This is a genomic window from Pantoea sp. NPDC088449 (assembly GCF_044753225.1).
Lineage (GTDB): Bacteria > Pseudomonadota > Gammaproteobacteria > Enterobacterales > Enterobacteriaceae > Pantoea > Pantoea floridensis.
Map to the genome: position 1 here is coordinate 1,889,996 of NZ_JBIVMT010000001.1, position 227,218 is coordinate 2,117,213.

Genomic DNA, 227,218 nt, shown 5'->3' on the forward strand with positions numbered 1-227,218 from the left:
ATGAATTAGATTAAAAAATTGGCTTAGTACTATGCGCCATCGCTTAAGTAGTAATGTACATATCTGTTGAAAGCATCGCATAAAACAAGTATATCGAGACTTACATATTTATTGATGAAACGACGGCTTACTGCTGAGAATAGAACGGCAGCAATGATTAATTAATGAGCAAGGAGAACAGAAATGGATGCTGTGTTGCTTGAAATGATGCGCTCAGGTGGAAGAAGTAAAGCCTGGGCTGAAACAATGGTAAATCTTGAAGCTAGAAAACTGATCGATACAGCCAATTCTGTGTCCTTCTCTCATCTTCAGGACTCTTTGACCCGGATGGATTTTGTCAGAGAGATACAAGGTGTTGTGGAGGAGCAGTTTGCTGCAGCACGTAATGCCAAATCCGACGAAGAGTGCGTTCAATGTATTGAAAATCTTAGGGTCGAAACTGAAAATCTTCAGGAACAAGATCGCATGCTACGCATGAAAGCCGTGGAACTTTACGCACAAGTAGAGTTTATACGTGAAAACAGCAAAATTGTCGGATTTGTGATTTCTGCAGTAAATGTGGTTTTGTCCGGTGTTGAAATGGGCGTTGGTTTAACACTTCTCAGCTCTATGACGCCATTAGGTGTTCTGGCCGGTGCTGTTCTTATTACTGATGGTGCGAACAGCATAAGCAAAGAAATTGCACGCTATGCAATGGGTAACAAAACCTCTGAAGGACTTATTGCTGATGCGGCAATGGCCACAGCTGAATTTATGGGGTTCAGTCGCAATAGTGGGTTGGGAATATACAAATCAGTGTCACTTGCTGCAAATGCATATAGCGTATTCGGCTTGTTAAGACGCCCGGGCACCTGGCGTCTATTTAGATATCTACCCACGGATTATTACCGAAAAGTCAGCGCTATGAGCCGTCCAAAGCTCACAATGAAAATTGTGGGTTATGGTGTTACGGCAAAAGTTATTTTTGACCTAATGTCTTACTGATTACCTTCTGAACTAGCTACCTTTTTTCGATAACGCCAAGATTTGTATGCCAGTGTTGCAGGTGTTAAATACCAGATGAAAGGTAATACAATTACTAGTGTGGCTAAAAGCGTAATGCTGGTATCACTTGATGCCAGCATTAGCGTTAAAACCATGATGGTTAAAGCAACAATAGTAATCCACTTTGATGCTTTAAAGCGGTTTGCCAGGTCATGGGTTACGGAATCTAACGACCCCCCATAATTAGCTATATTATTCTTTAGTTTTTGCAGATCACTTTGGTTAAATCCATATTTTAAAAGCTTTTCTTCATTGGTCTTCATTATTTTTCGTCCCTAAAAATCATCCAAATTTTATGGTTAAGTCTACCTAAAATTGGATGATAAATCGCCATGAACCAAAGTTAATATCTTGTCGATATATTTTATTTTAAAAAACAAAAGGTTAATCCGTTATTGTTTGCTAAGTTTATACTCATCGTTTCGATAGAAGATGAAAGCTTTTCATGCTGTACGGCGGCGTAAAACCAGTATACCTGCAAGGATTAAGCTAAGGCCGGCGACCCACAGCGCGGGTTCCAGTCGATGCCAAAGCACGCTGGAAATCCACGACAGCAGCGGACCGCCCAACTGCCCTACCGCATAACCGGTGGTCAACAATCCGGCTAAATAACGCGTATGCTGCGGCGCCAGCTCGCGGCCATATTGCAATGCCAGCTGCACTACGCACAGGAAGCCGCCACCAATCAGCAGCGCACCAAGCATCAGGCCGTTCAGACCGGGCATCACAATCGCCGCAATCACGCCCAGAGCCTGCGCCCACAGCACGATAGCGAGACGGAGATGGCTGCTGCCCCAATGCCGCGTGATGATCCCTAGCACAATGCCGATCACCGCAGCGCCGCCGAATACCGGCCAGACAAACTGGGCGAATGCGCTATCGGGGAAACGCGCTGCCGCCATTTGCGACATAAACGTGGCGGGCAGAATGTAGCCGAATCCGGCAAGACTGTAGCTCAACACTAATCGCTTGAGATCGCCATTCAGCACCAGCGGATCGGCGGCTTGATCGGGCCGATGCAGTTGCCCCGTGCGCGGGAGGAAACGCGCAATGGCAGCAATGAGCAACAGCGCCAGCACACCATACGCCGCCCAGGCAAACGCCGCACTGACGCCGCTGGCATGCAGCAGCACAGCCAGCATGCCGCTGAGAAAAATCCCGGTGCCAGGACCGGCAAACACCGCGGCCAATAAACCCGAACGTCCATGCAAGTGCAGCTGCTCGCTGGCCCAGGCGGCCAGCAACACCATTGCCCAACCGCTGGCCCAGCCAATCAGGAAACGAATCACGCCGTGTAACCATGGCCCGCTGACGCACGCTGAAAGCAGCGTCAATATAACTGCGCCCCAAACGCCCGCCTGCAGACGCCACTCAACGCGTTTGCGCGCGCGCATGGCATCAAAAGATCCAAACAGATAGCCCAGATAGTTGAGTGCCGCCACCAAACTGGCGCTGGTAAGCGTCAACTGACCATCATGAATCATCAATGGAACCTGGGGAGTAAAAGCAAATCGCCCAATCCCCATCGCAACCACTAAACTTAAGAACGCGCTGAGCGCGACGCGAAACGCCATACCGACCTCAGGATGTTTTTATCACTTGTCACTAGCATGCATGACGTTTAAACTCACGAAAAGTGAATAATACTAACGAAGTTGTTTACGAGAAGAGAATATGGATTTAGTACAACTCCGCATGTTCTGCTCCGTCGCCGAGTCTGGCTCACTGGCCCGCGCAGCCGAGCAGCTCCATCGCGTGCCTTCCAATCTCACCACGCGCCTGCGTCAGCTTGAAGAAGAAATTGGCGTGGACTTGTTTATTCGTGAGAAGCAGCGCATTCGCCTGTCGCCGATGGGCCACAATTTTCTCAATTATGCGCAGCGTATTCTGGCACTCAGCGATGAGGCGCTGAATATGGCGCGCGCCGGTGAGCCAGGCGGTAATTTCGCGCTAGGCTCGATGGAAAGCACGGCGGCGACGCGTCTGCCTGCGCTGTTGGCGGCCTATCACCAGCGCTTTCCGGCGGTTGAGCTTTCGCTCATCACTAATACTTCTGGCGAAATCATCGACAAAGTGCGCGAAGGGACGCTGGCGGCCGCGCTGGTCGATGGTCCGGTGGCGCACGATGACCTCAACGGCTGTATCGCCTTTAACGAGCAGATGGTGCTGATTACCAGCCCGGAGCATGCGCCGATAAACAGCGCGCGCAATGTCCAGGGCGATACGCTGTTTGCCTTTCGTAACAGTTGTTCTTACCGCACTAAGCTGGAAGCCTGGTATCGCGAGAGCCAAACCGCGCCGAGCAGCGTGATGGAAATTCAGTCCTATCACGCGATGGTCGCCTGCGTGGCCGGTGGCGCGGGCGTGGCGATGATTCCCGCCTCGGTGCTGGCGCAGATGCCTGCCCGTGCGCGCGTTCAGGAACATGCGTTGCCGCCCGCCTACCGCGATACCGCCACCTGGCTAATGTGGCGGCGCGATGCGTTTACCCCCAACGTGGAAGCGCTGAAGTATTTGATTATTGAATTATTTGACGACCGCCCGGTTAACGACGAACTGCGGCATCCGCTGCACGTTGCTGAGTGAGTTTCTTTGTTATCGACATCACGACCATCGGGGCTACTTACCCCCGCATCTACAGGAAGAGGGATTGCATGAACATGATTAAAACCCGCGCCGCCGTTGCCTGGGCAGCTGGCGAACCGCTGAAAATTGAAGAAGTGGATCTGATGCCACCGCAAAAAGGTGAAGTGCTGGTACGTATCGTGGCCACCGGCGTGTGCCACACCGATGCTTATACCTTGTCTGGGCAAGATCCAGAAGGCGTATTCCCGGCGATCCTTGGTCACGAAGGCGGCGGCGTAGTAGAAGCAATTGGTGAAGGCGTAACCAGCGTGGCGGTAGGCGACCACGTGATTCCGCTTTATACGCCAGAGTGCGGCAAATGTAAGTTCTGTCTCTCCGGCAAAACCAACCTGTGTCAGGCGATTCGCGCCACCCAGGGCAAAGGTTTAATGCCTGACGGCACGACCCGCTTCTTTAAAGACGGCAAGCCGATTTTCCACTACATGGGCACTTCAACTTTCTCTGAATACACCGTGGTGCCGGAAATCTCGCTGGCGGTGATCAGCAAAGAAGCGCCGCTGGAAGAAGTGTGCCTGCTGGGCTGCGGCGTCACCACCGGCATGGGTGCGGTGATGAACACCGCGAAAGTGAAAGAAGGCGATACCGTGGCGATCTTCGGCCTGGGCGGCATTGGTTTATCCGCGATTATCGGCGCGAAAATGGCGAAGGCCGGTCGCATCATCGGTATCGATCTCAACACCAGCAAATTCGATCTGGCGCGCAAGCTGGGTGCAACCGATCTGATTAACCCGAAAGATCACGACAAGCCGATTCAGGATGTGATTGTTGAACTGACCGATGGCGGTGTCGATTTCTCCTTCGAATGTATCGGTAACGTCAACGTGATGCGCTCGGCGCTGGAGTGCTGTCATAAAGGCTGGGGCGAATCCGTCATCATCGGCGTAGCAGGTGCCGGACAGGAAATCTCCACGCGTCCGTTCCAGTTGGTAACCGGACGCGTCTGGCGCGGTTCTGCTTTTGGTGGTGTCAAAGGCCGTTCGCAGCTGCCGGGCATCGTGCAGGATTACCTCGACGGTAAGTTCGCATTAAATGATTTCATCACCCACAATCTTCCGCTGGAAGAGATTAATGACGCGTTTGATTTGATGCATGAAGGGAAATCGATCCGAACAGTGGTGCACTTTACCAAATAATCAGGAGACGTTATGGCATCCACTTTGGAGCTATTAGAAGAGCATCGCATTTTTGGTGGCTGGCAGCAGCGCTGGCGCCATCAGTCGGAGGTGCTGAACTGCCCAATGACCTTCAGCATTTTTCTGCCGCCGCCGCAGAGCGATGCGCCACCGCCAGTGGTGTGGTTCCTCGCGGGATTAACCTGCAGCGATGAGAACTTCACCACCAAAGCCGGTGCGCAGCGCGTGGCGGCGGAGCTGGGGTTGGTGCTGATCATGCCTGACACCAGCCCGCGCGGTGACGATGTGGCCAACGACAGCGGCTACGATCTCGGTCAGGGCGCAGGTTTCTACCTCAATGCGACGCAGCAGCCGTGGGCAGCGAACTTCCGCATGTTCGACTACCTCAGCGAAGAGTTACCGGAGCTGGTAGCGGATAACTTTAAGCTGAGCGATCGTCAATCGGTAATGGGTCATTCGATGGGCGGACACGGCGCGCTGGTGCTGGCGCTGCGTCTTGGCGGACGTTTTGCTTCAGCTTCCGCATTTGCGCCCATCGTCAATCCCACTGAAGTGCCGTGGGGGCAGAAAGCCTTTGCCGCCTATTTGGGAGAGGATCGTCAGACGTGGCGCGAATGGGATAGCTGTCTGTTGATGAAGCAAGTCGAGCAGCGTTTGCCGATTCTGATCGATCAAGGTGATAGCGATCAGTTCCTCGCCGATCAGCTGCGTCCGGAACGGCTGGAAGCGGTGGCGCGTGAACAAGGTTTCCCGCTGGAGTTACGCATTCAGCCGGGATATGACCACAGCTACTTCTTTATCGCCAGCTTCGTTGAGGATCATCTGCGTTTTCACGCGAAGCATTTGTTGGTGTAACGAAGTCGCCAGAAATGGCGACCCTAAGAAGGGTGCGCATTCATGCGCACCTTATTTAAACCAGCGTCTCCGCCAATCCATCGATCATCACCTGCGGCATGCCGCGCGAGCAATGTTCGATACGCCCCCGCACGCCATACACCTGCGCCAACGTCTCTGGCGTTATTACCTTTGATGGTTCGCCGTCAGCCAACAGATTACCCTCTTTGAGCATCAGGGCATGGTCAGCATGACGTAGCGCGATGTTGATATCATGCACCACCACCACCGTGACAATGTTGCGCAGACGGGTTTCACGGCGCACCAAATCCATCACGTGGAACTGGTAGTTAAGATCGAGCGCGCTCAGCGGCTCATCCAGCAGCAGCAGCTCCGGACGGCGGATCAGCGATTGCGCCAGGCCAACTAACTGTTTTTGCCCGCCAGAAAGCTGATCGAGATAGCGCATGGCTAAATGCGCGATGCCGAGCTGATCCAGCAGATGCATAATCTCCGCTTCGCTCGAGGCGCTGTGCAAGCCACCTGACGCGCGCTGCGCCACAATAATTGATTCCAGCACGTGCAAATGCACGCCCGCTGGCAAGGTTTGCGGCAGATACACCACGCGCTGCGCCCGCCGGGCAAACGGCTGGCCCATTAGCTCTTCACCATTGAGCCACAGCTCACCCTGCCCTTTGCTCAAACCGGCCAGCGCGCGCAGCAGCGTTGATTTCCCACAGCCGTTCGGTCCCAGCAGCACGGTGATTTTTCCGCGCGGCAGTGCGGGCACGTTGAGATCTTCAATCACCTTGCGCTTTGGATAACCGGCGTAGAAATGGCTAAGACGTAATCCCTGTTCCATTACACCGTCCCCCGATGACGCAGAATAATACTGAGGAAGAACGGCACGCCGACCAGCGACGTCACAATCCCCACCGGGATGATTACGCCAGGAATCAGGTTTTTCGAGGCTACCGACGCCAGCGACAGTACCAGCGCACCAACCAGCGCACTGGCGGGCAGATAATAACGGTGATCTTCACCAAACATCATGCGGGCAATGTGCGGCGCGACCAGACCGATAAAACCAATCGGCCCAACAAAGGCCACCGCCAGCGCGGAGAGAATGCTGATGCGCAGCAGCGTCGCCAGACGCAGACGGCGCACATCAATGCCAAAGCTCACGGCACGATCTTCGCCGAGGCGCAGCGCGGTCAGTTTCCAGCTGCTGAACATGGAGAACGGGATCAGGATGGCAAACGCGGCGGTTAATACACCGAGCTTCTCCCACGAGGCACGCGCCAGGCTGCCCATGGTCCAGAACACTAAGCCTTGCAGCGTATCTTCGCTGGCGATGAACTGCATCATCGAGACCAGCGCGTTAAAGGTGAACACCAGCGCGATACCAAACAGCACCACGCCAGAGGTCGAAACTTTAGTCCAGCGCGTTACGCCATCCAGCATCAGCGCGGCAAACAGCGCAAACACGAAGGCATTAGCGGAAATAAACCACTGATCGGGAATGCCGGGAATACCGATACCGAGGATGATGGCCAGCGCGGCGCCAAAGGCCGCCGCCGACGAAACGCCAAGCGTAAACGGGCTGGCGAGCGGGTTATTCAGGATGGTTTGCATCTCTGCACCGGCGAGACCAAGCGAAAACCCCACCACCACTGCCATCAGCGCGTAGGGCAAGCGAATGTCCCATACAATCACGCGCGTGCCCGCATCAACCGCATCGGGATGCGTCAGCGTTTGCCACAAGGTGTCGAGGGAGAGCCCAGCCGGGCCGAGAGTGAAATCCAGAATCACCGATGCCAGTATCGCCAGCACCAACACGCCAATTAACAACAGTCGCTGACGCAGTACCTGGCGATAACGTGTCATGGTGTCGGCTTGATGGCCGTTTTCCGCCACCAGCGTGGCGTCCGTGGTACGCATTGTTCTACCTGTTTCTTGTCGAAATCATAACGGCAGCCACAATAGTGCAGGTGATAATAATTATCAATTATATCCAGGTAACAAATGTTAAAAAAAGCGCGCATCATGCGCGCTCTGTGTCGTAGGATCGCCATTCATGGCGACTCACTCTTTAAACGTTGGGAACTCCATCTCGCTGTACTTCACGAAGCGTGAGCCGCGTGCCAGCTTATAACCCAACCAAATAATCAGGAACAGCGGGATGCCGATATAGGTTGCCGCTACGCCGTACCAATCAATACGATCGGCAAGGAAGGCCTGATAGTTCTGCCCCAGCGTAATGATCAGACACAGAATAAAGGCAAAAATCGGTCCCAGCGGAAAGAAGCCGGAGCGGTACGGCAGATCGGCCAGGCTATGCCCCTGCGCCACATAGCCACGACGGAAGCGGTAATGGCTGATGGCGATGCCCAACCAGGCAATAAAGCCCGTCATGCCTGAAGTGTTCAGCAACCACAGATACACTTCCTGGTTACCAAATTTCGAACTCAGGAAGCACAATCCCGCCACCACGGTAGTGGCGATCAGCGCGTTGCGCGGCACGCCGCCCTTCGACAGCTTGCCGAAAATACGTGGCGCTTTGCCTTCGCGAGCCAGGTTAAACAGCATACGCGTTGAGGCGTACATGCCCGAGTTACCTGCAGATAATACCGCCGTCAGAATAACGGCATTCATCACCGCCGCCGCAGACAGCAGACCGGCGTTCTGGAACACCAGCGTGAACGGGCTTACGGCGATGTCAGTGACATCGTTATGCAGCAATTTAGGATCGGTGTACGGCAGAATCAGGCTGATAATCAGAATCGCGAAGATATAGAACAGCAGAATACGCCAGAATACCTGACGGACCGCACGCGGGATGTTCTTCGCCGGATCCTGTGATTCACCGGCGGCGATGCCGATCAATTCGGTGCCCTGGAAGGAGAAGCCGACGATCATCGCCACGCCTATCATCGCAGCAAAACCACCGGCAAACGGTGCTTCGCCGACCGTCCAGTTATGCCAGCCGGCATTTTCAGCGCCGCGCATGATGCCAGTAATCATCAACACGCCAACCGCAATAAAGATGATGACGGTGGTCACTTTGATCAGCGAGAACCAGTATTCCGCTTCGCCAAAGCCTTTAACCGAGATGTAATTGAGCAGGAACATCAGGCCGAGGAACAGCGCGCTCCAGATCCAGCCGGGCGTATCCGGAAACCAGTAATTCATGACGAGCTGCGAGGCGACGAGGTCAACGGCGATGGTCACCGCCCAGTTGTACCAGTAGTTCCAGCCCAGTGCGAAGCCGAAACCTTCTTCGACATATTTGGCGCCGTAGGTGGCGAAGGAGCCCGAAACCGGCATAAAGGCCGCGAGTTCGCCAAGGCTGGTCATCAGGAAGTAAACCATCAGGCCAATCAGCGCATAAGAAAGTAGCGCACCGCCCGGTCCTGCCTGAGAGATGGTGGCACCCGAGGCGACAAACAGGCCGGTACCGATGGAACCGCCAATGGCGATCATAGTGAGATGACGCGCTTTTAATTCACGGCGCAATCCAGGTTGTTGTGTTGTTTTTGAGTCATTATGCATGTGTAAACGCTATGCTGGATAAAAATAAGGCGCGATTGTAGCACCAAGACCCAAGCTGTATAGCATTCACGTCGGGTTATTAGTTACCTTCATGATCGGCCGGAAATTATTAGCCGCAGCGTAATAAAAGCCGCAATTATTCACGGCAATACGATAAAAAGCGACTTAACGCTTTCGACACATGCTTCTGACGATGGTGGATGCGATAGAGCGTACGCGTCAGGCGCGGCAGCGGAACAACAACTTCCACCAGCGTGCCCGCCTCAAGCAGATCGGCAATCACGCGCCGCGATAAACAGCTAATGCCCATGCCATGACGCACCGCGTGTTTAATCGCTTCCGAATTACCTAACTCCATGCCGAGCTGAAACTGTGGCAAGTGCGACAGCAGCAGATAATCAACGATTTCACGCGTACCCGACCCGCGCTCGCGCAGAATCCACGGTGCGGCGGCGAGCGCTGCCAGCGTAATCGGCTGCTGCAGGATTGCGGCATCGGGCGCGGCAAATACCACCAGCTCATCCTCCAGCCACGGTTCGCTGATAATATCCAGCTCGTGACACGGACCTTCAATCAGGCCAATATCCACGCGGAAATCCGCCACGGCATTAATCGCATCCTGGCTATTGCCGACGCTGAGCTCCAGCGGCAGCGTGGGGAAGTCACGGCGATAGGCGGCGATCATGCCCGGTAACAAATAGTTGCCGATGGTGCTGCTGGCAAACAGGCGAATCGCCCCGTTATCTTCTTTAAATAGTTGCTCAATCTCACCCGCCTGCTCCATCAAGCCAACGGCGCGCGGATAGAGCAAACGTCCATGCTCATTGACCACCAAACGCTTGCCGACCCGACCAAACAGCTGCACGCCAAGTTGATTCTCCAAATCCGCCAGCGCCGCACTGACCGCCGACTGCGACAGCGCCAGCACCTGTGATGCCTGGGTGGTTGAACCGCTTTTCAGCACCTCGGTAAACACTTCAATTTGACGCAGCGTGATGTGCATGCGCCCTCCTCATCTATTACTTATTCCGATTAATTATAAATATATTATCAATTTTACTTTTAAACCAGCGCAGCGCAGGATTTAGGCATTGGAAAAACGTTAGACAAACTCACGGCATAAATCATCGCAGATCCTGTAGCGGCGCGATTTATCGCGCAATGAATTGCGCCGCTACGGAATGTGCGCTTTCTAATTTTGGTTTTCATCCGCATGAATGCCGCCCCTACGAGGAGAAAGATATGGCTGAGCTAAGCGTCAATAAACCCCCGTTTCACCTACATCACTGGCTGCCGGGTTTACTGCTCACCGCGGCCATTGCCGGTGGTGCGGCGTGGTTAGCCAATCAGCCGTGGCTGGCGGGTGCCGGATTCGGCGCGCTAACCTTAGCGATAATCTTGGGCATCGTGCTGGGCAATACCCTTTATCCACACATCACCGAACACTGCGACAGTGGTGTGCTGCTGGCGAAGCAGCGCTTGCTGCGCCTCGGTATCATCCTTTATGGCTTTCGTATTACCGTGCAGCAGATTGCCGATGTGGGTATCAGCGGCGTGCTGATTGATGCGCTAGTGCTCAGCTCAACGTTCCTGCTGACCTGTTTTATCGGCATTCGTCTGCTGAAGATGGATCGCGAAACCGTATGGCTAATTGGCGCGGGCAGCAGCATTTGCGGCGCAGCGGCGGTGCTGGCGAGCGAGCCTATCGTTAAAGCGCCACCGTCAAAAGTGGCGGTGGCCGTGGCGACGGTGGTGCTGTTTGGCACGATAGGCATCGTGATTTATCCGCTGCTGTGGACGCTGCTGCCTAACGTCAGCGCAGCCCATTTCGGCATCTTCACCGGTTCTACGCTGCATGAAGTGGCGCAGGTCGTCGCAGCCGGACACGCGATGGGTGCCGAGGCGGAAAACACCGCGGTCATCGCTAAAATGCTGCGCGTGATGATGCTGGCGCCGTTCTTGCTGATTCTAGGTAGCTGGTTGAAGCGCCAGCGTAGCCAGCAGGCTGCACAGCCGACATCCGCCAGCTTCCCGTGGTTTGCGCTGCTGTTTATTGTCGTTGCGCTGTTTAACTCGCTGCATCTACTGCCTGCCCAGGTGGTTGGCACGCTCAATCAGCTGGCAAATTTGCTGCTGGCAATGGCGATGGCCGCGCTGGGTTTGACCACCCGCTTTAGCGCATTAAAGCAGGCTGGCTTTAAACCGCTGCTGCTCGGACTGGTGATGTTTGGCTGGTTGATTCTGGGCGGCGGCGCACTCAATGTGCTGGTGCAACATTTCATGGCTTAACGGCATCCGCTATGATGGGCGCTTTGCAGCAGCAATCGCCCAATCAGGAGAGCGGCATGAAATATATCGGCGCACACGTCAGTGCATCCGGCGGCGTGGACCAGGCAGTGATCCGTGCCCACGAACTTGAAGCCACAGCCTTTGCGCTGTTCACTAAAAACCAGCGCCAGTGGCGTGCGGCGCCGCTCTCGGGTGAAGTCATTGATGCCTTCAAGACCGCCTGCGACCAGTACAACTTTACCTCCGCGCAGATTCTGCCACACGATAGCTATCTGATTAACCTCGGCCATCCGGTGATGGAAGCGCTGGAAAAATCACGTGATGCGTTTCTCGACGAGATGCAACGTGCCGAACAGCTGGGCTTAACGTTGCTGAATTTCCATCCAGGCAGCCATCTTAAGCAGATTGAAGAAGAAGCCTGTCTGAAGCGTATCGCCGAATCGATTAACATCGCGCTGGATAAAACCAGCAGTGTGGTCGCTGTCATCGAAAACACCGCCGGCCAGGGCAGCAACCTTGGTTTCCGCTTCGAACATCTCGCCACCATTATTGAGCATGTAGAAGATAAGTCGCGCGTTGGCGTGTGTATTGATACCTGTCACGCCTTTGCCGGTGGGTACGATCTGCGCAGCGAAGCAGCCTGTGTGGAGACCTTTAGCGAATTTGAACGCATCGTTGGTTTCCAGTATCTGCGCGGCATGCACCTGAATGATGCCAAAAGCACGCTGGGCAGCCGCGTTGACCGCCATCACAGCTTAGGTGAAGGCAATATCGGCAAAACGGCGTTTAGCTGGCTGATGAAGGATAAACGTTTTGACGGCATTCCGATGATTCTGGAAACCATCAATCCGGATATCTGGAAGGATGAGATTGCGTGGTTGAAGGCTGAGCAACAGGGATAATGTGATAACCAGGTCGCCATGAATGGCGCCCCTACAGGATACAAAAAAGGGAGCCGAGGCTCCCTTTTTCACGTCTGGCGAATGTTACGCTGCTTTCGCCAGCTCTTCTTCCGGACGTTTCAGAATCGCGTAGCCGAGACCCGCCACTGCGGTACCGATCACAATCGCCATCAGGTAACCCAGCACTGGCGTAATCGCGCCTGGGATCAGCAGCACGAACAGACCACCGTGCGGTGCCATCAGTTTGGCGCCAATCGCCATCGAAATTGCGCCTGTTACCGCGCCACCCACGATACAGCATGGCAGCACACGCATTGGGTCACGTGCAGCAAATGGAATCGCACCTTCAGAGATGAAGCATAAGCCGAGCACCAGCGCCGCTTTGCCGCCCTCTTGCTGACCTTTATTAAACTTACGACGCGCAACCATCGTCGCCAGGCCCATCGCCAGCGGTGGCACCATACCGGCCGCCATAATCGCCGCCATTGGCGCGTAGGTTTGCGAACTCAGCAGGCCAACGCCAAATGCATAGGCGACTTTGTTCACCGGGCCGCCCATATCGGTACACATCATGCCACCAAGGATCGCCCCCAGCAGAACCGCGTTAGCCGTCCCCATGTTGGCCAGCCAGTGAGTCAGGCCGCTCATGATGCCAGCCACTGGCTTACCGACCACGTAAATCATCAGCAGACCGGTAATCAAACTCGCGACGAGCGGAATGATCAGAATCGGCTTCAACGCTTCCATACTCTGCGGCAGTTTCACTTTGCTGCTGAGCATTTTAGCGGCGTAACCGGCAATGAAACCGGCGATGATGCCACCAAGGAAACCGGCGTTAATGCTGGTGGCGATCATGCCGCCGATGAGACCTGGTGTCAGACCCGGACGGTCCGCAATCGAGAAGGCAATGAAGCCGGCCAGAACCGGAACCATCAGGGCGAAGGCGCTGCCGCCGCCAATTTGCATCAGTGCAGCGGCCAGGGTGCCCTGCTCTTTAAAGGCGGTAATACCGAAGGCAAAAGAGAGCGCGATGCTCAAACCACCCGCCACCACCATCGGCAGCATATAGGAAACGCCGGTCAGCAGATGACGGTACGCACCGGCTTTCTCTTTGCTGTCGCTCTGCGCGCTAGCCGTCTGATTGCCGCTCGGCTGATAAGTTTTCGCTTCAGCCTGCGCTTTATCCAGCTCTTGAGCCGTCTTTTTCAATGCCAGGCTGGTTGAGGTGCGGTACATCGGCTTACCGGCAAATTTCGCCAGATCCACGTCGATATCCGCCGCGACGATCACCAGATCGGCTGCGGCCACTTCTTCTGGCGTGATGGCGTTGCCCGCGCCGACTGAACCACGGGTTTCTACTTTCACCCACCAGCCACGCTTGGTTGCTTCGGCCTGAATGGCTTCGGCAGCCATAAAGGTATGCGCCACGCCGGTTGGACACGCGGTCACCGCGACAATACGTTTCTGGCCACTGCTCTGCGCTGCAACCGGTACAGCAGCTGCCGACGTCGCAGGTTGCCAGGTTTTGGCGCTTGCTTTGGCTTGATTGATCGCCGCCAGCGGATCGCGCAGCGCCTGCTGCACATCCACCCGCGCCACAGATTTGCCTGCCAACTGCGCATCATCAGGCACGTTATGGCCCGCAACCAGCACCAGCTCTGCTTCAGCGGCATTATCGGTGAGTGTTAATCCGGCCTGCGTCGCAGTGGCGCGTAAGTGTTCCAGCGCCAGATGTCCTGACGCCAGTCCCAGTGAAGAATCTTTTATCAGCAGCGTTTTCATTATCGCTCTCCTGCTGTTAGTTAACGGGTTGTAAGTCGACGCGCGCCATCATCGCGGCCAACTGGGTACGATCGGTAACGCCAACGTTACTTTGGCTGACGGCCATCGCCGCCACTGCCGTTGCCAGACGCAGCGTGTGCTCGCTGGATTCACGCATCAGCAGGCCGTAAATCAGGCCGCCGACCATAGAGTCGCCTGCACCCACGGTGCTGACCACTTCACAGGCGGGCGGTTTGGCAATCCATTCGCCGGAAGCGTTAACCCATAGCGCGCCCTCTGCGCCGAGAGAAATCACCACGTGCGCGATGCCCTGCTCGCGCAGTTCATGCGCGGCATCAATCACGTCCTGCAGCGCAGGCAGCTTGCGTCCGGCCCAAATTTCCAGCTCGCGACGATTCGGTTTAACCAACCAGGGCGCGGCTTTCAGACCAGCGACCAGCGCTTCACGGCTGCTGTCGAAGATGATGCAAGGACAGAGCGTGCGCAGATCGCTCATCCATTTGGTAAATGCTTCTGGCGCAACGCCCGCTGGCAAGCTACCGCTGACGCATACCATGTCGAATTGGCCGAGCCAGGTTAACGAGTCCGCCGTGAAACGATCCCAATCCTGCGCTGTAACCTCAAATCCGGAGAAATTGAGATCGGTCACATCGCCATCTTTTTCCGTCAGCTTGACGTTAATGCGCGTGCGGCCCTGCACCACCTGAAAGCGGTTGGCAATGCCCAGTTCGCTGAACAGCTGCTGAAAACCATCCTGATTCTCTTTGCCGAGAAAACCGCCGACGGTGACATCGATGCCTAAATCCTTCAGTACCTTGGCAACGTTAATGCCTTTACCCGCTGCATGCAGACCGGTGGTTTTTACCAGGTTAACTTCACCGCGCTCGATCTCAGGCGTGTAACCGACCAGATCGTAAGCGGGATTTAATGTAATTGTTGCGACACGACGGCTCATGCAACCCCCTCGCCTAAACCAGAATTAATGGCTTCTTCAATTGCGTTCAGCGCCTGCTGTGCGTCTTCGCCGCTGGCGGTAAAGCGCAGGCGATGGCCTTTTTTCACGCCCAGCGCGACCACTTTCATCAGACTACGGCCGTTGGCGGGTTTGCCGCTACCGTCAAGGTTTGTCACGGAGATGTCACTATTGAACTGTTTGATTACGCTCACCAGCGCGGTACCCGGACGCGCATGCAGGCCGTGCTCATTGCGGATAGTGAATTCCGCGGTCAGCGACTCGGCGGCTTCATCCACTTCGCTGGTCAGCAACGCCAAAATGCCGGCGGCATCCGCCTTCAGCAGCCGTTCAGCTTTGTTGGCCAGCAGCAGATTGCTGAGATAGCCCAACACTTCCAGCGGCCGCTGATCGTTAGCCGCAACGGTGAGCAGCAGCGCGACATTTTCGCCCTGATGCTGGAAAGGTGCAGCAGCACGGCTTACCGCCACGGCGCTGCCGAGATTGCCCTGAGCGCTATCACTGAGCCAAATGCCCTGCCCGAGACTCAACGGCGTACGCGAAACCACATCGGCAATAAATGACGTATCCACCGCGCCTGCCGCTTGCAGACGACCAGCGTTCAGCGCCTGCAAGGTGATTAAATCGCTGGCCGCAACATCTATGGCTATCAGCGAGGTATCGAATTTGAACTCAGCCGCCTGATTTTCGCCCATCAGCAACGCGCGCAGCTCTTCTGCCGAGGCGCTTTTCAGCTGTTCAGCAATACTGTCATCGCTTAATACATGGGTAAGCTGGCGCAGCAGCGCGAGGTGTTCATCAGATTTCGCGGCAATACCGATGGCCACATACGCCGTTTGCCCTTCGCCCCAATCAACGCCCTGCGGAAACTGATAAACCTGTACGCCGGTTTTCAGTACCAGATCGCGGGTGTCGGTGGTGCCGTGTGGAATGGCGATGCCATTACCCAGGAAGGTCGTAGTTTGCTGTTCGCGCGCCAGCATGCCGTTAACGTAGCCTTCGGCCACATTTCCCGCAGCCGTTAACGCAGCGGCAACCTGGCGAATGGCCTCTTCTTTATTCTGTGCATTAGCACCGGTATGAATAGCCTGAACTTCGAGCTGGAACATATCTCTCCTCGCTTGCTGTATTGAATCGTTTCAGCTATCGGGTAAAAAAAGGCGCCACGCATCACGGACTTGGCCGTCGTCGCAACGCTGAAACGTTTCAGGGAATATGGTACAGCAATGTCCTTCAGGCAAGAAAATGCGCGATCTGAGTAGCAGATTTTTGATGCTACGCACACTTCATGCTGAATTTAAGATTTTTACCGTCAGGCAAGCTGATGCATTTGCTGTAACAGCTGGGCACATTAAGGCAAATCGTTCAGCACTGCGTCAGCTGGCCATTTATGGTGTAAGGCTCGTCAGTTAAGTGTGAATTGGTCACCATGAATGGTGACCCTACGCGGATAAAGCCGGGTTTTTGTAGGGTGCGCATTCATGCGCACCTGCATAAAAAGGCATTTTTTGCTTAAGTGAGCGATATTCCGCCATTTAAGGCGCCGTTTCGGCTTCCAGTTTGAGCAGGAAAGTCATGGCGCTATCGCGGCTGTTGCCGCACATTTCTGCGCTTGGCTGTAAACCGGCACATACCGCAGGGCGCAGTGGCGAGCCAAAGATTTTGCAGCGCTGCTGTTCGTCGAGCTGTACGCAGCGCGTGTTTGCTGGCTTGCCGTGCGGCATCCCTGGAATGGGAGAAGAGATTGAGGGGGCTGTGCAACAGGCACCGCACTGGTCACGACAAAACATCATGCGCTCCTGTAGAGAATTCGCCGCGACAATAACAGGCTGATGCAGTGAATGCCATGCCCGCGCAACAATTTTACACCGCCTCACTTGCCAGTTTTTCGTCGCGCGAGTAACGTGACGCGCATTAACCTTCAGTCAGCGAGAAAAGCACAATGCCAAAGGCAAATGAGATAAAAAAAGGGATGGCAGTCACCTGGAACGGCAAACTGTTGCTGGTGAAAGACATTGATGTGCAAAGCCCCAGTGCGCGCGGTGCCGCTACGCTCTATAAGATGCGTTTTACCGATGTCCGCACCGGCTTGAAAGTGGAAGAGCGTTTTAAGGGCGACGATATTATTGATGCCATTTCGCTCAGCCGCCGCGCCGTCACCTTCTCTTATATAGACGGTGATGAATACGTGTTTATGGATGATGAAGACTACACGCCTTACAACTTCAAGAAAGACCAAATCGAAGAAGAGCTGCTGTTTATTCCTGAAGGCGGTATTCCGGGCATTCAGGTGCTGACGATGGACGGCCAGGTTCTGGCACTGGAATTACCTCAAACGGTTGATATGGAAATTGTCGATACGTCGCCGGGCATCAAAGGCGCCTCCGCCAGTGCCCGCTCTAAACCTGCTGTTATGAGTACGGGTTTGTCTATTCAGGTGCCTGAATACCTCAGCAACGGCGAACGCATCCGCATTCATATTGCAGAACGACGCTATATGGGCCGCGCTGACTGATATCGTACTTCCTTCCGGCCGTCGGTGATTGTTATAGTATAACAACGCCGTGCGCGCCGGATCCCCCACTTCCGCGCGCCTATTATCTCTTTCTTTGGGAGCCCCTTTGTGACGCGCGTAAACCTCATCACTGGATTTCTCGGCAGCGGAAAAACCACCACCCTGCTGCACCTGTTAGCCACTAAACCTGCCAATGAAAACTGGGCGATTCTGGTCAATGAATTTGGCGAGATTGGTATCGATGGCGCGCTGCTGGCCGATCGCGGTGCAACGTTGAAAGAGATTCCCGGTGGCTGCATGTGCTGCGTCAATGGCTTGCCGTTGCAGGTGGGGCTAAACATGCTGCTGAAACAGGCGAAACCCGATCGCCTGATTATCGAACCTACCGGCCTTGGTCATCCAAAGCAGCTGCTGAATATGCTGCGCGCTGCCGTGTATCAGCCCTGGATTCAGGTTGATGCAACTTTAACGCTGCTCGATCCACGCCAGCTGGCGGATCCACGTGTGGTGGCGAACGAGAATTTTCGCGACCAGCTGGTGGCAGCAGATATTATTGTCGCCAATAAAAGCGATCGCTGGAGCGATGAAGATCGCCAGCGTTTACAGGATTGGCAGCAGCAGTTTTTAGGCGATCGTCAAATAGTGGAAGCGGCGTGGGGAGAGATTGCGCCCGAGCTCCTTACCCAACCCGCTTTGGCGGATCGTGCGGTACCTGATGCGGCGCATCATCATGCTTCTGCCCGTCCACAAGGGCTGGCGGCATTAAAACTGGATGGTCAGGCGCGCTGGCGACGTGCGTTAAATGAAGGCCAAGGCTATGCTTCTTGTGGCTGGATTTTTGATGGTGATACGGTGTTCGATACGATCCAGGCGCTAGAGTGGGCAAGGCTTGCACCGGTTGATCGGGTGAAAGGCGTGTTACGTACACCGGACGGTTTGGTTAACATCAACCGCCAGGGTGAGGACCTCTTTATTGAAACCCGGCCCACCACACCACCGGATAGCCGTATTGAATTGATCCATCATCAGCCAGCAGACTGGAATCTTTTGCAGACGGGCTTGTTGAAGATTCGTTTAAATTAGATGCGTTAGGTTGCCACGTTGTTTTCACTTTGAGTCTATTTTTTATGCGCGCTTCTCGATTAATCACCATTCTGCTGCTTAATGCATTGGGGGTGATGCTGTTCCTTTCATGGTACTTACCACCCGATCACGGGTTCTGGTTTGGTATCGATAAGGCCATTTTTTATGGCTTTAATAATCAGATGGTTAACCATCACGGCTTCGCTGTCTTAGTGGCTATCACTAACTTCCGCGGTTTTGATGTGGTTTCACTACTGGCGATGGGTTTGCTTTATCTGTGGTTCTGGCGTCGTGAGACACCGCAAGGCCGCCGTCGCATGCTGGCTATCGGCATCACCATGCTGCTAAGCGCGGTGATTCTTAACCAGCTCGGCCATTTGCTGCCGGTACAACACTCCAGCCCAACGCTCTTCTTTGAAAACGTGCATCGCGTAAGTGAATTAACCGGAATTCCGGCGAAAGATGCTTCGAAAGATAGCTTCCCTGGCGATCACGGCATGATGCTAATTATTTTTACCTGCTTTATGTGGCGCTATTTCGGCTTCCGCGCCTTCCTGGCGGGTTTGATTATTACCGTTGTGTTCGCTCTGCCGCGCGTTATGGCCGGGGCGCATTGGTTCACCGATATCGCTGTGGGTTCATTATCCGTGGTTCTGGTGGGCATGAGCTGGTGTTTATTAACACCGTTCAGCGACAAGGTAGTGAATTGGTTGAATCGTTCACTTCCGGGCAAATATAAGCCACACGCGTAATTGTTAAGCGCGAGCGATCATAAAAGATAAAGTCACTCGCTCGCGCTTAATGAAAACTTAATTAGATTATTAGCAAACTAACCTTATTCTGATAAAAGAAAACATTATGATAAAAAACGCGTAACAATAGCCTTTTTCCGAGTTTGTCCAGCCCCACTCCTCTCAAAATCGGCCTTAGCGCCAGAATTACCCCCTGATTGCACCGCTATTTGGCTATTAAATCGCTGCGAATTGCTGATAAAATAGCCTTTGTGTTACAGATTGATTTCACATCGAAAAAAGCTATAAAAATTTATATAAAAGCACTCGCCACGCGGTCTGTAATCGGTTAACCTCAAATCCGATTAGTAAGCAACAGCATAAAATGCGGTGCCAAAAACAACAAAAATGTGTTCATTAACACATTTTAGTAATTAAGGAATTGTCTTAGACGGTTGTACTTATTAATCTCTATCCGTTTTGTCATCTGGCTGACGACATTCTGTCGTAAGGAAATCGAAGGAAAACACCTATAATGGTCAAGTCTCAACCAATACTGAGATACCTCAGGCGGATCATTCCCGCAGTAGCACTCGCAACACTTTTATCAGCATGTAGCAGTACCCATAACGGTCAGAACGCGAATAACGAGAATCATGAAGTTAACAACCAGAATGGTTTTTTACTTCAAGCGTCTCAGGACGAATTTGAACAAATGGTGCAGAACGTGGACGTTAAGTCCCGCATCATGGAACAGTACAGTGACTGGAAAGGTGTACGTTATCGCTTAGGCGGCGACACCAAACGCGGCATTGATTGTTCTGCTTTTGTTCAGCGCACCTTTCGCGAGCAGTTCGGTTTAGATTTGCCACGTTCAACGTCAGAACAGCAAGACACCGGTAAAGAAATTTCACGCAATAAGTTGCGGGCAGGTGACTTAGTGTTGTTCCGCGCGGGCTCAACCGGTCGTCACGTTGGCATCTATCTCGGTAACGATAATTTCGTTCACGCGTCTACCAGCAGTGGCGTCATGATTTCCAGTTTAAACGACAGTTATTGGAAAGCACGTTACCGCGAAGCGCGTCGGGTTTTAGCTAAAAACCCGAGCTAACGAACACCTTTGAAGATCCTCTCAGCCAGAGAATCAGAAAACGCTGCCCCGGCAGCGTTTTTTTTTGCCTAACGCTTTTTAACTCAAATCCAACGCATAAAAAGTAATTGAGAATCAAAAATATAACGAGACTTTATTTGCTGACTCGTTATATTCTCGTTGACTTCCTGATACCCAAACATCGCGCTGCAAACGCCGTTTTTACCACGGCCGCAAGAAGAAAAATGGGTAGCGACTAAAGCGAAAAACATAATAAAAATGGCAAGACAAGGGGAATGCACTCCATGCCACTGTCGGGGACGCTGAAACGTCATGCAAGCTATTCACGCCGCATCGCCTGGAGTAGCGCGATCGTAGGCGCGGTATTTTTTCTTCTTTTCGTTACGGTGCTGTTAACTCTGACCTGGCAGAAGCGCAGCCAGCAACATGAACAACTGTTAGCGCAAAGCCGGGACGATTTACAACAGGTCATCTCAACGCTATCGGATACGCTTTATCCCCTGCAGCAATACACACAATTTAGTTGCAACAGCGTTGGTCGCGAGCTGACATCACGGGCTGCGTTCGCTGGGAATATTCGCGCTATATTGCTGGTTCGCGACAGCTACGCGTACTGCTCCTCGGCAACCGGTGCCTTCCTGCTGGCCGCCAACGATATTTCTCCTGAATCTGAACTGGAACGCGATCGCGATATGCGTTTGCTGGAAGGTACACCGTTGCAGCCGACCAAACCGGCGCTGGCGTTATGGGTGAAGCATCCCGGAGCGGAGGAAACCGGCATTCTCGCCACCATGAATATCACGCTCACGCCTTATCAGCTGCTGGCTTCCTACCATCCGGAAATCACCGGAATGGCGTTGGTAATGGGCAACAAGGCGCTGCTGAGCAACAGCAATCAAGTGGTAAACCGCAGTGATCTACCTGTTCCGCTGCGTGAGATCGCCTTTAACAATAGCCCTCTGCATTTTTTACTGTTTGGCACCACCTTAGCGCCACGCGATTATCTCCTTGCTCTGCTGACCGGTCTGCTGTTCTCGTTATTCGTCACGGCATTGAGTTGGCTCTTGCTAACAAGACATCAGCGGCCGGGCAAAGAGATCATGCTGGCCATTAAACAGGGGCAGTTCCACGTCGAATACCAGCCGTTAGTCACCGCGCATGACGGCCAGCCATACGGCGTTGAAGCCCTCCTCCGCTGGACACATCCGACGGAAGGCATGATCCCACCCGATGTTTTTATCGGTTATGCGGAGACGCAGAATCTGATTATTCCACTCACTCAGCACCTTTTTACGCTGGTCGCGCGGGATGCTCAGTTTCTCCATCAACAGCTACCGCAGGGCACGCGTCTTAGCCTTAATCTTTCACCGCTACACCTGGCCTCAGAAAGTTTTCGCCGCGATGTAGAGGAGTGGATGAACACCATGCCCGCCGGGCATTTCAACTATGTTTTTGAAATCACTGAACGCACCATGGTGAGAGAAAAAAACGCGGGAGAAATCTTCGCCTGGCTGCACGCAAACAACGTTAAGATCGCCATTGATGATTTTGGTACCGGTCACAGTGCGCTGATTTATCTGGAAAAATACCCGTTCGATTATCTAAAAATCGACAGAGGTTTTGTGCAAAGCATTGGCACTGAAACCGTCACCTCTCCGGTTTTGGATACCGTGTTGCTGCTGGCAAAAAAGCTCAATCTGAAAACCGTGGCGGAAGGCGTAGAGACGGGCGATCAAGCGGCGTGGCTGGTGAATCGCGGCGTAACCCATTTGCAAGGTTACCTGTTTAGCCGCCCGTTAAGGCCGGAAAATCTCATCAGCTATTATCAACGCCAGCGGGCGCTGAGTTAACATCACGCGAACCCCATGAAACTGCTACCATAACGTGCGGATTACCACAGGAGATCGCCTCACTTATGCTGCTGCGTATTATCACAGCGTTGTTGGTTTGTAGTGCTATTGCGCCGCTGCAGGCCGCGACCATCAACGAAAGCTATGCCTTCGCTAAGCTGGGCGACCCCAAATATGCGGTGAATTTCACTCATTACGATTACGCCAATCCCGCAGCGCCTAAGGGCGGCAAAATCACGCTGGCCGTGGTCGGTACTTACGACAACTTCAACCGTTTCGCCTCGCGTGGTAATCCAGGCATTGGCACCGATACGCTCTACGACGGTCTGTTTACCACCTCTGACGATGAACCGGGCAGCTACTATCCGCTGATTGCCGAATCAGCGCGCTACCCAAGCGATTATCGCTGGATGGAAGTGTCGATTAACCCCCATGCGCAATTTCAGGATGGCACCCCCATCACCGCGCAGGATGTGGCGTTTACGTTTCAGAAGTTTATGACCGAAGGCGTGCCGCAGTTTCGCGTGGCGTTTCGTGGCGTAGAAGTTAAAGCGCTGAACCGTCTTACCGTGCGCATCGACATGCCCAAAGCGGATAAAGATCGGGTGTTGAGCTGGCTGACGCTACCGGTCTTGCCGGAGAAGTTCTGGCAAAACAAAAAGTTCAATGAACCCATTGGCTATCCGCCGCTTGCCAGCGGCCCCTATCGCGTGACGTCTTACAAATCGGGTCAATTTATCCAATACAGCCGGGTAAAGGATTACTGGGCCGCCAACCTGCCGGTTAACCGCGGGCGTTTCAATTTCGACACGCTGCGCTACGACTATTATCTGGATGACAACGTCGCCTTTGAGGCTTTCAAAGCTGGCGCTTATGATTTGCGCGAGGAGAGCTCGGCAAAAAAATGGGCCACGCAATATCGCGGCCGCAATTTTGCCAGTCACGCTATCGTTAAATCGACGATCCCAAACACCGTCTCTACCGATACCCGCTGGCTGGCATTTAATAATGAAAAACCGCTGTTCGCCGACCGCCGCGTACGTGAAGCCATCACGCTAGCGTTCGATTTTGAGTGGATGAACAAAGCGTTATTTTATGGCGCCTATAAACGGACTGACAGCTATTTCCAGAACACCGTCTACGCGGCAAAAGGTTATCCAAAAGCCGAAGCGTTAATATTGCTGGCACCGTACAAAACGCAATTGCCGCCGCAAATCTTCACTAATGAATATGCCCCGCCGCGCTCTGATGGCAGCGGGTTCGATCGTGGAAACTTACTCAAAGCCATGAACCTGTTGAAAGAGGCTGGCTGGCAGATTAAAAATCAGCAGTTGGTGAACGTCAAAACGGGCCAGCCGTTCCGCTTCGAATTGCTGATGCGCAGCGGCACGCAAAATGACTGGGCGCTGCCTTTCCAGCACAGCCTCGAACGGCTGGGCATTAAAGTTTCACTGCGCCAGATTGACAGCTCGCAATATTTACGGCGTTTACGTGAAGGTGATTACGACATGATCCCGTCACTCTATTACGCGATGCCGTGGCCCTCGACCAGCTTGCGGACTATCTGGCAATCGGAGTTCATTGATTCTTCATGGAATACACCGCGGGTGAAAGATCCCATCGTTGACCACTTTGTACAGCAGATCGTTGATCATCAGGGCGATGAGAAAGCGCTGCTGCCGCTTGGTCAGGCACTGGATCGCATCCTGCTGTGGAATGCCTATATGATTCCGATGTGGTACAGCGCCGAAGATCGTATGGCTTACTGGGACAAATTCTCCCATCCCGAGATTAAACCTGCGTTTGCTACCGGTCTGGAAAACTGGTGGTACGATGTGAACAAAGCCGGACGATTGCCGGCCGATCGACGCTGAGGAGCGCAGTTTGGCAGCCTATTTTTTACGCAGGTTACTGCTGATCATCCCCACCTTATGGGCGATTATCACCCTGAACTTCTTTATTGTGCAGATCGCACCGGGCGGCCCGGTAGATCAGGCATTGGCCAACGTGCAGTTTGGTCACAGCACCGGCATTCCCGGCTCTGGCGGCAGTGATAGCGGCACGCGCGGGGCCTTGCTACGCGATAATCCCGGCGATAGCCAGTACCGCGGCGCGCGCGGCCTCGATCCGGAAGTGATTGCAGAGATTAAACATCGCTACGGCTTCGATAAACCGCTCTTGCAGCGTTACGGTGAAATGCTGTGGAACTACATTCGCTTTGATTTTGGCGACAGTCTGTTCCGTAGCGCCTCGGTGCTGCAGCTGATCAAAGAGAGTTTGCCGGTCTCGATAAGTCTTGGTTTGTGGAGCACGATAATTATTTATCTGGTATCGATTCCGCTCGGCATTAAAAAGGCGGTACGCAACGGCAGCCCCTTCGATATCTGGAGCAGCATCTTTATTATCATCGGTAATTCTATTCCAGCATTTCTGTTCGGCATCATGCTGATTGTCCTGTTCGCGGGCGGCAGCTATTTCGACTGGTTCCCACTGCGCGGCCTGACCTCTCCGCAATTTGATACGCTGCCCTGGTATAGCAAAATCACCGATTATCTTTGGCACATCACGCTGCCGGTGCTGGCCACGGTGATTGGCGGTTTCGCCACGCTGACCATGCTGACCAAAAACTCGTTTCTCGATGAGATTCGTAAACAATATGTGGTTACCGCGCGTGCAAAAGGGTTGGATGAAAAGCGGGTGCTGTACGGTCACGTGTTCCGTAATGCCATGCTGCTGGTGATTGCCGGCTTCCCCGCCACCTTTATCAGCATGTTTTTCACCAGTTCGGTGTTGATTGAGGTGATGTTCTCACTCAACGGTATGGGCCTGCTCGGCTATGACGCCACCATTCAGCGCGATTATCCGGTGATGTTCGGCACGCTGTATATTTTCACGCTAATTGGTCTGCTCATGAACATTCTCAGCGATCTCACCTACACGCTGGTCGATCCGCGCATTGATTTTGAGGGACGCTGATGCGTTTATCTCCTGTAAACCAGCAGCGCTGGCAGCGTTTTCGTCATAACCGCCGTGGTTACTGGTCGCTGTGGATTTTCCTGATCATTTTTGTTCTGTCATTGGGTGCCGAGTTGCTGGCCAACGACAAACCGCTGCTGGTGCACTATCAGCAACGCTGGTATATGCCGCTGTTGTTCAACTACAGCGAAAGTGATTACGGCGGCGATTTCGCCACCCCCGCTGACTATCAGGATCCGTGGCTGAAACAGCGTATTGCTCAGCAAGGTTGGGCGATTTGGGCACCGATTCGCTTTGGCGATAGCACCATCAATTTCGCCACCGATGTGCCCTTCCCTTCCCCGCCTTCCATGCAAAACTGGCTGGGTACCGATGCCAACGGCGGTGATGTGCTGGCGCGTTTGCTGTATGGCACGCGCATCTCACTGCTATTTGGCATTCTGTTAACGCTGTTTTCCAGTGTGATTGGCATCGTGGTGGGGGCAGTACAGGGCTATTTTGGTGGACTCATTGATCTGATCGGCCAGCGCCTGATTGAAGTGTGGTCCGGCATGCCTTCGCTGTTCTTGCTGATTCTGCTATCCAGCGTGATTCAGCCCAATTTCTGGTGGCTGCTGCTGGTCACGGTGGTGTTTGGCTGGATGAGTCTGGTAAGTGTGGTGCGCGCCGAATTTCTGCGCACGCGTAATTATGATTATATTCGTGCCGCACGTGCGCTTGGCGTTAGCGACAGCCGCATTATGCTGCGTCACATGTTGCCCAACGCCATGGTGGCAACGCTGACGTTTCTACCTTTTATTCTCTGCGCTTCAATCACCACCCTGACATCGCTGGATTTCCTCGGCTTTGGTTTGCCGATCGGGTCGCCGTCACTGGGTGAGCTGCTGCTGCAGGGAAAAAATAATTTACAGGCACCGTGGTTAGGCCTTGCCGGCTTTTTTGCCCTCGCCCTGCTACTGTCGCTGCTGATTTTTATTGGTGAAGCAGTACGCGATGCTTTTGACCCGAGTCGAGGACGCTAAATGAGCCTGTTAACGGTTAATCATCTGGCGGTGGCATTTGGCGATCGCCGCGTAGTGGACGATATCTCGCTGCGTATCGATGCGGGCGAAACGTTGGCGCTAGTGGGGGAATCCGGCTCAGGGAAAAGCGTCACTGCGCTGTCGATCATGCGCTTATTGCCGCAGCCGCCGGTCAACTATCCGCAGGGTGAAATTCTGTTCAACGGACAGGATATTTTGCAGGCCAGCGAGCGCACGATGCGTGGACTGCGTGGCAACCAGGTGGCGATGATCTTTCAAGAACCCATGGTATCGCTCAATCCGTTGCACAACGTGGAAAAGCAGCTGTACGAAGTGCTTTCTGTGCATCGTGGCATGCGTCGCGAAGCGGCACGCGGAGAGATGCTGAGCTGCCTCGATCGCGTTGGCATCCACAATGCGGCATCGCGCCTGCAGGATTTTCCGCACCAGCTATCAGGCGGCGAGCGCCAGCGTGTGATGATCGCCATGGCGTTACTTACCCAGCCGAAGCTGCTGATTGCGGATGAACCGACCACCGCGCTGGATGTCACGGTTCAGGCTCAGATTTTGCAGCTGCTACGCGAACTGCAGCGTGAACTGAATATGGGCATGCTATTCATTACGCACAACCTCAACATTGTGCGCCAGCTGGCGCATAGCGTTACGGTGATGCGCAATGGGCGCACCATCGAACACAACCGCTGCGATTTACTGTTAAGTCAGCCGCAGCAGGCCTACACCCGCGAGCTCCTGGCCGCAGAACCGGATGGTAGACCGGTGCCGCTGAACAATGCGCAACCGCTGCTGCAGGTGAAAAACCTGCAGGTTGGCTTCCCTATCCGTCGTGGCCTGCTGCGGCGTACCGTAGCGGAAAAAATGGCGCTGCAAGATCTTAGCTTTACGCTACGCCGGGGTGAAAGCCTTGGACTGGTAGGAGAATCGGGATCCGGCAAAAGTACCACCGGTCTGGCTCTGCTGCGTTTGATTACCGCACGCGGAGAGATTTGGTTTGAGGATCAGCCGCTGCATCAGCTCTCGCCGAAACAATTGCTGCCGCTGCGCCAGCGCATCCAGGTGGTGTTCCAGGATCCTAATTCATCGCTCAATCCGCGTATGACGGTGCAGCAAGTGATTGCCGAAGGGTTAGCGGTGCATCGTCCTGAACTCAGCGCGGCCGCACAGGAAGAAAAGGTGATTGCGGTGATGCAGGAGGTCGGGCTGGATACCGATAGCCGTAACCGCTATCCCGCTGAGTTTTCGGGTGGCCAGCGTCAGCGTATTGCCATCGCCCGGGCGCTGATTCTTGAACCCCAGCTTATTGTGTTAGATGAACCGACTTCTTCACTCGATCGTTCAGTGCAGAAACAGATCCTGACCTTGCTGCGCCGTTTACAGCAGCAGCATCAGCTAGCTTACCTGTTTATTAGCCATGATTTGCAGGTAGTACGCGCACTCTGCCATCAGCTCATTGTGCTGCGGCAGGGCGAGGTGGTGGAACAAGGTGACTGCGATACGCTGTTTAATGCACCAACGGCTGAATACACACGCCAGCTATTGGCTTCCGCACAGGGTAAAGACATCAATTAATGACCATCGAAGGTTTCAGCAATGGCGACGCCCTGATTTTTCAGGCAGCAATTGGTCGCGCTTTCATCATCACGCCGAATCAGTAAACACGGCTGCCCTTCACACTCGGCGATTTTGCACTCGACCTGAATTTGCGCCAGCGTTTCTTGCAGCTGGTGCAGAATTTCCAACGCCGGATGACCATCGTGGCTGAGCAGACGCAGCACCACTAAATCCCCGGCATGCACGCCATCCGCCGTTTCCTGACGCTCTATTTCACCTACATGATCAACCGACCAGCGATAATGTTGTGGCAAGCGATGCACAACAGAAAGTTGCAGCATAGTTATACGGCCCCCAGAGACGTTTACTTTATTCACAACGACGGCATAACGCGGTGAATCCCAACCTGGTTAGCTCAGAATGCGGACTTGGTTTGCCTTCTTGTTTTAAGCACAAAGCGTGTAGCTAATAGATAATTTGCGAGGCTTCTCACATTTAGGCCTATGTTTACCCTGTTCAGCCGCCGTTAACAATCATTTTAGACGCAATGTCGTTACTTTTTTATCTATAAATTTTCACATTATGGAAACATTAAGCATAACGAATGAATGGGGATTCGCGAGCGGTGAGATGAGATTTGAAGAAATACCAGGTCGTCATAAATGACGACCCTACGGAAAAGGTTGGGATTTCAGGCATGTAGGGTCGCCATTCATGGCGACCGCAATAACTTAAACCGAATGATGCGGGCGTGATGCGTAGGTAAACAGCACAATTGAAACGGTGGCACACAGCGCGATGGTAGCCACCATTGGCCAGGCGCTGTTAATACTCACCAACGACAGCAGTGCCCCGACTAATGCCCCCACGCCAAAGCGCAGCGTACCGGCCAGTGATGAAGCGGTGCCGGCCATATGCGGGAACTCATCAAGAATCACCGCCATCGCATTCGACGATACCGTCGATACGCAGCCAATGAACATCGCTACACCAAACACCAGCGAGAGGAAACCTAAATCCAGCGCGCTAGCGATAAGCAGCCAAACGCCCATGGCGAACTGAATCACTAGCCCAAGGCGAAACATTTTCAGCGGACCAAAGCGGCGCACCGCGCGGCTGTTGATCAATGTCATCACGAATAAGAACACCACGTTCAGACCGAAGTAATAGCCAAAGTTTTGTGGCGAAACGTGATTCACTTCGATGTAAACGAAGGGGCCGGCGTTGAGGAAGGTAAACAGACCGGCAAAAGAAAATCCGCTTGCCAGCATATAGCTAAACGCGCGCTTATGGCGCACCAACGCCACGAAGTTGCTCATCGTCGTCCGCAGATGAAAACGCTGGCGCTGCTCGGGCTTCAGCGTTTCACGGATCTGTGTCACCACCAGCACCGTCGTAATCAGCGCCGCACCTGCCAGCGTCCAGAAGATCGCGTGCCAGTTCCACAGCAGTAGCAGCCAGCCACCGATGATCGGCGCCAGCAGCGGTGCGATGGTGGTGACCAACATGACAAACGACATCATGCGCGAGAAGTCCTCTTTCGAGTAGGTATCACGCATCAGTGCATTGATCACCACGCTGGCTGCGGCAGCAGATAAGCCGTGCAGGAAACGCATAAAGATCAGCTGATCGATGGTTTGTGATAACGCGCAAGCCGCTGCGGCGCAGGCAAAGATCAGTGTTCCCAGCACGATCACCGGCTTACGTCCATAGCTGTCCGCCAAAGGCCCGTATACTAACTGGCCGATGGCAAACCCGAGGATGTAAAGGTTGAGCGTCATCTGTACGCTGCCAGCCGATACCGCGAATTCGCGGGCGATTTGCGGCATTGCTGGCAGATACATATCGATAGAGAGCGGCATCAACATCGCCAGCAATCCGAGAATGATCACTAAGCCAACCGGTGAATTCTTTTCCTTACGCACCGCGTTCTCCTGCTATTTACGTTGTTTAAGCTCTTCAGGCAGGCCGATGCTATCAACCTCTTCCTGGGTCAGCTCGCGATATTCACCTTCACCGAGATCGTCATCCAGTTCGATGTCACCGATGCGTTCACGATGCAGCGCTGAAACGTGATTACCCATCGCAGCAAACATGCGTTTGACCTGATGATAGCGCCCTTCACTGATCGTCAGACGCGCGGCCTTCTCATCAAGAATCTCCAGCACCGCCGGTTTGGTGAGATCTTTTTCATTGTGCAGCTGTACGCCCGCCGCAAATTTCTCCACCAGGGAAGGATCGATCGGCTCTTCCACTTCCACCAGATAGGTTTTTTCAAGGTGATGCTTTGGTGAAGTAATACGGTGCGACCATTGCCCATCATCGGTTAACAGTACTAAACCGGTGGTATCGATATCCAGGCGCCCTGCCGCATGCAGCTTGAACGCCGCCGGCTCTTCAATGAAGAACAGCACGGTAGGATGATCGGGATCGTCGGTTGAACAGACGTAACCCTGCGGCTTGTTCAGCATGAAATAACGCGGGCCTTGCTGTACCACCAGCGGATTGCCGTCATATTCGACTTCATCGTCTGGCAATACTTTGTAAGCCGCATCGCGGACCACTTCGCCGTTGATCGTGACTTTTTTGGCGCGGATTTCGCGTCCAGCGATAGCACGGCTGACTTCCAGCTGCTGAGATATGAATTTTTCGAGTCGCATGAATTCGTTTTGCCTGTTACTGCGGGGAAACTGAAACGGTGTTTTGTCCCTGAATAAGGTGTGGGCAGTATAGCGGGAACCCGCTGCGGCTAACAGAGGCGATCCTGCGTTTCAGCTGCTTTCATGACATAATGCGCGCCCGTTCCAGAAAAAAGTTTGCCCCGATGTCATTCACTCTGCGCCCATACCAACAAGAGGCGGTTGACGCCACCCTCAACCATTTCCGCCGTCATACCACGCCTGCGGTGATTGTGCTGCCGACCGGTGCGGGAAAAAGCCTGGTAATTGCTGAGCTGGCAAGGCTGGCGCGCGGACGTGTACTGGTGTTGGCCCATGTCAAAGAATTGGTGGAGCAGAACCACAGCAAATATCAGGCATATGGCCTGCAAGCGGATATCTTCGCCGCCGGTTTACAACGCAAACAAAGTGAAAGCAAAGTGGTATTTGGCAGCGTGCAATCGGTAGCACGTAATCTTGATCGCTTCGACAGCGCCTTTTCACTGGTGATTGTTGATGAATGTCATCGCATTAGTGATAACGAAGAGAGCCAGTATCAGCAGCTGTTCGCTCATCTGCGTCAGCACAATCCCAGCCTACGTTTGCTGGGATTAACCGCCACGCCCTTCCGCCTCGGTAAAGGCTGGATTTATCAGTTCCACTATCACGGCATGGTGCGCGGTGATGAGAAAGCGCTGTTCCGCGACTGCATTTATGAGCTGCCGTTACGCTACATGATTAAACACGGTTTTCTGGTGCCGCCGGAGCGGTTGGATATGCCGGTGGTACAGTATGATTTCAGCCGGTTGATTCCACAAAATAACGGCTTGTTTAGTGAGGCCGATCTTAACCGCGAGCTGAAACAGCAGCATCGCGTGACGCCACATATTATCCGCCAGATCGTGGAGTTTGCTGAGGACAGGCACGGCGTAATGGTGTTTGCTTCCACTGTGGAACATGCGCGAGAAATCCTGACGCTTTTGCCAGAGAACAGCGCGCTGGTGTCGGCGGAAACCGCGGTGAAAGATCGCGATCGGTTGATTGGCGAGTTCAAAGCGCAACAGCTGAAGTTTCTGGTCAACGTGGCGGTCCTGACCACCGGATTTGATGCACCGCATGTTGATCTGATCGCGATTTTGCGCCCCACCGAATCGGTAAGTTTGTATCAGCAAATTGTTGGTCGCGGCCTGCGGCTCTCGCCCGGCAAAACTGATTGTCTGGTGCTCGATTACGCCGGTAATCCGCACGATCTTTTCACGCCGGAAGTGGGCGCACCAAAAGGCGCCAGCGATAATCAGCCGGTGCAGGTTTTTTGTCCCGCTTGCGGTTTCGCCAATACTTTCTGGGGCAAAGCAACGGAAGATGGCCACATCATTGAGCATTTTGGTCGCCGCTGTCAGGGTGTGCTGGAAGATGATGAAGGCCAGCGCGAACAGTGTGACTATCGTTTTCGTTTTAAAAGCTGTCCGGATTGCGGTGCCGAGAATGACATCGCCGCCCGCCGCTGCCAGCAGTGCGACAAAATTTTGGTCGATCCTGACGATATGCTGAAAGCCGCGTTGAAGTTGAAAGATGCGCGCGTACTGCGCTGTGCCGGCATGACGCTGGAACAAGGACGCGACGACAAAGGCGAATGGCTTAAGGCCAGCTATTTTGATGAAGATGGCACCAGCGTAAGCGAGCGTTTTCGCCTGCAAACGCCGGCGCAGCGTAAAGCTTTTGAGCAAGTGTTTATGCGTCCGCATCAGCGCGCGCCAGGCGTGGAACTTGGATGGCAAACCGCTGCCGATGTCATGGCGCTGCAACCCTTGCTGCGCCATCCCGATTTTGTGGTAGCACGTGCGAAAGGCCATTTCTGGCAGATCCGTGAGAAAATGTTTGATTATCAAGGACGTTATCGTCGCGCCAACGAACTGCGCTGAGCGGCGGAATCATTTGCCCCTGCCCCCCCTTTGGGGCTATAATGCCGCCCGCTTTTGCATCCGTAAAAGCAGTTTGAATAACCGTCCTGTTGCTGGGTCGCCTGTAGCAGGAATTATTGAAGAGATATCAAATGTTCACTATTAACGCTGAAGTACGTAAAGACCAGGGTAAGGGTGCGAGCCGCCGCCTGCGTGTAGCAAACAAATTCCCAGCCATCATCTATGGCGGTAATGAAGCACCAGTTGCTATCGAACTGGACCACGACGCCGTAATGAACGTGCAGGTTAAACCTGAGTTCTACAGCGAAGTGCTGACCATCGTTGTTGATGGTAAAGAAGTGAAAGTTAAAGCTCAGGCGGTACAGCGTCATCCGTTCAAGCCAAAACTGCACCACATCGACTTCGTTCGCGCTTAATCGCTGAATGAGTTGTTGGTAGAAGGGTCGGTTGCGAAACCGGCCCTTTTATTTTGTCTAAAATCCACCGTTAAAACCCCGCGTTTACCCCTCCTCCCCGCTTAATTCTTTGAGACGTTTCTGCGTAAGCTTTGCGCGATTACATGAAACTATGACGCCTTTCTTCGTGACTTTAGGGAATTATGAGAAAGGGAATTCATGTGAAAAAAGCCAACATCATCTCTTACGGCACGCTGTTTATCTGCCTGTCTTCCTCAGCAGGCGTTATGCGGCATGACACCAATGTGCAGGACTATCGCGACTTTGCGGAAAATATGGGCAAATACCGCATTGGTGTCAGCAATATTCCGGTTTATAAGAAAACAGGGGAGCTGGATGCTTATCTGAATTTTCCCATGCCAGATATGAGCAGTGTTTCTAGCTTGGGCTACACCGCATTGGTATCGCCATCCTATGTAATGACGGCACGTCATCTGGGTGGAGTTGATGCCGTCTCATTTGGTGGAAAATCTGAATTTTCTCCTACGTATATAGCGATAAGACGTAATGCCATACCTGATGCGATCGACCAGGACTTTATGACTCCGCGTTTGAATAAGGTCGTTACGGATGTCGTTCCCGTTAGCCATGTAGAAAATAGCGAGTTAAAAAACGGACATAATTCTCGCTACACCGCTTATGTGCGCGTTGGGTCCGGTTATCAACGGCAGGTGAACGATGAACAAACAGAACTTATTTCGGTAGCATCATTTTATAAATGGCTGTCAGGCGGAACAATCAATCCTGAAGGTGTACATTTTACAAAAAATTATTTTTACTGGACGCAATATGCCCCCGGGCATGAACTCTCATCCCCACTTTCGATTGCTCCAATATCCGGTGATAGCGGCAGCCCCTATTATGTCTATGATTCTGTCGATAAACAGTGGAAGCTTGCTGCTGTATTTTCTGCATTCTACAGAAGCAGTACCGGATATGGATATGAAGCTGTTGCAACACTAATTCCAGACAATTATTTCGCCAGCGTTATTGCTGCTAATACCTCCCCTGACGTTACCGACACTGCTGGTGCGGGAAATCTTTTCTGGAATGCATCTACGATTGAGCAAAACAATAAACAGTGGAGCTGGCAGGGCCTCGACGAAAAATATCGTCACCTTGCTCCGGGTAAAGCCACGCTGGAAGAGCTTGATGCCAGCAAAGATATCCGTTTTAACGGTGCGGGCGGTGACATTATCCTGAGCGATGCCGTTAATCTCGGTGCTGGCAAGCTACAGTTCTCAAATAACTACACCGTGAAATCAGCGGAGGGCGCTACTGCCACCTGGGTTGGTGGCGGTATTGAAGTCGACGCGGACAAAAAGGTGCTGTGGCAGGTCAATGGCCTTGCCGATGATGACCTGCATAAAATTGGCGCTGGTACGCTGCACGTCAACGCCAAAGGCAAAAACCAAGGCGGCCTCAACGTCGGCGACGGCACCGTCATTCTCGATCAGCAGGCCGACGATCAGGGCAATCAGCAGGCTTTCTCACGAGTGATGATCGTCAGCGGCCGCCCGATGGTCGTTCTCAATGGCGATAACCAGGTTGCAGGTGACGATATTTTCTTCGGCTATCGCGGCGGCAGGCTCGATCTGAACGGCCACGACCTGACGATGAAAAAAATTAACCACACCGACAGCGGTGCCACGCTGATAAACCAGAGCGCCGATCGCGCTGCCAGCCTGACGCTGACCGGCTTCAAACCTGCTGATATCACCATTCAGGAGTGGGATTCCGCCACCCATGCGGGCACTATTGGCGATATTTACGAAGACTGGAACGACCGCTCGCAGCGCATTGAATACTTCCAGCTTAAAACCAGCACCTACAGCTGGTTCCCGACCAATCAGCAGGACAATAGCTACTGGAAATATATCGGTTTTGACGCAGAAGAAGCGCGAGCCTACCGCGCCATGCAGTTCAATAATCTGGTCTACCGCGGCTATATCGGCTCTTACGATCCGGACGGCGTCAACGGCCAGTTTAACTTTGATTTCTCACCGGAAATGTCTGCTGCCAGGCTGGCGCTGACCGGCGGCAGTAATATCAATGGCAACATTAATGTGAATAACGGCACGCTGCTGCTCTCCGGCCAGCCGGTACCGCACGCAGGCGGCCTGATCATCGATGACGACTGGTACACCTCAACCTTTATTGCCGATAACATCGTCGCCGCCAGTAACACGCGGCTGCAGGTGGGCGAATACGCGCAGGTGAAAGCCAATATTCAGGCCGGTGACAACAGCCAGGTGCTGCTGGGTTACCAGCCCGGAGCGGACGATCAACACCAGATTTTACGCTGCGTTTCGCCGGTACAGAGCACTGCAACTTCCTGCGAAACCGCAGCGCGTGATGCAGCAGCGTTACGCGCCCTGCCCGCCAGTACGGTACACGGCGATATCACTCTGGGCGACCAGACTGAACTTCATCTCGGTAAGGTCGACTTACGTGGCCGCATCACCGATCAGAATACCGCGCGGGTTACGATGTCGGGTGAAACCTTCTGGAACCTGACGGGCGACAGCCGCATGCAGCGCCTCAGCGCGCCGCAGGGCGGCATTATCTCGACGCTCGCCGATGACGATAAAACCTGGCAGCCTAAACAGCTGTGGGTAGAAGATCTGTATGCCAACAACCTGCAGCTGGGTTTTGGTATTGCCCCGCAAACCGGCGTCAGCGACAGCCTGTACATTGATAAATCGGCGCAGGGCGCTGGCAACACGCTTGATCTCGGCTTTATGCTCGGCGAAACCTTCCCGGATAAGGTTCCGAACCAGATCGTATTGCTGGATGCGCCGGCCGGCACCGCGCATGACTACTTCACCCTGCCGCCGATCGGACGGGGATTCTCCCTCTACACACCGGACTATCAGGTCATTGAGGACGCGGGCCGCGTGAAGTGGATCATCGCGAAAACGCCGGTGCCGGTGATTGATCCCGTTCCGGTGCCGACGCCGGATCCAGTGCTCGACCCGACTCCGGATCCAAAACCCGAACCGGTTATCGATCCCGCACCCGAGCCGGGTAAGCCGGAAGACTGGTTTATCATCAGCGATAATAACGGCCTGCTGCACAACACCCGCGCGCTGCTGGCGTCACGACAGTATCTGTTCAGTGAAATTACCGCTTCACTTAACGATCGCGCGCAAACGCTGCATGGCGATGCGCAGATGCACGGCGTCTGGGGCGGTTATCGCTATAACCACGGCGGCGTAGCGGGCGTTAACATTCAGCAGCAGGCGTTTGAACTGGGCGCAGATAAACAGGACGGCGCGTGGCGGTATGGCCTGATGGCCAGCCATGGTTTGGGTAGCGCGAAAGGTGCGGGCTCGATTAAAAATCAGCTCAGTACTCTCGGCACCTATGCCACCTGGCTGGCAGATAGCGGCTGGTTTACCGACCTGGCGGCACGCTATATCCACCTGCGTCAGGATTTAAAGCTGGATCCGGCGCTGGAGGTACAAGGCACGCAGCGCACCAGCCAGATGCTGGCGGCAAGCGCAAAAGCAGGGCGTGAAATCGCGCTGTTCGATGATTCCTTCACCTTCTCACCTTATCTGGAAACCCGCGTCGGCTATCTGCCGGGCTATCAGCTGCAGGGTTACGATGCCGATATCGCGTTAAGCAGCGCCACGCCGTGGTCGGTATCACCCGGCATTGCACTGAGAAAGCGTGGTCTGGGTTCTGTGCTGCCAGAGGTGTCACTGTTCGCTGATATCAGCAAGCAATATTCGCCGGGCAGCAGCGGCTCAACGCTGACGCTTGCAGACAGCCACGCCAGCCGCGTCTACAACGCGTGGAGCGACAACCGCTATCGCCTGCATGTAGGATTTGAGGGGCCGATCAGCGATAACTGGTCATTGCAGGTAGGGGCGAAGCACAGTGCAGGCGGAAAGTATCAGACCGACACCGCACTCAACGGTTCGCTGAACTATTCTTTCTGATCAGGAAGTCTTATATAAAAAAGCCGGGCAACTCTCTGCCTAATGCTCGTCAGTTAAGCGTGAATCGGTCACCATGAATGGTGACCCTACGAGGATATAGCCGGGTTTTCGTAGGGTGCGCATTCATGCGCACCTGCATAAAAAGGCCTTTTTTGCTTAAGTGGGCGGCACTACGCAACTCTCTGCCCGGCTTTTTCATTTATTTGCTGCTGGTTCGACGCTGCAACTGATCGCGCAGATTCGGCGGCGTACCTTTGATCGTCAGCGTATCGGTCGTTGGGTCCCAGAAAATACGTTCGCCAAGTAACATCGCGTCAAAGTTCAATGTTAATCCACCGCCGCTGCCCGCAAATTTGGTCAACTGGCGCAGCGTGCTGCGATCGGCCGGGAAGGTTTCTTCCAGCTCATACCCTTGTTCCTGGGTGAAGGCCTGGAAGGTTTTTTCGCCGAGCGGCGGTAATTCACTGGATAGGTCTTCCAGTGCAATCTCTTCGCCCGCCTGCAGCTGCTCATTGCAGTAGCTGTAAACCTGCTGACGGTAATTCTGACGCTCATTTTTATCGAGGTCCGATTCCGCGCAATAATCATCCACCGCTTGCAGCAAGCCGCGGTTTTGCGCTTTGGTATCCAGACCCACACTCGCGCCAAGGAAATCCATAAAGAAATCCGCCACTTTGCGCCCCACGCGGCCGCGCAGGAAGGTTAAATAGCGGGTAGATTCCGGATTGGTTTCCCATTCGGTAAGGTCGATACGCGCCACGATATCCGCATGGTTGATATCGAGATAATGGGTGCTGCTGATATCAAGCTGCTCGTTCACGCGCATGCTCGACTGGCTGTTTAATACCGCGACCAGCAAATACTCCACGGCGAGATAGCGATAGTGCAGGAACAGCACCACGCCACCTTCCGCAAACGGATATTTGCTCAGCTCATCGCGCAAGCGACCGGTGGCCGCACGGCTAAATGCCAGAAAGTCATCCTCCCCTTTGCGGCAGTTACGCAGCGCATCCGCCAGCTCGCTATCTTGGTTAAACAGGCCGTAAGCTTTGCTTTTGGCGCTGTAAACCCGATGCAGCTCTTCCGCCATCTCTTCAACCGCGCGGGTAGCTGGCAGCAAGGTGTCGCGCAGTACCAGTTCCAGCTGGTTTTCATCACGTTTAACTAACTGATGCAGGGCAATCTGGTCGATATCCAGACTCATGGTAGACTCTCCTTTTAGCTCAGGCGCGTATTCAAACACCGCCCGCTGCTGCTTTCAACTACCAGCACAAACTGATCGCTCTGCTTGCGATAAAATTGCGGAAAAAAGTGCGTTGTTACGGTAATATACCGCCTTTTCACCCTTGATTAGACGACGATATGCCACAATCATCCCGTTACAGTGACGAACGCGTGGAAAAGCTCCTCGCAGAGATGGCGCAGATTCTTGAGAAAGACAAAGCGCCAACCGACCTTTCCCTTATGGTATTGGGTAACATGGTAACTAATTTGATCAATACCAGCGTTTCACCGGCTCAACGCCGCACCCTGGCACGATCTTTCGCGGAAGCATTACAGTCTTCCGTACGCGACGACAACGCTCATTAATATGCAGATTTGACCTCATAATATGGTAACCAACCGGCAGCGCTACCGCGAAAAAGTCTCCCAGATGATCGGCTGGGGGCATTGGTTTGCCCTGTTTAATATTATCTTCGCGTTTATTTTAGGCAGCCGCTATCTGTTGGTTGCCGATTGGCCCGCGTCGCTTGCGGGCCGCATCTATGCCTATACCAGTTGGATCGGCCACTTTAGTTTCATCGTCTTCGCCGGTTATCTGCTGATCATTTTCCCGCTCACCTTTGTGGTGATGTCACAGCGCTTGCTTAGGGTGCTATCGGCGATTATCGCTACCGCCGGATTAACGCTGATTATGGTCGACAGCGCGGTCTTCAGCCGCTTCCACCTGCACCTTAATCCGGTGGTGTGGGAGCTGGTGATCAACCCGGACCAAAGCGAGATGGCGCGCGACTGGCAGCTGATGTTTATCAGCGTGCCTCTGATTTTTCTCGTGGAGATGCTGTTCGCCACCTGGAGCTGGCAAAAGCTGCGCAGCCTCAATCGGCGTTCGTTCGGTAAGCCGCTGGCCGCTCTGTTTATCAGCGCCTTCTTCGCCAGCCATTTGCTGTATATCTGGGCCGACGCCAATTTCTATCGTCCCATTACCATGCAGCGCGCCAATCTGCCGCTCTCCTATCCGATGACCGCGCGTCGCTTCCTTGAACGCCACGGCTTGCTGGATGCGCAAGAGTACCAGCGCCGTCTGGTGCAACAGGGCGATCCGGAAGCGCTGTCGGTGCAGTATCCGCTCAGCGACATTACTTTCCGTGATGCTGGCACGCGCCATAACCTGCTGGTGCTAACCGTTGACGGTCTGAATAACGGTACGCTGGACAAAGCGCTGCCATCACTCAATCAATTTGCTAGCGAAAATGTGCGCTTTACGCAGCATTACAGCGCCGGGTTGCAGCCGGAAAAAGGCCTGTTTGGCCTGTTCTACGGCATCTCTTCCAGCTACATGGATGGCGTACTGGCATCGCGTATGCCCTCCGCTCTGCTGAATGCTTTGAATGCACAAGGTTATCAGTTCGGCTTGTTCTCTTCGGATGGCTTTAGCCAGCCGCTTTATCGTCAGGCGTTGTTAGCGGATTATTCGCTACCGCAGGCCGACACGCAGCCGAACAGCACCACGGTAACGCAGTGGCAAAACTGGCTTAACGGTCAGAAAGCGAACGGTACACCGTGGTTCTCATGGATTGCCCTGAACGGTGTCACCATCAACGGCGATAACGTGAAGGCGCGTCAGCGCAGCTATCTACGTCAGGCTGGCGGTGTTGATGAGCAAATCAATGCCGTGCTGCAAACGCTACAACAGCGTGATTTGTTGAAAAATACTGTGGTCGTGATTACCGCGCAACGTGCCGTCAATCCGGATAGCAATGATGACAATCCAGGCAATCGCGCCACGCTACAGGTGCCGCTGGTGGTGCACTGGCCGAATACGCCCGCACAAACCATCGATCGTTTAACCGATCAGCAAGACGTCATGACCACGCTGATGCAGCGTCTGCTGCATGTGCGCACTAATCCGTCCAACTATTCGCAGGGTGAAGATCTGTTTGCCGCGCAACGCAGCCATGATTGGGTTGCCAGCAGCGAAGACGGCAAGCTGGTGGTGACCACGCCGACGGTAACGTTAGTGCTGAATAATAATGGCAGCTATAGCGCATACGATATCCACGGCAAACGGCTGAAAGATCATAAGCCACAGCTGGCGCTGCTGTTACAGGTATTGACTGAAGAGAAGCGATTCATCGCAAACTGATTAATAATGAGGCAGTTAAATGCTGCTCATATTGCAATCGTGCGAAGAAACAGTAATATTCCATCACGTTCGGCACGTAGCGCAGCCTGGTAGCGCACGGTCATGGGGTGTCCGGGGTCGGAGGTTCAAATCCTCTCGTGCCGACCAAAATCCCGAAGAAAGCAGCCTTTATGGCTGCTTTTTTTTGCCTGAATTTCACAGAGCGGCAGGTCGTAACCAGCACTTTCAAAAGCTGTTTTCTAAATGATGACGTAACCCTTTATCCTTGTGAGTTCACCACTCGGCCTCATCCCCTTCTAACACCCTTCATATCACGTCGAAACAATCAGAATTACGCCAACAAAATCATCATTCTCATCAAAAAAATCAGTAACTTACCGAAAGCAACCGAGCCGAGCCAGATCACATTTTTGGAGAATTGTGACAGCACTTCATCAAACTGAAACAAAAATGTCACAGACTTCTCTTACTCTTAGGACTCCTGTTTTTTCGATGGAAACCATTATGGTCATCAAAGCAAAAAACCTGCAGGATGCGGAAGAGCTGCTGCACTCGGGTATCAATAAAGTGGAACTGGCTTACGATATCGGCAGCGACGACTTCTTCCGTCTGGCCACGCGCTGGTGCGATCGGGGCGCGCGCATCACCAAAGGTCATCAGCACTTTGTGGTGCAGATTAAAGGTATGGCAATTCCCCCGAATAACTAAAAGTGAGCGAGCCCCTTTAGCTTGCTCTCCATCCGGCTGACTGGTAAAACTACGTTTTCCGTCAGCCGTGATTTTTTATGTTTCCCTCTCAAACACCCCTTGCGCTGCCCTCTTCTGCCTTTATCCGCGCCGCCGGTATTACGCGGGATAGCTTGCCGATCGCCTGGTGTGAATTCGATCAAAACCATTGGCATAGCGATCTGCATCAGGCGTGGCATTTGCCGCTGCCTGAATCGCTACAAGGTGCCGTGAAAAAGCGTAAAGCCGAACATCTGGCGAGCCGCTGGCTGGTTCAGCAAAGCGTGGCGCAACTCGGTTTACCTGGCTTTGTCTTGCGTAATGCGCCCGATCGTTCACCGCTGTGGCCAGCCGGCATGCAGGGATCACTATCGCATACGCATAACATTGCCGTGGTAGCCGCAACGCGTGAGCCGCTGAGTCTTGGAGTGGATGTGGAGCAGGTGATGGCAGAGGAAACCGCAGAGGAAACGGCCGATTTGTTGATGAGCAAGCATGAAAAGCGGCGACTATTGGCGCAACCTTTGCCCTTTGCACAGGCGGCTACGCTGCTGTTTTCGCTGAAAGAGAGTTTATATAAAGCGCTGTGGCCGCAGCTGCACCAGCCAATGGATTTTCTGCAGGCGGAACTCGTAGGACTGGACATCACGCAAGGCATCGCTCAGCTGCGGCTAACGCATGATTTCTCTACAGCTTTTGCCAGCAAAACCCGCTTACAGGCGCGCTTCTGGCTCCATGCAGGGCACGTTACGACGCTGCTTATCCATCCGTTGCCGACAAAATAAAAAACCGGCTCAGAAATTCCCCTGAGCCGGTGACAACACAAGACGACAGAAATGTTTAGGGACGCAGAAACGAGGATTTCTGCTGCGAGTGACTTTACTCCCTGCGCAACGCCTTGCCCAATAAGGGTTTTCGCTAAGCTTTCCCGGCTAACATCAATGCCCGGTATCGGTACGTTGCACCGCATCCAGCGTGGCCATGTCGCGTTCATTGCCAGTCAACTCGCTCAGCTGCCCTTCGCGCATCTCCAGCAGACGATCGGCATGAATAAAGTAGTGATCGTCGTGGCTGATGGCGAACACCGTTTTGCCTGAAGCTTGTAACCACGGCAATAGCTCGCGGTAGAAGATGCGCCGGAAATGCGGATCCTGATCCGCCGCCCATTCGTCGAGCAGCAAAATATCACGCTCCTCCGCGGCCGCCAGCAGCAGCGCCAGACGCTTGCTCTGTCCTTTCGACAGCTGCAGATTCAGCACCCTGTTGCCTTCCAGCTTGAGTTTATCCTGCATCTTTAAACGTTCCAGCCACTGCTGCACCAGCGCCGGATTAGCCGGTTGACCTTGATGGCCGATTAACCGGTCAAACAGGTGCACATCGGTGAACACCGCCGAGAAGTGTTTGCGATACGCTTCGAGGTTATGCCAGTCAACCACCTTGCCATCAAGTAACAAACTGCCCGATTGCGGTTGATAAAGGCCGGTGAGCAGCATGGCTAATGTGGATTTTCCGCTGCCGTTGCCGCCAATCAGAAACACCAATTCCCCGCGACGCAGCGTCAGGTTAATGGGTCCAACCTGGAAGCCGCGCTCGCCATAATGGAAGCAGACATCGCGTAGCTCTAACGTTTGCCAGTCGCTGACGTTAGGCAATGCTTTGAACGCTTCATTATACGGCGCCAGTTCAAAAGTATTGAGCTTGCGGAACGCCACCTGTGCGCTCAGCAGCGTCGGCAAGGCGCCAACCGCCGCCAGCAGCGGCGTGCGCAGGAAGAGCAGCGTCAGTGAATAGGTTGCCGCGACGGCGGTGTTGGCCCAGCCAAGGCCATTAGCCATAAAGAACACAATGCCAATGGCGCCCAGCATCATAATATTCGACCAATTCACCGCGCTAAGATGGAAGGTATCGGCACGTACAATGTGATGGCGATAGCTTTTGGCATTTTCCTGATACACGCTTTCGTAAATCAGCTGCGCGCGTTCACGGTTGAGCTGCAGCTCTTTGCGTCCTTCAATAATGGTTTGGAAGTCACGGTACAGCTCATCTTCAACCTCGCGCAGCTTAGCCATATGCTGGTAAACCCGTGACACCAGCAGCCAGCCGCCAACCAGCGTTACCACCAGCCACAGGCTGGTGATCAGCAGCATCTTCGGCGAGAGCCAGGCGAGATAAAGTGCCGACCCCAGGGTAATAATGATGCCCTGAATCAGCTCCGGTAAACGCACAAAGGCAATGGTGATGGCGCGTACATCGCTGGTGAGGCCGGCCAATAGCTGAGCATTACCAATCTGTTCAATGCGCTCTACGCGCGTATCGAGAATACGTTTAATGAATTCGCCGCGCAGACGCCAGACAAAATGGTGGCCGAGCATGGTCAGCGCCAGCTGTGAGCCAAGCGTAACCGCCATCAGCAAGAACAGCTGGCCAAGGAAACTCGGCAGGACAGAAATCGAGGTATTTACCGCAACGATCAGTTCGTTGTTGATATAGGCAATCAGGCCGATACCGAGCACGGCACTCAGCAGCGTGAGAAGAATGACACCAATAAAAGGCCAGCGGTACTGGCGATAAACTACATGCAGCAATGCCATTAAAAAATTCCAGCGGTCAATAAAGCAGCCTGCAGTTTAATGTCGCCCCCGCTGATAGCAAGAATAATTCTCATCCCGTATTTCCCTCAGCAAAACGCTTTTTATCGCACCTTTGCAGCAGCGCGATTTATCGCGCAATAAATCGCGCCGCGACAAAAATAAAAGTCTAAAACGCACGGCGGAATGTGAGGTTATAGCGGAAAGCACCCGCCTGCGGATGAATGCCCGGTTTAAGTGGCAGAATGCCGTGATAACGCAGGCGTGAAGGGCCACCCCACACCACGATATCGCCATGTTCCAGCAATACGCGTTGCGTGGCGTCGCCACGCTCAAAGCCGCCGAACTGAAACACCGCTGGCAAACCCAGCGAAACAGAGACGATCGGCTGGCGCAGATCCTTCTCATCTTTATCCTGGTGTAGCGTCAGTTTGGCACCAGGCTCATAGCGGTTAATCAGGCAGGCATCGGGATTGAAAGCGGCAAAACCGGCTTCTTCTGCCGCCTGCTGCGCCAGTTCGCGGAACAGCGCAGGCATCGGCGGCCACAGATGCCCGCTGCTGGCATCCTGTTCGGTATATTGGTAGCCGCGCGAATCGGTTGACCAGCCAAAATTGCCGCAGTTTGTCATCGCCACCGACATACGATGGCCGCCAGGCGTAATGCGATGAGCAAACGGATTTTGCTCAGCAATGTGGTGAATCGCCGCCAGCAACGCGTCGGCACTATCGCGTGCACGACGCCGCAGAATCACGGCACCCTCGGCCAGCGGCTCTTGCCACGGGGCTTCGTCGCTAAATAAATCCAACATTTACGCCTCCTTTACTACTGCGATTTCTGATCGATCAGGAAGGATTTGAACTGTGGCGACATCCAGTGCGTAAAGCCATCGCCCTGTTTGCTAATCAAATAGACTGCCAGATGCTCTTTAAGCGCCAGCGCCTGGGCGCGCTCGCTGCCAAGCACCATTAAGCCAGTATCCCAGCCGTCCGCTTCCAGCGCGGTGGTCGCTATCACGGTTGCTGAAACCAGCTTGTGCTCTATCGGCCTGCCTGTTGCGGGATCGATGACGTGCGAAATACGTTTGCCGTCCAGTTCATAATAGTTGCGATAGCTGCCTGAGGTACTGATGCCGTGCCCCTGCAGATCAACACGTGCTTCCACCGCATTTTCACGATCGGTGGGTTTCTGAATGGCCACGCGCCACGGTTGCTGGTTAGCGTTAACGCCACGACTCAGCACCGCGCCCCCCACCGAAACCAGATAGTTGGTAATGCCCTGCTGCTCCATCAGACGTGCCAGATGATCGGTGGCATAGCCCTCGCCCATGGTGGAGAGATCCACGTACAGGCCGGGCAGATCTTTCTGCAGCCATTGTCCCTCAACGCCCTGAATTACGCGCAGATGCTGCAAACCGGTGAGCGCTTTAGCCGCAGCGATTTCGGCCTCCGTTGGCGTGTGCGCCGGTTGCTTCGTTGGGCCGAAACCCCACAAATTAACCAGCGGACCAACGGTGATGTCCATTGCTCCTCCGGTCATTTTGCCAATACGCAGCGCCATGGTGACAATGTCCGCCATATCGCTGCTCACCGCCTGTGGTGCGCTGCCCTGATACTGGTTAAAGCGCGACAAGACCGAATCGCGTTTCCACGTCGATAATTCTCCGTCATCGCGATCCAACTGCTGCTGAATCAATTGCTGCAATGCAGCATGACGTGATGACGCCACGCCCGCTACGCTGACGCGCCAGACCGTGCCCATGGTTTTACCTTCCAGCACCATTGCTGGCTGGCTATCATTTTTTTCACAACCGCTCAGGGCAAAAGCCACCAGCCCTATCAGCAGAATATTCTGAAAATGCATCTCTTCCTCATCTATTAACTGTTGCTACAGCCGGTTACAAAGCATAAATCGCTTGTAAATCCATCTAAAGCTGCTTGATGTTCGCTGAACCCTAAGACAGGATAACGCGTTCCTGCACCGTTTTTACCTACAGGAGCTAAGATGGTTTATTTCATTATTGCAGTGACCACCGGACTGTTTATTTTCGGCAGCTACAGATGCTGGGAACGCTATCGCCACCGTCTGATTCAACATTATCCTTCACGCCGACGTTAAATTTTTGCACCAGAAAATCCCCCTCCTGCACCGCTTCAGCGCCGGCGCAGTGTAGCAAAGTGCTGACGCTGCGCGTGGCGCTGCGAGCGGTGGTCTGGCATGAATTCTGCATCGTTGAGGATGAGTTGAACATCAGCGAGGTGCAGAATGGAAAAGAGCAAAACGCAAAACAGTAAATGGCAGCATTGGCTGAGTTTCTCGGCCTTTACGTTGGCGGGCGTGGCAATGGAAGGCAGTATGGCCACCACGCCGCCACTGCAACCGGCACCTAAAGCAAAAAAATGGCGCGGGATGCAGTAATCTTCTTCATAGCCCCAGTTCACTTAAGCCCGGATGTGCGTCCGGGCGCGTTCCAGCAGGCCAGTGGAACAGACGATCCTCTGCGGCGATGGGGAGATCATTGATACAAGCGAAGCGCTGAATCATCAAGCCATCGGCACCAAAGTGCCAGTTCTCATTGCCATAGCTGCGGAACCAGTTGCCGCTGTCATCATGCCATTCATAGGCAAATCGCACCGCCAGCTTATCGTTATGCCACGCCCACAGCTCTTTGATCAGTCGGTAATCCAACTCTTTTACCCATTTACGTTGCAGAAATGTCACGACTTCCGCACGTCCATTGACGAATTCGCTGCGATTACGCCAGCGCGTATCTTCGCTATAAACCAATGAAACCCGCTGTGCGTCGCAGCTGTTCCACGCATCTTCCGCCATGCGGACTTTCTTTAACGCCGTTTCCTGATTAAACGGTGGCACCAACATATTTTCTCTCCTGAACATGTAGACAGGTCTGTCTACTTGATTCATCCTGCCGGATGTAGACAATTCTGTCTACATATTTGAACAGGATTAATTATGCTTGAACCTCTGATATTTGATGCCGCAGCCTCTGCCCGCGATCGCATCTTGTTGTGCGCACAACAATTGTTTTACCAGCAGGGTATTCGCGCTACGGGTGTGGATAGAGTGATCGCGGAGGCCGGCGTGACGAAAGTGACTTTCTATCGTCATTTTCCGGCAAAAAATATGCTGGTTTTAGCGTTTTTACAGCAGCGCCATCAGCGTTGGATGGCGGCATTTCGCGCTGCACTGAATCAGCACGTTACGCTGGACGATGCCCTGCCCGCGGCACTTCTGAGTTGGTTTAACGATGCCGATTTTCGCGGCTGCGCCTTTATTAACACAGCGGCGGAATTAGGCAGCAGCTTAGCTGAAGCCAGCGAACTGATTCGCCAGCATAAGCACGAGATGGCGCAGGCAATCAAAGAAAAGCTGGCGCCCGAGCAGCAGATGAAAACGGCGCAGATTGTGTTGCTGGTTGAAGGTGCCATTGTACAGGTGCAGATTGGGGAAGAGGCAAAACAGATAGTTGAGATATTGCGAGGCGCGCTAAGCGCACTGCTGAAAACGGGAGCGTGACGCGCTGTCACGCTCCATCACGATTAGAACTGGTAAACCAGGCCTACCGCTACGACGTCATCGGTATTGATACCGGCGGCATCGGTGAAGTTATTGTCATCCAGCAGGTTGATTTGGTAATCAACATAGGTCGACATGTTTTTGTTGAAGTAGTAGGTCGCGCCCACATCAACATATTTTTTCAGGTTCTGGCTGCCGTACCCTTCGATATCGGAACCGCGAGAAGACACGAAGGCCAGTGAAGGACGCAGGCCGAAGTCGAACTGGTACTGCGCCACCAATTCCCAGTTATCCGCTTTGTTCGCGTAACCGTAAGCGGTTGCGTCACTTGAACCAAAGCGCGTGGCATTGTACGAACGGCTGTACATCGCGGCCAGGTAGATGTTGTTGGCGTCATACTTCAGCGCGCCGCTATAAGCTTCGGCTTTATCACCACGGCCCAGAATACCTGGCGCATTGCCATTCTGATTATTGGTGCGGTCAGACTGGAACATTGCCGCACCGATACCGAAACCGGAACCCAGATCATAGGTGGTGCTCAAACCGTAGCCGTCGCCATTTTCGCCCAGCACATCACGGCCGGATGAGGATTCGGTAGGGTTGTCGTTTTTGCCTTGATACTGAACCGCGAAGTTCCAGCCATCCACCAAACCGAAGAAGTTGGTATTACGATAGGTGGCAAGACCGTTGCTACGCTGGAACAGGAAATTGTCCGCACCGTAGGTATCGCCGCCGAACTCTGGCAGTACGTCAGTCCAGGCGCCCAGGTCGTACATCACGCCGTAGTTACGGCCATAATCGAATGAACCTGCATCACCAAATTTCAGACCCGCAAAGCCGACACGGGTGAAGCTGTTAGCGGTACCTTCGCTTTCTGCAGTGTTCAATGCAGCCTGGTATTCCCACTGGCCGTAACCGGTAAGCTGATCGGTCACCTGAGTTTCACCTTTGAAGCCAAAACGCAGGTAAGACTGGTCACCGTCTGAGCCAGAGTTGTCGGAAAAATAGTGCAAACCGTCAACTTTGCCGTAGAGATCTAATTTGTTGCCATCTTTATTGTAAATTTCAGCTGCGCTTGCTGAACCTGCTACCAGCAATGCAGGAATCATCAGGGAGAGAACGCGACGTTTCATTTTATTACCCTCTTTAATGTGCCTTTATTTATGCCACTGCGAACTGAACGATTAAAAATTCAGCCGGCAAGCCATTGTTATTTTATGTTGGGCAATAATCTATCACGAAAATGCTACTAAATTTCCAAAAGTGTTTCAGTGTATTTATTAGTTATTTCAGGATGTAAATTCAGCGGAACTAATAACCAGCACAGATAGGTAAAAAATATAGCACTTAATGACAACAAATATTTTAATCAATTAAAATCAATCAATTACATGAATTACATTTTCGCACTGAATGACAAAAATCATTTTCAGCCAGAGCATACAATTATCCCGCTATCATCATTTATTTCATTATTACCTTCATTCACCCCGAATGATTTGATTTACCCTAATTTCCCGCCGGACATGATTGTCCGGCATTTTTTTGTCTGCTCTCCAGCGCCCATCCTTATTTTCTGTAAAGTTAATTATCAGGGTTAAATTAACCCATAAGAGTTAGCGCATTATTTGCCTATTTTCGCACATAATGTTCAATCGATAGCCTAAATGCAGAAATGTTAATTTCCGTGGACAACAAAGATCGCTGGATTAATATACGGTGCTTATTGCTAGCGCTCACGTAACGATTCTTTAGCTTTATTCAGTGGCTTGAGCAAATAATCCATGACGCTTTTCTGACCCGTTTTAATCTCAACATTCGCCACCATGCCCGGCATAATGGCAAATTTACGCCCGTGCTTATTCACTAACTCCGCCTTGTTAGTGCGTACATAGACGCGATAATAAAATTCATCATGCTTGACTTCATCTTGCAGCGTGTCCGGCGATACCGTTTCCACCTCCCCACGGAGATCGCCGTAGATGGCGGCATCATAGGCGGTGATCTTGACCACCGCAGGCAACCCGGGACGAATGTAGCCAATGTCACGCGGATTGATACGCGTCTCAATCAGCAGCTGATCCTCCAGCGGCACAATCTCCATAAGTTTGCCGCCCGGCTCCAATACGCCGCCAACCGTAGAGACGCGAATATCTTTCACTATGCCTCGCACCGGCGAGAGTAACGTCGTACGTGCAAGGAGATCCTGTTTTCCCGCGGCAACCTGCAGCTGCGCATCCAGTTCACCGTTGTTCTTCACCTGCTCTTCATGCGCGCGCACATAATAGTCGTTACGTGCCTCGTCGATTTTGCCACGCAAATCGCTTACCTGCCGTTGCAGACGGATAACGTCCACCTTCCCGGCCGCGCCGCGAAGCATCAGCGGCTCTGTCAAATTGAGTTCCGCCTGCACCAACGTGAGGGATTGCCGTAGATTGCCAACCGTTTCGACAAAATTTTGCCGGCGAGCCTGATATAGCTGGGTTTCACGCGCGATCAGTTCGGGATATTGCTGGGTCTCTGCGCTAAAGTTCAGCGGCCGATCGCTGAGCTCGGCCTGTAACCGCTCAGCCGAAGCGCGCAATGTGCGGACGCGCGCAATCGCTTCACCAAAATTGGTTTGAAAGCGCGTGGGATCAAGCGTGGCCAGCACCTGCCCGCGCTGCACGATAGTCCCCTCGTGCACGTTCAGCTGTTTGACGATGCCGCCATCCAGACTATCGATCATTTGCGCATGGGTTGATGGCGTAACTTTGCCGATGCCTACCGTTACTTCATCCAACACCGCAAAGTGCGCCCACAGCAGAAACAGCAGCAGCGTCAACACGCACAGCCAGATAATGGCCGACGTGCGACGCTCGCGCCGCGCCAGATCTTTATCGACGATCACCATGCTCATGCTGCATCTCCCCTATTCGCCGCGGCGTGGCGCAGAATTTCGTCGCGCGCCCCGTCAGCCACAATGCGTCCGTTATCCATTACCACGATGCGGTCCACCATACGCAGTAAGGCAGGACGATGCGTTACCAACACCAGCGTGCGGCCCGTCACCCATTGTGCCAGCTGCCGAATGACCTGAGCTTCCAGCTGTTCATCCATGGCTGCGGTGGGTTCATCCAGCAGCACCACCTGCGGCTGGCGCAGAATCAACCGGCTAAGCAATACCATTTGCCGTTGACCGCCGGACAATCCCCGTCCCCCTTCGTGAATAATGCGATCGAGGCTGGCAGCATCCTGCTGTACCAACGCCAGCGCGCCGCTAATGCGCAGTGCCTGCAACATCTCCTGCTCGCTGGCATGCGGATTACCGAGCAACAGGTTCTGCCGCAGCGTGCCAAAGAACAGCCTGGAATCCTGCGACAGCCAGCCAAGCTGGCGGCGCAGATCGACCGGATCGATACAGGTGATATCCACGCCATCCACCAACACTTTTCCCTGGCTGGCGCGCGCTTGTCCGGCCAGCATTTTCAGCAGCGTTGATTTGCCCGCGCCGACTTTGCCAAGAATTGCCACGCGCTCGCCAGGCGTAATCTGCAATTGCGGAAGGTTAAGCACACTGTTCCCGCTCTCTTCGTCATAGCGATAGTGCACGTTTTGCAGCTGAAAATGGCCGGTAAGCACCGGGCAATGCGCCAGCGTAGCGCGGTCGGGCTGATCGAGCGGCTTTTTCAGTAATTCATCCAGCCCTTTCATGGCCGATTTTGCATGCTGCCAGCGCGAGAACACCATGGTGAGCTGCATGAGCGGTGCAATAGTGCGCGCAGAGAGCAAGCTACAGGCCACCAGCGTGCCGGTGGTGATTTGATTATCAAGTACCAGATACACGCCAAATACCAGCATACCGGCATAAGTGAGCTGCTGGACGCTTCCTGACCAACCGGTAAGACGCGCGCCCCACAAGCGTTGCTGGTTGCTGATGGTGGCGCTGACGTCGTGGGTTTGCTCCCACTGGCGCTGAAAATAGGGTTCGGCCTGCAGCGCTTTGATGTCTTCCACCCCTTCAAGGGTTTCCACCAGCACCGCCTGGCGCAGTGCGCTCTCGCGTAGCCCTTCCCGCGCCAGCCGCGCCATGGGGATCTGTACCAGCAACCCCGGAATAACGATCAGCGGAATCGACAGCAGCGGAATCAACACCAGCCAGCCGCCAATCGATGCCATGATCAATAAAAACAGCAGCACGAATGGCAGATCGGCCGCGGCATTCACCGTGGTGGAGGTCAGCAGTTCGCGTACCTGATCGATCTCGCGCAGCTGGGCAATAAAGGATCCGGTAGAGCGTGGCCGCGCTTCATTACGAATGTTCATGGCACGCGCGAACAGCATGGCTGAAATTTTTAGGTCGATGCGCTTGCCCATCAGATCGGAAACCTGAGTGCGCATCAGGCGGATCAGATATTCAAGCGCAGCCGCCAGCAACACGCCGGTAAACAGCACCCATAGCGTCGGCTGTGACTGCGCGGGAATGACGCGATCGTACACCTGCATCGAAAACAGAATTCCCGCCAGCGCCAGCACGTTGCCTACCAGCGATGCCAGACTGATTTCAGCCATGCGTCGCTTCATGCCGCGAAAATTATGCCAGAACCAGTGTGGCTCATAGGGCTGCACAAACTCATCAATGCGCGCATCTCGCCCGCGCGCCGCCACGCCAATCACGCCGACATTGGCCTGTGCCTGTGCTAACAAATCGCTCAGCAAGGCTGAACGCATCACGTCGCCACCTTCGCTCAGCCAATAGCGTACGCCGCCATCGCGATCTACCTCTTCAATCAAGGCAAGGCTGCCGTTTTCCAGCAGTAGCAACACCGGAACAATTTCCTGACGCCAGCGGAGTTTATCGTGAGGAATCAGCATGAAATGCAATCCCAGTAGTTCAGCCAGACGTGCTAACTGTTGCGCGGGAGCCAGATGTTGAAACCAACGCATCTGCTGATGCAGCGTACTGCCATCCGCTGGTTTGCCGAAACGTGCCGCCACACGCAGCATCGCCGCGATGCCGTTGTCGCTGTTAAAGGGTTGTGCAGTCATCCCTGTGGTCTCATAAGCAATGGAAAGAGGCTGGCAACCGCTAGCTGAGAGCGCTAGCGGTTGGTATGTGGGTTAAACGACTGTCTGCACCGGGTGTTGCTGCTGCAGATGATCGGCGAGGGTATAGCTGCTGTCGCTGGCGTTGTAATGCGTTTCACTGCCGCGGAGGATCGACGCATCGCCATGTTGATCGCTATGGTCGAGGCTGCCTGCACTGACATTCGCGAGCAGCGTGCCTGCCGGCTCACTGCTGGCGCTGGCAACCGCCTCGTGGCTGTCGATCGTTACCGGCTGCGTTGCCGTCGCCACGTTGCCCGCTTTATCCTGTGCGCTAACCTTCATCTGATAGCTGCCGTCATCAAGGGGAGCGAGCTGCCCGGCTAAAATTGTCAGCGACCAATTACCATCGGCTTTTACCGTGGCGCTGTAGCTCTGATCGCCGAGCGTCAAGGTGACTACACTGCCCTGCTCAAGATGAGTGCTGCTGCCCTGAATCAGATGCCAGTTATTAACCTCCACCGCATCCAACACGCCATCACCAAAAGGTTGATTCAGCGTCATTGTCGGCAACTGATGGATAGCAACGTTGAACAGATTCTCGATGATCTGCGTGTCATGGTTGCCGTACTCATCTCCGCGCGTGGCAAGCGCTGATACTTCACCATCCGGCAGCGCCTGTAAATCTGCGGCACTGATGGTCACCGTGCCATCGACCGGCGTGTAGTTTTTACCGTTAATCGTCAATTCCCTGACGCCTTCCAGATAGAAACTGAGATCGTGCTGCGCTTCCTGCTGGTTGAGTGTGGTATCACCACCGATATTGATTTCGTAATAGATGTCGGGCAGCTTGGTTACCACGTTCAGTTCCAGCATCGCGTCGGTGCTGTTGCCTGCACCATCCAGCGCATAAACGCGAACTTCGCCCAGCGCAATAAAACTTGCCACGTCGCTGGCTGGAATGGTGACCTGCCAATGCCCATCGCTGCCAATCTGCGCGTGATAGACTGCATCGCCGCTGCACAGCAACAGTTGCTGGCCCGGCACCACCACGGAGAGATCGCCGCTAAAGGTGAGATCGTTTTGGCTCTCCTCTTTATTGATGACGTTATCGGCTGTCACTTTGTCAAAACTGATGTGCGGCAAGCTGCTGACATGGGTGATCAGCGTGACATCCTGATGCGTGGTAGTGGTCTTGCCATTGGGATCGGTGGCGCTGACTTTTAGGCTATAAACACCATCCTGTAGCGCCTGCAGATCCTGTTCCTGGATTGTGGCCGTCCATTCACCCTGTCCATTAACGCTACCGGTATAGGTTTTACCAGCTAACGTCAGCGTAACGTGGCTGTTATTCGGCATATGCGTAGCGCTTCCGTGCACGTCCACGCCGTAAATCCCTTCCGCAACGTTAACAGCGTTATCACCGCTGATGGGATCGACGGTGAGCGTGGGTTTGATAGTTTTATCGACGTAAACCCCAAATTCAACCTGAGTATCGGTGCTGTTACCGGCTTTATCGGTAATGGTGAGCGTCAACGAATAGGCGCCATCAGCCAATCCGTGGAGTACCGATGGCGGCATCGATGCATTCCAGTAGCCCCATTGATTCACCGTGCTGTGCCAGCTTTCACCGTTAAAGGTCAAAGTAACCGTCGCGCCGGGCTCAGATTCAGCGCGTCCGCGCAGGTGAATATTTTTGCCCGCCTCCCATGCGGCAATGATGCCATCCTGGGCTATCGGTTCATAAGGATGCAGCGCTGCGGGCGGCGTGGTATCTATGCTGCGAAGTTGCAGACTTGCTGAGTTATCATCCACCGGATAAAGGCTGACTGCCGATTGCAAAATTGCTGCTAATTGATGTTCGGATTGACGTGAAGACATAGGTAACCTCGTTACAGGAAATGATTTGCCACAGTCATTATGCTTATTAATGTTTTAAGCGGACCGGTGCGCCATACAGGCCGTTAATAAACGGCCCGCTTCGCCTGATGAAAAGGGGTTACCTGCCGGTAACAAGGATGAAATTAAGACACAGCAAATTTTCTCCCAAAGGGGAGAAATAATATCGATCTCGCTCTATTCCGCACCGGGAGCCGATGGGATAGCTAACATATCGGGTTTACGTGGTCGCTGCCTATTGGCGAAAATCCGGAAATGTGCGCTTTGCGACAGCGCCAAAAGAATCGTGTGTCAGCCGCGTGCCGCGCGGTATATCTCATCAGTATACTGCAACAATCAGCAGGGAAAATTTTACTTAAGTCACTCCAGTTTTGCCTGGTACAGCCCAGGAAAGTTCTGGAAAAGCGCGGCGTCTGGTAAAAAATCGGTAATATGCCTGTTTCTGGCGTTGATAACTTGTGATCGGATATCCTCTGATGCGCGGTGCGACGCTGGCTTTAATGCTAAACTTCGTCGCTTTATACGCTAATGAAAAATAACATTTATGACAGCACTGGACGCCGCACAGCAGAATAAATTGCATCATCGTGTCAACCTGGGAACACGTATCGTTTTCCTTATCGCTGGATTGGGCATGTCAGCCTGGGCACCGTTAGTGCCTTTTGCCAGCCAGCGTCTAGCGCTGAGCGGTGCATCGCTTGGTGGCCTGCTGCTGTGCCTGGGCATCGGTTCACTGGCCGCGATGCCGGTTACCGGCGGTCTGATCGCGCGCTTCGGTGGTCGTCGGGTGATGCTCTGTTCCACGCTGGTGGTGCTGGTTGCCCTGCCGCTGCTGGCGACGCTTGATGAAATGTGGCTGATGGCCGCGACTTTAATGGTTTTTGGCGCCGGGCTCGGCATGCTGGATGTCGCCATGAACGTACAGGCCGTTGAAGTGGAAAAAGCGGCGCGTAAACCGATGATGTCCGGCTTTCACGGTTTCTTCAGTCTTGGCGGCATTATTGGCGCGGGTTCCGTCAGCCTACTGCTGGGCAGCGGCCTGACGCCGTTGCAAGCCGTCGGCGTGGTGATGGTGCTCATCGTCCTGCTGCTGGTGTGGAGCCTGCCGACGTTAATGAAGGAACGTCTGCATCAGCCCGATCAGCCGTGGCTGGTTATCCCGCGGGGCTGGGTGGCTTTCCTTGGCCTGCTCTGTTTTATCCTGTTTCTTGCCGAGGGTGCCGTACTCGACTGGGGCGCGCTACTGCTATTGCAGAGCCCTGCTATGAGCCCTGCACATGCTGGCTTGGGCTACGCGGTATTCTCGGTGGCGATGACGATCGGCCGTCTGACGGGCGACAAAGTGATTCAACACTTTGGCCGCTATCCGGTGATGTTAACCGGCGCATTAGCCGCTGCAGCCGGCATGACGCTGGCGGTTTTACTGCCATGGCCGCAAATTGCCCTGCTGGCATTCCTGCTGGTTGGTTTTGGCCTGGCTAATACGGTACCGATGCTGTTCAATGCCGCCGGGAATCAACACGATATGCCGTCAAATCTGGCGATTTCGGCCATGACAACCTTAGGCTATGCGGGTATTCTTTCAGGTCCGGCTTTAATCGGATTGATATCCCAGTGGATCAGCCTGAGTGGCGCATTTTTACTGATCGCTCTGCTACTGCTGGCCGTCGCGGCCAGTGCCCGACGGGTTGCGCGCTAATTCCATGGTCCTGAGACACTATGCTTTATAAATTTCCTCTGACATCCGGCAACGTTACGCGCTTTTTCGTGGTGTTTAACCTGGTGCTTTTTCTGGCGCTGGGCGCGATGGTGCACAACAGCGTCAATGCCTGGATTACGGAAAAGCGCTATGCGATGACCGATTTGGCGCGTGCCATGCAGAAACGCATTGATGCATCACGCTTTGCCACCTGGCAGATCTATGAAAATCTTGCCACCAGCGCCGCCGGCTCAACGCCGAATAGCAATCTGCAGGAAACGCGTCTGCGCCCGGATGTCTATTATCTGGAAAAAACCCGCCGTAAAACCGAAGCGCTGATTTTTGGATCGCACGATAGCAGCACGTTGGATATGACCATGCGCATGTCCAACTATCTTGATACGCTGTGGGGCGCGGAGAATCCAACCTGGTCGATGTATTTTCTGAATGGTCAGGACAATAGCCTGATCATGATCTCCACCTTGCCGCTGAAAGACATGGCGACACGTTACAAAGAGAGCGCGATCAATACGCTGGTCGATAGCCGCCGCGCCGAAATGTTGCAGCAGGCCAATGCGCTGGATGAGCGTGAAAGCTTCTCACCGCTACGCCACTTTGCCTGGCAGAACGATCACTACTTTACCCTGCGCACCACCTTCAACCAGCCAGGCCATTTAGCCACCGTCGTGGCCTTTGATCTGCCGGTTAACGATCTGATTCCGCGCAATATGCCGCTGGAGAATTTCCAGCTGCGTCAGGATGCCACGCAAACCAGCAGCACCCCCACCAGCAACGACGATAGCAGCAGTGAAAGTACCCATGTGGCGCTGGTTAACCCTAACCTGGAAATTGCTGCCTCACTGCCAAGTACGTCGTTGCAGTTAGTGTACCGCGTGCCGCTCACGAGCCTGGCGATGGATACGTTGCATAATCTGATGTGGCCGCTATTGATCAACCTTGTGCTGTTTTTGCTGTCGATTGCCGGTATCACCCTGCTGCGTCAGCAATCGCTGCGCCCTAACGAGAACCAGAGCGCCGAACTCGATTCCCTGCGGATGCTGAACGAAGAGATTGTTGCCAGTCTACCCGTGGGTTTGCTGGTGTATGACTTCGCGACTAACCGCACGCTGCTCAGCAATAAAATCGCTGAACACCTGCTGCCGCATCTGAATCTGCAGAAAATCATCAATATGTCCGATCAGCATCAGGGCGTATTGCAAGCGACCATCAATAACGAAGTGTATGAAATTCGCCATGCGCGCAGCGTGCTGTCGCCGCATACGCAGCTGTTTATGATGCGCGATCAGGACCGAGAATTACTGGTCAATAAGAAGCTGCAGAAGGCGCAACAAGTGCTGGATCGTAATCACCAAATGCGTCAGCAGCTGATGCAAAATCTGGGACATGCGCTGAATCGCCCATTGCAGAGCATGGTGACGCAGCTGGTGCAGCTCAGCCAGCGGGACGATGATGAAAGCGTGCTCGATCTGCTCGACGAAAGTCAGGCATTGGCACGGCTGGTGGATGACATTGTGCTGCTTAATCGCCTCGAAGCGCATGACTGGTCGCCGGATGCCAGCGTATTCAATCTGCAGGATATGCTGGACGAAATCGCGCTGGAAAGCCTGCCGTTGCTGCGCCGTAAAGGTCTGGCGCTGGTGGTGAATAATCATCTTGCCAATGATGAAATGCGCTTTGGCGATCGTCGCGCCCTGCGCAAAGTGTTGACCACGTTAATGCACTATTCGCTGACCACCACACGCTGGGGCAAGATTTCGCTGGAGATTAAAACCAGCGAGGAAAAACCCAATCAGGTATTGCTGCAGCTGGTGGATACGGGTTCGGGCCTGAGCATCGATGAACTGGCGAATGTCGATTTCCCCTACCTTGGCGATACCACGCAAGATCGCTTCGGCCAGGCATCGGGCATGGCATTTTTCCTGTGTAAACAGCTGTGTAAACAGATGGGCGGCCAGCTTGAGATCATCGCTAAACCCGATATCGGAACGCGCTATAACATTCAGCTGCCGCTGGCGCTGGAACAGCAGGGCGAACAGGAAGAGAAGCTGCTGGAAGGCGTGACCGCTCTGGTCGATATCGCCGTTGAAGACGTGCATAAAATTGTTTGCCGCCATCTGGAAAACTGGGGAGCGAAATGCCTGACTTCCGACGAACGTTTGACCGGCCAGGATCATGATGTCCTGGTAACCGACGATCCCGCCCGCATGACGGGCTGGGCGCTGCTGCTGGCCGGTGACGAAATCGGTCATCACGCACTGAATGATAAGCAATTCAGGGTCAACTTCAATCTCAGCAACGCGCTGCTTGATGCGCTGCTGGCCCTGATTGAGAAGCAACTTGCCCATGATTTAATGGAGGAGAGTAGCGAAGATGAAGCAGCCTCACCGCTGTTAAGCGGTGGCTATTTCCAGCTGTTTACCGAGACAGTACCGCCAGATGTGAAGAGACTGTATACTGAAGCGGCGGAAAAGGATTATCCCTCGCTTGCTCAGACAGCACATCGCCTGAAAGGCGTGTTTGCCATGCTCAATCTGGGGTCAGGTAAACAGCTTTGTGAAGCGTTAGAACAACACATAAAAGTATGTGACGATTTGACCATTAAAAATACCACCAGTGAAATTGACGCGTACGTCAGCCAACTGCTGCAGCAAGGTAACCAATAAGATGAATAACTTGAACGTAATTATTGCCGATGACCATCCGATCGTTCTGTTCGGTATCCGTAAGTCGCTGGAACAGATCGAATGGGTTAACGTTGTAGGTGAGTTTGAAGACTCAACAGCACTGGTAAACAGCCTGCCCAAACTGGACGCCAATGTCCTGATTACCGATCTCTCAATGCCGGGCGAGAAGTATGGCGACGGTATCACCCTGATCAAATACATTAAACGTCACTATCCGGATCTCTCGATTATCGTTCTTACCATGAACAATAACCCAGCGATCCTGAGCGCGGTGTTGGATCTGGATATTGAAGGGATTGTCCTGAAACAAGGCGCACCAACCGATCTGCCTAAAGCCCTGGCTGCTTTACAGAAAGGTAAAAAATATACGCCGGAAAGCGTGGCAAAACTGCTGGAGCGCATCAGCGCCGGTGGCTACGGTGACAAGCGTCTGTCGCCGAAAGAGAGCGAAGTGCTGCGTCTGTTCGCAGAAGGCTTCCTGGTGACGGAGATTGCCAAGAAGCTGAACCGCAGTATCAAAACCATCAGTAGCCAGAAGAAATCAGCGATGATGAAACTGGGCGTGGAAAACGATATTGCGCTTTTGAACTATCTCTCTTCCGTTAGCGCCACTCAGGTCGACAAAGAGTAATACTTGCGGGCGGTGTTGCACACACCGCCCGTACTTTCGCTACGTCCCTTCCCTGCCCTTCCTGACGCGTTCTGCATACATCGCTAGCGTGGTTTTTAGCACATCCAGCGTCACCGGTTTCGACAGACAGTTATCCATGCCCGCATCCATACAACGCTGCTTCTCTTCTGCCAGCGCATTCGCCGTGACGCCAATCACCGGGAACGTGTGCCCTAACTGGCGTAAACGTTGCGTCAGGCGATAACCATCCATGTTTGGCATGTTGACGTCGCTCAGCACAATATCGATATGGTTACGACTCAGCACGTTCAATGCATCAACGCCATCCTGTGCCGTTTTGGTTTGATAACCGACGGTACCAAGCTGCTCTGACAGCAGCATGCGGTTGATTGGATGGTCATCGACGATCAGCACCATAATATCGTCGTAATTGGCGGTTTCCTGCGGTGTAGCCAGCGGCAGCGGCGTGGCGGTTTCACTATTGATATTGATACGGTAAATACGGCCAAGCAGCTGCGGTAAATCGTGCAGCATGGCGCTGCTCTGAATCCACTGCCCCGGGGAGGTTTCCTGCGGTATATCAATGTGCTCACCGCAGATACGAATACACGCACGCCCGCTTTGTGCGGGAAGTTCGTCATGATCGCTGATAATGACATCATCACTCGCCGCCTGGCCCTGATAATACGCCGCCTGAATGCCCTGCTGTTGCAGCAAACGCAGCAGGAAGCTGGCGAGATATTCATTGCGCATATCCAGCCAGATGGCTTTTTCCTGTAATCCGTCCAGCAGCGGTGGCGCTGCCAGCTGACCAGAATAGATCGGAATGCGCACGATAAACTGGCTGCCCATGCCTGGCTCGGAATCGACTTCGATATCGCCATCCATCATGTTGATCAGCTTTTCGCAGATCGCCAGACCCAATCCTGTTCCCTGGAAGTTGCGCTGCACGCCAGAACCCACCTGGAAGAAGGGATCGAACAGGCGCGTAACCTCTTTGGCCGGAATGCCGACGCCGGTATCGCGCACGCGGAACGCCAGATACCCCTCTTTAACATAGGCATGCAGAATGATGCAGCCGGTGTGGGTAAACTTGATGGCGTTGTTCAGCAAGTTTGAAATGACCTGCTGCAAACGCATCGCATCGCCATCCAGCGCCAGCGGCACATCATTTTCGATAAATACATACAGCGTCAGACGCTTGCGAACCACCAATGATAAATAATTGCTGGCGATGTGATTGACCACTTCTCGCGGTGAGAACGGATGTGGTTCGATTTTCAGCTGTTCAGATTCGATTTTAGAGAAGTCGAGAATGTCGCTGATGATCTTCAGTAACAGGCTCGAGGAGTTGTTCATAGCGGTAACCAGCGAATCGACGCCTTTCGGCAGCGTTTTGGTTTGTAGCAGATCGAGGTTACCGATAATACCGTAAAGTGGCGTACGCAACTCATGGCTAACCGTAGCCAGGAACATTGATTTTGACTGGCTGGCCTGCTCGGCCGAGTGCGCCATCTCCTGCAGCGATTGCTCCATGCGCACGCGCGCCGACACATCCACCAGCACGCAAATCGCGACGTTTTCATTGCGATAGCGGGAGTGCACAAAGCTGATCTGCAGGTTGGTATTACTTCCCGTGAGCACATCAACGAAATTGACCTGCTGACCGCCGATAATCTCATTCAGCCGCTGGCGATCTTCCTGTGTGAGAAGCGTCAGATAGTTGTGCGCCAGCTCATTACTTAGAATATTGGTACCGTCGCTGGTACGCAGAATACAGATACCGACCGGCGCAGAAGCGACAATCTTACGGTTAAACTGCTCGTGCTCCTCAAGCCGATGCGCATTCTCCTCAGCCGGCAAGAACATACGCCGCTCGAATATCCACGCCAGCGTGAACAAAATTACCGCCGTGAAGATGTTGAGTAACAGCGCGTTAATGAGCATCAGTTTGAGCTGATCCATTAACACATCGGTGGAAAGCGACCACACCACATTAAGATTGGTTGGCGGCAGCGGCTTTTTCAACACCAGCTGGCGATAGCTATCGAGATAACCAAACCAGGTACTGTTGTCCGGCAGGTCGTCCAGCGAGTAACCCGGACCACCGCGACGCGAGCTGATCAGCGGCCGATAGTTTTCATCGGTGATGGTGGCCACCAGCGGTAAACCGCCCGGCTGAATAAACTCATCCAGGCGAATATTCTGCTCTACGCCGAGCAGTGCCTGCAGTTTGTTTGCCACATACACCGGCATGACCATATAGAAGTTGCCGACGCCTGGCTGCGCGCTGCTGGTGATCCAGTACATCGGATTGCGGCGCTCTTCTTCATTACCATTCCGATAGTGCAGGACACGCTCGCGCAGTGCTTTCAGGCTGCGTTCACGATCGACTGAATTGTTGGTGCCGATGGTGAAGTCTGCCAGACACTGATTTTCGCCACTGACGAAAAACACCCGGTTCAATTCATAGGCCGAGGCAAAGTTACTTTTCCAGTAATTAATGTAGTCGCTGAGCGAATCCAGCGAATTGCGCCAGGTGTTGCTCATTGAGGTGCAGTCACCGTCGGAAAATAGCGGCGTGAACTGCGGCAGCGTGCCTTTGCCCGGAGGTAAACCGTTCAACACGTCCAGACCGTTAGCGCTACTGCTCAGGCGATTTTCGGTGATGTATTTCAGTTCGCGCATCACATCAGCAGAGTGACGGATGTACCATTCCGCCTGGCCGTAATTCGTTGCAAACTCCTGACGAACCGCATTCTCTTTCTCGTGCAGCACATTGATGATGTAAAAAGTCGTCAGTAGCGCACCCAGCGCCCAGAGCAGCAACGCCAGCGCACGAAAAAGGTAGCGCGAGATACGGAGCGTGGTGCGAAAGGAGACAAGATATTTCAAAAGAGGCTCACTGGCGGTAAGGGGTTATCAGGATGTTGAAAAGCTTCCATACACTAGCTTTATCGGCCCTAAAAAGCCAGTTGGCGTGCGCCGTTAGCATAAAACTCAGATAAAAAAACGGCAGGTCAATTTAATGACCTGCCGTTTATCAACCACCTTACGGATTACTCTTCGTCGTCGGCTTCCGGCGCTTCGTCATCGCTTTCCACTTCCGGCGCGATATCTTCTTCGCCTTCCGCTACGCTGCCGTCGATGGCGTCGAGTTCTTCCTCTTCCACCGGCTCAGCAACACGTTGCAGACCCACGACATTTTCATCTTCCGCAGTACGGATCAGAATCACGCCTTGAGTGTTACGGCCAACCACGCTGACTTCCGACACGCGGGTACGTACCAGCGTTCCGGCATCGGTGATCATCATGATCTGATCGCCATCCACCACCTGTACCGCGCCAATAACTGGCCCGTTTCGATCGGTGACTTTAATCGAGATCACGCCCTGCGTTGCACGCGATTTGGTTGGATACTCGCTATTAGCAGTACGTTTACCGTAACCGTTCTGCGTCACGGTGAGGATCGCGCCCTCTTCGCGTGGCACAATCAGCGACACCACTTTGTCTTTCTCAGCCAGCTTGATACCGCGAACGCCTGAGGCAGAACGGCCCATCGCACGCACGGCGGTTTCGGCAAAGCGCACCACTTTACCGGCGGCAGAGAACAGCATCGCTTCGTCGCTACCGTTGGTCAGCGCCACACCAATCAGCTCATCATCCTCACGCAGGTTGATGGCGATGATGCCCGCACTACGCGGACGGCTGAACTCTTGCAGAGCGGTTTTCTTCACGGTGCCGCTCGCGGTTGCCATGAAGATGTTGAAGCCTTCGGTATATTCACGCACCGGCAGGATGGCGGTGATACGTTCGTTGGCTTCCAGCGGCAACAGGTTAACGATGGGACGACCACGCGCACCACGGCTGGCTTCTGGCAGCTGATAGACCTTCATCCAGTAGAGACGGCCACGGCTGGAGAAGCACAGAATGGTGTCGTGGGTGTTGGCCACCAGCAGACGATCGATAAAGTCTTCTTCTTTAATACGTGCGGCTGATTTGCCTTTGCCACCGCGGCGCTGGGCTTCATAGTCGGTCAACGGTTGATATTTGACATACCCCTGATGCGACAGCGTAACCACCACGTCTTCCTGATTGATCAGGTCTTCGATGTTGATGTCAGCGCTATTGGCGGTGATTTCCGTACGACGGGCATCGCCGAACTGATCGCGCATCTGCTCCAGCTCTTCACGAATCACTTCCATCAAGCGCTCAGCGCTCTGCAGGATGTAAAGCAGTTCAGCAATCTGGTCCAGCAGCTCTTTGTACTCGTCGAGCAGTTTTTCGTGCTCAAGGCCGGTCAGTTTCTGCAGACGCAAATCCAGAATCGCCTGCGCTTGCTGCTCGGTCAGATAATATTGACCATCGCGAATACCAAACTCGGCTTCCAGCCACTCCGGACGCGCGGCATCATTACCGGCACGTTCCAGCATGGCAGCCACATTGCCGAGATCCCACGACTGCGCCAAAAGGCCCAGTTTGGCTTCTGCAGGTGTTGGTGCACGACGAATCAGTTCGATGATCGGATCGATGTTCGCCAATGCAATCGCCAAGCCTTCGAGGATGTGGGCACGATCGCGCGCTTTACGTAGTTCGAAAATGGTACGACGCGTCACCACTTCGCGGCGATGGCGCACGAAGGCTTCAATGATGCCTTTCAGCGTCATGATCTTCGGCTGGCCCTGATGCAGCGCCACCATGTTGATGCCGAAAGAAACCTGCAGCTGCGTCAGTGAGTAGAGGTTGTTGAGAACCACTTCACCCACCGCATCGCGTTTGATCTCAATGACAATACGCATGCCGTCTTTGTCAGATTCATCACGCAGTGCGCTGATGCCTTCAACGCGCTTCTCTTTCACCAGCTCAGCAATCTTCTCGATCAGACGCGCTTTGTTCACCTGATACGGCAGTTCGTGAACGATAATGGTTTCACGTCCAGTCTTGGCATCGGTTTCCACTTCGCCACGCGCGCGGATATAAATCTTGCCGCGCCCGGTGCGATAGGCTTCTTCGATACCGCGGCGGCCATTGATAAACGCAGCAGTCGGGAAATCTGGCCCGGTGATGTGCTCCATCAAGCCTTCAACGGTAATGTCTTCATCTTCGATGAAAGCCAGGCAGCCGTTAATCACTTCCGTGAGGTTGTGCGGTGGAATATTGGTGGCCATACCTACCGCGATACCGGAAGAACCGTTTACCAGCAGGTTAGGAATTTTGGTTGGCAGGACTTCAGGAATCTGCTCGGTGCCGTCATAGTTCGGCACGAAATCGACGGTTTCCTTTTCCAGGTCAGCCAGCAGCTCCGAGGAAATCTTTGCCATACGGACTTCGGTATAACGCATCGCTGCAGCGGAGTCGCCGTCGACTGAACCAAAGTTACCCTGACCGTCAACCAGCATATAGCGCAGGGAGAACGGCTGGGCCATACGCACGATACTTTCATATACCGCGGAATCGCCGTGCGGGTGATATTTACCGATGACGTCACCGACCACACGGGCGGATTTTTTATAGGGTTTATTCCAGTCGTTACCCAGTTCGCTCATGGCAAAAAGCACACGGCGGTGTACCGGCTTCAAACCATCACGCACATCGGGTAAGGCTCGGCCAACAATGACCGACATGGCGTAATCGAGGTAAGAGTTCTTTAACTCTTCTTCGATATTGACCGGTGTAATTTCTCTCGCAAGGTCGCTCATGGAGCCGCTATCCCTCTACATAATCCCGGATTTAAAGGTGCGAAAGTATATCACATCGCTTCCCTTCGGTGAACGTAAACCAGGTCTTAATGCCGCTTTTCCTTCGCTGCCAGAGATGCGCTCACCGCGCTTAAGCGTTTATACTGAGGGAATATTTTGTCTGGAGTGATGATTCAATGAGTGAACAACCGCAGGAAAGCCGCCAGAACGTTGACCACGCCGAGATCGCCAAGTTTGAGGCGGTGGCATCGCGCTGGTGGGATTTAGAAGGTGAATTTAAGCCTCTACACCGTATCAATCCCCTGCGACTTGGCTGGATTGCGCAGCACAGCCATGGCCTGTTCGGTAAGAAAGTCCTCGATGTTGGCTGCGGTGGCGGCATTCTGGCCGAAAGCATGGCGCGCGAAGGCGCTGAGGTTACTGGCCTGGATATGGGTGCGGAGCCGCTGGAAGTGGCGCGTCTGCACGCGCTGGAGAGCGGCGTCAGCGTTAATTACGTACAGCAAACCGTGGAAGATCACGCCGCCAGCCATGCTGGTCAATATGATGTGGTGACCTGTATGGAGATGCTAGAGCATGTGCCCGATCCACGTTCCGTGGTGCTAGCCTGCGCACAACTGGTGAAGCCGGGCGGCGAAGTGTTCTTCTCCACTATTAACCGTAATCCAAAAGCCTGGCTGCTGGCGGTATTTGGTGCAGAGTATGTGCTACGCATGGTGCCGCGCGGCACCCATGACGTGAAGAAGTTTATCCGTCCGGCCGAGTTGTTGAATTGGGTGGATGAAACGCCGCTGCGCGAAAGAAATATGATTGGCCTGCACTACAATCCGCTGAGTAATCAGTTCCGACTCGGCCGCGGCGTTGACGTGAACTATATGATTCATACCCACCGCCAGGATTGATCAACCCGGGGCGCATGAATGCGCACCCTACAATATTCTGCCCGCAGGGTCGCCATTCATGGCGACCCGCTATCCAGATCAATTTCCTTTTAGACGCGTGCCTGCCTTTTTTATAGGCTTAGCAAGTCACAAAAAATTCATAAGCAATTTTAGATAAGTTCGCTGCTGGCGGCCTTGTCAGGGCTTATTTGACCTCAGATAATTCTCGAATCGTATCAGTTGAGCAAGAAACACGCGCTCGATCATAAAGTGAAAAAAAAGTACTGAGCGGTTGACACGATGTGCAGGCCTTGCGGCATGGGGATCCAGGATTTTAGCCACCCTCTAAGGACGATTTTTTAGTGAAAATCAACTCTTGTTAAGAAGAGATTGCTGACTAGAATACTCACCATATTGTTGTTCAAACTTCCCGCACCCCCTATATATAGTGTTTATTCACAGGCTTACTCACAACGAGCGGCTTGTGCATAGACCTTGTGCATAGATGGGGGATAAATACGTCATTCATGCATGGACAGGTAAAAACGCGACATGAACCAAAGTCTGCTCGTTACTAAACGCGATGGCCGCCAGGAGCGCATTGATCTCGACAAAATTCACCGTGTACTGGATTGGGCAGCCGAAGGGCTGAACAACGTTTCCGTTTCACAGGTTGAACTGCGCTCACACATTCAGTTCTATGATGGCATCAGAACCTCTGATATTCATGAGACCATCATCAAGGCTGCCGCAGACCTGATCTCACGTGATGCGCCAGATTACCAATACCTGGCCGCGCGCCTGGCGATCTTCCACCTGCGTAAAAAAGCTTACGGCCAGTTTGAACCGCCGAAGTTGTACGACCAGGTGGTGAAGATGGTTGAGATGGGCAAATATGACCGTCACCTGCTGGAAGATTACAGCACCGAAGAGTTCGCGCAGATGGACGAGTTCATCGACCATTGGCGCGACATGAACTTCTCCTACGCCGCGGTTAAGCAGCTGGAAGGAAAGTATCTGGTGCAGAACCGCGTCAGCGGTGAAATCTACGAAAGCGCTCAATTCCTCTACATTCTGGTGGCGGCTTGCCTGTTCTCTGGCTACCCGCGCGAAACCCGTATGGATTACGTGAAGCGCTTCTACGATGCGATCTCTACCTTCAAGATCTCATTGCCGACGCCGATTATGTCCGGCGTGCGTACCCCAACCCGTCAGTTCAGCTCTTGCGTGCTGATCGAGTGCGGCGATAGCCTTGACTCGATCAATGCTACCTCCAGCGCCATTGTGAAATACGTTTCACAGCGCGCCGGTATCGGCATCAACGCCGGCCGCATTCGTGCGCTGGGTAGCCCAATTCGCGGTGGTGAAGCATTCCATACCGGCTGTATTCCATTCTACAAACATTTCCAGACCGCGGTGAAGTCCTGCTCACAGGGCGGCGTGCGTGGTGGTGCAGCAACGCTGTTCTATCCAATGTGGCATCTGGAAGTGGAAAGCCTGCTGGTGCTGAAAAACAACCGTGGTGTTGAAGGCAACCGCGTGCGCCACATGGATTACGGTGTGCAGATTAACAAGTTGATGTACACCCGCTTGCTGAAGGGTGAAGACATCACGCTGTTCAGCCCGTCTGACGTACCTGGCCTGTACGATGCGTTCTTCGCCGATCAGGACGAGTTCGAGCGTCTGTACACCAAATACGAAAAAGACGACAGCATCCGCAAGCAGCGCGTGAAAGCGGTTGAACTGTTCTCACTGATGATGCAGGAACGTGCTTCGACTGGCCGTATCTACATTCAGAACGTCGATCACTGCAACACCCACAGCCCGTTTGATCCGAGCATCGCGCCGGTTCGTCAATCGAACCTGTGTCTGGAAATTGCCCTGCCAACCAAACCGCTTAACGATGTGAATGACGAAAGCGGCGAAATCGCCCTGTGTACGCTGTCGGCCTTTAACCTGGGCGCGATTAACAGCCTCGACGATTTGGAAGAGCTGGCAACCCTCGCAGTGCGTGCGCTTGATGCGCTGCTGGATTATCAGGATTACCCAATCCCTGCGGCACAACGCGGTGCAATGGGCCGTCGTACCTTGGGCATCGGCGTGATCAACTACGCCTATTACCTGGCGAAAAACGGCGTGCGTTATTCTGATGGCAGCGCCAACAACCTGACGCACAAAACCTTCGAAGCGATTCAGTTCTACCTGCTGAAAGCCTCGAACGAACTGGCGAAAGAGCAAGGTGCCTGCCCGTGGTTCAAAGAGACCACTTACTCGCAGGGCATTCTGCCGATCGACACCTATAAAAAGGATCTCGATGCGGTATGCAACGAGCCGCTGCATCTGGATTGGGAAGGTCTGCGTGAGTCGATCACCACGCACGGTCTGCGCAACTCTACGCTCTCGGCGCTGATGCCATCTGAAACCTCTTCGCAGATTTCGAACGCGACTAACGGTATCGAACCACCGCGTGGTCACATCAGCATCAAAGCATCCAAAGACGGCATTCTGCGTCAGGTGGTGCCAGAGTATGAGCGTCTGAAAGATCAGTACGAACTGCTGTGGGAAATGCCGTCCAACGACGGTTATCTGCAGCTGGTTGGCGTGATGCAGAAGTTTATCGATCAGGCGATTTCGTCGAACACCAACTACGATCCGAGCCGTTTTGCCAATGGCAAAGTACCGATGAAACAGCTGCTAAAAGACCTGCTGACCGCCTACAAATTCGGCGTGAAAACCCTGTACTATCAAAACACCCGTGATGGTGCAGAAGATGCACAGGACGATCTGGCGCCTTCTATTCAGGATGATGGCTGCGAAAGCGGCGCATGTAAGATCTAATCTCATCTTGTCAGGGCCGCAACGGTCGGCCCTCTTCACATTTGGACTCAAAATGGCTTACACCACATTCTCGCAGAACAAAAATGACCAGCTGAAAGAGCCCATGTTCTTCGGCCAGTCAGTGAACGTTGCCCGCTTCGATCAGCAGAAATATGACATCTTTGAAAAGTTGATTGAGAAGCAGCTCTCCTTCTTCTGGCGTCCGGAAGAGGTTGACGTCTCGCGCGATCGTATCGATTACCAGGCGCTGCCAGAGCATGAAAAACACATTTTCATCAGCAACCTGAAGTATCAAACGCTGCTGGATTCGATTCAGGGACGTAGCCCGAACGTGGCGCTGCTGCCGCTGATTTCCATTCCTGAGCTGGAAACCTGGATTGAAACCTGGGCGTTTTCCGAGACCATCCACTCGCGCTCTTACACCCACATCATCCGTAATATCGTTAACGATCCGGCGGTGGTGTTTGACGATATCGTCACCAACGAACAAATTCTGGCGCGCGCGGAAGATATCTCGAAGTACTACGATGATCTGATCGAGATGACCAGCTACTGGCATCTGCTGGGCGAAGGCACGCATCAGGTGAACGGTAAAACCGTCACCGTTAACCTGCGCGATCTGAAAAAACAGCTGTATATCTGCCTGATGAGCGTCAACGCGCTGGAAGCAATTCGCTTCTACGTCAGCTTCGCCTGTTCATTTGCTTTCGCCGAGCGTGAGCTAATGGAAGGTAACGCTAAAATCATCAAGCTGATTGCTCGCGACGAAGCGCTGCACCTGACCGGCACGCAGCACATGCTGAACCTGCTGCGCACCGGTGAAGACGATCCAGAGATGAAAGCGATTGCCGCCGAGTGCCGCGACGAATGCTACGACCTGTTCAAGAAAGCAGCCGAGCAGGAGAAAGAGTGGGCAGAATATCTGTTCAGCGGCGGTTCGATGATCGGTCTGAACAAAGACATTCTGTGCCAGTACATCGAGTACATTACTAACATCCGCATGCAGGCTGTTGGCCTCGATTTGCCGTTCCAGACGCGTTCGAACCCGATTCCATGGATCAACTCGTGGCTAGTGTCCGATAACGTGCAGGTTGCACCGCAGGAAGTGGAAGTGAGCTCGTATTTGGTCGGTCAGATTGATTCTGAAGTGGGCGAAGACGATTTCGACGGCTTCCAGCTGTAATTATGAGTCGTTCTGTTGTTATTCTGCGCAGTTCCGGCTCCCGGCTGGAGTGCGCAGAAGATCACCCTAATCTGCTGGCCACGCTTGAAGCAAACAATCTGTGCGTGGAATTTCAGTGTCGCGAAGGTTACTGCGGCTCTTGCCGCATGCGCTTACTGAAAGGCGAAGTGGATTATGCGGAAACTCCGTTAGCGTTTGTGCAGCAAGGCGAGATTTTGCCCTGCTGCTGTCGCGCCAAAGGGGAAATTGAGATTGAGCTGTGATTGAGATCGAGCCATGATTGAGAAGGTCGCCATGAATGGCGACCCTACGGCGCGCTAGTTTTTGACTGTTTCAAGAATATCAATCCAGCCGTGACCGGTGCTGACCTCGCTGCCGTGCAGCCAGCGACGCAGCATGTTCATCGCCATCATCGCCACCACTTTCTGCCGCGTTTCCACATTATGACGACCATGCATAAACTTCACACGCTGGCCCCAACTCGCTTCCGGCGTGTGCAGCGCAATCGATACCTCGCCCTCTTCCAGATTGCCGACGGATAACGCCAGCGCGGTACTCTGCTGCTGCGCCCAATCACGCGTGCGCACAACCAATGATTCCAGATCTTCATCCTGCGCCGGCAAGATCTCCGCTTTACTGAGGGCAACGTTTGCGGCAGCCAGCTGCCAGTGAAGTAAACCGGCGGTGAACTGCTCACTCAGCGCCAGACGGAAACCACGATGCTGCAGTTCGCGCGCCAGCAGCGCCGGTAATCCTTCGGTGCCCTCAAAGATAGTGCATTCTGCCAGCAACAGTTTTACCTGCTGCCACACTTGCTCCATCGCCACGCGCTGCTCGGCGGGTCCGGTGAGTTTGATCTCGATGATCGGCATTGACGAGCGATAACCCATCACCACGCCTGCCGGCAGCGGTAGTGGCTCGAGCTCGGCGGCAATATCACTTTCGCCGCGGCCAAAGGTGGTGAGGCGTAAACACAGCGGCGGTTCTGGCAACGCAAAGCGCGCTTTGAGACGCGGAATGATCTCCTGCTCGACCATGACTTTAAATTCCGATGGCACGCCCGGCGTGAAGAAAATCCAGCAACGGTTGAGCTGCAACGCAAAGCCACATGCGGTGCCGACCGGGTTATCCAGCATCTCAGCATTTGCCGGGATTTCCGCCTGCTTGCGATTGCTCGGTGCCATAACGCGCCCACGGCTGGCGAACCAGGCTTCCATTTTTTCCAGCCAGGCTTGCTGAATCACTAATTCGCTACCGCTGGCAGTGGCGGCGGCCTGTGCGCTGAGATCGTCACTGGTCGGTCCTAAACCGCCGTTCACAATCAGCACATCGGCAATCTGGCTGCGGCTCTGCAAGGCTTCAACCAATGAGGTCATCGCATCACCCACGGTGCTGCGGCTGGTCATCGGTAAGCCGTGCTGGAAAAGCACATCGGCGAGCCAGGCGGCGTTAGTATCGACAATCTGCCCATGTAACACTTCATCGCCCGTTGAGAGCATTTCTACACGTATCACGTTGTGTTCTCCTTATCCCTGTTGCCTTACTGTAGAAAGCGCGCAGGCGAAACACAATCGCGGATGATGCGAAACAGAGATTTGATGGGAATGAATGAGAGGAGAAGCAGGAAGCGGGCGCGAAGCGTATCGCGCCCGTTGGAACTTAACGTCGTGCCAGCAGTAAACCGACAAACAGGCCAGCGGCGGCACCGATGCCAATCCCCTGCCACGGTTTTTCATGCACATAATCATCGGCGCGGTAAGCCGCATTTTTGGCACGATAATAGTAGCTGTCGGACGCCTGGCTAACGCGTGACTTTACGTCCTCCAGCGCTTGTTCAGCCTTGAGTTTCAGCTCGATGTATTTCTGATCGGCCGGGTCACCCGAAGCGCGCAATACTTCTTCCAGCGTTTCGGTCAGCAGCGCCAGGTCGTCGTCAAGGTGGGTTTCAAATTGGTCTGATGATGACACTATGTCGTTCCTCCATGTTCTTAACTCGTTGTGGTTTAACTATAGTCATAAATTCCAATTTTGCTGGCGACGACTCCCCAGGATTCTACTGAGTTTCATCCATTTCATTGCAAAGTTATGTTATCCGCGGCCCGGCGGCGCGAAATCTGCTTCGCTTATTTGATTAATCTGATAAATTTTCTGCGGACTGAATTTTTTAATTTCGCCACTGTCGTAACCCCCTGTAGCCTGACGCTCAGCGTCACACATGTGTGAAGCACGCACGACAGTCACAATACACCCGAGCAGCTAAGGATTAGATTTCCGGCATGAATCGTAGAAAATTTATGAAAGCGTCCATGGCCCTCTCCGCTGTTAGCGGCATGACGGGTCTCTCCACGCTGTTTGCACAATCCGCCTGGGCCGATGATGGCATCGCCGACGGTACCGCGGTTCGCTTCGATTTCGACTCACTGAAAAAGAAAGCCTCCGCGCTGGCAAAACAGCCCTGGGGTGGCGCACCCGGCCCCCTGCCCGATACGTTGGCCAATTTAACGCCTCAGGCCTATAACGAAATTCAGTATGATGCCAATCACTCGCTGTGGAATAACATTCCCGATCGCGTACTCGATGTGCAATTCTTCCACGTTGGTATGGGTTTTAAGCGCCGCATTCGCATGTTTTCGGTCGATGCCGCTAGCCGCGAAGCACGCGAGATCCACTTCCGTCCAGAACTGTTCAACTACCACGATGCCAACGTGGATACCAAACAATTGGTAGGTAAAACCGACCTCGGCTTTGCCGGTTTCCGTGCGTTTAAGAAACCGGAACTGGCGCGCCGCGATATCGTCTCGTTCCTCGGCGCCAGCTATTTCCGCGCCGTCGATGAGACCTTCCAGTACGGCTTGTCCGCGCGCGGCGTGGCGGTTAATACCTTTAGCAATGGCAAAGAGGAGTTCCCGGACTTCACCGCCTTCTGGTTTGAAACGCCGAAAGCCGATGACACCACGTTTGTGGTGTATGCGCTGCTTGATGGTGCCAGCATTACCGGAGCCTACAAGTTCACCATTCACTGCGAAGAAAAACGCGTGGTGATGGAGGTTGAGAACCATCTGTTTGCGCGTAACGAAATCCGCCAGCTCGGCATCGCGCCAATGACCAGCATGTTCAGCTGTGGTACCAATGAGCGCCGCATGTGTAACACCTATCATCCGCAAATTCACGACTCCGACCGTTTGGCGATGTGGACCGGTGAAGGTGAATGGATTGCGCGCCCGCTCAATAACCCGCAGCGCTTGCAGTTCAACGCCTATCAAGACGAGAACCCGCGTGGATTCGGCCTGCTGCAGCTCGATCATGACTTTAAAAATTACCAGGATGTGATTGGCTGGTACGACAAACGCCCAAGCCTGTGGGTGGAACCGATTGGCAAATGGGGCAAAGGCGCCATTAATGTGATGGAGATTCCTACCACCGGTGAAACGCTGGATAACATTGTTTGCTTCTGGCAGCCGTCAGAACCGGTGAAAGCCGGTAGCGAATTCAACTTCCAGTACAAGCTTTACTGGAGCCAGTTGCCGCCAGTGCGCAGTGGTTTAGCGCGTGTCGATGCAACACGTACCGGAATTGGTGGCTTCCCGGAAGGTTGGGCGCCAGGCGAACACTTCCCGGATCAGTGGTGCCGCCGCTTTGCCATTGATTTTGTCGGGGGTGATTTGAAAGCCGCTGCACCTAAGGGTATTGAGCCGGTGATTACCGTTTCTGATGGGACGTTTAAGCAGGTCGAGATACTTTATGTCGAACCGCTGAACGGTTACCGCATTCTGTTTGACTGGTATCCGAGCAGCGCTTCTACCAAGCCGGTAGATATGCGTCTGTTCCTGCGCACCAAGGATGAGACGTTAAGTGAAACCTGGCTTTATCAGTACTTCCCGCCGCCGCCAGACCAGCGTAAATATGTTGATGATCGGCAGATGACGCCGGGCTGATGATAGCGGCGAGGAGCGATCCTCGCCGCTATGCTTTCTGCATGCCGATATGAGGAATATCGTCTTCCATGTAGACTTCCGTGACCGCTTTAAAGCCCAACCTTCCGTAGAAACCTTCCAGATGTGCCTGTGCAGAGAGATAAACCGCTTGCTGTGGCCAGTATTTCTCGCAGCTTTCCAGCGCCTTCTCCATCAGGCGATAGCCTAATTTCAAACCGCGCGCCTCTTCAGAAACGATGACTCGGCCGATGAGCACCGGCGCTCCCTCTTGCGATGGTGTTAGCACCCGCGCGTACGCTAGCAGTTTACCGTCAAGAAACCCGAGAATATGGCGATTGTCTGCCGCCAAATCCTGGCCATCAATATCCTGATAAGGGCACTTTTGTTCCACGATGAAGACGTGATTACGTAGCGCGAGCAGCGTATAGAGTTGCTTTGCGGTCAGTTCGCTGTGGTGACAATCTAGCCAAAGCATTTCCATGGCGATTCCTTTTCTTAGCGTAAAAATGATGCTGCAAGAGTACCACAGCGCTAATGCGCACCGCATTGAACAGCTTTACACGCCTCAGACCTTATCTGTGCAATGTGTGCAAACTCTCATTCCGGCCTCCTTTAGGCAAAAAAAATCGGACCCGTGGGCCCGATTTCAGTTGTCGCATCAATTTGGATTACATCAGTGGCTGAGCCATCTGCACCAGCGAGATAAGCGGCTGCGGATAAACGCCAAGCAGCAGCACCAGAATTGCGGAGATCAGCACCACCACACCACCCGCTGTAAATGCCCAGTTGGCTTGTGTATCGCGGTTATGCAGTTCTGGTGGGCTGAGATACAGACTCACCGTCACGCGCAGATAGTAGTAAAGACCAATCGCACTACCAGCAACCACGGCACCACTCAACCACCACAGATGTGCATTCACACTCGAAGCGATAACGTAGAACTTACCAATGAAGCCGAGCGTCATCGGGATACCCGCCAGTGACAGCATCATTACGGTCATAACGGCTGACAAAATCGGACGGTGCCAGAACAGACCACGATATGAGTAAAGTGTATCCGCATCCGGACCTCGGTATGGGCTCGACATCAGGCTCACCACACCGAACGCACCAAGGCTGCTGAACAGATAGCCGGCCAGATAAACTCCGGCGGTTTCCAGCGACAGCTGATGGGTTTTCACCGCAATCAGCGCCACCAGCAGATAACCTAAATGCGCGATTGATGAGTAACCCAGCAGACGCTTGATGTTGCTCTGAGAAATCGCCATCAGGTTACCGAACAGGATCGAGGCAAAGGCAATGATGCCCAGCACGGTTCGAACGGCTTCGCTATCAGTGACGGGCGCGTACATGAACAGGCGCATAATCACGGCGAAGATGGCGATCTTGCTGGCGGTAGCCAGGAAGGTTGAAACCGGCGCAGGCGCACCCTGATAAACATCTGGCGTCCACAGATGGAACGGCACCAAGGAAAGCTTAAAGCCCAGACCGATAATCATCATACCCAGACCCAGCAGCAACAGTGGCTCCTGAATCATGCTGTCGCTCAGGCTTTTACCCAACTGCACAAAGCTCAAGCTGCCGGAATCGGCATAGATCAGCGCGATACCGAACAGCAGGAATGATGAAGCCGCAGCTGACAGAATGGTGTATTTCAGCGACGCTTCCAGCGAACGTTTCTGGCGGAAGGCGTAACCAATCAAACCAAACAGCGGCAGAGATAGCAGTTCAATACCGATGAACAGCGCCGCCAGATGATTAGCACTCGCCAGCACAATCCCACCGAGAGCCGCAATCAGCACCAGCAGATAGAATTCATCTTTATTGTCCGGGAATCCGGCTAACCATGGATAAGCAAAGGTGCAGGTAGCCAGACTCGCTAATGCCACCAGCGCGGTATAGAACATTGAATAGCCATCTACGCGCAGCAGCGGCGTGACATCCATCGCCCCCGCCTGGCCGACAAACCACAGAGAAAACAGCGCAATGTTAAGTCCGATCACCGTCAACGTGGCATTAACAAAATGATTGCGTCGCCACGCAATGGACAGCATCACCACCACCACCGTCAATCCGACGATCAACAGCGGCAGTAATGCGATCAGATGTTGAGGAGTTATTGTCATGGCGAATTACGGCCTTGTAGTTGAAATTGAAGCGGTAAACCACTGCTGAATATTGCTCATCGCAGCATGGGACGTGTCGAGGATCGGCTGTGGATAAATCCCCAGCAGCACCAACAGCACCACCAATACGCCGATAGTCATAAACTCACGCGGTGACATGCCCGGCAGCGGATCTTTCGATTTCGCTTCACCGAAATAAGCGCGTTGCATCATGATCAAGGAGTAAACCGAAGCAAACACCAGACCAAAGGTCGCTATTACGATAATTACCGGCACCACCTGGAAGCTGCCGGTCAGAATCATGAATTCGCCAACGAAGTTACCGGTACCCGGCATACCCAGGTTAGCGACTGCAAAGAACAGCGACAGACCCGGAATCCACTTAATTCGCGACCACAAACCACCCATCTGACGCATATCACGCGTATGAAGACGTTCATACAGTTGGCCACACAAGATAAACAGCGCCGCCGCAGACAGGCCATGGGCAATCATCTGGATAACCGCGCCCTGGAATGCCAACTGGCTGCCGGTGTAGATGGCAATCAGCACGAAGCCCATGTGCGAAATCGAAGTGTAGGCAATCAGACGTTTGATATCAGTCTGTGAGAAGGCCATCCACGCCCCGTAGAAGATGCCGATAATACCCAGCCACATCGCAATGGGTGCGAATTCCGCAGACGCGTTCGGGAACAGTGGCAGGCTAAAGCGCAACAGGCCGTAGGCGGCGGTTTTTAGCAAAATACCGGCGAGGTCAACTGAACCCGCGGTCGGTGCCTGGCTATGCGCATCAGGCAGCCAACCGTGCAGTGGCACCACCGGCATTTTCACTGCAAAGGCGATGAAGAAGCCCAGCATCAGGAGATATTCAACGGTGTGTGACATCGGGGTTTTCAGCAACTCTTCATAGCTGAAGGTCCACACGCCGGTTGCGTTGTAGTGCACAAATACCAGCGCCAGAATCGCGACCAGCATAATCAGACCGGAAGCCTGGGTATAGATGAAGAACTTGGTCGCCGCACTGATGCGCGTTTTACCGTCAGAAGCTTTATGCCCCCAAAGCGCGATGAGGAAGTACATCGGCACCAGCATCATTTCCCAGAAGAAGAAGAACAGGAACATGTCGATGGAGAGGAACACGCCAATCACACCGCCAAGAATCCACATCAGATTGAGGTGGAAGAAGCCCTGATACTTCTCAATTTCGTTCCAGGAACACAGTACTGCCATCAGGCCGAGCAGGCCGGTCAACACCACCATCAGCAGCGACAGACCATCAATCGCCAGATGGAAGTTGATACCAAAACGCGGAATCCACGGCACGGAGAACGTCGATTGCCATTGCGGAATACCCGCAGCCTGCGTCAGTGAATAGCCTCCCTGCAACCAGAGCTGCAGGCCAAGCGCCAGCGTCAGGCCCATGGTGATCATGGCAATCCAGCGCGGAACTTTCGCGCCAAGGCGCTCCGCCAGCCAGCAGAGCAAGCCACCGACAAAAGGTATGATTATTAGCCAAGGTAATAACACGGCAAACTTCCCTTTTTATTGCCTTACTTCAGGCAATTTTTGACATTCTAATTGGGCGAGCGAACCCGCCCCGCTCATCAATCTTTACATCACCAGCAGCAGCGCCAGCACCACCACGGCGCCAACGCTCATCGAAGCCACGTACCAGCGCAGATAACCGTTTTCGCTCACCACCAATCCTTTATTACCGATACGCGACAGCAGCGCAGGCAGGTTCATCAGTGAGTTAAGCGGATCGCGTTTCAGTAGCCAGGCGATGCCGAGATAAGGTTTTACGAACACCTTGTCATACAGCCAGTCGAAGCCCCAGGCCGCGAACCACCAGGTGCCGAAGAAACGACCCGGCGCGCTGTTGGCGATGCTGGTCACTAGCTGACGTTTACCCAGCCACAGCGCTGCAGCGATCAGGATCCCGACGATAGCCACTACGCCTGAGGTGATTTCCAGCATCACTTTGCCGCCTTCACCAAACTCGTTCTGTGGCAATACGCCCGCCAAAGGAGGCGTGATCAGCGCACCAATAAAGGTGGAGAGCACCATCAGCACAATCAGCGGCAGATGATGAGTAATGCCTTTGCCGGCGTGCGCATGGATTTTCTCTTCGCCGTGGAACACGATGAAGATCATGCGGAAGGTGTAGATCGAGGTGAGGAATGCACCCACCAGACCCGCAACCATCAGATTGATGTGGCCATTTGCCAGCGCACCAAACAGGATTTCATCTTTACTGTAGAAGCCTGCGGTGATCAGCGGCAGTGCCGCCAGCGCCGCGCCGCCCACCAGGAAGCAGACGTAGACCAGCGGAATGCTCTTACGCAGGCCGCCCATCTTGAAGATGTTTTGCTCATGGTGGCAGGCAAGAATGACCGAGCCTGAAGAGAGGAACAGCAAGGCTTTAAAGAACGCATGCGTCATCAGATGGAAAATTGCCGCGTCCCATGCCTGCACGCCAAGCGCGAGGAACATGTAGCCGATCTGACTCATGGTGGAGTAGGCCAGCACGCGTTTGATGTCGGTTTGCACCAGCGCAGCAAAACCTGCCAGCACCAGCGTAACCGCACCCACAATGCCCACCAGATGCAGCACTTCCGGCGTCAACAGGAACAAACCATGCGTACGCGCAATCAGGTAGACACCGGCGGTGACCATGGTGGCGGCGTGAATCAGCGCCGAAACCGGAGTTGGGCCCGCCATCGCATCCGCCAGCCAAGTTTGTAGCGGCAGCTGTGCCGATTTACCGACCGCGCCACCCAACAGCATCAGCGTTGCCCACTGCAGCATGTGATTGTCAGCAGCGAAGTGCGCTGGCGCCAGCTCAACCAGTTCGCGGAAGTTCAGCGTACCGAGTTCGTTGTAAAGGATGAACAACGCGAAAGCGAGGAACACGTCACCGACGCGGGTGATGATGAAGGCTTTCATCGCCGCTTTGCCGTTTTCTGGATTGCTGTAGTAGAAGCCAATCAGCAGATAGGAGCACAGGCCCACGCCTTCCCAGCCGAGATACATCAGCATCAGGTTATCGGCCAGCACCAACACCACCATGCTCGCAATGAACAGGTTGGTGTATGCGAAGAAGCGCGAATAACCTTCTTCGCCACGCATGTACCATGAAGCGAACATGTGGATGAAGAAACCAACGCCGGTGACGACTGACAGCATGGTCAGCGATAAGCCATCCAGCACCAGGTTTACTTTGATATTGAAATTGCCAACGTGAATCCAGGTCCACAGCGCCTGAGTGAAAGGCTGCTGGCCCTGATTGAAGAAGTCAAAACCGGCATAAATAGTGGTCAATGCTGCCAGACCAACAGAACCCATGCCAACGGCAGCCGACAGGTTTTCCGACCAGCGACCGCGTGAAAACGCTAACAGCAAGAAGCCAATCAGCGGAAATAATACGGTTAAATAGAGAAGATTCATCCGCGCATCTCGCTCACTGTGTCAATGTTCAGCGTCTGACGACGACGATAGAGCTGGAGCAACAGCGCCAGACCAATACTCGCTTCCGCCGCCGCAAGGCTGATGGCCAGAATGTACATCACCTGGCCGTCAGCTTGTCCCCAATAGCTGCCCGCCACCACCAGCGCTAACGCCGAGGCATTGATCATGATTTCCAGACCAATCAGCATAAACAGGATATTACGACGCAGCACCACGGAGGTCAGGCCGAGAACAAACAGCACAGCGGCCAACATCAGACCGTGTTGTAACGGGATCATGCGTGATCCTCCTTATTCGCTTGCGCATCCGCTTGACGATTGCTCAGCACTTCGCCGTGACGCTCTTCACGCCCAATATGGAAGGCCACCACCAGACCGGCCAGCAGCAGCATGGATGCCAGTTCCACTGCCAGAACGTACGGACCAAATAGGCTGATACCTACGGCTTTGGCGTCGATGATGGTGCCATCAATGCCCTGATCGTGCGCAGTGCTGATAGCGTAAATCATCACCACCAACAGCAGCAAAGAGACGATGCCTGGACCAATCCACAGTGAAGGCTTCAGCCACTCACGCTCTTGATCCTGCTGGGTTTTACCCAGGTTCAGCATCATCACCACGAAGACGAACAGCACCATAATGGCACCGGCATAGACGATGATTTCCAGGGCGCCAGCAAAGTAAGCACCCATCGAGAAGAACACGCCAGCAATCGACAGCAGCGAGACAATCAGGTACAGCAGCGCATGTACCGGATTGGTATGCGTGATGACGCGCAACGTCGTCAGCACCGCCACCAGTCCGCAAAGATAAAACGCAAATTCCATACCTGGCTCCTTAAGGTAACAACCCTTTGACGTCGATCGGCTTGGCTTCGTTTTCCGCTTCGCCCTTCTCTTTTCCGTCGATCGCCATACCAGCCATACGATAGAAGTTGTATTCCGGGTATTTACCCGGACCGGAAATCAGCAGATCTTCCTTCTCATACACCAGATCCTGACGCTTGAACTCACCCAGTTCGAAATCTGGCGTCAGCTGAATCGCGGTGGTTGGGCAAGCTTCTTCGCACAGACCACAGAAGATGCAGCGTGAGAAGTTGATGCGGAAAAACTCCGGATACCAGCGTCCATCCTGCGTCTCGGCTTTCTGCAGCGAGATACAGCCCACAGGGCACGCTACCGCACATAAGTTACAGGCAACGCAACGCTCGGCACCATCCGGATCGCGCGTCAGCACAATACGTCCACGATAGCGCGGCGGCAGATAAACCGGCTCTTCCGGATACATTTGAGTTTCGCGCTTGGCGAAGGCATGCATGCCTATCATCCAGATACTGCGCACTGTCGTGCCGAAGCCAACGACAATATCTTTTAAAGTCATTTCATTGTCCCTTACTGCGCGGTGGACAGAATCACTGCGGCGGTTGCCAGCAGGTTCAACAGCGTCAACGGCAGACACACTTTCCAGCCGAACGACAGCACCTGGTCATAGCGTGGACGCGGCAGCGCAGCACGAATCAGGATAAACATCACCATAAAGAACGCTGTTTTCAGAGCGAACCAGATGAATGGCGGCAGGAACGGACCGTGCCAGCCACCGAAGAACAGCGTAACAATCAGCGCTGACACGGTGGTGATCGCAACGTATTCACCGACGAAGAACAAGCCGAACTTCATACCGGCATATTCAATGTGATAACCGTCCGCCAGTTCCTGCTCGGCTTCTGGCTGGTCAAATGGGTGGCGGTGACAGACCGCTACGCCCGCGATACAGAACGTCAGGAAGCCGAAGAATTGTGGAATGATGTTCCACAGATGCGCCTGGCTTTCGACGATGGCGTTCATGTTGAATGAACCGGCTTGCGCCACCACACCCATCAGTGACAAACCAAGGAACACTTCGTAGCTCAGCGTCTGCGCTGAGGCACGCATCGCACCCAGCAGTGAGTATTTGTTGTTACTTGACCAGCCGGCGAACAGCACCGCATAAACCGCCAGACCCGCCATCATCAGGAAGAACAGCAAACCGATGTTCAGGTCAGTGACCATCCACGTTGGCGAAACCGGCACAATGGCAAACGCTAGCAGCAGCGATACGAAGGCAATAACCGGTGCCAGCGTAAAGATGAAGCGATCGGTAAACGGCGGAACCCAGTCCTCTTTGAAGAACATTTTGATCATGTCAGCAGCCAGCTGCAGCGAGCCGCCCCAACCGACACGGTTCGGTCCGTAACGGTTCTGCCATAAACCGAGCAGACGACGTTCAGCGAAACTCATAAAGGCGCCGCAACCTACCACTACCAGCAGGATAACCAGCGCTTTGCCGATGTTGATCAGGATTTCAATAACATCCGGTGTCAGCCAGCTCATTGCGCGGCCTCCTGCAGTTTGTCAATTTGCGCACCTGAGAGGAACGGCGGCACGCCCGGCATACCGAGCGGTAAACCTACCTGCCCTGCTTGCAGTGACGCAGAGAAACGTACTGGCAAACGCAGCGTTTCACCGGCGCATACCAGCTCCACAGAGGAACCGTTATTCACGCCCAGTTTCTCAGCATCGGCAGGGTTGATCACCAGCGTGGCCGGAGACATGCGTTTCTGGAATGTCGGTGAACGCTGCGTCATCTCCTCACTACCAAACAGCTGGTAGTAAGGTGCGACACGCCACTGGCTGCCTTCAACGAAGCTTTCTGGAATAGCGGTGAACCATGGCAATGTGCGATCGCTCGCTTCGAACAATCGCACGCCCGGATCGCCATGACGCAGTTTGCCGCCCACTTCAGCCTGGAATTTGTTCCATGCTTGCGGCGAGTTCCAGCCTGGCGCCCAGGCAAATGGAATTTGCGAACGTGGTGCACCCGGCTGGTTGTTACCTTCCATCGAGAAGGCAAACATGGTGTCTTTATCCTGCGGCTGACGCGGTTCATGCACACTGATATCGGCGCGCATCGCGGTACGGCCGCTGCTGCGGTGCGGTGAACGGGCCAGTTTTTGACCGCGAATACGGAAGCTCGCATCTGGCGCGGCATCCTTAATGCCTTTCAGCTGCGGAAGAGCCGCAACGGTGGCATCAATGACGTGGTCTAACTGCGTCCAATCGATATGACGACTTTCAATGGCACTGTGCAGCGAGCGTAACCAGCGCCAGCTTTCCAGCATCACTACGCTGTTATCGTAATAAGAAGGATCATAAACCTGGAAGAAGCGCTGAGCGCGACCTTCGTGGTTAATCGATGTGCCATCGCTCTCAGCGAAGCTGGCGGTAGAAAGCACTAAACCGGCTTTCTCCAATGTTGCAGTACGCTGATGATCGACCACAATCACATTCGCTGTAGTATCCAGCGCCGCATCCACCTTGGCTTTTGGCGCATGACGATAGAGATCGTTTTCCAGCACCACTAACGCATCGGCTTCGCCTTTACTCAGCTGCTCCAGTGCGCTATCCAGCGATTGCCCGCCCATCAGGCCGAGGCCAAAGCTGTTCGCCGCACCGGCTAGCAAGGTAATGCCGACATCGGCTCCGCGCGCTTTCAAGGCTTTCGCCACGTTCGCGGCGGCTTCAATCATCGCGATGCTACCGGAATGCGTACCTGAGATGATCAGCGGTTTTTTCGCACCCGCCAGCGCCTGAACCACGACATCTAATTTGCCGTTCAGTTTGCTGTCGAAACCGCTTACTGCCGGAGCGCTTTCATCAAGCGCATTGGCAATGGCGAAACCGAGGCGTGCCTGATCTTCCACCGGCGCACGATAGCTCCATGCCGCGATATCATCCAGTCGGGTTTCGTCAACGTTGGTCACGAACAGCGGATGTTTGGCATGCTGACCGATATTAAGGATTGCCGCGATTTGCCAGTCAGCCACTTTCTGTGCGGCTGCCATCTCACGTGCTTTACCTTTTACCGCCTGGCGTACAGACAGCGCCACGCGCGCGCCAACCTGAGTCAAATCTTCACCCAGCACCAGCACCGCATCGTAACTTTCAATTTCGCGCAGCGATGGCGTGTAAACGCCGCCGTCCTGCAGCACTTTCAGCATCAGCTCCACGCGCGCCTGCTCACCTGCCGGCATACCGGTAGAGAAGTTTTCTGCGCCCACCAGCTCACGCAACGCAAAGTTGCTTTCGATGCTGGCACGAGGTGAACCGATACCGATCACTTTCTTCGCTCGACGCAGAACATCCGCCGCCGCATTCACCGCTTGTTCAGCATTCAGGCTGACCGTATCGTTGCCGCGCTGTTGCACCGGATGACGAGGACGATCTTTGCGATTAACGTAGCCATAACCAAAACGGCCGCGATCGCAGAGGAAATAGTGGTTTACGCTGCCGTTGTAGCGGTTTTCAATACGACGCAATTCACCGTAGCGCTCGCCAGGGCTGGTATTACAACCCACGCTGCACTGCTGGCAGATGCTTGGCGCGAACTGCATGTCCCATTTACGGTTATAACGTTCAGAGTGGGTTTTATCGGTAAATACGCCGGTCGGGCAAATTTCTACCAGGTTACCGGAGAATTCGCTTTCCAGCGTGCCATCTTCCGGACGACCGAAGTAGACGTTGTCATGTGCACCGTAAACGCCAAGATCTTTGCCGTCGGCATAATCTTTGTAGTAACGCACGCAGCGATAACAGGCGATACAGCGGTTCATCTCGTGTGAAATGAACGGGCCGAGATCCTGATTCTGGTGCGTGCGCTTAGTGAAGCGGTAGCGACGGAAACTGTGTCCGGTCATTACCGTCATATCTTGCAGGTGGCAGTTACCGCCCTCTTCGCACACTGGGCAGTCGTGCGGATGGTTGGTCATCAGCCATTCCACCACGCTTTCACGAAACTCTTTCGCTTCGCCATCGTCGATGGAAATAAAGGTGCCGTCCGACGCCGGCGTCATGCAGGACATGACGAGGCGACCGCGGGTATCTTCGGCATTCTGGAATTGCTTCACCGCGCACTGGCGGCAGGCCCCTACGCTTCCCAGCGCCGGATGCCAGCAAAAATAAGGAATATCAAGGCCCAGAGAGAGACACGCCTGCAGCAGGTTGTCCGCTCCGTTCACATCATATTCTTTACCGTCTACATGGATTGTAGCCATAGTGAACATGCTTCCGTAAGGCTCGCCCTAAGACGAGCGTTAAACATCTAATTCTTTCCCCTCGCCATTTCGGCAGGGTGAGCTCCGTGTACGGCGGCTGATTACCAGCGCGCTTTCAGCAGGTTCGGCTGAATACCGCCGATGGCTCGGGTATTGCCAAACACCTGCGGCGCAATGCCAGCTTCAAACTCTTCACGGAAATATTTGATCGCGCTCTGCAATGGCTCAACGGCGCCCGGTGCGTGAGCACAGAAAGTTTTACCTGGGCCAAGCTGACGGCAGAGTTGCTGCAGAGTTTCAATATCACCCGGCTGGCCTTTCTTCTGCTCCAGCGCACGCAGGATCTTCACGCTCCACGGCAATCCATCACGGCATGGCGTACACCAGCCGCAGGATTCGCGTGCAAAGAACTCTTCCAGATTGCGCACCAGCGAAACCATATTGATTTCGTGATCGACTGCCATTGCCAAGGCGGTACCTAAACGGCTACCGGCTTTACCGATGCTGGCAAATTCCATGGGCAGATCGAGATGCTGATCGGTGAGGAAGTCGGTTCCTGCGCCGCCTGGCTGCCAGGCTTTGAATTTCAAGCCATCGCGCATGCCGCCAGCGTAATCCTCAAGGATTTCACGTGCGGTGGTACCGAACGGCAGTTCCCACACGCCAGGATTTTTCACGCGACCGGAGAAGCCCATCATCTTGGTGCCAGTGTCTTCACTGGTAGAGATGTTTTTGTACCAATCAACGCCGTTAAGGAAGATAGCCGGCACGTTCGACAGCGTTTCCACGTTGTTCACGCAGGTCGGCTTGCCCCATACGCCGGCACTCGCCGGGAACGGTGGCTTGGAACGCGGATTGGCACGACGGCCTTCCAGCGAGTTGATTAGCGCAGTCTCTTCACCGCAGATATAACGACCTGCGCCGGTGTGAACAATCAGCTCAAAATCAAAACCGGTGCCGAGAATGTTTTTACCGAGATAACCTGCTTCAGTGGCTTCGGCAATCGCACGACGCAGGTTAACCGCCGCTTCAATGTACTCGCCACGTAAGAAGATGTAGCCACGATAGGCTTTCAGCGCGAACGCACTGATTAACATCCCTTCAACTAACTGATGCGGCAATTGCTCCATCAGTAAGCGGTCTTTATAAGTGCCTGGCTCCATTTCATCGGCGTTACACAGCAGATAACGGATGTTCATGGATTCGTCTTTCGGCATCAGGCTCCACTTCAGGCCGGTGTTAAAGCCGGCGCCACCGCGGCCTTTCAGGCCCGAGTCTTTTACCGCCGCGACAATTTCGTCCTGACTGAAATCTTTCAGCGCTTTTTCAGCACCGACATAGCCGTTTTTACTGCGATATTCATCGATCCAGATTGGCTGTTTGTCGTCACGAAGACGCCAGGTCAATGGATGCGTTTCAGCAGTACGAATGATCTGTTTAATGGTCATTGATACTGCTCCAGCAAGTTGGCGATGCCTTCAGGCGTCAGATGAACATGCGTATCTTCGTCCACCATCATGGTTGGCCCTTTATCGCAATTACCGAGGCAGCAGGTAGGCAAGAGCGTAAAGCGACCATCCGCCGTGGTTTGACCAGGCTTAATATTCAGCTTCTGTTCAAGTGCGTCCTGAATGCCCTGATAACCGGTGATATGGCACACTACGCTGTCGCAGTAGCGAATCACGTGACGGCCAACCGGCGTGCGGTAGATCTGACTATAGAAAGTGGCAACACCTTCTACATCACTAGCGGGAATTCCGAGTACTTCTGCGATAGCGTTAATCGCGCCATCCGGCACCCAACCGCGCTGTTTCTGCACGATCTTCAACGCTTCAATCGAAGCCGCACGCGCATCTTCGTAATGGTGCTTTTCGTGCTCGATAGCGTGGTGCTCGGCCTCGCTCAGCACGAAGACCTCAGTCGGGTCGATGGTGTGAATAGCAATCTTTTGATCGTGCATAATTAGCGGTCCACGTCTGACATAACAAAATCGATACTACCGAGGTAAACGATCAAGTCGGATACCAGGCTGCCGCGGATCACGGACGGGATCTGCTGCAGGTGCGGGAAGCTCGGCGTACGCACGCGGGTGCGATAGCTCATGGTGCTGCCATCGCTGGTCAGGTAGTAACTGTTGATCCCTTTGGTCGCCTCAATCATCTGGAAGGATTCGTTGGCTGGCATCACCGGGCCCCACGAAACCTGCAGGAAGTGGGTGATCAGGGTTTCAATGTGCTGCAGCGTGCGCTCTTTCGGTGGCGGCGTGGTCAGCGGATGATCCGCTTTGAACGGGCCTTCAGGCATGTTGTTCAGACACTGTTCCAGGATACGCAGTGACTGCCACATCTCTTCCATTTTCAGCTGAACGCGGGTGTACGCATCACTGATGCCTGCGCCAACGGGAATTTCGAAATCGAAGTTTTCGTAGCCTGAATACGGACGCCATTTACGCACGTCAAAATCTAAACCGGTAGCGCGCAGACCGGCACCGGTGGTGCCCCACGCCAGTGCTTCATCCATGTTGTAAGCCGCCACGCCCTGCGAACGGCCCATTAGCACGGTATTGCGCAGCGCAGCTTTGTCGTACTCTTTCAGACGCTTCGGCATCCAGTCGAGGAAGTCGCGCAGCAAGCGCTCCCAGCCTTTCGGCAGATCATGCGCGACGCCACCAATGCGGAACCACGCTGGGTGCATACGGAAACCGGTGATCGCTTCAACCACGTCATAAATTTTCTGACGGTCGGTAAAGGCGAAGAACACCGGCGTCATGGCGCCGACGTCCTGAATAAAGGTGGAGATATAGAGCAGATGGCTATTGATGCGGAACAGCTCGGACAGCATCACGCGAATCACGTTGACGCGATCCGGTACGGTGATGCCCGCCAGTTTTTCTACTGCCAGCACATACGGCATTTCGTTGACACAGCCGCCGAGATACTCGATACGGTCGGTGTACGGAATGTAGCTGTGCCAGGATTGGCGCTCGCCCATCTTTTCAGCGCCACGATGGTGGTAGCCAACATCGGGAACGCAATCGACGATCTCTTCGCCATCCAACTGCAAAATGATGCGGAAAGCACCGTGCGCAGACGGGTGGTTAGGGCCAAGGTTGAGGAACATGAAGTCTTCATTGGCGGTGCTACGCTTCATGCCCCAATCTTCCGGCTTGAAGGTTAGCGCCTCCATCTCCAGATCTTCTTTCTGCTTGGTCAGCTCAAAGGGATCGAATTCGGTGGCACGCGCTGGGTAATCTTTACGCAGCGGATGGCCTTCCCAGGTCTGTGGCATCATGATGCGCGTCAGGTGCGGGTGACCATTGAAGGTGATACCAAACATCTCCCAGGTTTCGCGCTCATACCAGTTGGCATTGGCAAAAATTTTGGTGATGGTTGGCACATTTAAATCGTTTTCTGACAGCGCCACCTTGAGCATGATGTCACGGTTGCGTTCAATCGACAGCAGGTGATAGAAAACGGAAAAATCCGCGGCGGGTAAACCGGCGCGGTTAGTGCGTAGGCGCTCATCAAAACCGTGTAAGTCATACAGCATGACATACGGTTTTGGCAGCTTGCGCAGGAACTCAACAATTTCCAATAGCTGTTCACGCTTCACCCATACCACCGGAATTCCGGTGCGGGTGGCCTGAACGGTAAAGGCATCCGGCCCAAAACGGTTACGCAGCTCGCCGACCACTGGGTCATCCAGGTGATCGCGGGTTTGCCATGAAGGCTGTGCGAGATCTTGCGTGGTTAAATCAGTCATACGTTACTCACCATTCCGGCCTGTAATCAGGCGCTCAAAAGAAGGCGTCAGGATGGCGGCGCACATTAAATTGTGGTGTTCTGCTGCGGCCGTGGCTCCATCCGTGTACGGGAAGCTTATACTTCGTCAGGCGTTCTCAGGTTGGTGACGGCAATACGCTCGCCACGTTTTCTTTCACGCTCTGGCTGCATATTGGCGCGATAAACCCCTTGATCCCCTACCACCCATGAGAGTGGGCGACGCTCTTTGCCAATCGACTCACGCAACAGCAGTAAAGCCTGCATGTAGGCTTCTGGACGCGGTGGGCAGCCAGGAATATAAACGTCAACCGGCAGGAATTTATCGACACCTTGCACCACTGAGTAGATGTCATACATGCCACCCGAGTTAGCGCAAGCGCCCATAGAAATCACCCACTTCGGCTCCAGCATCTGATCATATAAACGCTGAATAACCGGCGCCATTTTAGTAAATGGCGTTCCGGCAATCACCATGAAGTCAGCCTGACGTGGCGAGGCGCGCATAACTTCCGCGCCAAAACGTGCCACATCATGCACCGCCGTGAAGGACGTGGTCATTTCTACGTAGCAGCAGGAAAGACCGAAGTTATAAGGCCAGAGTGAGTTTTTACGCCCCCAGTTCACCATGTCATGCAGGGCATGTTCAAGCTTGCCCATATAGACGCTGCGATGAACGTGTTGCTCCAGCGGATCGGTAACAATTTCCTGTTTCTGCAGAGGATAACGATCGTTATCGCCGCCCCCGTTCGGGTCTACGCGTGTCAGCGTGTAGTCCATCTTATTGCCTCGCTTTTACTGCTTATGAGGGTTGGTGTGGCTGTGACTGACCGGGACAGATTTGACTACTACGCGACGACGCGCAGGAGCCCAATCCAGCGCACCGATGCGCACCAGATAAACCAGGCCTGCCAAGAGCACCAAAATGAAAATTGCGGCTTCGACAAAGCCGACCCAGCCACTTTCGCGGATGGACGTCGACCATGCGTATAAATAGAGGGCTTCGACGTCGAAAATGACGAAGAACATCGCAACCAGATAGAATTTTGCAGAGAGGCGAATATGAGTATCACCGACAGACTCAATACCCGATTCAAATGGGGTGTCTTTGTGTCGTGCACGCGCACGTCCACCTAACAGCCAGCCACCGGTCAACATGAAGGCACACAGGCCAAACGCAATAACGATAAAAACAATAAATGCCCAGTGATGAGCGATCACTTCTGTAGTTGTCGACATACTCTTTGCTTACTCATCAAAAGTGGTGATGGCATCCTGCACTGTTGCAGCAAACACACCACATCGATTCAAGGGAAGGATAAAAAACCTTATAAACTTTGCTGTCATTAGCATTAAAGCAGCAATTTTATAGGGGTTTTTACTCCTTTCTATAACCTTTTGTCAACTTTGACAAAAGTATCCAAACATTATTTTACACCTGCATCATATTATTAACATCCAACCTCGTCAGCGCCAGCTTAATCGCTTCAGTTTGTGAGGTTAATTTTAGTGTAGCGGGTATTCACATGCATGGATCGTGCATTTAACAATCATATTTTGACAGGTCTTGCCTGAGATTCCCCCCCCTTATCAGGGGTATTTTTTTGATCCAAAGCACATAAATGGGTTTTATGAGGAAAAAAACAGCGAAGAGCGAGGGTAATAGCACACGAAAGTTGGCACGAATTGATAAAAGCATTCCAGATTGGAGCAAAATGGAACACATTTCATTATTTGTAATCGCAGAAAAATTATCATCGATAAAATGGTTAAAAAAACGCTTTTAAAATGCCATAAAAAAAGCCCTAGCAGGAAATTACCACGCTAAGGCTTATTTTTATCAATTTTAACAATTAGCAGGCATTCCATTTGCGAGGAATTACCAGCAGTCTACTCTCTACTCTTCATCATCCAGCAATAAGGTACCGTCTGGATTGGCGCTCAGATTATAAGGATCATTGGTTGACTGCATCGCATTGAAAATGGCCAAAGCCAGTTCATTGTCGCTATCAGTGTTACGGCACAGCAAGTATTGGGTATCAGGTAATACCGGTAAACCTTCTGCCGCGCCCATTACGCGCAATTCTGGGCTCATCATCTCAACGGGACGCGCCGTTACACCCAATCCAGCCTTTACGGCCGCACGCACAGCAGCCAGCGTTGACGCGACGTACGAGATACGCCACGGAATGCCCGCTTCATTGAGATGATCAATTGCCATATCGCGATAAGGACTTGGCTCATCCAGCAGAACCAAAGGAATGGCTTCACCACGCTGGAAGATATAATCTGCCGCGCAATACCATAACGTTGGTGAGGTACGCAGTACCTGGTGGGTGAAATTGCCCGGGCTGGACGTGGTCACAACCAGATCAACTTCACCTTGATTCAGCATTTCCATCATGAACGGGTTGCGCTTCACACGAACATCAATGGCCAGCTTCGGATAAACCGACGTTACGCGATTAAGCAGGAACGGCAGAATGGTATCGGAGGTATCATCTGAAGCGCCAATGGTCAGTACGCCCTGGATGTTGCTGTACATTAAAGAGGTGCAAGCTTCGTCGTTAAAACGAAGGATCTTCCTGGCGTAACCCAGCAGTTGAATGCCATGCTCCGTCAGCAGTTTATTACGTCCATGTCTGGCAAACAGCTCTTTACCAACCAATTGTTCCAGACGTTGCATCTGCTGACTTACTGCTGACTGCGTTCTGCAAACTGCTGCAGCCGCTGCTGCAAAAGTATTCAGATCGGCAACGGCAACAAAGGTACGCAGCAGATCGAGGTCGAGATTCAGTATCGGACGATTTGCATTAGTCATGTTTTTTCTTCACTTATAAGATTTTTTAAAACTACTACCCTGGTGTATTACCTTTCTTATCAAATAGATAAGAGGTAATGGTGCTTAATGACAGCCCCTGTGTGGAGGCTACCATGAAAAAAATTGTCAGGCGGATGCCGACGATCGCACCACTCTGAGTTCAGAGCAGTGGCGTCATTATAGACAGCAGAACTTCTGGGCCGAAGACGTATGTCGTACAGGTGCTGGAAGCTGCGTAGTTGTCTATGCGCCCCGCGAAAAAATCCCTGCGGGTTCAAAAGAGATAACATCATGTTATGTCGATGCGAAGCTATAATGTGCATCAAATAATAAATTATACTTAATCATTTTTACGCTATAAATGGAAATGTTTTTGTTCAAAACATCGCAATTTTTGACCAAAAGGCTTTTCAAACACATCCTGCCATAACACTGCTCTTTTTTTAAGCCCTCCTGGTTCTGAATCCTATGCACTTACGTGAAAGTTACAGCCCAAATGCTATTTTACGGGTGTTTTGCACGGTGTTAGCCCGTTTAATAGCGGTTAATCCCGCAGATAAAAAGTGAATGAGAATGAACTGTATTTGGTAACGCCAACCAGTGCTTAATCATTACTGAAGGTTTTTTCATCATCTAACAAGATTCGTTTAACTATTTCACCAGGTCGCTAATATTTTTTTAAGCCAATTGTGACTGAAAAATTTCTGAATAGATGCCTTTCCCTATGGAAGAAGGCATTTACACCGCAACGAAGTCACCTCAGTATTTAATCTCATTTTTTTTAGAATTACTGGATTAATGAACCAGATTAATCGATTTTCAATGACTTTTTCGCCACCTGTACAATGAATCAGTGCCAAAGACGCCAAAACCCAGCGCTCCCCTTCTTTTGTTAAGTTGAGAAGAGTAAATTGGGCTGGTTTGATTTTGGTGGCAGGTTAAAGGACTCTGCCCGTAAAGGCGGTAATAATGAATTTTCAAATTGATAAATCCGGCAAGCTAGAAAATGTCTGTTATGACATCCGTGGGCCGGTACTGAAAGAAGCGAAACGTCTCGAAGAAGAAGGCAACAAAGTTCTCAAACTTAACATCGGCAACCCTGCTCCGTTTGGTTTTGAAGCGCCAGATGAAATTCTGGTGGATGTCATTCGTAACCTGCCCAGCGCTCAAGGCTATTGTGACTCGAAAGGACTGTATTCGGCCCGAAAAGCCATCATGCAGCACTATCAAGCGCGCGACATCCGCGATGTAACAGTTGAAGACATTTATATTGGTAATGGCGTATCGGAACTGATTGTGCAGGCAATGCAGGCTTTGCTGAACAGCGGCGATGAGATGCTGGTTCCCGCACCGGATTATCCGCTGTGGACCGCAGCGGTTTCATTGTCGAGCGGTAAAGCCGTACATTATCTGTGTGATGAATCGGCGGGTTGGTTCCCGGACCTGGATGACATTCGCAGCAAGATCACACCGCGTACGCGCGGCATTGTCATTATTAACCCGAACAATCCCACCGGCGCGGTTTATAGCAAAGAGTTGCTGCTCGAAATCGTCGAAATCGCGCGTCAGCATAACCTGATCATTTTCGCTGACGAAATCTACGACAAAATTCTGTACGACGAAGCACAGCATCACTCCATTGCTGCACTGGCGCCGGACCTGCTGACGGTTACCTTTAATGGCTTGTCCAAAACCTATCGGGTAGCAGGCTTCCGTCAGGGTTGGATGGTATTGAACGGCCCTAAGAAACATGCCAAAGGTTATATCGAAGGTTTAGAAATGCTGGCGTCAATGCGCCTGTGTGCCAACGTACCGGCTCAGCATGCGATTCAAACAGCGCTTGGCGGCTATCAAAGTATCAGTGAATTCATTACACCGGGCGGGCGATTGTACGAACAACGTCAGCGAGCGTGGGAATTGATTAACGATATCCCTGGCGTCAGCTGTGTGAAACCACAAGGTGCCCTTTACATGTTCCCGCGCATTGATGCGAAGAAATTCAATATCTTTGACGATCAGAAAATGGTGCTGGACTTCCTGCTGCAGGAGAAAGTATTGCTGGTTCAGGGTACGGCATTCAACTGGCCATGGCCAGATCACGTGCGCATCGTTACGTTGCCGCGCGTGGACGATCTGGAAATGGCCGTCAGCAAGTTTGGTCGTTTCCTGCAAGGGTATCGTCAGTAATATATCCTTTATACTTCGAATTGCAGCGGGGTTGGCTGCGTGTGGTCACCGCAATGACTTACTTTTGTAAGCGACTGGGGAGTTTCACACCTGCCGCCTTCCTGCATCTCAAATTATTTAGGGTATAGTTATCGTATTTCGGGGAAGATCAACCTTCCCCGCCGTGCGAACAGGAATAGTCCATGACCCGTAGCCATTTTTTCGCCCACCTCTCCCGCCTCAAACTGATCAATCGCTGGCCGCTGATGCGCAATGTGCGTACTGAAAACGTCTCAGAACATAGTTTGCAAGTGGCGATGGTGGCGCATGCGCTCGCTATCATCAAAAACAAAAAATTCGATGGCAACCTCAATGCCGAGCGTATTGCAATGCTGGCGTTATATCACGACGCCAGCGAAGTCCTGACCGGTGACTTGCCCACCCCGGTGAAGTACTACAACGCGCAGATCGCTCACGAATATAAAAAAATTGAAAAGATTGCTCAGCAGAAACTGATCGATATGCTGCCACCAGAATTACAGGATGCCTATCGCCCCTTAATCGATGAACATTTACATACGGAAAGTGAGCAGTCGGTGGTGAAGCAAGCGGATGCGTTATGCGCATACGTGAAGTGTCTGGAAGAGTTATCAGCGGGTAATAACGAGTTTCTGCTGGCCAAGGCGCGACTGGAAAAAACGCTCTCACAGCGTCGCTCGCCGGAGATGGACTATTTCGTTGAGGTGTTTATCCCCAGCTTTAGCCTTTCATTGGATGAGATTTCGCAAGATACCCCATTATAAAAAACGGGCCGCTCAGGCCCGTTTCATTATGCACTAATTGAGAGCGTAAACTCGCCGCTACGCTCTTTCGTCACCTTTACAGGTTCCAGCGTCGTAACGCGAAACGCCACGTCGTTGAGACGCGGCGAATCTGCTGGTGCGTTTACAGCAATGACCGCGCTGCCCGCCTCTAAACCTGAAATGATGCCCGCTGGTGCATCCTCGACGACAACGCAGTGTCTCGCCGAAAGCCCTAAACGTTCAGCGCCCAGCAAATAAGGCTCTGGATTCGGCTTGCCGTGCTTAATATTCTCAGCGGTGATAAAGACTTCTGGCATCGGTAGATTTGCCGCTTTATGGCGCGCGTGCGCAACTGGAATCGAACCTGATGTCACAATTGCCCAGGGAATCTGTAACTCGTTCAGCGTGGCGAGTAACGCTAACGCACCCGGAATGGCTTGCACCCCTTGCGTATCCTCAGCCTCTAAGCGTTCAAGCCATAGAAATTCCGCCTGTATTGCCGCTTCCGATTGCCCGGCCATGAAATGGCGCAACGAATTAATGGCCGGTTTTCCGTGTATATAGCTCAGGACCTCTTCCGCCGGCAAACCGTGGCGCTCGCCCCACAGTGACCATGAACGAATCACTGCGGGCAGTGAATCCACCAATGTGCCGTCTAAATCAAACAGAAAACCCCTGTACTTCACACGTCGCTCCTTATTCAGGCATTAATAATCTGCGCAATTTCATTCGCGCTGAGATGATACTGACGCGGACAAGTGTGCCACACCGCCAGCATACGTTGGTATTTTTCCCACATAGGTATTTGCGCATTAAACCCGTGCGTACCGGAATCAAAGTGGGTATAGCGTCCTTCAACATTCACCATAAAGCGCACATAGCCTAAATAACGCGCCTCTGTCGCGGCGTCAAAACCAAGAAAAGCCAGGCGACGCTCGTCGATGGCGCTGGCGTCTTTCAGATTTGACCATGAAACATGCAATGCATGATGTATTTCCATAATATCGATGAGTAAGCGGCAGGTCGCTTCCGTTAATTCCCCAAACTCCTTATCCAGTTCACGTAATTGCAAGCCGTAACCGCGTTCAATGATGGTCTGATAACGACGATAGCGCTCTGCATTATCTGGTTCCAGCATCGCCATCATTTGATATTGATTGGAGAGAATGAGTCGTTGTGCATGGGTCATTTCCATGGTTTGCTCCAGGGCCCGACGGCCGCTTAAGATTTAAACAATGAAGAAATGATTACATAAGGAAAGTGATGCGTGTATCTCCACACCACTTTTCTTTGATTTAAACCGGGATTTGTCGCAATTTCTTTGGCGGGTAGAAGCGTAAGTAGATCAAAGATCGTCAAGGAAGGTGCGATCGAGCTGTTTAAATGCGCGTTTTAAAACATCGGCAAGCGCCTGGTAAGTAGGTTTACCATCGACGGGAGCGATAGCCTGCCCTGCTTCTTCAAGCTTAGTACGTACTTCATGAAACCATTGCAAGAGCGTTGGCGGCAGGGGCGTAACGGAGCGTTTACCCAACCACCATAAACCTTGCATCGGCAGGCTACAGGCAAATAGCGCGGTGGCAATCGCCGGACCGAGCTGTCCATTCATCGCGATTTGCCACGTCAACGTAAAAATAGCCAGCGGCGGCATAAAGCGAATAGCGAAGCGCGTTGCATTAACTACGCGGTTTTCAGGAAACACCGGAGCCAGGCGTTTATCCGTTGGCCAGGTCTTCATGTATCGCTGCCCGCGCTGGAACAAGCCGAACCAGCCGGGATTGTCTGTCTCATTCGCCATGATAGACCTCAACTAAATATGCAATATTTAAAATAAATAGATAACTACACAACTTTACGTGACATCCTTCAAAAGTTTTTGTCTTTGCAGGGCACAGTGAGTATTCTGACGCCGTTTTAGCAACATTACCGGAAGCTTCCGCTCAATAAAAGCACAGTCTGAGCCATGTTTCGCTAAGCGCTTATCAACAATTAGCGTAAAATCACCAAAATTTTTTGCATGTCAGCGATTTTTTGACTAGCACATGATGTTTATCATTAACCTACCAGCTTTCCTGGGCTACGCTGTTAGTCTGATTGCGTTATTTTTAGCCACTATTTAACAAATAGGTACTTCCATGTCGACGAAGTTAGTCCTGGTTCTGAACTGCGGCAGCTCCTCTCTGAAGTTTGCCATCCTTAACCCAGCCACTGGCGATGAATATTTGTCGGGTTTGGCTGAATGTTTCCATTTACCTGAAGCTCGCATTAAATGGAAGCTGGAAGGAAGCAAACAAGAAGCCCCATTGGGTGCGGGCGCTGCACATAGCGAAGCGCTCAACTTCATCGTTAAAACTATTCTGGCACAAAAACCAGAGCTTTCGGCACAAATCGCTGCAATCGGCCATCGCATTGTTCATGGCGGCGAGCAGTTAACCAAATCAGTCATTATCGACGAGTCCGTTATTCAGGGCATTAAAGATGCCTCTTCATTCGCCCCGTTGCACAATCCTGCACACCTTATCGGTATAGATGAAGCGCTAAAAAACTTCCCGCATCTTTCCGATAAAAATGTGGCGGTTTTTGATACAGCATTCCATCAGACAATGCCGGAAGAGTCTTATCTGTATGCGCTTCCGTACAAATTGTATAAAGAGCATGGTGTTCGTCGCTATGGCGCACACGGTACCAGTCACTACTATGTGACGCAGGAAGCCGCAAAAATGCTCAACAAGCCGGTGAACGAGCTGAATATTATCACTTGCCATCTCGGTAATGGCGGCTCTGTTTCCGCTATCCGTAACGGCCTGTGTGTTGATACCTCAATGGGACTTACCCCACTGGAAGGTTTGGTGATGGGCACCCGCAGCGGTGATATCGACCCTGCGATCATCTTCTTCCTGCATGATGCGTTGGGCATGAGCGTTGATGCTATCAACAAACTGTTGACCAAAGAGTCTGGTCTATTGGGTCTGACAGAAGTCACCAGCGACTGCCGTTATGTGGAAGATAACTACGCCACTAAAGAAGATGCCAAACGTGCGATGGATGTGTTCTGTCACCGCCTGGCGAAATACATCGGTAGCTACACCTCACTGATGGAAGGCCGCCTGGATGCCGTGGTATTTACTGGCGGTATCGGTGAAAACGCCGCAATGGTACGTGAGCTCTCCTTGCAGAAACTGGGCCTGCTGGGCTTCGAAGTCGATCACGAGCGCAATCTGGCAGCGCGCTTCGGTAAATCAGGCTTCATCAATAAAGAAGGCACTCGCCCGGCAGTGGTGATCCCTACCAACGAAGAGTTGGTCATTGCCCAGGATGCCGCGCGTCTCACCGCCTAACATCACTTCTCTCCGTCAGCCCAGGCTGACGGAGTTGTTTTAGACAGTCTGCAACACCTGAGAGGTTTCTATCGTGTCACGTACAATCATGCTCATCCCTACCGGCACCAGCGTCGGCCTGACCAGCGTCAGCCTCGGCGTGATCCGTGCCATGGAGCGCAAAGGCGTGCGCCTGAGCGTATTCAAGCCCATTGCCCAACCACGTGCAGGCGGCGATGCGCCAGACCAAACCACCAGCATTATTCGTAAAAGCTCCGCGATTCCTGCCGCTGAACCGCTGCAGATGTCACGCGTTGAGTCGCTGCTGGGGTCTAACCAGCAAGACGTGCTGATGGAAGAGATCATTGCTAACTACCACGCGAACGCAAAAGACGCTGAAGTGGTGTTGGTTGAAGGTCTGGTGCCAACGCGTAAACATCAGTTCGCCTCGGCATTGAACTATGAAATCGCCAAAACTCTGAACGCTGAAATCGTCTTCGTGATGGCGCTGGGTAACGACTCTCCGGCCCAGCTTAAAGAGCGTATCGAACTGACGCAAAGCAGCTTCGGCGGCAGCAAGAATAAAAACATCACAGGCGTGATCATTAATAAACTGAACGCACCGGTTGATGAGCAAGGCCGCACGCGCCCGGATTTGTCAGAGATTTTCGATGACTCCACTAAGGCCAGCATCGCCAATATCGATCCAAAGCAGCTGTTCGCCAACAGCCCGCTGCCGGTATTGGGCTGTGTGCCATGGAGTTTTGATCTGATCGCCACGCGCGCTATCGACATGTGTCGCCATCTGAATGCCGATATCATCAACGAAGGTGAAATCCAAACCCGCCGCGTGAAATCAGTAACCTTCTGTGCGCGCAGCATTCCGCACATGCTCGAGCATTTCCGCCCGGGTTCACTGCTGGTTACCTCTGCCGATCGTCCGGATGTGCTGGTGGCCGCGTGTCTGGCCGCGATGAACGGCGTGGAAATCGGTGCGGTCTTGCTGACCGGCGGTTATCAGATTGAAGCGCCTATCGCGCGTCTATGCGAACGTGCGTTCCAAACCGGCCTGCCGGTATTTATGGTGAAAACCAACACCTGGCAGACCTCACTCAGCCTGCAGAGCTTCAACCTGGAAGTGCCAACCGACGATACTCAGCGCATTGAGAAAGTGCAGGAGTATGTAGCGAGCTTCATCAATGAAGATTGGGTTGAATCACTCACCGCCACCTCTGAACGCAGCCGTCGCCTGTCGCCGCCAGCGTTCCGTTATCAGCTGACCGAGCTGGCGCGCAAAGCCGGCAAGCGTATTGTTCTGCCTGAAGGCGATGAACCACGTACCGTGAAAGCGGCGGCGATTTGTGCCGAGCGCGGCATCGCCACCTGCGTGCTGCTGGGCAACCCGGAAGAGATTCAGCGCGTGGCTGCCGCTCAGGGCGTTGAGTTGGGCAAAGGCATCGTGATCGTTGATCCGGAAGTGGTACGTGAAAACTACGTACCGCGCCTGGTTGAGCTGCGTAAGAGCAAAGGCATGACAGAAGTTGTTGCGCAAGAGCAGCTGGAAGATAACGTGGTGCTGGGCACTATGATGCTGGAAAGCGGCGAAGTTGATGGTCTGGTATCAGGCGCGGTTCACACCACCGCTAACACCATTCGTCCACCGCTTCAGCTGATTAAAACCGCGCCAAACAGCTCGCTGGTTTCTTCCGTATTCTTCATGCTGCTGCCAGAGCAGGTTTTGGTCTATGGCGACTGCGCTATCAACCCGGATCCTAACCCAGAGCAGCTGGCCGAAATCGCGATTCAGTCTGCTGATTCCGCTAAAGCCTTCGGCATCGATCCACGCGTAGCGATGATCTCCTACTCAACCGGCAACTCAGGTGCCGGTAGCGACGTTGAGAAAGTACGTGAAGCAACGCGCATTGCGCAGGAAAAACGTCCGGACCTGGTGATTGATGGTCCACTGCAGTATGACGCCGCGATTATGGAAGACGTGGCTAAATCCAAAGCGCCGAACTCTGCGGTTGCAGGTCGCGCTACTGTGTTCATCTTCCCGGATTTGAACACCGGCAACACCACTTATAAAGCGGTACAGCGTTCAGCCGACCTGATCTCCATTGGACCGATGCTGCAAGGCATGCGTAAGCCGGTGAATGACCTGTCGCGTGGCGCACTGGTAGATGACATTGTTTACACCATTGCCTTGACGGCGATTCAGTCCCAGCAAGCCGAAGGCTAATCCCCTTCCCCGCTCGCTAAAAAGCAAAAAGGCGCCGATAGGCGCCTTTTTTACGTCTGCGGAATTACGCTTCGCTGCTCTGCTTGCGACGTGCAGCATCGCTGTTACGGCTCAGCCATAGCGACAGCGCTTTCAGCGAATCATCAGTGAATTCATCACAGCGCGCGGTGATTTCTTCTGGCGTCATCCAGAAAATTTCATCCACTTCTTCTTCCTGCATCGCGAAGGGACCATGCGAAACGCAGCTAAACAGCGCGCCCCAGACGCGACAATGCTGATCTTCAAAGTAGAATTGTCCGTGTTCAGCGAACGGGACGGCAGCGATACCGAGTTCCTCTTCCGCTTCACGACGCGCAGATTCCAGCAGGTCTTCCCCGCTCTGCACCACACCACCGGCGGTGGCATCGAGCATACCCGGCATGAAGTCTTTGATTTCAGTGCGACGCTGCACCAGAATTTTGCCCATGCCATCATGCACCACAATATAAGTGGCGCGATGACGCAGACATTGCGCACGCATCTGCGCACGGCTGGCCTGCGCAATGACTTCGTTCTCTTCGCTAACAATATCAACCCACTCGATACCGTCACCTGCCGTTTGATCCACCATCCGTAACCCTTTTCTGTTTTCGGCGTGCCCAGCACGCGCCTGTTGTCATGCTTTATTAGAATCTGCCGTAAGGTAAAGCGTTCTTTTCGCCTCCGCAAGGCGCATCGTGCTTAGCGGGTTTTACCGGATTCCGCTAACCATAGCTGCACTGAAGCACGCTGCCACTGGAACTCGGCATAGTGCTGCAGCTTCACCGGCAATGCATCGCCATGCAGCGCCAGGCGATTGATCATCACCGCCAAATCCGTATCAGCAATTGACCATTCACCAAACAAATTTTGCTGACCATCGGGCAGAAGACGCTGTACGGCGGAGATCAGTTTGCTGGCGGCCCGTTCACCTGCCTGCGTCAGGGGAGCAAAACGCTCACCGGCAAACAGCACTTCAGTAGGACGTTCGGCACGCAACGCCATCAGATCGCTACGTAACCACGCCTGTACTTCACGCGCATGCGCCCGTTTTTCGCGATCGCGCGGATAGAGTCGTTCAAACTCTGGCGCAGGAAAACGCTCTTCCAGATACTCAGCAATCGCGGAAGACTCCGTCAGGACAACATCATCAATTTGCAGCGTCGGTACCCGACAGGTCAGAGACAGTGCACGATACTCTTCATCCCATTGCGCGTTCTGCGATAAATCGACGCGCTTGAGAGTGAAGGGAATGCCCTTCTCGGTTAGCGCAACATAAACCGACATGGCGTAGGGGCTGAAAAAAGAAGAATCGGACCACAAAGTAATGGTTGGATAATTCATTGGCTGCCTCGGGTAAGGGTCAGGTGTGCTTCATGTTTACCGATTTTTATTTGCTAAGGCAATGGTGTGCTGGTCGGATCTTTACTCGCTAAGGCCAGCGCTAACTTTCCCTTTTTCTTCATAACCGTAAGCCCAGTCACGCCGCGCGTGCGCTTCTCTTCTATGCTGAATCTGAGCAAAGAAAAAATTACAAGGAGGCTCAACATGCATTTACTGATTACGGGCGGCACCGGGCTAGTTGGCCGTCACCTGATTCCGCGCTTATTACAAATTGGTCATCAGGTAAGCGTGGTGACGCGCGATGTCGCCGCCGCACGTGAAAAACTCGATCCTCGGGTGGCACTGTGGTCCGGCATCAATCAGCAGTCTGATTTAAACGGCATTGATGGCGTTATCAATCTTGCAGGAGAACCCATTGCGGACAAGCGCTGGACTGAACAACAAAAGCAGCGGCTGTGTGAAAGCCGCTGGCAGATCACCGAGCAGCTGGTTTCGCTGATAAACGCCAGCAGCAACCCACCTCAGTTTTTAATTTCTGGTTCTGCTACCGGCTTTTACGGGGATACCGGCGATCTGGTGCTCACCGAAGAAGACCCTGGACACAATGAATTTACCCATGCGCTGTGCGCGCGCTGGGAGCAACTCGCCTTAGCAGCGCAGAGCGATCGCACCCGCGTGTGCTTGCTGCGTACCGGCGTGGTGCTGGCCAAAGAAGGTGGCGCACTGGCGAAGATGAAGCTGCCGTTTAAGCTCGGCGTGGGCGGCCCAATAGGCAGCGGTAAACAGTATTTGCCATGGATCCATATCGACGATTTGGTCAACGCCATGCTTTGGTTGATCGATCACCCTGAACTGCGCGGACCGTTTAATATGGTTGCGCCTTACGCCGTACGTAATGAACAGTTCGCCGCCACGCTCGGTCATGTGATGCATCGCCCCGCCTTTATGCGTACGCCAGCCAGCGCCATCAAGTTGATGATGGGGGAATCATCGGTGTTGGTGCTGGGAGGACAACATGTGTTGCCGAAGCGGCTGGAGGAATCAGGCTTTGGTTTTCGCTGGTACGATTTAGAGCAAGCGCTGCAGGATGTCGCCGGGTGAATAATCAGGGCGGCACGTCGGCCGCCCTGAGGTATTAACTGCGCTGTTGCGCGACGCGAGATTTCAACGCCACAGGTTCACGGGTATGTCCCGGCTGAGGCACGCGAATAATAAAGGTCAGCACGCCGGCGAACACATACAGCACGGTGTAAGCCCACACCACGCCAACGATATCGAAGAACGGCAGCAGTATTGAGGCAATGGCAGGCGCAACGAAATTACTTAACCCGGCCGACAGGTTATAAATCGAAACTGCAGCTCCTTTGTGATGGGGTTCGAGCGTCGGGAACACCGCTGTCATAGGCACGAAGGCCGCGACAAAAACACCCAACATTACCGCCGGAATCAGCGCCACCCAGAAGTTATGACCGGCATACAGCGGCAGGTAATAAAACGCCAGGCTGGAGATCGCCATACCGAGACAACCAAACCAGCGCACCTGACGGATCCAGCCCAGTTTCTCACCGGTAATGCCCCAGAAGATATTAGTGAAAATGGTGACGAAGAAGAATACGGCCCAAATTTGCAGCCACTCTGAGATGCTGAAGCCGAGGCGATCAACAAACAGCAGCGGCATAACGATGGCAAAGCCAAACAGCGACAGCGTATTGATGATGCGAATCAGACAGGCATAAAACACGTGCTGATTGGTAAACAGAATGGTCACCGCCCGCGACATCTCGGTCATTTTGTCACGCATCGGCAGATTAACGCGCGACCGGTCAACCGGCACATTGCGCAGGCTGAAATAGGCCAGTACGCCACCGCACGCCACCCAAACGATCGCCAGCCACAGCGTACCGGTTTCACCGAGCATCGGGATCGTAAGACTCGGCAAATAGCTGCCCACCACGCCGATACCCACCGAATACATCGCCCAGAACCAACCGGTAGCGGCCGCCAGTTTTTCACGCGGCAGCACCTGCACCAGCATCATCATGAATGAGTAGATAAACAGCGGATAGGCCAGACCGCGAATGCCGTAAAACAGCACCATTAGCGGATAGTTACGCATCCCCAAACCAAGCGACATAAACAGCGTGTGCATGACGATCCACAGCACAAACCCAATCATCATAGCGCGCTGTGGAGTAATCAATTCAGCCACCACGCCCGATGCCCATGCCGCCAGCGCGGCGGCCAGTCCATAGAACGTGAACACCACGGCCGACTGCGCCGGGGAGAAGCCCATGTCAGTGATATGACGCGACAGGAACGCCATCTCAAAACCGTCACCCGCCATAAAAATCGCAATGGCGAAGAAGCCCCAAAACATCTTTTTCGGTAAGCCAAACCAGTATTCGTTCGATTGCATCACAATCATCCTCTGTTCGGTAATCCGGTTAATCAGGCAGTAACGTACGCGCCTGCTGCTGTTGTGCGTAGAGTGAGCGGAACACCTGCAGTCGCTGTTGCAGTACGCTGCCGCGCGCGGCATCCGGCTGATAACGCGCCTGTTCCAATGGTTTAAGACAGACCTCGCTCTCCAGGCCGCCGTCGGCCAGCCACGCCAGGCGCGCTGCGCCTAATGCGCCGGACGCGCTGGCGGGATGCGTGACAATCGGCAGTTGCAGCACATCAGCAATCAACTGCGCCCATAGCGTGCTGCGAGCGCCGCCGCCGGTAAGGCTGCATTGATGAATCTGCCGCTTCGCATCGCCGAGCACGGCGAATCCATCTGCCAACCCAAACGCCACCCCTTCAATCACGGCGTAGCCCAGCAGCGCGCGAGGTGTTTCATGTCGCAGATTGAAGAAAGAACCCGAAGCATCGGGATCGTTATGCGGCGTGCGTTCGCCGGAGAGATAAGGCAGGAAAACCGGGGCGTGACGCCGTTGTTCATCGCTGAGTTGTGCCATCTCGTCCATCAACTGGCTTTCGGTAACCGACAGCAGATTGCATAACCAGCGCAGGCAGCTGGCGGCACTAAGCATCACGCTCATTTGATGCCAACGGCCCGGCAAGGCGTGACAGAATGCGTGTACGCCAGATTGCGGATCGGCGAGTAACCGATCGTTGACCACGAAAATCACACCTGAAGTCCCGAGCGAAATAAAGGCATCCCCCGGATTGACCGCGCCCACGCCCACCGCCGACGCGGCGTTATCTCCGCCGCCGCCCGCGACGCTAACCGAGGCCGATAAGCCCCATTCACTTGCCAGATTGGCCTGTAGCGTGGCGCTAACCGCGCTCCCCTCCACCAAATCTGGCATCTGCGCGCGCGTTAAACCCGTGATCGCCAGCAGTTCATCAGACCAATCGCGCTGTGCCACATCGAGCCAAAGCGTGCCCGCCGCATCTGAGGGTTCACTGACAAAACGTCCGGTCATACGCCAGCGCAGATAATCTTTTGGCAGCAGCACTTTGTCGATGCGGCGGAAAATCTCTGGCTCATTTTCCGCCACCCAGCGTAGTTTTGGCGCGGTGAAGCCCGGCATGATCATGTTGCCGCTCAACTGCATCATCTCCGGATGCTGCACGCGCAGTGCTTCGCATTGTGGCGCGCTGCGCGTGTCATTCCACAGGATGCAGGGCCGCAGTACATCCCCCTGCGCATCCAGCAGCACTGCGCCATGCATTTGGCCTGATAAACCAATGGCACGAACCTCGCCCCACCTTTGTGCGGCCTGCTGACGCAATCCAGCGATCACCTCGCCACAGGCTTGCCACCAGCGCTCAGGATCCTGCTCAGCCCAATGTGCGTGCGGACGCTGCACGTGCAGCGTGGCATGGTTAGAGGCAACGATCTCGCCCTGCGTGTTGATGAGAAGTGCCTTAAGTTCCGAGGTTCCAATATCAATGCCGAGATACATAATGCACTCCTTACACTGCGGCCAGCGCGCGTTCAGGCTGTTTTAGCCACTGCTGTAAATCGGCAACGCTGCGCGTGACCAGCGCATGGAAAGCTTTGTCCTGCGCCAGCTCGCCGAACAGCGCGCTATCGCTGAGGAACGCGTTAAGCGCATCGGCACGGGCAAACTGCTGGCGCAGCGCGTCCGCTTGCAGCACGCCATCCTGATATTGATACGGCAGTGCATCGCTGGCCCAGCGCTGCAGGAACAGGAAAAATAGTGCCGGTAATACTGCGGTGGCCGCCGGCTCTGCACCGCGCTGATAGCATTCACGCAGCGTTGGCGTCACCATGCCGGGGATTTTCGACAGGCCATCGGCGCCAACGCGCTGGTTGGTGTCTTTGATGTAGGGATTGCTGAAGCGCGCCAGAACCACGTCGCGATAGTCGGCCAGATCCAGCGGGCTGGGTGACAGCGACGGCATCACGTCCTGCGTGACATAGTTATACGCCAGTTGATAAATCGCCGGCTGACGCGTGCTGTCATCAATATAATTAAGACCGATCAACGTACCGGCCCAGGCAATCGCCGCGTGCGTGGCGTTGAGGATACGAATTTTTGCCTCTTCCCACGGCAACACGGAATCGACGAGTTCAACGCCAACCTTCTCCAGCGCCGGACGACCGGCAATAAAATCATCTTCGATCACCCACTGAATAAAGGATTCAGCCATCACCGCTGCGCCGTCGTCTTTGCCGGTGGCGGCTTTTACGCGCTCAGCCACATCCGGCGTAGGACGGGGTGTGATGCGATCGACCATGGTATTCGGCGAGGTCGTGTTTTCACGCACCCAATGAGCCAGAGCGTGATCGCCTTTTGCTGTAAGAAACGCGAGAAAGCCGTGACGAAAACGTTCGCCGTTATGACGTAGATTGTCGCAGTTGAGCAGCGTAACCGGTGCACCGCCGTTGGCAACACGCTGTGCGAGAATGCGCGCCAGCGCACCATAAATTGTGCGGATATCGCCTGTTACGTCGGCCTGTACATCACTCTGCGTGAGGTCAAGTTCATGTTCTGGCGTCAAGTAGTAACCCGCTTCGGTGACGGTAAAGCCAATGACCCGGGTTTCACTCTTTGCACCCTGATCAATCAGCGCGCTGATGTCGCTGTCCCACGGCAGGATTTTGCGCAGCGACGTAATGGTTTCATAGGCGCGCTCGCCTTCTGGCGTAACGGTTTCCAACACGTATTCGCCCGCTTGCGCAGAGAGTTGGTTCAGCAGCGGCGCAGCATCTTCACGGATATTACCGAGTGCAATACCCCAGCTGTCATCGCCCTGCTCTCGTAATTTATGCAGGTACCATGCCTGATGCGCACGATGAAATGAGCCTGCGCCGATATGCATCCACACTGATTTACTGGTCATATTCGCCTCAAAATAAACATTTGCCACGATTAAGGGCATTTGCCCGATGGCGTGTAGCATAGTGCCTGCGGCAAAGAACATTCTGGGAGCTGAATCACAATTAACACTTTTGCTCGATTTTAGGGCTTTTGCTCAATTAACACTTATCCTCTCTCTCGCGTTAACATGGCACATCGTTTTTGGCGGAACAGCGTGATGAGCAGAGAAGAGAAAAAACAAGAACTGGCGGCACGCGCGGCCTGGATGTATTACGTCGCGGGCGTGACGCAGCAGGAGATTGCACGCGCGTTGGGCTTGTCGCGTCAGGTGGCGCAGCGCCTTGTCTCCAGCGCGCGTGAGATGGGTATGGTGAGCGTGAAAATTGATCATCCGGTGACGCACTGTTTGCATCTGGCGCGTGAGATTCAGGATAAGTTCGGCCTGACGCTATGCCGCGTGGTGCCTTCAGCCAATCTCGACGAGGATGCCATCCAGCAGATGCTGGCGGTAGAAGGCGCTGCTGTAATGTCGCAATACATTAATGACGAGCAACCGCAGGTATTTGGCATTGGTTCCGGTAAGACATTACGTTCGATGATCGATGCATTACCTTGGGTAGAACGGCCGCAGCATCAGTGCGTATCAATGATTGGCGCAATTGCGCGGGATGATTCGGGCACACGTTACGATGTACCGCTGAAGATGGCGGAGAAAATGCAGGGCAAGTATTTCTTCATCCCGGCCCCGCTGTATGCCGATACCCCCGAAGATAAGGCGATGTGGATTCAGCATCAGGTGTACCAACGCGTGACGTTGCGCGCACTGCAGGCGGATGTGGCGTTTGTTGGCATAGGTGAGGTTCAGCCCGGATGCCCGCTGCATGCCGAGGGCTTTATTACCGATACGCAAGTGGCAGCGCTTAACGCGCGCGGCGTGGTTGGCGAAATGCTCGGGCACTTTTTCAATCAGCAAGGTGAGCGCGTGTTGGGTGAAACTGATGAGCTGCTCACCAGCGTACGGTTGGAGAGCCGAACGCAGCGGCAGATTATCGGCTTTGCCGGCAGCGAGCGTAAGTATCCGGCAATACGTGCCGCACTGCAGGGTGGTTGGGTATCAGGTTTGGTGACCGATGAGGATACCGCGCTGAGATTGCTGCAGGAATGAAATGGTGCGCATACATGCGCACCTACGAAGTAGGGTCGCCATTCATGGCGTAATGCTCGTCAGTTAAGCGTGAATCGGTCACCATGAATGGTGACCCTACGTGAATATCGCCGGGTTTTCGTAGGGTGCGCATTCATGCGCACCTGCATAAACAGGCATTTTTTTGCTTAAGTGAGCGGCATTACGCCATTCATGGCGACCAGGAATTACTTCAACGACCCCTTCAAGAACTGCTGCAAGCGCGGGCTTTTCGGGTTACCGAACAGCTCATCCGGCGTGCCCTGCTCTTCAATCTTACCCTGATGCAGAAAGATCACGTGATTAGAGACATGACGAGCAAACTCCATCTCGTGCGTCACCACCACCATGGTTTTGCCCTCTTCGGCCAGCTTCTGCATGATGCGCAGCACTTCGCCGACTAATTCTGGATCCAGCGCCGAGGTCGGTTCGTCAAACAGCAACACTTCTGGTTCCATTGCCAGGGCACGCGCAATGGACACACGCTGCTGCTGGCCGCCGGAGAGATGTACCGGATATTTGGCGCGCGCGCGCGCATCAATACCGACCTTATCCAGATATTTAACCGCACGCTCGCGCGCTTCTGCCTTGCTCAGTCCTAGCACCTGAATCGGCGCCTCGGTGACGTTGTCCAGCACCGTCATATGGCTCCACAGATTAAAATGCTGAAACACCATGGTCAGGCGCGTGCGCAACATGCGTAATTGTTCTTTATTGGCCACTTTCAGCTGACCATCGGTATCACGCACCAAATTGATCTGCTGATTGTTCACCGCAATCGTGCCTTCACTCGGTTTCTCGAGGAAGTTAATGCAGCGCAAGAAGGTACTTTTCCCGGAACCCGACGAGCCAATAATGCTGATCACATCGCCGGCATTAGCCTGCAGTGACACACCTTTGAGAACTTCATGTTCACCGTAACGTTTGTGCAGTTCGGTAACGCTTAATTTATTTTCAGCCATAGTGATACTCAATGCGATGAAGAGGGTTTTACGTGCGCGAGGAAGCGTTGCTCAGCTTTGCGGAACACGCTAATCAGCCCGTAAGAGATAATCAGATACAGCACCGCAGCGATGCCAAACGCGGTAAACGGCTGATAGGTCGCCGAGTTGATATCGCGCGCGATTTTTAACAGATCCGGCACCGTGGCCGTGAACGCCAGCGCAGTGGAGTGCAGCATCAGGATCACTTCATTACTGTAAGCCGGCAGCGCCGTGCGCAGAGCCGAGGGCAGAATAATGCAACGATAGAGTTTAAACGGCGAGAAGCCGTAAGCACGCGCCGCTTCGATTTCCCCATGCGGCACCGAGCGAATTGCACCGGCAAAGATTTCGGTGGTATAGGCGCAGGTATTCAGCGTGAACGCCAGCAGCGTACAGTTCAGTCCACTGCGGAAGAAGGCGTTTAGCAACTCGTTGCCTTTCACCACTTCCAGCGTGTACATCCCAGAGTAAAACACCAGTAGCTGCACATACAGCGGTGTGCCGCGGAACACATACGTGAACAACCATACAGGTGTGGAGATAAAGCGGTTGGAGGAGACGCGCGCAATCGCCAGCAATACCGCAAGAGAACCGCCGATCACAACCGAAAGAATCAATAACCACAGCGTAATTGCAATGCCGGTAAAACGATAACCATCGGTCCAGAGCAGCTGCTTCCAATACTCCTGAATAATCTCAATCATAGCTCGGCCCTTTTCACACCCACCGTGTAGCGGCGCTCAAGCCACCACAGCACGCCGTTCGACAGCGTGGTAAACACCAGATAAATCACCCCCGCCACAATCGCGAAGTAGAACGGTTGCCAGGTACTTTTGCCTGCCAGCTGCGTGGCTTTCACCACATCTTCCAGGCCCAGCAGCGAGACCAGCGCGGTCGCTTTCAGAATGACCTGCCAGTTATTGCCGATGCCCGGCAGCGCAAAACGCATCATTGCCGGGAACAAAATACGACGGAAGGTTTGCGAGCCGGTAAAGCCGAAGGCGGTGGCTGCTTCGATCTGCCCTTTCGGCACTGCCAGAAACGCACCGCGAAAGGTTTCGGTGAAATAAGCGCCGTAGATAAAACCAAGCGTGATAATACCGGCGACCATCGGGTCGATATCAAACTGGGCCAGCCCCAGCGCATCGGTCAGTGTATTAAGTGCGATCTGCAATCCGTAGAAAATCAGCAGCATCAACACCAGGTCGGGCACACCACGAATTAAGGTGGTATAGCCTTCAAACAGCATCGCCAGCGGGCGATTGCGGGAAAGTTTAGCACCAGCGCCAATCAGGCCGAGCACCACCGCCAGCAGCACCGAGCTGAGTGCCAGCTCTAGCGTCACAAGGGTGCCCTTAAGGATTACATCGGAATAGCCATACAACATGGTTCAATCCTGTCGTGAGGAAAATGTAAAATTACCGCCTAATGCAAAGACGGCACTGACCAAGACATTCGAGTCGCAGGAAGGCGGCAAGTGTATGAATTCCCGGGAGCTTACACAAGTAAGTGACCGGGATGAATACACGTTGCCAACGCTCCTGCGGCTTGAAGGGCGACGGTCAGGAGACAGGATAATTAATCGCCGTAGACATTAAAGTCGAAGTACTTTTTAGCAATCTTGTCGTAGGTACCGTCTTTACGCATCTCGCCAAAGGCTTTATCGATCGCCGCCTTCAGGTCTGCATCATCTTTACGCAAACCCATACCGGTGCCGACGCCAAAGATTTTATCGTCTTTGACCGCTGGGCCGGCAAAGGCATATTTCGCACCGACCGGCTGCTTAAGGAAGCCTTCACTCGCCTGTACTTCATCCTGGAACGCAGCATCGATACGACCGGCATTCAGATCCTGGTAGACCAGATCCTGGTTAGCGTATGGCGTAACGGTGACGCCTTTCGGCTGCCAGTACTGTTTTGCATAGGTTTCCTGCGTGGTGCCCTGCAGCAGACCGATGTTTTTGCCTTTCAGCGATTCAATGGTTGGCTGCAGCGTTGAACCTTTTGGCGCCACTAAACGCGCATTAGCCGCATACAATTTCTCTGAGAAGGCAATCTCTTCCTGACGCTTCTCGGTGATAGAGAGAGAAGAGATGATGGCGTCAATTTTCTTCGCCTTCAGCGACGGGATCAGCGCATCGAAATCACTTTCCACATAAGTACATTTAGTCTTGATACGTTTACAAATTTCGTTGGCCAGATCGATATCAAAGCCAACCAGCTGGCCCTGCGCGTTCTTGGATTCGAATGGCGGATAAGTCGGGTCAGTTCCGATGCGCAGCGTCTGTGGTACAGCAGCGAAGACACTCGCGCTACTTGCCATTGCCAGCATCAGAGAAAGAGCCAAAACTCGCTTTTTCATAGGTAACCCTCAAGTGAAGTGCTTATTGTTATGTGGTGCGTGATGTGTTGGTTTGCGCTCTAAGATGTGCACGTTTCATGCCAGTTCTGCTAATCGGCTAAAGCGTAAACAGGCGCGCTAAATACTCCGCCGGTAAGCGGCGCAAGCACTTAGTTTGTGAGGGAAATATAACAGCGGTGTAAGGAAGAAAAAGCGACATTGTTAACTTTTGGTGCACAAGATGCACGAAGAGTGATCGCGCACGCGAAATTGCACACAGTCAGTGCATTAATGCACCATTATGCACCGCTCCAGCGGGTGAAAAGATCTTCCGGTAGCTCAATATCAAACTGATCCAGCACGCGATTGACGGTTTGATCGACTAACTCACTAATCGATTGTGGCCGATGATAGAACGCCGGTACGGGCGGCATAATAAGCGCACCGAGTTCAGCTGCCGTGGTCATCATGCGCAGATGCCCCAGATGCAGCGGCGTTTCGCGCACGCACAGCACCAGCTTACGCTGCTCTTTCAGCACCACATCTGCCGCGCGCGTCAGCAGGCTATCGCTGTAGCTATGCACAATACCGGAGAGCGTTTTCATTGAGCACGGCGCAATCGCCATGCCGAGGGTTTTATAGGAGCCGGAGGAGATGCTGGCGGCAATATCGCGCACGTCATGCACCACATCGGCCATCGCTTGCACCTCGCGCAGGGTGAAATCGGTTTCCAGCGCCAGCGTTTGACGCGCTGCGGGGCTGATCACTAAATGGGTTTCCACTTCCGCCAGCGGTTGCAGCACCTGCAACATGCGCACGCCGTAGATTGCGCCGCTGGCGCCGGAAATACCAATGATCAGTCGTTTCATAATTCAGCCTTGCCCGTTCAGATTGCGGCAATAATAGCGGCTACCTGAGCAAAAATACAAAAACAAACAGGGCGGGATTGCGCCCGCCCTGCCGTTACTCTGCCACAACGTGAAGCTTAGCCTTCGTTGTGCAGCTCTAAACCTTCTACTTCTGTCTGACGCGCAATGGCTTTGGAATCGTCGTTACGCAGCGACTGCAGATACTCAAGGTACTGCTGATCGACATCTTTGGTGACGTAAATGCCGTTAAATACCGAGCACTCGAACTGGGCGATATCAGGGTTTTCTTCACGCACCGCTTCGATCAGATCGTTCAGATCCTGGAAAATCAACGCATCGGCTTTAATCAGCTGACGAATCTCTTCCACTTCGCGGCCGTGAGCGATGAGCTCGGTTGCGCTTGGCATATCGATTCCGTAGACGTTCGGGAAACGAATTTCCGGTGCCGCAGAAGCGAGGTAAACGCGTTTCGCACCCGCTTCGCGTGCCATCTCGATAATCTGCTCTGAGGTGGTACCGCGTACGATGGAATCATCCACCAGCAACACGTTTTTATCGCGGAACTCGGCACGGTTAGCGTTGAGCTTACGGCGCACCGCGCTGCGGCGCAGCTGCTGGCCCGGCATAATAAAGGTACGGCCAACATAGCGGTTTTTCACGAATCCCTGGCGATAAGGCTTGTCGAGGATGCGCGCGATTTCCAGCGCGATATCGGTGGAGGTTTCGGGAATGGGAATCACCACATCGATGTCCAGATCTTCCCACTCGCGGGCAATTTTCTCACCCAGCTTGGTGCCCATGCGCACGCGCGCACTGTACACCGAGATTTTATCGAGGAATGAATCCGGACGCGCAAAGTAAACGTACTCGAACAGGCAAGGATTGGTTTTCGGGTTTTCCGCACACTGGCGGGTAGACAGCTGGCCCTGCTCGGTGATGTACACCGCTTCACCCGGCGCAACGTCACGAATGAACTCGAAGCCCAGCGTGTCGAGCGCGACGCTTTCTGACGCCACCATATATTCGGTGCGGCCATCAGCGATGACGCGCTTGCCCAGCACCAGCGGACGAATACCGTTAGGATCGCGGAAGGCGACCATACCGTGCCCGATAATCATAGAAACGACCGCGTAAGCGCCGCGCACCTGCTGATGCACTGCCGCCACCGCAGCAAAAATGTTGTCGGCTTCCAGCGGGTAATGCTGAAAACGGTCCAGCTCCTGCGCGAAAATGTTCAGCAGGATTTCGGAATCTGAGGTGGTATTAACGTGACGGCGGCCCGTTTCGAACAGCTGTTTGCGCAGTTCATGCGCGTTGGTCAGGTTACCGTTGTGCGCCAACGTGATGCCATACGGGGAGTTCACGTAGAAGGGTTGCGCTTCAGAGGCGCTCGAGCTGCCTGCCGTAGGGTAGCGTACATGGCCAATCCCGATGTTGCCCTGCAGACGCTGCATGTGGCGCGCTTCGAACACATCGCTTACCAGACCGTTGGCTTTACGCAAACGGAAGCAGTTAATAGCATCGATGGTACAAATGCCGGCGGCATCCTGCCCGCGGTGCTGAAGCACCGTTAACGCGTCATAGATTGACTGGTTTACTGGCATAAAACCGGTGATACCAACAATACCGCACATATTGTCATTTCCTCATTAGCCGCACTCCCGATGGTGTCACCGGGGTAAAAAACTCGACGTGCTTTTCAGGTAATCAAAAAACCACCTGATGATGTAACTGAACTGGGGAATAAGCTGCGACTGTTGCCAGTCCGGGCTTTTGGAAAAGCCGGTGAATGTATCAAGGAAGAAAAGCATAGCAGACACTATCAGCACGCCACGCAACGCCCCGAAACAGACCCCCAACACCCTGTCGGTTCCCGACAAGCCAGTTTTCTCAACCAGCGAGCCGATCACATAGTTCACGATGGCCCCCACAATCAGGGTGGCCACGAATAACACCGCGATGGCGATGCCGTTGCGAACCAGTTCGTCGTCAAAACCTGTAAACCAGACTGCAAGGTAGGCGTAATAATGACTGGCGACAAAAAACGCGCATCCCCAGGTAACGAGAGATAAGGCTTCACGGACAAACCCACGAATCAGGCTGACCAGAGCCGAAAAACCAACTACCGCAATAATGACGTAATCAATCCAGATCATGAACTCTTCCAGCCCAGTGCTATCGCACCCCCTGCATCCAGTTCGGGGCGCATTCTAACAGAAAAAGAAAACGTTTGCGTAGGGTTTTCCGGTTCTGTATCCGTAAAAAGGGCGATGAAAAAAACTTTCCTCGCCCCGTGTATTATCAGCAATTTAATATGCTGATATTTAATGATTTTATTGCCGCGCTTCGCTACAAAAATTTTGTAAAGCCGCGCCTTTTTCTACTATCGGCGCGGCTTATCAGCGCCCTATCGCGCGCTATAAGGTTTCACCACCCCACCCAGACCTGAGATGCTTTGCAGCTCGCTAAGTGAACCTTGCAGCTTCGCTTTGTTAGCATCCGGACCGACATAAATGCGGGTAATTTGCCCCTGCACCGGCGATGACGGAACGGTAAAGGCGCGATAGCCGGAGAGACGCAGCTGCGCCACAATCTCGCTCACTTTCGCGGCGTTCTTTAACGCACCCAGCTGTACCACATACGCCTGCCCCGTCGGCGCAGCTGGCTCACTCTGCTTCGGCGTTTCTGCCGGTTTTGGCTGCTCGACCGGTTTTGGCTGCTCTACCGGCTTCGGCTTCGGTTGCTCAACCGGTTTTGGCTTCGGCTGTTCTACCGGCTTTGGTTTCGGCTGCTCGACCGGTTTTGGCTTCAGCTGTTCTACCGGCTTCGGTTGCACCTGCTGATGTACCGGTGGCGGCGTCACTACGCTTGGCTCGGTATTCTGCGTCGGCTGCGCGCTGCCGCTGGTGGCAGTTTTGCCGCTCGCCGGGTTCTGCACCGCGCCTGCACCTTCCGGTGGCTGTGCCGGTAAAGGCTGTGTCACCGGTGGAACCATTTCACTGTCCTGCTGGTCGTCAGGCTTCGGCACCAGCGGAATAGCGGCGAACTCTTCTTTGTAATGCTTTTTCTTACCGTCTAGCAGGCCAGGCAAGACGATGACACCAATCGCCACCAAAATGACCGTACCGACTAAGCGATTTTGAAACTTACTTGCCACTGCCGTTCTCCGCTGCCATCGATTCCATAACCTGCGCTACGGTGTGGAAAGACCCACACACCAGAATCACATCTTCAGGACGCGCCTGCTGACGCGCCGCTTGCCAGGCTGCCTCAACGTTGCTGTAAGACGTTCCATTTTTCAGATGAGCCATGAGCTCATCAGCGGTTGCACCACGCGGACCGTCAAGCGGCGCGCAGTACCAGCAATCAACCTGTGGCGCCAGCGCGGCCAGCGTACCGGCGATATCTTTGTCATGCAGCATACCGACCACCGCATGCACCTTGCCACGCAATGGCTCAGCGGCCAGACGTGAAGCCAGATAATAAGCGGCATGAGGATTGTGCGCCACATCGAGAATCACGCGCGGCGATTCGCTCACGGTCTGAAAACGACCGGGTAAAATAGCGCGTGGCAGATGCTGACGAATAATCGCTTCACTGACGTTCAGGCCCGATGCACGCAGCGCGGTAAGCGCAGTCGCCGCATTCGGTAATGGCACCTGTGGCAACGGCAAATCGCGCAGTTCACCGTGCGCATCCTGCAACATCCAACTCTCGCCGGTCTGCTGCCACTGCCAGTCGCGATTGCGCTGCAACAGCACTGCCCCCTTCTCCGTCGCCACCTCCGCGATGGTGCCCGGCATATCGTCTTCCCCGACGATCGCCGGTTTGCCTGCACGGAACACGCCGGCTTTTTCGCGGCCGATGCTTTCGCGATCCGGACCCAGCCAATCGGTGTGATCCAGCGCAATGCTGGTGATCATTGCGACATCAGCATCGACAATGTTGGTGGCATCAAGGCGTCCGCCAAGGCCAACTTCGAGAATCACCACATCGAGATTGGCATCGCGGAACAGATTGAATGCCGACAGGGTGCCGAACTCGAAATAGGTGAGAGAAATGTCACCGCGCCCGGCTTCAATTGCGGCAAAACTGGCGCTGTGCAGCGCTTCATCCAGTTCCACACCCTGCACACGTACGCGTTCGGTATAACGCACCAGATGCGGCGAGCTGTAAACGCCCACGCGATAACCGGCGGCCAACAACAGCGTTTCCAGGGTGCGGCAGGTGGTGCCTTTACCGTTAGTACCGGCGACGGTGAAGACAAAAGGAGCGGGTTTGAGTAGATCGAGGCGTTCAGCAACGCGTTGAATACGATCCAAACCGAGTTCAATGGCCTGCGAGTGCAGATGCTCAAGATAATGAAGCCACGTGGCCAAAGGCGACGTGGCTTGAGGAAGAGAATTATCCATGTGTCCCGTTCTTAATTAATACACATCATCCTTCAAGCTGCAGCGGCGTTGGCTGCGTTCATCCACCCCGGTCACTTACTGATGTAAGCTCCCGGGGATGTATTCACTTGCCGCCTTGCTGCAGCTCGAATGATTTCGTGTAGACGGTGCATTGGAGGAAAGGAAGATTCCTTTCCGTTGCCTGTCAGGCTTCGTTGCTCTCCGGCTCAGCCACATCAGGCTGATTACCATCCTGCAGCGGTGCTGGCAGGTTCATCATTTTCGCCAGCAGGCTTGCCAGCTTAAAGCGCATTTCCGGACGACGGATGATCATGTCGATCGCGCCTTTCTCAATCAGGAACTCACTGCGCTGGAAGCCCGGCGGCAGCTTTTCGCGCACGGTCTGCTCGATAACGCGTGGACCGGCAAAGCCAATCAGCGCTTTCGGTTCCGCTACGTTGAGATCGCCCAACATCGCGAAGCTGGCGGAAACGCCGCCCATGGTTGGGTCGGTCAGCACGGAGATGTACGGCAAGCCGCGCTCCTGCATTTTCGCCAGTGCAGCACTGGTTTTTGCCATCTGCATCAGCGATTGCAGCGCTTCCTGCATACGCGCACCGCCGGAAGCGGAGAAGCAAATCAGTGGGCAATTGTCTTCCAGCGCCTGCTCAACGCCACGCACAAAGCGCGCGCCAACCACGGAACCCATTGAGCCGCCCATAAAGGAGAACTCAAAAGCCACCGCCACAACGGGCATACCGTGCAGCGTACCTTTCATCGCCACCAGCGCATCTTTCTCGCCCGTGTCTTTCTGTGCAGCAACCAAACGGTCTTTGTATTTCTTTGAGTCGCGGAACTTCAACAGATCCTTCGGTTCCAGCTCGCTACCCAGCTCAACCAGCGAACCTTCATCCAGCATGCTATGCAAGCGCTCACGGGCATGCATGCGCATGTGATGGTCGCACTTCGGGCAGACCTCGAGGTTACGCTCCAGCTCGGCGCGGTACAGCACCTGCCCACAGCTATCGCACTTGGTCCACACCCCTTCCGGGATGCTGGCTTTGCGCGATGGGGTGGCAGTGCTTTTATTCAGTATGCGTTCAATCCAGCTCATTGATGACCTTTCTGTTTAATGCTGACCTGGTCCAGTCTTCTCATTGCTGCTGAAATCACCTTCAGCAGGCCGTAAATGTCGCTCATTAAACCACAACCCGTTCACGCTGTGGATAAAAATCTGGTTACGCGCTTACTGTGACTTCTGCTGACGACGGTGACGCCATACTTCAATGACGCCAGGCAGTATGGAAACCACGATGATGCCGACGATCAGCAGCTTCAGGTTCTCTTGCACCACCGGCAAGTCACCAAACAGGTAGCCAGCGTAAGAGAACAGCAGCACCCACAGCAGCGCACCCGTCACGTTAAAGAGCGCGAAGTGGCGATAAGACATATGTCCCATCCCCGCCACAAAGGGGGCAAAGGTTCGCACGATTGGTACAAAGCGCGCAAGTATAATGGTTTTGCCACCGTGGCGATCGTAAAACGCGTGGGTTTTATCCAGGTAGCTGCGACGGAAAATTTTCGAGTTCGGATTACTAAACAGCTTCTCGCCAAACAAACGACCAATTGTGTAGTTCACCGCATCACCAAGGATGGCAGCGATCACCAGCAGCGTCACCATCAGATGTACATTGAGATCGTTACCCGGCAGCGCCGCCAGCGCCCCCGCCACAAACAGCAGCGAATCGCCAGGCAGGAACGGCGTCACGACCAAACCAGTTTCACAGAACAGAATCAGGAACAGAATGGCGTAAATCCACACGCCGTACTGCGCCACCAGCTCGGCCAAATGCACATCAATATGCAGAATAAAATCGATCAAAAAGTGGATAAACTCCATATAACCACGACTCCCCTGACATCCAACAATTAAAGGTTAATCCGCGAGGAACAACGGTCCCAACGCAGGCTGAGGTAATGCAAAGTGGGATGGATAATCCACCGCCACCAGATAAAGCCCCTCGGCTTTGGCGGTCGCCGCCGCCAACTTGCGATCTTTGGCCGCCAGCAACGTTGCCATCCACTCTTCCGGCTGATTGCCCGTGCCAATTTCCATCAGGCTGCCAACAATATTGCGAACCATATGGTGCACGAACGCATTGGCTTTGATGTCGACCACCACGTACGGTCCATGACGCGAAACGTTGAGATGCATCACGTTGCGCCACGGCGTGCGTGACTGACACTGCACGGCGCGGAACGAGGTAAAATCATTCTCGCCCAGCAGCGCCTGGCCGGCACGCTGCATCTTCTCCGCATCCAATGGATGGTAATAATGGGTAATACCCTTACCAAGAATCGCTGGACGTAGCCGATGGTTATAAATCACGTAGCGATAACGCCGCGCAGTGGCGCTAAAGCGCGCATGGAACTCATCCGGCACCGCTTTCACCCAACGCACCGCGATGTCATCGGGCAGATTAGCGTTAACACCCAGCGTCCAGGCCGCATCGGCACGCGACGAGGTGGTTTCGAAATGCACCACCTGCCCGGTACCGTGCACGCCCGCATCGGTGCGGCCAGCGCAGAACACCACCACTGGATGATCCGCCACTTTCGACAGCGCTTTCTCCAGTTTTTCCTGCACGCTGCGCACTTCATTCTGCCGCTGCCAGCCGTAATAACGGCTGCCGTCATACTCAATACCCAACGCCAGCTTAAGCGTCTTACCTTCAGACAACATTAATAGAAATACTCCTGCACCAGCTTCTCGGCGGTTTTCACTGCCATCAATGCACCACCGAAGCGGATGTTATCGGCGACTGACCAGAACTGCAGCAGCTCCGGAATGCCGTAATCATTGCGCACGCAGCCAATGCTCAGCACGTCGCTGCCAGACGCATCGCCCACTTGCGTTGGGTAATCGCTCTCTTCACTCAGGTTGATATCACCGGAGCGGCCGAGTTCATCGCGCGCTTCTTCTGCCGACAACGGACGCAGATTCTCCACATGCACAATCTGCGCATTGCCATAGAACACCGGTGCCTGCACGCTGCTGACCGCAATCGATAAACCTTCGTCCTGCAGCACTTTACGCACCTGCTCAACCACGCGACGCTCACTCTCCACGCTGCCGTTGTTGTCAGCCAGCAGCGGCAGAATGTTGAACGCCAGCTGGCGACCAAAATAGTGCTGCTCGGCAGGCACGCCGTTCAGCAAGCGCGCACTTTCACCGGCCAGACCATCAACTGCGGCTTTACCGTGGCTGGAGGCGGCGATCAGGTTGGTCACCTGCAGGCGGCTCAGACCTGCCAGATCCACCAGCGGTTTAATGGCGCACAGCAGCTGGCTCACCAGGCTATCAGCCACGGTAATAATATTGCGGTTGCGATAATCCGCCAGTACCTGTGGGTTCACATCCGGCACTACCAGCGGCACATCCGGTTCAAGCGCGAACAGGTCGCTGCTATCAATCACCAGACACCCCTGGCTCGCCGCTTCTTCGGCATAGCGCGCCGAGGCTTCACGTCCGGCGGTGAAAAATGCCAGCTGCACCTGCGTCCAGTCAAACTCAGCCGCGTCCTGCACCAGCACGGTACGCCCCTCAAAACGTTTGTTCTCGCCGGCGCCATTTTCACTGGCCAGCAAATACAATTCACCAACCGGGAACTGGCGTTCAGCCAGCAGTTCCAGTACAGCGTTCCCTACTGCGCCTGTTGCGCCTAAAAGCGCGATATTCCAGCCGTCAGACATGTTGGTTTACTCCAGAGATTGACACAAAAACAGAAGGCGGTGAAAACACCGCCCGTGATTTAGGAATTATCCCCCGCAAAATTGCAGGTGATTGAATTAACTTTACAAACTGGCACGGAAGCCGAGTTGATTGAGCATCGCCGCCGTCTCGGCATTGTCGCAATTTACCTGGAGCGATGACCATTCGCGACGCTCTTCGTACTGCTTACGCAGGCGATCAAACTCGCCTGGCTTTGCTGCCACTTTGCGCAGTGGCGCGTCGTCGCGGCGCACATCATACACCAGATGTACCAGGCGTTTTAGCGTTGGCTGATCGAGCGGGCCGCGCAGCGTGATCGCACCAAATTCCGGTGCAGGCAGCAGACTGTCTAACGAGACCTGCTGCGGCTGACCGATAAAATCGCACCAGGCTTCAAACACCTGCGTAGTGCCGCGCGCTTTACCTTCCAGCGTGTAACCGGCGATGTGTGCAGTGGCGATATCCACTTTATCCAACAGGTCGAGCGATAAGTCCGGCTCCGGCTCCCACACATCCAGCACCACGCTGAGATCGTGGCGCATCTTGAGGATTTCCAGCAGCGCGGCGTTATCCACCACCGGACCGCGACAGGCATTGATCAGAATCGTGTTGGGCTTGAGCGCCAGCAGCAGCGCCGCATCGGCCAGATGCCAGCTTTTATATGGCCCTTCTTTAAACAGCGGCGTATGGAAGGTGAGGATATCGGCCTGCGCCACCAGCTCATCCAGTGAATGGAAGCTTTCCTTATCGCCACGATCGGCGCGCGGCGGATCGCATAACAGCGTTTTCACTCCCCAGGCTTCCAGACGTTTCTGCAAGCGCCCGCCAACATTGCCCACGCCAACGATGCCCACCGTACGATCGCGCAGTTCGAAGCCATCGCGTTCCGCCAATAGCAGCAGCGCAGAGAAGACATACTCCACCACCGCAATCGCGTTACAGCCCGGCGCGGCAGAGAAACCAATGCCTGCCACCGCCAGCGACGCATCATCAATATGGTCAGTTCCCGCGGTGGCGGTGCCGACAAACTTCACCGGCGTGCCGGCCAGCAGCGCTGCATTCACTTTCGTGACCGAACGCACCATGAGCCCGCTGGCATCCTGCAGCTCAGCTTCCGGCAGCGGACGTCCCGGCACCGCTACCACGTCACCGGTGCGGCTGAACAGTTCACGGGCATAAGGCATATTTTCATCGACGAGAATTTTCACTGCGGCGGTCCTGTCTGGTTGAGATCAACGGGGAATATTTTGGCATAAAGCCAGGGATTAACCTAACCGGCTGCGATAGCGATCCGGCGTCGTTCCGGCCTGTTGCTGGAACATCACAATCAGCGCTGAGGCTGAGCTGTAGCCCAGCTCATGAGCGATGCCCTGCACGCTGCAGCCCTGCTCAAGCAGCGCGATGGCGCGTAAAAAGCGTAAACGCTGACGCCATTCGCTGAACGACATATTCAGCTGCTGCTGACAGCGTCGCGCTAGCGTACGCTCGGTGGTAAACACGCGCTTTGCCCATTGTGCCAGCGTGGTGTTATCACCGGGATGGGCTTCAAGCGCGCGCAGAATCGGTGCGAGGAATTTGTCATCGGACATCGGCAAATAGCTGTTGTGCACTGGCGCAATGTGCAGGCGATCCATCAGCACTTCACACAAACGCCAGTCGGCCTGCGTCTGCGGCTGCTCCAGCTCGCGGCGGGCGAAATCATTCATGATGGCGTGCACGAGGGTATCGACATGCAATAAACAGGCTTTATCCGGCATGCCACTGCAGAGATCGGCAGCGATGTTGAAGGTACGAAAACGCGCGTCGTTATGGTTATAGCTACTGTGCCGATGCCCTGCCGGGATCCAAATCGGTATATCGGCAGGCGTCAGCAGGCGTTCGCCTTCCACTTCTAACTCCAGCACGCGACAGGTGACAAATATGACCTGCCCCCAATCATGTGCGTGCATCAGATATTCGGTTTTCGCGTTAACGGCATCGTAGCGCATGAAGTAGCGCAGCAGAGGTGCATCAATCGGCGGCTGATATTCGACTTGAAGATTCATTCTGTCCGGTCACTAACAAATATTGTCCGATTTTAACTATCTAGTCTAAACCGGTCAAACGTAAACTATTCGCGATTATCTGAGGAGCTGTACTATGAATTTTTTGTTTCCGCTGATCGCGGTGCTGATTTGGTCGATCAACACTATCGTTAGCAAACTTTCGGCAGGAAGTATCGATCCTGCGGCGATCTCCTTCTATCGCTGGCTGCTGGCATTGGTGGTGTTGGCCCCGTTTTGCCTGCCGGGCGTCTGGCGTCATCGTCACACCATAAAAAGCAACGGCTGGAGACTGCTGATTCTCGGACTGCTTGGCATGGTGCTGTATCAGAGCCTCGCCTATTACGCGGCGCACAGCGTTTCGGCAGTGATGATGGGTATTCTCGGCGCCACCATTCCGCTGCTGACCATTCTGCTCAGCCTGATAGTACTGCGCCTTGCCCCCACGCGCGGCATTCTGATTGGCGGCGTGCTGTCCTTCGTGGGTTTAGTATGGCTGGTAAGTGAGGGCAATCCGGCGCAGTTGCTGAATCAACGTCTTGGTAACGGCGAGTTGATGATGCTGGCGGCATCAACCTCGTACGCGCTTTATGGCGTGTTGACTAAGCGCTGGGCGATTCCACTGCCCACCTGGCAAAGCCTCTACGTGCAGATTTTCTTTGGCGTACTGCTGCTGATTCCCGGCTTCGTGCATGCACCAGATGTATCGCTCAACGTGCATAATCTGCCGCTGGTGCTGTATGCCGGGCTATTTGCGTCAATTATCGCGCCTTTCCTGTGGATTTTAGGCGTTCAGCGCCTTGGTGCCAGTTCCACCAGTCTCTTCATGAATTTTGTACCGGTTTTTACTGCGGCTATCGCCGTCTTGTTCCTGCATGAGCAGCTGCACGCTTATCACTGGATTGGTGGCGGCATGACTTTGGTGGGCGTCATTCTGGCGCAACGTTTGAAAACTCCGTTACGCAAGCCGCGTAACGTTATCCTTCCCGATCCCGCCCCCTGATTTATTATCCGGAAAGACCGTAGCCCCCGTGGATTTCCCGGGGGCTTTTGCTATCATGTGGCCTCGTTTTTCCGGCGCACCCGGATCTGACCCGTTTTTCAAGGATTCCGCCATGCAACCTCTCAGCGGTCCCGGTGTGCCCGCGGGCGATCGTTCATCTTTAACGCCAGCCACTGGCCCAACCCGTCCTGGTGGCCCCGCCGGTGAACAACCGTTATCCCCTGCCCAGCGCACCACGCTGGAACGCCTGATTGTACGCATCATGTCACTCAGCACGCTAAAAGCCCCGGAACTGTGGGCAGGCGTGCGTCACGAAGTTGGCGTGAAAAATGAGAGTGAGCTGCAATCACGTCATTTCCCGGCGGCAGAACAGCATCTCAATGGCCGTCTGACCCAGGTACAAAACAGCCTTGCCACGCGCCAGCTGTTACAGCAGCTGCTGGAAAAATTGCCGCAGGGCAATAATCGCCAGGCAGTGAGCGACTTTATTCGTCAGCAGTTTAACCAAACGGTATTGAGCGGATTGTCGCAGGATCAGCTGCGCCAGGTGCTGACCATGCTGCAAAACGGCCAGATGGCAATTCCGCAACCGCAGCAAACGCGATCTTCCGATCGCAGCTTGTTGCCGGCAGAGCAGCAATCGCTGAATCAACAGGTTACACGTCTTGCCGCTACTACCGGGGAATCGCCGGTGAAGCTGCTGGCCGACACCTTGAAGCTGGTAAACCTGAAAAGTGGCGATCCGATTCCATCCCGCCACTTCCCGCTGCTAACGCAATATTTGCAGGTGCGGCAGACGCTGGGTCAGCACAGCGCGCCGACCTTGCAGATGCTGGAAACCTCGCTGAAGCAACCGCTGACGCAGGATGAGCAGCGATTGCTGGAGGATTACAGCCAGCAGCGTTTCCAGGCGATGCCCCATACCGTTCTAACGCCAGCGCAAACGCAGGATCTGCTAAATCTTTTATTTAGCCGTCGCGCCGAAAAGCTGCACGAACAGCCTCTGGCCGATAGCGAGATGCACCCGCAGCCGATTTGGTCGCCGTTTATTCAAATCCTGCCGCAGCCGCTGGCTCAACGTCCAATGCTCACGCTGATTGTCGGACTCTTGGTGTTCACCTTCCTGCTGTGGTTACTTATCTAGCAGCCACAGTGTGCAGCGGGCGAGGCAGATGGCCATTCGCCTGCTGTCGTTCCCCATGCCATTGGATGACCGTCGCGCTTCCAGAAATCCAGCCCACCAATCAGCTCTTTCACCTGAAACCCCAGCGACGCCAGCTTGAGTGCCGCTTTGGTTGAGCCGTTACAGCCAATGCCGTCGCAATAGGTGATGTAAACTTTGCTGCGATCGAGATGCGCGGTCGATGCCGCATTCATGGTGCGATGCGGGAACGAGATGGCGCTGCAAATATGCCCTGCCTGATAAACGTCCTCAGAACGTGCATCGACCACTACGATCGCGCTGATCCCCTGCGCCAGATCTTGCGCTAAATCCCACGCATCGGTGTAAAAGCTCAGTTTGTGCTGCAAATACGCCACGCTTTCGTTTGCGCTGGCCGGAGCAAATTTTAAGACCGCTGACATTGCCTTCTCCCACTGTGATTTTTTCTCAGTTTACGGCAAAGTGGTCTGCATGCTGATACCACTTCTATCACCCCAATAAGACCACGATGAAGACCTCATTTTTGGCGCTATTTAGCCACCAGACCCAAGGCGGCCTGCGCGAACGGTTGTGCAATACCCTACGTCAGGCAATTGCCAACGGTCATCTGCAGCATGCGCAGCAACTGCCCGCCAGTCGCCAGCTGGCAATCGATTTATCACTGTCACGCGTTACGGTCGAGGCTGCTTATGCGCAGCTGGAAAGCGAAGGTTATCTGCAGCGCCAGGGCGGACGCGGCACGTTTGTCTCGATTCGCATGCCGCCGCCCAAGCAGAAAAGTCGGGTCGCTTGCTCACCGCGTTTTTCCCAGCGTGGTCAACAGGTGCTGGCGACTGGCGGCTGTCAGGATCCGCCGTTTCCTCACGCCTTCGCCGCCGGTTCGCCAGAGTTACGCGCTTTTCCGCATGCACAGTGGCGTCGCATCACTCATCAGGTGCAACGCTCACTGGGCAGTGGCGTAATGGGCTATGGCGACCCGCTTGGTCTGCCGTCGCTGCGCCAGGCCGTGGCCGATTATCTGGCGCTGTCGCGTGGCGTGCGCTGCTCGGCAGAACAGGTGGTGATGCTCACCAGCTCACAGCAGGCGTTGCAACTGCTGGCGTTAATGTTCCTTGATGCGGGCGACGAGGTGTGGCTGGAGGAGCCGGGTTATCCCGGGGCGCGCAATGCGTTTCTCGCCGCCGGTGCGCGCTGTCGCGCCATGCCGCTGGATGCGGAAGGAGCGATGCCGCTCAGTGGCAGCGCGAAATTAGTGTATCTCACGCCCGCCCATCACTACCCAACGGGCACAGCAATGAGCCTGGCGCGCCGCCTGCACTGGCTGGCGTGGGCGCGCCAGCATGATAGCTGGCTAATTGAAGATGATTACGACAGCGAATTTCACTACGAGGATCGCCCTGCTCCAGCGCTGCAAGGCGTAGAAACCGACAGTCGGGTCATCTGTCTCGGCACCTTTTCCAAAACGCTGTTTCCCTCGCTGCGTCTGGCGTGGATGGTGGTGCCGCCGCAGTTGGTCCAGGCGCTTGGGCGCGCGCGCAGCGTGATGGACGGCCACAGCGCGATGTTGCCACAGGCAATCACTGCGGAGTTTCTTCAGCAAGGCCATTTTGCCAGCCATCTACGCCTGATGCGCCAGCTGTATCGCAGTCGACGTGACTGTTTACTGGAGCAGATCAATACGCGACTGCAACCCTGGCTCCAGCCGCTGCCGGCGGCAGGAGGCTTGCAGTTAACAGTGCAGTTGCTGCAGGGGGATGAAGCGCACTTAACCGAACAGGCTAAAGCGCGAGGATTACTGTTACCGCGGCTGTCACCGCTCTATGCGGGGGAAGCGCAGCAAGCGGGCTGGCTATTGGGATTTGCCGCGCTGACACCCGGTGAGATTATCAGCGCCTGCGATAAGCTAGTTACGCTGCTGTCGCACGACGCGAAAACGTCCAGGTGACCAGAATTCCCAGCGCAGCGCAGCAGGCACCCGCAACATACACGGAACCGTAACCCAGCGCCGTCGCCAGTAAGCCGGTCAATGGTCCGCTGGCGCCGTAAGCAATATCCTGAAAAGCAGAGAAGCCGCCGAGCGCGGTACCGCGGATCTGCGGCGATACGCGCCTGATGACTTCCACACCCAGCGCCGGGAAGATCAGCGAGCAGCCGCAGCCAGTCAATGCCGCGCCAATCAGCGCCATCCAGCCGGAACTGGCCAACGCCAGCAGCAGTAATCCGGCGGTTTCCACCAGCAGCGATACCATCGCCACGCGCACGCCGCCGTGACGATCCGGCAAACCGCCAAAGAACACGCGCACCAGTACAAAGGCGCAGCCAAACGCCGTGAGCGCAAAACCGGCATTGCCCCAGTTTTCCGCCGCAAAGTAGAGCGAAGTAAAGGTACCGATGACAGCAAACCCGGTGCCCTGCAGCGCCAGTGCCAGCCCCGGCTGGAAGATGGTTTTTACCACGCTAAACAGCGATGGCCGCTCGCCGCCAACAACCGGCACTTTGCGAATCCAGCCATTGATTGCCAGCGATAGCAGCGGTAATAGCAGCGCCACTGCGCCAAGTGCTGCAAAGCCGCCGTGCTGATTAATTAGCAGCCCCAATGGCGCACCCGCCGCCAGCGATCCGTATATCGCCATGCCGTTCCACGACATCACCAGACCTGAACGTTTACTGCCGACCAGCCCCATGCCCCACGTCAGATTTCCGGTAAGCAGCAAACTTTCGCCAAATCCCAGCAACAGTCGCCCTAGCGCCAGCAAACCAAACTTCGCCCAAGGGGACACCGGTAATAGTGCCGCCGCCAAATAGGCCACGCCGACCAGCGCGATGGCCATCATGCCATGCTGCGTAGTGAGCTTCGCACCATGCTGATCGGCACGCCGCCCAGCAAAGCTGCGCGTTAGCAGCGTGGCAAAAAACTGAATTCCTACCGCCACGCCGACCATCAGATTACTCATGCCGAGTTGCTGATGCACATACAGCGGGATCACCGGCAGCGCCAAACCGGCAGTGAGATAGGTGAGAAATACCGCAAATGAGGTGCAGGCTAACGGCAATACTGATTGCTGCTCTGCGCTGGCAGTGGGGATCATCGGGCGGCGAACTCCTTGTCATAACCAGACACGCGCTTGCTGCCATAACAGAAACGGGATATTTGGTTCACATTTAATGGGAATTGATAATTTTGTTTCGGATGGAGAGAGAGTGTAGGCAAGCAGGAGGTGGATTGTCAAAACAACAAGGGCCGGATAACCGGCCCTTGAGATAATACTTGCATCATTCGGTCGCCATAAATGGCGCCCCTACGAAGGCATAACGCGGTTTTCGTAGGGTGCGCATTCATGCGCACCTTGTAAAATCTGCAATTACGCTGGCAGCTTACGCATGGTTAACGTGGCGTTGGTGCCACCGAAACCAAAGCTGTTCGACATCACGGTAGTCAATGCTTTTTCGGTCGGCTTGGTCACAATGTTCAGACCTTTACCCGCTTCATCCAGCTCTTCAATATTGATGCTTGGCGCGATGAAGCCGTGCTCCAGCATCAACAAGGTGTAGATCGCTTCCTGCACGCCAGCCGCACCCAGAGAGTGGCCAGTCATCGCTTTGGTCGCAGACAGAGAGGGTGAGTTATCGCCGAATACTTCGCGAATCGCACCCAGCTCTTTCACATCACCCACTGGCGTTGAGGTGCCGTGGGTGTTGAGGTAATCGATTGGCGTATCAACACCTTGCATCGCCATCTTCATGCAGCGCACTGCGCCTTCGCCTGAAGGTGCTACCATATCTGCGCCATCGGAGGTGGCGCCGTAACCGACGATCTCAGCATAAATATGCGCGCCACGTGCCAGAGCATGTTCCAGCTCTTCTACTACCACCATACCGCCGCCGCCTGCAATGACGAAACCGTCACGGTTGGCATCGTAGGTACGTGACGCTTTTTCAGGCGTTTCGTTATATTTGGTCGACAACGCGCCCATCGCATCAAATTCACAGGCCATTTCCCAGCTCAGCTCTTCGCCGCCGCCAGCAAAAACGATGTCCTGTTTGCCCAGCTGAATCTGCTCAACGGCGTTGCCGATGCAGTGTGCTGAAGTGGCACACGCTGAGCTGATGGAGTAGTTCACGCCGTGGATTTTGAACGGGGTTGCCAGGCAAGCAGATACGCCTGAACCCATGGCTTTGGTCACTACGTAAGGACCAACGGCTTTCAGGCCGCGCGGGCCACGCATAGCGTCCGCACCAAATACCTGATAACGCGGAGAACCGCCGCCAGAGCCGGCAATCAGGCCAACACGTGGGTTTTGCTGATACTGTTCGTCAGTCAGGCCTGAATCCTTAATCGCTTCAGCCATAGACAGGTAAGCGTAGATCGAGGCATCACTCATAAAACGCACGATTTTGCGATCGATGAGCCCGTTGGTATCCAGTTTGACGTTGCCCCATACGTGGCTGCGCATACCGGCATCTCTCATCTCTTCGGAGAAAGTAATACCGGAACGGCCTTCACGCAGAGAAGCCAGCACTTCTTGCTGGTTATTACCAATGCTGGAAACAATACCCAGGCCAGTAATCACTGCACGTTTCATTCAATAGTCCTCGTTCCACTCTTTTGGATTGACGTGCACTCTAGCGTACAGTTGTAAGCCGAACAAGTCCGATCAGCCATTTCGTTTTGTAAATTTGCGTCATGTCACGTCTGTCGCTAAACTCGCGCCACTGCCTGAAATATGAGCCTTTCCCCGTGAAATTTGCCCCAGTAGAACATGCCCAAATAAACTGGAATGAACAGGGTACACCTGTGTCCCGAGCGTTCGGTGACGTCTATTTCTCCAACGACAATGGGCTGGAAGAGACGCGCTATGTTTTCCTTGACGGTAATCATATTCCGCACCGTTTTGCCGATCATTCGCGCGATTTATTTATCGTCGCCGAGAGCGGTTTTGGGACTGGTCTGAACTTTCTCACACTGTGGCAAGCGTTTGATCGCTTCCGCGCCGAGCATCCCACGGCCCCACTCCAGCGCCTGCACTTTATCAGCTGCGAAAAATACCCGCTGACGCACGAGGATTTGATCGCTGCGCATGCGCATTGGCCTGAGCTCCAGCCGTGGGCTGAACAGCTACAACAGCAGTGGCCGCAGGCATTGCCGGGCTGCCAGCGCGTGCTGTTTAACGGTGGCGAAGTCACGCTGGATCTCTGGCTTGGTGATATTAACGCGCTAATTCACACCTTTGATGACAGCCTTAATCGCCAGGTGGATGCGTGGTTTCTTGATGGCTTTGCCCCGGCGAAAAATCCGGAGATGTGGACGCCAGCCCTGTTCGCCGCCATGGCGCGCTTAGCGCGTCCGGGCGGCACGCTCGCCACCTTTACGGCGTCTGGCTTTGTGCGCCGTGGCTTGCAGGACGCTGGTTTCACCATGCAGAAGCGCAAAGGATTTGGCCACAAACGTGAGATGCTGATCGGTGTGCTGGAACAGGCAGCTGAGCTGCCGCACAGCCAGCCGTGGTATGCACGACCGCAAGCTGCAAGCCAGGAAGTCGCGCTCATTGGCGGCGGCGTCGCCAGCGCAGTGCTGGCCTTAGCGTTGCTGCGTCGTGGCTGGCGCGTGACGTTATATTGCGCTGATGATGCGCCAGCGTTGGGGGCATCCGGCAATCGTCAGGGCGCGCTCTATCCGCTGCTCAATCAGCACGATCCGGCATTGGCGACCTTTTTCCCTGCCGCCTTTGGCTTTGCTCGTCGCCTGTATGATTGGGTGCCGGTGGAGTTTGAGCATCACTGGAGCGGCGTGCTGCAGCTCGGCTGGGACAGTAAAAGTGCGGATAAAATCGCGCAGATGCTCAACATGGACCTACCGCGTGAAATCGCTTATGGCGTAAATAAAGAAGAGGCGGAAAAGCTCGCAGGTGTCGAACTGGGTTTCAGCGGCATCTATTATCCGCAGGGTGGCTGGCTTTCCCCTTCCCAGTTAACCAGTAATTTGCTGGAGTATGCACAAACGCAAGGCCTGCGCGTTCAGTGGCTGCATCAGGTAACGCAGCTTACGCGGAACAATGAAAGCTGGACACTACACTTTAGCGATCGGCCATCTGTGCAGCATCAGCAGGTGGTACTGGCGAATGGTCACGCCTTGCTGGATATCGAGCAAAGCAGAATGCTGCCGGTATATGCGGTAGCCGGTCAGGTGAGCCACGTGCCGACTAATGATTCGCTCGGCGAACTGCGCACCGTGCTCTGTTACGACGGCTATCTCACGCCGGTTAGTCCGAATTTCGCTACCCATTGCATTGGTGCCAGCTATCACCGCGGCGATACCACGACTGATTTCCGTGCCGATGACCAGCAAGAAAACCGTCAGCGGCTGATCAACTGCCTACCGGAAAGTGCATGGCCGCAGCAGGTAGATGTATCAGATAATCAGGCGCGCAACGGTGTGCGTTGCGCCACGCGCGATCACCTGCCGATGAGCGGCAGCGCGCCGGATTACGATGCTTTGCTCACGCAGTATGCGGATCTTCCCGCGCAGCGTTCACGCGCTGAAGCCGTGCCCGCAGCGCCAGTGCATGCAGGGTTATTTGTGCTGGGTGCGTTGGGATCGCGTGGTTTATGCAGTGCGCCGCTGGCGGCCGAAGTGCTGGCAGCGCAAATGAGCGGCGAACCCCAGCCGCTGGATGCGGCGACGCTTACGGCATTGAATCCAAATCGCTACTGGGTACGAAAATTGCTGAAGGGTAAAAAAGCGGCTCGTTAATCTGCGGGGCGAGCGATCGCCCCCACAGCTTAAGCGCTCTGACGCGCCTGCAGGAACAGATTGTCCCACATCCCCGTAACCAACGCCTGATCGCGTGGCGACAGTTCACCAGCCGCAATGGCTTTTTGCAGGCTATTGGTGACATGCGTCTGCAGCGCTTCCGGCGTATGTTCGCCGCTCAGTTCAATCTCCGCCACCGCCAGGGTCAGATGACCACGCAGATAGCCGCCAGCAAACAGCTCGTCATCGCTGGCGTGATCGACCATATCATCAATCAGGGCCAGAATGCGGGTTTCAAATTCTACGATCATCTCTTCCTCTCTTCTTATAATGCCATCGCGGATCACAGGTCTTCCGGCCAGGGAAACTGGGCCGCCGTCAACGCCGGCGTGCCGTAATAATTCATTAATGCATCGATGAAACGGGCCGGACGTGCCGGAATACCCTGCTCCAGATAAGTCATCACCTGAGCATGAACCTTACGCTGAAACGCTATGCGATCTGGCTCACAATCGCCTTCGAGATTGTCACAACTTACGTTGAAGGGAAAGCCCGCCGCAACACAGAACAACCACTCCAGCGCCTGCGGTTTGACCTCAACGGCTTCAAACTGGCTCTGAGTTTGCGCATCACGCCCGTCCGGGCAGTACCAATAACCAAAATCGACCAGCTTGCGACGCGCTTCACCGGCAATACACCAGTGGGAAATTTCGTGCAGCCCGCTGGCGTAGTAGCCATGGGCGAACACCACGCGATTCCACGGCGAGGTTTCATCCGCTGGAAGATAAATAGGTTCGTCGTCGCCTTTAATTAGACGCGTCTGAAAATCGTCAACGAAGCAGCCATCAAAGATGGCAATCAGCTGATCGTAATGGTGTGTTGTACTCATAATTTTTAATCTTTAAAAAAAACCGGCGCCATTGTCGCACTGGCTGCCGGTCTTGACGAGGATTGGATCACAGGGTTGCCAGCCAGGCCATGAATGCGCTGCCGTGACTATCCCATAATAATTTAGCGCTCATCACCGCCGAAACCGTCACTACCATTGGGCGAATGAGCTTCTGACCGCGGCTCAGCACCAGCCTGGCGCCGAGGCGCGCGCCGATAAAGGCACCCAGCAGCATAATCACGCCAGTGCCCCACACCACTTTTCCACCGAACATAAAGAACAGCAAGCTGCCGAAATTCGAGGTGAAATTTAGGATTTTGGCGTGGGCAGTGGCTTTCGCCAGATTGAAGCCGCAAAGGGTAACGAAAGCCAGCGCGTAGAAAGAACCCGCGCCCGGGCCAAAGAAGCCGTCGTAGAAACCGACGCAGCCGCCGCCCACCAGCGCATAGGGCAAACCGTGCAGACGACGTTCGCGATCCGCTTCCCCCAAACGCGGCATCAGCAGGAACCACAAACCGATGCAGATCAGTAGCAAAGGCAAGATTTGCCGCAAAACGTCCGCTTGCAGATGCTGAATCAGGATGGTGCCGCCGATTGCGCCAAGAAACGTCATGGCGATATTCAGCCACTGCTCATTTAGCTTCACCGCACCGCGACGAATGAAATAGAGGCTGGCGGAGAAGGAACCGCCGACCGATTGCAGCTTATTGGTGGCTAACGCCTGAGCGGGTGAGAGCCCGGCCGCCAGCAAAGAGGGTACAGTGAGCAAGCCCCCGCCTCCGGCAATCGAGTCGATGAATGCCGCCAGCATTGCCACAAAAAACAGCACGCCGATGACCAGCGGGCTGACAACAAAAAGATCCATCAACCATCTTCCTAAATAATCTCGATAATTCAAGCTGCAGGAAGGCGGCAAGCTCGTTCATCCCCGGGAGCTTACATTAGTAAGTGACTGGGGTGGACGAGCGCAGCCAACGCACCTGCGGGTTGAAGAATCGAGGTTATAACAAATGTTTATCTAATAAAGCCTGACATGACGGCGGTAACGGCGGCGGCGTTTTCTTCACCGGCGGCGTGCTGCCAGGTTTTTTCGGCAGGAACCAGCTGTCCAGCTCGGCACCACAGCCATCACCTGGCGGCTGCGGGGCCTGCTCCTGGCACTCAAGGCTGCCTGCTGGGCAACGCAGACGCACGTGCATATGTGCGCGATGGGCAAACCACGGACGCACTTTATTCAGCCACGCACGATCGCTACCGGCATCAGCACAAAGCTGTCTTTTAATCGCCGGATTAACGAAAATACGCGTCACTTCATCATCTTTCGCTGCCAGCTTAATCAAGCTATCAATTTGTGGCTGCCAATGGCGTGCGATCACCTGCTTATCGTCCGCAGAGACCAAATCTAGCGGCTGCGGCCTCAGCAGTTGCTGCGCACTCCAGCGCGTTTTTGGCAGTTGCAGCCAGATATCCACATCCAGACCGGTTTGATGGCTGGCGTGGCCGCTGCTAAAACGGCCGCCTGCCGCCATGCCCATATCGCCAATCAGCACCTGGCCCAGCTGCAGCTGATGAACCTGCGTACTGAGGCGCTGAATAAAGGCGATCAAGTCTGGATGGCCGAAGTAGCGGCGCTGATCCTGACGCATCACCTGATAATTTGGTGAGTTCAGCGGTAGCTGCTGCGCACCAACAATACAGCCGTTGGCGAAACCGCCAATCGACTGCGGGTTGCCGGCAATCGGCTGATGGATTTGCTGCCACGGCGTCGCGGCAACGGCGGCCGCACTGCACAACAGCGCGGCACAGGTGATGAACAGACGGCGCATCATCGGGCTTACCAGCGCGGAACGTTGCTGTTAACGTCACCGTTTTGCGCGCGCTGGCGCAGCAGGTGATCCATCAACACGATTGCCATCATCGCTTCGGCAATCGGTACGGCGCGGATGCCGACGCAAGGATCGTGGCGACCTTTAGTGATCATCTCCACTTCTTCGCCATCGCGCGTGATGGTATTGCCCGGAACGGTAATGCTTGAGGTCGGTTTCATCGCCAGATTAGCGCTGATGGTTTGGCCGCTGCTGATGCCACCCAGAATGCCGCCCGCATGGTTGCTCTGGAAACCGTTAGCGCGGATTTCATCGCGATGCTGGCTGCCACGCTGGTTGATCACCGCGAAACCGTCGCCGATCTCCACGCCTTTTACCGCATTGATGCTCATCAGTGCATGTGCCAAATCCGCGTCCAGACGATCAAATACCGGCTCACCTAATCCCGGCGGCACGTTTTCAGCCAGCACGGTGACTTTGGCACCAATGGAATCGCCCTCTTTTTTCAGGCCGCGCATCAGTTCATCCAGCGCCTCCAGCTTTGAGGCATCCGGGCAGAAAAACGGGTTCTCTTCCACGATGCTCCAGTCTTTCAGCTCACAGGCTACGTCGCCAATCTGTGCCAGATAGCCGCGCACCACAATGCCGTGCTTCATCTGCAGATACTTCTTGGCAATCGCCCCCGCGGCCACGCGCATTGCGGTTTCACGCGCGGAAGAGCGCCCGCCGCCGCGATAGTCGCGCAGGCCATATTTCTGCTCATAGGTGTAATCCGCATGGCCAGGACGGAACAGATCTTTAATTGCGCCGTAATCCTGCGAGCGCTGGTCAGTATTTTCAATCAGCAGGCCGATTGAGGTGCCGGTCGTCACGCCCTCAAACACGCCGGACAAAATTTTCACCTGATCCGGCTCGCGACGCTGGGTGGTATAGCGCGAGGTGCCGGGACGACGACGATCGAGATCGTGCTGAATATCGGCTTCGGTGAGCGGAATGCCGGGAGGCACACCGTCAACAATGCAGCCCAGCGCAATACCATGCGACTCGCCAAAAGTGGTTACGCGAAAAACTTGTCCGATGCTGTTTCCGGCCATGCTGATTCCTTGTTGCGATGTTGCGGGCGAGCGCTCGCCCTTTTATTTAGTCTTTATAGAATGAGAAATGGTGCTGTGCCGCTACGATTTGCTCGCGCGTCAGCATAAATACGCCGTCACCGCCGTTATCAAACTCCAGCCAGGTAAACGGCACATCGGGATATTGATCGATCATGTGCACCATGCTGTTGCCGACTTCGCAAATTAGCACGCCCTGCTCGCTGAGATAATCTGGCGCACATGCCAGAATGCGGCGTACCAGCTTCAGGCCGTCGCTGCCTGCGGCAAGGCCGAGCTCCGGCTCGTGGCGATATTCATTCGGCAGATCGTCCATATCCTCCGCATCCACATACGGCGGATTGGTGACGATCAGATCGTATTTCACCGGCGGCAAGTTGCGGAACAGATCGGCGCGAATCGGCGTAACGTGGTTCAGCAAGCCATGTTCTTCAATGTTCTGCTCGGCAACGGCCAGCGCGTCAGTGGAGATATCCACCGCATCGACTTCCGCTTCCGGGAAAGCATAGGCGCAGGCTATCGCGATGCAGCCGCTGCCGGTGCACATATCAAGAATGTGATTAGGCGAATCGCCGATCAAACCGGCAAAGCGGTTTTCGATCAGTTCACCAATCGGTGAACGCGGAACCAGCACGCGCTCATCCACGTAGAACTCGTGGCCGCAGAACCAGGCTTTGTTGGTAAGATAAGCCACCGGAATGCGTTCATTGACGCGGCGAATAACGCGCTCAACGATGCGATGACGCTCGCTGGCGGTCAGACGTGCATGGCGCATATCTTCAGGAATATCCAGCGGCAACCATAGCGTTGGCAGAACCAGTTGGACTGCTTCGTCCCAGGGATTATCCGTGCCGTGGCCGTACCAAATTCCTGCCGCCGAAAAACGGCTGACTGCCCAGCGCAGCATGTCCTGAATGGTGTGCAGTTCGTTCACTGCCTCATCGACGAATATCTTGTCCACGTAGCCCTCCGCAGGCCATAAAATCAATCGGCCGATAGTGTGCCACGAAGCCGGGCAGAATTCAGCGCGGCGAGGTGAAAAAGCTGACATTTGTTAACGCTTGCGGTTAAGGTATGTCACCGACTGTTCACCCGTCTTTTCTAAATCAATCACAAAGCCATGAGTAAGAAAACGCCGCTAAGCCAGGACGATCAGGAGATGTTCCGCCAATTGATGAGTGGAACGCGCAAGCTGAAACAGGACACCATCGTGCACAAGCCGGTGGTGAAAACACGTGAAGTGCCGCTGAAACGTCTGATTTCAGAACAGGCGGATAACAGCCATTATTTCTCTGATGAGTTTCAGCCGCTGCTCTCCAGTGAAGGACCGGTTCGCTATGTGCGTGCGGATGTTAGCCACTACGAGCAGAAGAAATTACGCCGTGGCGATTACACGCCGGAGATTTTTCTCGATCTCCACGGGCTAACTCAGGTGCAAGCCAAACAGGAACTTGGTGCCTTAATCGCTGCCTGTCGTCGTGAGCATCTGTTCTGTGCCAGCGTGATGACTGGCCACGGCAAACATATCCTCAAGCAGCAAACGCCTCTGTGGCTCGCGCAACATCCGCATGTGATGGCGTTTCATCAGGCACCGAAAATGTTCGGCGGCGACGCGGCGCTGCTGGTGCTGATTGAAGTAGAAGAGTGGCAACCGCCTGAACTGCCGTAATGGCTGCGGTAGATAAGGATAGGGCCGCGATTGCGGCCCACAGAGATTAAATGGCTTTGGCCAATTTTGACGGGCTAACCTGCCACTCCAGCTTGCCTTCGCTGGCATCGGCATCAAAGTTTACACAGGCTATCGCAGAGGTAGCGAACATGGGCGGCGCTTCCTGCGGGCAAAGTTCAGAGACCAAATATCCCACCAGCGGCAGGTGAGAAATCACCAGCGCCGACTTAACGCCTTTTTGCGCCAGCGCCTGCAGATAACAGGCCACCATGCCTGGATCGCCACCCGGCGTCAGTTCTGGCAGCACGTCCTGCCCTACCGGTAACTTCAGGGTTTCGCGTACCGTTGCGAGCGTTTGCTCGGCGCGCAAATAAGGACTCACTAATACCCGATCAATTTCTGGCGTTTTGCCATTGAGCCAGCTTGCCATCTGACGCGATTCGTCACAGCCACAAAGGGTGAGAGGACGAACAGAATCACTCGCTGCTTCCAGAGCTGCATCGCCATGACGCATGATAAAAACTTGCATAAAGCACCGCTGTTGTTTGTCGATATCGCCCGGTACCACAGCACCAGACGCTTCATTCTGCGAATGAACGGTGTGTTTTACCCCAATGGCTTCAGTATAGTCAACCGGTTGTTTATTAAATAAGCACATCTCAGAATGGTGCCGCGCTAGCCGTTGCGCGGCCACCATACTAACCCGCTGAATCTGTACGCCTATTCAAGATTGTGCAGAAGTGTAAAAATTCATTTTCTCTTCTGACAATGCGACCAGCGCCTCACTCGGCGTGAAACGATCGCCATGTTGCTGCATTAACGACCTTAATGCTTTGACGATATCGCCAATGCCGCGCTGATCCATATAGCGGAACGGCCCGCCAAGGAAGGGCGGAAAGCCGATACCAAATACGGCCGCGATATCGCCATCGCGCGCATTACGGATCACCGCCTCATCAAGACAACGTGCAGCCTCGTTCAGCATCATCAACACACAGCGCTCCGCAATCTGCGTTTCACTCTGTTTCGCCTGCGGTTTGACATGCAAAAGTGCGTAAATCGCTGCATCAGCTTGGCGTTTACCGGGCCAGCGTGAGCGCTGATAGTGATAGAAGCCCCGGTTGTTCTTCCGCCCTTTTCGCCCATCGGCCAGAATCGCGCTTGCGGCCTTGGGGGCACTAAAGCGCGAACCGTAAGCCTGCTCAAGAATCGGGCTGATTTTGCTGCCAACATCAATTCCCACTTCATCCAGCAACTGGAGCGGCCCGACCGGGAATCCAAATTTTACCAGTGCACGATCGATATGCTCGATCGGTTCGCCTTCCTGCAAACAGCGCAGCGCTTCATTTATATAGGGTGCAAGAATACGGTTGACGTAAAAGCCGGGACGGTCAGCGACTACCACCGCTGTTTTACCCTGCTGACGCGCCAGCTGTACTGTGGTCGCCAGCGCTTGGGCCGAGGTATTGGCATGCGGAATCACCTCCACCAGCGGCATTTTGTCCACCGGGCTGAAGAAATGCAGACCAATCACATTCTCCGGTCGCTGCGCGTTGGCAGCGATATCGCCAATCGGTAACGACGAGGTGTTGGAAGCAAAAATCGTATGCGGCTGGCAATGGCTTTCAATTTCGCTAACCATCTGCTGCTTCAGCGCCAGATCCTCAAAGACCGCTTCAATCACCAGATCGCGCTGGCTAAAGCCCTGATAATCGGTACCGCCGCTGATGCGGGCCATTTGCTGCTGACGCTCAGCCGCCTTCAGCTGACGTCGCTTCACCTTTTTACTCAGCAGCTCCCAGCTGTACTGCAATGCGTGGTTTACCCCCGTAAGATTGATGTCTTTGATGCGTACCGGCAAACCGGCCTTGAGCGCCGTCACGCTGGCAATGCCACCGCCCATCAAACCACCGCCGAGCACGCCAATCTGCTTTAGCTCGCGAGGTTCGGCACTCGCCATCGCTTCTTTCTTTAAAGCGGTTGAGGCAAAGAACAGGCTGCGCAGCGCCGCCGATTCTGGCGTCATCGCCAGTTGGCCAAAGGCGCGCGCTTCTGCCTCATGCCCGGCGCTGCTGCCCTGCTCAAGGCCAGTGCGCACCACCTGTAAAATACGGTCAGCGGCAGGATAGTTGCCCTGAGTTTTATTGTTGGTCTGACGTTGCGCCAGCGCAAAGAGGATATGACGCGCAACCGGACCTTGCAGCAACCGATCGCGACGCGATAATGCTCTGCGCGCGCCTTTTCCTTTATGTACACGCGCAATTGCCGTTTCCAGCAGAATTGACTGTGGCACGGCATCATCAACAATACCGAGTTTGAGCGCCTGCCTGGCGCGCAGTTGCTTGCCGGTAAGGATCAGCGGCAGCGCCTGCTGTACGCCAATCAGTCGGGGCAGACGCTGCGTTCCACCAGAACCGGGCAATAATCCAAGCTGCACTTCCGGCAGGCCGAGGCGCGTTTTATCATCAAGTGTACAGATGCGTGCATCGCAGGCCAGCGCCAGCTCTAATCCACCGCCCAGACAGGCGCCGTGGATCGCCGCCACCACCGGAAACGGTAGCGCGGCAATCATCGCCATCACATCCTGGCCCTGCTTTGCCAGCGCTTCAGCTTCTTCAGCGGTTTGGCATTGGGCAATCATGCTGATATCCGCACCGGCAACAAAGTTGTCGCGCTTTCCGGAAATCAACACCAACCCCGCCAGCTGTTTGTGGCTACGCGCTTCATCCAGCACCGCTTTAATTTGCGGTACAAATTCCGCTTTCAGCGTGTTCATCTTCTCGCCTGGCACGTCGATGGTAATCACACCAACATGGTCGAGACGCATCTGTAAATGAAAGGCAGATTCGCTCATTATTCAGCCTCCAGAACCATTGCGGTGCCCAACCCACCCGCCGCACAGGCGGTGACTAAACCTAACCCGCCACCGCGCCGCCGCAGTTCCTGCAGCGTTTGCGTGATCATACGCGCACCGGTAGCGGCAAACGGATGACCATAAGCAATTGAGCCGCCGAGTACGTTAAACCGCTCCTCATTCACCTCGCCTAATGCGTGAGGACGATTCAGCACCTCACGCGCAAAGCGTTCGTCACGGAACATTTTCAGGTTCGCCAGGGTTTGCGCCGCAAAAGCTTCATGCATATCAATTAGCGTGAGGTCGTTTAGCGTGATGCCGGCGCGATCCAGCGCCAGCGGCGAAGCATATGCCGGGCCGAGCAGCATATCCTGCCAGACATCAATAGCGGTAAAGGCATAGCTGCGCAGATAGCCGAGCGGTGTAATGCCCAATTCACGCGCGCGACCTTCACGCATGAGAATCACCGCCGCCGCGCCATCGGTTAACGGCGTGCTGTTGGCGGCCGTCACCGAGCCGTGGCGGCGATCAAATGCCGGGCGCAGTTTGGCGTAATCCGCTGCGCTCGCGTTAAAACGAATATTATTGTCCTGCTCGATCGGGGCTTTCCACGGCGGTACAAAGGCGGGCATGACTTCCTGCGTCAACACGCCCGATTGCCAGGCGCGTGCCGCGTGCTGATGCGAACGCAGCGCTAACGCATCCTGCTGCTCACGCGTGATGCCGTGCGATTTCGCCATTTGTTCGGCAGTATCGCCCATACGCAGCCCGGTAGAGTACTCCGCCACTGCCGGTGGTACCGGCAAGAGATCGCGTGGACGTAAGCGGCGCAAGATAGTGAGCTTCTGGCTGAAACTGCGCGCTTTGTTGAGATCGACTAACGCGCGCGCCAGGGTTTTACTCACGCCAATCGGCAGCACCGAGGAAGAGTCGGCACCTCCGGCAATGCCCGCATCGATTGTGCCAGCCATCAAGCTTTCCGCCACGTTAGCCACCGCCTGAAAACTGGTGGCGCAGGCACGGCTCACGCTGTAAGCATCGGTGTGCACGCCCAATCCGCTACTCAGGACAATTTCACGCGCAATGTTCGGCGCTTCCGGCATCTGCACCACCTGGCCAAACACCAGCTGGTCGATGATTTCCACCGGTAACTCGCTGCGCGCCATCAGTTCACTCACCACCATGCGCCCTAATTCAAGCGCAGGAATGCCGTGGAAATCCGTCGCCTGACGGGCAAAAGGAGTACGTAATCCGTGGGTTATGGCGATACGTTCGCCCTGACGCGTCAGTAGCGGCTGCGCTTTGCTCATTGCAATCACCTGTAATTTTCGACCAGGGCATCATTGCCAAACAGGTCTGACCTGATCATCAGTGTTAACTAAGTGTTGCTAAGTCGCCAATAACTAGAGGGAAAAAGTGCGAGGGAATACACGAAAATGAGTTAAGGCTGCCGAAGGGGATTCCGGCAGCGACGGGATTAGCGTAAGCCGAGCTGGAAGATCAGGGTTTCCGCCTGGCAGGCAAAAGTGAAGTCGACGCTCAAACGCACCGCGTCACCCTCTTCCGTGAACTCAGCACGAATATCGCAGGGATCGGATTCCACCTGACGCGCTTTTTCACTCAAATGCGTGAGCATCGCATCAGCTGCATGACGATCGGCAAACACACCAGACCAACTTGCGGTGCAATCGGTATTATCCATCACGGTGCCAACATCTACACAGCAGCAGGCAGCCGTTTCGTTAGCACTACATTTATTAATGGCAGCAGTCATTATTCTCTCCTGACGATAAATCAACACAATCGGATCATTTTCTGCAGCAAAGTCTACGCCTACAGCCTTTTCACATCTATCATCAAGTCGCTAAGTGACGAATATCACACTAAAAATTGATCCAAAACAAAATTGACCGTTATGCTGAGGTTGAACCGCTAAGTTTTTGTTAAGCAGATCTGATTTTATCGATCAAATCAGAAATATTTAAAAAACAATATTGCAACAAATACACAGGTCGGACCTATACTCGTCGCACTGGTCTGATATGTCGTTTTGCCGTCAGTCCCTACAATTCGCCGCTCTTTGTTACGCGACGTAACAACGTTTAATAATAAATTTAGATGAGGTTGTGGTCATGAACCATAAAAACCTGTTTGCAAAGTCAGCTGTGGCAGCTGCAGTAACGCTCGTCTGTTCCCATGTTTACGCCGCAGGCTTTCAGCTTAATGAATTTTCAGCAATTGGTTTAGGTCGTGCTTATTCAGGTGAAGGCGCAATGGGCGATACCGCCGCATCTGCCAGCCGAAACCCAGCCACCATGGCGCTGATGGATCGTCCCTCTTTCTCCATCGGCGCGGTTTATATTGATCCCGAAGTCGATATTAGCGGTCAAAGTCCGTTGTCTGGTCGCAGCCTTGATGCGAAGAATATTGCGCCAAACCAGTGGATCCCGAATATTCACTACGTGCACCCGATTAACGATCAATGGTGGATTGGCGCCTCTGCAACCTCTAATTATGGCCTGGCAACTGAATTTAACGATGGTTATACCGCGGGCGGCTACGGCGGTAAAACCGACTTGATGACCGGCAACTTTAATATCAGCACCGCTTATCGACTAAATGAACACTTTAGCTTCGGTGTCGGTTTTGATGCGGTATATGCCAAAGCAAAAATTGAGCGTTATGCCGGTGAAGCCGGAGCATTAGCAGGACTGCCAGCGGATACTCAGGTTGCGCATTTAAAAGGTGATGAATGGGGCTACGGCTGGAACGCCGGAATCCTGTACGAAGTGGATAAAAATAACCGCTTTGGCTTTACCTATCGCTCAGAAGTAAAAGTCGACTTTGACGGTGACTATAAGAGCAACATCCCTTCCGCCTACAATGGCACGCCACAGGCGCTGGCTTTAGGTCTGCCGTATGGTACAAACGGTACCACTATCCCGGGTGCCTTGACCTTGAATCTGCCAGAGATGTGGGAAGTCTCCGGTTGGCATAAAGTTGCGCCGCAGTGGGCTGTGCATTATAGCCTGGCATACACCAGCTGGAGTCAGTTCCAGGAGCTGAAAGCCACCGGCAGCAATGGCCAGACGCTGTTCTATAAGGATGAAGGCTTCCACGATGCCTATCGAATTGCGTTGGGTACCACTTACTTCTATGACGATAACTGGACCTTCCGTACCGGTATCGCCTTTGATGACAGCCCGGTTCCTGCCGACAAGCGTTCCATCTCCATCCCCGATCAGGATCGTCTGTGGCTGAGCGCCGGTGCCTCTTACGCGTTCAATGAAGATGCGTCAGTCGATGTAGGCGTTTCCTACATGCACGGACAGAAAGTCACCGTAGAGGAAGGCCCTTACACCTTTAACTCTGAAGGTAAAGCCTGGCTTTACGGCGCGAGCTTTAACTATAAGTTCTGATGTCTCAAGAGATATGAAAAGGCGACTCATTGAGTCGCCTTTTTATTTATTGGGAGTCGATGTCTTTAAGATCGTCCTGAATCGCGCTGGCGTTCGGATTTTCTTCTGGCTTCAGCTTACCGCCGTTGGCAATAAAGTCATGGCGCTGGAAGTAAGCATTGCGGATGAAGGCGTAGGGATCTTGTTGCTGACGCAATATCGCATCAGAATCCAACAGCTGCGCACGCGTTTCAATACCTTCAAGCGTCCATTTCCCGACGGAGAGCGGCCAGCTCAGCCAGCTCAACACGGGATAGAGCGTATCGACGAAGTCACCACCATCTTCACGAACAGTGAAGCTGCCATAGGCCGGCAATTCAACGTACGGGCCGTAACCCACGCCGTAGCGTCCTAAGGTGCTACCAAAGCGATGCGGCACTTCACGTGCCAGCTCTGGGTTGGCTTTACCTGCCACGTCAATAAATCCACCCAGCCCTAACACGGTGTTAAGGAAGAAGCGGGTAAAGTGAATGCCCGCCTGACGCGGTTCCCCGACCAAAATGGCGTTGACCATGCTGGCAGGCTCCTCGAGGTTACCGAGGACATTACTTATACCGCTGCGTGCCGGTACCGGCACGTAATCACGCCAGGCCACCGCAACCGGACGCAAAACATAAGGATCCAGCACGTTGTAGTTGAAGTTAAACATCGTGCGGTTAAAGCCTTCCAACGGATCGCTGCGTTGTGCAGGTTCCGTCGTGTCGGCCGGTTTTGAGCTGGCACAACCCACCAGCAGTAAACTGGCCAACGCCAAACCGGTCAGGCGGTTATTCATTCTTCTCTCCCTGTGCGGATCAGTAAGGTATCGCTTCAGGGCTGCTGTTGATTAATTTCCACAGCCAGTTGCTGATGACCATCCCAGGGTGTGACCGCGCTTAACCCAAACCAGTCACCAGACTGTGGATTAGCACTGCCGTCGCGCGAAATGCGCACCCTGACCTGCACCTGATGCTGCGCCGAAAGTAGGCGATCGGGCATCATGGCATTGCTGTCATCAAGCGTAAGCGATAACGGGAAGTGGCTCAGCGGTAACCGCTTCACAGCCACAGGCACCGGTGAAACACCGTCAGACACAGAAATATACATCACTCCGCCTTGCGGTAACATTTTTTCTGCCTGCGGCGTCAAACTCACCGTTAATGCCAGGCTGCTATTTTGCTGTCCTGCATCGGTTTTCGCTTGTTCAATGCTGCGTTCGATCATGGTGATGCGACGATCGCCTGGCGGTAACAGTTTCAACATCACCTGCCAGGCACCAATCGCCTCGTTATACTGCTGCTGCTCAAAGGCGTTAAACGCCAGCAGGCTCAAGGTACGCACATCGCTGTGATCGCGCTTGAGTAGCTCTTTGAGCATCAGACTGGCCTGACGATTATCCTGCGGATCGCTGGATCGCGTGAGCACTTCAGCGTAATCCTGCTGCAGCTCGAGATTGTCAGGTGCCAGCTGCAACGCATGCTCAAACGCCTGGCCCGCATCGGTCGCGTTATTCAGTACCATGCCCAGTCGCCCTAACATCGCCCAATCGTTAAGGTTGTTGGCATCACTTTGCAATGCATTACGCAAGCCTAGCTGTAAGCGGGCCAACTCTTCCATCGTCAGCGGCTGCGCATTGGGATCCATCACGCGAGCACGCAACACGGGATACGCCTGCTGCACGCTGACAAAGGCCGTCTGTTGGGCCAGGCCGCCGGTTTTCAGATACATACCCAGTGACACCACCAGCAGCATAATGACGCCCGGCAGCAATACCCAGCGGCTGCTGTGGTGAGTATGAGCAGCATCCTGCTGTGGAATATCGGTTAATAGCGTTTGTTGTAGCTCGCGTACCATTTCCGGTCGCTCAGCCACAACGCCCTCTTCTTCATCCCGCTCCAGCTCGCGCAGACGCTGTTGATAGAAGTCGGTATTGAGGCGATCGCGGTCGCCCGTGCTGACTTCACGTTGACGCCAGCCTGCATACAGAAACAGCGCGATTGCTGCCAGCAACAAAATAATCAGGGTAATCCAGAATCCAGTCATTACGGCTTCCCGTCACGCTTGAGTAACGCCGCAAGGCGCTGTTGTTCATCGTCGTCCAGCTCGCTACGCGTTTTGCCGCGGCGATTACGCAGAACAATAATTGCGGCCCCTAATACCACGAACAGCGCCGGCCCCACCCATAAAATCAAGGTGGATGGCGTAACTGGCGGTTCGTAGGTCACGAAGTTGCCGTAGCGCGCCACCATGTAATCAATGATCTGCTGACGATTTTCACCCTGCTTCATCAGCTCGTAGACCTTGAGGCGCATATCTGCGGCGATCATCGCGTTAGAGTCGGCAATGCTGTTGTTCTGGCATTTCGGGCAACGCAACGAGGCGGTGAGTTCGCGGTATTGCTCTTCCTGCTGTACCGAATCGAACTGATAAGTATCGATTGCCGCCCACAGGCTGGTACTGAGAACAATGCCCGCCACTAAAAGAAGCAGTCGTTTCATGCGCCCGCCTCCTGGTTATATTTGTCCCATAGCGGTTTCACTTCTTCGAGCCAAACGCGATCGTTCATGTCGCCCGCGTGGCGATAGCGAATAATACCTTTGCCGTCGATCAGGAAAGTTTCCGGCGCGCCGTAAACGCCCAGATCCAAGCCGAGCATGCCGTCGCCATCATAGAGACTCAGTGCATAAGGATTACCCAGGGTGTTCAACCAGGTCACCGCTTTGCTGCGATCGTCTTTATAGTTCAGGCCAACCACACGGATGCCTTTTTCCGCCAGCGTATTGAGGTATTGATGCTCCGCGCGGCAGGTTGGGCACCAGGTCGCCCAGACATTTAGCAGAATCGGCTTACCATCGGTCAGCACATGCTGGTCATAGATTTTACCTGGCTTATCGAGCGCTTCGAGTTTAAACACCGGCACAGGTTTGCCGATCAGCGCCGATTCGAGGCGCGTAGGATCATCGCCATTGGCGTTGCGCGACAGCTGCCAGAGCAGTGCCGCCGCCAGCAGTAAAAACAGGACTAGCGGGATAAAAAGGATTTTTTTGTTCATGCCAGCTCCTCGCGCTCTGCTTTTTTACGCGAGCGATAACGGGGGTCGAACAGGCAGAACAGGCCGCCCACCGCCATAAACACGCCGCCGTACCAGATCCAGCGAACAAAAGGCTTGTAGTAGATACGCACTGCCCATGAACCGTCATCCAGCTCTTCACCGAGCGCCGCATAAAGATCGCGCGTGAAACCGCCGCTGATGGCCGCTTCGGTCATCATGGTGCGTGCCGCCGCGTAAAAGCGTTTTTCTGCCTGCATCACCGCTTCCGGCTTGCCGTTGCGCGTCACTTCAATGATGGCTTCACCACCGCTGTAGTTCGGGCCCTGCAGGTTGCGCACACCGTGGAAAGTAAAGTGATAGTTGTGGATGTCGACACTATCGCCGGCTTTCATACGCACATCACGCTCAACGCTGTATTGGGTGCTAAAAGCGATACCCACCACCGTGACCGCCACGCCAAGATGGCCCAGCACCATGCCCCAATGGCTGCGCGAGAGATGACGCAATCCTTTGAAGAAGGAGTGGCGATGCGTTGCGCGCTCGTGCAGCTCCATCAGCGTCAGCATGATCACCCAGATCGACATCAGCAGTCCGATGACCGTCATCGCTTCGATGCGATCCTGCAACAGCCACGGCAGTGCGATGGACAAAATCAGCGTTACCAGCAGACCAACGCCAAGACGCTTCCACAACTTCTGCGGCTGATCGCGGCGCCAGCGTACCAGCGGGCCAATGCCCAGCATCAGCGCAAACGGCGCCATCAGCCAGGTGAACATGGTATTAAAGAAAGGTTCGCCAACAGAGATACTGCCCAAGCCTAACTGTTTATGCACCAGCGGCAGAAGTGTACCCAGCAGCACCACCAGCATCGCCGCGATCAGTAGTACGTTGTTGCCTAACAGGAAGGATTCGCGCGACCAGGCTTCACTCTGCACGCGGCTGCGCACCTGGCCACCTTTTAACGCATATAGTAGCAGCGAGCTGCCAATCACAATCACCAGGAACGCGAGGATAAACATGCCGCGCGCCGGGTCAGAGGCGAATGAGTGCACTGAAACCAGCACGCCGGAACGCACAAGGAAGGTGCCAAGCAGGCTTAAAGAGAACGCAGTAATCGCCAGTAACACCGTCCACGACTTAAAGCTACCGCGCTTTTCGGTGACGGCCAGTGAATGCATCAGCGCCGTGCCGGCCAGCCACGGCATAAAGGAGGCGTTTTCTACCGGATCCCAGAACCACCAGCCGCCCCAGCCAAGCTCGTAATAGGCCCAGGCAGAACCGAGCACGATACCAATGGTTAAAAACACCCATGCGGCAGTGGTCCACGGACGTGACCAGCGCGCCCATGCGGTATCCAGGCGCCCCGCCATCAGTGAAGCAATGGCGAAAGCGAACGCGACTGAGAAACCAACATACCCCATATACAACAGGGGCGGATGGAAGATCAGCCCGATATCCTGCAACATCGGGTTGAGATCGCGTCCATCGATCGGGAAGTTCGGCAAGGTGCGCGTAAACGGATTCGAGGTAAGGATGATAAACAGCAGGAAGCCCAGATTAATCATGCCCATTACCGCCAGCACGCGCGCCAGCGCATCCTGCGGCATACCGCGGCTGAAAATCGCCACCGCTAAAGTCCAGGTGCTCAGCAACAATACCCACAACAACAGAGAACCTTCATGCGCCCCCCAGGTTGCTGCGATACGATAGTAAACCGGCAGCAGAGTATTGGAGTTGGTGGCGACATAGCCCACGGTAAAATCATTCACCACAAAGGCGTGCACGAGCACCAGGAATGAAGCCGCGACACAGATAAACAAACCCCACGTCAGCGGGCGAGCCATCGCCATTAAACGTGCATCCTGACGCGCCGCGCCCCAGAGCGGATAAACACTCAGCAGTAGCGCCAGGCCGAGCGCCAGACACAGCAAGAAGCTACCGATTTCCGGCATCATGATTGCGCTCCCGCCTGTTGATAAGCGGACGCGGGTCCGGTGTGATTCTTCTTCATCGCATCTTCAATTTCAGGTGGCGTATATTTTTCATCATGCTTCGCCAGCACTTCTTTGGCATTCACCAGGTTGCCCTCTTCCAGTACCCCCTGCGCGACCACGCCCTGCCCTTCGCGGAACAGGTCCGGCAAGATGCCTTCGTAACTGACATTCACCACGCCGTTGGCGTCATACAGTTTGAATGAGACGGCGAGGGTTTTCGCATCGCGCTTAACGCTACCAGGCATCACCATGCCACCAATGCGCAGGCGCTGGCCCGGCTCGGGCTTCTGATGATCTTCGCCCTTGCCGTAGAGAATTTCGCTCGGGGTATAAAACAGGTCGATGTTGGAACGCAGCGCGTACATTACCAGCGACGTTGCCAGGCCCAGCCCGATCAACACCGCTATCGCCACATACAGGCGATTACGACGACGGATATTCAAACGGATTCTCCTGCTTCATTGGCCGTTTTTTTCGATTTGGCGGCGCGAATGCGGCGCTCCCTGGATTGACGCTGGCGAATTTCTGCCAGCATTCGGCGGCGAAAGAGCACGGTGTGCAGCACCAGGCCGAAGAGTGGAATCAACGTGAGAATGACGGCCAGCCAGACGTAAAACGCATAGCCGCCCATGGCGAAGAAATCGCTGAGTGATGCGAAGGCTGGCGTCATGATTTGCCCCCTCCCTGCGCAACATCAATCGCCCACGGACGATGGCGCTCGGTAAAGAGGATCAGATTACGCAGGCGCATCAGCGTTAAGGCACCGAACACCAGCAAGTAACCAAGAATCGACCAGCGCAGCGGCGTACGCATACTGGGATCGATGGCCTGCTGGAGGATGCCCGATGAGCCCTGATGCAGGGTGTTCCACCACTGAACCGAGAAGTGAATGATCGGCAGATTGACCACACCAACCAGAATTAAAATCCCTGCGGCACGACCGGCAGTGCGGCGGTCGTCAAACGAGTGGTAGAGCGCGATGACACCCATATAAAGGAACAGCAATACCAGCTCAGATGTCAGGCGTGCATCCCAGATCCACCAGGTACCCCACATCGGTTTGCCCCAGGCGGAACCGGTGACCAACGCGATAAAGGTAAATACCGCGCCGATCGGCGCCATCGCGGCCGAGACCAGATCAGCCATCTTCATCTGCCACACCAGGCCGATAAAGGCCGCGATCGCCATTGACGCATATACGCCCATTGACCACATCGCAGCCGGCACGTGAATGTACATAATTCGGAAGCTGTTGCCCTGCTGATAATCCGCCGGAGCAAAGCCGAAGCCCCATATCCAACCGAGTAACAGCGTGCCAACACCCAGCACCGCGAACCAGGGAATCAAGCGACCGCATAGCTGGTAAAGCCGCTCAGGCTTTGCCCACTGGTGTAACCATTTCCACATTTTGCATTGCTCACAATAAAAAGAATTCAGATTTCGGCCGCTCTGGGGCGACACGAATTAATGCAGACTAATACGCAAGGCCGCAGCCGTCGCAAACGGCGACAAGGTTGCGCTCACGGCCAGCATTGCGCCCAGAATCGCCAGATAACCCCCGATCGGTAATCCCATGCTGGCCGCATCAATCGCTGCGCTGGCAAAAATCAAAACCGGTATCGATAACGGCAACACCAGCAGACTGAGTAACACCCCACCGCGTCGTAGTCCGACCGTCAATCCGGTGCCAATCGCACCCAGAAAGCTCAGCGTTGGGGTGCCAAGTAACAGCGTCAGCGCCATCGCGCGCCAGCCAGAGAAATCCAGCGAGAGTAATAAGGCGGCCAGCGGCGATAATAAAATTAAAGGCAGGCCGGTAATTAACCAGTGAGCAATCACTTTGCCCAGCACAGTAAGCGGCAGCGGCGTTGGCAGCAGGAGTAATTGCTCAAGCGAACCATCAAGAAAATCATCGCGGAACAGCCGCTCAAGCGCCAGCAGCGAGGCCAGTAAGGCAGCAACCCATGCTACGCCCGGCGCAATACGCGCCAGCTGTTGCGGCTCTGGTCCAATACCTAATGGAAACAGCGTGATAACAATCAGGAAAAACCACAGCGGATTAATTACCTCAGCGCCGCTGCGGAAGGCGATTTTTAATTCGCGCTGAATGACCCGGCCTAACATCAAGCCCACTCCGAAGTAAGGCGAATTTTACGCACGCGATCCCGATTACCGGGGAGATCCTGATGCGTGGTGAGAATCACCGCACCACCGTTATCGGCATGAGCAGCGAAACGCGCCATTAATTTTTCCACGCCACCTTTATCAATGGCGGTAAGCGGTTCGTCGAGGATCCACACCGATGCCGGGCTGAGCCACAGTCGGGCCAGTGCCACGCGTCGCTGCTGCCCTGCGGAGAGTTGCGCTACCGGCACCTCTTCAAACCCCAGTAAATCAACCTGTTCAAGGGCATCAAAGATCGCGTCTTCATTGCTGCTACCGTGCCAGAAATGCAGATTCTCTAATGGAGAAAGTACCGATTTCACGCCAGGATGATGGCCGAGATACAGCAGGTTTTGTTGCCATATTTCGCGCTGCTGGCGGATTGGCTGTGTTTGCCACAGTACTTCACCTTCTTCCGCGCGGCTTAATCCGGCCAGCAAGCGCAGCAGTGACGTTTTGCCAGCCCCGTTCGGCCCTTCGATTTGCACAATGTCGCGCGGTTGCACCCGGAAGCTCAATCCGTGAAACAAGGTTCGCTCATCACGAACGCATGAGAGATTAATGACTTCGAGCATAAGAAGGGAGAATCACGGCAATTAATGAGGCGGGGATAATACCACAATGAATCTGTGGGCCGAAGCCTGTGAGCCCGTCACCCCTTACCCCAAATGAGGTATTCATGCGCATCAGATCAATGAATCGCTCAAAAATCCATCTCAGTTAAAACTTCGTTACTCTTATTTTGAATCTTCGTAACAAAATACCCTTGCTAAAACCAACTACGCTTATTACGCATTGGCATTATCACCAGGGGAAAACATGAAACATTCACCATCGATTTCAAACAGTGACAACGATGTAGAGAGTGATGAAAAAGATCAAGGCAAGGAGATTGAAGTCGATGAAGATGCTCTGCCTTCGCAGGCCGCAGCGATTCATGAAGAGATTCGCCAGGATGGGGAAAAAGAGTTAGAACGCGATGGTATGGCGCTGCTGTGGTCTGCCGTGGCCGCGGGATTGTCGATGAGCGCATCCTTGATGGCAAAAGGCATTTTTCAGGTCCATTTGAAAGGCGTACCCGGCGCATTTTTACTGGAGAACCTGGGATATACCTTTGGTTTTGTCATCGTGATAATGGCGCGTCAGCAGCTGTTTACCGAGAACACCGTAACTGCCGTTTTACCCGTGATGCACAAACCCACCGGCAGCAACTTTGCTCTGCTGTTGCGCCTGTGGGGCGTGGTGCTGGTCGGCAATTTAATCGGTACCGCATTGGGCGCATTAGCCTTCAATCATATGCCGATTTTTGACGATGCTACCCGCCAGGCCTTTACCGCTATCAGTGAAAAAGTGATGGTAAACCCACCAAGCGAAATGTTCGCTAATGCGGTGATTTCCGGCTGGATTATCGCCACCATGGTATGGATGTTCCCCTATGCGGGCGCGGCAAAAATTGTGGTAATTGTCATGATGACCTGGCTGGTTGCGCTCGGAGACTTAGCGCATATCGTGGTGGGCTCCGTTGAGGTGCTGTATCTGGTGTTTGCCGGTACGCTGCCCTGGTATGAATTCTTTTGGCCTTTTGCGCTGCCCACGCTGCTCGGCAATATCACCGGCGGTACGCTTATTTTTGCTTTGATCAGCCATGCGCAGATTCGTAATGACATGAGTGAAGCGGCAAAAGCGAAAGCGCGTGCGGAACAGAAGCGGAAAGAGAAGCAAAAACAGGTGTGAGGTTGGCCTTATATTGTTGATAGATTGAGCGATCAACCTTCGCGTAGTTAAAATTAACCGCGTGGTGCGTTATACTGCGCGCCCGGCGTCTCCTTAGTTAAATGGATATGGTGATACTTATAAAAATATCCTTTAATAACAACAATATAAACAAGACAACCCTAAAAAAAGGTACTCGTTTTTGTACACAAAAACAATTCGTTTACCATGATGAAAATTTCAGATTAAAGTTATGGCTATCGAGATATGCTTATGATTTATATGTAATTTTATAGCTTCGGGGTGGCTATTGCGCTTTGCAATCAAAACACTAATGGTGTTGCACCCCTTTTAGTAGCAAGCTATAGTTACCTTGCTGCATCAACAAGTATGCATAGCGAATTTTTAAGTTAACCTTACTAGGAGTGAGCATGATTATGAAATTTCGATTCTCAGATGAGCATCCGGATTTCTAAATTAAGCTTTTAGGTCCGGACACCGGAAAGGGCGTTTAACGCCCTTTTTCAATGGAAGTTCTAAAGATGGATTACTTTTCTTCTTTCTCTCTAACGCAACATCCCACAATTTCTGTATTGTTAAACTTTAGTTTTTTAGTTTTGATTATCTTGGGAGGAGCCCTTTTAGGAAGCAACCTCAGGCGTGGTAAGATATACCTTTCTGATACTGCAGAAACTAAAAACCTGAAAATATTAAGCTCACACTCCATTGGCATTGGATCAGCATTTATTTGCCTGCCTTTTATAGCTTCATTTCTCCACCTTAATTATGAATCAATCATGTTACCTATTAAGGATAAGTCCGCATCTGTATTTATAGAGCAAATGTTTATGCTGATTTCTCTTTCTGGCATTGCGTCATATTTAGGATATGGACTTTTAGACAACATTGCTAATAAAGTCCTGCAAAGTGAAGTTAAAGTATTAAACGAAGAAAATAAAGAAAACAAGCATGACATAGGTTCACTGCAAGAAGAGAATAAAGAACTTAAACAAAGAGATTTAGAATTCAGAATTGACTTGCTTTACATGAAAGCAAAAGATGCAGTTGAAGCGGCACAAAGATTCAGCCAGAAAATCCCGCTCACACATGAAGATGAACTTGCTGCACAAAAAAAATATGAAGATTCAATTGGATTTATCAATGATGGTTTGAAGCTTATTGATAAAAAAAGCAACTATAAAATGTACGATAAATTTTTAGTATTAAAAGCTTTTGTACTTAAACGAGTTAATGATGTTAAAGGTGCCCTAGAAATAATTAAAGAGTTAATTAAAAAGGATAATAGCAACCCAATTCTGATTTATAACTTAGCTTGTTACATGCTGATTTGCAAAGAATATGCAGATATTAAAGAAATAAAAGATTTGATTACAAAAGCATTAACAGTCGCGACCAAAGATCGTTCTCATGAAACATTGCAGAAGAAGCTAATTGAAAAGGTTTTATCCAAAATAGACAGTGATATAAAAGATCTATTTAATGATGCGGAACTTGAACACATTAGAACTTTAATAAAAAATTAACAGTCTCTTACTTATTGATAATGATTATTTTTTAATTAGTTTTAATGAGCCCGACTTATGATGCCGGGCTTTATTGTTAATCATTTGTAATTGCCTTACTCATGAATCGTAGTAACCTCATGCTTCACTACTACTAAAACCTACACATCCTTAAAGATAACATCTATTGGTAAAGCGTCATTTCTGGCGATATTATGTCGAGGGAAAATCATGTACGAGATGACGCAGCATTACATGATTAAAAGTTTGTTATGTTATTGATTTTATTTATAAAAAATAGGTTTTACTGAGCTTATTTGATACTAAATGTCACACGCATCAATCCTATATAGATCAAAGGTTTGATTTTAGTTTTGCAGAATGGATTTGCCGCTTCGCTAGCGTTTATTCAGGTCCGCTCTATTATCAAATTGTCACTTCTACTTCCCTGTAAAGTTGACCTGCTCTCATTGGAAATGTTTGGCATAGGATTGTGCCTAGCCCGGTCAGCCACCACTACCGGGCTTTTTATTTCAAGCCTAGCTTTCGGAAGCTTCCTCCGATTGCTTCCTTAGAAGCTCAGCTGCATCAAGTGAAAATGCCTTTACCTGCAGATCGTTAGACGATGCTGCAATCCTCTCAAGCTCATACAATATGTTTGCATGATTAATCTCTCCGCCTCTGGCTGTGATCTCAATGACAGCAACTCCAATGGCGCACCCAATCATCCCTGCTCTATGTGATCTGATGTCTTTCATACTGAATTTGATGATGTAAATTTGGCTTAAAATAAAAATAGATCGAAACGGCAAACTTTCAAATTGGCGAGCCATCCTGTTCGTGTATTGCAGTCACCTCATGCGTCACCACTCCCACAACAGCCACATCCTCAAGCAGATCATCTTCCAGCGTCAGGCCGTCATCCGTAATAATCCGGCTAGGGTGCAGATAAGCGTGCCCCCATTCATAGAGGCCTGACATATCGAGCAGAACAGTATCGCCGTTCTGTGGCCGCCGCTTCTCATCGATGACACAGCTGCGCCCTTTCCACTCCACCAGATAGCAGCTCTTGCTGGTCGGGATTAGGTGCTGCAGTGGCTGAAGCATAAACGTTACTTCGCCACGGGCAGGTCTGACAGTCTGGTTGTGTATGCCGGCGACAACATTTCGCGCTTCATCTCCCAGGATTTCTGGATACCCTGTCCTGCAAACCATAATTTCCCCTTCCCGCTCTGGTTGAGACCGTCAACGACACGCATCAGTGATTCGCTGTTGGCCTGTGGTTTGAATTCGTCAAAGAGATTGAGCTGAGAGACACCCTGGCTGTAAAAGTCTCCCAACATCACGCCTGCTTTCATATACCGGCACCCGTCGCGCCAGATATGGTCGAGTCCCTGCATGGCAACACGAATAATCTCTCTCGTGTCGTTTGTTGGGGTAAGGAGCCTGCCCATGGCCTGATTGCCATAGAACACTTCGCCTTCAGCGTGCGGGCTGGTTCGTACGAACACCGCTACCTGACTACAATACTGCCGCTCCCTTCTCAGCTTTTCGGCAGCGCGCTCTGCATATGAGCAAACCGCCTGCCTCATGTCTTCGTATTCAGTGATGCGGGTGCCAAACGAACGTGAGCAGACTATCTGTTGCTTAGTCGGCGCGAACTCTTCCAATTCGAGACAGGGCTCGCCGCGCAGCTCCCGGATGGTTCTTTCCATTACGACAGTGAAATTATCGCGCATCAGCTTGATGGGGCTGTTAGCCAAGTCCAAGGCTGTATTGATGCCCATAATTTTTAAACGTTTGGCGATCCGCCTTCCCACGCCCCAAACATCCTCAACGTCTATCAGCGCCATGAGCTTGCGCTGGCGCTCAACGTCCGACAGGTCAAGCACGCCGCCGGTCTTTGTCCACTTTTTAGCAGCATGGTTAGCCAGCTTAGCCAGTGTCTTTGTCTGTGCTATGCCAACGCCAACAGTGAGATGCGCCTCCTGTTTTATTCGCGCCCTCACCTTTCGTCCAAGCGCATCGAAAGACTGCAGCTTGTCCAGCCCGGTAACGTCCATGAACGCCTCATCAATCGAATAGACTTCCACCGACGGTGCCATATCTTCGAGTATGGTCATCACGCGATTGCTCATGTCCGCGTACAGCGCATAGTTGCTGCTGAACACATGAATCTTGTGGCGTCGGATATCGTCCTTTAGCTTGAAGTAAGGCGCTCCCATCGGGATTTTCAACGCTTTCACTTCAGCGCTACGGGCGATGACGCAGCCGTCATTGTTACTCAGCACCAGAACCGGCTTGCCGCGCAGGTCTGGTCGAAACACCGTCTCGCAGCTGGCGTAAAATGAGTTCACGTCAACGAGCGCAAACATCACATGCCGCCATTTGGATTGAACACCTGAAACGTGCGCTCATCGCCATCTGCGGTTGAGATGTCGCGGAACGTCGTGGTGTGCATCTCGATCCAGCTATTGGCTGACCGGAGAGTGTAATGCCAGTTGAGCCGCTCCAGTTCGCAGACAAAGTCTAGCGTGCTGATAGTGAAGCGGCCTGATGCATCTCGTTTCATAGCCTGCTTAAAGGCCATCATGATTTCATAATCGCGGGGCATGGTCATCTCCCTCCCTGATAGATACTGTATATAAATACAGTAATATTGATCGGTGGAATTGATCAAGGCGCAGCGGGAGAGGTTTTTGTAAAGCGGTTGGTGGATAACGATTTTTATTTTTCTGATTGCTCGTTTTTTGACAACGTGGGCGGGAATTCTACGATTAGATAGCAACACATGGTTGCCATTACAAAGGATGTGATTGTATGAAAAGAGTTTTTGGCGGGATTATTATCATTGCCAGTCTGATGGCTTTATCAGGATGCTATCACTCTGAGCGGCCTATCGGGCCCGACGGGCGCCCTAACGTTCAAACTGAGCAGCCATTGCCTAACGGCCCAATGAGCAAGGGACCCGTTGGTCAGCCACAGGCATAAGCAGCAGGCTTTTATCAGTGCTTGCTGACCCCAAAGAGATACATGGCCAGCTCAGCTACACAGCTCCGGTCGATATCTTCGTACATAGCGGCCAGATATTCGACCAGAGAGTCATTCGTGATTGGCAGGCCTTCCTCAAGCATATCCATAACGGCCTGCCCAATAACATTGCGCACGGCATCTAAGGCGAGGTCACAAACTTCAATGTCCATGCTTCCTCCTGTGGTGGAGGTTTTACCGTACTCCTGATTCAGGGGAATGGGATAAGAAACGGCTCAAATTTGAACGAACTTGATGGTCACTGTCTAGCATATGATTAATTCAAATGTTTCTAACAGCAAATCTGTTCCAGTAGATTATTATTCTTTCGTAACACACAGCAAGCGTGTTGCGTACGACATGACTTAGCCTTAGAAGTTTTAGCCCGCACACGCGGGCATTTTTTAATGGCTATATGGAAAACTATAAGCTACTGACTATTATTAACTTGTCTCAATTTCTTCTCGAGACAGCTCTCAACCTGCTGGAAGTGTTAGGCATTAATTTTTTGCCGCCCGGGACCACTGCTCCGGGCTTTTTTATGCTCGAAATCCGCACAGTATCTACAATTAAGAATCAACATCTCATTGAGGAATACCCAATGAACCTATCGCCCAAGGGTGTGACAATACTCAATGTGCTGGCACTCATCCTTCTGATACTGGGACTGGCTTGGTATAAGCACTGGTTCTAGACTGAACTATCCGCAGCCTGCTCAGATCGGCGCGGTCTACCTCTGCCCCGTCGCCGGGGCTTTTTTCGGCCTGCGTTTCTTTAAACTAGCTTTTCACTCTGTTAAGATTTAGTAAGCAAACACAAGGGATTGAGATGGGAACTTACAGGCTTATTTTAGCTATTTTGGTTGTGACATCACATGGCGGCTTGAGAGTGTTTGGGTATAACCAGGGAGCTGCTGCTGTTGTATCTTTTTTCATTATCAGCGGATACGTAACTAGTATTCTGGTTGAAAAGTACTATAACAACCCTCAAAAAATATTACTGTTTTACAGTGATAGGTGCCTTAGGCTCTTCCCTCAGTTTATTTTTTATTTGTTAATCACATTTACCGTGATGTTTTTGACAGGCAATCAACTTATATTAACTAATCCTCTATTAGTTGTTAGTAACTTTTTGATGCTACCGCTAAACTTTTTTGCTCATTATCACAATGAGTGGATTGCTATACCTCAGTCTTGGTCATTAGGTTTAGAGTTACAATTTTATTTATTAGCACCGCTAATAATTATATTTAGGAAAAAAGTTATTACTCATATCTTATCATTATTGGTTTTCACTATAGCCTTTAGCTTAATAATTCAAAATGATTACAATGGATATAGGATGATATGGGGAACACTTCTGTTTTTCATGTCTGGTGTTTTTATTCGCTCAGGCCTTGGCAGAAAGATAATTTTGCTTACTTACACATACTTTACATTTTTACTAATCCTATCATATGTATATGATTCTGGACCAATGCTTGGCAATAGAAACCTAATATTTGGTTACATGATAGGGCTCCCTATTGTCTGCCTGTTAACTAAATTCAATTATCACAAGTATGACGCCATACTTGGTGACATTTCGTATGGCGTATACTTAAATCATTTCTTAATATTTTTCGCTATTTCTGAATTAGCAGTTGACTATAAAAGACCTCAGGTGTTGGCACTTTGCGTTATTGCTTCAATAGTCTGCGGATACGCTTCTTCAGTAATTATTGAGAAAAAAATGGTTAGAGTAAGGCACATGTTAAGAAAAAAGCTGAAGCTAATTAATTAAATGCGGAGGCGGGCTGTTCAGGCCAATCCACTTCACCTTCTGTGTTAACTCTACTTATTAACACTAAATACTTTTTCCAAGAAGTAAGAAGTCTGGATTCATCTTCAGTTGCCATTCCAAGGTCAACAGCATATTGTAAAACGGAAATGTTACTTTCGGCGGAGAGTCTAAGCTCCTGCTTTATGCTGTTATTAATAGATTTATAATCTAAAACTGGCTTGCTAAATTCGCTATCGGAATAACTCCATCCGACTTCGGGCGCGGGAGACAATTTTGATACATCTACCCAAACAATATCTGGGTGGAACATTTCTGATATGTCATTATCTGTTTCAAATATCTCAGCAACGAGATTTTCGTTGATTCTTGCGTACCTTGCCATTATGAATATTCCTCAACCAACACAATGCCTTGAATTCCAGAACGGCTAACAGCACTATTAGCCGCCGCATTACCGCCACCACCACCGCCAGGTGCACCGGGTGAAGGGAAAGATGTTCCTGCCCCATTGGCAGAACGATACCCCCCGCCCCAATAGGATGCACCGCCATCCCCTGAACCACCTGAATAACCGGCACCAGGACCATCACTTCCATAACCACCAGGAAGGTTTATATCTCCGCCAACACCCATACCACCTGCACCACCAGTCCCTGATGCTCCAGGGGCTCCTCCTGTTGCTGAAAGGAGAGTGCTAAAAGATGATGTTCCACCTGTTGATGTTGTCCCTAGACCAACAGTAATCGCATAGCTTGCCAATGAGATGTCTAAAAACTTAATGGCAGTTCCTCCCGCTCCGCCACCAGCACCACGCGCTGCATTTAGAACAAACTCGCCAGACCCTCCAGCACCAGTAACCGTGACTTTAGCTTTCTTAGTTCCATCTGTTGGAATGTAAGTTCCACTCGCGGTAAATACCTTTAAACCAATCAATCTTCCGGACTGAAAACTTTTTTTAAGTGCACTCAATAATTGATTTCGTGTTCCCTTAACTAAGGTAATGCCAGCGACCTCAATTACATTGCAAATCTCTTCCTGAACTGCGTCAAAAAAGTTTTCATCAAGCGCAGTTGGCAGTTCACCAGTTTGCGGGTTACCGCCGGTAAAGCCATTTTTACCCGTGCCAAATTTATCCACCTGAGCGGTAGATGTATCTATACGATGCATAATTACTCCGTGTACAAAAAAATTACATAGGTGTGCGATGGGGCAAGTTTACTGAGGACGCATTCAACAACGGTGTCGCCCCAGGTGCGGATTGAATCAGTGCAGTCACCGATGCATGTCATTGGGTTTATCTGAACAGATGCTGGAATATTCACTCGCCAGTAATAGCGCCATTCGTCGCTGTATAGTGAGTCGGTGCAGACTGAATTACAGGTGAAACTGCTTTTTGGATATCGCGTGATCGTTGCGCCGGTATAACCAAGCGCATCAAGCTGAGCCCGATAAAACGCTTCGTTAATCCCACCCGCGAGATTTATCTTTGCATCAAGCCTCTGGCGGCGCTGCTGCAGCGTCTGTGTGCCTGTGGGTGTGCAGCTGTCAGGCAGCCCCGTAATACCTTCATAGCGGTCAATAAGTTCAGTGACTGATCGCGGGTCAATCTCAAGCATCAGGGCATCGCCGCGAGCGTGAGCCCGCGACAGAACAGGTGCGCAACCTAAAAGCAATGGATCACTGGCATCCCATGCGGGGCCGCGCGGCAACAGCGCCCCCAGCATCTGCTCGTATTGCGCTGTCAGGTCCATGTGAAGTCTCCCACCACGCCTATTTCGCCCTTCGCAATTGGCACTTCATCTGCAGGGCTAACCAGAACATGACTGTATTCACCAGTCGCCAGGCTGATGGCCTCGCTGATTCGGGAGGGTTCAAGGGCGCCCTCTGGCACACCGTCGCGGAGGTTCATGGCTCTTATTTCAGCTTCAACCGCGAGTCTGATTTCTTCAGTATCTGGAGTCAGCCGGATATGGTAATCGACCACTTTCGGCGTAGCGGCAAATGCATAAACATCTGCACCGGCTATCGGTGCCAGCGGTTCAATATGTGCCTGCACGGCGGACACAACAGCATCATCCGGGATCGGGTTATAGAGGTCGCTGTTTGCCAGCATGACCCCCACCGTTCCGCGCCCTGACCAGTGCCGGTAAGTCCAGGCACGCGTTACGCCTGAAACCTCTTTTGCCCAGATCTCATAATCGGTGTCTGAGCCACCCTGTGGGGTGTAATACCAGCGCTCAATGACTCTGGCGCGCCACACTTCAAGGTCTTCGATATCGGTGCCGCCCTGAATAGTGTCCGCAACTGCAGCGGATGGCAGTCCAGTTACCGGACTGGTGAGGCGCATGGTAATGCCGTCATCAGTGTTGCCTGTTACGCCTGCGATATCGCAGGTGACTGGCACGCGCAGAACACCGCCTGATGGTGTGGCGCTGGCCGTGGTGGTGAAAGATACCAGGTCATCTCTCTGAATCGTTACGCCTGCAGATATGCCTGCTGTTCCCGTCACGCCATCCCAGCGAACATAGCCAGAAGCGGCAGTGGCGGCTTTTCGCGGGGCGCGCTTCATATTGCCGTGGCGAGTTAGCCAGTCTTCGTCCGAGAGGTCAGGTAGAAGATTCCGGGCAAGATAGTCGATGTAGCCGTAAACGGTGTGCACCGATGCGGCCACCACGCGGCTGTATACCTCTGCATCCGTTCGGCGGAGTTCTGCCAGCGTGGTGTCAGCTTCAAGGCGCGTCAGAATATCGCTGCGTACTGCGGTAATCAGCTGAGGGAGTGTCGGGCGGGAAAAGCCGCTATCAACCATTGAGTTCACTCCATAAATCATCAAATGAAAGCGACAACGTTGTACCGTCGCGTTTGCTTATTACGGTGGAAACTGACATGGCGTTAATGTTCAATCTTGCTGCGGTAACGTCAACGCGCGCTGCAACACCATCAGCCGTCAGCCATTGCAGCGCCTCAGTGATGTATTCGCGCGCTTTTAGAGGAGTCTGGTTGGTCAGTTTTGAGCGTTTTAACAGATAAAGCCGGGAGCCGATTCGGTCATTCTGCACAGTGGGAAACGTGTCGCCCCACCAGCCATTGACCTCTTCAGGGACATCATCTTTCCCTGCCTTTCTCCAGGTGAAGAGCGAGATGACCACAGCGCGAGTTAGCGGGTCATTAATCTCATAAACAGCCTGTTTCTTACCGTTAATCGTGAGGATCATGATCCCCCCATCTGTTGCAAGGTTGCATCTGTTATGCCGCCGCCGTCGCCGTTCTCTTTATGTTTGTGCCCGTTATAAATCACACGCATCTGAGCCATGGAGACGCCGCCAGAATCGCAGTTGTCAGTAATATTTCCGGTGGATTCGATGTCCATTTCGAAACGGGCTTTAGGGGCATTTTTCAGGGTGATTAGTTTCCCGCCACCATCCACAACAATCCCTGTGCGTGTTAGGGTTACCGACTTCTGTTGGTCGTCATAAATGGCAACCTCACCGGACTTTAAGCCTTTCAGCCGATACCGACGGTCCGAGACCACCAGCACAACTCCATGTGAACGATCTCCATCAAAATAGGCTGCAACGGCTTCAGCGCCCTCCTTTGCAGCTGAAGTAAAGCCGTATGGCTCAAGGTGTTCAATATCGCTTTTACCCTCCCCACCAGGCATGCTGATTTCCAGCATCTGGCACTTACTGGCCGTATCGATACCGCGCAATACCGCCCGGGCGAGAATGTTTGAAATTGCGCGGTTCAGCGCATTAAGTGGGCCAGTCATCAGAAATCATCCTCCGCTGCGGCTTTTTTCTTACGCTTGCCGGGCTTGGCAGGCTCTGGAAGGTAAGCGTCTGCGGGGCCAACGCGCAGTTCACTGATAGTGCCGTTTTCATCCTGCTGATAGGTCACTTCGGCGATAACCATTTCCCGGTTATCAAACCCCAGAACGGGATCAAATACGTTCACCAGCATGTTGGGTTGCCACAACTTGCCGTCACCCTGATGCCAGCCCTGTACGGTGTAGGTCACTTCATCAGTTTTGGCGGCGCGCTGGCGCATTTCGAACTCGCTTCGCTCTGCACAGGTTGCTGAAGTGGCATTACCTGTTTGCCTGACCAGTAGCGGCCTGTAACGGGCAATGCCAGTATCTGTTGCCGTGCCCCGAATAGCCGTTGTTGTTGCTTCGCCAAAATCGTCGTTGTTTCCGGCGCGCATGCCTGACACCTGGTAGCTACTGAAACGGTCTTTAATGCTCTGCTCGCTGTCACAGGTCAGGATGTTTTCACCCAGCACCAGCGCTGTAGTGGCCTTGACCGTACCAATGCCGCCAATGACTAAATCACCGGCTGCGTTGTCATAGGCCAGCGCCTGCTGCAGGCCCAGCATCTTATTCAGTACATCCATAACGGATTCGCCCTGATCAGCCTGCACGCCCTGCAGTACGCCCGAAACGCCGCCAGCATCTACAACGTTAATGCTGAAAGGTTTGGCAAGGTCAGATGCAACCTGAACGATTGAACGTCCGTTGTACTGAGAGGGTGAGGCCGAACAATCAACGAGGTCTGCTGTTTTGCTGCGCCCGACAATGCCCATTGAGATGCTGCTAGCGTCATAACGAACGGGTGTTGCTTCCACCCATCCGGTAATGACCAAATCGTCACCGATCAGCACTTCAACCTTATCGGCCTTTTTGATGCGGCTGCGACGACTGACCTGTGATTCATCACCCGGCCATGAGCGGGTGATCTGTACGTTGAAATCCCTTGCGATGCGTTCAATGCCAGCGGCAATGCGGACAGAAGTCCACCCGCCCCACTCATGGCCATTAACGCGAAGAAGTACGGTTGTATTCACTGGACAGGCACTCTCAGGGTTTTAACCGGAACAAAGCCGGGGTGCCGGATGGCATTACGCGCGGTGATGTCATATTCACGCCCGGCATCGTCATACCAGTCAGCAGCAAGCACTACCGCAGGTAAAATTTCGGGCGGGACGCGTTCAACCGTTCTGGAGGTTTGCTCCAGGCGAGCAGTGATATCTTCATTCAGCGCAGTGCGCACCTGTCGCAGGGCTAGGAACAGTCCGTCATCAGTTACGCGGGTCATCTCCTGATCGATAGCGGTATTCAGCGTGTCACGCACTTCGGTTAAATCATCCCAGGACGGAACCGTATCAGTTGCTGTGGAGGTAATTACCCCCACGGCTGCACCATCTTCCAGCACGTCATTCACCGCAGGGTGCGAAACAATGACTGTTGCAGATGGGTGTTCTGCCGCAATCGTTGATGATGAGGATTTCGGAAGGCTCGTTACCGTATTCACCGCCTCGCTGAGCGCTGATGTGCGTATGGCCTGCGCAACGTGATTGCGCTGCTGCGTTCTGGCCTGCGTGCTGGCACTGTCGGTTTTCCATACCCCGCGCGGGGCAAGTCCGGTATCTAAAGTAATGCCACTGAGACCTTTAACCATTGAGATCAGGTCTGTGACATTACCAGTAAGTTTTGTACCGGCTCGCCACATGGTCTGAAGTTGGTTGACGAAATTCATACCGCTTGATGGCGGCATCAGTAATACAGACAAATCACCCTGCATTAGGCGTGAGGCAGCGCTGATGCCAGAGTCAACGTACTGCATGGCATCAGTGACGGTGTTGAACATTTCCGTTGCATCATCCAGCAGACCGTTTTGTGTGAAGTCTGGCAAGCCATCAAGCCCAAACGCCTCAAATGCAGATGACAGGAAATCATCCATCAGCGCTGCTGCGCCCGTAAGCTTCGACCCGGTTGCAATACCGGCTTTAGGGAATGACAACTCGCCCGACTCGATGAAGCTGAAGCTGACGCGGCACATGCGGCCTTCGTCTTTAGTGTGGCTAAAGCGAACTTCATCCGTAACGGTGATGGTCATTTCGCCGTAGAACGGATGCACGAGAGTGCAGCTTCCGGGCTTTTCAACTGCCTCGATCAGTTTGTTGCGCTGCTCAAAATAGTCATCACCGACCAGATAAGCCTGGACGCTAAATTTACGCGTTGCGCGGCCCATGTCTTCAGCCCATGGCTTATCTCGATTAGGGTATTCATGGACCTGAACACGACGGCCGAATGTGGCTTCATCCTCATCGACTTTGAAAGGCACGCCGCGCAGTGAGGCATCCTGCAGATTATCAATCCAGCTCATGCGATCTCCAGGCAATAAAAAACCCGCCGAAGCGGGTTGTGTTTTTGTGTCCTAATCAGTCAGGCATTATGACCTTGCAGTTAATTTCCTTCACACCCGATGTGCCATTTTTATTGACTCCGGCTTTAATTTTACCGTTTTTCATTACTGTCAGGAAAAATTGCCCACCCGGAAGCGTGAACCCAAAGTCATAACCAACTATTAAATCTGAGCTCAGATCGCCATTTTTAAACTTAGCGCCAATCCAGTTAAGCCTTGCATCTGGCCCCGCACCCCCTTTGAAAACATATACCCCCAAACTTTTTCCAAAATCGTAAGTTGCGTGGGTGATAAGAAAGGTTCCACTTGCGGAAGGTGATGGGCACTCTACAACTATCTGCTCGCTAAGTTGGCCTGCTCCGTCAGCTGCCTTTTGGACCTCATTAACGAAGTTAGTCGTAAAGCTGTTGTCTTTAGCTAATGATACTGCGGAAAACAAGGAAAGAATTACTGCTGCGATTTTTTTCATATTCCATCACCAGAGTTAATTAAAAGAGAGAACAATGGGAATCAATTGGAATATTAAATGTTAGTTATTCCCACTGAACCGATTATAACCAACATCATAATTAAGCCAAGGCAATGAATTACCCGCTGGCGCAACGCGCATGCCGGGTGGAGCATTATCGAATGTCACCTTCAGCTCACCCTGCTGTGGGCGTGAAAGCGGGACCGCTGACTGATAGCCTGCACCTCCCTGCTGATTGTTATACCAGCCGCCAGCATTCCATCGGTTCTTCAGGGATTGCCAGAAGGATGTAGTGCCGTCCTTTTCAGTGACTGCATCAGCGATATCATTCAGTTTTTTGAAAATATAAATCGCTACGCCGATGGAAACCGTAAGTGCTCCTAGTGAGGCAATCTGCGCCAGCACGCCGGAAAGTGAAGTTGCTGTTGTAAGCGCGGTTTTCAAAGTGCCGACGGTGCGGATGGTGAATACGCCAGCCATAACGGCACTGACCCCCTCAATCGTGCTTTTCCATCCACCCATCGCTTCAACGACATCATTTACGTCTTGCCATACCGCTTTAACAACCGGACCAACCTGATCCCAGTTGCTTACAATAAGGCTCCCACCCACCACCAGCAGGGAAACCAGCTTGCCCATAGTGGACATCTTCAACACGGTTTCGAACATCTTCACCGCCTTGACGGCAATGCCAACTGCAGAAGCGGTACCAAGCAACGTCAGACCAAACTTAAAGGTGCCACGTACCATTTCGGGGTTAGCTTTGGTGAACTGTCTGAACTGTTCGACCATTGGCTGAACCTTCTGAGTCAGCTTGACGATATCGGGCAGGAACATTTCACCGATAGTGATGCTGGCAGCGTTAAACTGATTTCTCAGCAACTGGACTGAGTTGGCGGTAGTAGCCGCGCGCGACTCATATTCCTTTTGCATTGAGCCCGCATACTGCTGAGCGTCCGCAACGCGATTGAAGTTGGTGCGCAGCAAATCCATATTCGTGAGCAAAGGAGCAATTGCGCCTGCCGATTCACTGCCGAATAGTTGGTTCATGATTGCAGACTGATCTGCCTTCGGTATTTTGGATATACCTTCCAGCACCTTCAGCATTGCACCCTTAGAATCCTTCTGCATAGCCGCTGCCAACTTCTTAGGATTAATTCGGAGCGCTTTAAGTACCTGCTTCTGGGATTTAGTTGCAGCTGCGCCTGAGGTCAGCGCTTTCATAAAGTTTTTGATGCCTGTAGCAGCAATCTCTGGCTCAACACCCATACCAGCAATTGTGGCACCCAATGCCGCAATTTCTCCAGATGCTACGCCTGCAATTTCCCCCAGGGGGCCAATACGGGTGACAATCTCGGATATCTTCGCGGCATTCGCAGGTCCGGTGTTGCCCAGATAGTTAATTTTATCAGCAAGTACTACAACATCAGTTTGAGTTAACCTGAACGCCGTCCTCCATTGCGCCATCATCTGACCTGACTCTTCGGCTGTCTGGTCAAATGCCACGCCCATCTTCACAGCATCGCTGGCGAACTGCATCAGGTCTTTACGCGCGATACCGGACTGACCGCCAGCCGCGACGATCTGTGCAATACCGTTTGCAGCCATTGGCAACTGAGTCGAGAGTTTAAGTACGTCCTCACTCATCTCTTTAAACTGCTGTGGTGTGTCGAAGTTAACGACTTTGCGTACGTCCGCCATCTGCGATTCGAAATCCATCGCCTGGCTGATTGGCACTGCAAACGCTGAGGTCAGCGCGACGCCCATAGCCGCCGCATTGACCATGATATTTTTGGCCTCCTTCTGGAAGCCTTTTAGGTTTTTGCTCATCCCCTTCAGTGGACCAGACAACTGATCCACTGCCGTGATGATCGCCTTCAGCTGAAAACTATCTGCCACGGTTCATTTCCTCAGAGATGCGGACGGCCTCAGCTTCCATTTCAAGAAATTTGCTGAGGCTGACATTTTTTAGCTCAAGCGGATTTATTCGCCAGAAGTGGGCGGTGTTGTAGAGTCGCTTTCTGAACCCTCCGCCGCTTCCGACCCCGTAAAAAAACCAACGATTGTCATTGAAGCCATAAATACATCCTTGAGCGCCAGTTTCGCCGCAGAAGAGCGCGGGATAGCAGCAAGCACCGGGATGTATTTCAGCGTGACGCGGGAATCCAGTTTCATTTCACCGGACTCGTTGTAGCTGAAAGGGATACCGAATTGCTCAACTTCGTCGTAAGTGGGCTCTCGGATTTCCAGCACATGAAGCGTCTCATTTGCCGCCACAATAGGTTTAGTCAGTACCAACTCTTTCACTGGTAGAATCCTTCTGAACCGTGGAATTCAAGGTCAACCGTACCTTCTTCAGCATTGTGGTTGGCCTCACCAAACAACCAGGCTTCGGTCAGGACATACACCTGACCATTAGCCAACTCAGCAGTACCGGTCATGCTGTCGGACTCGGTGATTTTGCTGAGCGGGAAGCCCTTGGGCACTTTAAAGGTGCCTTTAATGTAAGGCGCGCGGTGCGTTTCTTTACGGTCAACAGAACCATCAAGGCCAATGACATCATCATTTACCTTGGTGTTCATCGGCACTTCTATGCCGCCCGTCAGCGACAGCTGAAGCCCGTCGAGTTTGAAATACGTGGTACCAGCAATACGGGACATTATTCGCTCTCCTCGCTGTATTGCAGACGGAACTGATTAACCAGAGCAAACACGCGCAGCTGATTAACGTAGTCAGGCGGGAACAGCACATCAACGCGGTTTGGATTATCCGCGTTGCGCTCCACCACCAGATAGGTTTTGAACAGGTCAAAGTTTTCAACAATGGCTGAACGCTCCATCTGTTTGTAGACCGAGCACATCTCACCTTTGATAACCGCTGGCGTCACCACCGCCTGACCATCACCAAAGCGGGTGCCGTCATTGGCCAGTTTATGGCGCGGGTACTTGGAGGTGATCACGCTCTTCAGTTCTCGCAAGACGTAAGCGCTGGTATGCAGCGTTTCACTGTCCAGATAGCTGTCATCAGCCACGCCGTAGCTGTTCTGCTGATAGGTTGTGATATCGCGCTGAATACGCAGCACACCGCTTTCGGCATAGGCGGTTGCAATACCGTGCGTCAGCAGAGACTGCTGCTCTGAAAGAATGAAGCGGCTCCCTTTCGGTGCCGGCAATGCCCCGGTCAGCTCACCGGTTTGTGTTGGCCGCGCTGGGTCGTTACGGATAAATACCGCGTTGCGTGCGGTACGCATCGCTACCAACTCATCGCAGGCTGTCTGTGTGGCCACTTCATAACCCGCAACGGTGATATGCTGGTTATTCATGGTGTCGCCGAAGGAAACCAGGTCTGACAGTGTGCCTGTTTTCGCAGTGTAGACGTGGCCATAAAGCTGACGCGCATAGCTCCAGCGTCCCGATCCATCATTCATTTCCAGCGCCATGGTGGCGAGAGAAGCCGAATCACTGAACGGTAGACCAATAAAATCAAACGGCTCATCGCCCATGGCAGCAATGGTGTCGGTAAGGTCCGGTGAACCGGTGCCGCCAGAGAGCGCAGTGATGGTCACGGTAATGCCGTCCGGAGTAGTTTCACCGCCCACCGTGCCGTAGTAGTTCAGCATCAGCGGGATGTCATTCCCGGTCAGGCCTTTGTGGCGCGCTTTCACTGCCACTGATCCGTCAGTGACTGTTGCAGTAACAGGCAGACTGGCATTCGCGTTGATAGCAGCTGCCAGCGTGGTGGCAACGTCAGCAGCCTCATCGCCAATCACCACGGCGGCCTGCACACGTTCAACCCCGATATAAAGGCTGAGCGTACCTGACGCCTGAGCTGTGCCTGCAATGACTACCGAGCCTGCTGCCTGCGCACCTGTAGATTCACCCACAGCCAGAATCCACAACTCACCAAATGGATCGATGGCGCGATATCTCTTGACCATACGGTGCAACTGGCTACCGAAGCCGCAGATTTTCCCGGCTAGATCAGCAGAGGGCATGATAGTGAGCGTGTTTTTCACAACAGTTGCCGTGGTCGCCACTGTCCCGATTAGCAGTGCCGGGCTGCTTGAACTCGCGCTGTTTGCCTGGCTGGCATCCATCTCTGCCCAGAACAGCGGCACACGGATATCAGAAGGCACCTGATTAAAGCTGACAGTCATTACTCGCCACCTTGTTTAGTTGCGTCTTTTGCAGAAGCCTTGGTTTCTGCTTTGACTTCCGTAACATCCCCGGCCTTAATACGGCGGAGCCAGTAGGTACTCATTTCGACGTTTCGCCCCTCTTTGGGCAATAGGTCGCCACGGGCAGGATCAGGAACTGACCGCCCGGCAACAGGTTTTAGTTTCATTGGTTACTCGCTGAGGTTGACCCGAAGTTTGTGTTCGATGATGCCGTCTGGTTTCTGGTCTTTGCCGATAAAGTCCACGTCGACATCGATTTCTCTGAAATCATCCAGAGCATTGAGATCGTCATGCTGGCGCGTCATATCTTCTGTGATTTCACGCGTCAGCATGAATTCAAACTGGTAATAGAGTCGTCCACGGTCCATATCCAGAAGCTGACCGCCGGAATAAGCCACCGGGCCCGCGTCTTCATCCGGTTGCCAGCCCAACAGCGCCTTCCAGATTTCACCCCGCACGTCATGCACCGCGTCATAACCTGATGCCTGTCCGCGTTCGTCGCGTGTATTGTCCAGCACAACGACAACTGCAAACCCTTCAGTGACGTTCTGCCAGTAGTCGGTCAGTGACTTTTGCTCGGCGGTGACGTCTTCAGTCGGCACAACGTATGCCGCAGGTAACTTCATTTTCCCGGTTTCAGGAATGGCTTTAAATTCCGCCGCACCAGCCACGTTGCCCGCAAAGCGAGGACATCGCGCGCGAAGCGCAGCTATCACAAGGGATAGCTTCATTTCTTTTTCCTTTCAGGCCTGAGGGAGGTGCGTAGCGCCCTGCTGAGGACGTAACGCGTCCAGCTTTTGCGGGATTCAAGCACCTCAGCCATATAGTTTTTGCGTGGCGCAACACGCCAGCCGTTGCCGCCAGACTTGCCTTTATGGTGGCTTTTACCGCGTTTCGCCCCGCGCCGGACACCGTAAAACAGGAAGGCCGGATAGAAATCGCCTTCAATGAGCCTGTTGCCCTCGCCCCGCTTCTGGTTTGGCGCAATCCGCACCATCAGTCCAGGACGGTTTTTTGATGCACGCGGAACGTAGTAACCGATTGAGCGTGCCAGCCTGCCAGTGAGGTATGCTGGGCTCTCGCCTGGAGATGAACGCCCACGCCGCATCACCATCCGGCGTGCGTCACGCATGTGCACCTGGCCTATTTTTACAAAGGCCTTGCGCATTTTGGCGCGGTTAAAGACAAGCTCTTTCGGCTGTTCGAAATCGACGTGCAGCAGCGGCTTAGCCATACATCTCTCCATCGCGCTCTACCGCGCCCAGCTCCTCGCACTCCATCAGCAGGTAACGGCCAGCGGAGTTGAGATCGCGAAGGCGCTTAACCCGGTAGATATTGCCGCCATAAACGACCTCAAAATCAGAAGTAATGCCCTGTCGAAACCGGATCGTGATGTAGTGGGTGATGATGTCATCAGCCTGAATGGATTCGTGATAAGTCGTAGCGCCTACCTGCCGGACCTTTGCCCACACATCCTTTTCATTCTGATAAACCGGTTCAACACCATAATCGGCCGTCGGCTGATCTATGCGCTGCCGTAAGTGAATGCGCTTATTGAGTTCACCAGGATCGGGCAGCGTGAATACAGCGCTGGTATTTGATGACCGTAACAGCATATCAGTACCCCGACACAGGCAGGCGGCGTGAATAGAGAAGAAACTCAAACGCCTGAGGCGTCTCAGTCATCTCCAGTTCGGACACAGAGCTACGGTGCTCATACCAGTGACTGACCAGCATTAGCAGAGCAAGACGGATATCCTCGGTGATGACAATGCCGTCAGTATCAAGCGGGGCAATGTCGTCCACTGTTTTATAGAGATTTCGGTTAAGGTAGGTCACCGCCTTTGCCTCTGCAGCCAGGGCAAATAATTCCAGCAGCCGATCTTCTTCCGTAAAATCCTTTTCCAGCCGGCATTGCTGTTTAATTTCGTCGAGCGTCAGCAGCATGGCCTGCCCTTATTTTTTGACTTTTTCCTTCGCTTCAGCTGCCGCTTTGGCTTCCGCATCCGCTTTTTCTCTGGCTTCTGCCTCTGCCTGAGCTTTAGCATCAGGTTCGGCTTTTGCTCTGGCTTCAGCTTCAGCTTTTTCCTTAGCTTCAGCTGCCGCTTTCGCTTTGGCGTCATCGTTAGCCACTTCCCGCGCGTAACCTTTTTTCACCAGCTCGCGGCCATGCTGCTCCGTGGTTTCAATCGTGCCGCCTTCAGGAACGACAACGCCATCGTGATAGTTAGGCCGGACAAGAGTCAGTTTCATCGTGCTTTCTCCGTGGAGCGGCCCGCAGGCCGCCGTGATGGGTTACGCGCCAGCCGGAGCAGGAGCGGTGAACGAGCCGTAAATGAAGGCTTCAGGGCGCTTAACTGCAAGCGCCAGACGCTCTTCGCAGCGAATTGAGATCATGTTTTTCTCAAAGTCGTCGGCGTTCTCAGTTGAGATGACCACGTTGGCCTCTTCACGATCAAAGAGCTGCGCGGCAGCATTGAACGCACCGGTCAGGAATTTCCCCTGGAATGCGGCAGTTTCGGTGGCCACAACTGGCAACCCCCAGAGTGTCGGGCCGGTAAGCGCAGCCGGATTTGCCAGGATATAGCGACCCAGCGTGTCTTTGGTCAGCTCGATTTTGGCCCAGTCGATAAAGTGCAAAACGTGGCCCGACGCAGGGAAACGCGCCAGTTGTGCCTGAAGCATCGCCAGACGCAGGTCATCAATACCGCTCTGATTTGCGACTTCGAACGCGGCCTCAAACGCGGTGGCCTGAGGCACAATGCCGTGCAGATGCGCGCCTTCGGTGCCGTCGCCAAAAAGAATCTCCTGCTCTTCGACATACTTCAGGCCGAAGCGCATTTCTGCATCGATGGTTGACTGAAGCTGCGGCATGTCGTCAAGGATTTGCTTCGCGGCTTTGAACATGTGAGCGATAGTGACCACCGGCGTGATTTTGGTGGCAAACTTGATGCCGCTGTACGGCTTGGTCGTGCCCTCAGGCACCACTTTTGCGGCATTGGTAAAGCCTGTCTGCTGCACCCAGAAAATAGCCGGAGATGATGTGCGACCGGGGGCAATCAGATCGCGGATAAACAGGCGCTGTTTTGGCTGCGTATCAATACCCGGCAGACGTTGTGGCTCAACGACACCATCGGCAACGTCCGCTGAAAGCAGCGCGGCATTAACCGGAATGCTCAGGCGGCGGTTGCCCTCAATGCTGGCGGCGAATGCTTTCAGTGCTTCGCTACTGACCACGGTTTGGCCAACGGTTTCTACAACTTTTTTTGCATTCGCCAGCGGCATCTGAGCAACGTGCTGCTCCAGCTCCCCAAGTGAGGCTTTAAGAACTTTTTCGGCTTCACGCAGGGCATTTAATTCAGAAGCCATTTTATCAACTGCGCCTTTCGTTTCAGCTGAGAGTGAACCCGCCTTTTTTGCCTCTTTCAGGGCGTCTTCTGCCTTAGCGCTGAATTTGCCATTAGCTTCTTCAATGCTTGCCGTGACCTTTTTCAGAATCTCATTTACTTCAGACATGGATAATCCTCATTTGCCGAACGCGGCCAGCGCGTTATTAAGTTGTTCAATACTTTCAGGGTTGATTTCGTCGGTAGCGCCCGGCATACCTTCAGGAGTGGCAGCAGCGCCTGGCTTGCTGCCGGTTAATGCTTTGAGAAGTTTTCGACGTTCGGAGCGCGGTGCATCGGTTTTTGCCAGCATCGCGTCCAGCTTCCGTAATGCAGCGGCGGGGCTGTCGTCGTCATCAGCGATTTCATCTGCCGAAAGCAACCGATCCGCAAAACCCTTATCAACGGCATCACTGCCACCAATGTAAGTTTCAGCGTCCATCATCGCGTCGATAGTGGCGGTATCCAGCCCCGTGCGAGCACCGTAGATATCGTTCATAGCCTTATCAAAAGGCACCATGTCCGCCGCAATCTGCTGAAGGTCGTGACGGTTGCCCATCGCATAAACCCAGCAGTTATGGATCATCAGGAATGCACCGCGACCAATCTGGACCTCATCACCAGCCATCGCGATAATCGAAGCAGCTGAGGCAGCAAGTCCAAGCACCTTGACGGTCACTTTCCCTTCGTATTCACGCAGCAGGTTGTAAATCGCCAGGCCTTCAAACATGTCGCCGCCCGGCGAATTGATGTTCACGGTCACGTCGGCACCGCCGATTGAGCGGAGCGCAGCAGCGATGCGGCTGGCGGTAACGCCATCGCCGTACCAGTCAACGCCAATGACGTCGAACACGGAAATGCTGTTTTCATCACTCTTTGCGGCCTTGATGCCACCGTTCCAGCGATCCATTGCGGAAGACGGCAGATTGCGATTTTCGCGCGCAAAAGGCCGCCCCTCCGGCGCTGCCGGAAGACTTTTTACTGTCATTGGGGATGCTCCTAAGCCGCCTGTTTAAGCGGTGATTGATCGAAAGGAATGTCCGGGAAAACGGCATTGTGGACTTCGCGCAACAGCGTGGCTCTTGTGGCAATGCTGTTTTTGCGTAAGTCTTCAAGCGGTGTCAGGTTCAGCTGCACGGTATAGATATCACCACCTTCAATCGGCGGCAGATTTTCCAGACGGCGCACGTCATTACGGGACATCCAGCCATTCTGCAGCGCGGTGGTGTAATAAGCGGAGCGTCCGGCGCTGTCGGCACGAAGCAGGCCTTCAACGGAGAACTCAGCAAATAGGTCTTCATCACCGTTCAGCAGGCAGCGTGAGATCTCCTGCTCAATGTTCACCAGCATCGGGCGCAGCGTATTCGTCAGGAAGAGCAGGTTCATGCCTTCAACGCTCGACGCCCAGCTACTCTGCTTATCAACGTGACCGACCATAAACGGCGGCACGCGGAACCAGCGGCAGATTTCCTCAATACTGAAGGATCGTGACTCCAGCATCTGCGCATCTTCAGGGTTAAGGGTGATGCCCTGGTAAGACATGTCGCCCTCAAGGACCATCACCTTGCCCGCGTTTTTTGAACCAACGAACCGGTTGAGGTTCTCGCGGTTTTTCTGGCGCTGCTCTTTGGTCAGCAGGTTCTTTGAAAGAAAGAAACCTGACGTCTGAATACCGTTTTCAAAAATTTTTGCGGCTGATTCTTCGACCGCCATCGCTGCACCAAACACGTCTCGCCCGGTGCGCATCGGCATCATTCCGCATACACCATCCAGACCAAAGCCCCGGATGTGCATCATATTTTTAACTGGGATGATGCGCGGTACGCCCTTCTCGGTGTATGTGTACTGCAGTTCGCCGCTGTCCAGCCGCTCCACCTTCATGCTCTGGGGAAGCAGCGGAACCAGTGAGACCAGCTTGGTACCGATCATCTTTTTCTCAACGTAGGCATTACCCCGCAGACAGATACTGGCAACGACCATCAGCATGAAGCGCGACGGCGTCATTTCGCTGTTCGGGCGGCGGCACAGCAGTTGATAGGCCGGATGATTAAGCGCCAGCTTGCGCGAGCCGTCAGCGGCACGTTCGTAAACCTTCATCGGCAGGGTTGAAACTGACTCGCTCAGCAGGCGCACGCAGGCCCATACAGAGGCCAGCGCCAGCGCTTTCTCTGCTGTCACGACCTTGCCGCTGCTACTGGTGCCGTACCATTCCTGCCAGAAAGCAGCATCGTTAAGCCCAATGGACTCACCAAGCCAGTTCACAATCGCGCTCTTGATGCGACCCGGCTGTTTTTTTTCCTTCATCAGATACCTACCATGATCGGGTCATCAAAAAAGTCATCAGGATCGCCGCTGTCCACCAGCACTGCATCCTCTGCTGCACCTATTGCCATAGCGGAAGCCACCACGCCGTCGATACGGCCGGTACTTTTCTTTTTGGCAAATATGCGGTTGTCCTTCTGGTCAGCCTCAAGCACCGCAGAGGCCGCATTCCAGCGCAGGCAGGGATTAGGGCGGATAACCAGTACCCGGTTATTAAGATGTTCCTCAAACAACTCGATAGATCGCGGCATCCAGAGTCCGGATTCTTGCGCCTTATAAAAGCCCTGACCGTGCGGAACAAGGTCAACGCTAACAGACTCGCTTTCGAGTTCGGGCTCCAGATATTTAATGCGATACTGGTCAAACGCGATGCACTTAATGTCATATCTGGCCGCCAACTCACCAATACGAACGGCAACAAACCCATAATTCACAGCCTTGCCCGGTGGCGCATGAATAAAACCATTACGCAGCCAGGCGTCATAGGGAACGTGATCCGTCTTGGCGCGCTCAAGCAGAGAGTCTTTAGGCGTCCAGAATTCAACTAAAAGCTTTTTGAATTTCGGGAAGTAAAGCGCCAGTGCAGTCAGATCACGGGAGCCTGACAGGTCCAGCCCCCCATAACACTCTTCTCCCGCCAAATCTTCGGGATCAAAGTCCTGTTCGCAATTCATCCAGGTGTCGCTGTCTATCCATGGGTCGGACGCTTCGACCCACTGACAGAAGTTAAGGCGACGAACGATGCTCTCTTTTGAAGGCATGCCACGCGCCTGCGTCACCTGCTCACGCAGATATTTATCCGTGAATGTTTGCCCCAGAGATGGGTTAGCTTTTCCCCAGCAGGATTCATCTTTAAATGGATCGTCGCCCTCATCCAGCGAACAAATGAAGCTGAAGAAGCTGTCATCAACGAGGTCACCGGCTGCAACCTTGCGACCGTACTCATGATATTCGTAGCAGACGCTGGTCTTATCGTGGCCACTGTTGGTGATGAGGAACATCAGCGCCTGACGGCGCCCCTTAGTCCCGGCACGCATCATCTCAACAACGGCGTTTGTTTTATGCTCATGGACTTCATCAATCAGCGCGCCGTGCGGACGCGGACCTGACTGACCATCATCAGAGCTGATGGGTTTAAAAAAAGAGCCCGTCTGCAGAAACGCGAGATTCCACACGTTAAGACCGGTGCCGGATTTGGTGATGCGCTGCGCCAGAGCGGGCGACTGATCGACCATCGTTACAGCATCGCGAAATAGGATCATCGCCTGGTCTTTTTTTGTGGCCGCCGCGTAGACTTCGGCGCGTGGCTCCTTGTCCGCCATCAGCAGATAAAGACCAACACCACCAGCCAGGGGAGACTTGCCTGAACCCTTACCGGATTCGATGTAGCTCATGCGAAAGCGGCGCGTGCCGTCTTCCGTCTTCCAACCAAACAGAGAACCAACGATGAAACACTGCCATGGCAGAAGGATAAAAGGCTTTCCCTCATGCTCCCCACCATTGAGCTTTAAAACCTGAGCGAAGAAATTAACGACGCGAGTTACAGCTTCAACATCCCAAAACAGTCCGCGCTCTGGCCCTTCTTCTAAATCGCGAAGATGCCGGGCGCAGGCAGCGCGGATATCCGGGCCCGCTATGACTGAGCCGCTGGTAACGTCCATGGCATATTGTGTAGCTGGATCAACCGAAGAACTGGTTGAACGGGTCTTCTTCTTTTTCTCCACCATCAGCATTTACCTTTGACCGGGCAGCCGGTGTAAGGCCGAACTCCACCAGATAACTTTTGAACCGGCGATCTACATCCGCCAGCATGGCGACAGCCGGGTTTGCTTTAATCAGAAAATCACCCATCTGGGTTTTAGTCGTATAGGTGCGCCCTTCGATATCGACTATCTGGCGCAATTGCAGAATTTCCGCATAAAGATCGCAGAGCCGTTCGAGCGCAAATGTGTCCGCAACCGTGAGCACGCCCATCCCGTCCAGAAGAACGGTGAGCTTTCCCCAGGCTGTTTTACCCCAGTCGGTCAGATGTGATGGAGGGCTTGGAATTTCCCGAGCGGGCTTCGGCTCTTTTTTATTGAGCACGCGCTTGCCGGGATTCCCAGTAACAACTTTCAGATGGGTAGGTTTTGGTCGTCTTCCGGCCATAAAAACCTCCCAGAAAAAAACTTTTCATTTCGCGGTTGTGCATAAAAAGGGGGGCGGGCGGTCAGGAAGAGGATAATCCATGAACTCTTTATCCGCCCCTCCCCGTGTATCTGTGCTCTATTCCCTGCGCCAGTGCGACTGTGGGTCTAGTGGCAGCCCGTTCTCGTCGCATCCGATAATATAACCGCGCTTCTCTTCGCGCTGCTTAGTAGAGTCGTGGTGCAGCTTACAGAGGGATTGCCAGTTGCCTTTATCCCAGAAGAGTTTTTGAGCTTTCGCTATGTCCTCCTGGTTACCGGCTCTAATTGCCTCTTTCAGGCGATGAGGCTTAATGTGATCGACGACCGTTGCTTCTATGGCTCTACCCTGCCTGTGGCACATGACACAGATGGGGTGCGATTTCAGGAATGACAGTCTGGCCTTGTCCCAGCGACTGTTGTAGATACGAGGCTCGGACATTGAAACTCCAATAAAAAACCGCCCTTAGGCGGCTTCATAAATTTCAAACTCACTTGTCTAAACTGACCAGAGCATCTGTGCAACACTTAAAGAAAAGCTCCCCAAACTTAGTTAGCTGTATACACCACATGTCGTATTTAATACTCTTTATTTCTGCCCATCTTTTCCAATCTTCAGAAGTAGCTTCGTTGGTGTACTCCAGCAGCCCTAGCTCGTTAAGATGCTCAATGTAAATATAGAAATTATTTGGGTAGAAATATTCCTCAGGATGAAGTGTCATATCAAGAAGGTTTTTTTCCTCATCGTAAAATGGAAAACTTTTCCCTTCCAGCAATAATTCTCTTTCCTCTTTAGTAACAAGGTCCCAAGTAAGCATATGTTTTATATAAAGCGAAGGCTTTTTCTTTGAGAGGCGAAGAAGGAATAGAGCCTCATCTGAGGATAGCTGTCCGATAATTGGCAGGAAAGCCGGATGAGCTTGATTATTTCTTTCTCGGTCCATAGATGCAGACAATAGCTCGACATAGAGTTTTCCTACCAGAGTCTCGCTATCATGATGTTTTAATTTATCAGCAATATCTAAAATTAATCCTTCAGGAGGAGTAACTCTCCTTTCTTCTGGAACTTTTTGGATTGCACGCTTAAAGCCCTCGTCAATTCTATCTTGTATGAAAGCAGTACACTGAACCGGGAAAGTGATAAGCCTTAGTGTTTTGGCTAAGTCTTCTCCTAGTTTGCCAAACTGCCGAAGCATGGGCTTTGGAGCATCATTATATAGTTGAAGCCAAACATCCTTAGGTATTGATTGAATTAGATCAAGTGTCTCTTTGTCCATTATAGCCCCCTCAAGAATTACGAGAACTATAACACTGAAATATGACCATCCATTGAGTTTATATGATGATTCTAATCATGATAACTACCATGAGAGTTAATGTGTTTGTATTTTCACAATTGCCGCCCTATCGATGTTGCACTGCTCAATCACGCCATAAAGCGAAATGTTCAGCTCTACTGATTCGCCATAGTTCATGGAGTCACCGGGAGCCGGTGCCTGTAATGGGCTTGTCAGTTCCGCTGGCAGGTTTAACCGTGGCTGGCTGATTGTCCGGTATTCCACTTGCTGACTTTGCCGCGTCCCGCAACCGCTCAACAGCGCGACTATCGACAGGAGCAGCAGCGCTTTTATCCGCTTCCAGATAGCGCTTAATCTCATTCTGTAATTTCCTGTTCTGCTGTGCCGTCACCGCGCGTTGTTCTGCAACCTGACTCATCACCGCGTTTTGCTTGTTAACAGCCTTTACCAGATCATTGACGCTGGCGGCTAAGTCGTCGTTCTTTGAGCGCAGATCGTTTATCTGGCTGTCTTTACTGTTTGCCAGTTGTTCCAGCCGCTCGTTAGTAGCAGTCAGCTGTGAGTTACGGGCATTCAGTCCCCAAAGACAGATGCAGATAAGAGCAATGAAAAATACGTGCGAATAGTTTCGGATAATGCCGATTACGTTGAACATAGAATCCCCTTAGCTTTTAATAAGCGGGATTTCCTGTCTTCCAGACCGTTAGTACCACCGTTAATGACTTTGGTGATGCGGGTAACATCATCAAGGTCTGCCAGTTCGTTTAAGCCGTGATTCTTCCACCATGCTGCTGCTGACATCGCCGCCTGAAGGTTTTCAGTCAGCAGGTCGGGGTTTGCCACCACGTCAGCACTGAGTTGACCAGACAGGGCTGCGTAGTTTGCCTTGCCGGTAATCTGAATAATCCCACGACCGCGATAGCGGTACCCATCACCAGAAGCAACGTCACCATTGCCATTGCGGTTAGCGTAAATGATGTTGGCGATCATCTTCTGATTGGCGGAATGCTCAGCGTTGCGTCCATAGGCTTTTGCCTGTGCCGCTGTGATGCGCTTGCCAAACATGGCAAGGAGCGCATTCTCGCTGTAGTCCAGGCCCTCTTCCACTTTCGTGAAACCGGCTGACTCATGCCCCACCTGCGCCAGAAAGTGCGCCTGACGCAACGCGGTAGTGATGCCAAATGAATTCATGCTGGCAGCGATGCGGGGAAACCACTTGTCGCGCAGCGCATCAGATACGCCGGTAGCGCGCTGGAAATTACTGGGTGTCAGCATTGCCATCCCCTAATCGTTTATCGATGAAGCGACGAAGTTTTGTTGAGAACCAGTCAACGCCAAGAAAGCCAAGAAACACGGCAACCACTCGCGTCAGGTCATCGCTGAAGTTCCAGTTAAAGACAGAGCCCATAACCTGTAGTGTCGGCTGAAGAAAAAACGCAAACACGCTGCACATAGCTGCATCAAGCAATCGGCGCGGCCATGTGTCACGGCCAAAATATGTCGCCCGTAGAATCGCCATCACACCGGCTAAACCGGCATAACCCGATTCGTTTTTGTGGGCATATAGCCAGGCAAGCAGGCTTGCCCAGAAGCCCGGATCACGTTCTGGCATACGTTTCATCCTCACCTCCCAATAACAGGTCGGTGCCGTCGGTAGTCTTTAAATAAAAATTGCGCACCGCCACGGCGTGAAAGTTTCGGATAACAGTGATTGGCGGGCGCAAAAACGAAAGAAGGCCGCTCTATGGCGACCCTCTTAAATATGAACCCTGACGCATTACGCGATAGTTTCCTGGCCCGTCAGCCACAGGGTTAATTATTACGTGCAAATAAAAACGCCCGATAGCTGGTGAAGCTTCGGGCGTTTATGTCACTCACAGATTTTGCAACTGAGTCTTGAAGAATAAGAAGTACTGCGTAGTAACGAGCCTTATCAGATTATCAGGCTTTTTACGTACGTAAATACTTTTTATGCACTTGCTCTAAAATCTTCTCGCTGAACATAACGGTCCATCTGCAGGGGTATATCCAGCATCATCAACATGCCATCTACCACGCCCTCCGCTTTCTGAAGCTTTTTCCCAATATGGCCATCAGAGCATTGGTGCTTTCTCGCCAGCTCCATAAAGGTTTTTCCAAATACGTAGTAATCGAAGAGCAAATCGTGCAGGTCTTCATTGTTCTTATTTAATTTGGCTATACAGCTGCACAGCAGCATTGCGTCATCATCGCAACATGACTGGCGGGATTTTACTTTTGAAGGAATTAAACCGCTGAAACCGGCCGCAATAGATGACCAGTAAACTTGCTCTTTGTTGCTGGATACCCAAGCGCCCCAGCGCTCAAGTACTAATTGAATATCACGCATTTGTTATCCTCCACGCTTTTAATTTACCCGATCACGCCGACTGCAATCGAGTGATCGAGGAATCTGAACAGCAGCACTACCTGACTGCCGTATTTCTCTTCGAATACTTTTGGATCACGGTGCAGTTCATCGTGATGCGCTCTGCAAAGCGGTATCACAAATAAATCATGCGCCTTTGTTCCCATCCCCCCTTGTCCGTGTCCGATAATATGGTGCGGGTCATCTGCTAGCTTTCCGCAACAGGCGCATGGTTGCGCCTTGACCCACCGCGTGTACTTCTCATTGATATATCTGATGCGCTTTGGTCGCGCCATGTATGACTGTGGCGACTCCGGGTCGATGCTGATTGTCAGAACCTGCTTCACCACCTCGGCCGATTCTAGAATCATCTCCTGCGCCGACCGCGCTGGAGTGATCACCGCTTCCGGCATTGGCCCGGTATCAACAACTGGCTTAGGCATACGCAGAACGCTGCGGGCGTGTGATTCTGGTATCAGGTCGATTACTCCCTTTAAGCATGCCCACCAGCACAGCTCAGGTAACGTCATTCGGTGATCCGCGCCCAAACCCATCTGAAGGCATGCCGATTCGATTACCCACCGCGCCAGATTGCTTGCTGCGACGTTTTCCAGGATACCAGGCATGCCATTTGAGCGACAGTAATTATCACAGGCATAACACAGGCAAAGTGAGCCAAAATCAGTCCGCAGAGTAGTGTAATGCTGATGGTGGTAGGAATCTTTTTCAGGATACTGACAGGCGCTAATTTTTTGCACCCATGCATCATGGTTTTCCCATCCACCAGCAGCTACGATCACCTTTTCGTCAGCGAAGAAAGCTTTAAGCGGTGGGTCATCCAGTAATGGCTGGCTGCTGTCGTTGATTAAGCCCGATGGAAGGTGTGACATGTCACGCGGCATTGTGCAGACCAGTACGCGTTCACGGAACATTGGTATCAGATCGCGACCCGGCTTAAGCAGCACAATACCGGTGTTGATAGCTACGTCAGGTGTGAGTATTGCCCTCATGCGGCCACCGCCTGATATTCACTGATCGTCACCTCTGATTTGCCACCCTTCGTAATTGGACCCCATTCGACTATCAACCGCTGAATCTGCTTGTCATCCACCCATACGCCAGCATGTGTCAGGCTATCGAATGCGGCTTTCAGATAGTTGTCCAAATCGCGCTGGCGCTTGTCTGGCGGGTAAAGGATCACAGTCACAACAACATTCACTGTAATCGGCTTTGGGCGGCGCTTCAGTTGCTGGTATACCGCCGCAATAGCATTGGATCGGAAAGAGCGCCCGGAGGCGCTGATTAATACTCCCTTTGGCGTGTGTCGCCAGTAGGTGTTTAATGTTGGAGGGAATGGCAGGGTTAACTTCATTCAGCCCCCTCACCACTTTCACGGCAATCATCGCCGCTGGTTTGATGGTTGGTGAACTGGCTCATCATGACTCCTTACTTATCGCACGGATCCATGATTCCCAGCAGGATTGCGTCCGATGGTGAAGGTATTCACCGCTTCCCTTTCGCGAAATATCATCCTGTTCTACATGTGGCATGGACATAATCCAAGCTTCAAATTTCTTTCGCTCTAACTCTTCTTTCAACATCCTTCCCTCCCATCATTCTCAATCACCCGATAGGCGATGATGTCGCAGTCCATTTCATCCCGAACATAGTTTCCGTTGGCCCATATTAATGCTTCCGATGCACAGAAAAACTTGGCCTGACCGCTACGAAGGCGAACATCGACAATTGCACCATCTTTCACAGGGCACTGCCCACCCTTCCACTCAATCCAGCCATCATTTTCAATCTGCCGGTAGGTGTCCGTTGGGGATTCCTGCTGCTCCAGTTCTGGCGGCTCATTTTCTATTTTCCGCAGCGTTTCGCGGTCAATCCAAAGTACATAGCCAACCATTCCATCATGACGTGCAACGTTTCCTGGATTAATGGCATCAGTCAGAAATGAAATCTCTGAGCATGCCGGGTTACGTCGCTGCTTAATGTTGCTCATGCACTCATGCAGAAATTGAAGGTTTGCCTTGTCACCCTGCAAAGCTTCAAGCAAAACTTGCTTTACTGATTTAGCCATAATCAGAACCCACCCTTGGATTTGTTCGTGCCACCTTTGTGGGGATGGTGATCGATCATGCGACCCTCCCAGCGATCAGTTGCACGCTGCTGTCACACTGGTTGCCCCAGCAATCCCAGCCCTCGGCGGCGGTACGCGCAAATAACTCAATGCGTGAAACGTCACCATAAAGTTTCTCCAGACGATTTCTTACTTCCCACGGCTTAGCGCTGTGTTCGCCCAGGCATGAATACACAACCTGCTTAACCGATGCGCTGCAGCGTTCCAGACCAGTGCCGCGAGTAGCTATCAGCACATCCTCTGTGTTGCTTCGGGTGTGGTTGCCGCCGTTCATGCGGGTCTCTGCGTTCAGCATGTCCAGCAGATCGGTGAAGTCGTGAATGGTCTGTTCGGTCAGCGCGCGGTTGAAGCGCTCTTCGGCACGCTGGTTCAGCTTCACCCACGTGAAACCCTTCATGGTGCGCACCCGGAATCCCCACGCTTCAGCCAGTTCGCGGGCCTCTTGGTTATGGGTGCCGGTGTACCACATAGCCAGTACCGAATTTTCAGTACCTAAATCCCATACTGGCAGGCGCTTAAGGTCAGCCATTGTCATGGTCTGATAGTGGTCAGTTGCAGCACCATTGCTGATGCTGTTGTTGTAAGGCCATGGAGGATCGGCGTAGATGAGTTGGTATGGCATTACGCGCCCTCCTTGATGTGCTCACGCGGCTCGCCATCTTTCGGCTCAGGCCATTTGCGGGACATGTTCACTGCCAGCTTGATATCCATGGCTGTGTTGAGTTCATCGTCGGTGATGCCAGCGCGGCGCATTGCATCCCACAGCAGGAACTGGAGGTCAGCCCATTCGGACAGGTCGTCTACGGCTTCGGCTGCTTCCATCGCTTCTTTGGCTAGGTGTTTCAGTGGGCCAATCGGACCGACATCACCGAAGGTTTGCTGTGACCATGCGGCGTGTTTTTTGCGAATGGCTTCGCGTACCTGTGCTGGGTTGGCGATTGCTGCGGAGCGGGTCAGTTTCTTCTTGCCACTGGCCTTGGCTTTTGCCAGCCCCTCAGCTGCAATAGTCCCGGCTTTGGCTCCATGTTCGCGGGAGAGTGCAACGGCTGTAGTGGCGGCGACCTCGTTACGCTTCACCATGCCAATCAGCTCATCACCGCTAGCCAGCAATGCGAGGTGCTGATCGACATCTGCAACGGAGCGCTTAACCTTCTTCGCGATTTCAGCTGGCTCCCATCCCTGATTGCTCATGCGCTGGTAAGCTGCTGCGCGTTCCAGTGGCTCCAGTGCGCGGCCCTGACTGCTCGTTACCATGAACGCAATACGATCAGCTTCGCTGCCTGTGAAGTCTTTGCACTCCAGGCGGATTTCGTGGCCTGCTTCCTGTGCCAGCTTCGCGCCATGCCAGCGGTGGTGACCGTCGATAATCTTCACGCCCTGCTCTGTTACCTGTACGGTCAGTGGCGGGACGTGCTCGCCGGCAATGTAAGCATCGCGGAATTCTTCGACGTGAACCTGATTGATGTCGCGAACGTTGTAACCAGGTTCGATATACAGCTCACTAACACCCAGCAGGTAAGTTTTACGTACCGTGATGTCGGTTTCGTTGTTGTCTTTGTTTTTGTAAACCTGAAGCAAATTGCTCATGCTGTTTTCAACTCCCATACGAGGGCAATAACTAAACCGGTAATCATCAGGGCAGCCAGACGGATGCCACGGTAGTAATCTTCGTTGCGCCAGTAGTGCGCTTTGATGGCCGATTTCATCGCTTTCTCCTCGCCTTCTCTGGGAAGTCAGGCTCAGGCTTTGGCAGCCGCCAGTTAGCCATGCTGATGCAGTACTTACGGCAAGTGATGGCCTTTTCACGCAGTCCAGGATTCTTCGTGCAGTCGAATGCACGCAACCAGGTATCTGCCGCCTTGTTCCACCAGTTTTTGTCCTGGTACCGGTACGCCTTGTCGCTCAACTCCACGAACGATGCATCCTCAGCAGCATTAGGGACAGATGTGAAATAACGGGTGTACTCGTCTCGCCATACCTCACCAGTCGCTGCAAGCCTTTGCAGGGTGAAGCTCACCGTGCTTCTGGTTCTACCAATGGCTTGAGATATTTGAGCCGGTGTCTTGCCTTCGTGAGTAATCAGGTGCGTAAGAATCAGCGTTTCAGTGTTCATCGTTACCCCCGGAAGCCATCAGGAATTGGATAATCAGCGCTTGGAACGTGCATCACATCGCGCTTCCATTGACCACCGACACACGGAGGCCGGCCAGCCTTCTCCCAGTTGCCAGCCGATTTCAGGTAGCCAGGGAACTTACTCTGACGAAACAGCGTTGATGGTCGCAGGTAATCACTCATCTGAGCGTCGCTACCCCACTTCGCGACCATGTAATCAACGGTCAGGATCAAATCATCGGCAGTAAAATCTTCCGCGAGTCGTCCACGAATAGGGCCAAGCGATGAACTGGCTTTCTGGTAGCGAGTACCAGCTGCACGATTCAGGTGTTCGAGAACGTTAATAGCCAGCCGATTTGAATCAATCCTGCTGTCGGGTTTCGCAGAAACCTGACTAAGTGTTTTTACTGATGGATCATGTTTTGAATTTAATGACGGATCGTCGCCAGATTCTGGAGGGTGAAAACCGCATTTCATGCTGGATTCTGGTGCACCAGATATCGATGCGTCAGAAACTGATGCACCAGATTTTGATGTGTCAGAATTTGACGTGTCAGATTTTGATGCATCAGATTCTGTCAGGTGAAACATGGCAGCTTCGCGCATCTTTTTGACATTGAGTTGATACAGGTTCGAGGCATTGCGATTGCCGTTTCGGCGTTCGGTTCGGGTCAGCCAGCCCTCTTGCTCAAGAGTTGCAATAGCCGTACGCACCGTGCTGGCACCTGCGCCGATCTGGCGGGCAATGGTGGCAATTGAGGGCCAGCAAACGCCCTCGTCGCTGGAAAAGTCAGCAAGACGCGCCATGATGGCAACGCTGGTGATCTTCATTCCCGCTGCGGCGCAACCGTCCCAGACGTATGCAGATAATTTAACGCTCATGTGGTGCCTCTATTTCCCGAAAATCGCGCTGGAACTGGTGTAGAGGACAGAAGCACTCACCATGTTCGTAATTGTCTCTGAGGTAGATGACCCGGCCTGATTCTGGCTCCCAGCGGATAACCCGAACGGGTATACCGCGACGATCTCTGAACCATCGGTCAAGTTCTCGCACTGGGTAGCCTCCGGTTTACGATAGAAATCATTCCATGCGTTTTGCACTACCACCGGCTCCGCTGACTGGTAGTTGTTTGACCCACCAGCGACGCGTAATATTTGCTCATACCGCAACTGACCAGCCTCCACGCGGCAGCGAAATTGCACTGAAGGTCTTATTTGATTTATGCTGTTCATGTCGTTACTTCTCCACGCAAGTTGATTTGACGATGCCGAACGCTCCGGTCTGCAAACTGGGGCGTTCAACTTTTCTGCTCTACTCACTTCACACCTCCGTTGCCTGAATCTGCATTCCGGCTACTTCCGCCTTACGATTAACCATGAACAAATCCACGTTGTGATCTGAAACACCCACGCCATAAAGAGCGAGGAAGCCAAAAAAACCATGCATCTGATGGCGCATCTTCTGATGGAATAAACCGGTAAGCGTTTTAAGCTCTTTTTTGTCGATGATTCCGTCAGCAGCTGCCTCGCGCTTAGCTATCGCTAACTCACCAGCAGCAGCGTTGGACTGCATTTCAATGTCGAACAAATCAACCTTATCCACGTGCTGCACTGAAGAGATGTCCACCAGCGTTAAGCCTTTACGGTTGGCGAAGTACTCAGCCAGGTAAGTGCTACCTGATATGTCTTCCATCTGCTGCAACTCATCCATCGAGAAGAAGCGGCTGCCGCACTTGCGGTAAAGATGGTTATGGAACTGATCGATAGTCATGCCCATGTCATCAGCCATACCCAAACGACCGTGTGGGTGTGCTTTGCACATAAGCCGAACTGCCGTGTTGATGGTGTCTACCATTTCAATTTCCCTGTTGTAGTTACCGCTAAGCGGCAGTCGCTTTAGAATCAAGTTCGGGCCAGATTTTCATCCAATCATTGGGATGAAGGTCCTTTCTGCTTACCGCCCCGTCTGAATTAATTTCGATGAGAACTGATAAAGCTGGGCCTAACTTTTGCCCCTTGCTAATAGCCTTACGGAGGTATTCAAGTGAAGTTTCGCAAGTCGCAGCGAAGTCCCGTTGCTTACCCAACGCAAGGCCATTCAGATACGTTCTTAACGTTTCCATGAAGCCTCCTGTGGTTGATGAAATCAGTATACCTACAAGTATACTCAATTCAATACCTGAGAGTCATTTACCTTCAGGTACTTTTTCGTATCATTCGGGTATGAAAACTGAACCAAGTCATGACATCTTCGAAATCCGTAGACAAAAGCTTCAAGAGCTTATTGATGGATATGAAACTCAAAGAAAGTTTGCAGAGGCTGCAGGCCTAGATGCGACTGTCGTATCTCGTATGCTTTATCCATCAGGGAAGGCAAATAAACGCAATATTGGCGAGCAGTCTGCACGCCAGATAGAAGATGCGTTAGGGTTGAGTCGGGGTTGGTTAGATGGCTTAGCTAATACGAAAGATTCAAATGTGGCCTACAAGGGCCCTAATGAGCCTAAGGGAAACTTTCCTGTAATAAGCTGGGTAAGCGCAGGGCAATGGATGGAAGCCGTAGAACCATATCACCGAAAAAGCGTTGACCGTTGGTATGAAACAACAGTTGACTGTTCAGAAAGTTCATTTTGGCTAGATGTTAAAGGCGATTCGATGACAGCCCCGGCTGGGCTGAGTATTCCAGAAGGAATGGCTATTCTGATCGATCCAGAGGTTGAAGCACGAAATGGAAAACTCGTTGTTGCAAAGCTAGATAGCGAGAACGAAGCCACCTTTAAGAAGCTTGTAATAGATGCGGGTCGTAAATTTCTCAAGCCCTTGAATCCTCAATATCCAATGACGGAAATTAACGGCAATTGTCGCATAATAGGTGTAGTTGTGGATGCTAAAGTCACCAACCTTCCCTGAGCACTCAACATACCTCTTCTAACCCGGTATTTACCGGGTTTTTTATGCACGTAAAACACCACAAATAAATAAATTCCCTTCACATTCATAATCATATACCCACGCGTACAAATTATTTACCTTTAAGTATTTACACTCAATATACTCATAAGTATATTTAGGCCATCGGATGTATACGTGAGGTACTTGAAGTGAAGATGATTAAGCAAATGGCCGACACCAGCTTAAGTGACTTGATCACCTTCCTGAAACTCTTCCCTGATGCCGAACTCATCTGTGATGCAGATACCGGTGTAATGACGTTCGAATGCAGTGAAGTGGATGTGCAATACAAGGCTGTGTTTTGAGTGTTTGGGCGGTTTCTTCGGGGCTTTCAACCTTTGTAGGAGAGGGAAGATAGTGTTCGTCCGGGTAACCGCCACTTTTTAGCGAGTTTATTGATGGCCAAGAAATCAAAAAGCGCCGCAAGTGGACGCTTAAGAGACAGTAAGACCAAGCCGTTCGTGATTCAAAACGGATCGGTTGTCATTGATGTATCGGTTATCAAGCAGACTTCGCTGACGAAAGAATCTTAATGATTGTTTGCTTCGCTCCCTCGACCGCTTCCTCGTGTCCAGGAAGATTTAGAGGTGCTGCTTTAACGAATTCACAAGCCTTTTCTTTGTCAATAAGGCCAGAATTAATTAGCGCAGCGATTAGGCTGACGGTGATTTCTGTTCTTACCGTTAGGTTTGCGAAGTTGGCGTCATACTGCTTGTGCGCGGCCTTAAGTCTATCAATGTCGAAATTTAATGCGTTAATTTGAGCCTGAAGTCCATTGTTATCCATAAGATTCTCTAATTGCCTGTGTAGGAATGGGCAGCATACCACCGAGCCTGATGTGGTGAAAAGACAGGCACACAACGATGAGAGCATTTGGTGGGCGTACTCTGGCGCGCCACTAGAGCGCTAAGTGCTCTCAACGTTGTGGTGAATGCGAAAGCATGGGTGTGATTAGCGAGTAGTCATGCTGTCGGCTGAAGCCGCTGGATAACAAACCCGCCTTGAGCGGTGGCTAAACCAGCGCGCGTGAACGGCGAGGAGCACCGGCCACCACAACTTAAATCCGCAGGCTGGTTCAGTCTTAATTGACCATCAGTGCCTGCGCCGGATGGGGTAACCGGCACACAATGGTGAGAGCTTTAACCCCCGGAATCGTTTGGTTCATCCTCAGCCGGGCCGGGAACTGTAAAGCTCTCAACCATTGTGGTGATGGCACCAAGTGCGAGTGTGGTGAACTGGCCCAAACGATTACGCGATCGGTTGAGGCTCAAAGTCTAAACCCGCTCTGGTTCTTGCCAGTTCAGCCAGAGCTCCGGGAGGCACCCGGCACCGCAATACCTTTCAACGTGGAGTAACGAGGCTACAGGTTTTGCAGAACCTGTCAGCCAATTAAATGAATCCCTCAATGATTTATTGCCAGCAATGGCAAGGGATTCCCGCAACCAAAAAGCGTGGAGGAAGTATGCAGCATCCTAAAGACCATATAACCGTGGGCATCGTCACCCTGCCCTACAGCATCATTTTAGCCGGCTGGATTATGCCGGACGGCTCAGTGATTACTAATCCGATTGCAGCGCAGGCAGCTGCCGAGCGCCTTAACAGCGCAAGCCGTACCGTTCACTGAGGGCCACCAGCATGATTAACCAAAAATCAAACAAAGAAGTGGTTGCTGCCTCCCATCTGTTTGCTAAATCCATCGGGGCTGACACGCCGCTACTGGAGATTGCAAAACTGGTAAGCGACCTTGCTTCACGCCTGGACGTTGCAAACGTTCGTGGCAACCTGATGGCTGCTGAAGTGTTGCGCATGAACAGCGTGCTACCGGATGCAATCAGAGCGCTTCAGAGCACTGGTGAACACCTGAATCTTATTGATGACATGAATGTTGCGCTCGCAACACCAGCATCCGATCAGTGGATTCGTACTTTGCGCTGTGAAGCGTTTGGTGAAGCTCGCCGGGCTGTATCGACGCTGGGCAATAACCACCAGCCTGGTATCTCTCACGCGGTGAATATCATTTCGCAGCTGGAAATGGATTTACTCCGCTCACGTCCGGTAACGCTGAAGGTGGTTTCATGAAAATTCAAACAAAACCAGTTGTTGTCATGTATGAGTCAGATGAAGCGGCGAGCATTCAAACCTTAACTGGATGGGTCGATAGGAGTGGCAGGTTCTGGGGCCAAGATGAGCATATGGCTCGCTACTGCGGCAGTACGCATCGCATTTGCGATAAAAATCCCGACCATGGTATTCGTGCCAGCAATGGCTACTGCGAGAAATGCTGGGAAGCAAGCCGACAAGAGAAATTCATCGGTCTTGAGAGAAAGGTATGGGCCGGTGAGCCTCTGGTGATTTTTGATGATGATACTTATTTCTTCGACGCTGAATCTTTGGTTGATCACTGCTTGGAAAACAACGTGCTTCCTTCAGAATTGAAGTTATTAATCTGCACGCCAAATTATCCACGCGAAATCGATATGAATGACCACTTCGAAGACATCATCCCCGATGGCGGTGATCATCATGATATTCCCGAGGCCATTTGGTTGGCTGCAGAGGCTCTGAATAAAGCCATTCGCGAAAGCGAGCCTATCTCTTGGTGCGGGAGCGAGTATGCCGCCATCATTTCCGACGACTTACTTAACGACGAGCAGAAGTCAGATTTTTATGCTGCGCGTTCTGCCATGACTAAGGATGGTGAGTGATGAAACTAAAAATGTTCACTCTTAATGGAGAGACCGTCATTGAAACTAACGCTGTGACTCAGTTCAGCGCTGATTTCGCTAACGGAGGTAATTTCACAAAAATTGAAACCGTGGGCACTGATGGAACGCTTTCTGAGGTAGTGGTTAAGCATGATTTCTATCAAGTAACGCAAGCATTAGCTAACGCTTGGGCGTTAGAAGAAAAGGCGGTGCGCCATGTGTGAACGTGGAATCCACTTTAACAGCGAAATGGTTCGTGCAGTTATGGAAGGCAGGAAGGTGCAGACACGCCGGATCATGAAGGTGCAGCCGGAATCACACCAGTTCGGCTTATTGCGCATCACTGATTCAACTAAACGCGGCGATATTGGTAAATACCACTGGGCCGAGTCGAATGCTACTGGAGTCCATACACGCTCAGCTTTGTTCTCATGCCCATTCGGTGCAGTAGGTGATCGCCTGTGGGTGCGTGAGACGTGGGCCGATGTGAATCATGAAGGCTGTCCAGCTGTGGCATACCGCGCAGATGGTGAAGTCCGAGACCTCAATGAAGATGAAGGTGAAGAGGACGATCCGAACCTTGAAAAGTATTGGTTTGCAAACTGGTACCCAGACCTGATTAACGGCACAGAAGGTAGATGGACGCCATCCATCCACATGCCGCGCTGGGCTTCCCGCATAACGCTTGAGATTACCGGCGTTCGTGTGGAGCGGCTAAATAGCATGACCGAGAGTGATGCGCTTGCTGAAGGGTGTAATGGCGGGCACGACTCTATCCCCGGCTACATGTACAGCGCCACGCCACATGAGCACTTCCATCATGTCTGGCAATCCATTTATGGCGCTGACAGCTGGCAGGCTAACCCGTGGGTGTGGGTCATTGAGTTTAAGCGCGTGGCTAATCACACAATTGGATCGTCTATCTCTTCCACCAGCTCGGAGCCCTGATTATGAATATTGCCTACCTTTCTGGAAACTGGATGCCAGGTGAAGTCTTTTTCAGGCAACGCCGCATCATGCGCGATTTCCTGCGCGCGTTCGGGTGTGGTGTCAGCGCTGAGCCACTCCCGGACAGCATCGCCTGTCAGCACCAGCGGTCGCCGGTCATGAATATCGACCATGCCTTTGTTACTTGCAGCCGTCACGATGACAAAGCCTTCGTGTCCGTGATCTTTATCGTAGGGAGCTTTGCCAATAGCAGCGAAGAAAAGTGGCTGGTTTTTCTTATGGTAGATGAAGTAAGGCTGCTTTTTATCGCCATCCTTCTCCCACTCAAACCAACCATCAGCCGGAACGATGGCGCGACCATGATTCCACAGGGGTTTGAACATACGACCGGTCGCGGCAGTTTCGCCGCGAGCATTAATCAGCGGCTGCTTATCCCACCATTCGGGACCGTAGCCCCAAATAACCGGGTCGAGATGAAACTCATCATCGCGTTCGTTAAGCAGAAGCACCTTTGTGCCGGGGGCAACGTTAAAGCGCCCTATTGGTTCCGGGTCATATTGGATTTCGTCAGCCTTGAGGCCGAACGATTCAAAATACTCGTCTCTGCTGCTGTACTGCGCAAATCGTCCACACATATGTACCTCCTGCCTAAGCATAGTGCAGATAAGGAAGCATAACGATGAGCATGACAGCAGCTGAGCGCAAAGCAGCGCAGCGGGCACGTCAGGCCGCTGCCGGTGAACAGAAACTGGAGCTGGTTCTGGATAGTCAGGAATTAGCGATGCTGGCGCACAACTGCGCCGCTCGTCGCCCCGGTCGCGAACCCTATGATGCAGCTGAGTATATCGCGCTGCTGATTCGCCAGGATGATGCGCGTGTGCGTTCGAGATTTCGGATAATCAGCAAGCGTAAGTGCGGTAAGTGTGGTGATCGATTGCCGGTTAGGGATTGCCCATGCAAAGGCGAAGCAGCATGTTGGGCTAATCGCGGCTGGCATGAAACCAAATTAATGCTGTGACATGTCACGGTTAAATTAACCCGTTGCAGCGGGTGAGCGTGGAGGAAAAATGAATACTGATTTTATGAGCGAGCAGGAAGTTATGCAGGAAATTGGCAAGGCGCGTACAGCTCTATGGCGTTTGCGTAAGTGCCACGGCTTCCCCTCACCTGTCCTGACCCATCCGGCACGCTATAGCCGAAAAGCAGTTCAGAGGTGGATTGAGTCAGGTGGTATTAACCGAGCTGTTTAACATGCCAAAAGATTTTATCAGCGTAGAGTTCATAAGCTTTACGCTGATCCTCAAGCCAGTCATGTTTATTGTAAACTGCCATCACCCCGCCCAACTCATGCCCCAACATCTTTTCGGTAACATGCGGCATTACTCCTTCACTGGAGAGATTGGTAACCAGTGATCGCCTGAAGTCGTGTGTGCGCCATTCTGGTATCTCTATTCCACTTCGCAGCTTCTTCATGTAGAGATTTGACGAAGACCTGTCTATTGCCTTATCCAGTTCCTGTCCAGGAAAAAGCACGTCGTTACCAGTGGCAAGCAGCCGATCAATGTAAGGCTTAACCTGTTCAAATATTGGTCTGCGTATCACGTTACCCATCTTCGAATGTATTGCCGGGGTCGTCCAGATGAAGTCGCTCATGTTGAATTCTGCAGCGTTCGCCAGGCGAAGTTCAGAAAGGCGCGCGCCCCAGAGCAAAAGCAACTGGTGAAGAACACGATTAGAGGTAGTGATTTTGCTGTTTTCCAGCGCTAGCCATATCTTAGCCAGTTCGGTATAGGTCAGGACGCGATCACCAACATCAGGTTTTTTACCGATGTTCTTCACGCTAAGCTTAGTGAGCTCGCAGGATGGAATGAGCTGGCGGCTGATACACCAGTTGATAACAGAACGGAGCTGCAGCAGTAGCACCCTCGCCTTTTTCTTATTAAGCTTCTCCTGCTTATCAAAGAATAAAACCCACTGCGATACCGGAATGTTTGCAACCGGCATGTCTTCGAATTCTGTGTACATGGTGTTGTACACAACTGACTTGTACAGAATTTTGGTGTTGGGTTTGAGCCCTTCTACATACTTATCCCACCACTCATCAAGGCAATCTTTGATAGTTAACTCACCCTTGCTGCTGGCAAAGTAGGTTTTAGGGTGGATGCCCTTCGTGTACAATCCGCGCATCTCGCCGACAATCACGCGTGCATCTTTGAGAGTCGTGGTGGGATAGCGACCAACAGTCAGGCGAACGGGCTTACCGTTCCAGCGAAAGCGAAACTGAAAAGCTATTGTTCCGGTTGGGGTGATCCGGGCGCTCAGGCCATCGCCGTCAGTGACTTCTGCCGGGCCACCATATGGCTTACCGTTTATGCTTCGAAGTTTGGTATCGCTTAGCGCCACTTATTTATTTCCTGTACACACCGATTCATTGCATTCTGTACTCAATGTGTACTCAAAGGCAAGTGAACGAACCTGATATGATTAAGAATCAAGCGAAACAAACTCACACAGTTAAAACTGTAACGGTTGTTAAAAACTGATGTTTTACGGTAGTATAGAAACGACTTCGGTTAAATCAGAAGTAACGAAAACAAGGTCTCCTTAGTTAAATGGATATAACGAGCCCCTCCTAAGGGCTAGTTGCAGGTTCGATTCCTGCAGGGGACACCAGTTAATTGCCGTTCTCCCCCTTAAATCAGCCCTCTCGCTACGGCAAGCGTTCATCCATCCGTGCTCATTATTCTCGCCACAACTCATTTTGTTTGCTGGTTAATCGCCTCAAGCCGATCGCTTTTAGTGCCCTATTAGCCCTGATCTTGCCGCCATGCCGAAGGCGTAACGCCATGCAGTTGACGGAAGCGGTTACTGAAGTGACTTGATGAGTGGAAACCGCATCGCAACGCGATTTCCGTTAGCGGTAGACGGCTAAATTTCAGCAGCTGCAAAGCGGCATCCATGCGGCGACGCATGACGTATTGATGCGGCGCTTCGCCGACGCTACTACGGAACATACGGGCAAAATGGTATTCACTCAACGCAGCCTCAGAGGCTAATTGCGCCAGTGTTAAAGGTTGTTCGAGCTGCGCGTCGATATAAGCCATTATCCGTCGCAGTACCGCAGGGGCGAGGCCACCGCGCACCTGCGGCGTATGCCACTGCACATCACTGTAGCGCTGTAACAGATGCGTCATCAATAACGTTGAGGTACTGCTCAGCATCAACTGATTGGCTGGCTGCTGCCAGTCGGTGCTTAACAGAAAGTGACGATAGAGCTGCGTGATGCGATCATCAGCGGCAAATACCTTTTCATGCAAATTGAGTTGTGATGGGCTGCGATCCCAAATTTGCTCACCCAGATGGTGGAGATGCTCATCGGTACAGTAAAGATGAACAAAGGAGAGATCGGCACGGATATCCCACACCGATTCTACGCCGCCGGGCATCAGGCAAAAGCGATCTGGTCCACCGCCGTTGCGCCAGCCGTGCTGAGTTTTATGCCATGTTTCATAGCCGTCGGCGGTATACAGGCTCAGCGTATGGTGATTACTGAGGTTAGTGACGCGATCGCCGCTGTTAAACCATGCCGCCAGCTTGATACCGCTCGAAAGCTGTACGCTATCGCGCAGTTGCGCTTTATGCCGCTGTAGCATGTTAAAGGTCTGATAATCGGCCATGGTTCACTATCGCTCGCAGTTGATTAGCGCACAGTGTACGGATCTCAGCAGACAGAGAACAGGCCACGGCAGGACAAGGAAAGAAAAAGCGCAAGATTTTGCAATTGTCTCGCAAAAGCGTGCAAGCCGACGATGAGCATTCGCGCCACACTGCGGGCCAGTTCTTGCCGGAGAGTTTGTGATGAATTTAATGTTGTATCTTGCCGTTGTGATGATTTGGGGCACTACCTGGATCGCCATTTTCTTGCAGCAGGAAGCGGCTGAAACACCGGTATTGGTGGCGGTGTTTTGGCGGTTTTTACTGGCTTCACTGGTGATGTTGGCGATATTAAAACTGATGCGCCGCCTGCGCGCGCTCGATAAGCGCGATCACCTCTTTTGCCTGCTACAAGGCTGCTGTGTGTTTGGCTTTAACTTTGTCTGCTTCTACCATGCAGCGGCGTGGATTAGCAGCGGACTGGAGTCGGTCATCTTCTCGATGGCAGTACTTTACAACGCACTCAACAGCTGGATTTTCTTTCGTCAACGCCCTTCGTTTCGTCTACTGCCTGCCGCGGTTCTTGGCCTTGGCGGCATTGTCGCGCTGTTCTGGAATGATATTCAGGCTGCGCATCCCGCCCCGCAACTGTTGTGGGGTGTGGGTTTGAGTGCGCTTGGTACCCTTGGTTTCTCATTCGGAAATATGATTTCCCTGCGTCATCAGCGTCGACAGCGTGATGTGCTCACCACCAACAGCTACGCCATGCTTTACGGCGCGTTGGTGATGGCTGCATTGGCATTACTTAACGGCGACTCGCTGGCTCCAGCGCTGAACGTCCAGTGGCTATCCGCCATGGGCTATCTGGCGATATTCGGTTCAGTGTTGGGATTTGGCGCTTACTTCACGCTGGTGGGTCGTATCGGTGCCAGCCAGGCAGCGTATAGCACGCTACTCTTCCCGTTAGTAGCGCTCACGCTCTCAACCCTTTATGAGGGGTATCATTGGCACAGTAATGCCATTGTAGGCTTAGTCATGATTTTGGCAGGCAATATGGTGATGTTTGTACGCTGGCCGACGCCGAGGCGCTTGCGCCCGGCATGAAAAACGAGAGCGGGCATTGCGCCCGCTCTTTTGTTCCTCTAGCGCCAGCCCTGAACGCCGATATTGAGCTGGTGAGGTTTAGTGATGGCTTTCCTGGCAATCCAGTAAAGCAGGACGCGTTCATCGTCTTTGTCGCGGTCGGCCATTGCCAGTAATTTCAGCGACAATGTGGATTTATTCACTGGTTGATGCTCATCGCTTAACTCGATCACCGCCTGACCGATAATGCAGCAAACCTCATCCTCGCTCGACGTGGATTCATATGCTCGGTCTTTCATATTTCCTCCTCTTGAATGAATTTTAAGCCTGGCAAACATCGCCAGCTTTGCAGGCAATATAGCGCCAAAGATACACCTGCTTACACATGGTTACCCGCAGCAATCGCTACGCTTGAAATGACATCACGATTTGTCATCGCAATGTCATTCATACCCGTTTCGCTGCATTTCATTCCCTTGTCTTGTCTCTTCGCGCCAATGCCCACCCCGCACGCGCGAAGGCACTTTATTATCGCCTCAGATTCCGCATTCTCGAATGAGAGACAAAAATGAAAACAGCAACCAACGCGAATTACCAACGTACTCGCATACTTACTCTAATCGGCACCATTATCACTCAGTTCGCTTTGGGCTCGGTTTACACCTGGAGCCTGTTTAACGGTCAGCTGGCACAGAAACTGGATGCGCCTATCAGCCAGGTGGCCTTCTCGTTCGGATTGCTCAGTCTTGGCCTGGCAATCGCATCATCACTGGCCGGGAAGTTGCAAGAACGTTTTGGCGTGCGCAACGTAACCATCGGCGCAGGTATTCTCATGGCGGTAGGGTTCTGGCTGACAGCTCATGCCGACAATCTGATGATGCTGTACCTCAGCGCCGGTATCCTGGTTGGACTCGCAGATGGTGCCGGTTATTTGATGACACTATCAAACTGCGTGAAATGGTTCCCTGAGCGCAAAGGACTGATTTCTGCCTGCTCTATTGGTGCATACGGATTAGGAAGTCTTGGTTTCAAATTTATTTGCGGTGCGCTGCTCAGCACTCAAGGCCTCGAAAACACCTTCATGATTTGGGGTGTCCTGGCCATGAGTATGATCATTTTCGGTGCGCTGATGATGCGTGATGCGCCCATGCAGAAAAGTGGTGGCAACGCGCTGCTTGAGGCAAAAGATTATACCCTCGCACAGTCGATGCGCTTACCGCAGTATTGGATGCTGGCGCTGATGTTCCTGACGGCTTGCATGAGCGGTTTGTACGTCATTGGCGTGGCGAAAGATATCGGCGAGGGCATGGTACATCTTAGCGCGCAGACAGCAGCGAATGCGGTGACGGTGATTGCAATAGCCAATCTCAGTGGTCGTCTTATTCTTGGTGTGCTTTCGGACAAAATGGCGCGTATTCGTGTGATTACGCTCGCGCAGATTGTCTCCCTGGCAGGTATGAGTATTCTGCTGTTCACTCACATGAATGAAACCACCTTCTTCCTGTCATTAGCCTGCGTCGCCTTTAGCTTTGGCGGTACCATCACCGTATTCCCGTCACTGGTGAGCGATTTCTTTGGGCTCAATAACCTGACCAAGAACTATGGCTTAATCTACCTCGGCTTCGGTATCGGCAGCGTACTGGGTTCTTTGGTCGCCTCTGCGTTCGGTGGTTTTACCGTCACCTTCAGCCTGATTATGACCTTGCTGGTGATTTCACTGGTCCTGTCGCTCAGCATCCGTCTGCCAAATCGTCAAACCGTGGCAGAACCTTTATTGAATAATTAACCCTATCGGACTGCCGCTTTATTCGGCGGCAGTCATTCTCTTCACCATTTATCCACAATACACTTTTATTAAGACCCTCAATTATTCACCCTTGCCTTTCGGAATAATCGCGTTATTATTATCAGGCATTCGGTCTATTCCGATTGGTTTATTTTAGCGTCCGCCATTTTTAGCATTTAATTGACACACTCCGTAATACATCCAGTAATAACTCTACATTTCCTGCATCTTCACTCCACTATTCCACTGTAATCTGGCGACATTGGAACAGAGGAGGACTCTCCATGAAAAAGCTCATTAAGGTTGCGTCAGTGGTAGCCATTATGACGATGTTAAGTGGCTGTATTATCGATCACGGTCGCGGCGGTCCTGGTTGGGGCCATAACGGAGGTGGAGGCTGGCATCATGGGCATGGCGGTTATGGACACCGCAGATAGTTGGGCAAAGCACACACAGCAAATAATAAGAAAATGAAAAGGGCGGGAATTATCCCGCCCTATTTTTTTAGCTTTTTACCGCATAATTGCATTGATACCAGGCTTTCTTTAATCCGGGCAAATGGCTTTTTTGCGCAGGCAATGATTCCACTTTGTCAAAACCCCGCTGACTACAATAATTTGCCAGGTCAATTTCCATGGCATCTTTATTAAGCTTTTGCGGATCGTAGCGATACTGTACGGTATTTGAACTGATATCTTCATCCACGCGCTCAAATCCTCCCGGCTTGCTGACACTGCACCCGGCCAACATAAAAAGCGCCAAAGCGCTAACAAACACTTTTTTCATTAGGATGTCCTCTCAAGCGTCGCAGTCTAAAATGCAACGCCGCGCTCATCTATAGGAGTAAAGCGCGAAATGTCTGGTTACTGCGAAGTTTTTGCCAATCAAATCAATAAAACCAAACGGTTTTGCTTATCACACCACCGGTGCGATGATGCCCTCAGACAAAACGACGTCTGCACCACACCAGGTGATTACATAAAAATGATACGGAAAGTGACCTTTATGCCCGCGCTGAGCGGGCTTTTTTTTGCCCGCTAACCGGTAAGGCTGACCATCTTACGCAAAAGATTGGCGGCCTGTTTGTCAGGCAATGCGAGAATGCCGTTATAGAGATCGATCGACATCGCACACATCGCATCGCGATCGACGGCGGTATCAGCAGGCATATTGAGTTGTTGCAGCCTATCGCCCCACTTGCCATACAACTTCTCCACGACGCTTTGCAGATCGCGCTGCGCTGCAGCCTGATCCAGCGGCTGTTCCTGACCGGTGCTCTGCTGAAGCAAGGTTTCAAGTGCCTGAGCGTCTCGCTGATTCAATTCGGGCGACAGCACCTGTTGCAGGTTAACGCCGCCATTCACCTGGGGATAGAGGAAGCGGAAGCAGCGCTGTGGTTCCTGCTGTTGCAGCGCCTGCATCTCTTCAACCGACACGCGCACGTAGTTGAGAATTGCCGCATCGGGAGCACGCGTGAGGCGCTGATTCACCAGATCCATCAACCAACCACGCATATCGCCCAGAGCCTGATCGGCGGGTACGCCTTCCAGCCGCTTATGCAGCAGCTCGCGATTCAGCAGCTGCCACAGCGCGGGTTCCTGAATTTTTAGCAGGCGATAACCGGGCGCGAGGCTGAGCTGAGTCGCGACGTCAGAGACTAACGCCTGCCGCTCCTGTCGCGGATGTAGCCAACTGAACCACAGCAAATTCGCCAGAACGAGCGGCAGCAGAAACAGCAGCACCCCTTGCCAAACGCTGAGCGAGGTGGTGCGCACCAGCAAAATGATAATGATCGCCAGCAGCGCGAAAGCGGCAAGCGTAATAGGAAAAAGCGAGAGCATCGAACGGCGTTAATCCTTACGAACATCAATTAAAACCGGGCAATTGGCGCGCTCAATAACCGCCGCGCTAACCGACCCTTTCAACAGGCGGTTAAACGGCGACAGATGACGCCGTCCCATGATAATCATGCTGGCTTGCAAGAGAGACGATTGCGCAACAATGGTTTCCGCCGCTTCGCCTGCCAGAATTAACCCTTTGGCGGTGACGCCCGCTCGCAGCAAAGGGGCTAACGCATGACGCACCACCATTTCGGCGGTGTTTTGCTCATCTTTCGCCGCGACAAAATCATCAGGATCTTCACCCGCGTCAATCTCAATCGGCTGATTGCATGAGGAATAAGCAGGATCGACGCAGCACAGTACTGTGACCTGAGCCTGTTGTGCCAATGCCTGTTCAATGGTCAACGCAATCACTTTCTCCGCCACCGGTGAGTTATCGATGGCCATCAGCAAGGTTTTCATCAGTTGGTTATCCTTCCACAGCGGTCATTTTGCCAATTTCACGAATCAAGGCATCTTTGCACTTGATGATTTGCTCACGATAGTGCGCTTCGTGTTTATGAAAACGCGCGCTCGGAACCAGCAGCGAAATGGAGAATCGACCAAATAGCGTGTCGATAGCAACCGCCATGGTTGAAACGCCCTCCAGCGTTTCACCGCGGTCGATCGCCAGTCCGCTGCTGCGCACTTCCGCAATTAATGCCAACAATTGTGGCAGCGTTTTCACCGTCATCTCGGTCAACTCTTTATAAGCTTCACCCATCATCACGCGCACATCATCATCGCTTTCCAGCGCCAGCAACGCGCGTCCACCTGAAGTGCTATACAGCGGCAGATTTAAACCGATGCGCGGCACCACGCGTAGTTCACGCGATGCGACAACATAGTGCACGATGGATAACTGCGTTCCGTTAGCGCGCGAAAGCGAGACCGTTTCATTTATCTCTGATGAAAGTTGCTCGAGGAAGGGCCGTACAATATCCACCACGTCGCTGTGTACGCTGGAGATGAGTTTAAGCAACGCAGGCCCGAGGCGTAAACCGCCCGCTCCACTGCTGCGCACCAGCTGCGCACTATCCAGTGCGGCGACGATACGCTGCACAGTGGAGCGCGGCAAATCAACCACCTGTGCGATTTCACCCAAACTCATGCCGCCAGGATGCTCACCCAGCGCATTTAAAATTTTTGCCGCACGTGCGATGACCTGAATACCACCCGCTTTTTCATCCTCACGGCTTGAGGGACGTTCAACCATTTATCTCTTCCTTTTTGGCCTGCCCTACTCTAGCGCGAATGATCGCACTTTTACACCCTGTATCACATTGCAATACAGCATATCGATATGTAATATGCCGCCTGTATCACATTGCAATACACTGCATCAACATTATAACGAGAAGCCTGCTATGAACGCCCAGCCCACTGCGGCTCCGGTGCCCCATCCATTTACCCTGCGCCTGGCGCTGGGACTGGTTGGCGTGCTGATCGCCGCCCTCACTTCAGGATTGAACGATCGCGTCACCGATATCGCGTTAGCCGACATCCGCGCCGCTATCGGCATCAGCTACGACCAGGGAAGCTGGATCATTTCCGCCTACCAGGCCGCTGAAGTGGCGGCAATGATGATTGCGCCCTGGCTAGCCGTCACCTTTTCACTGCGACGCTTTGCGCTCTGCGTCTCTGCAGGCTTTATGCTCAGCGGCCTGCTGCTGCCATTAATGCCTAACGCGCCACTATTTATTGCGCTGCGCGTGGTGCAAGGTTTGTTTGGTGGTGCGCTGCCGCCGATGCTGATGACCGTCGCGCTACGCTTCCTGCCGCCGCCAATCAAACTTTATGGTTTAGCGGGCTATGCGCTGACCGCGACTTTTGGTCCGAATATGGCGGCCTCGCTGGCAGCCTTCTGGACCGATGAGGTCAGCTGGCTGTTTGTATTCTGGCAAGTTGTTCCCGCCATGCTCATCGCCATGCTGCTGATTGGCTGGGGCTTGCCGCAGGATCCGCTGCGCCTTGAGCGTTTCAAACAGATCGATCTTTTCGGCATGATTACCGGCTGCAGCGGCATGGCGCTGTTAATTTTGGCACTGACGCAGGGCGAGCGGCTCGATTGGCTCGAATCGCCGTTATTCTGCGCCCTATTATTCAGCGCGCTGGCGTTGCTGACTGTTTTCTTTATTAATGAATGGTTTCACCCGCTGCCGCTGTTCAAATTGCAAATGCTGGGCAGGCGCAACCTCGCGCATGGGCTGCTGGTGCTGGCAGGCGTGTTGATTCTTTCCCTGTCGGGTTCAGCGCTGCCTTCGGCCTATCTGGCGCAGGTGCAGGGTTTTCGCACGCTGCAATTTGCACCGCTGGCGTTAACCATTGGCTTACCGCAGTTGCTCATAGCGCCGTTCCTTGCCGCACTGCTGAATATTCGCTGGGTCGATTGCCGTTGGATGCTCACGGCGGGTGTCGCGCTACTGGTGACGTCCTGCTTGCTGGGCATGCACATTACCACCGACTGGGCACGCCAGAATTTCTGGCTGATTCAGATTCTGCAGGCTTTCGGTCAGCCAATGGTGATTTTACCGGTGTTGATGAGCGCCACCAGCGTGGTCGCACCGCCGGAAGGCCCTTTTGCTTCAGCGATGTTCAATACCGTGCGCGGCTTCTCCAGCATCGCGGCTGGTACGCTGGTTGAATGGTTTATCAGCCACCGCGAACAGTTTCACTCCAATGTGCTGATCAATAACGCCACCGGCCGCGCATGGCTGATGACCGCCCCTGACAGCACGCAGTCCAGCAGCAGTTTCCCCCTGCTGCCTGACGGTAGTGCCAGCAGCGCAGAAAACCTGAGCGGCTTTGCCACCTTACTGAAACACCAGGCGATGGTGCTTAGCCTGAGCGATTGCTATCAGATGCTGATTGCATTCGCCGCCCTGCTTTTACTGTTAACCGCCTGGCTGCCAAAACGCGTCTGGCCGCCACAAACGTTGATTCAACCTGTAACGACGACGTCGGGATAATTGCTATGCAAGCTTTTGCTATGAAAAGAACGGTGCTGTTAAGCGCCTTGTTACTGGTGCTGTTGGCGATAGCCTTTTTTGTCTGGTCCACCATGACCGGCAACGATCGCCGCACCACCGATGCTTACGTTAATGCCGATTACACGCTGGTTGCACCGAAAGTCTCCGGCTATATCGCCAGCGTCAATGTGCAGGATAACCAGCGGGTTAAGGCTGGGGAATTGCTGGCGACGCTCGACGATCGCGATTACCGCGTGGCGCTTGAAACCGCGCAGGCCAATTTGCAGGTTAGCGAGGCGAAACGCCTGAGCAGCCAGGCGCAGCTTGAACAGCAACAATCCACTATTGAGCAGGCGAAAGCGACCGTGGCGGCAAATCAGGCTTCCGCCCAGTACGCTGGACAAAGCGCCGCACGTTACAACCAGCTGTATAAAAATGGCACCATTGCGGCAGACGACCAGCAAAAAGCCAGTTCGACACAGCGTTCGGCATCCGCCACCGTCCGTCAAAGTGAAGCCGCGTTAGCGTCTGCGATTAAGCAGGTTGGCGTACTGCAGGCAGCCGTACGACAGGCGGAAGCGGATGTCACCGCCGCGCAGGCTAGCGTCGATCAGGCAAAGCTAAACCTTTCCTACACGCGCATTACGGCGCCAGTCGATGGCATGGTGGGTCAGCGTTCGGTGCGTCTGGGCGCCTATGTCAGCGCCGGTACGCGCTTGCTGGCCGTTGTTCCGTTACAGCAAACCTATATCACCGCCAATTATCTGGAAACGCAGTTGGCAGATGTGCAGCAAGGACAAACGGTGAAGGTTAAGATTGATGCGTTGCCGGGTAAGATTTTTACCGGTCGCGTTGATAGCATTGCACCGGCAACCGGCGCGACCTTTTCGGCGATTGCACCGGACAACGCCACCGGCAATTACACTAAAGTCGTCCAGCGTCTTCCGGTGAAAATCGTGCTGGATGCCAACCAGGCTGACCTGGCCAAACTGCGTGTTGGCATGTCGGCAATACCGGAAATTGAAGCGCGATGAAAATGTGAGCAACTTCTCAGAAGCGCGCTATTTATTTTCCGCAAAATTCCGCGTAAATTAACGATCGATCCTGTTCTGGGCTTGCCTGGAGCGACCTGAGAAGAAAGCGTGTAGCGGTTATGAACTCCACCTTTCTCTTATTCTGTTCGGGTTACGCGGGTTTGGGATCGCCCGCTGGGTAGCCGCTCAGAGGAGTTGTTTTGTGAGATACGCTTTGATGGGAATTTCTTTCTTCCTATTGCTTTGGGTCGGTACCTTCGTACTGATGCTGTAGAGCCGCCAGGCGGGGCGACGCGCAGTCGCCCCACTCAGCGCTTATTCCTCTTCTTCCAGTGCTTTCACCGTTCCTGGCAAAATGCCGTCGGCGCGGAACATCGCTTTAATGCCACGCACCGCCTGACGAATACGATCGCTGTTTTCAATAAGCGCGAAACGCACGTGAGTATCACCATAATCCCCAAAACCGATGCCCGGAGAGACGCACACTTTAGCTTCCTGCAGCAATAATTTAGCAAACTCCAGCGAGCCAAGATGCGCGTAGTGATCGGGGATTTTTGCCCAGACGTACATTGATGCCTTGGGCAAATCGACCATCCAGCCCGCTTCATGTAAGCCCTTCACTAACACATCGCGACGGCGTTTATACTGCTCGGCGATGTCGCGCACGCACTGCTGGTCGCCTTCCAGCGCTGCAATCGCGGCCACCTGCAGTGGCGTAAACGTGCCGTAATCGTGATAGCTCTTAATACGTGCCAGCGCCGCAACCAGCTCTTTATTACCGACCATAAAGCCAATACGCCAGCCCGCCATGTTGTAGCTTTTCGACAGGGTAAAGAATTCCACAGCCACATCGCGCGCGCCTGGCACCTGCATAATCGACGGTGCTTTCCAACCATCATAGGTAATGTCGGCATAGGCGAGATCGTGGATGACCAGCACGTTGTACTGCTTCGCCAGCGCAATAACGCGCTCGAAGAAATCCAGCTCAACGCATTGTGAAGTGGGATTCGAAGGGAAGCCGAGGATCATCATTTTCGGCTTCGGATAGCTTTCACGGATCGCGCGCTCCAGCTCGTTGAAGAAATCAACGCCTGCCACCAGCGGTACAGAACGCACCTGCGCACCGGCAATCACCGCGCCGTAAATATGAATGGGATAGCTCGGGTTCGGCACCAGCACGGTGTCGCCGTGATCGAGCGTGGCCAGCATTAAGTGTGCCAGGCCCTCTTTGGAACCGATGGTGACAATCGCTTCTGATTCCGGATCGATTTCAACCTGATAGCGATCGGCGTACCAGCGCGAAATTGCGCGACGTAAACGCGGAATACCTTTCGAGGTTGAATAACCGTGCGTGTCTTCTCGCTGCGCCACCTGGCAAAGTTTTTCGACGATATGCGGCGGCGTTGGGCCATCCGGATTACCCATCGAAAAATCGATGATGTCTTCACCGCGCCGACGCGCAGCCATCTTCAATTCAGCGGTAATGTTAAAAACATACGGGGGAAGGCGTTCAATACGCGAGAAACGACGGGGTGTGCTGTTATCAGCCATGATATCCTCTGGATTACGTAAGCGCCCGGACCGTCCGAGCGACGTGGGTCATTGTGTTGACCGCACCAAGAACATAACGCGCTGATAACAAGATTGTCGAGAGCAGAATAAAATAATTTTAATTATTTGGATTGAGGCGGCCAAACACCCAATCGCTTACCCATTGGCCGTTTAGCAGATAATTATCCCGTAACGTTCCCTCCAGGGCGAAACCATTCTTCTCGAGAATGCGTCGCGACGGCCAATTCCCCTCAATGACCATCGCTTTCAGCTTATGAAATTCTGCCTGGAGCAGAAAGGTACAGAGGGCATCCAGCGCCTCGCTGCCAAAACCGAGACCGGTAAACCGATGGCGCAGCATATAGCCCACTTCGGCCTGCCGATAGGGATGCCACTCCGCGCTACAGCCAAACAGGCCAATGGGTTCGTCCGTTTCTCTGATTCGTGCTACCAGACACAGCATGTGGAAACTACTCGCCTGCCACGGCGCAAGTCGCTCGTTAAAGCGCTGACGAATATCGTTTTCATCAGGAATTTCACTCACCCAGGTCATGGTTGCGGCATCCTCATGCACCGCTTTGAAAATCTGCCAGTCTTCCGGTTGCAGCCGACTAAGGGATAAACGTGGGGTGAGTAATTGCATGGCTGAGCTCCGCTTTTTTGCATACGGCAACATAGCAAACCGACCTGCTGACAACCAGCGATCGGCGCACGGTTTCGCTAATCCTCTTTTTACTACTCAACTTTTCCTCTTTTTACCGGGATTGCCTGGTCGCCATGAATGGCGACCTTATGGAACGGAGCAGGTAGGGGCGCCATTTAGGGCGACCGAAGCGGCATAAATTGATCCTGGCTACGAGAAAGGTCTGTTGATTGTCGTGGTGCTGGCGGATCGCGATCACATTTTTTATCATACCTTTTTCTTTCCTGCCTGAGAGATGCCCTTGCTTTCCCACTTCGACATGCTGCTGGCGGTGTTTGACCGTGCGGCGCTGATGCTGATTTGCCTGTTCTTCCTCACGCGCACACGTGTGTTTCGTCAACTGCTGCAAAAAGATGAGCATTCAGTGCGTGAAAAGGTGGTAGTAACGGCCATTTTCTCGCTGTTCGCGCTGTTCAGCACCTGGTCCGGCATTAATGTCGACGGCTCGCTGCTTAATGTGCGAGTGATTGCGGTGATGTCCGGCGGCATCCTGTTTGGTCCCTGGGTGGGCATCGCCACCGGCTTAATTGCCGGCGTACATCGCTATCTGATTGATATGGATGGCATTACAGCCATACCTTGTTTGATCACCAGCATTATTGCTGGAGTGGCTTCAGGCGTGATCAATCAGCGCGTTAGTAAAGAGCAACGCTGGCGTGCCGGGATTATCGGCGGCATGCTGTGTGAAAGTTTGACCATGCTGCTAATTGTACTGTGGGCCAAGCCCATGGCGCTGGGTCTTACCATTGTTTATGAAATTGCTATGCCGATGATCCTCGGCGCATCAAGTATTGGTTTGATTGTGCTGCTGGTACAAAGCGTCGAAGGTGAAAGAGAGGCGATTGCTGCACGTCAGGCTAAGCTGGCATTGGAAATCGCCAACAAAACACTGCCGCTGTTCCGTCAGGTTGATAGCCAGTCGATGCATAAAGTATGCGATATCATTCGTACCGACATTCATGCCGATGCGGTCGCCATCACCGATAACAAGCAGATTTTAGCCTACGTTGGCTACGGCGAGCAGAACTATCACAACGGTGACGATGCGATTAGCCCCACCACCGCGCAGGCGATCTCCAGCGGCAAAATTATCATTAAGAATAACGATGAGGCGCACCGTACCAAAGATATTCACTCGATGCTGGTTATTCCCCTTTGGGAAAAAGGGGAAGTGACCGGGACCTTAAAAATCTATTATCGTCGCGCACATCGCATCACCGGTTCGTTAAAAGAGATGGCGATTGGGCTTTCGCAAATTATCTCAACGCAGCTGGAAGTGTCACGCGCTGAGCAGCTACGCGAGATGGCAAACAAGGCTGAATTACGCGCGTTGCAAAGTAAAATTAACCCGCATTTCCTGTTTAACGCCCTCAACGCTATCTCATCCTCGATTCGCCTCAATCCAGATACGGCGCGCCAGCTGGTGATTAATTTGTCACGTTATTTACGCTACAACCTCGAACTCAACGATGATGAACTTATCGATATCAAGAAAGAGCTGTGGCAGGTAAAGGATTATATCGCCATTGAACAGGCGCGCTTCGGCGATAAGTTGACGATGATTTATGACGTGGATGAGGATCTCCATTTCACGCTGCCAAGCCTGCTAATTCAGCCACTGGTGGAGAATGCCATCGTGCACGGTATTCAGCCTTGTCGCGGCAAGGGCGTAGTAACGCTGAGCGTGAAAGATTTGGGCGACCAGGTCCGCGTGGCGGTGCGCGATACGGGCGCAGGGATCAGTGACGATGTGATGAACCGCGTGGCACGTAATGAGATGCCCGGCAACAAAATTGGCCTGTTAAATGTCCATCATCGGGTGAAATTACTCTCCGGACAGGGTTTGAGCATTAGCCGCCATAATCCCGGGACAGAAATCGCCTTTACCCTGAGCAAAAATGGTCAGCTGCTCCCTGCTCCGTTACGCCATACCATGGAAACCTCTGCGTGAAAGCCATCATCGTTGAAGACGAGTTTCTCGCCCAGCAGGAGTTGAGCTGGATGATTCAGCAGCACAGTAACATCAGCGTTGAAGCCTGCTTTGATGATGGGCTCGAAGTGCTGAAGTACCTGCAAAATCATCGGGTAGATGTCATTTTCCTCGACATCAATATTCCGTCGCTCGATGGCATGCTGCTGGCGCAAAACATCAATCAGTTTGCCCATAAGCCGCTGATTGTGTTTATCACTGCATGGAAAGAACATGCGGTAGAAGCGTTTGAGCTGGACGCCTTTGACTACATTCTTAAGCCGTATCACGAATCACGTATCGTGACGATGCTGAGTAAGCTTGAAGCCAGCGTACAGCAGCAATCTCAGCCTAATAACCCCTCGGCCAGCACCCCGCAAACCGTCAATCTGATCAAAGATGAGCGCATTATCGTCACCGATATCAACGAGATCTACTATGTTGAGGCTCACGAGAAGCTAACGTTTGTTTATACGCGGCGCGAGGCTTATGTGATGTCGATGGTAATCAGTGAATTCTGTAGCCGTTTGCCGGAGCAGCAGTTCTTCCGCTGCCACCGCTCTTATTGCGTTAATCTCAGCAAAATACGCGAGATCGAACCCTGGTTTAACAATACTTATTTGGTGAAGTTACGTGATTTGGATGCGCAGGTGCCGGTGAGTCGCAGCAAGGTGAAAGCCTTTCGGCAGTTGATGAGGTTATAAGGCGAACGGCAGACGCCGCTCGCCCCAGGGAATTACAGCTCGCGACCCAGCACCTGACGCAGATGCGCCCCGGCACCCAGCAAGCCCGGCTGATCGTGAGTGATCATATATACCGGAATATCGACCAGATAATCGCGGAAACGGCCTTTATCTTCAAACGCTGCACGGAAGCCGGAAGCTTTGAAGAAATCGAGGAAGCGCGGCACGATACCGCCGGCAATATAGACGCCGCCAAAGGTGCCAAGGTTCAACGCCAGGTTACCGCCAAAGCGGCCCATGATGACGCAGAACAGCGACAGCGCGCGACGGCAATCGATGCACGTATCTTTCAACGCACGCTCGGTCACATCTTTTGGTTTAAGATTTTCGGGTTCGCGCTCATCAGACTTGACGATGGCACGGTACAGATTGACCAATCCCGCACCGGAAAGCACGCGTTCAGCCGAAACATGGCCAATTTCCGCGCGTAACACCTCAAGAATGTCACTCTCTTCTTCACTGTTTGGCGCGAAGTCGACGTGACCGCCCTCGCCCGGCAAACTGATCCAACGTTTATCTACATGCACCAGATGACTCACGCCGAGGCCGGTGCCTGCACCATAGATGGCGATAGGTTTACCTTCAACCGGCGTCTTGCCACCAAACTGAATCACTTCCTTTTCGCTCAGCATTGGAATCGCCATTGATACCGCAGTGAAATCATTGATGATTTCCAGGCTTTCCAGCGCCAGATTCTGCTTCATTACTTTGGTCGAAAACGCCCAATCGTGATTGGTCATTTCCACCCAATCGCCGGTGATCGGACAGGCAATGGCGATGCAGGCATGTTTGATGTCCTGCTTTTGCTCGTCGAGATAATGACGGATCACCGCTTCGAGATTGTCGTAGTCTGATGTTGAAAAGGTTTCGGCTTGCGAAATTGTGCCAGTTTCCACCTCACACAATGCGAGGCGGGCATTGGTGCCGCCCACATCGCCGACCAGGGCGTATGTTGTCATTCTTCTGCTGCTCCGCTTGGGTCATAAACAATTGCAGGACACTATAAAAGCCTGCCAATAAAACAACAACGCCCACCTGCACGATGGGCGTAATCCATTCAACAATGCTGCACAGCCTACCGATCCCCTGCCTCACTGCACAGCGGCAACTTTCCGAATTTTAGCGGCTATTGCGCTGGTGCAACGCGGCGGTCACCTTACGCAGCAGCGGCGGTAAGTCCTGTTTATCCATTACCACTTCTACCAGCGACAGGCGGCGATTAAGCATTAATTGCGCCATCACCGCCTCAAGTTGTGCCGTTTCGCTGACGCGCCAGCTCTGCGCCGCGCACTGTACACTCATCGCGTGGGGCAATGCGGTCCAGTTCCACTGGGCGATGTCGTTGTAACGCTGTTCGGCACCGTGAATTGCTCGCTCAACCGTATAGCCATCATTATTCAGGAGAAAGATGATCGGTTGTTGACCATCGCGCTGCATCGAGCCCAATTCCTGAATCGTCAACTGCGCTGAGCCATCCCCGATAATCAGAATCACACGACGATCGGGCTGTGCGGTTTGCGCACCAAAGGTGGCAGGTAAAGTATAGCCAATCGACCCCCATAACGGCTGCACCAACAATTGCGCATCGACCGGTAAGCGCAGCGCCGCGGCGCCAAATGCGGCAGTACCTTGATCGGCAAGGATAATGTCACCCGGCAGCAGGAAGCGCTGCATCGCCTGCCAGAAAGCGTTCTGACTGATTAGCGCCGCACCGATATGCTCATTTTCTTCACACTGCATGCCCTCTGCGAGTCGCCAGTGCGCGCAGTGTCGCTGATAAATCGGCATTAATGCAGCCAGCGCCTGTGCCATCGTTAGCGGCGCAAACACCTCGCCAGCGACCTTGGCCTGAAACGGCTGCAGATCGATGACGCGTTCGGCAGGCAGATTTTGTGTGAAGCCGGCGGTTAAGGTGTCGGTAAAACGCACGCCGACGCACAGCGTTACGTCGGTGTCCTCAATCGCCTGACGTACGTGGTCGCTGCTGCCTTCTGCTGCGTAAGTGCCAACGTAGCCTGGCTGCTGCTCATTCAGCACGCCTTTGCCCATTAATAAGGTGGCCGCCGGAATCGCGCGCAGTTGCCGCAGCGTTTCGAGCTGTGGCTGCAGCTGCCAGCGCGAGGCGAGGAAATCCGCCAGCAGCGCGACCCGCTGCGCCGGTGCCAGAAAGCGTTCTGCCGCATCGGCAAACGCGGCGGCCACCTGCTGCTGCTGCTGGTCAGAAACGACGTTTATTGCGCTGGGCATCACAACATCGCTTGCTGCCACATCCACCGCCAGTAACAAGTAGCCCGGACGATGCTGCTCTAGCGCCTCGGCGATCACCCGATCAATCTCGGCCACCGCATTTTCCGCCGTTAACACCGCAGAGGCGACGCTCACTTCCTGCGCCATACGAAGAAAATGGCCAAAATCGCCGTCACCGAGCGAATGATGCACGCAATCCCCTTGCTGCTGCGCCTGACTCGCTGGCGCGCCAACGATATGAATTACCGGCACATATTCGGCGTAGCTGCCAGCAATACCGTTGATAGCACTTAATTCACCGACGCCAAAGGTCGTCAGCAGCGCCGCTGCGCCGTTGCAGCGACCGTAGCCATCTGCCGCATAGGCCGCATTGAGTTCATTCGCACAACCTACCCAGGTAATTTCCGGGTGCGCAATCACGCTATCGAGAAATTGCAGGTTGTAATCACCCGGCACGCCGAACAAATGACGAATGCCGGATTGCTGTAAACGGTGCAGTAAATAATCGCCAATATTGAAGGTTTTCATCGACAGCTCCTTGTTAAGGGGATGATCAGGAGTATTAGCGATGTGGCTGAATTGGCGAGGTTTTCACCATCGCGATGCGGGGATTTGTGGCAAGCATTCGTTACGACGACAGATAATTCTGTAAGTTGCGATCTTCGGCGCGTTTCACCTTAGTGTAAACGCATACACTGCTATGCTGATGTCACTTTCTCCCCTATTGAGACAGGAACGCTGCATGACTGCTTTTCCCCATCCTGAACGTTATCAACAGATGCAATATCGTCGCAGTGGCCGTAGCGGCCTGAAGTTACCGGCTATTTCGCTGGGGCTATGGCACAACTTTGGCGACAGTACCCGCGTCGATAATAGCCGTGAACTGTTGCGACACGCCTTTGATCGCGGCATTACTCATTTCGATCTGGCCAACAATTACGGCCCGCCTCCGGGATCGGCAGAATCTAACTTTGGTCGCATTCTGCGCGAGGATTTTCAAGGGCTACGCGATGAGTTGGTGATCTCGACGAAAGCGGGTTACACCATGTGGGATGGCCCTTATGGCGATTGGGGCTCACGCAAATATTTGATTTCCAGTCTCGATCAGAGCCTTAAACGTATGAGGCTGGAGTATGTGGATATTTTCTATCATCACCGTCCCGATCCCGAAACCCCACTGGAAGAAACCATGCGTGCGCTCGATCAGGTGGTGCGTCAGGGCAAAGCGCTGTACGCCGCCATATCGAACTATCCAGCGGACAAAGCCGCTGAAGCAATTGCGATTCTGCGCGATCTCGGTACGCCATGCCTGATTCATCAGCCGCGTTATTCCCTGTTTGAGCGCACGCCGGAACAGGGTTTGCTGGATGTGCTAGGCGATAACGGCGTTGGCTGCATTGCCTTCTCACCGCTGGCGGGTGGCGTATTAACTGACCGCTATTTGCAGGGTATTCCAGAAGATTCGCGTATCGCGAGCGGCAGTAAGTTCCTGAGTGAAAGCCAATTGACACAAGAGAAGATGGAAAAAGTGCGTCAGTTGCAGGCCATTGCTCAGCAGCGTGGCCAAAAGCTGGCGCAAACGGCATTAAGCTGGGTATTGCGCGATGCGCGGGTGACCTCGGTGCTAATCGGTGCCAGCAAAACTGCGCAAATTGATGATGCCGTGGAGATGTTAAGTCAGCCAGCGCTGAGCTCGGATGAAATTAAAGCTATCGATAATATCTTAGTGTAAACGCTTACTCGCCCGGCTTTTGCCGGGTGTTCTCTGTAGCAGAAAATTCTCCAAAGATGTACCGCCACGTTTTTTCGGATTGATTCTCAAGGTATGGCTGGTCCGATGTGGCAAAATAGCGCAACGGTAGCAGTAATAAGCCGCCGAAAAGGAGAATTTATGAAACGTGCCATTTTATTTGCCGCCTTGCTGGCATCCCTATCCCCGCTGGCGTCGCACACAGCAGAAGCCAATAGTGCCACCATCAATTTAGCTCCGGGTGTTACGCTACATCTCGGCGATCGCGACCGACACGGCAATTACTGGGACGGCAGTCGCTGGCGTGAACCGCGCTGGTGGAACGACCGTTATCAGTACAACGATCATCGCTGGTGGCGTCATGAAGAGTGGAAACGTCACCGCGCTTATGAACGTGAGCGCGAACGTCGCTGGCATGAACGCGAACGTCGTGAACACTGGCGTCACGATCATCGCCATGACGATCGCCGTGGCCATCACGATCATCACCATCATTAAAGGAAAAATCCCGCTTAATTGCGGGATTTTTCTTTTATCTGCGTCTTACCAGCCGAGCGCCTCACCCACTAACAAGTAAAGATTTAGTGCGATCACCAACACCACAATCAGCCGCCCGGCATTCTGCATCAGGCGCGAGTTAACCATTGCGTCGCCCATTAACTCCCGATTTCCGGTGAATGACAGCAGCGGAATCAGCGCCAGCGCGATACCAAAACTCAGCAATACCTGGCTCATCACCAGAATACGCGTAGGATCCCATCCCGCCCAAATCACAATAAATGAGGGCAGCATGGTGATAGTACGACGGAACCACAATGGAATGTGGAAGCGAATAAAGCCCTGCATCACCACCTGTCCCGCCAGCGTACCGACCACGGTAGATGAAAGACCGGCAGCGACCAGGCTCAGGCCGAAGACAATAGCCGCAGCCTGACCAAGCAGCGGCTGCAGCGTGAGATACGCCTGGTCGAGATCGACAATGCTCGAATGGCCGCTGAAGTGAAACGCTGCTGCGGCCGTCGCCATCATTGCCAGATTAACAAAGCCCGCAATGGTCATCGCGATCGCCACATCCAGCTTAGTGGAGGAGTAGCGTTCCGCTTTACTGCCTTTATTACCGTGCTGCGTCAGCGCCGAGTGCAGATAAATCACGTGCGGCATAATAGTGGCGCCCAATACCCCAGCGGCAAGGAAAACCGCATCTGAAGTCGGTAACGTAGGTAATGCCATCCCAACAACTAATTCGCTGACCTTGGGCTGTGAGAAAAACAGCTCAACAATATAGGCGGCCGCCACAAACAGTAATAGACCGCCAATCACCAGTTCCAGCGGCTTTTGGCCACGACTCTGCAGCATCAAAATCAGATAAGTAGCAATCCCGGTTAATACCGCGCCTTGCAGAAGCGATATCCCCAATAACAGTTTGAAACCAAGCGCTGCACCGATGAATTCCGCGAGATCGGTTGCCATTGCGATGATCTCCGCCTGCACCCAATAGAACCACACCGCCGGGCGCGGGAAGCGATCGCGAATGTGTTCAGCCAGATTTTTGCCGGTGGCAATCCCCAGCTTGGCGGACATGAGCTGAATCAACATCGCCATGACATTGGCCCACACCACCACCCATAACAGCTTATAGCCGTAAGCGGCGCCGGCCTGAATATTGGTTGCGAAGTTACCGGGATCGATATAACCAATAGCCGCGATAAACGCGGGACCCAGCAGGGCGAGCTTGATCTTTCTGGCTCCGCGAGCGGCGCGCTCTACGGTGCGGCTTTCTAACATAGTTTGACCCTGTCTTAATGCATGTGACCCGAGCAGCTTAAGCGGTCAGCAAGGCAAGTGAAATTTGATTATAGTTATTGTATTAATAGATAGTGCTATGAAGTATAGCCATTGCTATACCTTTAGGTAAAGCGTGTTCTCGTCAAAAAAGTGGCAACGCAATTGACTCTACTCCTGGGTCATTTTATAGACAATGTTTTTGTGGATATTTCTTGTGAATGATTTGTAACCGGGTTGTGAGCGGTGAGACTTATCTGAGAAATAACGCGATAGCGATTACTTATAATGTGGTTTTGATCTCGTTTTTAAGTAACGCGTTACATAGAATACGCAGCAAAATACAACCCTCCTCAAATTTGGAGCCGACATGTCCCATGTTTTGCATTTTATTTTAGCACTAGTGGTGGTAGCCGTGCTGGCCTTGCTGGTCAGTCACGACCGTAAAAGCATTCGCGTTCGCTACATCGTTCAACTTTTAGTGATCGAAGTGCTGCTGGCCTGGTTCTTCCTTAACTCATCCGTTGGCCTCGGCTTTGTACAAGGCTTCGCGGGTGTGTTTGATCATCTGCTTAAATATGCGGCCGAAGGCACCAACTTTGTATTCGGCAACATGAATGAGAAAGGCCTCGCCTTCTTCTTCCTGAATGTTCTCTGCCCAATTGTCTTCATCTCAGCGTTGATCGGTATTTTGCAACATTTCCGTATATTGCCATGGGTCATTCGCGGCATTGGTACCGTGCTGTCAAAGGTCAACGGTATGGGCAAACTGGAATCCTTTAACGCCGTAAGCTCTCTGATTTTGGGACAGTCAGAAAACTTCATCGCCTATAAGGATATCCTCGGCAAAATGTCACAGCGCCGCATGTACACCATGGCAGCGACCGCGATGTCGACCGTTTCCATGTCGATTGTCGGCGCGTACATGACCATGCTGCAGCCGAAATATGTGGTAGCTGCGCTGGTTCTGAACATGTTCAGCACCTTTATTGTCTTGTCGCTTATCAACCCATACCGCGTGGACAGCGAAGAAGATCTGCAGTTGCAGGATCTGCATAAGGGTCAGAGCTTCTTCGAAATGCTGGGCGAATATATCCTCGCCGGTTTCAAAGTTGCGATTATTGTGGCCGCAATGCTGATTGGTTTCATCGCGCTGATTTCCGGCCTGAACGCACTGTTCGATTTGATCTTCGGCATCAGCTTCCAGGGCGTGTTGGGCTATGTGTTCTATCCATTCGCCTGGGTGATGGGTGTGCCTTCGCACGAAGCGCTGCAGGTTGGCAGCATCATGGCAACGAAACTGGTTTCCAACGAATTCGTGGCGATGATGGACCTGCAGAAAATCGCCGGTCAACTCTCGCCGCATGCGGAAGGTATCTTGTCAGTGTTCCTCGTTTCCTTTGCTAACTTCTCCTCAATCGGGATTGTGGCGGGTGCGATTAAAGGTTTGCACGAAGAGCAAGGTAATGTGGTTTCACGCTTCGGCCTGAAACTGCTGTACGGCTCAACGCTGGTGAGCGTGCTGTCTGCAGCCATTGCCGGTCTGGTGTTGGCCTTCTGATCGTCAGGGCGGGCTTCGGCTCGCCCTTCTCATCTTAATTGTTCAATCGGTTCTATCCCGCATCGTCCCTGCTTTCCCCTGCAATCACCCGCCTCATCGCTGAAGGTAAAATCTTTGCACGATATTGAATTTCCGCTGTTACTGCCTGCGCATTTGAGAAACGGCAAAACCGCACAATAGATTGCGCTGCTCTAGATTGATGGTTTTTTGAATGTGTTCAGAACGAACAGAGATTTGGTGGAGATAAGCGGGATCGAACCGCTGACCTCTTGCATGCCATGCAAGCGCTCTCCCAGCTGAGCTATACCCCCACATCTGGAAATCATTTTTCGGTCAAACCGTTGGGAAGGTTTGTTTGGTGGAGATAAGCGGGATCGAACCGCTGACCTCTTGCATGCCATGCAAGCGCTCTCCCAGCTGAGCTATACCCCCGAACCGAAAAACTGCCGAGTAAACTCGACGGACGGCATAATATGAAACCGCCTCTTGAGTGTCAACGTCAAATTCTCGTTCTGTGTTCGATCGCTGAAAAAGGCGTCAACCCCACGCTATCATAGCCTTTTTTCAGGGTGCGCCGCCTTTCTGAGCCCACTCCCACTCGGCTATTTGGCAACGACCTGGCATTACATCGTTAAACTTTAGTTAAAGATGTTAGGAACAGTCTTGTTTTCGTTAATGGTGCGTGTGAAACTTAGCGCGCTAATTAACCGGTCATCCTTCCAGGGTCTTTCTCTTTATGACCGGCCAGCAATATCCCTTTGTTCAATAAAAGAAAAGTGAATTATGTCGCTGCATACCCCAAAAGAGATCGCCCAACTGGCGATTCAAGCTGGCGTAGCTAAAAGCCGCCTGCCTATCTCCACCTTGTTAATTCTTGGCTTTATGGCCGGAGCATTTATCGCCACCGGTTTTCTGCTCGACCTGCATGTTATTAATCAACTCCCGGCAGAATGGGGCTCATTCGGCGTATTGCTGGGTGCCGCCGTATTCCCGGTCGGTTTGATTATGACGGTGTTGGCCGGAGGCGAACTGCTCACCGGAAATATGATGACCCTGCCGATAGCCTGGTTCGCGCGCCGAATCAGTGGCTTTAACGTGCTACGTAACTGGTTTTGGGTAACCATTGCTAATTTCATCGGCAGCGTGGCGGTCGCCTGGTTTTTTGGTCACATGCTGGGGATGACTGAGGGTGATTACCTGAAGAAAACCGTGGCAATTGCCCACGCCAAAGTGAATGCCGATTTCCTGCATGCCTTCATCTCCGGCATTGGCTGCAACTGGCTGGTGTGTCTGGCCGTTTGGCTCGCCTTCGCCAGCAAAGACGTGGTGGGTAAGATCTTTGGCATGTGGTTCCCGGTGATGGCTTTCGTGGCGATTGGCTTCCAGCACGTTGTCGCTAACATGTTTATTGTGCCGGCCGCAATTTTCGCAGGCCAACTGAGCTGGGCTGAATTTGCGCCAAACGTTATTGCCGTATTTCTTGGTAACGGTGTTGGCGGCGCAGTATTTGTTGGTCTCACCTATTTCATCGCTTTCCGTCCAGAAAGCGCCGCGGTTAGCGAAGCGCAATAATAGAAATATGCCTTTTGTTGTAGAGCAGAAGGCATTTTCTGCCTAGGTTACTTCTCCCCGTTACGTTTTGTTGTAATATGTATAGCTAATGTATTTAACAGGGACAGCATCGTGAAAAAGGAATGGCTTACCCCCGAGGAGCTCGCGCTGGAAACGGGCTACAGTCGGCAAACGGTGAATAAATGGATCAAGCGTGAAAACTGGACAACCACGCCGAAACCCGGTGTTCAGGGTGGTAAAGCGCGATTGATTCATATTGATGAACGCGTAAAAAGCTTTGTTCAATCTACCCGCCACGCGAACGAACCGGCGGCTAATTACGGTGCACAACAAAATACGTTACCTGCGTTATTAATAAATTCTGTCCAGCAAATGACAGCGGCGGAGCAGGAACAATTTGCGGCGTTGTTATTACGGGAAGGGATTCGCGGCGTACTGGAAAGGCTGGGAATTCAGGAAGAATAAAAAAGCCGGAAGCACATGCTTCCGGCTTTTTCATATCAGGTTATGCGTTTGCTTCACGCTCAGCGATGAACGCCAGCGCTTTCTCAATTCGCGCTACGCTACGGCTACGACCAATCGCCTCTACCGTGACATCCAACGCGGGAGACTGACCCGCACCGGTAACGGCTACGCGCAACGGCATACCGACTTTGCCCATGCCCAGCTCAAGCTCATCTGCCGCCGCCTGAATCGCATTGTGCACATTCTCGGCATTCCAGCTGCTGTCGCTAATGGCCGCCAATTTATCGCGCACCACTTCCAGCGGCTGACGCGCAACGGGACGCAGATGCTTCTTCGCGGCATCCGCATCAAAGGCTTCAAACTCTTCATAGAAGTAACGGCAAGAGGCAGCGATCTCAACCAGCGTTTTGCAGCGTTCGCCGAGCAGCGTCACCAGCTTCGCCAGTTCCGGCCCCGTGCGGGTATCAATCTTCTGCTGCTCAATGTGCCACTGCAGCTGCGTAGCAACATATTCCGGCGGCAGCGTATTAATGTAATGATGGTTCAGCCACTGCAGCTTTTCCGTGTTGAAAGCACTGGCGGATTTGCTCACTGCATCAAGGGTGAACAGCTCAGCCATTTCCGCCACGCTAAATATTTCCTGATCGCCGTGTGACCAGCCGAGGCGCACCAGATAGTTGAGCAGTGCTTCTGGCAGGTAGCCGTCATCGCGATACTGCATCACGCCAACTGCACCATGACGCTTAGACAATTTCTTGCTGTCATCACCGAGGATCATTGATACGTGCGCGTAGGTTGGCACTTCTGCACCAATCGCTTTCAGGATGTTGATCTGGCGTGGCGTGTTGTTGATATGGTCTTCGCCACGGATCACGTGGGTGATGCCCATATCCCAGTCATCCACGACAACACAGAAGTTGTAGGTTGGTGAACCGTCGGTGCGACGAATGATCAGGTCATCCAGTTCCTGGTTGCTGAATTCGATCGGACCACGAATCTGGTCATCAAAGATAACCGAGCCTTCCTGAGGATTGCGGAAGCGCACTACGCACGGCTCATCTGCGGCGTGATGTTCATGGCTATCGCGGCAACGTCCGTCGTAGCGCGGCTTTTCACCTTTTTCCATCTGCTCTTCACGCAGCGCGTCTAAACGCTCTTTGCTGCAATAGCATTTATAGGCAGTGCCTGCTTCCAGCATGTCGTCTATCACCGCGTTGTAGCGATCAAAACGTTTGGTCTGATAATACGGACCTTCATCCCAGTTGAGGCTCAGCCAGTTCATACCGTCCATAATGGCTTCGATGGCTTCCGGGGTGGATCGCTCCAGATCGGTATCTTCGATACGCAAAACAAATTCGCCCTTGTTGTGGCGAGCATAGAGCCAGGAGTAAAGAGCAGTACGTGCACCGCCCACATGCAGATAGCCGGTAGGGCTGGGTGCGAAGCGAGTTTTGATTTTCATTCAGCATTGCCTTAAATGCGCAGGTTTCATTGTCTGGATGACAAAAAAACGGGTTAACGCGAAAAACAGTGCGCATATTCTAGCAGGTGAGGATGATTCCTCAATGATTGTCGCGGCGGCATCCCGGTTTGCTGAACGCTTTTCTGCTAATAAAACCAGCACATTGGCTAAAAGCCCTTCACGATGATTATTTTTAAAGCGAACGCACATTTAAGTTTTAAAAAGCGTTGACTCACTTTAAAGGATCCCTATAATGCGACTCCACACAGCGGGGGTGATTAGCTCAGTTGGTAGAGCATCTCCCTTACAAGGAGGGGGTCGGCGGTTCGAGCCCGTCATCACCCACCACTCTTAAATGAAGATTTTTGAGTTGGCCCGCAGTGAACAAGAGATAAGATATGGGTGATTAGCTCAGTTGGTAGAGCATCTCCCTTACAAGGAGGGGGTCGGCGGTTCGAGCCCGTCATCACCCACCATATCTCAGTTGAAAAACGCTCTTGTTAAGCAGTACCGAAGTGGGTGATTAGCTCAGTTGGTAGAGCATCTCCCTTACAAGGAGGGGGTCGGCGGTTCGAGCCCGTCATCACCCACCACTTCGGGTCGTTAGCTCAGTTGGTAGAGCAGTTGACTTTTAATCAATTGGTCGCAGGTTCGAATCCTGCACGACCCACCAATTTAGAGAAAAGCGCCTTTTGGCGCTTTTTTCGTTTCTGCGCTCAGAAGGTTAGCGTGCAGGGTGAGAACCTGCTGCAGGTTCGACTGAATCGCCGGGAGCGATTCAGGCTGATGCGTAAGCATCACCCGAAGGGCGAGGCCCAGGATGGGCCGAGGCATATCCTGCACGACCCACCAATTCAGAAAAAAGCGCCTATTGGCGCTTTTTTCGTTTCTGTGCTCAGAAGGTTAGCTTCCTCTTAAGCGTTCAATCCCTACAAAACCTTTTCGCAAGCTTAACACTCCCTACCCTCAAGTCGCCTCCGCCTTTGACCGATAACGATAATGGTCTATTGCAAGGAGAAAACGATGTCTTCTATATCAAGCGTTAGCAGTATCAGCACGGCGAGCAGCGGCGGCGGTTCGACTTCGGAAATTGCCAGTCTAAACAAACAGATTCAAAGTATTACCAAACAGCTGAAAGATCTTTCCAGCGACGATACGCTCACCGATGAGCAAAAATCTGAACAGGAACAGATGCTGCAATCACAGATTCAAATGATTGAAGCGCAAATCGCGCAAATTGAGCAGCAGCAAGCAGAAAAGGCACAGCAGCAGCAGGAAGCACAACAGCCTGCTGCGACGAAAGCGGATGGCATTAATCGCCCAACCGATACCAATCAGATTAACGTTTATGTTTAAAACGCTGGTTTAACTATGCGTTGTTGCGTCAGCAGAGCGGCCTGCTGACGCACCTCTTGCCAGATCGCTTCCGCTGCAGGCGTCAGAGAGCGGTTTTTTCGCTTAATCAGCATCAGGCTGCGATTTATTTCCGGGTAGAGTCTTCGCACCCTGAGTTTGCATCCGGAAGGTAACGGCAGCGCCAGCGCTGGCAGAATACTGATGCCAATGCCCGCTTCTACCATCGGATAGAGAGTGGCGGGATGGCCTATCTCTTGCACCACATTCACACTTAACGCCAGCTGTTGTAGCGCCGCATCAACCAGCACGCGGCTACCGGAAGCATAATCCTGCAGCACCATGCTGCGTCCCGCCAACATCGACCACTCTGCTTGCTCAATCTGCGCCAGCTCATCGTTTTCATGACAGAGCAGTAAAAAAGGTTCCTGAAGAATCTCTTCGCTATCGAAATCGGTATCATTAAGCGGGCCGATGACGATACCAAAATCGACCTCCGCATTGCGCACGCTTTGCAGCACCCATTGCTGCACTCGATCGTGCAGTATGACGCGAATATCGGGATAGCGCTGCTGGCTGCTGGCCAAACATTGTGGCATCAGGTGCGCTGAAGGCGTCTGGCTGGCGGCAACGCGCACCGTACCACTGCGCTGTTCGCCGTAACTCCGCACATCCAGCACCGTGGTATTTAACTCTTCCAGCAAGCGTTTTAGTCGAGAAGCCAGCTGCTGCCCCGCTTCGGTCAAGATCACTTCACGCGTAGTACGATCCAGCAATCGCACGCCCATCTCAGCTTCCAGTTCTTTAATACTGTGGCTAACGGCCGACTGACTGAGGCCAATGGCTTGCCCCGCCAAGCTGAAGCTACCGTGATGCGCCACCGCAACGAAGGTGCGCAACTGACGCAGGGTATAATTCATCGATTCCACTCATAGATTGATGCAATAAATCAATTTTATTTCTAAACGCGGCTAGCGCACAATCAGCACCATCATTTTTTTATATTTAACCGGATTTTAACAATGGGATTTTTACGCCTCGATCCGATGATGGTAAAACTCATCATCACCGTACTTCTCGCCAGCTTCTTCCCGGCCAAAGGCGGGTTTGTCGAATTCTTTGAATACCTAACGACCGCCGCCATTGCCCTGCTGTTCTTTATGCATGGTGCCAAATTGTCGCGCGAGAAGATCATTGCCGGCAGTAGCCACTGGCGTTTGCATTTGTGGATCATGTGCAGCACTTTTGTCATTTTCCCGATTCTGGGTCTGCTGATTGTCTGGTGGCATCCGGTTAATGTCAGCCCTGAGATTTACACCGGCTTCATCTATCTGTGCATTCTGCCCGCGACCGTGCAGTCATCTATCGCCTTCACCTCCATGGCCGGCGGTAACGTTGCCGCCGCAGTGTGTGCGGCTTCCGCATCCAGCCTACTCGGCGTGTTTGTTTCGCCGCTGCTGGTGAATCTGGTGATGAATGTTCACAGCGATGCGCCCAGCAATGGCCTGGAACAGATTGGTAAAATCATGCTGCAGCTGCTGGTGCCGTTTGTGGTTGGCCATCTGTCGCGCCGCTGGATTGGCGCCTGGGTTGAGAAACATCGCAGCCTGATAGGTAAAACCGATCAAACTTCAATTCTGCTGGTCGTCTATTCCGCCTTTAGTGAAGCGGTAGTGAATGGCATTTGGCATCGCGTTGGCGTTGATACCTTGCTGTGGATTCTGGTGGGAAGTGTGCTGGTGCTGTTTATTGCGCTAGCCATTAACCTCGGCGCATCGCGTTTGTTCGGCTTCAGCCGTGCAGATGAAATTGTGGTGCTGTTTTGTGGTTCGAAAAAGAGCCTCGCCAACGGTGTCCCGATGGCCAACATTCTGTTCCCGGCCAGCTCGGTGGGGATCATCGTGCTGCCACTGATGATCTTCCATCAGGTACAGCTCATGGTATGTTCTTTCATTGCCCAGCGTTATAAAGCCGGTAATGAAAAGAGGCTGGCGCAGCAGCAGGTAGACGTTCAGAAATCTTAAATAAAACGGCCCGCAAATGCGGGCCGTTTTACTCTTCGCTGCGTTTGAGCGGTTTGACCAGACCTTCCAGTCCCTCACTCTTGATCACCAACGTTAACTGCATTAATTCACCTAGCTTACCGGCCGGGAATTCGTCTTTACGCGCGAACCACAGTAAATACTCTTCCGGCACGTCAATCAGCACCCTGCCCTTGTACTTGCCGAACGGCATCACAGTATTCGCGATTTCTACCAGCTGCTGTTTATCCACGTCAGGCTCCAAGCAGGCGAATCATTTCCGCTTCATCAATGACCGGAATGCCAAGCTCTTGCGCCTTCGCCAGTTTAGAACCCGCCGCTTCACCAGCAATCAGTAAATCGGTTTTCTTCGATACGCTGCCGCTGACTTTCGCGCCCAGTGCAATCAGCCGCTCTTTGGCATCATCGCGGTTCATTACTGACAGAGACCCGGTGAGTACCACGGTCTTGCCGGCAAACGGGCTATCAATCTCTTCGATGTTAACCACTTCAACCTGCGGCCAATGTACGCCGATCTCTTCGGTAAGCTCGCGGATTACTGCACGATTACTCTCTTCATCCATAAAGTTACGCACGTGGGTAGCGACGACTTTGCCCACATCCTGCACTTCAATCAGCGCATCGAGATCGGCATTCATCACTTTTTCCAGTTCACCAAAGTGATTTGCAAGATTGGCGGCGGTGGCTTCACCCACTTCACGAATACCAAGCGCATACAGGAAACGCGCTAAAGTAGTGGATTTGGCTTTCTCCAGCGCATCGACCACATTCTGTGCCGATTTCGGCCCCATGCGATCGAGGCCAGTTAGTTTACCGGCAGTAAGACGGAACAGATCGGCTGGCGTTGAGACATACTCTTTTTCCACCAGCTGATCGATGATTTTATCACCCATGCCGTCCACATCCATCGCGCGACGTGAGACGAAGTGTTTAAGCGCTTCTTTACGCTGTGCACCGCAAATCAGGCCACCGGTGCAACGCGTGACCACTTCGCCTTCCACCCGCTCAACGTCTGAACCACAGACCGGACAATGACTTGGGAAAACAATTTCTCGCGTTTCATCAGGGCGTTCAGATTCCACTACGTTAACCACCTGCGGAATCACATCGCCAGCGCGGCGAATGACCACTTTGTCGCCAATGCGTAACCCCAGCCGGGCTATTTCATCGGCATTGTGCAGCGTCGCGTTACTGACCACGACACCAGCAACCTGCACCGGCTCAAGACGCGCGACGGGTGTGATTGCCCCCGTTCGGCCCACCTGGAATTCAACATCACGTACGAAGGTCATCTGTTCCTGCGCCGGGAATTTGAACGCCACTGCCCAGCGCGGGGCTCGCGCCACAAATCCCAGTTGCTCCTGCAGTGCCTGAGAATCAACCTTGATGACGACACCATCTATATCGAAACCAAGCGAAGGACGCTCCTGCTCAATCTGGCGATAAAACGCCAGCACCTCATCGGCGCTATGTGCGAGGCGGATACGATCGGTAACCGGTAATCCCCACGCTTTAAATTGCTGCAGGCGCTGCCAATGGCTGGCTGGCATCTCTCCGCCCTCCAGTAAGCCGAAACCATAGCAGAAGAAAGTCAGCGGACGTTTGGCAGTAATGCGTGGATCAAGCTGGCGCAGCGAACCTGCTGCAGCATTACGTGGATTAGCGAAAACTTTACCGCCGGTGCGACGCGCTTCTTCGTTGAGTTTTTCAAAGCCGCTTTCAGTGATAAACACTTCACCACGCACTTCCACGCGTGCAGGGATGTTATCGCCATGCAGCCGCAGCGGAATGGCATGGATAGTGCGCACGTTGGCGGTAATGTTCTCGCCGGTTGTGCCATCACCACGCGTTGCCGCGCGTACCAGCAGTCCATCCTCATACAATAAACTCACCGCCAGGCCATCAAGCTTGAGTTCACAGCAATAGGTGAGATCGTCGCTGCTTTTAAGGCGATCCTGCACACGTTTGTTGAAAGCCAGGAAGCCTGCTTCATCAAACGTGTTATCCAGAGACAACATCGGTACTTCGTGCCGCACCTGCTCAAAAGCCGCTAGCGGCGCGGCACCCACGCGCTGCGTCGGTGAATCAGGCGTAATCAATTCAGGATGCGCACTTTCCAGCTCACGCAGCTGTACCATTAATCGGTCATATTCTGCGTCCGGAATTTCCGGTGTATCCATCACGTGATAGAGATATTCGTGATGATGTAGCGTGGTGCGCAGCGCAGTAATTTGCTCCTGAACCGATTTCATAGTCTCTTATCCGATAAAAAACCCCCGACATGCGGGGGTTGTATTTAGTTTGAGTCAATTAGCGGCGATTAACCGATAACTTCGCGAATACGCGTTTTGTAGGTTTCCAGCTTCTGCGGCGTCATCATGCGACGCTCATCATCCAGCACCACGCCACCAACATCATCCGCAATACGCTGTGCCGATTGCAGCATCAGCTTAAAGTTCTGATTCGCATCTCCGTATGACGGTACCATCATAAAGATAGAGATGCCCGGCGTGGAGAAATTCCCCATCTCATCCGGATCAAAGGATCCAGGCTTGACCATATTCGCCAGGCTAAACAGCACCGGGCCGCTTCCTGCTGGGCTCAGATGACGATGGAAAATATTCATTTCACCAAACTGGAAGCCAGCCTGCAGAATACCTTGCAGCAGAGCTTCACCGTTCAGTTCGCCTCCGGTATGTGCAGCGACGTGCAGCACCAAGACCGCTTCTTTTTTACTTCCCGGTGCAGCAGCCTGCTTAGGCGCCTCTTGCGGCTGCGCTACCGGAGTTTCATGTGCAAGCTCTGGCTCATCTTCCGCAGCCAGGAATTCCGGCGCAGGCTGCGTGGCTGCTAGCGGTTCATTATCCAGCAGCGGATCGGATTGAATGGGTTGCGGTACTGGAGCGGGCTTCGACACCGGGGCTTGCGGTGCGGCAGGCTTACGAGCTTCCGGCTCATTATCCAGCAGTGGATCGCCTAATAATGGATCGGATTGATGTGCAGCCGGCTGACGCACAGGTTCAGGCGCACGCGGCGCGCTCACCGGACGCGGCGTAAACTCGGGCTCTTCATCAGCATCACGATGACGGCGTACGCGGACTTCGCCGACGCCATCATCATCTTCGCTCAGCAGATCTTCATCGGCTTCTTCGCGCTGTTTCAGACGTTTGTGCGGGCGATCACGAAACACGGAGGAGCGCTCTTTACGGCTGGTCCACAGTCCATGAAGGAGTAGCGCTATTATGGCGATCGCGCCAACAACGATTAATATCAGACGCAAATCCTGCATCATTGTATTCTCTGTTGTTCCAATACCTTGCCACCACGGCAAACTTTATCCTCTAACTGTATTTGCCCAGCTAAACAAGTGCAAGTCTGTGCAGTATTTTCTGACAAATTAGATAGCTGCCCCACGCTTTTTTGCTGTTTTTTCGCACAAAGCACGCCTGTAACCGATAAAAAGCCAGGTTATGATGTCCACGCCGCCATATTTAGGAGAAAGGCTTGCTATGCCCGCTGTGAATTCGGTCTCAACATTTAATGGTGTTCATTACTTTGCCGAAGGATGGAAACTGGTGCGTCTGCCAGGCATTCGTCGCTATGTCATTATCCCACTTATCATCAACATTCTGCTGCTTGGCGGCGCCTTTATCTGGTTGTTTCAGCGCCTGGGTCAGTGGATCCCTGCGTTAATGTCACATATCCCCGACTGGTTACAGTGGCTCAGCTATCTGCTATGGCCGCTTTCAGTGATTTCGATCGTGTTGGTGTTCAGCTATTTCTTCTCTACGATAGCCAATTTGATTGCCGCGCCATTTTGCGGCCTGCTCGCTGAACAGCTTGAAGGTCGTTTGACCGGAAAACCGCTGCCGGATAGCGGCTGGATGGGCATGATTAAGGATGTTCCGCGCATCATGAAGCGGGAGTTGCAGAAGCTCGGTTACTATTTGCCGCGCGCATTTGGCTTGCTGCTGCTCCACTTTATCCCCGGTTTTGGACAAACTGTGGCGCCAGTTCTATGGTTTTTATTCAGTGCCTGGATGTTATCAGTGCAGTATTGCGACTATCCGTTTGATAACCACAAAGTGAGTTTTCAGCAGATGCGCCACGCATTGCGACAGCACAAGACGGCAAATATGCAATTTGGCGCGCTCGTCAGCCTGTTTACTATGATTCCGATTATCAATCTGGCGATCCTGCCCGTTGCCGTATGCGGCGCAACGGCGATGTGGGTTGATCGATATCGACAGCAACACGCGCGCCACTAAAGCGTTAAATTGCCTTATGCTTTTTTGCTTAAGGCTTATGGTTGTGCGCTATATAGATATACGATTTCTTTCCTTCCGCACATCGGAAGAAAAGGTATGCTCTGAGGGTTCCCAATATTTCATACAGTTAAGGACGAGCTATGAGTAAGATCTATGAAGACAACTCTCTGACAATTGGTCATACGCCGCTGGTTCGACTGAACCGCATCGGTAACGGCCGCATTCTGGCTAAGGTCGAGTCACGTAACCCGAGCTTCAGCATCAAATGCCGTATCGGTGCCAATATGATTTGGGACGCGGAAAAACGCGGTATTTTGAAGCCGGGCGTTGAGCTGGTTGAACCAACCAGCGGCAACACCGGTA

At 53.2% G+C, this 227,218-nt stretch carries 225 protein-coding genes, 8 tRNA genes and 1 other RNA gene (1 of these 234 only partly in view); 80 read left to right on the forward strand and 154 right to left on the reverse strand.

Annotation, left to right across the window (positions count from 1 at the left end):
* Positions 1–183: 183 nt before the first annotated feature.
* On the forward strand, positions 184–984 hold the full coding sequence (locus ACIP6T_RS08965; protein WP_400456484.1) for a DUF4225 domain-containing protein: 801 nt from the start codon (positions 184–186) through the stop codon (positions 982–984).
* Here ACIP6T_RS08965 and ACIP6T_RS08970 read toward each other — a convergent pair.
* Positions 978–1,307, reverse strand: coding sequence for a hypothetical protein (locus tag ACIP6T_RS08970; protein ID WP_400456486.1), 330 nt, complete (start codon positions 1,305–1,307; stop codon positions 978–980). The two genes, ACIP6T_RS08965 and ACIP6T_RS08970, sit on opposite strands and share 7 nt — an antisense overlap.
* 180 nt (positions 1,308–1,487) lie before the next feature.
* Positions 1,488–2,618: a YbfB/YjiJ family MFS transporter gene (locus ACIP6T_RS08975; protein WP_400456488.1), complete on the reverse strand. Its 1,131-nt coding sequence runs from the start codon at positions 2,616–2,618 to the stop codon at positions 1,488–1,490.
* A gap of 100 nt (positions 2,619–2,718) precedes the next feature.
* On the opposite strand from ACIP6T_RS08975, the gene ACIP6T_RS08980 reads away from it, so the two are divergent.
* From ACIP6T_RS08980 to fghA, 3 genes are all read left to right on the forward strand, one after another.
* The gene (locus tag ACIP6T_RS08980) at positions 2,719–3,630 is read left to right on the forward strand and encodes a LysR family transcriptional regulator (protein WP_400456490.1); all 912 of its coding nucleotides are present in this window, start codon (positions 2,719–2,721) and stop codon (positions 3,628–3,630) included.
* Between the two features lie 68 nt (positions 3,631–3,698).
* Positions 3,699–4,823: an S-(hydroxymethyl)glutathione dehydrogenase/class III alcohol dehydrogenase gene (locus ACIP6T_RS08985; protein WP_097096653.1), complete on the forward strand. Its 1,125-nt coding sequence runs from the start codon at positions 3,699–3,701 to the stop codon at positions 4,821–4,823.
* A 12-nt stretch (positions 4,824–4,835) separates the two neighbouring features.
* A complete protein-coding gene (gene fghA, locus ACIP6T_RS08990; protein WP_400456493.1) occupies positions 4,836–5,678 on the forward strand; it encodes an S-formylglutathione hydrolase in 843 nt (280 codons plus the stop codon).
* Positions 5,679–5,733: 55 nt separating this feature from the next.
* Here the strand turns inward: fghA and ACIP6T_RS08995 are convergent, their stop codons facing one another.
* The 4 genes from ACIP6T_RS08995 to yieE all read right to left on the reverse strand — a co-directional run bounded on the left by ACIP6T_RS08995 (position 5,734) and on the right by yieE (position 10,212).
* Entirely contained in the window at positions 5,734–6,519 is a 786-nt protein-coding gene (locus ACIP6T_RS08995) for an ABC transporter ATP-binding protein (RefSeq protein WP_400456495.1), read from the reverse strand.
* On the reverse strand, positions 6,519–7,544 hold the full coding sequence (locus tag ACIP6T_RS09000) for a FecCD family ABC transporter permease (protein ID WP_400457111.1): 1,026 nt from the start codon (positions 7,542–7,544) through the stop codon (positions 6,519–6,521). Before ACIP6T_RS09000 ends, ACIP6T_RS08995 begins: the two co-directional genes overlap by 1 nt.
* A gap of 198 nt (positions 7,545–7,742) precedes the next feature.
* Complete coding sequence (locus ACIP6T_RS09005; RefSeq protein ID WP_097096649.1) at positions 7,743–9,209, reverse strand: amino acid permease; 1,467 nt, start codon at positions 9,207–9,209, stop codon at positions 7,743–7,745.
* Between the two features lie 136 nt (positions 9,210–9,345).
* Positions 9,346–10,212: a DNA-binding transcriptional regulator YeiE gene (gene yieE / locus ACIP6T_RS09010; RefSeq protein ID WP_400456497.1), complete on the reverse strand. Its 867-nt coding sequence runs from the start codon at positions 10,210–10,212 to the stop codon at positions 9,346–9,348.
* 239 nt (positions 10,213–10,451) lie between these two features.
* Here yieE and ACIP6T_RS09015 point away from each other — a divergent pair, with 239 nt between their 5' ends.
* Positions 10,452–11,498 (forward strand): YeiH family putative sulfate export transporter, encoded by a 1,047-nt coding sequence (locus ACIP6T_RS09015; protein ID WP_400456499.1) that lies wholly within the window; start codon positions 10,452–10,454, stop codon positions 11,496–11,498.
* Positions 11,499–11,554: 56 nt separating this feature from the next.
* Positions 11,555–12,400 carry a deoxyribonuclease IV gene (nfo, locus tag ACIP6T_RS09020; protein WP_400457113.1) on the forward strand — a complete coding sequence of 282 codons (846 nt, stop codon included), beginning with the start codon at positions 11,555–11,557 and terminating at the stop codon, positions 12,398–12,400.
* An 84-nt stretch (positions 12,401–12,484) separates the two neighbouring features.
* On the opposite strand, the gene fruA is transcribed toward nfo, so the two are convergent.
* The 4 genes from fruA to ACIP6T_RS09040 all read right to left on the reverse strand — a co-directional run bounded on the left by fruA (position 12,485) and on the right by ACIP6T_RS09040 (position 16,945).
* Complete coding sequence (fruA, locus tag ACIP6T_RS09025; protein WP_400456501.1) at positions 12,485–14,182, reverse strand: PTS fructose transporter subunit IIBC; 1,698 nt, start codon at positions 14,180–14,182, stop codon at positions 12,485–12,487.
* Between the two features lie 16 nt (positions 14,183–14,198).
* Positions 14,199–15,137 (reverse strand): 1-phosphofructokinase, encoded by a 939-nt coding sequence (gene fruK / locus ACIP6T_RS09030; protein WP_097096645.1) that lies wholly within the window; start codon positions 15,135–15,137, stop codon positions 14,199–14,201.
* Positions 15,134–16,264: a fused PTS fructose transporter subunit IIA/HPr protein gene (gene fruB, locus ACIP6T_RS09035; RefSeq protein WP_400456504.1), complete on the reverse strand. Its 1,131-nt coding sequence runs from the start codon at positions 16,262–16,264 to the stop codon at positions 15,134–15,136. The genes fruK and fruB overlap by 4 nt, the downstream gene beginning before the upstream one ends.
* Positions 16,265–16,690: 426 nt before the next feature.
* Positions 16,691–16,945 carry a YkgJ family cysteine cluster protein gene (locus ACIP6T_RS09040; RefSeq protein WP_097096643.1) on the reverse strand — a complete coding sequence of 85 codons (255 nt, stop codon included), beginning with the start codon at positions 16,943–16,945 and terminating at the stop codon, positions 16,691–16,693.
* A 152-nt stretch (positions 16,946–17,097) separates the two neighbouring features.
* Between ACIP6T_RS09040 and yeiP the strand changes: the two genes are divergently transcribed.
* From yeiP to yejF, 9 genes are all read left to right on the forward strand, one after another.
* A complete protein-coding gene (gene yeiP, locus ACIP6T_RS09045; RefSeq protein ID WP_097096642.1) occupies positions 17,098–17,670 on the forward strand; it encodes an elongation factor P-like protein YeiP in 573 nt (190 codons plus the stop codon).
* A gap of 108 nt (positions 17,671–17,778) precedes the next feature.
* Positions 17,779–18,753, forward strand: a complete 975-nt coding sequence (locus tag ACIP6T_RS09050) for a GTP-binding protein (RefSeq protein ID WP_097096641.1) — start codon at positions 17,779–17,781, stop codon at positions 18,751–18,753.
* A gap of 44 nt (positions 18,754–18,797) precedes the next feature.
* On the forward strand, positions 18,798–19,505 hold the full coding sequence (locus tag ACIP6T_RS09055; protein ID WP_400456506.1) for a phosphatase PAP2 family protein: 708 nt from the start codon (positions 18,798–18,800) through the stop codon (positions 19,503–19,505).
* Between the two features lie 514 nt (positions 19,506–20,019).
* Positions 20,020–20,595, forward strand: coding sequence for a bifunctional murein DD-endopeptidase/murein LD-carboxypeptidase (mepS, locus tag ACIP6T_RS09060; protein ID WP_097096639.1), 576 nt, complete (start codon positions 20,020–20,022; stop codon positions 20,593–20,595).
* Positions 20,596–20,879: 284 nt separating this feature from the next.
* A complete protein-coding gene (locus ACIP6T_RS09065; protein ID WP_400456508.1) occupies positions 20,880–22,445 on the forward strand; it encodes a cyclic di-GMP phosphodiesterase in 1,566 nt (521 codons plus the stop codon).
* 65 nt (positions 22,446–22,510) lie between these two features.
* The gene (locus ACIP6T_RS09070) at positions 22,511–24,319 is read left to right on the forward strand and encodes an extracellular solute-binding protein (RefSeq protein ID WP_400456510.1); all 1,809 of its coding nucleotides are present in this window, start codon (positions 22,511–22,513) and stop codon (positions 24,317–24,319) included.
* 10 nt (positions 24,320–24,329) lie between these two features.
* Positions 24,330–25,421, forward strand: a complete 1,092-nt coding sequence (locus ACIP6T_RS09075; protein WP_097096636.1) for a microcin C ABC transporter permease YejB — start codon at positions 24,330–24,332, stop codon at positions 25,419–25,421.
* On the forward strand, positions 25,421–26,443 hold the full coding sequence (locus ACIP6T_RS09080; RefSeq protein WP_097096635.1) for an ABC transporter permease: 1,023 nt from the start codon (positions 25,421–25,423) through the stop codon (positions 26,441–26,443). The genes ACIP6T_RS09075 and ACIP6T_RS09080 overlap by 1 nt, the downstream gene beginning before the upstream one ends.
* Positions 26,444–28,030 (forward strand): microcin C ABC transporter ATP-binding protein YejF, encoded by a 1,587-nt coding sequence (yejF, locus tag ACIP6T_RS09085; RefSeq protein ID WP_400456511.1) that lies wholly within the window; start codon positions 26,444–26,446, stop codon positions 28,028–28,030.
* Here the strand turns inward: yejF and ACIP6T_RS09090 are convergent.
* The 3 genes from ACIP6T_RS09090 to rsuA form a co-directional block, all read right to left on the reverse strand.
* On the reverse strand, positions 28,027–28,353 hold the full coding sequence (locus ACIP6T_RS09090; protein WP_097096633.1) for a hypothetical protein: 327 nt from the start codon (positions 28,351–28,353) through the stop codon (positions 28,027–28,029). The genes yejF and ACIP6T_RS09090 overlap by 4 nt on opposite strands.
* A 390-nt stretch (positions 28,354–28,743) precedes the next feature.
* Positions 28,744–29,937: a Bcr/CflA family multidrug efflux MFS transporter gene (locus ACIP6T_RS09095; RefSeq protein ID WP_400456513.1), complete on the reverse strand. Its 1,194-nt coding sequence runs from the start codon at positions 29,935–29,937 to the stop codon at positions 28,744–28,746.
* A 12-nt stretch (positions 29,938–29,949) separates the two neighbouring features.
* Complete coding sequence (rsuA, locus tag ACIP6T_RS09100; RefSeq protein ID WP_097096631.1) at positions 29,950–30,672, reverse strand: 16S rRNA pseudouridine(516) synthase RsuA; 723 nt, start codon at positions 30,670–30,672, stop codon at positions 29,950–29,952.
* A gap of 164 nt (positions 30,673–30,836) precedes the next feature.
* On the opposite strand from rsuA, the gene ACIP6T_RS09105 reads away from it, so the two are divergent.
* From ACIP6T_RS09105 to ACIP6T_RS09115, 3 genes are all read left to right on the forward strand, one after another.
* Positions 30,837–32,591, forward strand: a complete 1,755-nt coding sequence (locus ACIP6T_RS09105; protein WP_097096630.1) for a DEAD/DEAH box helicase — start codon at positions 30,837–30,839, stop codon at positions 32,589–32,591.
* Between the two features lie 131 nt (positions 32,592–32,722).
* The gene (gene rplY / locus ACIP6T_RS09110; RefSeq protein WP_097096629.1) at positions 32,723–33,007 is read left to right on the forward strand and encodes a 50S ribosomal protein L25; all 285 of its coding nucleotides are present in this window, start codon (positions 32,723–32,725) and stop codon (positions 33,005–33,007) included.
* Between the two features lie 200 nt (positions 33,008–33,207).
* Positions 33,208–36,993, forward strand: coding sequence for a S6 family peptidase (locus ACIP6T_RS09115; RefSeq protein WP_400456516.1), 3,786 nt, complete (start codon positions 33,208–33,210; stop codon positions 36,991–36,993).
* 199 nt (positions 36,994–37,192) lie between these two features.
* Here the strand turns inward: ACIP6T_RS09115 and yejK are convergent, their stop codons facing one another.
* Positions 37,193–38,197, reverse strand: coding sequence for a nucleoid-associated protein YejK (gene yejK, locus ACIP6T_RS09120; protein WP_345828942.1), 1,005 nt, complete (start codon positions 38,195–38,197; stop codon positions 37,193–37,195).
* A gap of 158 nt (positions 38,198–38,355) precedes the next feature.
* Here yejK and ACIP6T_RS09125 point away from each other — a divergent pair, with 158 nt between their 5' ends.
* The 5 genes from ACIP6T_RS09125 to ACIP6T_RS09145 all read left to right on the forward strand — a co-directional run bounded on the left by ACIP6T_RS09125 (position 38,356) and on the right by ACIP6T_RS09145 (position 41,871).
* Positions 38,356–38,583, forward strand: a complete 228-nt coding sequence (locus ACIP6T_RS09125) for a YejL family protein (protein ID WP_007889427.1) — start codon at positions 38,356–38,358, stop codon at positions 38,581–38,583.
* 22 nt (positions 38,584–38,605) lie between these two features.
* Complete coding sequence (gene yejM / locus ACIP6T_RS09130; protein WP_097096626.1) at positions 38,606–40,360, forward strand: LPS biosynthesis-modulating metalloenzyme YejM; 1,755 nt, start codon at positions 38,606–38,608, stop codon at positions 40,358–40,360.
* Positions 40,361–40,430: 70 nt separating this feature from the next.
* Positions 40,431–40,507: transfer RNA gene (locus tag ACIP6T_RS09135), tRNA-Pro, on the forward strand.
* 357 nt (positions 40,508–40,864) lie between these two features.
* Positions 40,865–41,068 (forward strand): hypothetical protein, encoded by a 204-nt coding sequence (locus tag ACIP6T_RS09140; protein ID WP_097096619.1) that lies wholly within the window; start codon positions 40,865–40,867, stop codon positions 41,066–41,068.
* Between the two features lie 77 nt (positions 41,069–41,145).
* Positions 41,146–41,871: a 4'-phosphopantetheinyl transferase gene (locus ACIP6T_RS09145; protein WP_400456519.1), complete on the forward strand. Its 726-nt coding sequence runs from the start codon at positions 41,146–41,148 to the stop codon at positions 41,869–41,871.
* Positions 41,872–42,024: 153 nt separating this feature from the next.
* On the opposite strand, the gene ACIP6T_RS09150 is transcribed toward ACIP6T_RS09145, so the two are convergent.
* The 3 genes from ACIP6T_RS09150 to apbE all read right to left on the reverse strand — a co-directional run bounded on the left by ACIP6T_RS09150 (position 42,025) and on the right by apbE (position 45,537).
* Positions 42,025–43,677: a multidrug ABC transporter permease/ATP-binding protein gene (locus tag ACIP6T_RS09150; RefSeq protein WP_400456521.1), complete on the reverse strand. Its 1,653-nt coding sequence runs from the start codon at positions 43,675–43,677 to the stop codon at positions 42,025–42,027.
* 166 nt (positions 43,678–43,843) lie between these two features.
* Positions 43,844–44,485 carry a DNA oxidative demethylase AlkB gene (gene alkB, locus ACIP6T_RS09155; protein WP_400456523.1) on the reverse strand — a complete coding sequence of 214 codons (642 nt, stop codon included), beginning with the start codon at positions 44,483–44,485 and terminating at the stop codon, positions 43,844–43,846.
* Between the two features lie 14 nt (positions 44,486–44,499).
* Entirely contained in the window at positions 44,500–45,537 is a 1,038-nt protein-coding gene (gene apbE, locus ACIP6T_RS09160; RefSeq protein WP_400456525.1) for an FAD:protein FMN transferase ApbE, read from the reverse strand.
* 141 nt (positions 45,538–45,678) lie between these two features.
* Between apbE and ACIP6T_RS09165 the strand changes: the two genes are divergently transcribed.
* Both ACIP6T_RS09165 and ACIP6T_RS09170 read left to right on the forward strand, forming a co-directional pair.
* Positions 45,679–45,792: a response regulator gene (locus tag ACIP6T_RS09165; RefSeq protein ID WP_345828934.1), complete on the forward strand. Its 114-nt coding sequence runs from the start codon at positions 45,679–45,681 to the stop codon at positions 45,790–45,792.
* A 147-nt stretch (positions 45,793–45,939) separates the two neighbouring features.
* Entirely contained in the window at positions 45,940–46,092 is a 153-nt protein-coding gene (locus tag ACIP6T_RS09170; RefSeq protein ID WP_345828932.1) for a hypothetical protein, read from the forward strand.
* A gap of 6 nt (positions 46,093–46,098) precedes the next feature.
* On the opposite strand, the gene ACIP6T_RS09175 is transcribed toward ACIP6T_RS09170, so the two are convergent.
* Positions 46,099–46,554, reverse strand: coding sequence for a nuclear transport factor 2 family protein (locus ACIP6T_RS09175; RefSeq protein WP_097096614.1), 456 nt, complete (start codon positions 46,552–46,554; stop codon positions 46,099–46,101).
* A gap of 93 nt (positions 46,555–46,647) precedes the next feature.
* Here ACIP6T_RS09175 and ACIP6T_RS09180 point away from each other — a divergent pair, with 93 nt between their 5' ends.
* Complete coding sequence (locus ACIP6T_RS09180; protein WP_345828928.1) at positions 46,648–47,211, forward strand: TetR/AcrR family transcriptional regulator; 564 nt, start codon at positions 46,648–46,650, stop codon at positions 47,209–47,211.
* A 23-nt stretch (positions 47,212–47,234) separates the two neighbouring features.
* On the opposite strand, the gene ompC is transcribed toward ACIP6T_RS09180, so the two are convergent.
* The 4 genes from ompC to ACIP6T_RS09200 all read right to left on the reverse strand — a co-directional run bounded on the left by ompC (position 47,235) and on the right by ACIP6T_RS09200 (position 54,117).
* The gene (ompC, locus tag ACIP6T_RS09185; RefSeq protein ID WP_097096612.1) at positions 47,235–48,344 is read right to left on the reverse strand and encodes a porin OmpC; all 1,110 of its coding nucleotides are present in this window, start codon (positions 48,342–48,344) and stop codon (positions 47,235–47,237) included.
* A gap of 596 nt (positions 48,345–48,940) precedes the next feature.
* Entirely contained in the window at positions 48,941–50,110 is a 1,170-nt protein-coding gene (locus ACIP6T_RS09190; RefSeq protein ID WP_345828926.1) for an HlyD family efflux transporter periplasmic adaptor subunit, read from the reverse strand.
* The gene (locus ACIP6T_RS09195) at positions 50,107–52,239 is read right to left on the reverse strand and encodes a type I secretion system permease/ATPase (protein ID WP_400456529.1); all 2,133 of its coding nucleotides are present in this window, start codon (positions 52,237–52,239) and stop codon (positions 50,107–50,109) included. Before ACIP6T_RS09195 ends, ACIP6T_RS09190 begins: the two co-directional genes overlap by 4 nt.
* A 72-nt stretch (positions 52,240–52,311) precedes the next feature.
* Complete coding sequence (locus ACIP6T_RS09200) at positions 52,312–54,117, reverse strand: Ig-like domain-containing protein (RefSeq protein ID WP_400456531.1); 1,806 nt, start codon at positions 54,115–54,117, stop codon at positions 52,312–52,314.
* A gap of 562 nt (positions 54,118–54,679) precedes the next feature.
* Here ACIP6T_RS09200 and ACIP6T_RS09205 point away from each other — a divergent pair.
* Genes ACIP6T_RS09205 through rcsB form a run of 3 tightly spaced genes read left to right on the forward strand, consistent with a single transcriptional unit; the run spans position 54,680 to position 59,170 of the window.
* Positions 54,680–55,834 carry an MFS transporter gene (locus tag ACIP6T_RS09205; protein WP_400456533.1) on the forward strand — a complete coding sequence of 385 codons (1,155 nt, stop codon included), beginning with the start codon at positions 54,680–54,682 and terminating at the stop codon, positions 55,832–55,834.
* 20 nt (positions 55,835–55,854) lie between these two features.
* Positions 55,855–58,518 carry a phosphotransferase RcsD gene (gene rcsD / locus ACIP6T_RS09210; protein ID WP_097096607.1) on the forward strand — a complete coding sequence of 888 codons (2,664 nt, stop codon included), beginning with the start codon at positions 55,855–55,857 and terminating at the stop codon, positions 58,516–58,518.
* A gap of 1 nt (position 58,519) precedes the next feature.
* A complete protein-coding gene (rcsB, locus tag ACIP6T_RS09215; RefSeq protein WP_007889370.1) occupies positions 58,520–59,170 on the forward strand; it encodes a response regulator transcription factor RcsB in 651 nt (216 codons plus the stop codon).
* Between the two features lie 39 nt (positions 59,171–59,209).
* On the opposite strand, the gene rcsC is transcribed toward rcsB, so the two are convergent.
* Both rcsC and gyrA read right to left on the reverse strand, forming a co-directional pair.
* Positions 59,210–62,065 (reverse strand): two-component system sensor histidine kinase RcsC, encoded by a 2,856-nt coding sequence (gene rcsC / locus ACIP6T_RS09220; RefSeq protein WP_345828918.1) that lies wholly within the window; start codon positions 62,063–62,065, stop codon positions 59,210–59,212.
* 164 nt (positions 62,066–62,229) lie between these two features.
* A complete protein-coding gene (gyrA, locus tag ACIP6T_RS09225; protein ID WP_097096605.1) occupies positions 62,230–64,869 on the reverse strand; it encodes a DNA topoisomerase (ATP-hydrolyzing) subunit A in 2,640 nt (879 codons plus the stop codon).
* A gap of 176 nt (positions 64,870–65,045) precedes the next feature.
* Between gyrA and ubiG the strand changes: the two genes are divergently transcribed.
* The 4 genes from ubiG (at position 65,046) to yfaE (ending at position 70,034) form a co-directional block, all read left to right on the forward strand.
* Positions 65,046–65,771 (forward strand): bifunctional 2-polyprenyl-6-hydroxyphenol methylase/3-demethylubiquinol 3-O-methyltransferase UbiG, encoded by a 726-nt coding sequence (gene ubiG / locus ACIP6T_RS09230; RefSeq protein ID WP_097096604.1) that lies wholly within the window; start codon positions 65,046–65,048, stop codon positions 65,769–65,771.
* Positions 65,772–66,302: 531 nt separating this feature from the next.
* Entirely contained in the window at positions 66,303–68,588 is a 2,286-nt protein-coding gene (nrdA, locus tag ACIP6T_RS09235) for a class 1a ribonucleoside-diphosphate reductase subunit alpha (RefSeq protein WP_097096603.1), read from the forward strand.
* A gap of 52 nt (positions 68,589–68,640) precedes the next feature.
* Positions 68,641–69,771, forward strand: coding sequence for a class Ia ribonucleoside-diphosphate reductase subunit beta (gene nrdB / locus ACIP6T_RS09240; RefSeq protein WP_007889356.1), 1,131 nt, complete (start codon positions 68,641–68,643; stop codon positions 69,769–69,771).
* 2 nt (positions 69,772–69,773) lie between these two features.
* On the forward strand, positions 69,774–70,034 hold the full coding sequence (gene yfaE, locus ACIP6T_RS09245; RefSeq protein WP_061717835.1) for a class I ribonucleotide reductase maintenance protein YfaE: 261 nt from the start codon (positions 69,774–69,776) through the stop codon (positions 70,032–70,034).
* 54 nt (positions 70,035–70,088) lie between these two features.
* Here yfaE and ACIP6T_RS09250 read toward each other — a convergent pair whose 3' ends face one another.
* Entirely contained in the window at positions 70,089–71,285 is a 1,197-nt protein-coding gene (locus tag ACIP6T_RS09250; protein ID WP_345828916.1) for a nicotinamide mononucleotide deamidase-related protein YfaY, read from the reverse strand.
* Positions 71,286–71,430: 145 nt separating this feature from the next.
* Positions 71,431–71,739: a stress response protein ElaB gene (elaB, locus tag ACIP6T_RS09255; RefSeq protein WP_008105125.1), complete on the reverse strand. Its 309-nt coding sequence runs from the start codon at positions 71,737–71,739 to the stop codon at positions 71,431–71,433.
* A gap of 308 nt (positions 71,740–72,047) precedes the next feature.
* On the opposite strand from elaB, the gene ACIP6T_RS09260 reads away from it, so the two are divergent.
* Positions 72,048–73,706 (forward strand): glucan biosynthesis protein, encoded by a 1,659-nt coding sequence (locus tag ACIP6T_RS09260; RefSeq protein WP_345828915.1) that lies wholly within the window; start codon positions 72,048–72,050, stop codon positions 73,704–73,706.
* A 28-nt stretch (positions 73,707–73,734) separates the two neighbouring features.
* Here ACIP6T_RS09260 and ACIP6T_RS09265 read toward each other — a convergent pair whose 3' ends face one another.
* The 15 genes from ACIP6T_RS09265 to lrhA form a co-directional block, all read right to left on the reverse strand.
* Positions 73,735–74,187 carry a GNAT family N-acetyltransferase gene (locus tag ACIP6T_RS09265; protein WP_345828913.1) on the reverse strand — a complete coding sequence of 151 codons (453 nt, stop codon included), beginning with the start codon at positions 74,185–74,187 and terminating at the stop codon, positions 73,735–73,737.
* Positions 74,188–74,374: 187 nt separating this feature from the next.
* On the reverse strand, positions 74,375–75,832 hold the full coding sequence (gene nuoN, locus ACIP6T_RS09270; protein WP_400456538.1) for an NADH-quinone oxidoreductase subunit NuoN: 1,458 nt from the start codon (positions 75,830–75,832) through the stop codon (positions 74,375–74,377).
* 6 nt (positions 75,833–75,838) lie between these two features.
* On the reverse strand, positions 75,839–77,359 hold the full coding sequence (gene nuoM, locus ACIP6T_RS09275; protein WP_097096598.1) for an NADH-quinone oxidoreductase subunit M: 1,521 nt from the start codon (positions 77,357–77,359) through the stop codon (positions 75,839–75,841).
* A gap of 84 nt (positions 77,360–77,443) precedes the next feature.
* The gene (gene nuoL / locus ACIP6T_RS09280; protein WP_400456541.1) at positions 77,444–79,279 is read right to left on the reverse strand and encodes an NADH-quinone oxidoreductase subunit L; all 1,836 of its coding nucleotides are present in this window, start codon (positions 79,277–79,279) and stop codon (positions 77,444–77,446) included.
* A complete protein-coding gene (nuoK, locus tag ACIP6T_RS09285; protein WP_007889334.1) occupies positions 79,276–79,578 on the reverse strand; it encodes an NADH-quinone oxidoreductase subunit NuoK in 303 nt (100 codons plus the stop codon). Before nuoK ends, nuoL begins: the two co-directional genes overlap by 4 nt.
* Positions 79,575–80,126 (reverse strand): NADH-quinone oxidoreductase subunit J, encoded by a 552-nt coding sequence (nuoJ, locus tag ACIP6T_RS09290; protein ID WP_097096596.1) that lies wholly within the window; start codon positions 80,124–80,126, stop codon positions 79,575–79,577. Before nuoJ ends, nuoK begins: the two co-directional genes overlap by 4 nt.
* Before the next feature lie 10 nt (positions 80,127–80,136).
* Positions 80,137–80,679 (reverse strand): NADH-quinone oxidoreductase subunit NuoI, encoded by a 543-nt coding sequence (nuoI, locus tag ACIP6T_RS09295; RefSeq protein WP_007889332.1) that lies wholly within the window; start codon positions 80,677–80,679, stop codon positions 80,137–80,139.
* Positions 80,680–80,690: 11 nt separating this feature from the next.
* A complete protein-coding gene (nuoH, locus tag ACIP6T_RS09300) occupies positions 80,691–81,668 on the reverse strand; it encodes an NADH-quinone oxidoreductase subunit NuoH (RefSeq protein ID WP_007889331.1) in 978 nt (325 codons plus the stop codon).
* Positions 81,665–84,388 (reverse strand): NADH-quinone oxidoreductase subunit NuoG, encoded by a 2,724-nt coding sequence (nuoG, locus tag ACIP6T_RS09305; protein WP_400456544.1) that lies wholly within the window; start codon positions 84,386–84,388, stop codon positions 81,665–81,667. The genes nuoH and nuoG overlap by 4 nt, the downstream gene beginning before the upstream one ends.
* A gap of 101 nt (positions 84,389–84,489) precedes the next feature.
* Positions 84,490–85,830, reverse strand: a complete 1,341-nt coding sequence (nuoF, locus tag ACIP6T_RS09310) for an NADH-quinone oxidoreductase subunit NuoF (protein WP_176519213.1) — start codon at positions 85,828–85,830, stop codon at positions 84,490–84,492.
* A 2-nt stretch (positions 85,831–85,832) separates the two neighbouring features.
* Entirely contained in the window at positions 85,833–86,348 is a 516-nt protein-coding gene (nuoE, locus tag ACIP6T_RS09315; RefSeq protein WP_007889323.1) for an NADH-quinone oxidoreductase subunit NuoE, read from the reverse strand.
* 2 nt (positions 86,349–86,350) lie between these two features.
* The gene (gene nuoC, locus ACIP6T_RS09320; protein WP_097096594.1) at positions 86,351–88,150 is read right to left on the reverse strand and encodes an NADH-quinone oxidoreductase subunit C/D; all 1,800 of its coding nucleotides are present in this window, start codon (positions 88,148–88,150) and stop codon (positions 86,351–86,353) included.
* 116 nt (positions 88,151–88,266) lie between these two features.
* Complete coding sequence (locus tag ACIP6T_RS09325; RefSeq protein ID WP_007889318.1) at positions 88,267–88,947, reverse strand: NADH-quinone oxidoreductase subunit B family protein; 681 nt, start codon at positions 88,945–88,947, stop codon at positions 88,267–88,269.
* Between the two features lie 15 nt (positions 88,948–88,962).
* Positions 88,963–89,406, reverse strand: coding sequence for an NADH-quinone oxidoreductase subunit A (locus ACIP6T_RS09330; protein ID WP_007889316.1), 444 nt, complete (start codon positions 89,404–89,406; stop codon positions 88,963–88,965).
* A 658-nt stretch (positions 89,407–90,064) separates the two neighbouring features.
* Positions 90,065–90,988, reverse strand: coding sequence for a transcriptional regulator LrhA (lrhA, locus tag ACIP6T_RS09335; RefSeq protein ID WP_097096593.1), 924 nt, complete (start codon positions 90,986–90,988; stop codon positions 90,065–90,067).
* A 969-nt stretch (positions 90,989–91,957) separates the two neighbouring features.
* On the opposite strand from lrhA, the gene ACIP6T_RS09340 reads away from it, so the two are divergent.
* Positions 91,958–93,175, forward strand: a complete 1,218-nt coding sequence (locus ACIP6T_RS09340; protein WP_097096592.1) for a pyridoxal phosphate-dependent aminotransferase — start codon at positions 91,958–91,960, stop codon at positions 93,173–93,175.
* Between the two features lie 182 nt (positions 93,176–93,357).
* Positions 93,358–93,957, forward strand: a complete 600-nt coding sequence (gene yfbR / locus ACIP6T_RS09345) for a 5'-deoxynucleotidase (protein ID WP_400456548.1) — start codon at positions 93,358–93,360, stop codon at positions 93,955–93,957.
* 26 nt (positions 93,958–93,983) lie between these two features.
* Here the strand turns inward: yfbR and ACIP6T_RS09350 are convergent, their stop codons facing one another.
* The 3 genes from ACIP6T_RS09350 to yfbV all read right to left on the reverse strand — a co-directional run bounded on the left by ACIP6T_RS09350 (position 93,984) and on the right by yfbV (position 95,755).
* Positions 93,984–94,643 carry a sugar phosphatase gene (locus ACIP6T_RS09350; protein WP_400456550.1) on the reverse strand — a complete coding sequence of 220 codons (660 nt, stop codon included), beginning with the start codon at positions 94,641–94,643 and terminating at the stop codon, positions 93,984–93,986.
* A 14-nt stretch (positions 94,644–94,657) separates the two neighbouring features.
* Positions 94,658–95,152 carry a YfbU family protein gene (locus tag ACIP6T_RS09355; RefSeq protein ID WP_400456552.1) on the reverse strand — a complete coding sequence of 165 codons (495 nt, stop codon included), beginning with the start codon at positions 95,150–95,152 and terminating at the stop codon, positions 94,658–94,660.
* A gap of 150 nt (positions 95,153–95,302) precedes the next feature.
* Entirely contained in the window at positions 95,303–95,755 is a 453-nt protein-coding gene (yfbV, locus tag ACIP6T_RS09360) for a terminus macrodomain insulation protein YfbV (protein ID WP_097096587.1), read from the reverse strand.
* Positions 95,756–96,092: 337 nt separating this feature from the next.
* Between yfbV and ackA the strand changes: the two genes are divergently transcribed.
* Together ackA and pta are read left to right on the forward strand one after the other, a co-directional pair.
* Entirely contained in the window at positions 96,093–97,295 is a 1,203-nt protein-coding gene (gene ackA / locus ACIP6T_RS09365; RefSeq protein ID WP_345828902.1) for an acetate kinase, read from the forward strand.
* 73 nt (positions 97,296–97,368) lie between these two features.
* Positions 97,369–99,513: a phosphate acetyltransferase gene (gene pta, locus ACIP6T_RS09370; protein ID WP_176519158.1), complete on the forward strand. Its 2,145-nt coding sequence runs from the start codon at positions 97,369–97,371 to the stop codon at positions 99,511–99,513.
* 64 nt (positions 99,514–99,577) lie between these two features.
* Here pta and yfcD read toward each other — a convergent pair whose 3' ends face one another.
* Entirely contained in the window at positions 99,578–100,123 is a 546-nt protein-coding gene (gene yfcD, locus ACIP6T_RS09375) for an NUDIX hydrolase YfcD (protein WP_097096584.1), read from the reverse strand.
* A gap of 110 nt (positions 100,124–100,233) precedes the next feature.
* Positions 100,234–100,875, reverse strand: a complete 642-nt coding sequence (gene yfcF / locus ACIP6T_RS09380; protein WP_097096583.1) for a glutathione transferase — start codon at positions 100,873–100,875, stop codon at positions 100,234–100,236.
* 204 nt (positions 100,876–101,079) lie between these two features.
* Between yfcF and ACIP6T_RS09385 the strand changes: the two genes are divergently transcribed.
* Positions 101,080–101,976 (forward strand): TIGR01777 family oxidoreductase, encoded by an 897-nt coding sequence (locus ACIP6T_RS09385; protein WP_097096582.1) that lies wholly within the window; start codon positions 101,080–101,082, stop codon positions 101,974–101,976.
* Between the two features lie 34 nt (positions 101,977–102,010).
* Here the strand turns inward: ACIP6T_RS09385 and ACIP6T_RS09390 are convergent, their stop codons facing one another.
* The 3 genes from ACIP6T_RS09390 to dalD are packed head-to-tail and all read right to left on the reverse strand — an operon-like array spanning position 102,011 to position 106,194.
* A complete protein-coding gene (locus tag ACIP6T_RS09390; RefSeq protein WP_400456556.1) occupies positions 102,011–103,291 on the reverse strand; it encodes an MFS transporter in 1,281 nt (426 codons plus the stop codon).
* Positions 103,292–103,319: 28 nt separating this feature from the next.
* Positions 103,320–104,789, reverse strand: coding sequence for a xylulokinase (gene xylB / locus ACIP6T_RS09395; RefSeq protein WP_400456558.1), 1,470 nt, complete (start codon positions 104,787–104,789; stop codon positions 103,320–103,322).
* 10 nt (positions 104,790–104,799) lie between these two features.
* Positions 104,800–106,194: a D-arabinitol 4-dehydrogenase gene (gene dalD, locus ACIP6T_RS09400; RefSeq protein WP_400456559.1), complete on the reverse strand. Its 1,395-nt coding sequence runs from the start codon at positions 106,192–106,194 to the stop codon at positions 104,800–104,802.
* Between the two features lie 195 nt (positions 106,195–106,389).
* On the opposite strand from dalD, the gene ACIP6T_RS09405 reads away from it, so the two are divergent.
* The gene (locus ACIP6T_RS09405) at positions 106,390–107,337 is read left to right on the forward strand and encodes a sugar-binding transcriptional regulator (protein ID WP_400456561.1); all 948 of its coding nucleotides are present in this window, start codon (positions 106,390–106,392) and stop codon (positions 107,335–107,337) included.
* A gap of 206 nt (positions 107,338–107,543) precedes the next feature.
* Here ACIP6T_RS09405 and hisP read toward each other — a convergent pair whose 3' ends face one another.
* From hisP to ACIP6T_RS09480, 15 genes are all read right to left on the reverse strand, one after another.
* Entirely contained in the window at positions 107,544–108,317 is a 774-nt protein-coding gene (gene hisP, locus ACIP6T_RS09410) for a histidine ABC transporter ATP-binding protein HisP (protein WP_097096579.1), read from the reverse strand.
* 8 nt (positions 108,318–108,325) lie between these two features.
* The gene (locus tag ACIP6T_RS09415) at positions 108,326–109,042 is read right to left on the reverse strand and encodes an ABC transporter permease (RefSeq protein ID WP_097096578.1); all 717 of its coding nucleotides are present in this window, start codon (positions 109,040–109,042) and stop codon (positions 108,326–108,328) included.
* Positions 109,039–109,725, reverse strand: coding sequence for a histidine ABC transporter permease HisQ (locus ACIP6T_RS09420; RefSeq protein ID WP_097096577.1), 687 nt, complete (start codon positions 109,723–109,725; stop codon positions 109,039–109,041). Before ACIP6T_RS09420 ends, ACIP6T_RS09415 begins: the two co-directional genes overlap by 4 nt.
* A gap of 191 nt (positions 109,726–109,916) precedes the next feature.
* Positions 109,917–110,699, reverse strand: a complete 783-nt coding sequence (gene argT, locus ACIP6T_RS09425) for a lysine/arginine/ornithine ABC transporter substrate-binding protein ArgT (RefSeq protein WP_097096576.1) — start codon at positions 110,697–110,699, stop codon at positions 109,917–109,919.
* Between the two features lie 278 nt (positions 110,700–110,977).
* Complete coding sequence (locus tag ACIP6T_RS09430) at positions 110,978–111,547, reverse strand: UbiX family flavin prenyltransferase (RefSeq protein ID WP_345828892.1); 570 nt, start codon at positions 111,545–111,547, stop codon at positions 110,978–110,980.
* A 116-nt stretch (positions 111,548–111,663) separates the two neighbouring features.
* On the reverse strand, positions 111,664–113,181 hold the full coding sequence (gene purF / locus ACIP6T_RS09435) for an amidophosphoribosyltransferase (RefSeq protein WP_097096574.1): 1,518 nt from the start codon (positions 113,179–113,181) through the stop codon (positions 111,664–111,666).
* A 36-nt stretch (positions 113,182–113,217) separates the two neighbouring features.
* Positions 113,218–113,703, reverse strand: coding sequence for a colicin V production protein (cvpA, locus tag ACIP6T_RS09440; RefSeq protein ID WP_064739347.1), 486 nt, complete (start codon positions 113,701–113,703; stop codon positions 113,218–113,220).
* A gap of 251 nt (positions 113,704–113,954) precedes the next feature.
* The gene (gene dedD, locus ACIP6T_RS09445; protein ID WP_400456565.1) at positions 113,955–114,704 is read right to left on the reverse strand and encodes a cell division protein DedD; all 750 of its coding nucleotides are present in this window, start codon (positions 114,702–114,704) and stop codon (positions 113,955–113,957) included.
* A complete protein-coding gene (gene folC, locus ACIP6T_RS09450) occupies positions 114,694–115,959 on the reverse strand; it encodes a bifunctional tetrahydrofolate synthase/dihydrofolate synthase (protein ID WP_400456567.1) in 1,266 nt (421 codons plus the stop codon). Before folC ends, dedD begins: the two co-directional genes overlap by 11 nt.
* Before the next feature lie 184 nt (positions 115,960–116,143).
* Complete coding sequence (gene accD, locus ACIP6T_RS09455) at positions 116,144–117,052, reverse strand: acetyl-CoA carboxylase, carboxyltransferase subunit beta (protein WP_097096571.1); 909 nt, start codon at positions 117,050–117,052, stop codon at positions 116,144–116,146.
* Between the two features lie 132 nt (positions 117,053–117,184).
* Positions 117,185–117,838 (reverse strand): DedA family protein, encoded by a 654-nt coding sequence (locus ACIP6T_RS09460; protein ID WP_097096570.1) that lies wholly within the window; start codon positions 117,836–117,838, stop codon positions 117,185–117,187.
* Positions 117,839–117,874: 36 nt separating this feature from the next.
* Entirely contained in the window at positions 117,875–118,681 is an 807-nt protein-coding gene (gene truA, locus ACIP6T_RS09465; protein WP_097096569.1) for a tRNA pseudouridine(38-40) synthase TruA, read from the reverse strand.
* Complete coding sequence (locus tag ACIP6T_RS09470) at positions 118,681–119,691, reverse strand: aspartate-semialdehyde dehydrogenase (RefSeq protein WP_400456570.1); 1,011 nt, start codon at positions 119,689–119,691, stop codon at positions 118,681–118,683. Before ACIP6T_RS09470 ends, truA begins: the two co-directional genes overlap by 1 nt.
* A 102-nt stretch (positions 119,692–119,793) precedes the next feature.
* Positions 119,794–120,918: a 4-phosphoerythronate dehydrogenase PdxB gene (gene pdxB / locus ACIP6T_RS09475; RefSeq protein ID WP_400456573.1), complete on the reverse strand. Its 1,125-nt coding sequence runs from the start codon at positions 120,916–120,918 to the stop codon at positions 119,794–119,796.
* 57 nt (positions 120,919–120,975) lie between these two features.
* Positions 120,976–121,755 carry a helix-turn-helix transcriptional regulator gene (locus ACIP6T_RS09480; RefSeq protein WP_345828883.1) on the reverse strand — a complete coding sequence of 260 codons (780 nt, stop codon included), beginning with the start codon at positions 121,753–121,755 and terminating at the stop codon, positions 120,976–120,978.
* Positions 121,756–121,849: 94 nt separating this feature from the next.
* Here ACIP6T_RS09480 and ACIP6T_RS09485 point away from each other — a divergent pair, with 94 nt between their 5' ends.
* Both ACIP6T_RS09485 and flk read left to right on the forward strand, forming a co-directional pair.
* The gene (locus ACIP6T_RS09485; RefSeq protein WP_400456575.1) at positions 121,850–122,755 is read left to right on the forward strand and encodes a DMT family transporter; all 906 of its coding nucleotides are present in this window, start codon (positions 121,850–121,852) and stop codon (positions 122,753–122,755) included.
* A gap of 112 nt (positions 122,756–122,867) precedes the next feature.
* The gene (flk, locus tag ACIP6T_RS09490; RefSeq protein WP_400456576.1) at positions 122,868–123,899 is read left to right on the forward strand and encodes a flagella biosynthesis regulator Flk; all 1,032 of its coding nucleotides are present in this window, start codon (positions 122,868–122,870) and stop codon (positions 123,897–123,899) included.
* Here flk and ACIP6T_RS09495 read toward each other — a convergent pair.
* Positions 123,896–124,339 carry a rhodanese-like domain-containing protein gene (locus tag ACIP6T_RS09495; RefSeq protein WP_400456578.1) on the reverse strand — a complete coding sequence of 148 codons (444 nt, stop codon included), beginning with the start codon at positions 124,337–124,339 and terminating at the stop codon, positions 123,896–123,898. The genes flk and ACIP6T_RS09495 overlap by 4 nt on opposite strands.
* An 86-nt stretch (positions 124,340–124,425) precedes the next feature.
* Here ACIP6T_RS09495 and ACIP6T_RS09500 point away from each other — a divergent pair, with 86 nt between their 5' ends.
* Positions 124,426–125,862, forward strand: coding sequence for a PLP-dependent aminotransferase family protein (locus ACIP6T_RS09500; RefSeq protein WP_400456580.1), 1,437 nt, complete (start codon positions 124,426–124,428; stop codon positions 125,860–125,862).
* On the opposite strand, the gene ACIP6T_RS09505 is transcribed toward ACIP6T_RS09500, so the two are convergent.
* Both ACIP6T_RS09505 and fabB read right to left on the reverse strand, forming a co-directional pair.
* On the reverse strand, positions 125,825–127,006 hold the full coding sequence (locus ACIP6T_RS09505; protein ID WP_097096562.1) for an arabinose transporter: 1,182 nt from the start codon (positions 127,004–127,006) through the stop codon (positions 125,825–125,827). The genes ACIP6T_RS09500 and ACIP6T_RS09505 overlap by 38 nt on opposite strands.
* Before the next feature lie 273 nt (positions 127,007–127,279).
* Entirely contained in the window at positions 127,280–128,500 is a 1,221-nt protein-coding gene (gene fabB / locus ACIP6T_RS09510) for a beta-ketoacyl-ACP synthase I (RefSeq protein ID WP_097096561.1), read from the reverse strand.
* A 155-nt stretch (positions 128,501–128,655) separates the two neighbouring features.
* On the opposite strand from fabB, the gene mnmC reads away from it, so the two are divergent.
* Positions 128,656–130,668 carry a bifunctional tRNA (5-methylaminomethyl-2-thiouridine)(34)-methyltransferase MnmD/FAD-dependent 5-carboxymethylaminomethyl-2-thiouridine(34) oxidoreductase MnmC gene (gene mnmC, locus ACIP6T_RS09515; protein WP_400456583.1) on the forward strand — a complete coding sequence of 671 codons (2,013 nt, stop codon included), beginning with the start codon at positions 128,656–128,658 and terminating at the stop codon, positions 130,666–130,668.
* Positions 130,669–130,697: 29 nt separating this feature from the next.
* On the opposite strand, the gene ACIP6T_RS09520 is transcribed toward mnmC, so the two are convergent.
* From ACIP6T_RS09520 to prmB, 6 genes are all read right to left on the reverse strand, one after another.
* A complete protein-coding gene (locus ACIP6T_RS09520) occupies positions 130,698–130,979 on the reverse strand; it encodes a YfcL family protein (protein WP_007889229.1) in 282 nt (93 codons plus the stop codon).
* A gap of 32 nt (positions 130,980–131,011) precedes the next feature.
* Entirely contained in the window at positions 131,012–131,557 is a 546-nt protein-coding gene (locus tag ACIP6T_RS09525; protein ID WP_097096560.1) for an elongation factor P hydroxylase, read from the reverse strand.
* Positions 131,558–131,624: 67 nt separating this feature from the next.
* Positions 131,625–132,422: a sulfite exporter TauE/SafE family protein gene (locus ACIP6T_RS09530; protein ID WP_097096559.1), complete on the reverse strand. Its 798-nt coding sequence runs from the start codon at positions 132,420–132,422 to the stop codon at positions 131,625–131,627.
* 136 nt (positions 132,423–132,558) lie between these two features.
* On the reverse strand, positions 132,559–133,386 hold the full coding sequence (gene mepA / locus ACIP6T_RS09535; protein WP_400456586.1) for a penicillin-insensitive murein endopeptidase: 828 nt from the start codon (positions 133,384–133,386) through the stop codon (positions 132,559–132,561).
* A gap of 5 nt (positions 133,387–133,391) precedes the next feature.
* Positions 133,392–134,477, reverse strand: a complete 1,086-nt coding sequence (gene aroC / locus ACIP6T_RS09540) for a chorismate synthase (RefSeq protein WP_345828872.1) — start codon at positions 134,475–134,477, stop codon at positions 133,392–133,394.
* Positions 134,478–134,523: 46 nt separating this feature from the next.
* Entirely contained in the window at positions 134,524–135,456 is a 933-nt protein-coding gene (gene prmB / locus ACIP6T_RS09545) for a 50S ribosomal protein L3 N(5)-glutamine methyltransferase (protein ID WP_097096557.1), read from the reverse strand.
* A 159-nt stretch (positions 135,457–135,615) separates the two neighbouring features.
* Between prmB and smrB the strand changes: the two genes are divergently transcribed.
* Complete coding sequence (gene smrB / locus ACIP6T_RS09550) at positions 135,616–136,164, forward strand: endonuclease SmrB (RefSeq protein ID WP_097096556.1); 549 nt, start codon at positions 135,616–135,618, stop codon at positions 136,162–136,164.
* A 46-nt stretch (positions 136,165–136,210) separates the two neighbouring features.
* On the opposite strand, the gene sixA is transcribed toward smrB, so the two are convergent.
* The 4 genes from sixA to ACIP6T_RS09570 form a co-directional block, all read right to left on the reverse strand.
* A complete protein-coding gene (gene sixA, locus ACIP6T_RS09555; protein WP_097097672.1) occupies positions 136,211–136,693 on the reverse strand; it encodes a phosphohistidine phosphatase SixA in 483 nt (160 codons plus the stop codon).
* Positions 136,694–136,888: 195 nt separating this feature from the next.
* The gene (fadJ, locus tag ACIP6T_RS09560) at positions 136,889–139,018 is read right to left on the reverse strand and encodes a fatty acid oxidation complex subunit alpha FadJ (RefSeq protein WP_400456589.1); all 2,130 of its coding nucleotides are present in this window, start codon (positions 139,016–139,018) and stop codon (positions 136,889–136,891) included.
* Positions 139,018–140,328 (reverse strand): acetyl-CoA C-acyltransferase FadI, encoded by a 1,311-nt coding sequence (fadI, locus tag ACIP6T_RS09565; protein WP_345828868.1) that lies wholly within the window; start codon positions 140,326–140,328, stop codon positions 139,018–139,020. The genes fadJ and fadI overlap by 1 nt, the downstream gene beginning before the upstream one ends.
* 167 nt (positions 140,329–140,495) lie before the next feature.
* Positions 140,496–140,792: a YfcZ/YiiS family protein gene (locus ACIP6T_RS09570; RefSeq protein WP_400456591.1), complete on the reverse strand. Its 297-nt coding sequence runs from the start codon at positions 140,790–140,792 to the stop codon at positions 140,496–140,498.
* Positions 140,793–141,150: 358 nt separating this feature from the next.
* Between ACIP6T_RS09570 and fadL the strand changes: the two genes are divergently transcribed.
* Positions 141,151–142,437 carry a long-chain fatty acid transporter FadL gene (gene fadL, locus ACIP6T_RS09575; protein WP_097096552.1) on the forward strand — a complete coding sequence of 429 codons (1,287 nt, stop codon included), beginning with the start codon at positions 141,151–141,153 and terminating at the stop codon, positions 142,435–142,437.
* A 46-nt stretch (positions 142,438–142,483) separates the two neighbouring features.
* Here the strand turns inward: fadL and mlaA are convergent, their stop codons facing one another.
* The 10 genes from mlaA to ccmA are packed head-to-tail and all read right to left on the reverse strand — an operon-like array spanning position 142,484 to position 150,239.
* Positions 142,484–143,251, reverse strand: a complete 768-nt coding sequence (gene mlaA, locus ACIP6T_RS09580; RefSeq protein ID WP_097096551.1) for a phospholipid-binding lipoprotein MlaA — start codon at positions 143,249–143,251, stop codon at positions 142,484–142,486.
* A 35-nt stretch (positions 143,252–143,286) separates the two neighbouring features.
* Positions 143,287–144,498, reverse strand: coding sequence for a c-type cytochrome biogenesis protein CcmI (gene ccmI, locus ACIP6T_RS09585; protein WP_400456594.1), 1,212 nt, complete (start codon positions 144,496–144,498; stop codon positions 143,287–143,289).
* The gene (locus ACIP6T_RS09590; RefSeq protein ID WP_400456596.1) at positions 144,498–144,953 is read right to left on the reverse strand and encodes a cytochrome c-type biogenesis protein CcmH; all 456 of its coding nucleotides are present in this window, start codon (positions 144,951–144,953) and stop codon (positions 144,498–144,500) included. Before ACIP6T_RS09590 ends, ccmI begins: the two co-directional genes overlap by 1 nt.
* On the reverse strand, positions 144,950–145,507 hold the full coding sequence (locus tag ACIP6T_RS09595; RefSeq protein WP_097096548.1) for a DsbE family thiol:disulfide interchange protein: 558 nt from the start codon (positions 145,505–145,507) through the stop codon (positions 144,950–144,952). The genes ACIP6T_RS09590 and ACIP6T_RS09595 overlap by 4 nt, the downstream gene beginning before the upstream one ends.
* Positions 145,504–147,462: a heme lyase CcmF/NrfE family subunit gene (locus tag ACIP6T_RS09600; protein ID WP_097096547.1), complete on the reverse strand. Its 1,959-nt coding sequence runs from the start codon at positions 147,460–147,462 to the stop codon at positions 145,504–145,506. The genes ACIP6T_RS09595 and ACIP6T_RS09600 overlap by 4 nt, the downstream gene beginning before the upstream one ends.
* Positions 147,459–147,944, reverse strand: coding sequence for a cytochrome c maturation protein CcmE (ccmE, locus tag ACIP6T_RS09605; protein WP_097096546.1), 486 nt, complete (start codon positions 147,942–147,944; stop codon positions 147,459–147,461). Before ccmE ends, ACIP6T_RS09600 begins: the two co-directional genes overlap by 4 nt.
* Positions 147,941–148,171: a heme exporter protein CcmD gene (gene ccmD, locus ACIP6T_RS09610; RefSeq protein ID WP_345828859.1), complete on the reverse strand. Its 231-nt coding sequence runs from the start codon at positions 148,169–148,171 to the stop codon at positions 147,941–147,943. The genes ccmE and ccmD overlap by 4 nt, the downstream gene beginning before the upstream one ends.
* Positions 148,168–148,908, reverse strand: coding sequence for a heme ABC transporter permease (locus tag ACIP6T_RS09615; protein ID WP_097096544.1), 741 nt, complete (start codon positions 148,906–148,908; stop codon positions 148,168–148,170). Before ACIP6T_RS09615 ends, ccmD begins: the two co-directional genes overlap by 4 nt.
* Positions 148,909–148,965: 57 nt before the next feature.
* On the reverse strand, positions 148,966–149,625 hold the full coding sequence (ccmB, locus tag ACIP6T_RS09620; protein WP_097096543.1) for a heme exporter protein CcmB: 660 nt from the start codon (positions 149,623–149,625) through the stop codon (positions 148,966–148,968).
* Positions 149,625–150,239, reverse strand: a complete 615-nt coding sequence (ccmA, locus tag ACIP6T_RS09625; protein WP_400456600.1) for a cytochrome c biogenesis heme-transporting ATPase CcmA — start codon at positions 150,237–150,239, stop codon at positions 149,625–149,627. The genes ccmB and ccmA overlap by 1 nt, the downstream gene beginning before the upstream one ends.
* Positions 150,240–150,483: 244 nt before the next feature.
* On the opposite strand from ccmA, the gene ACIP6T_RS09630 reads away from it, so the two are divergent.
* Together ACIP6T_RS09630 and ACIP6T_RS09635 are read left to right on the forward strand one after the other, a co-directional pair.
* Positions 150,484–151,398: a formate/nitrite transporter family protein gene (locus ACIP6T_RS09630; protein ID WP_400456602.1), complete on the forward strand. Its 915-nt coding sequence runs from the start codon at positions 150,484–150,486 to the stop codon at positions 151,396–151,398.
* 521 nt (positions 151,399–151,919) lie between these two features.
* Complete coding sequence (locus ACIP6T_RS09635) at positions 151,920–152,921, forward strand: hypothetical protein (protein WP_400456604.1); 1,002 nt, start codon at positions 151,920–151,922, stop codon at positions 152,919–152,921.
* 518 nt (positions 152,922–153,439) lie between these two features.
* Here ACIP6T_RS09635 and ACIP6T_RS09640 read toward each other — a convergent pair.
* The 5 genes from ACIP6T_RS09640 to ACIP6T_RS09660 form a co-directional block, all read right to left on the reverse strand.
* Complete coding sequence (locus ACIP6T_RS09640; RefSeq protein WP_400456606.1) at positions 153,440–153,733, reverse strand: hypothetical protein; 294 nt, start codon at positions 153,731–153,733, stop codon at positions 153,440–153,442.
* Positions 153,717–154,007 carry a hypothetical protein gene (locus ACIP6T_RS09645; RefSeq protein WP_400456607.1) on the reverse strand — a complete coding sequence of 97 codons (291 nt, stop codon included), beginning with the start codon at positions 154,005–154,007 and terminating at the stop codon, positions 153,717–153,719. The genes ACIP6T_RS09640 and ACIP6T_RS09645 overlap by 17 nt, the downstream gene beginning before the upstream one ends.
* Before the next feature lie 5 nt (positions 154,008–154,012).
* Complete coding sequence (gene umuC / locus ACIP6T_RS09650) at positions 154,013–155,275, reverse strand: translesion error-prone DNA polymerase V subunit UmuC (protein WP_400456609.1); 1,263 nt, start codon at positions 155,273–155,275, stop codon at positions 154,013–154,015.
* Entirely contained in the window at positions 155,275–155,514 is a 240-nt protein-coding gene (locus tag ACIP6T_RS09655; RefSeq protein ID WP_400456611.1) for a DNA polymerase V, read from the reverse strand. Before ACIP6T_RS09655 ends, umuC begins: the two co-directional genes overlap by 1 nt.
* A 391-nt stretch (positions 155,515–155,905) precedes the next feature.
* Entirely contained in the window at positions 155,906–156,103 is a 198-nt protein-coding gene (locus ACIP6T_RS09660; RefSeq protein ID WP_400456613.1) for a hypothetical protein, read from the reverse strand.
* A gap of 655 nt (positions 156,104–156,758) precedes the next feature.
* Here ACIP6T_RS09660 and ACIP6T_RS09665 point away from each other — a divergent pair.
* The gene (locus tag ACIP6T_RS09665; RefSeq protein ID WP_400456615.1) at positions 156,759–157,712 is read left to right on the forward strand and encodes an acyltransferase family protein; all 954 of its coding nucleotides are present in this window, start codon (positions 156,759–156,761) and stop codon (positions 157,710–157,712) included.
* Here the strand turns inward: ACIP6T_RS09665 and ACIP6T_RS09670 are convergent.
* The 41 genes from ACIP6T_RS09670 to ACIP6T_RS09870 all read right to left on the reverse strand — a co-directional run bounded on the left by ACIP6T_RS09670 (position 157,705) and on the right by ACIP6T_RS09870 (position 186,499).
* Entirely contained in the window at positions 157,705–158,094 is a 390-nt protein-coding gene (locus tag ACIP6T_RS09670; protein WP_400456617.1) for a tail fiber assembly protein, read from the reverse strand. The two genes, ACIP6T_RS09665 and ACIP6T_RS09670, sit on opposite strands and share 8 nt — an antisense overlap.
* Entirely contained in the window at positions 158,094–158,879 is a 786-nt protein-coding gene (locus ACIP6T_RS09675; protein ID WP_400456619.1) for a carbohydrate kinase, read from the reverse strand. The genes ACIP6T_RS09670 and ACIP6T_RS09675 overlap by 1 nt, the downstream gene beginning before the upstream one ends.
* Before the next feature lie 2 nt (positions 158,880–158,881).
* Complete coding sequence (locus ACIP6T_RS09680) at positions 158,882–159,463, reverse strand: YmfQ family protein (RefSeq protein WP_400456621.1); 582 nt, start codon at positions 159,461–159,463, stop codon at positions 158,882–158,884.
* The gene (locus tag ACIP6T_RS09685; protein ID WP_400456623.1) at positions 159,454–160,521 is read right to left on the reverse strand and encodes a baseplate J/gp47 family protein; all 1,068 of its coding nucleotides are present in this window, start codon (positions 160,519–160,521) and stop codon (positions 159,454–159,456) included. Before ACIP6T_RS09685 ends, ACIP6T_RS09680 begins: the two co-directional genes overlap by 10 nt.
* The gene (locus tag ACIP6T_RS09690; RefSeq protein ID WP_400456625.1) at positions 160,514–160,927 is read right to left on the reverse strand and encodes a phage GP46 family protein; all 414 of its coding nucleotides are present in this window, start codon (positions 160,925–160,927) and stop codon (positions 160,514–160,516) included. Before ACIP6T_RS09690 ends, ACIP6T_RS09685 begins: the two co-directional genes overlap by 8 nt.
* Positions 160,924–161,481, reverse strand: coding sequence for a phage baseplate assembly protein (locus tag ACIP6T_RS09695; RefSeq protein WP_400456627.1), 558 nt, complete (start codon positions 161,479–161,481; stop codon positions 160,924–160,926). The genes ACIP6T_RS09690 and ACIP6T_RS09695 overlap by 4 nt, the downstream gene beginning before the upstream one ends.
* Positions 161,481–162,554, reverse strand: coding sequence for a phage baseplate assembly protein (locus tag ACIP6T_RS09700; protein ID WP_400456629.1), 1,074 nt, complete (start codon positions 162,552–162,554; stop codon positions 161,481–161,483). The genes ACIP6T_RS09695 and ACIP6T_RS09700 overlap by 1 nt, the downstream gene beginning before the upstream one ends.
* Entirely contained in the window at positions 162,551–163,876 is a 1,326-nt protein-coding gene (locus tag ACIP6T_RS09705) for a DNA circularization protein (protein WP_400456631.1), read from the reverse strand. The genes ACIP6T_RS09700 and ACIP6T_RS09705 overlap by 4 nt, the downstream gene beginning before the upstream one ends.
* A 55-nt stretch (positions 163,877–163,931) precedes the next feature.
* Positions 163,932–164,384, reverse strand: a complete 453-nt coding sequence (locus tag ACIP6T_RS09710) for a hypothetical protein (protein WP_400456634.1) — start codon at positions 164,382–164,384, stop codon at positions 163,932–163,934.
* A 60-nt stretch (positions 164,385–164,444) separates the two neighbouring features.
* Positions 164,445–166,283 carry a phage tail tape measure protein gene (locus tag ACIP6T_RS09715; protein ID WP_400456635.1) on the reverse strand — a complete coding sequence of 613 codons (1,839 nt, stop codon included), beginning with the start codon at positions 166,281–166,283 and terminating at the stop codon, positions 164,445–164,447.
* A gap of 84 nt (positions 166,284–166,367) precedes the next feature.
* The gene (locus ACIP6T_RS09720) at positions 166,368–166,691 is read right to left on the reverse strand and encodes a phage tail assembly protein (protein WP_400456637.1); all 324 of its coding nucleotides are present in this window, start codon (positions 166,689–166,691) and stop codon (positions 166,368–166,370) included.
* Positions 166,688–167,044, reverse strand: coding sequence for a phage tail tube protein (locus ACIP6T_RS09725; protein ID WP_039335980.1), 357 nt, complete (start codon positions 167,042–167,044; stop codon positions 166,688–166,690). The genes ACIP6T_RS09720 and ACIP6T_RS09725 overlap by 4 nt, the downstream gene beginning before the upstream one ends.
* Positions 167,044–168,540: a phage tail sheath subtilisin-like domain-containing protein gene (locus ACIP6T_RS09730; protein ID WP_400456639.1), complete on the reverse strand. Its 1,497-nt coding sequence runs from the start codon at positions 168,538–168,540 to the stop codon at positions 167,044–167,046. The genes ACIP6T_RS09725 and ACIP6T_RS09730 overlap by 1 nt, the downstream gene beginning before the upstream one ends.
* Positions 168,540–168,728 carry a DUF2635 domain-containing protein gene (locus ACIP6T_RS09735; RefSeq protein WP_100702694.1) on the reverse strand — a complete coding sequence of 63 codons (189 nt, stop codon included), beginning with the start codon at positions 168,726–168,728 and terminating at the stop codon, positions 168,540–168,542. The genes ACIP6T_RS09730 and ACIP6T_RS09735 overlap by 1 nt, the downstream gene beginning before the upstream one ends.
* Positions 168,729–168,731: 3 nt before the next feature.
* Positions 168,732–169,292 (reverse strand): hypothetical protein, encoded by a 561-nt coding sequence (locus ACIP6T_RS09740; protein WP_400456641.1) that lies wholly within the window; start codon positions 169,290–169,292, stop codon positions 168,732–168,734.
* The gene (locus tag ACIP6T_RS09745) at positions 169,289–169,795 is read right to left on the reverse strand and encodes a hypothetical protein (protein ID WP_400456644.1); all 507 of its coding nucleotides are present in this window, start codon (positions 169,793–169,795) and stop codon (positions 169,289–169,291) included. Before ACIP6T_RS09745 ends, ACIP6T_RS09740 begins: the two co-directional genes overlap by 4 nt.
* Complete coding sequence (locus tag ACIP6T_RS09750; protein ID WP_400456646.1) at positions 169,788–170,177, reverse strand: phage head closure protein; 390 nt, start codon at positions 170,175–170,177, stop codon at positions 169,788–169,790. The genes ACIP6T_RS09745 and ACIP6T_RS09750 overlap by 8 nt, the downstream gene beginning before the upstream one ends.
* A gap of 1 nt (position 170,178) precedes the next feature.
* Complete coding sequence (locus tag ACIP6T_RS09755; RefSeq protein WP_400456648.1) at positions 170,179–170,508, reverse strand: head-tail connector protein; 330 nt, start codon at positions 170,506–170,508, stop codon at positions 170,179–170,181.
* A gap of 9 nt (positions 170,509–170,517) precedes the next feature.
* Complete coding sequence (locus ACIP6T_RS09760; protein WP_400456650.1) at positions 170,518–170,814, reverse strand: hypothetical protein; 297 nt, start codon at positions 170,812–170,814, stop codon at positions 170,518–170,520.
* A 42-nt stretch (positions 170,815–170,856) separates the two neighbouring features.
* The gene (locus tag ACIP6T_RS09765) at positions 170,857–172,077 is read right to left on the reverse strand and encodes a phage major capsid protein (RefSeq protein WP_400456652.1); all 1,221 of its coding nucleotides are present in this window, start codon (positions 172,075–172,077) and stop codon (positions 170,857–170,859) included.
* 9 nt (positions 172,078–172,086) lie between these two features.
* Complete coding sequence (locus ACIP6T_RS09770) at positions 172,087–172,935, reverse strand: head maturation protease, ClpP-related (RefSeq protein WP_400456654.1); 849 nt, start codon at positions 172,933–172,935, stop codon at positions 172,087–172,089.
* Positions 172,936–172,946: 11 nt separating this feature from the next.
* Complete coding sequence (locus ACIP6T_RS09775) at positions 172,947–174,251, reverse strand: phage portal protein (protein ID WP_400456656.1); 1,305 nt, start codon at positions 174,249–174,251, stop codon at positions 172,947–172,949.
* Positions 174,251–175,996, reverse strand: coding sequence for a terminase large subunit (locus tag ACIP6T_RS09780; RefSeq protein ID WP_400456658.1), 1,746 nt, complete (start codon positions 175,994–175,996; stop codon positions 174,251–174,253). The genes ACIP6T_RS09775 and ACIP6T_RS09780 overlap by 1 nt, the downstream gene beginning before the upstream one ends.
* Positions 175,950–176,417 (reverse strand): phage terminase small subunit P27 family, encoded by a 468-nt coding sequence (locus ACIP6T_RS09785; protein ID WP_400456660.1) that lies wholly within the window; start codon positions 176,415–176,417, stop codon positions 175,950–175,952. Before ACIP6T_RS09785 ends, ACIP6T_RS09780 begins: the two co-directional genes overlap by 47 nt.
* A gap of 117 nt (positions 176,418–176,534) precedes the next feature.
* Positions 176,535–176,876, reverse strand: coding sequence for an HNH endonuclease (locus tag ACIP6T_RS09790; protein WP_400456662.1), 342 nt, complete (start codon positions 176,874–176,876; stop codon positions 176,535–176,537).
* A 49-nt stretch (positions 176,877–176,925) separates the two neighbouring features.
* Positions 176,926–177,711 carry an Abi-alpha family protein gene (locus tag ACIP6T_RS09795; RefSeq protein ID WP_400456664.1) on the reverse strand — a complete coding sequence of 262 codons (786 nt, stop codon included), beginning with the start codon at positions 177,709–177,711 and terminating at the stop codon, positions 176,926–176,928.
* Between the two features lie 202 nt (positions 177,712–177,913).
* Complete coding sequence (locus ACIP6T_RS09800; RefSeq protein WP_400456665.1) at positions 177,914–178,387, reverse strand: Rz lytic protein; 474 nt, start codon at positions 178,385–178,387, stop codon at positions 177,914–177,916.
* Positions 178,375–179,007, reverse strand: a complete 633-nt coding sequence (locus tag ACIP6T_RS09805; protein WP_400456667.1) for a glycoside hydrolase family 19 protein — start codon at positions 179,005–179,007, stop codon at positions 178,375–178,377. Before ACIP6T_RS09805 ends, ACIP6T_RS09800 begins: the two co-directional genes overlap by 13 nt.
* Entirely contained in the window at positions 178,991–179,344 is a 354-nt protein-coding gene (locus ACIP6T_RS09810; RefSeq protein WP_277977401.1) for a phage holin, lambda family, read from the reverse strand. The genes ACIP6T_RS09805 and ACIP6T_RS09810 overlap by 17 nt, the downstream gene beginning before the upstream one ends.
* A 357-nt stretch (positions 179,345–179,701) precedes the next feature.
* Entirely contained in the window at positions 179,702–180,100 is a 399-nt protein-coding gene (locus ACIP6T_RS09815; RefSeq protein ID WP_400456669.1) for an antiterminator Q family protein, read from the reverse strand.
* Between the two features lie 23 nt (positions 180,101–180,123).
* On the reverse strand, positions 180,124–181,128 hold the full coding sequence (locus ACIP6T_RS09820) for a DUF968 domain-containing protein (protein ID WP_400456670.1): 1,005 nt from the start codon (positions 181,126–181,128) through the stop codon (positions 180,124–180,126).
* Positions 181,125–181,490, reverse strand: coding sequence for a RusA family crossover junction endodeoxyribonuclease (locus ACIP6T_RS09825; protein ID WP_400456672.1), 366 nt, complete (start codon positions 181,488–181,490; stop codon positions 181,125–181,127). Before ACIP6T_RS09825 ends, ACIP6T_RS09820 begins: the two co-directional genes overlap by 4 nt.
* A 222-nt stretch (positions 181,491–181,712) precedes the next feature.
* Positions 181,713–182,204 carry a hypothetical protein gene (locus ACIP6T_RS09830; protein ID WP_400456674.1) on the reverse strand — a complete coding sequence of 164 codons (492 nt, stop codon included), beginning with the start codon at positions 182,202–182,204 and terminating at the stop codon, positions 181,713–181,715.
* A 55-nt stretch (positions 182,205–182,259) separates the two neighbouring features.
* The gene (locus ACIP6T_RS09835) at positions 182,260–182,886 is read right to left on the reverse strand and encodes an MT-A70 family methyltransferase (protein ID WP_400456676.1); all 627 of its coding nucleotides are present in this window, start codon (positions 182,884–182,886) and stop codon (positions 182,260–182,262) included.
* Positions 182,886–183,851: a dATP/dGTP pyrophosphohydrolase domain-containing protein gene (locus tag ACIP6T_RS09840; RefSeq protein ID WP_400456678.1), complete on the reverse strand. Its 966-nt coding sequence runs from the start codon at positions 183,849–183,851 to the stop codon at positions 182,886–182,888. Before ACIP6T_RS09840 ends, ACIP6T_RS09835 begins: the two co-directional genes overlap by 1 nt.
* Positions 183,848–183,970 (reverse strand): hypothetical protein, encoded by a 123-nt coding sequence (locus tag ACIP6T_RS09845; RefSeq protein WP_400456680.1) that lies wholly within the window; start codon positions 183,968–183,970, stop codon positions 183,848–183,850. Before ACIP6T_RS09845 ends, ACIP6T_RS09840 begins: the two co-directional genes overlap by 4 nt.
* A complete protein-coding gene (locus ACIP6T_RS09850) occupies positions 183,967–184,377 on the reverse strand; it encodes a MarR family transcriptional regulator (RefSeq protein WP_400456682.1) in 411 nt (136 codons plus the stop codon). The genes ACIP6T_RS09845 and ACIP6T_RS09850 overlap by 4 nt, the downstream gene beginning before the upstream one ends.
* Before the next feature lie 2 nt (positions 184,378–184,379).
* Entirely contained in the window at positions 184,380–185,258 is an 879-nt protein-coding gene (locus ACIP6T_RS09855) for a conserved phage C-terminal domain-containing protein (protein ID WP_400456683.1), read from the reverse strand.
* Positions 185,248–185,430, reverse strand: a complete 183-nt coding sequence (locus ACIP6T_RS09860; RefSeq protein ID WP_400456685.1) for a DUF4222 domain-containing protein — start codon at positions 185,428–185,430, stop codon at positions 185,248–185,250. The genes ACIP6T_RS09855 and ACIP6T_RS09860 overlap by 11 nt, the downstream gene beginning before the upstream one ends.
* A 267-nt stretch (positions 185,431–185,697) precedes the next feature.
* Positions 185,698–186,231: a YmfL family putative regulatory protein gene (locus ACIP6T_RS09865; RefSeq protein WP_400456686.1), complete on the reverse strand. Its 534-nt coding sequence runs from the start codon at positions 186,229–186,231 to the stop codon at positions 185,698–185,700.
* A gap of 25 nt (positions 186,232–186,256) precedes the next feature.
* Positions 186,257–186,499, reverse strand: coding sequence for a Cro/Cl family transcriptional regulator (locus ACIP6T_RS09870; protein ID WP_400456687.1), 243 nt, complete (start codon positions 186,497–186,499; stop codon positions 186,257–186,259).
* A gap of 100 nt (positions 186,500–186,599) precedes the next feature.
* Between ACIP6T_RS09870 and ACIP6T_RS09875 the strand changes: the two genes are divergently transcribed.
* Together ACIP6T_RS09875 and ACIP6T_RS09880 are read left to right on the forward strand one after the other, a co-directional pair.
* A complete protein-coding gene (locus tag ACIP6T_RS09875) occupies positions 186,600–187,286 on the forward strand; it encodes a LexA family protein (RefSeq protein WP_400457116.1) in 687 nt (228 codons plus the stop codon).
* 191 nt (positions 187,287–187,477) lie between these two features.
* Complete coding sequence (locus tag ACIP6T_RS09880) at positions 187,478–187,633, forward strand: hypothetical protein (protein ID WP_400457135.1); 156 nt, start codon at positions 187,478–187,480, stop codon at positions 187,631–187,633.
* 196 nt (positions 187,634–187,829) lie between these two features.
* On the opposite strand, the gene ACIP6T_RS09885 is transcribed toward ACIP6T_RS09880, so the two are convergent.
* Positions 187,830–188,114 (reverse strand): hypothetical protein, encoded by a 285-nt coding sequence (locus ACIP6T_RS09885; protein ID WP_400456689.1) that lies wholly within the window; start codon positions 188,112–188,114, stop codon positions 187,830–187,832.
* 676 nt (positions 188,115–188,790) lie between these two features.
* Here ACIP6T_RS09885 and ACIP6T_RS09890 point away from each other — a divergent pair.
* The 5 genes from ACIP6T_RS09890 to ACIP6T_RS09910 are packed head-to-tail and all read left to right on the forward strand — an operon-like array spanning position 188,791 to position 190,981.
* On the forward strand, positions 188,791–188,952 hold the full coding sequence (locus ACIP6T_RS09890) for a DUF1317 family protein (RefSeq protein WP_400456691.1): 162 nt from the start codon (positions 188,791–188,793) through the stop codon (positions 188,950–188,952).
* An 11-nt stretch (positions 188,953–188,963) separates the two neighbouring features.
* On the forward strand, positions 188,964–189,407 hold the full coding sequence (locus tag ACIP6T_RS09895; protein WP_400456693.1) for a hypothetical protein: 444 nt from the start codon (positions 188,964–188,966) through the stop codon (positions 189,405–189,407).
* The gene (locus ACIP6T_RS09900; protein WP_400456696.1) at positions 189,404–190,033 is read left to right on the forward strand and encodes a hypothetical protein; all 630 of its coding nucleotides are present in this window, start codon (positions 189,404–189,406) and stop codon (positions 190,031–190,033) included. The genes ACIP6T_RS09895 and ACIP6T_RS09900 overlap by 4 nt, the downstream gene beginning before the upstream one ends.
* Positions 190,033–190,257, forward strand: coding sequence for a hypothetical protein (locus tag ACIP6T_RS09905; protein WP_400456698.1), 225 nt, complete (start codon positions 190,033–190,035; stop codon positions 190,255–190,257). Before ACIP6T_RS09900 ends, ACIP6T_RS09905 begins: the two co-directional genes overlap by 1 nt.
* Positions 190,250–190,981 carry a hypothetical protein gene (locus tag ACIP6T_RS09910; protein WP_400456700.1) on the forward strand — a complete coding sequence of 244 codons (732 nt, stop codon included), beginning with the start codon at positions 190,250–190,252 and terminating at the stop codon, positions 190,979–190,981. The genes ACIP6T_RS09905 and ACIP6T_RS09910 overlap by 8 nt, the downstream gene beginning before the upstream one ends.
* On the opposite strand, the gene ACIP6T_RS09915 is transcribed toward ACIP6T_RS09910, so the two are convergent.
* Positions 190,936–191,616: an SOS response-associated peptidase family protein gene (locus tag ACIP6T_RS09915; protein WP_400456702.1), complete on the reverse strand. Its 681-nt coding sequence runs from the start codon at positions 191,614–191,616 to the stop codon at positions 190,936–190,938. The two genes, ACIP6T_RS09910 and ACIP6T_RS09915, sit on opposite strands and share 46 nt — an antisense overlap.
* Positions 191,617–191,660: 44 nt before the next feature.
* Here ACIP6T_RS09915 and ACIP6T_RS09920 point away from each other — a divergent pair, with 44 nt between their 5' ends.
* Positions 191,661–191,999 carry a hypothetical protein gene (locus ACIP6T_RS09920; RefSeq protein WP_400456704.1) on the forward strand — a complete coding sequence of 113 codons (339 nt, stop codon included), beginning with the start codon at positions 191,661–191,663 and terminating at the stop codon, positions 191,997–191,999.
* A gap of 49 nt (positions 192,000–192,048) precedes the next feature.
* The gene (locus ACIP6T_RS09925; RefSeq protein ID WP_400456706.1) at positions 192,049–192,231 is read left to right on the forward strand and encodes a helix-turn-helix transcriptional regulator; all 183 of its coding nucleotides are present in this window, start codon (positions 192,049–192,051) and stop codon (positions 192,229–192,231) included.
* On the opposite strand, the gene ACIP6T_RS09930 is transcribed toward ACIP6T_RS09925, so the two are convergent.
* Positions 192,215–193,384 (reverse strand): tyrosine-type recombinase/integrase, encoded by a 1,170-nt coding sequence (locus tag ACIP6T_RS09930; protein ID WP_400456708.1) that lies wholly within the window; start codon positions 193,382–193,384, stop codon positions 192,215–192,217. The genes ACIP6T_RS09925 and ACIP6T_RS09930 overlap by 17 nt on opposite strands.
* A gap of 195 nt (positions 193,385–193,579) precedes the next feature.
* Between ACIP6T_RS09930 and ACIP6T_RS09935 the strand changes: the two genes are divergently transcribed.
* A tRNA-Arg gene (locus ACIP6T_RS09935) sits at positions 193,580–193,654 on the forward strand.
* Positions 193,655–193,788: 134 nt separating this feature from the next.
* On the opposite strand, the gene ACIP6T_RS09940 is transcribed toward ACIP6T_RS09935, so the two are convergent.
* A complete protein-coding gene (locus ACIP6T_RS09940; protein WP_400456710.1) occupies positions 193,789–194,658 on the reverse strand; it encodes a helix-turn-helix domain-containing protein in 870 nt (289 codons plus the stop codon).
* Between the two features lie 181 nt (positions 194,659–194,839).
* Between ACIP6T_RS09940 and ACIP6T_RS09945 the strand changes: the two genes are divergently transcribed.
* On the forward strand, positions 194,840–195,739 hold the full coding sequence (locus tag ACIP6T_RS09945; protein ID WP_400456712.1) for a DMT family transporter: 900 nt from the start codon (positions 194,840–194,842) through the stop codon (positions 195,737–195,739).
* Positions 195,740–195,777: 38 nt separating this feature from the next.
* On the opposite strand, the gene ACIP6T_RS09950 is transcribed toward ACIP6T_RS09945, so the two are convergent.
* On the reverse strand, positions 195,778–196,017 hold the full coding sequence (locus ACIP6T_RS09950) for a hypothetical protein (RefSeq protein WP_097096538.1): 240 nt from the start codon (positions 196,015–196,017) through the stop codon (positions 195,778–195,780).
* 269 nt (positions 196,018–196,286) lie between these two features.
* On the opposite strand from ACIP6T_RS09950, the gene ACIP6T_RS09955 reads away from it, so the two are divergent.
* Entirely contained in the window at positions 196,287–197,504 is a 1,218-nt protein-coding gene (locus ACIP6T_RS09955) for an MFS transporter (protein ID WP_345828849.1), read from the forward strand.
* Between the two features lie 504 nt (positions 197,505–198,008).
* On the opposite strand, the gene ACIP6T_RS09960 is transcribed toward ACIP6T_RS09955, so the two are convergent.
* The 4 genes from ACIP6T_RS09960 to ACIP6T_RS09975 all read right to left on the reverse strand — a co-directional run bounded on the left by ACIP6T_RS09960 (position 198,009) and on the right by ACIP6T_RS09975 (position 200,600).
* On the reverse strand, positions 198,009–198,290 hold the full coding sequence (locus tag ACIP6T_RS09960; RefSeq protein ID WP_097096536.1) for a membrane lipoprotein lipid attachment site-containing protein: 282 nt from the start codon (positions 198,288–198,290) through the stop codon (positions 198,009–198,011).
* 251 nt (positions 198,291–198,541) lie between these two features.
* Positions 198,542–199,345 (reverse strand): hypothetical protein, encoded by an 804-nt coding sequence (locus ACIP6T_RS09965; RefSeq protein ID WP_400456715.1) that lies wholly within the window; start codon positions 199,343–199,345, stop codon positions 198,542–198,544.
* A 9-nt stretch (positions 199,346–199,354) separates the two neighbouring features.
* Positions 199,355–199,807, reverse strand: coding sequence for a universal stress protein (locus ACIP6T_RS09970; protein ID WP_097096534.1), 453 nt, complete (start codon positions 199,805–199,807; stop codon positions 199,355–199,357).
* Positions 199,808–199,814: 7 nt separating this feature from the next.
* Positions 199,815–200,600 (reverse strand): IclR family transcriptional regulator, encoded by a 786-nt coding sequence (locus tag ACIP6T_RS09975; protein WP_097096533.1) that lies wholly within the window; start codon positions 200,598–200,600, stop codon positions 199,815–199,817.
* Positions 200,601–200,751: 151 nt separating this feature from the next.
* On the opposite strand from ACIP6T_RS09975, the gene ACIP6T_RS09980 reads away from it, so the two are divergent.
* From ACIP6T_RS09980 to ypdK, 3 genes are all read left to right on the forward strand, one after another.
* Positions 200,752–202,353, forward strand: coding sequence for an MFS transporter (locus ACIP6T_RS09980; protein WP_097096532.1), 1,602 nt, complete (start codon positions 200,752–200,754; stop codon positions 202,351–202,353).
* A gap of 5 nt (positions 202,354–202,358) precedes the next feature.
* Positions 202,359–203,387 carry an HlyD family secretion protein gene (locus tag ACIP6T_RS09985; protein WP_097096531.1) on the forward strand — a complete coding sequence of 343 codons (1,029 nt, stop codon included), beginning with the start codon at positions 202,359–202,361 and terminating at the stop codon, positions 203,385–203,387.
* 202 nt (positions 203,388–203,589) lie between these two features.
* Positions 203,590–203,661: a membrane protein YpdK gene (ypdK, locus tag ACIP6T_RS09990; RefSeq protein ID WP_099686956.1), complete on the forward strand. Its 72-nt coding sequence runs from the start codon at positions 203,590–203,592 to the stop codon at positions 203,659–203,661.
* Between the two features lie 41 nt (positions 203,662–203,702).
* On the opposite strand, the gene alaC is transcribed toward ypdK, so the two are convergent.
* Positions 203,703–204,938, reverse strand: coding sequence for an alanine transaminase (alaC, locus tag ACIP6T_RS09995; RefSeq protein WP_097096530.1), 1,236 nt, complete (start codon positions 204,936–204,938; stop codon positions 203,703–203,705).
* 118 nt (positions 204,939–205,056) lie between these two features.
* Positions 205,057–205,581: a GNAT family N-acetyltransferase gene (locus ACIP6T_RS10000; RefSeq protein WP_400456719.1), complete on the reverse strand. Its 525-nt coding sequence runs from the start codon at positions 205,579–205,581 to the stop codon at positions 205,057–205,059.
* A gap of 319 nt (positions 205,582–205,900) precedes the next feature.
* On the opposite strand from ACIP6T_RS10000, the gene ACIP6T_RS10005 reads away from it, so the two are divergent.
* Both ACIP6T_RS10005 and ACIP6T_RS10010 read left to right on the forward strand, forming a co-directional pair.
* Positions 205,901–207,592: a LytS/YhcK type 5TM receptor domain-containing protein gene (locus ACIP6T_RS10005; RefSeq protein ID WP_400457118.1), complete on the forward strand. Its 1,692-nt coding sequence runs from the start codon at positions 205,901–205,903 to the stop codon at positions 207,590–207,592.
* The gene (locus tag ACIP6T_RS10010) at positions 207,589–208,314 is read left to right on the forward strand and encodes a LytTR family DNA-binding domain-containing protein (RefSeq protein WP_345828839.1); all 726 of its coding nucleotides are present in this window, start codon (positions 207,589–207,591) and stop codon (positions 208,312–208,314) included. Before ACIP6T_RS10005 ends, ACIP6T_RS10010 begins: the two co-directional genes overlap by 4 nt.
* A gap of 32 nt (positions 208,315–208,346) precedes the next feature.
* On the opposite strand, the gene glk is transcribed toward ACIP6T_RS10010, so the two are convergent.
* Together glk and ACIP6T_RS10020 are read right to left on the reverse strand one after the other, a co-directional pair.
* On the reverse strand, positions 208,347–209,312 hold the full coding sequence (gene glk / locus ACIP6T_RS10015) for a glucokinase (RefSeq protein ID WP_097096526.1): 966 nt from the start codon (positions 209,310–209,312) through the stop codon (positions 208,347–208,349).
* 160 nt (positions 209,313–209,472) lie between these two features.
* Positions 209,473–211,128: an alpha-keto acid decarboxylase family protein gene (locus ACIP6T_RS10020; RefSeq protein WP_400456722.1), complete on the reverse strand. Its 1,656-nt coding sequence runs from the start codon at positions 211,126–211,128 to the stop codon at positions 209,473–209,475.
* A 214-nt stretch (positions 211,129–211,342) separates the two neighbouring features.
* Here ACIP6T_RS10020 and mgrA point away from each other — a divergent pair, with 214 nt between their 5' ends.
* Positions 211,343–212,332, forward strand: coding sequence for an L-glyceraldehyde 3-phosphate reductase (gene mgrA, locus ACIP6T_RS10025; protein ID WP_400456724.1), 990 nt, complete (start codon positions 211,343–211,345; stop codon positions 212,330–212,332).
* Positions 212,333–212,491: 159 nt separating this feature from the next.
* Positions 212,492–212,848, forward strand: coding sequence for a DUF2502 domain-containing protein (locus tag ACIP6T_RS10030; RefSeq protein WP_097096523.1), 357 nt, complete (start codon positions 212,492–212,494; stop codon positions 212,846–212,848).
* A 45-nt stretch (positions 212,849–212,893) separates the two neighbouring features.
* Here ACIP6T_RS10030 and ACIP6T_RS10035 read toward each other — a convergent pair whose 3' ends face one another.
* A complete protein-coding gene (locus ACIP6T_RS10035; protein WP_097096522.1) occupies positions 212,894–214,135 on the reverse strand; it encodes an Nramp family divalent metal transporter in 1,242 nt (413 codons plus the stop codon).
* Between the two features lie 367 nt (positions 214,136–214,502).
* Here ACIP6T_RS10035 and ACIP6T_RS10040 point away from each other — a divergent pair, with 367 nt between their 5' ends.
* On the forward strand, positions 214,503–215,693 hold the full coding sequence (locus ACIP6T_RS10040) for a NupC/NupG family nucleoside CNT transporter (protein WP_097096521.1): 1,191 nt from the start codon (positions 214,503–214,505) through the stop codon (positions 215,691–215,693).
* A gap of 235 nt (positions 215,694–215,928) precedes the next feature.
* On the opposite strand, the gene ACIP6T_RS10045 is transcribed toward ACIP6T_RS10040, so the two are convergent.
* Both ACIP6T_RS10045 and ACIP6T_RS10050 read right to left on the reverse strand, forming a co-directional pair.
* Positions 215,929–216,004 (reverse strand) — tRNA-Ala (locus ACIP6T_RS10045).
* A 45-nt stretch (positions 216,005–216,049) separates the two neighbouring features.
* Positions 216,050–216,125 (reverse strand) — tRNA-Ala (locus tag ACIP6T_RS10050).
* Between the two features lie 351 nt (positions 216,126–216,476).
* Here ACIP6T_RS10050 and ACIP6T_RS10055 point away from each other — a divergent pair.
* A complete protein-coding gene (locus ACIP6T_RS10055) occupies positions 216,477–217,265 on the forward strand; it encodes a formate/nitrite transporter family protein (protein WP_400456727.1) in 789 nt (262 codons plus the stop codon).
* Between the two features lie 111 nt (positions 217,266–217,376).
* The gene (locus ACIP6T_RS10060) at positions 217,377–217,730 is read left to right on the forward strand and encodes a YfeC-like transcriptional regulator (RefSeq protein ID WP_008102134.1); all 354 of its coding nucleotides are present in this window, start codon (positions 217,377–217,379) and stop codon (positions 217,728–217,730) included.
* A 40-nt stretch (positions 217,731–217,770) separates the two neighbouring features.
* Here ACIP6T_RS10060 and gltX read toward each other — a convergent pair whose 3' ends face one another.
* A complete protein-coding gene (gene gltX, locus ACIP6T_RS10065) occupies positions 217,771–219,192 on the reverse strand; it encodes a glutamate--tRNA ligase (RefSeq protein ID WP_400456730.1) in 1,422 nt (473 codons plus the stop codon).
* Between the two features lie 272 nt (positions 219,193–219,464).
* On the opposite strand from gltX, the gene ACIP6T_RS10070 reads away from it, so the two are divergent.
* From ACIP6T_RS10070 to ACIP6T_RS10095, 6 genes are all read left to right on the forward strand, one after another.
* A tRNA-Val gene (locus ACIP6T_RS10070) sits at positions 219,465–219,540 on the forward strand.
* Positions 219,541–219,592: 52 nt separating this feature from the next.
* Positions 219,593–219,668: transfer RNA gene (locus tag ACIP6T_RS10075), tRNA-Val, on the forward strand.
* A 41-nt stretch (positions 219,669–219,709) separates the two neighbouring features.
* Positions 219,710–219,785: transfer RNA gene (locus tag ACIP6T_RS10080), tRNA-Val, on the forward strand.
* 4 nt (positions 219,786–219,789) lie between these two features.
* Positions 219,790–219,865: transfer RNA gene (locus tag ACIP6T_RS10085), tRNA-Lys, on the forward strand.
* A 42-nt stretch (positions 219,866–219,907) separates the two neighbouring features.
* Positions 219,908–220,044: non-coding RNA, RtT sRNA (locus ACIP6T_RS10090), on the forward strand.
* Between the two features lie 171 nt (positions 220,045–220,215).
* A complete protein-coding gene (locus ACIP6T_RS10095) occupies positions 220,216–220,548 on the forward strand; it encodes a FlxA-like family protein (RefSeq protein ID WP_097096518.1) in 333 nt (110 codons plus the stop codon).
* On the opposite strand, the gene ACIP6T_RS10100 is transcribed toward ACIP6T_RS10095, so the two are convergent.
* Positions 220,545–221,465, reverse strand: a complete 921-nt coding sequence (locus ACIP6T_RS10100) for a LysR substrate-binding domain-containing protein (protein ID WP_345828828.1) — start codon at positions 221,463–221,465, stop codon at positions 220,545–220,547. The genes ACIP6T_RS10095 and ACIP6T_RS10100 overlap by 4 nt on opposite strands.
* Positions 221,466–221,567: 102 nt before the next feature.
* On the opposite strand from ACIP6T_RS10100, the gene ACIP6T_RS10105 reads away from it, so the two are divergent.
* Positions 221,568–222,569, forward strand: a complete 1,002-nt coding sequence (locus ACIP6T_RS10105; protein WP_097096516.1) for a bile acid:sodium symporter family protein — start codon at positions 221,568–221,570, stop codon at positions 222,567–222,569.
* A 28-nt stretch (positions 222,570–222,597) separates the two neighbouring features.
* On the opposite strand, the gene ACIP6T_RS10110 is transcribed toward ACIP6T_RS10105, so the two are convergent.
* From ACIP6T_RS10110 to zipA, 3 genes are all read right to left on the reverse strand, one after another.
* On the reverse strand, positions 222,598–222,819 hold the full coding sequence (locus tag ACIP6T_RS10110) for a DUF3820 family protein (RefSeq protein WP_345828825.1): 222 nt from the start codon (positions 222,817–222,819) through the stop codon (positions 222,598–222,600).
* Position 222,820: 1 nt separating this feature from the next.
* Complete coding sequence (gene ligA, locus ACIP6T_RS10115) at positions 222,821–224,839, reverse strand: NAD-dependent DNA ligase LigA (protein WP_400456733.1); 2,019 nt, start codon at positions 224,837–224,839, stop codon at positions 222,821–222,823.
* A gap of 68 nt (positions 224,840–224,907) precedes the next feature.
* A complete protein-coding gene (zipA, locus tag ACIP6T_RS10120; RefSeq protein ID WP_345828822.1) occupies positions 224,908–225,879 on the reverse strand; it encodes a cell division protein ZipA in 972 nt (323 codons plus the stop codon).
* A 217-nt stretch (positions 225,880–226,096) separates the two neighbouring features.
* On the opposite strand from zipA, the gene cysZ reads away from it, so the two are divergent.
* Entirely contained in the window at positions 226,097–226,855 is a 759-nt protein-coding gene (cysZ, locus tag ACIP6T_RS10125) for a sulfate transporter CysZ (protein WP_097096512.1), read from the forward strand.
* 140 nt (positions 226,856–226,995) lie between these two features.
* Positions 226,996–227,218, forward strand: the start of a protein-coding gene (gene cysK, locus ACIP6T_RS10130) for a cysteine synthase A (RefSeq protein ID WP_345828818.1). Its footprint extends 749 nt past the window's final position; 223 of the gene's 972 nt are visible here — the first part of the coding sequence; it begins with the start codon at positions 226,996–226,998; the stop codon falls past the right edge of the window.

Coding starts and splice junctions, on each gene's coding strand:
- ACIP6T_RS08965 (WP_400456484.1), top strand. CDS start 184: ATGGATGCTGTGTTGCTTGAAATGATGCGCTCAGGTGGAAGAAGTAAA.
- ACIP6T_RS08970 (WP_400456486.1), bottom strand. CDS start 1,307: ATGAAGACCAATGAAGAAAAGCTTTTAAAATATGGATTTAACCAAAGT.
- ACIP6T_RS08975 (WP_400456488.1), bottom strand. CDS start 2,618: ATGGCGTTTCGCGTCGCGCTCAGCGCGTTCTTAAGTTTAGTGGTTGCG.
- ACIP6T_RS08980 (WP_400456490.1), top strand. CDS start 2,719: ATGGATTTAGTACAACTCCGCATGTTCTGCTCCGTCGCCGAGTCTGGC.
- ACIP6T_RS08985 (WP_097096653.1), top strand. CDS start 3,699: ATGAACATGATTAAAACCCGCGCCGCCGTTGCCTGGGCAGCTGGCGAA.
- fghA (WP_400456493.1), top strand. CDS start 4,836: ATGGCATCCACTTTGGAGCTATTAGAAGAGCATCGCATTTTTGGTGGC.
- ACIP6T_RS08995 (WP_400456495.1), bottom strand. CDS start 6,519: ATGGAACAGGGATTACGTCTTAGCCATTTCTACGCCGGTTATCCAAAG.
- ACIP6T_RS09000 (WP_400457111.1), bottom strand. CDS start 7,544: ATGACACGTTATCGCCAGGTACTGCGTCAGCGACTGTTGTTAATTGGC.
- ACIP6T_RS09005 (WP_097096649.1), bottom strand. CDS start 9,209: ATGCATAATGACTCAAAAACAACACAACAACCTGGATTGCGCCGTGAA.
- yieE (WP_400456497.1), bottom strand. CDS start 10,212: ATGCACATCACGCTGCGTCAAATTGAAGTGTTTACCGAGGTGCTGAAA.
- ACIP6T_RS09015 (WP_400456499.1), top strand. CDS start 10,452: ATGGCTGAGCTAAGCGTCAATAAACCCCCGTTTCACCTACATCACTGG.
- nfo (WP_400457113.1), top strand. CDS start 11,555: ATGAAATATATCGGCGCACACGTCAGTGCATCCGGCGGCGTGGACCAG.
- fruA (WP_400456501.1), bottom strand. CDS start 14,182: ATGAAAACGCTGCTGATAAAAGATTCTTCACTGGGACTGGCGTCAGGA.
- fruK (WP_097096645.1), bottom strand. CDS start 15,137: ATGAGCCGTCGTGTCGCAACAATTACATTAAATCCCGCTTACGATCTG.
- fruB (WP_400456504.1), bottom strand. CDS start 16,264: ATGTTCCAGCTCGAAGTTCAGGCTATTCATACCGGTGCTAATGCACAG.
- ACIP6T_RS09040 (WP_097096643.1), bottom strand. CDS start 16,945: ATGTTTTGTCGTGACCAGTGCGGTGCCTGTTGCACAGCCCCCTCAATC.
- yeiP (WP_097096642.1), top strand. CDS start 17,098: ATGCCAAAGGCAAATGAGATAAAAAAAGGGATGGCAGTCACCTGGAAC.
- ACIP6T_RS09055 (WP_400456506.1), top strand. CDS start 18,798: ATGCGCGCTTCTCGATTAATCACCATTCTGCTGCTTAATGCATTGGGG.
- mepS (WP_097096639.1), top strand. CDS start 20,020: ATGGTCAAGTCTCAACCAATACTGAGATACCTCAGGCGGATCATTCCC.
- ACIP6T_RS09065 (WP_400456508.1), top strand. CDS start 20,880: ATGCCACTGTCGGGGACGCTGAAACGTCATGCAAGCTATTCACGCCGC.
- ACIP6T_RS09070 (WP_400456510.1), top strand. CDS start 22,511: ATGCTGCTGCGTATTATCACAGCGTTGTTGGTTTGTAGTGCTATTGCG.
- ACIP6T_RS09080 (WP_097096635.1), top strand. CDS start 25,421: ATGCGTTTATCTCCTGTAAACCAGCAGCGCTGGCAGCGTTTTCGTCAT.
- yejF (WP_400456511.1), top strand. CDS start 26,444: ATGAGCCTGTTAACGGTTAATCATCTGGCGGTGGCATTTGGCGATCGC.
- ACIP6T_RS09090 (WP_097096633.1), bottom strand. CDS start 28,353: ATGCTGCAACTTTCTGTTGTGCATCGCTTGCCACAACATTATCGCTGG.
- rsuA (WP_097096631.1), bottom strand. CDS start 30,672: ATGCGACTCGAAAAATTCATATCTCAGCAGCTGGAAGTCAGCCGTGCT.
- ACIP6T_RS09105 (WP_097096630.1), top strand. CDS start 30,837: ATGTCATTCACTCTGCGCCCATACCAACAAGAGGCGGTTGACGCCACC.
- rplY (WP_097096629.1), top strand. CDS start 32,723: ATGTTCACTATTAACGCTGAAGTACGTAAAGACCAGGGTAAGGGTGCG.
- yejK (WP_345828942.1), bottom strand. CDS start 38,197: ATGAGTCTGGATATCGACCAGATTGCCCTGCATCAGTTAGTTAAACGT.
- ACIP6T_RS09125 (WP_007889427.1), top strand. CDS start 38,356: ATGCCACAATCATCCCGTTACAGTGACGAACGCGTGGAAAAGCTCCTC.
- yejM (WP_097096626.1), top strand. CDS start 38,606: ATGGTAACCAACCGGCAGCGCTACCGCGAAAAAGTCTCCCAGATGATC.
- ACIP6T_RS09140 (WP_097096619.1), top strand. CDS start 40,865: ATGGTCATCAAAGCAAAAAACCTGCAGGATGCGGAAGAGCTGCTGCAC.
- ACIP6T_RS09145 (WP_400456519.1), top strand. CDS start 41,146: ATGTTTCCCTCTCAAACACCCCTTGCGCTGCCCTCTTCTGCCTTTATC.
- ACIP6T_RS09150 (WP_400456521.1), bottom strand. CDS start 43,677: ATGGCATTGCTGCATGTAGTTTATCGCCAGTACCGCTGGCCTTTTATT.
- alkB (WP_400456523.1), bottom strand. CDS start 44,485: ATGTTGGATTTATTTAGCGACGAAGCCCCGTGGCAAGAGCCGCTGGCC.
- apbE (WP_400456525.1), bottom strand. CDS start 45,537: ATGCATTTTCAGAATATTCTGCTGATAGGGCTGGTGGCTTTTGCCCTG.
- ACIP6T_RS09165 (WP_345828934.1), top strand. CDS start 45,679: ATGGTTTATTTCATTATTGCAGTGACCACCGGACTGTTTATTTTCGGC.
- ACIP6T_RS09170 (WP_345828932.1), top strand. CDS start 45,940: ATGGAAAAGAGCAAAACGCAAAACAGTAAATGGCAGCATTGGCTGAGT.
- ACIP6T_RS09175 (WP_097096614.1), bottom strand. CDS start 46,554: ATGTTGGTGCCACCGTTTAATCAGGAAACGGCGTTAAAGAAAGTCCGC.
- ACIP6T_RS09180 (WP_345828928.1), top strand. CDS start 46,648: ATGCTTGAACCTCTGATATTTGATGCCGCAGCCTCTGCCCGCGATCGC.
- ompC (WP_097096612.1), bottom strand. CDS start 48,344: ATGAAACGTCGCGTTCTCTCCCTGATGATTCCTGCATTGCTGGTAGCA.
- ACIP6T_RS09190 (WP_345828926.1), bottom strand. CDS start 50,110: ATGAGCATGGTGATCGTCGATAAAGATCTGGCGCGGCGCGAGCGTCGC.
- ACIP6T_RS09195 (WP_400456529.1), bottom strand. CDS start 52,239: ATGACTGCACAACCCTTTAACAGCGACAACGGCATCGCGGCGATGCTG.
- ACIP6T_RS09200 (WP_400456531.1), bottom strand. CDS start 54,117: ATGTCTTCACGTCAATCCGAACATCAATTAGCAGCAATTTTGCAATCG.
- ACIP6T_RS09205 (WP_400456533.1), top strand. CDS start 54,680: ATGACAGCACTGGACGCCGCACAGCAGAATAAATTGCATCATCGTGTC.
- rcsD (WP_097096607.1), top strand. CDS start 55,855: ATGCTTTATAAATTTCCTCTGACATCCGGCAACGTTACGCGCTTTTTC.
- rcsB (WP_007889370.1), top strand. CDS start 58,520: ATGAATAACTTGAACGTAATTATTGCCGATGACCATCCGATCGTTCTG.
- gyrA (WP_097096605.1), bottom strand. CDS start 64,869: ATGAGCGACCTTGCGAGAGAAATTACACCGGTCAATATCGAAGAAGAG.
- ubiG (WP_097096604.1), top strand. CDS start 65,046: ATGAGTGAACAACCGCAGGAAAGCCGCCAGAACGTTGACCACGCCGAG.
- nrdA (WP_097096603.1), top strand. CDS start 66,303: ATGAACCAAAGTCTGCTCGTTACTAAACGCGATGGCCGCCAGGAGCGC.
- nrdB (WP_007889356.1), top strand. CDS start 68,641: ATGGCTTACACCACATTCTCGCAGAACAAAAATGACCAGCTGAAAGAG.
- yfaE (WP_061717835.1), top strand. CDS start 69,774: ATGAGTCGTTCTGTTGTTATTCTGCGCAGTTCCGGCTCCCGGCTGGAG.
- ACIP6T_RS09260 (WP_345828915.1), top strand. CDS start 72,048: ATGAATCGTAGAAAATTTATGAAAGCGTCCATGGCCCTCTCCGCTGTT.
- ACIP6T_RS09265 (WP_345828913.1), bottom strand. CDS start 74,187: ATGGAAATGCTTTGGCTAGATTGTCACCACAGCGAACTGACCGCAAAG.
- nuoN (WP_400456538.1), bottom strand. CDS start 75,832: ATGACAATAACTCCTCAACATCTGATCGCATTACTGCCGCTGTTGATC.
- nuoL (WP_400456541.1), bottom strand. CDS start 79,279: ATGAATCTTCTCTATTTAACCGTATTATTTCCGCTGATTGGCTTCTTG.
- nuoK (WP_007889334.1), bottom strand. CDS start 79,578: ATGATCCCGTTACAACACGGTCTGATGTTGGCCGCTGTGCTGTTTGTT.
- nuoJ (WP_097096596.1), bottom strand. CDS start 80,126: ATGGAATTTGCGTTTTATCTTTGCGGACTGGTGGCGGTGCTGACGACG.
- nuoI (WP_007889332.1), bottom strand. CDS start 80,679: ATGACTTTAAAAGATATTGTCGTTGGCTTCGGCACGACAGTGCGCAGT.
- nuoH (WP_007889331.1), bottom strand. CDS start 81,668: ATGAGCTGGCTGACACCGGATGTTATTGAAATCCTGATCAACATCGGC.
- nuoG (WP_400456544.1), bottom strand. CDS start 84,388: ATGGCTACAATCCATGTAGACGGTAAAGAATATGATGTGAACGGAGCG.
- nuoE (WP_007889323.1), bottom strand. CDS start 86,348: ATGCACGATCAAAAGATTGCTATTCACACCATCGACCCGACTGAGGTC.
- nuoC (WP_097096594.1), bottom strand. CDS start 88,150: ATGACTGATTTAACCACGCAAGATCTCGCACAGCCTTCATGGCAAACC.
- ACIP6T_RS09325 (WP_007889318.1), bottom strand. CDS start 88,947: ATGGACTACACGCTGACACGCGTAGACCCGAACGGGGGCGGCGATAAC.
- ACIP6T_RS09330 (WP_007889316.1), bottom strand. CDS start 89,406: ATGTCGACAACTACAGAAGTGATCGCTCATCACTGGGCATTTATTGTT.
- lrhA (WP_097096593.1), bottom strand. CDS start 90,988: ATGACTAATGCAAATCGTCCGATACTGAATCTCGACCTCGATCTGCTG.
- ACIP6T_RS09340 (WP_097096592.1), top strand. CDS start 91,958: ATGAATTTTCAAATTGATAAATCCGGCAAGCTAGAAAATGTCTGTTAT.
- yfbR (WP_400456548.1), top strand. CDS start 93,358: ATGACCCGTAGCCATTTTTTCGCCCACCTCTCCCGCCTCAAACTGATC.
- ACIP6T_RS09355 (WP_400456552.1), bottom strand. CDS start 95,152: ATGGAAATGACCCATGCACAACGACTCATTCTCTCCAATCAATATCAA.
- yfbV (WP_097096587.1), bottom strand. CDS start 95,755: ATGGCGAATGAGACAGACAATCCCGGCTGGTTCGGCTTGTTCCAGCGC.
- ackA (WP_345828902.1), top strand. CDS start 96,093: ATGTCGACGAAGTTAGTCCTGGTTCTGAACTGCGGCAGCTCCTCTCTG.
- yfcD (WP_097096584.1), bottom strand. CDS start 100,123: ATGGTGGATCAAACGGCAGGTGACGGTATCGAGTGGGTTGATATTGTT.
- yfcF (WP_097096583.1), bottom strand. CDS start 100,875: ATGAATTATCCAACCATTACTTTGTGGTCCGATTCTTCTTTTTTCAGC.
- ACIP6T_RS09385 (WP_097096582.1), top strand. CDS start 101,080: ATGCATTTACTGATTACGGGCGGCACCGGGCTAGTTGGCCGTCACCTG.
- ACIP6T_RS09390 (WP_400456556.1), bottom strand. CDS start 103,291: ATGCAATCGAACGAATACTGGTTTGGCTTACCGAAAAAGATGTTTTGG.
- xylB (WP_400456558.1), bottom strand. CDS start 104,789: ATGTATCTCGGCATTGATATTGGAACCTCGGAACTTAAGGCACTTCTC.
- dalD (WP_400456559.1), bottom strand. CDS start 106,194: ATGACCAGTAAATCAGTGTGGATGCATATCGGCGCAGGCTCATTTCAT.
- ACIP6T_RS09405 (WP_400456561.1), top strand. CDS start 106,390: ATGAGCAGAGAAGAGAAAAAACAAGAACTGGCGGCACGCGCGGCCTGG.
- hisP (WP_097096579.1), bottom strand. CDS start 108,317: ATGGCTGAAAATAAATTAAGCGTTACCGAACTGCACAAACGTTACGGT.
- ACIP6T_RS09415 (WP_097096578.1), bottom strand. CDS start 109,042: ATGATTGAGATTATTCAGGAGTATTGGAAGCAGCTGCTCTGGACCGAT.
- ACIP6T_RS09420 (WP_097096577.1), bottom strand. CDS start 109,725: ATGTTGTATGGCTATTCCGATGTAATCCTTAAGGGCACCCTTGTGACG.
- argT (WP_097096576.1), bottom strand. CDS start 110,699: ATGAAAAAGCGAGTTTTGGCTCTTTCTCTGATGCTGGCAATGGCAAGT.
- ACIP6T_RS09430 (WP_345828892.1), bottom strand. CDS start 111,547: ATGAAACGACTGATCATTGGTATTTCCGGCGCCAGCGGCGCAATCTAC.
- purF (WP_097096574.1), bottom strand. CDS start 113,181: ATGTGCGGTATTGTTGGTATCACCGGTTTTATGCCAGTAAACCAGTCA.
- cvpA (WP_064739347.1), bottom strand. CDS start 113,703: ATGATCTGGATTGATTACGTCATTATTGCGGTAGTTGGTTTTTCGGCT.
- folC (WP_400456567.1), bottom strand. CDS start 115,959: ATGGATAATTCTCTTCCTCAAGCCACGTCGCCTTTGGCCACGTGGCTT.
- accD (WP_097096571.1), bottom strand. CDS start 117,052: ATGAGCTGGATTGAACGCATACTGAATAAAAGCACTGCCACCCCATCG.
- ACIP6T_RS09460 (WP_097096570.1), bottom strand. CDS start 117,838: ATGGAGTTTATCCACTTTTTGATCGATTTTATTCTGCATATTGATGTG.
- truA (WP_097096569.1), bottom strand. CDS start 118,681: ATGTTGTCTGAAGGTAAGACGCTTAAGCTGGCGTTGGGTATTGAGTAT.
- ACIP6T_RS09470 (WP_400456570.1), bottom strand. CDS start 119,691: ATGTCTGACGGCTGGAATATCGCGCTTTTAGGCGCAACAGGCGCAGTA.
- ACIP6T_RS09480 (WP_345828883.1), bottom strand. CDS start 121,755: ATGAATCTTCAAGTCGAATATCAGCCGCCGATTGATGCACCTCTGCTG.
- ACIP6T_RS09485 (WP_400456575.1), top strand. CDS start 121,850: ATGAATTTTTTGTTTCCGCTGATCGCGGTGCTGATTTGGTCGATCAAC.
- flk (WP_400456576.1), top strand. CDS start 122,868: ATGCAACCTCTCAGCGGTCCCGGTGTGCCCGCGGGCGATCGTTCATCT.
- ACIP6T_RS09495 (WP_400456578.1), bottom strand. CDS start 124,339: ATGTCAGCGGTCTTAAAATTTGCTCCGGCCAGCGCAAACGAAAGCGTG.
- ACIP6T_RS09500 (WP_400456580.1), top strand. CDS start 124,426: ATGAAGACCTCATTTTTGGCGCTATTTAGCCACCAGACCCAAGGCGGC.
- ACIP6T_RS09505 (WP_097096562.1), bottom strand. CDS start 127,006: ATGATCCCCACTGCCAGCGCAGAGCAGCAATCAGTATTGCCGTTAGCC.
- fabB (WP_097096561.1), bottom strand. CDS start 128,500: ATGAAACGTGCAGTGATTACTGGCCTGGGTATTGTTTCCAGCATTGGT.
- ACIP6T_RS09520 (WP_007889229.1), bottom strand. CDS start 130,979: ATGATCGTAGAATTTGAAACCCGCATTCTGGCCCTGATTGATGATATG.
- ACIP6T_RS09525 (WP_097096560.1), bottom strand. CDS start 131,557: ATGAGTACAACACACCATTACGATCAGCTGATTGCCATCTTTGATGGC.
- ACIP6T_RS09530 (WP_097096559.1), bottom strand. CDS start 132,422: ATGGATCTTTTTGTTGTCAGCCCGCTGGTCATCGGCGTGCTGTTTTTT.
- mepA (WP_400456586.1), bottom strand. CDS start 133,386: ATGATGCGCCGTCTGTTCATCACCTGTGCCGCGCTGTTGTGCAGTGCG.
- aroC (WP_345828872.1), bottom strand. CDS start 134,477: ATGGCCGGAAACAGCATCGGACAAGTTTTTCGCGTAACCACTTTTGGC.
- smrB (WP_097096556.1), top strand. CDS start 135,616: ATGAGTAAGAAAACGCCGCTAAGCCAGGACGATCAGGAGATGTTCCGC.
- sixA (WP_097097672.1), bottom strand. CDS start 136,693: ATGCAAGTTTTTATCATGCGTCATGGCGATGCAGCTCTGGAAGCAGCG.
- fadJ (WP_400456589.1), bottom strand. CDS start 139,018: ATGAGCGAATCTGCCTTTCATTTACAGATGCGTCTCGACCATGTTGGT.
- fadI (WP_345828868.1), bottom strand. CDS start 140,328: ATGAGCAAAGCGCAGCCGCTACTGACGCGTCAGGGCGAACGTATCGCC.
- ACIP6T_RS09570 (WP_400456591.1), bottom strand. CDS start 140,792: ATGACTGCTGCCATTAATAAATGTAGTGCTAACGAAACGGCTGCCTGC.
- fadL (WP_097096552.1), top strand. CDS start 141,151: ATGAACCATAAAAACCTGTTTGCAAAGTCAGCTGTGGCAGCTGCAGTA.
- mlaA (WP_097096551.1), bottom strand. CDS start 143,251: ATGAATAACCGCCTGACCGGTTTGGCGTTGGCCAGTTTACTGCTGGTG.
- ccmI (WP_400456594.1), bottom strand. CDS start 144,498: ATGACTGGATTCTGGATTACCCTGATTATTTTGTTGCTGGCAGCAATC.
- ACIP6T_RS09590 (WP_400456596.1), bottom strand. CDS start 144,953: ATGAAACGACTGCTTCTTTTAGTGGCGGGCATTGTTCTCAGTACCAGC.
- ACIP6T_RS09595 (WP_097096548.1), bottom strand. CDS start 145,507: ATGAACAAAAAAATCCTTTTTATCCCGCTAGTCCTGTTTTTACTGCTG.
- ACIP6T_RS09600 (WP_097096547.1), bottom strand. CDS start 147,462: ATGATGCCGGAAATCGGTAGCTTCTTGCTGTGTCTGGCGCTCGGCCTG.
- ccmD (WP_345828859.1), bottom strand. CDS start 148,171: ATGACGCCAGCCTTCGCATCACTCAGCGATTTCTTCGCCATGGGCGGC.
- ACIP6T_RS09615 (WP_097096544.1), bottom strand. CDS start 148,908: ATGTGGAAATGGTTACACCAGTGGGCAAAGCCTGAGCGGCTTTACCAG.
- ccmB (WP_097096543.1), bottom strand. CDS start 149,625: ATGTTAGGCCGGGTCATTCAGCGCGAATTAAAAATCGCCTTCCGCAGC.
- ccmA (WP_400456600.1), bottom strand. CDS start 150,239: ATGCTCGAAGTCATTAATCTCTCATGCGTTCGTGATGAGCGAACCTTG.
- ACIP6T_RS09630 (WP_400456602.1), top strand. CDS start 150,484: ATGAAACATTCACCATCGATTTCAAACAGTGACAACGATGTAGAGAGT.
- ACIP6T_RS09635 (WP_400456604.1), top strand. CDS start 151,920: ATGGATTACTTTTCTTCTTTCTCTCTAACGCAACATCCCACAATTTCT.
- ACIP6T_RS09640 (WP_400456606.1), bottom strand. CDS start 153,733: ATGGCTCGCCAATTTGAAAGTTTGCCGTTTCGATCTATTTTTATTTTA.
- ACIP6T_RS09645 (WP_400456607.1), bottom strand. CDS start 154,007: ATGCTTCAGCCACTGCAGCACCTAATCCCGACCAGCAAGAGCTGCTAT.
- umuC (WP_400456609.1), bottom strand. CDS start 155,275: ATGTTTGCGCTCGTTGACGTGAACTCATTTTACGCCAGCTGCGAGACG.
- ACIP6T_RS09655 (WP_400456611.1), bottom strand. CDS start 155,514: ATGCCCCGCGATTATGAAATCATGATGGCCTTTAAGCAGGCTATGAAA.
- ACIP6T_RS09660 (WP_400456613.1), bottom strand. CDS start 156,103: ATGGACATTGAAGTTTGTGACCTCGCCTTAGATGCCGTGCGCAATGTT.
- ACIP6T_RS09665 (WP_400456615.1), top strand. CDS start 156,759: ATGGGAACTTACAGGCTTATTTTAGCTATTTTGGTTGTGACATCACAT.
- ACIP6T_RS09670 (WP_400456617.1), bottom strand. CDS start 158,094: ATGGCAAGGTACGCAAGAATCAACGAAAATCTCGTTGCTGAGATATTT.
- ACIP6T_RS09675 (WP_400456619.1), bottom strand. CDS start 158,879: ATGCATCGTATAGATACATCTACCGCTCAGGTGGATAAATTTGGCACG.
- ACIP6T_RS09680 (WP_400456621.1), bottom strand. CDS start 159,463: ATGGACCTGACAGCGCAATACGAGCAGATGCTGGGGGCGCTGTTGCCG.
- ACIP6T_RS09685 (WP_400456623.1), bottom strand. CDS start 160,521: ATGGTTGATAGCGGCTTTTCCCGCCCGACACTCCCTCAGCTGATTACC.
- ACIP6T_RS09690 (WP_400456625.1), bottom strand. CDS start 160,927: ATGATCCTCACGATTAACGGTAAGAAACAGGCTGTTTATGAGATTAAT.
- ACIP6T_RS09695 (WP_400456627.1), bottom strand. CDS start 161,481: ATGACTGGCCCACTTAATGCGCTGAACCGCGCAATTTCAAACATTCTC.
- ACIP6T_RS09705 (WP_400456631.1), bottom strand. CDS start 163,876: ATGAGCTGGATTGATAATCTGCAGGATGCCTCACTGCGCGGCGTGCCT.
- ACIP6T_RS09710 (WP_400456634.1), bottom strand. CDS start 164,384: ATGAAAAAAATCGCAGCAGTAATTCTTTCCTTGTTTTCCGCAGTATCA.
- ACIP6T_RS09725 (WP_039335980.1), bottom strand. CDS start 167,044: ATGTCCCGTATTGCTGGTACCACGTATTTCAAACTCGACGGGCTTCAG.
- ACIP6T_RS09730 (WP_400456639.1), bottom strand. CDS start 168,540: ATGACTGTCAGCTTTAATCAGGTGCCTTCTGATATCCGTGTGCCGCTG.
- ACIP6T_RS09735 (WP_100702694.1), bottom strand. CDS start 168,728: ATGAAACTAAAACCTGTTGCCGGGCGGTCAGTTCCTGATCCTGCCCGT.
- ACIP6T_RS09740 (WP_400456641.1), bottom strand. CDS start 169,292: ATGAAGCTATCCCTTGTGATAGCTGCGCTTCGCGCGCGATGTCCTCGC.
- ACIP6T_RS09745 (WP_400456644.1), bottom strand. CDS start 169,795: ATGGCTAAGCCGCTGCTGCACGTCGATTTCGAACAGCCGAAAGAGCTT.
- ACIP6T_RS09750 (WP_400456646.1), bottom strand. CDS start 170,177: ATGCTGTTACGGTCATCAAATACCAGCGCTGTATTCACGCTGCCCGAT.
- ACIP6T_RS09755 (WP_400456648.1), bottom strand. CDS start 170,508: ATGCTGCTGACGCTCGACGAAATTAAACAGCAATGCCGGCTGGAAAAG.
- ACIP6T_RS09760 (WP_400456650.1), bottom strand. CDS start 170,814: ATGAAACTGACTCTTGTCCGGCCTAACTATCACGATGGCGTTGTCGTT.
- ACIP6T_RS09765 (WP_400456652.1), bottom strand. CDS start 172,077: ATGTCTGAAGTAAATGAGATTCTGAAAAAGGTCACGGCAAGCATTGAA.
- ACIP6T_RS09770 (WP_400456654.1), bottom strand. CDS start 172,935: ATGACAGTAAAAAGTCTTCCGGCAGCGCCGGAGGGGCGGCCTTTTGCG.
- ACIP6T_RS09775 (WP_400456656.1), bottom strand. CDS start 174,251: ATGAAGGAAAAAAAACAGCCGGGTCGCATCAAGAGCGCGATTGTGAAC.
- ACIP6T_RS09780 (WP_400456658.1), bottom strand. CDS start 175,996: ATGGTGGAGAAAAAGAAGAAGACCCGTTCAACCAGTTCTTCGGTTGAT.
- ACIP6T_RS09785 (WP_400456660.1), bottom strand. CDS start 176,417: ATGGCCGGAAGACGACCAAAACCTACCCATCTGAAAGTTGTTACTGGG.
- ACIP6T_RS09790 (WP_400456662.1), bottom strand. CDS start 176,876: ATGTCCGAGCCTCGTATCTACAACAGTCGCTGGGACAAGGCCAGACTG.
- ACIP6T_RS09795 (WP_400456664.1), bottom strand. CDS start 177,711: ATGGACAAAGAGACACTTGATCTAATTCAATCAATACCTAAGGATGTT.
- ACIP6T_RS09800 (WP_400456665.1), bottom strand. CDS start 178,387: ATGTTCAACGTAATCGGCATTATCCGAAACTATTCGCACGTATTTTTC.
- ACIP6T_RS09805 (WP_400456667.1), bottom strand. CDS start 179,007: ATGCTGACACCCAGTAATTTCCAGCGCGCTACCGGCGTATCTGATGCG.
- ACIP6T_RS09810 (WP_277977401.1), bottom strand. CDS start 179,344: ATGCCAGAACGTGATCCGGGCTTCTGGGCAAGCCTGCTTGCCTGGCTA.
- ACIP6T_RS09815 (WP_400456669.1), bottom strand. CDS start 180,100: ATGCGTGATATTCAATTAGTACTTGAGCGCTGGGGCGCTTGGGTATCC.
- ACIP6T_RS09820 (WP_400456670.1), bottom strand. CDS start 181,128: ATGAGGGCAATACTCACACCTGACGTAGCTATCAACACCGGTATTGTG.
- ACIP6T_RS09825 (WP_400456672.1), bottom strand. CDS start 181,490: ATGAAGTTAACCCTGCCATTCCCTCCAACATTAAACACCTACTGGCGA.
- ACIP6T_RS09830 (WP_400456674.1), bottom strand. CDS start 182,204: ATGGCTAAATCAGTAAAGCAAGTTTTGCTTGAAGCTTTGCAGGGTGAC.
- ACIP6T_RS09835 (WP_400456676.1), bottom strand. CDS start 182,886: ATGCCATACCAACTCATCTACGCCGATCCTCCATGGCCTTACAACAAC.
- ACIP6T_RS09840 (WP_400456678.1), bottom strand. CDS start 183,851: ATGAGCAATTTGCTTCAGGTTTACAAAAACAAAGACAACAACGAAACC.
- ACIP6T_RS09845 (WP_400456680.1), bottom strand. CDS start 183,970: ATGAAATCGGCCATCAAAGCGCACTACTGGCGCAACGAAGATTACTAC.
- ACIP6T_RS09850 (WP_400456682.1), bottom strand. CDS start 184,377: ATGAACACTGAAACGCTGATTCTTACGCACCTGATTACTCACGAAGGC.
- ACIP6T_RS09855 (WP_400456683.1), bottom strand. CDS start 185,258: ATGAGCGTTAAATTATCTGCATACGTCTGGGACGGTTGCGCCGCAGCG.
- ACIP6T_RS09865 (WP_400456686.1), bottom strand. CDS start 186,231: ATGGTAGACACCATCAACACGGCAGTTCGGCTTATGTGCAAAGCACAC.
- ACIP6T_RS09870 (WP_400456687.1), bottom strand. CDS start 186,499: ATGGAAACGTTAAGAACGTATCTGAATGGCCTTGCGTTGGGTAAGCAA.
- ACIP6T_RS09875 (WP_400457116.1), top strand. CDS start 186,600: ATGAAAACTGAACCAAGTCATGACATCTTCGAAATCCGTAGACAAAAG.
- ACIP6T_RS09885 (WP_400456689.1), bottom strand. CDS start 188,114: ATGGATAACAATGGACTTCAGGCTCAAATTAACGCATTAAATTTCGAC.
- ACIP6T_RS09890 (WP_400456691.1), top strand. CDS start 188,791: ATGCAGCATCCTAAAGACCATATAACCGTGGGCATCGTCACCCTGCCC.
- ACIP6T_RS09895 (WP_400456693.1), top strand. CDS start 188,964: ATGATTAACCAAAAATCAAACAAAGAAGTGGTTGCTGCCTCCCATCTG.
- ACIP6T_RS09900 (WP_400456696.1), top strand. CDS start 189,404: ATGAAAATTCAAACAAAACCAGTTGTTGTCATGTATGAGTCAGATGAA.
- ACIP6T_RS09905 (WP_400456698.1), top strand. CDS start 190,033: ATGAAACTAAAAATGTTCACTCTTAATGGAGAGACCGTCATTGAAACT.
- ACIP6T_RS09910 (WP_400456700.1), top strand. CDS start 190,250: ATGTGTGAACGTGGAATCCACTTTAACAGCGAAATGGTTCGTGCAGTT.
- ACIP6T_RS09915 (WP_400456702.1), bottom strand. CDS start 191,616: ATGTGTGGACGATTTGCGCAGTACAGCAGCAGAGACGAGTATTTTGAA.
- ACIP6T_RS09920 (WP_400456704.1), top strand. CDS start 191,661: ATGAGCATGACAGCAGCTGAGCGCAAAGCAGCGCAGCGGGCACGTCAG.
- ACIP6T_RS09925 (WP_400456706.1), top strand. CDS start 192,049: ATGAATACTGATTTTATGAGCGAGCAGGAAGTTATGCAGGAAATTGGC.
- ACIP6T_RS09940 (WP_400456710.1), bottom strand. CDS start 194,658: ATGGCCGATTATCAGACCTTTAACATGCTACAGCGGCATAAAGCGCAA.
- ACIP6T_RS09945 (WP_400456712.1), top strand. CDS start 194,840: ATGAATTTAATGTTGTATCTTGCCGTTGTGATGATTTGGGGCACTACC.
- ACIP6T_RS09950 (WP_097096538.1), bottom strand. CDS start 196,017: ATGAAAGACCGAGCATATGAATCCACGTCGAGCGAGGATGAGGTTTGC.
- ACIP6T_RS09955 (WP_345828849.1), top strand. CDS start 196,287: ATGAAAACAGCAACCAACGCGAATTACCAACGTACTCGCATACTTACT.
- ACIP6T_RS09960 (WP_097096536.1), bottom strand. CDS start 198,290: ATGAAAAAAGTGTTTGTTAGCGCTTTGGCGCTTTTTATGTTGGCCGGG.
- ACIP6T_RS09965 (WP_400456715.1), bottom strand. CDS start 199,345: ATGCTCTCGCTTTTTCCTATTACGCTTGCCGCTTTCGCGCTGCTGGCG.
- ACIP6T_RS09970 (WP_097096534.1), bottom strand. CDS start 199,807: ATGAAAACCTTGCTGATGGCCATCGATAACTCACCGGTGGCGGAGAAA.
- ACIP6T_RS09975 (WP_097096533.1), bottom strand. CDS start 200,600: ATGGTTGAACGTCCCTCAAGCCGTGAGGATGAAAAAGCGGGTGGTATT.
- ACIP6T_RS09980 (WP_097096532.1), top strand. CDS start 200,752: ATGAACGCCCAGCCCACTGCGGCTCCGGTGCCCCATCCATTTACCCTG.
- ACIP6T_RS09985 (WP_097096531.1), top strand. CDS start 202,359: ATGCAAGCTTTTGCTATGAAAAGAACGGTGCTGTTAAGCGCCTTGTTA.
- alaC (WP_097096530.1), bottom strand. CDS start 204,938: ATGGCTGATAACAGCACACCCCGTCGTTTCTCGCGTATTGAACGCCTT.
- ACIP6T_RS10000 (WP_400456719.1), bottom strand. CDS start 205,581: ATGCAATTACTCACCCCACGTTTATCCCTTAGTCGGCTGCAACCGGAA.
- ACIP6T_RS10005 (WP_400457118.1), top strand. CDS start 205,901: ATGCTGCTGGCGGTGTTTGACCGTGCGGCGCTGATGCTGATTTGCCTG.
- glk (WP_097096526.1), bottom strand. CDS start 209,312: ATGACAACATACGCCCTGGTCGGCGATGTGGGCGGCACCAATGCCCGC.
- ACIP6T_RS10020 (WP_400456722.1), bottom strand. CDS start 211,128: ATGAAAACCTTCAATATTGGCGATTATTTACTGCACCGTTTACAGCAA.
- mgrA (WP_400456724.1), top strand. CDS start 211,343: ATGACTGCTTTTCCCCATCCTGAACGTTATCAACAGATGCAATATCGT.
- ACIP6T_RS10030 (WP_097096523.1), top strand. CDS start 212,492: ATGAAACGTGCCATTTTATTTGCCGCCTTGCTGGCATCCCTATCCCCG.
- ACIP6T_RS10035 (WP_097096522.1), bottom strand. CDS start 214,135: ATGTTAGAAAGCCGCACCGTAGAGCGCGCCGCTCGCGGAGCCAGAAAG.
- ACIP6T_RS10040 (WP_097096521.1), top strand. CDS start 214,503: ATGTCCCATGTTTTGCATTTTATTTTAGCACTAGTGGTGGTAGCCGTG.
- ACIP6T_RS10055 (WP_400456727.1), top strand. CDS start 216,477: ATGTCGCTGCATACCCCAAAAGAGATCGCCCAACTGGCGATTCAAGCT.
- gltX (WP_400456730.1), bottom strand. CDS start 219,192: ATGAAAATCAAAACTCGCTTCGCACCCAGCCCTACCGGCTATCTGCAT.
- ACIP6T_RS10095 (WP_097096518.1), top strand. CDS start 220,216: ATGTCTTCTATATCAAGCGTTAGCAGTATCAGCACGGCGAGCAGCGGC.
- ACIP6T_RS10100 (WP_345828828.1), bottom strand. CDS start 221,465: ATGAATTATACCCTGCGTCAGTTGCGCACCTTCGTTGCGGTGGCGCAT.
- ACIP6T_RS10105 (WP_097096516.1), top strand. CDS start 221,568: ATGGGATTTTTACGCCTCGATCCGATGATGGTAAAACTCATCATCACC.
- ligA (WP_400456733.1), bottom strand. CDS start 224,839: ATGAAATCGGTTCAGGAGCAAATTACTGCGCTGCGCACCACGCTACAT.
- zipA (WP_345828822.1), bottom strand. CDS start 225,879: ATGATGCAGGATTTGCGTCTGATATTAATCGTTGTTGGCGCGATCGCC.
- cysZ (WP_097096512.1), top strand. CDS start 226,097: ATGCCCGCTGTGAATTCGGTCTCAACATTTAATGGTGTTCATTACTTT.